Origin of the sequence: Cognatundibacterium aquatile, from assembly GCF_014699135.1 — a bacterium.
In the GTDB taxonomy this organism is placed as follows: Bacteria; Pseudomonadota; Gammaproteobacteria; order Burkholderiales; family Burkholderiaceae_D; genus Undibacterium; species Undibacterium aquatile.
In genome coordinates this window covers 1-184,489 of record NZ_JACOFT010000007.1, presented here as the reverse complement: position 1 = coordinate 184,489, position 184,489 = coordinate 1, and the positions used below count along the sequence as shown (strand labels likewise).

General features: G+C 50.4%; 166 protein-coding genes, 1 tRNA gene and 1 other RNA gene. 73 read left to right on the top strand and 95 right to left on the bottom strand.

Going from position 1 to position 184,489, the window contains the following annotated elements:
• Positions 1-351: 351 nt before the first annotated feature.
• Positions 352-2,664 (bottom strand): NADP-dependent malic enzyme, encoded by a 2,313-nt coding sequence (locus tag H8K26_RS17135; RefSeq protein ID WP_190481184.1) that lies wholly within the window; start codon positions 2,662-2,664, stop codon positions 352-354.
• A gap of 274 nt (positions 2,665-2,938) precedes the next feature.
• Between H8K26_RS17135 and H8K26_RS17130 the strand changes: the two genes are divergently transcribed.
• The 9 genes from H8K26_RS17130 (at position 2,939) to H8K26_RS17090 (ending at position 10,158) form a co-directional block, all read left to right on the top strand.
• Complete coding sequence (locus tag H8K26_RS17130; RefSeq protein ID WP_190481182.1) at positions 2,939-3,421, top strand: rubrerythrin family protein; 483 nt, start codon at positions 2,939-2,941, stop codon at positions 3,419-3,421.
• Between the two features lie 92 nt (positions 3,422-3,513).
• On the top strand, positions 3,514-3,678 hold the full coding sequence (locus tag H8K26_RS17125; RefSeq protein WP_186898524.1) for a rubredoxin: 165 nt from the start codon (positions 3,514-3,516) through the stop codon (positions 3,676-3,678).
• A gap of 1 nt (position 3,679) precedes the next feature.
• Positions 3,680-4,882, top strand: coding sequence for an FAD-dependent oxidoreductase (locus tag H8K26_RS17120; protein ID WP_190481180.1), 1,203 nt, complete (start codon positions 3,680-3,682; stop codon positions 4,880-4,882).
• Between the two features lie 375 nt (positions 4,883-5,257).
• On the top strand, positions 5,258-6,226 hold the full coding sequence (thiL, locus tag H8K26_RS17115) for a thiamine-phosphate kinase (protein WP_190481178.1): 969 nt from the start codon (positions 5,258-5,260) through the stop codon (positions 6,224-6,226).
• Positions 6,223-6,756, top strand: a complete 534-nt coding sequence (locus H8K26_RS17110; RefSeq protein ID WP_223827088.1) for a phosphatidylglycerophosphatase A family protein — start codon at positions 6,223-6,225, stop codon at positions 6,754-6,756. The genes thiL and H8K26_RS17110 overlap by 4 nt, the downstream gene beginning before the upstream one ends.
• Positions 6,757-6,910: 154 nt before the next feature.
• Positions 6,911-7,396: a CinA family protein gene (locus H8K26_RS17105; RefSeq protein WP_186885906.1), complete on the top strand. Its 486-nt coding sequence runs from the start codon at positions 6,911-6,913 to the stop codon at positions 7,394-7,396.
• A gap of 1 nt (position 7,397) precedes the next feature.
• Positions 7,398-8,117 (top strand): response regulator, encoded by a 720-nt coding sequence (locus H8K26_RS17100; protein ID WP_186885907.1) that lies wholly within the window; start codon positions 7,398-7,400, stop codon positions 8,115-8,117.
• 29 nt (positions 8,118-8,146) lie between these two features.
• On the top strand, positions 8,147-9,244 hold the full coding sequence (locus H8K26_RS17095) for an ATP-binding protein (RefSeq protein ID WP_190481176.1): 1,098 nt from the start codon (positions 8,147-8,149) through the stop codon (positions 9,242-9,244).
• A 182-nt stretch (positions 9,245-9,426) separates the two neighbouring features.
• A complete protein-coding gene (locus tag H8K26_RS17090; RefSeq protein ID WP_190481174.1) occupies positions 9,427-10,158 on the top strand; it encodes an EF-hand domain-containing protein in 732 nt (243 codons plus the stop codon).
• Positions 10,159-10,234: 76 nt separating this feature from the next.
• On the opposite strand, the gene H8K26_RS17085 is transcribed toward H8K26_RS17090, so the two are convergent.
• On the bottom strand, positions 10,235-10,927 hold the full coding sequence (locus tag H8K26_RS17085; protein ID WP_190481172.1) for a flagellar basal body-associated FliL family protein: 693 nt from the start codon (positions 10,925-10,927) through the stop codon (positions 10,235-10,237).
• A gap of 127 nt (positions 10,928-11,054) precedes the next feature.
• Between H8K26_RS17085 and H8K26_RS17080 the strand changes: the two genes are divergently transcribed.
• The gene (locus H8K26_RS17080) at positions 11,055-12,140 is read left to right on the top strand and encodes an acyltransferase family protein (protein WP_190481170.1); all 1,086 of its coding nucleotides are present in this window, start codon (positions 11,055-11,057) and stop codon (positions 12,138-12,140) included.
• 64 nt (positions 12,141-12,204) lie between these two features.
• On the opposite strand, the gene H8K26_RS17075 is transcribed toward H8K26_RS17080, so the two are convergent.
• The 12 genes from H8K26_RS17075 to H8K26_RS17020 all read right to left on the bottom strand — a co-directional run bounded on the left by H8K26_RS17075 (position 12,205) and on the right by H8K26_RS17020 (position 24,084).
• On the bottom strand, positions 12,205-12,804 hold the full coding sequence (locus tag H8K26_RS17075; RefSeq protein WP_190481168.1) for a lysophospholipid acyltransferase family protein: 600 nt from the start codon (positions 12,802-12,804) through the stop codon (positions 12,205-12,207).
• Between the two features lie 118 nt (positions 12,805-12,922).
• Positions 12,923-13,543 (bottom strand): ParA family protein, encoded by a 621-nt coding sequence (locus H8K26_RS17070; RefSeq protein WP_186898533.1) that lies wholly within the window; start codon positions 13,541-13,543, stop codon positions 12,923-12,925.
• Between the two features lie 128 nt (positions 13,544-13,671).
• A complete protein-coding gene (locus H8K26_RS17065) occupies positions 13,672-14,394 on the bottom strand; it encodes a pseudouridine synthase (RefSeq protein WP_190481167.1) in 723 nt (240 codons plus the stop codon).
• A gap of 64 nt (positions 14,395-14,458) precedes the next feature.
• Positions 14,459-16,282 carry a sensor histidine kinase gene (locus H8K26_RS17060; protein WP_190481164.1) on the bottom strand — a complete coding sequence of 608 codons (1,824 nt, stop codon included), beginning with the start codon at positions 16,280-16,282 and terminating at the stop codon, positions 14,459-14,461.
• A 177-nt stretch (positions 16,283-16,459) separates the two neighbouring features.
• On the bottom strand, positions 16,460-17,281 hold the full coding sequence (locus tag H8K26_RS17055; protein WP_190481162.1) for a substrate-binding periplasmic protein: 822 nt from the start codon (positions 17,279-17,281) through the stop codon (positions 16,460-16,462).
• Positions 17,282-17,449: 168 nt separating this feature from the next.
• Positions 17,450-18,073 (bottom strand): outer membrane lipoprotein, encoded by a 624-nt coding sequence (locus H8K26_RS17050; protein ID WP_186885917.1) that lies wholly within the window; start codon positions 18,071-18,073, stop codon positions 17,450-17,452.
• 217 nt (positions 18,074-18,290) lie between these two features.
• On the bottom strand, positions 18,291-20,321 hold the full coding sequence (locus tag H8K26_RS17045; RefSeq protein WP_190481160.1) for a methyl-accepting chemotaxis protein: 2,031 nt from the start codon (positions 20,319-20,321) through the stop codon (positions 18,291-18,293).
• A gap of 33 nt (positions 20,322-20,354) precedes the next feature.
• Positions 20,355-20,621, bottom strand: coding sequence for a hypothetical protein (locus tag H8K26_RS17040; RefSeq protein ID WP_190481159.1), 267 nt, complete (start codon positions 20,619-20,621; stop codon positions 20,355-20,357).
• A 268-nt stretch (positions 20,622-20,889) separates the two neighbouring features.
• Entirely contained in the window at positions 20,890-22,083 is a 1,194-nt protein-coding gene (locus H8K26_RS17035; RefSeq protein WP_190481157.1) for an aminotransferase-like domain-containing protein, read from the bottom strand.
• A gap of 172 nt (positions 22,084-22,255) precedes the next feature.
• The gene (locus H8K26_RS17030; RefSeq protein WP_190481155.1) at positions 22,256-22,723 is read right to left on the bottom strand and encodes a RidA family protein; all 468 of its coding nucleotides are present in this window, start codon (positions 22,721-22,723) and stop codon (positions 22,256-22,258) included.
• 209 nt (positions 22,724-22,932) lie between these two features.
• Positions 22,933-23,529: a LysE family translocator gene (locus H8K26_RS17025; RefSeq protein ID WP_190481153.1), complete on the bottom strand. Its 597-nt coding sequence runs from the start codon at positions 23,527-23,529 to the stop codon at positions 22,933-22,935.
• Positions 23,530-23,760: 231 nt separating this feature from the next.
• Positions 23,761-24,084, bottom strand: coding sequence for a DUF2917 domain-containing protein (locus H8K26_RS17020; protein ID WP_190481151.1), 324 nt, complete (start codon positions 24,082-24,084; stop codon positions 23,761-23,763).
• A 178-nt stretch (positions 24,085-24,262) separates the two neighbouring features.
• Here H8K26_RS17020 and H8K26_RS17015 point away from each other — a divergent pair, with 178 nt between their 5' ends.
• Together H8K26_RS17015 and cysS are read left to right on the top strand one after the other, a co-directional pair.
• A complete protein-coding gene (locus H8K26_RS17015; protein ID WP_190481149.1) occupies positions 24,263-25,684 on the top strand; it encodes an aminotransferase-like domain-containing protein in 1,422 nt (473 codons plus the stop codon).
• Between the two features lie 320 nt (positions 25,685-26,004).
• Positions 26,005-27,378 carry a cysteine--tRNA ligase gene (gene cysS / locus H8K26_RS17010; protein WP_190481147.1) on the top strand — a complete coding sequence of 458 codons (1,374 nt, stop codon included), beginning with the start codon at positions 26,005-26,007 and terminating at the stop codon, positions 27,376-27,378.
• Positions 27,379-27,505: 127 nt separating this feature from the next.
• Here the strand turns inward: cysS and H8K26_RS17005 are convergent, their stop codons facing one another.
• From H8K26_RS17005 to H8K26_RS16990, 4 genes are all read right to left on the bottom strand, one after another.
• Positions 27,506-28,711, bottom strand: a complete 1,206-nt coding sequence (locus tag H8K26_RS17005) for an alpha/beta hydrolase family protein (RefSeq protein WP_190481145.1) — start codon at positions 28,709-28,711, stop codon at positions 27,506-27,508.
• Positions 28,712-29,015: 304 nt separating this feature from the next.
• A complete protein-coding gene (locus tag H8K26_RS17000) occupies positions 29,016-29,951 on the bottom strand; it encodes a hypothetical protein (protein ID WP_190481143.1) in 936 nt (311 codons plus the stop codon).
• Positions 29,952-29,982: 31 nt separating this feature from the next.
• The gene (locus tag H8K26_RS16995) at positions 29,983-32,217 is read right to left on the bottom strand and encodes a TonB-dependent receptor plug domain-containing protein (protein WP_223827087.1); all 2,235 of its coding nucleotides are present in this window, start codon (positions 32,215-32,217) and stop codon (positions 29,983-29,985) included.
• Between the two features lie 383 nt (positions 32,218-32,600).
• Positions 32,601-33,362, bottom strand: a complete 762-nt coding sequence (locus H8K26_RS16990) for a substrate-binding periplasmic protein (protein WP_190481141.1) — start codon at positions 33,360-33,362, stop codon at positions 32,601-32,603.
• 222 nt (positions 33,363-33,584) lie between these two features.
• Here H8K26_RS16990 and htpG point away from each other — a divergent pair, with 222 nt between their 5' ends.
• The 6 genes from htpG to H8K26_RS16960 all read left to right on the top strand — a co-directional run bounded on the left by htpG (position 33,585) and on the right by H8K26_RS16960 (position 43,918).
• Complete coding sequence (htpG, locus tag H8K26_RS16985) at positions 33,585-35,492, top strand: molecular chaperone HtpG (protein WP_190481139.1); 1,908 nt, start codon at positions 33,585-33,587, stop codon at positions 35,490-35,492.
• A gap of 302 nt (positions 35,493-35,794) precedes the next feature.
• Positions 35,795-38,026 (top strand): TonB-dependent hemoglobin/transferrin/lactoferrin family receptor, encoded by a 2,232-nt coding sequence (locus H8K26_RS16980; protein ID WP_190481137.1) that lies wholly within the window; start codon positions 35,795-35,797, stop codon positions 38,024-38,026.
• 30 nt (positions 38,027-38,056) lie between these two features.
• Positions 38,057-42,139, top strand: coding sequence for a cobaltochelatase subunit CobN (gene cobN, locus H8K26_RS16975; RefSeq protein ID WP_190481135.1), 4,083 nt, complete (start codon positions 38,057-38,059; stop codon positions 42,137-42,139).
• A complete protein-coding gene (locus H8K26_RS16970; RefSeq protein WP_190481133.1) occupies positions 42,106-43,107 on the top strand; it encodes a ChaN family lipoprotein in 1,002 nt (333 codons plus the stop codon). Before cobN ends, H8K26_RS16970 begins: the two co-directional genes overlap by 34 nt.
• A complete protein-coding gene (locus H8K26_RS16965) occupies positions 43,107-43,598 on the top strand; it encodes a MotA/TolQ/ExbB proton channel family protein (protein WP_223827085.1) in 492 nt (163 codons plus the stop codon). The genes H8K26_RS16970 and H8K26_RS16965 overlap by 1 nt, the downstream gene beginning before the upstream one ends.
• 2 nt (positions 43,599-43,600) lie before the next feature.
• Complete coding sequence (locus tag H8K26_RS16960) at positions 43,601-43,918, top strand: DUF2149 domain-containing protein (protein WP_200182040.1); 318 nt, start codon at positions 43,601-43,603, stop codon at positions 43,916-43,918.
• Between the two features lie 151 nt (positions 43,919-44,069).
• Here the strand turns inward: H8K26_RS16960 and H8K26_RS16955 are convergent, their stop codons facing one another.
• Both H8K26_RS16955 and H8K26_RS16950 read right to left on the bottom strand, forming a co-directional pair.
• Positions 44,070-44,576 carry a DUF3016 domain-containing protein gene (locus H8K26_RS16955; protein WP_186898551.1) on the bottom strand — a complete coding sequence of 169 codons (507 nt, stop codon included), beginning with the start codon at positions 44,574-44,576 and terminating at the stop codon, positions 44,070-44,072.
• 254 nt (positions 44,577-44,830) lie between these two features.
• Complete coding sequence (locus H8K26_RS16950; RefSeq protein WP_186885934.1) at positions 44,831-45,280, bottom strand: outer membrane lipoprotein; 450 nt, start codon at positions 45,278-45,280, stop codon at positions 44,831-44,833.
• A gap of 260 nt (positions 45,281-45,540) precedes the next feature.
• Here H8K26_RS16950 and H8K26_RS16945 point away from each other — a divergent pair, with 260 nt between their 5' ends.
• The 3 genes from H8K26_RS16945 (at position 45,541) to tfpB (ending at position 48,844) form a co-directional block, all read left to right on the top strand.
• On the top strand, positions 45,541-46,014 hold the full coding sequence (locus H8K26_RS16945; RefSeq protein WP_190481203.1) for a DNA-deoxyinosine glycosylase: 474 nt from the start codon (positions 45,541-45,543) through the stop codon (positions 46,012-46,014).
• Positions 46,015-46,115: 101 nt separating this feature from the next.
• Complete coding sequence (locus H8K26_RS16940; protein ID WP_190481131.1) at positions 46,116-46,934, top strand: spermine/spermidine synthase domain-containing protein; 819 nt, start codon at positions 46,116-46,118, stop codon at positions 46,932-46,934.
• 128 nt (positions 46,935-47,062) lie between these two features.
• Complete coding sequence (gene tfpB, locus H8K26_RS16935; protein ID WP_190481129.1) at positions 47,063-48,844, top strand: type IV pilus assembly ATPase TfpB; 1,782 nt, start codon at positions 47,063-47,065, stop codon at positions 48,842-48,844.
• Between the two features lie 11 nt (positions 48,845-48,855).
• On the opposite strand, the gene H8K26_RS16930 is transcribed toward tfpB, so the two are convergent.
• Positions 48,856-49,743 (bottom strand): SDR family oxidoreductase, encoded by an 888-nt coding sequence (locus H8K26_RS16930; RefSeq protein WP_190481127.1) that lies wholly within the window; start codon positions 49,741-49,743, stop codon positions 48,856-48,858.
• A 12-nt stretch (positions 49,744-49,755) separates the two neighbouring features.
• Between H8K26_RS16930 and H8K26_RS16925 the strand changes: the two genes are divergently transcribed.
• From H8K26_RS16925 to H8K26_RS16915, 3 genes are all read left to right on the top strand, one after another.
• A complete protein-coding gene (locus H8K26_RS16925; protein WP_190481125.1) occupies positions 49,756-50,781 on the top strand; it encodes a CDP-6-deoxy-delta-3,4-glucoseen reductase in 1,026 nt (341 codons plus the stop codon).
• 235 nt (positions 50,782-51,016) lie between these two features.
• A complete protein-coding gene (locus H8K26_RS16920; RefSeq protein WP_190481123.1) occupies positions 51,017-52,618 on the top strand; it encodes a hypothetical protein in 1,602 nt (533 codons plus the stop codon).
• Between the two features lie 363 nt (positions 52,619-52,981).
• Positions 52,982-54,172, top strand: coding sequence for an acetylornithine transaminase (locus H8K26_RS16915; protein WP_186898556.1), 1,191 nt, complete (start codon positions 52,982-52,984; stop codon positions 54,170-54,172).
• A gap of 229 nt (positions 54,173-54,401) precedes the next feature.
• On the opposite strand, the gene H8K26_RS16910 is transcribed toward H8K26_RS16915, so the two are convergent.
• Entirely contained in the window at positions 54,402-56,180 is a 1,779-nt protein-coding gene (locus H8K26_RS16910) for a glycoside hydrolase family 44 protein (protein ID WP_190481121.1), read from the bottom strand.
• A gap of 259 nt (positions 56,181-56,439) precedes the next feature.
• On the opposite strand from H8K26_RS16910, the gene H8K26_RS16905 reads away from it, so the two are divergent.
• A complete protein-coding gene (locus H8K26_RS16905; protein ID WP_190481119.1) occupies positions 56,440-59,850 on the top strand; it encodes a S41 family peptidase in 3,411 nt (1,136 codons plus the stop codon).
• A gap of 227 nt (positions 59,851-60,077) precedes the next feature.
• Here H8K26_RS16905 and H8K26_RS18055 read toward each other — a convergent pair whose 3' ends face one another.
• The 15 genes from H8K26_RS18055 to H8K26_RS16830 form a co-directional block, all read right to left on the bottom strand.
• Positions 60,078-60,233 (bottom strand): transposase, encoded by a 156-nt coding sequence (locus H8K26_RS18055; protein WP_190481117.1) that lies wholly within the window; start codon positions 60,231-60,233, stop codon positions 60,078-60,080.
• Between the two features lie 202 nt (positions 60,234-60,435).
• Positions 60,436-60,867 (bottom strand): hypothetical protein, encoded by a 432-nt coding sequence (locus tag H8K26_RS16895; RefSeq protein ID WP_190481114.1) that lies wholly within the window; start codon positions 60,865-60,867, stop codon positions 60,436-60,438.
• A gap of 147 nt (positions 60,868-61,014) precedes the next feature.
• Positions 61,015-62,541 (bottom strand): sialidase family protein, encoded by a 1,527-nt coding sequence (locus H8K26_RS16890; RefSeq protein ID WP_190481112.1) that lies wholly within the window; start codon positions 62,539-62,541, stop codon positions 61,015-61,017.
• Between the two features lie 2 nt (positions 62,542-62,543).
• Positions 62,544-63,188 carry a hypothetical protein gene (locus tag H8K26_RS16885; protein WP_190481110.1) on the bottom strand — a complete coding sequence of 215 codons (645 nt, stop codon included), beginning with the start codon at positions 63,186-63,188 and terminating at the stop codon, positions 62,544-62,546.
• A 22-nt stretch (positions 63,189-63,210) separates the two neighbouring features.
• A complete protein-coding gene (locus H8K26_RS16880) occupies positions 63,211-63,372 on the bottom strand; it encodes a hypothetical protein (protein WP_190481108.1) in 162 nt (53 codons plus the stop codon).
• 22 nt (positions 63,373-63,394) lie between these two features.
• Positions 63,395-65,563, bottom strand: a complete 2,169-nt coding sequence (locus H8K26_RS16875; protein ID WP_190481107.1) for a hypothetical protein — start codon at positions 65,561-65,563, stop codon at positions 63,395-63,397.
• A gap of 8 nt (positions 65,564-65,571) precedes the next feature.
• On the bottom strand, positions 65,572-66,789 hold the full coding sequence (locus tag H8K26_RS16870; protein ID WP_190481105.1) for a phage tail protein: 1,218 nt from the start codon (positions 66,787-66,789) through the stop codon (positions 65,572-65,574).
• Positions 66,782-67,903: a baseplate assembly protein gene (locus tag H8K26_RS16865; RefSeq protein ID WP_190481103.1), complete on the bottom strand. Its 1,122-nt coding sequence runs from the start codon at positions 67,901-67,903 to the stop codon at positions 66,782-66,784. Before H8K26_RS16865 ends, H8K26_RS16870 begins: the two co-directional genes overlap by 8 nt.
• Positions 67,900-68,259 carry a GPW/gp25 family protein gene (locus H8K26_RS16860; protein ID WP_190481101.1) on the bottom strand — a complete coding sequence of 120 codons (360 nt, stop codon included), beginning with the start codon at positions 68,257-68,259 and terminating at the stop codon, positions 67,900-67,902. Before H8K26_RS16860 ends, H8K26_RS16865 begins: the two co-directional genes overlap by 4 nt.
• Before the next feature lie 57 nt (positions 68,260-68,316).
• A complete protein-coding gene (locus H8K26_RS16855) occupies positions 68,317-68,580 on the bottom strand; it encodes a PAAR domain-containing protein (RefSeq protein ID WP_190481099.1) in 264 nt (87 codons plus the stop codon).
• 2 nt (positions 68,581-68,582) lie between these two features.
• Entirely contained in the window at positions 68,583-69,005 is a 423-nt protein-coding gene (locus H8K26_RS16850) for a phage baseplate assembly protein V (RefSeq protein WP_190481097.1), read from the bottom strand.
• Complete coding sequence (locus H8K26_RS16845; RefSeq protein ID WP_190481095.1) at positions 69,002-70,072, bottom strand: phage late control D family protein; 1,071 nt, start codon at positions 70,070-70,072, stop codon at positions 69,002-69,004. Before H8K26_RS16845 ends, H8K26_RS16850 begins: the two co-directional genes overlap by 4 nt.
• Positions 70,060-70,278, bottom strand: a complete 219-nt coding sequence (locus H8K26_RS16840; protein WP_223827083.1) for a tail protein X — start codon at positions 70,276-70,278, stop codon at positions 70,060-70,062. Before H8K26_RS16840 ends, H8K26_RS16845 begins: the two co-directional genes overlap by 13 nt.
• A complete protein-coding gene (locus H8K26_RS16835; protein WP_190481092.1) occupies positions 70,278-70,805 on the bottom strand; it encodes a phage tail protein in 528 nt (175 codons plus the stop codon). The genes H8K26_RS16840 and H8K26_RS16835 overlap by 1 nt, the downstream gene beginning before the upstream one ends.
• The gene (locus H8K26_RS16830) at positions 70,805-73,540 is read right to left on the bottom strand and encodes a phage tail tape measure protein (RefSeq protein ID WP_190481090.1); all 2,736 of its coding nucleotides are present in this window, start codon (positions 73,538-73,540) and stop codon (positions 70,805-70,807) included. Before H8K26_RS16830 ends, H8K26_RS16835 begins: the two co-directional genes overlap by 1 nt.
• Positions 73,541-73,569: 29 nt before the next feature.
• Between H8K26_RS16830 and H8K26_RS16825 the strand changes: the two genes are divergently transcribed.
• Positions 73,570-73,809, top strand: coding sequence for a hypothetical protein (locus tag H8K26_RS16825; RefSeq protein WP_190481088.1), 240 nt, complete (start codon positions 73,570-73,572; stop codon positions 73,807-73,809).
• A gap of 59 nt (positions 73,810-73,868) precedes the next feature.
• Here H8K26_RS16825 and H8K26_RS16815 read toward each other — a convergent pair whose 3' ends face one another.
• The 27 genes from H8K26_RS16815 to H8K26_RS17835 all read right to left on the bottom strand — a co-directional run bounded on the left by H8K26_RS16815 (position 73,869) and on the right by H8K26_RS17835 (position 90,944).
• Positions 73,869-74,168: a phage tail assembly protein gene (locus tag H8K26_RS16815; RefSeq protein ID WP_223827082.1), complete on the bottom strand. Its 300-nt coding sequence runs from the start codon at positions 74,166-74,168 to the stop codon at positions 73,869-73,871.
• Positions 74,169-74,307: 139 nt separating this feature from the next.
• Positions 74,308-74,829 carry a phage major tail tube protein gene (locus tag H8K26_RS16810; protein WP_190481082.1) on the bottom strand — a complete coding sequence of 174 codons (522 nt, stop codon included), beginning with the start codon at positions 74,827-74,829 and terminating at the stop codon, positions 74,308-74,310.
• Between the two features lie 10 nt (positions 74,830-74,839).
• Positions 74,840-76,261 (bottom strand): phage tail sheath subtilisin-like domain-containing protein, encoded by a 1,422-nt coding sequence (locus tag H8K26_RS16805; protein ID WP_190481080.1) that lies wholly within the window; start codon positions 76,259-76,261, stop codon positions 74,840-74,842.
• Positions 76,251-76,451, bottom strand: coding sequence for a hypothetical protein (locus H8K26_RS16800; RefSeq protein ID WP_190481078.1), 201 nt, complete (start codon positions 76,449-76,451; stop codon positions 76,251-76,253). Before H8K26_RS16800 ends, H8K26_RS16805 begins: the two co-directional genes overlap by 11 nt.
• A complete protein-coding gene (locus H8K26_RS16795) occupies positions 76,448-76,972 on the bottom strand; it encodes a Gp37 family protein (protein WP_190481076.1) in 525 nt (174 codons plus the stop codon). Before H8K26_RS16795 ends, H8K26_RS16800 begins: the two co-directional genes overlap by 4 nt.
• A gap of 6 nt (positions 76,973-76,978) precedes the next feature.
• Entirely contained in the window at positions 76,979-77,428 is a 450-nt protein-coding gene (locus tag H8K26_RS16790; protein ID WP_190481074.1) for a gp436 family protein, read from the bottom strand.
• A gap of 7 nt (positions 77,429-77,435) precedes the next feature.
• Positions 77,436-77,768 carry a DUF2190 family protein gene (locus H8K26_RS16785; RefSeq protein WP_190481072.1) on the bottom strand — a complete coding sequence of 111 codons (333 nt, stop codon included), beginning with the start codon at positions 77,766-77,768 and terminating at the stop codon, positions 77,436-77,438.
• Entirely contained in the window at positions 77,765-78,001 is a 237-nt protein-coding gene (locus tag H8K26_RS16780; protein WP_190481070.1) for a hypothetical protein, read from the bottom strand. Before H8K26_RS16780 ends, H8K26_RS16785 begins: the two co-directional genes overlap by 4 nt.
• 13 nt (positions 78,002-78,014) lie before the next feature.
• Positions 78,015-78,938: a major capsid protein gene (locus H8K26_RS16775; RefSeq protein WP_190481068.1), complete on the bottom strand. Its 924-nt coding sequence runs from the start codon at positions 78,936-78,938 to the stop codon at positions 78,015-78,017.
• Between the two features lie 44 nt (positions 78,939-78,982).
• The gene (locus tag H8K26_RS16770; protein ID WP_190481067.1) at positions 78,983-80,149 is read right to left on the bottom strand and encodes a peptidase; all 1,167 of its coding nucleotides are present in this window, start codon (positions 80,147-80,149) and stop codon (positions 78,983-78,985) included.
• 185 nt (positions 80,150-80,334) lie between these two features.
• Positions 80,335-80,859 (bottom strand): phage virion morphogenesis protein, encoded by a 525-nt coding sequence (locus tag H8K26_RS16765; protein ID WP_190481065.1) that lies wholly within the window; start codon positions 80,857-80,859, stop codon positions 80,335-80,337.
• Positions 80,856-81,677, bottom strand: coding sequence for a phage head morphogenesis protein (locus H8K26_RS16760; RefSeq protein ID WP_190481063.1), 822 nt, complete (start codon positions 81,675-81,677; stop codon positions 80,856-80,858). The genes H8K26_RS16765 and H8K26_RS16760 overlap by 4 nt, the downstream gene beginning before the upstream one ends.
• Entirely contained in the window at positions 81,670-83,145 is a 1,476-nt protein-coding gene (locus tag H8K26_RS16755) for a DUF935 domain-containing protein (RefSeq protein ID WP_190481062.1), read from the bottom strand. Before H8K26_RS16755 ends, H8K26_RS16760 begins: the two co-directional genes overlap by 8 nt.
• Entirely contained in the window at positions 83,142-84,647 is a 1,506-nt protein-coding gene (locus tag H8K26_RS16750; protein WP_190481060.1) for a terminase large subunit domain-containing protein, read from the bottom strand. Before H8K26_RS16750 ends, H8K26_RS16755 begins: the two co-directional genes overlap by 4 nt.
• Positions 84,644-85,189 (bottom strand): DUF3486 family protein, encoded by a 546-nt coding sequence (locus H8K26_RS16745; RefSeq protein WP_190481058.1) that lies wholly within the window; start codon positions 85,187-85,189, stop codon positions 84,644-84,646. Before H8K26_RS16745 ends, H8K26_RS16750 begins: the two co-directional genes overlap by 4 nt.
• Before the next feature lies 1 nt (position 85,190).
• A complete protein-coding gene (locus tag H8K26_RS16740; protein WP_190481057.1) occupies positions 85,191-85,499 on the bottom strand; it encodes a hypothetical protein in 309 nt (102 codons plus the stop codon).
• Positions 85,496-85,864 carry a hypothetical protein gene (locus H8K26_RS16735; RefSeq protein ID WP_223827081.1) on the bottom strand — a complete coding sequence of 123 codons (369 nt, stop codon included), beginning with the start codon at positions 85,862-85,864 and terminating at the stop codon, positions 85,496-85,498. The genes H8K26_RS16740 and H8K26_RS16735 overlap by 4 nt, the downstream gene beginning before the upstream one ends.
• Before the next feature lie 2 nt (positions 85,865-85,866).
• Entirely contained in the window at positions 85,867-86,088 is a 222-nt protein-coding gene (locus H8K26_RS16730; protein WP_190481053.1) for a TraR/DksA family transcriptional regulator, read from the bottom strand.
• Positions 86,085-86,246: a hypothetical protein gene (locus H8K26_RS18065; protein WP_449662840.1), complete on the bottom strand. Its 162-nt coding sequence runs from the start codon at positions 86,244-86,246 to the stop codon at positions 86,085-86,087. The genes H8K26_RS16730 and H8K26_RS18065 overlap by 4 nt, the downstream gene beginning before the upstream one ends.
• Complete coding sequence (locus tag H8K26_RS16725; RefSeq protein ID WP_190481051.1) at positions 86,188-86,610, bottom strand: hypothetical protein; 423 nt, start codon at positions 86,608-86,610, stop codon at positions 86,188-86,190. The genes H8K26_RS18065 and H8K26_RS16725 overlap by 59 nt, the downstream gene beginning before the upstream one ends.
• Positions 86,603-87,226: a transglycosylase SLT domain-containing protein gene (locus tag H8K26_RS16720; protein WP_190481048.1), complete on the bottom strand. Its 624-nt coding sequence runs from the start codon at positions 87,224-87,226 to the stop codon at positions 86,603-86,605. The genes H8K26_RS16725 and H8K26_RS16720 overlap by 8 nt, the downstream gene beginning before the upstream one ends.
• A complete protein-coding gene (locus H8K26_RS16715; protein ID WP_190481046.1) occupies positions 87,226-87,594 on the bottom strand; it encodes a putative holin in 369 nt (122 codons plus the stop codon). The genes H8K26_RS16720 and H8K26_RS16715 overlap by 1 nt, the downstream gene beginning before the upstream one ends.
• A gap of 94 nt (positions 87,595-87,688) precedes the next feature.
• Complete coding sequence (locus H8K26_RS16710; RefSeq protein WP_190481044.1) at positions 87,689-88,540, bottom strand: TIR domain-containing protein; 852 nt, start codon at positions 88,538-88,540, stop codon at positions 87,689-87,691.
• A gap of 64 nt (positions 88,541-88,604) precedes the next feature.
• Positions 88,605-89,246: a hypothetical protein gene (locus tag H8K26_RS16705; RefSeq protein WP_190481042.1), complete on the bottom strand. Its 642-nt coding sequence runs from the start codon at positions 89,244-89,246 to the stop codon at positions 88,605-88,607.
• Positions 89,247-89,254: 8 nt separating this feature from the next.
• Positions 89,255-90,040 carry a hypothetical protein gene (locus H8K26_RS16700; RefSeq protein WP_190481040.1) on the bottom strand — a complete coding sequence of 262 codons (786 nt, stop codon included), beginning with the start codon at positions 90,038-90,040 and terminating at the stop codon, positions 89,255-89,257.
• Positions 90,041-90,135: 95 nt separating this feature from the next.
• Positions 90,136-90,498 carry a hypothetical protein gene (locus H8K26_RS16695; protein WP_190481038.1) on the bottom strand — a complete coding sequence of 121 codons (363 nt, stop codon included), beginning with the start codon at positions 90,496-90,498 and terminating at the stop codon, positions 90,136-90,138.
• Positions 90,495-90,944 carry a helix-turn-helix domain-containing protein gene (locus H8K26_RS17835; RefSeq protein ID WP_317889286.1) on the bottom strand — a complete coding sequence of 150 codons (450 nt, stop codon included), beginning with the start codon at positions 90,942-90,944 and terminating at the stop codon, positions 90,495-90,497. The genes H8K26_RS16695 and H8K26_RS17835 overlap by 4 nt, the downstream gene beginning before the upstream one ends.
• A gap of 117 nt (positions 90,945-91,061) precedes the next feature.
• Between H8K26_RS17835 and H8K26_RS16685 the strand changes: the two genes are divergently transcribed.
• The gene (locus tag H8K26_RS16685) at positions 91,062-91,286 is read left to right on the top strand and encodes a helix-turn-helix domain-containing protein (protein WP_190481036.1); all 225 of its coding nucleotides are present in this window, start codon (positions 91,062-91,064) and stop codon (positions 91,284-91,286) included.
• Positions 91,287-91,301: 15 nt separating this feature from the next.
• On the opposite strand, the gene H8K26_RS16680 is transcribed toward H8K26_RS16685, so the two are convergent.
• The gene (locus tag H8K26_RS16680) at positions 91,302-91,568 is read right to left on the bottom strand and encodes a hypothetical protein (protein ID WP_190481034.1); all 267 of its coding nucleotides are present in this window, start codon (positions 91,566-91,568) and stop codon (positions 91,302-91,304) included.
• Positions 91,569-91,623: 55 nt separating this feature from the next.
• On the opposite strand from H8K26_RS16680, the gene H8K26_RS16675 reads away from it, so the two are divergent.
• From H8K26_RS16675 to H8K26_RS16620, 12 genes are all read left to right on the top strand, one after another.
• Positions 91,624-92,175 carry a hypothetical protein gene (locus H8K26_RS16675; RefSeq protein WP_223827080.1) on the top strand — a complete coding sequence of 184 codons (552 nt, stop codon included), beginning with the start codon at positions 91,624-91,626 and terminating at the stop codon, positions 92,173-92,175.
• A complete protein-coding gene (locus tag H8K26_RS16670) occupies positions 92,168-92,473 on the top strand; it encodes an IclR family transcriptional regulator (protein ID WP_190481032.1) in 306 nt (101 codons plus the stop codon). The genes H8K26_RS16675 and H8K26_RS16670 overlap by 8 nt, the downstream gene beginning before the upstream one ends.
• A 5-nt stretch (positions 92,474-92,478) precedes the next feature.
• Entirely contained in the window at positions 92,479-93,462 is a 984-nt protein-coding gene (locus H8K26_RS16665; protein ID WP_190481030.1) for a hypothetical protein, read from the top strand.
• A gap of 14 nt (positions 93,463-93,476) precedes the next feature.
• A complete protein-coding gene (locus H8K26_RS16660; protein WP_317889285.1) occupies positions 93,477-95,267 on the top strand; it encodes an integrase in 1,791 nt (596 codons plus the stop codon).
• 20 nt (positions 95,268-95,287) lie between these two features.
• Entirely contained in the window at positions 95,288-96,535 is a 1,248-nt protein-coding gene (locus H8K26_RS16655; protein WP_190481028.1) for an ExeA family protein, read from the top strand.
• A 25-nt stretch (positions 96,536-96,560) separates the two neighbouring features.
• Positions 96,561-96,803, top strand: coding sequence for a hypothetical protein (locus tag H8K26_RS16650; protein ID WP_190481026.1), 243 nt, complete (start codon positions 96,561-96,563; stop codon positions 96,801-96,803).
• 1 nt (position 96,804) lies between these two features.
• Positions 96,805-97,461, top strand: a complete 657-nt coding sequence (locus H8K26_RS16645; RefSeq protein WP_190481024.1) for a hypothetical protein — start codon at positions 96,805-96,807, stop codon at positions 97,459-97,461.
• 51 nt (positions 97,462-97,512) lie between these two features.
• On the top strand, positions 97,513-98,130 hold the full coding sequence (locus H8K26_RS16640; protein ID WP_190481023.1) for a DUF3164 family protein: 618 nt from the start codon (positions 97,513-97,515) through the stop codon (positions 98,128-98,130).
• A 132-nt stretch (positions 98,131-98,262) separates the two neighbouring features.
• On the top strand, positions 98,263-98,538 hold the full coding sequence (locus tag H8K26_RS16635) for an HU family DNA-binding protein (RefSeq protein WP_190481021.1): 276 nt from the start codon (positions 98,263-98,265) through the stop codon (positions 98,536-98,538).
• A gap of 8 nt (positions 98,539-98,546) precedes the next feature.
• Positions 98,547-98,621, top strand: an RNA gene (locus tag H8K26_RS16630) — hammerhead ribozyme type II.
• Between the two features lie 2 nt (positions 98,622-98,623).
• On the top strand, positions 98,624-99,199 hold the full coding sequence (locus tag H8K26_RS16625) for a gp16 family protein (RefSeq protein ID WP_190481019.1): 576 nt from the start codon (positions 98,624-98,626) through the stop codon (positions 99,197-99,199).
• Complete coding sequence (locus H8K26_RS16620) at positions 99,189-99,539, top strand: Mor transcription activator family protein (protein ID WP_190481017.1); 351 nt, start codon at positions 99,189-99,191, stop codon at positions 99,537-99,539. The genes H8K26_RS16625 and H8K26_RS16620 overlap by 11 nt, the downstream gene beginning before the upstream one ends.
• A gap of 201 nt (positions 99,540-99,740) precedes the next feature.
• On the opposite strand, the gene H8K26_RS16615 is transcribed toward H8K26_RS16620, so the two are convergent.
• From H8K26_RS16615 to H8K26_RS16600, 4 genes are all read right to left on the bottom strand, one after another.
• Entirely contained in the window at positions 99,741-100,331 is a 591-nt protein-coding gene (locus H8K26_RS16615; RefSeq protein ID WP_190481015.1) for a hypothetical protein, read from the bottom strand.
• 428 nt (positions 100,332-100,759) lie between these two features.
• Positions 100,760-101,584, bottom strand: coding sequence for a DUF2189 domain-containing protein (locus H8K26_RS16610; protein ID WP_190481013.1), 825 nt, complete (start codon positions 101,582-101,584; stop codon positions 100,760-100,762).
• A gap of 280 nt (positions 101,585-101,864) precedes the next feature.
• Positions 101,865-102,839, bottom strand: coding sequence for an alpha/beta hydrolase (locus H8K26_RS16605; protein WP_223827079.1), 975 nt, complete (start codon positions 102,837-102,839; stop codon positions 101,865-101,867).
• A 57-nt stretch (positions 102,840-102,896) separates the two neighbouring features.
• Positions 102,897-103,277, bottom strand: coding sequence for a tautomerase family protein (locus H8K26_RS16600; protein WP_190481011.1), 381 nt, complete (start codon positions 103,275-103,277; stop codon positions 102,897-102,899).
• A 494-nt stretch (positions 103,278-103,771) separates the two neighbouring features.
• Here H8K26_RS16600 and H8K26_RS16595 point away from each other — a divergent pair, with 494 nt between their 5' ends.
• Together H8K26_RS16595 and H8K26_RS16590 are read left to right on the top strand one after the other, a co-directional pair.
• Positions 103,772-104,260: a MerR family transcriptional regulator gene (locus tag H8K26_RS16595; protein ID WP_190481009.1), complete on the top strand. Its 489-nt coding sequence runs from the start codon at positions 103,772-103,774 to the stop codon at positions 104,258-104,260.
• A 40-nt stretch (positions 104,261-104,300) separates the two neighbouring features.
• Positions 104,301-105,245 carry an aldo/keto reductase gene (locus H8K26_RS16590; protein ID WP_223827094.1) on the top strand — a complete coding sequence of 315 codons (945 nt, stop codon included), beginning with the start codon at positions 104,301-104,303 and terminating at the stop codon, positions 105,243-105,245.
• A gap of 156 nt (positions 105,246-105,401) precedes the next feature.
• On the opposite strand, the gene lpdA is transcribed toward H8K26_RS16590, so the two are convergent.
• The 7 genes from lpdA to tagH all read right to left on the bottom strand — a co-directional run bounded on the left by lpdA (position 105,402) and on the right by tagH (position 116,441).
• A complete protein-coding gene (gene lpdA / locus H8K26_RS16585; protein WP_190481005.1) occupies positions 105,402-107,549 on the bottom strand; it encodes a dihydrolipoyl dehydrogenase in 2,148 nt (715 codons plus the stop codon).
• A gap of 14 nt (positions 107,550-107,563) precedes the next feature.
• On the bottom strand, positions 107,564-108,904 hold the full coding sequence (aceF, locus tag H8K26_RS16580) for a dihydrolipoyllysine-residue acetyltransferase (protein ID WP_190481003.1): 1,341 nt from the start codon (positions 108,902-108,904) through the stop codon (positions 107,564-107,566).
• Between the two features lie 60 nt (positions 108,905-108,964).
• Entirely contained in the window at positions 108,965-111,661 is a 2,697-nt protein-coding gene (aceE, locus tag H8K26_RS16575; protein ID WP_190481002.1) for a pyruvate dehydrogenase (acetyl-transferring), homodimeric type, read from the bottom strand.
• Between the two features lie 505 nt (positions 111,662-112,166).
• Positions 112,167-112,658: a TssQ family T6SS-associated lipoprotein gene (locus H8K26_RS16570; protein ID WP_190481000.1), complete on the bottom strand. Its 492-nt coding sequence runs from the start codon at positions 112,656-112,658 to the stop codon at positions 112,167-112,169.
• A gap of 11 nt (positions 112,659-112,669) precedes the next feature.
• Positions 112,670-114,373: a serine/threonine protein kinase gene (locus tag H8K26_RS16565; RefSeq protein ID WP_190480998.1), complete on the bottom strand. Its 1,704-nt coding sequence runs from the start codon at positions 114,371-114,373 to the stop codon at positions 112,670-112,672.
• 65 nt (positions 114,374-114,438) lie between these two features.
• Complete coding sequence (locus tag H8K26_RS16560) at positions 114,439-115,206, bottom strand: PP2C family protein-serine/threonine phosphatase (protein WP_190480996.1); 768 nt, start codon at positions 115,204-115,206, stop codon at positions 114,439-114,441.
• 11 nt (positions 115,207-115,217) lie between these two features.
• Complete coding sequence (gene tagH / locus H8K26_RS16555; RefSeq protein WP_190480994.1) at positions 115,218-116,441, bottom strand: type VI secretion system-associated FHA domain protein TagH; 1,224 nt, start codon at positions 116,439-116,441, stop codon at positions 115,218-115,220.
• A 461-nt stretch (positions 116,442-116,902) separates the two neighbouring features.
• Here tagH and H8K26_RS16550 point away from each other — a divergent pair, with 461 nt between their 5' ends.
• The 7 genes from H8K26_RS16550 (at position 116,903) to H8K26_RS16520 (ending at position 124,023) form a co-directional block, all read left to right on the top strand.
• Positions 116,903-117,427 (top strand): helix-turn-helix domain-containing protein, encoded by a 525-nt coding sequence (locus tag H8K26_RS16550; protein ID WP_186885955.1) that lies wholly within the window; start codon positions 116,903-116,905, stop codon positions 117,425-117,427.
• 369 nt (positions 117,428-117,796) lie between these two features.
• Positions 117,797-118,642 carry a bifunctional methylenetetrahydrofolate dehydrogenase/methenyltetrahydrofolate cyclohydrolase FolD gene (gene folD, locus H8K26_RS16545; protein ID WP_186885956.1) on the top strand — a complete coding sequence of 282 codons (846 nt, stop codon included), beginning with the start codon at positions 117,797-117,799 and terminating at the stop codon, positions 118,640-118,642.
• A 1-nt stretch (position 118,643) separates the two neighbouring features.
• Positions 118,644-120,707, top strand: a complete 2,064-nt coding sequence (locus tag H8K26_RS16540) for a M3 family metallopeptidase (RefSeq protein ID WP_190480992.1) — start codon at positions 118,644-118,646, stop codon at positions 120,705-120,707.
• Between the two features lie 11 nt (positions 120,708-120,718).
• Positions 120,719-121,336: a glutaredoxin family protein gene (locus H8K26_RS16535; protein WP_190480990.1), complete on the top strand. Its 618-nt coding sequence runs from the start codon at positions 120,719-120,721 to the stop codon at positions 121,334-121,336.
• 1 nt (position 121,337) lies between these two features.
• Entirely contained in the window at positions 121,338-121,757 is a 420-nt protein-coding gene (locus H8K26_RS16530) for a DNA polymerase III subunit chi (RefSeq protein ID WP_190481194.1), read from the top strand.
• A gap of 1 nt (position 121,758) precedes the next feature.
• Positions 121,759-122,178 (top strand): hypothetical protein, encoded by a 420-nt coding sequence (locus tag H8K26_RS16525; RefSeq protein WP_190480988.1) that lies wholly within the window; start codon positions 121,759-121,761, stop codon positions 122,176-122,178.
• A gap of 699 nt (positions 122,179-122,877) precedes the next feature.
• Positions 122,878-124,023 carry a branched-chain amino acid ABC transporter substrate-binding protein gene (locus H8K26_RS16520; protein WP_186898577.1) on the top strand — a complete coding sequence of 382 codons (1,146 nt, stop codon included), beginning with the start codon at positions 122,878-122,880 and terminating at the stop codon, positions 124,021-124,023.
• A 103-nt stretch (positions 124,024-124,126) separates the two neighbouring features.
• Here H8K26_RS16520 and H8K26_RS16515 read toward each other — a convergent pair whose 3' ends face one another.
• Positions 124,127-124,435 carry a c-type cytochrome gene (locus H8K26_RS16515; RefSeq protein WP_186885961.1) on the bottom strand — a complete coding sequence of 103 codons (309 nt, stop codon included), beginning with the start codon at positions 124,433-124,435 and terminating at the stop codon, positions 124,127-124,129.
• A 125-nt stretch (positions 124,436-124,560) separates the two neighbouring features.
• On the opposite strand from H8K26_RS16515, the gene H8K26_RS16510 reads away from it, so the two are divergent.
• The 8 genes from H8K26_RS16510 (at position 124,561) to H8K26_RS16475 (ending at position 135,783) form a co-directional block, all read left to right on the top strand.
• Entirely contained in the window at positions 124,561-124,794 is a 234-nt protein-coding gene (locus H8K26_RS16510) for a TIGR04438 family Trp-rich protein (RefSeq protein WP_190480986.1), read from the top strand.
• Between the two features lie 80 nt (positions 124,795-124,874).
• Positions 124,875-125,786 (top strand): LysR family transcriptional regulator, encoded by a 912-nt coding sequence (locus H8K26_RS16505; RefSeq protein WP_190480984.1) that lies wholly within the window; start codon positions 124,875-124,877, stop codon positions 125,784-125,786.
• Positions 125,780-126,577 (top strand): prolipoprotein diacylglyceryl transferase, encoded by a 798-nt coding sequence (gene lgt, locus H8K26_RS16500; protein ID WP_190480983.1) that lies wholly within the window; start codon positions 125,780-125,782, stop codon positions 126,575-126,577. The genes H8K26_RS16505 and lgt overlap by 7 nt, the downstream gene beginning before the upstream one ends.
• A gap of 346 nt (positions 126,578-126,923) precedes the next feature.
• A complete protein-coding gene (locus H8K26_RS16495) occupies positions 126,924-129,017 on the top strand; it encodes a M13 family metallopeptidase (RefSeq protein ID WP_190480981.1) in 2,094 nt (697 codons plus the stop codon).
• A 617-nt stretch (positions 129,018-129,634) separates the two neighbouring features.
• Positions 129,635-131,326 carry a 2-isopropylmalate synthase gene (leuA, locus tag H8K26_RS16490; RefSeq protein WP_190480979.1) on the top strand — a complete coding sequence of 564 codons (1,692 nt, stop codon included), beginning with the start codon at positions 129,635-129,637 and terminating at the stop codon, positions 131,324-131,326.
• Between the two features lie 212 nt (positions 131,327-131,538).
• Positions 131,539-132,000 carry an OsmC family protein gene (locus H8K26_RS16485; RefSeq protein ID WP_190480977.1) on the top strand — a complete coding sequence of 154 codons (462 nt, stop codon included), beginning with the start codon at positions 131,539-131,541 and terminating at the stop codon, positions 131,998-132,000.
• A gap of 9 nt (positions 132,001-132,009) precedes the next feature.
• Entirely contained in the window at positions 132,010-132,663 is a 654-nt protein-coding gene (locus H8K26_RS16480) for an FMN-binding negative transcriptional regulator (protein ID WP_190480975.1), read from the top strand.
• Positions 132,664-132,855: 192 nt separating this feature from the next.
• Complete coding sequence (locus tag H8K26_RS16475; RefSeq protein ID WP_190480973.1) at positions 132,856-135,783, top strand: HD domain-containing phosphohydrolase; 2,928 nt, start codon at positions 132,856-132,858, stop codon at positions 135,781-135,783.
• Positions 135,784-135,849: 66 nt separating this feature from the next.
• Here the strand turns inward: H8K26_RS16475 and H8K26_RS16470 are convergent, their stop codons facing one another.
• From H8K26_RS16470 to aptA, 6 genes are all read right to left on the bottom strand, one after another.
• Positions 135,850-137,091 (bottom strand): Zn-dependent hydrolase, encoded by a 1,242-nt coding sequence (locus tag H8K26_RS16470; RefSeq protein ID WP_190480971.1) that lies wholly within the window; start codon positions 137,089-137,091, stop codon positions 135,850-135,852.
• An 11-nt stretch (positions 137,092-137,102) separates the two neighbouring features.
• Positions 137,103-138,521 (bottom strand): dihydropyrimidinase, encoded by a 1,419-nt coding sequence (gene hydA, locus H8K26_RS16465; protein WP_190480969.1) that lies wholly within the window; start codon positions 138,519-138,521, stop codon positions 137,103-137,105.
• Positions 138,522-138,620: 99 nt separating this feature from the next.
• Complete coding sequence (locus H8K26_RS16460; RefSeq protein WP_190480967.1) at positions 138,621-140,075, bottom strand: NCS1 family nucleobase:cation symporter-1; 1,455 nt, start codon at positions 140,073-140,075, stop codon at positions 138,621-138,623.
• 389 nt (positions 140,076-140,464) lie between these two features.
• On the bottom strand, positions 140,465-141,739 hold the full coding sequence (gene preA / locus H8K26_RS16455) for an NAD-dependent dihydropyrimidine dehydrogenase subunit PreA (RefSeq protein WP_190480965.1): 1,275 nt from the start codon (positions 141,737-141,739) through the stop codon (positions 140,465-140,467).
• A gap of 1 nt (position 141,740) precedes the next feature.
• Positions 141,741-143,099 (bottom strand): NAD(P)-dependent oxidoreductase, encoded by a 1,359-nt coding sequence (locus tag H8K26_RS16450; protein ID WP_190480963.1) that lies wholly within the window; start codon positions 143,097-143,099, stop codon positions 141,741-141,743.
• 253 nt (positions 143,100-143,352) lie between these two features.
• A complete protein-coding gene (gene aptA, locus H8K26_RS16445; protein ID WP_223827078.1) occupies positions 143,353-144,663 on the bottom strand; it encodes an omega-aminotransferase AptA in 1,311 nt (436 codons plus the stop codon).
• Between the two features lie 249 nt (positions 144,664-144,912).
• Between aptA and H8K26_RS16440 the strand changes: the two genes are divergently transcribed.
• The 4 genes from H8K26_RS16440 (at position 144,913) to tsaD (ending at position 151,690) form a co-directional block, all read left to right on the top strand.
• Positions 144,913-146,367 (top strand): aminotransferase-like domain-containing protein, encoded by a 1,455-nt coding sequence (locus H8K26_RS16440; protein ID WP_190480961.1) that lies wholly within the window; start codon positions 144,913-144,915, stop codon positions 146,365-146,367.
• The gene (locus tag H8K26_RS16435) at positions 146,360-146,989 is read left to right on the top strand and encodes a TetR/AcrR family transcriptional regulator (RefSeq protein WP_186898591.1); all 630 of its coding nucleotides are present in this window, start codon (positions 146,360-146,362) and stop codon (positions 146,987-146,989) included. Before H8K26_RS16440 ends, H8K26_RS16435 begins: the two co-directional genes overlap by 8 nt.
• Before the next feature lie 176 nt (positions 146,990-147,165).
• Positions 147,166-150,510 carry a PAS domain S-box protein gene (locus H8K26_RS16430; protein ID WP_190480960.1) on the top strand — a complete coding sequence of 1,115 codons (3,345 nt, stop codon included), beginning with the start codon at positions 147,166-147,168 and terminating at the stop codon, positions 150,508-150,510.
• 151 nt (positions 150,511-150,661) lie between these two features.
• Positions 150,662-151,690, top strand: coding sequence for a tRNA (adenosine(37)-N6)-threonylcarbamoyltransferase complex transferase subunit TsaD (tsaD, locus tag H8K26_RS16425; RefSeq protein ID WP_190480958.1), 1,029 nt, complete (start codon positions 150,662-150,664; stop codon positions 151,688-151,690).
• 144 nt (positions 151,691-151,834) lie between these two features.
• On the opposite strand, the gene plsY is transcribed toward tsaD, so the two are convergent.
• Positions 151,835-152,440: a glycerol-3-phosphate 1-O-acyltransferase PlsY gene (plsY, locus tag H8K26_RS16420; protein ID WP_190480956.1), complete on the bottom strand. Its 606-nt coding sequence runs from the start codon at positions 152,438-152,440 to the stop codon at positions 151,835-151,837.
• A gap of 108 nt (positions 152,441-152,548) precedes the next feature.
• Positions 152,549-153,043, bottom strand: a complete 495-nt coding sequence (ybaK, locus tag H8K26_RS16415) for a Cys-tRNA(Pro) deacylase (protein ID WP_190481190.1) — start codon at positions 153,041-153,043, stop codon at positions 152,549-152,551.
• Between the two features lie 704 nt (positions 153,044-153,747).
• On the opposite strand from ybaK, the gene H8K26_RS16410 reads away from it, so the two are divergent.
• Positions 153,748-156,636 (top strand): TonB-dependent receptor domain-containing protein, encoded by a 2,889-nt coding sequence (locus tag H8K26_RS16410; RefSeq protein ID WP_186885980.1) that lies wholly within the window; start codon positions 153,748-153,750, stop codon positions 156,634-156,636.
• A gap of 236 nt (positions 156,637-156,872) precedes the next feature.
• Positions 156,873-158,708, top strand: a complete 1,836-nt coding sequence (locus H8K26_RS16405; RefSeq protein WP_190480954.1) for an alpha/beta hydrolase family protein — start codon at positions 156,873-156,875, stop codon at positions 158,706-158,708.
• Between the two features lie 95 nt (positions 158,709-158,803).
• Here the strand turns inward: H8K26_RS16405 and xerD are convergent, their stop codons facing one another.
• From xerD to H8K26_RS16380, 5 genes are all read right to left on the bottom strand, one after another.
• Positions 158,804-159,727: a site-specific tyrosine recombinase XerD gene (xerD, locus tag H8K26_RS16400; protein WP_190480952.1), complete on the bottom strand. Its 924-nt coding sequence runs from the start codon at positions 159,725-159,727 to the stop codon at positions 158,804-158,806.
• Between the two features lie 31 nt (positions 159,728-159,758).
• On the bottom strand, positions 159,759-160,256 hold the full coding sequence (locus tag H8K26_RS16395) for a methylated-DNA--[protein]-cysteine S-methyltransferase (protein WP_190480951.1): 498 nt from the start codon (positions 160,254-160,256) through the stop codon (positions 159,759-159,761).
• Between the two features lie 525 nt (positions 160,257-160,781).
• A complete protein-coding gene (locus H8K26_RS16390) occupies positions 160,782-162,062 on the bottom strand; it encodes a TRAP transporter large permease (RefSeq protein WP_190480949.1) in 1,281 nt (426 codons plus the stop codon).
• Entirely contained in the window at positions 162,059-162,610 is a 552-nt protein-coding gene (locus H8K26_RS16385) for a TRAP transporter small permease (protein WP_186885985.1), read from the bottom strand. Before H8K26_RS16385 ends, H8K26_RS16390 begins: the two co-directional genes overlap by 4 nt.
• Before the next feature lie 81 nt (positions 162,611-162,691).
• Positions 162,692-163,696 carry a TRAP transporter substrate-binding protein gene (locus H8K26_RS16380; RefSeq protein WP_190480947.1) on the bottom strand — a complete coding sequence of 335 codons (1,005 nt, stop codon included), beginning with the start codon at positions 163,694-163,696 and terminating at the stop codon, positions 162,692-162,694.
• Positions 163,697-163,831: 135 nt separating this feature from the next.
• Between H8K26_RS16380 and H8K26_RS16375 the strand changes: the two genes are divergently transcribed.
• From H8K26_RS16375 to H8K26_RS16365, 3 genes are all read left to right on the top strand, one after another.
• Entirely contained in the window at positions 163,832-165,850 is a 2,019-nt protein-coding gene (locus tag H8K26_RS16375; protein WP_190480944.1) for a sensor histidine kinase, read from the top strand.
• A gap of 81 nt (positions 165,851-165,931) precedes the next feature.
• The gene (locus H8K26_RS16370) at positions 165,932-166,522 is read left to right on the top strand and encodes a response regulator transcription factor (protein ID WP_186885988.1); all 591 of its coding nucleotides are present in this window, start codon (positions 165,932-165,934) and stop codon (positions 166,520-166,522) included.
• A gap of 84 nt (positions 166,523-166,606) precedes the next feature.
• Positions 166,607-167,497: an AEC family transporter gene (locus H8K26_RS16365; protein ID WP_190480943.1), complete on the top strand. Its 891-nt coding sequence runs from the start codon at positions 166,607-166,609 to the stop codon at positions 167,495-167,497.
• A 16-nt stretch (positions 167,498-167,513) separates the two neighbouring features.
• On the opposite strand, the gene queG is transcribed toward H8K26_RS16365, so the two are convergent.
• Entirely contained in the window at positions 167,514-168,596 is a 1,083-nt protein-coding gene (gene queG, locus H8K26_RS16360) for a tRNA epoxyqueuosine(34) reductase QueG (protein WP_190480941.1), read from the bottom strand.
• A gap of 79 nt (positions 168,597-168,675) precedes the next feature.
• On the opposite strand from queG, the gene tsaE reads away from it, so the two are divergent.
• Together tsaE and H8K26_RS16350 are read left to right on the top strand one after the other, a co-directional pair.
• Positions 168,676-169,161: a tRNA (adenosine(37)-N6)-threonylcarbamoyltransferase complex ATPase subunit type 1 TsaE gene (tsaE, locus tag H8K26_RS16355; RefSeq protein ID WP_190480939.1), complete on the top strand. Its 486-nt coding sequence runs from the start codon at positions 168,676-168,678 to the stop codon at positions 169,159-169,161.
• Positions 169,125-170,555, top strand: coding sequence for an N-acetylmuramoyl-L-alanine amidase (locus H8K26_RS16350; RefSeq protein ID WP_190480937.1), 1,431 nt, complete (start codon positions 169,125-169,127; stop codon positions 170,553-170,555). Before tsaE ends, H8K26_RS16350 begins: the two co-directional genes overlap by 37 nt.
• A 57-nt stretch (positions 170,556-170,612) precedes the next feature.
• On the opposite strand, the gene H8K26_RS16345 is transcribed toward H8K26_RS16350, so the two are convergent.
• The gene (locus H8K26_RS16345) at positions 170,613-170,939 is read right to left on the bottom strand and encodes a hypothetical protein (protein WP_190480935.1); all 327 of its coding nucleotides are present in this window, start codon (positions 170,937-170,939) and stop codon (positions 170,613-170,615) included.
• Between the two features lie 5 nt (positions 170,940-170,944).
• On the bottom strand, positions 170,945-171,592 hold the full coding sequence (locus tag H8K26_RS16340) for a VTT domain-containing protein (protein ID WP_190480933.1): 648 nt from the start codon (positions 171,590-171,592) through the stop codon (positions 170,945-170,947).
• Positions 171,593-171,671: 79 nt separating this feature from the next.
• On the opposite strand from H8K26_RS16340, the gene mutL reads away from it, so the two are divergent.
• The 5 genes from mutL to H8K26_RS16315 all read left to right on the top strand — a co-directional run bounded on the left by mutL (position 171,672) and on the right by H8K26_RS16315 (position 178,173).
• On the top strand, positions 171,672-173,546 hold the full coding sequence (gene mutL, locus H8K26_RS16335) for a DNA mismatch repair endonuclease MutL (protein WP_190480931.1): 1,875 nt from the start codon (positions 171,672-171,674) through the stop codon (positions 173,544-173,546).
• Positions 173,547-173,610: 64 nt separating this feature from the next.
• The gene (gene miaA / locus H8K26_RS16330; RefSeq protein WP_190480929.1) at positions 173,611-174,558 is read left to right on the top strand and encodes a tRNA (adenosine(37)-N6)-dimethylallyltransferase MiaA; all 948 of its coding nucleotides are present in this window, start codon (positions 173,611-173,613) and stop codon (positions 174,556-174,558) included.
• Positions 174,559-174,691: 133 nt separating this feature from the next.
• Positions 174,692-174,768: transfer RNA gene (locus tag H8K26_RS16325), tRNA-Met, on the top strand.
• 222 nt (positions 174,769-174,990) lie between these two features.
• On the top strand, positions 174,991-177,381 hold the full coding sequence (locus tag H8K26_RS16320; RefSeq protein ID WP_190480928.1) for an Ig-like domain-containing protein: 2,391 nt from the start codon (positions 174,991-174,993) through the stop codon (positions 177,379-177,381).
• Between the two features lie 132 nt (positions 177,382-177,513).
• The gene (locus H8K26_RS16315) at positions 177,514-178,173 is read left to right on the top strand and encodes an energy-coupling factor ABC transporter permease (RefSeq protein WP_190480926.1); all 660 of its coding nucleotides are present in this window, start codon (positions 177,514-177,516) and stop codon (positions 178,171-178,173) included.
• Positions 178,174-178,269: 96 nt separating this feature from the next.
• Here the strand turns inward: H8K26_RS16315 and H8K26_RS16310 are convergent, their stop codons facing one another.
• Positions 178,270-179,922 carry an alpha-amylase family glycosyl hydrolase gene (locus H8K26_RS16310; protein ID WP_190480924.1) on the bottom strand — a complete coding sequence of 551 codons (1,653 nt, stop codon included), beginning with the start codon at positions 179,920-179,922 and terminating at the stop codon, positions 178,270-178,272.
• Between the two features lie 30 nt (positions 179,923-179,952).
• Complete coding sequence (locus tag H8K26_RS16305; RefSeq protein ID WP_317889284.1) at positions 179,953-180,972, bottom strand: glucokinase; 1,020 nt, start codon at positions 180,970-180,972, stop codon at positions 179,953-179,955.
• Positions 180,973-181,219: 247 nt separating this feature from the next.
• On the opposite strand from H8K26_RS16305, the gene H8K26_RS16300 reads away from it, so the two are divergent.
• The gene (locus H8K26_RS16300) at positions 181,220-184,075 is read left to right on the top strand and encodes an alpha-1,6-glucosidase domain-containing protein (RefSeq protein WP_317889283.1); all 2,856 of its coding nucleotides are present in this window, start codon (positions 181,220-181,222) and stop codon (positions 184,073-184,075) included.
• The last annotated feature ends 414 nt before the right edge of the window (positions 184,076-184,489 follow it).

The following is a 184,489-nucleotide window of genomic DNA, read 5'->3' as shown; positions in this document are numbered from 1 at the left end:
TGAAGTACTTCTCACTCACTGTCAACTCCCTTCGCCCTTTCGCTTCGCTTTTTCTTCTCAGCGTCCGCATTTTGTTGTGCGGGCACCAATCGGATCACTTGGCCTGACTTCGGTCTGTTGACTGTGCTTGCTGCTTTTTTACTTGCAGCTCTTCACTTTCTTCCCCCGCCTTTCAGCGGGAGTCGAACTATAGCAAAACCTTCCTCAATTCGCAATCTAACAGGTAAATTATTTTAATGAATATGCGAATGACTGCGGTAAAGACATTCGGCGCAATCAACGATCACAGATAAAAAAACAGCCTTGCGTTCTTACGAACGCAAGGCTGTTTTCAGGTCCGCGTGATATTAATCAGCGCTGGGCGAGTGCATCGACCACACACAAAGCTGTCATATTAACGATACGACGGACTGTCGCCGACGGCGTCAGGATATGAACAGGTTTTGCACAACCCAATAAGATAGGGCCAATCGCAACGTTATTACCAGCGGTGATTTTCATCAGGTTATACGCGATGTTAGCTGCATCAATATTCGGCATAACCAGTAAATTCGCATCGCCCTTCAAAGTCGAATTCGGCATCATTTTTTTACGATATGCTGAGTCCAAAGCCGTGTCGCCATGCATTTCGCCGTCGATTTCCAGGTCTGGCGCCTGACGCTGAATGATTTCCAGCGCCGCACGCATTTTTTGTGCAGATTCACTATTGCTGGAGCCAAAATTAGAATGTGATAACAAGGCTGCTTTTGGCAACAGACCGAAACGGCGCATTTCTTCTGCGGCAAGTATCGTGATTTCCGCAATTTGTTCGGCTGTTGGATTCTCATTCACATGCGTGTCGACCAGAACAAGCTGACGATCCGGCAAGACCAGCACATTCATCGCCGCATTCACCTTAACATTATTGCGCTTACCGAGAACCTGGTTGATGTAATTCAGGTGCAGGCCAGTGCTACCGAACGTGCCACAAATCATGCCGTCAGCATCACCTTTATGGATCATCATTGATCCTATCAATGTGTGGCGACGGCGCATTTCCAGTTTCGCGTACTGCTCTGTCACGCCTTTACGGCATGTCATCTCATGATAAGTCTTGGAATATTCGCGATAGCGTGGATCAAACTCAGGGTTGATCACTTCAAAATCGACACCAGGGCGAATACGCAGACCAAACTTCTCGACGCGTTGCGCCAGAATATGTGGGCGCCCCACCAAAATCGGTGTTGCCAGCTTCTCATCAACAACGACCTGAACAGCACGCAGAACGCGCTCTTCTTCACCTTCTGGATAAACAATACGTTTGCGATCTGCAGGTGCTTTTTTCGCCAACTGAAACAGAGGCTTCATGAAGGTGCCGCTGTGATAGACGAATTGCTGCAACTTCTCAACGTATGCCTGCATGTCCTTGATCGGACGCGCCGCCACACCGCACTCTTCCGCTGCTTTTGCAACTGCTGGCGCAATCTTGATCATCAGGCGCGGATCAAATGGCTTAGGAATCAGGTATTCCGGGCCAAAAGACAAGTTGCTGATGCCATAGGCAGAAGCAACGACGTCAGACTGCTCAGCCTGTGCCAACTCTGCAATCGCATGCACCACCGCGATTTCCATTTCGCGTGTAATCGTCGTGGCACCGCAATCGAGCGCGCCACGGAAAATATAAGGGAAACACAAAACGTTGTTAACCTGATTCGGGAAGTCAGAACGACCGGTTGCCATCACCGCATCATCACGCACCGCCTTGACTTCTTCCGGCAGAATTTCCGGGGTCGGATTTGCCAGCGCCAGAATCAGCGGCTTTTCAGCCATCATTCTGACCATATCCTGTTTCAGTACGCCACCAGCGGACAAACCAAGGAAAATGTCCGCACCTTCAATCACTTCTTTCAGGCTGCGTGCTGATGTTTCCTGCGCAAAGCGTTCCTTATCTGGGTCCATCAACTCTGCACGGCCTTTATAAACCACGCCAGCCAGATCGGTCACATAGATGTTTTCAATCGGGAAGCCGAGGTCAACGATCAGATCCAGGCAGGCCAGCGCTGCAGCACCAGCACCGGAAACCACCAGTTTCGCATTTTTAATATCTTTACCGACGACTTTTAATCCGTTCATGATCGCGGCGCCGACAATAATCGCCGTGCCGTGCTGATCGTCATGGAAGACCGGAATCTTCATGCGTTCACGTAATTTGCGCTCAATGTAAAAACACTCTGGCGCTTTAATGTCTTCCAGATTAATGCCGCCGAATGTTGGCTCCAGAGAAGCAATGATATCGACCAGTTTGTCTGGGTCAGGTTCGTTGATTTCAATATCGAACACATCAATGCCAGCAAATTTCTTGAACAGAACGCCCTTGCCTTCCATCACTGGCTTGGATGCCAGCGGGCCGATATTGCCGAGACCGAGCACTGCGGTACCGTTGGTAATCACACCGACCAGATTGCCGCGCGCGGTGTACTTAAATGCAGCAGTAGGATCAGCAACGATTTCCTCGCACGGAGACGCCACACCAGGGGAGTACGCTAACGCCAGATCGCGTTGATTTGTCAATTGCTTGGTTGGCGTCACACTGATTTTACCCGGCGTCGGGAACTCATGATATTCCAGTGCGGCCTGGCGCAACTGCTGACGTATTTGCTCTTTTTGATCTGATGACGAATCCATGTGGGGCTGCCTCTTTCTATTTTTGCTTACTCAAAACTTACTATCCGCTCGTGATTCTAGCAGAGGGAACCCTCTAACTTCATACGTATTTACACGACTTTTATCTTTTTCAGAGGACGAATCAGATAAAAATCGATCAAATCACTCGCCATTAAATAGCTAAAAACTATTCAACGAATAAAAACAATTGAATTCACAAATCAATTATTAATATCTATCATTGCACCATGTTTGATAGAAAACGTTTTAAACAACGATCACCAAGGAGAATCATATGAGCACCCAGGCAAATCCATCTGCCACTATTCAAAACCTCGAATCTGCGTTTGCAGGCGAATCGATGGCACACATTAAATACCGCTATTTTGCCAAGCTGGCACGCGAAGCCGGTGCTGAAGATGTAGCGCAAGCATTTGAAGCGACCGCAGATCAGGAAGTCATGCACGCATTCGGTCATCTCGATCTGCTGTATCCAAAAGCGCAACTGACACCACAACGGGCATTAGAAATCGCGATTGAAGGAGAAACGTATGAATACACAGAAATGTATCCAAAATTCCGCCACCTCGCCGTGGAAGAAGGCAATCACGCTGCTGTCGCCGAGTACGATGAGCAAATCGCAGAATCTAAGGAACATGCTGAAAACTTTAAGCGGACTTTAGCCATCGCTGCCAAACGCTTTGCCGCGCTGGCGAAAGTTGAAGAGCGTCATGCGAACCACTATCGCGCTGTGCTCGAAGCCAGCAAAGCATCCTAAGCAGCGGTACACCGGACATTCCAGCGATGCCCCGAATCAATGCGGCGTCGCTGACAACATCAAAAAAAACAAGCAACAATTCTGAGGACAATATGAAAACTTATCAATGTATCGTATGCGGTTTTATCTATGACGAAGCACTGGGTTTGCCGGAAGAAGGCATTCCTGCAGGCACACGCTGGGACGACATTCCAGCCGACTGGGAATGCCCGGACTGCGGCGTCGCCAAAGCCGATTTTGATATGGTGGAAATCTGATATGAAACCCGTCGCCATCATCGGTTCCGGTCTGGCGGGCTACACCGTGGCTCGTGAATTCCGCAAGCTGGACAAAACCACACCTGTGCTGATCATCACCGGCGATGATGGCGGCTTTTACTCCAAGCCCATGTTGTCGAACGCCTTTGCGCAAGGCAAAACCGCGAGTCATCTGCGCAGCCAAACGGCAGATCAGATGGCGGCGCAAATCAATGCCACGATCCTGACCCGAACGCAGGTGCGCAGCATAGACACGACGAAGCAAACTGTCCACACCAGCGCCGGTGAATTTGAATTCAGCCAACTGGTGCTGGCGGTCGGCGCGCAAGCGATACGCCTGCCGTTCGCAGGCAACGCCGCCGATCAGGTGTTGTCGGTGAATACGCTGGATGACTATGCGGTTTTGCGCGACAGACTCAGCGCTGCCGGTACATCCGCCCGCGTTGCCATCATCGGCGCAGGTCTGATCGGCTGTGAATTTGCCGACGATCTGCGTAGCGGAGGACATCAGGTCACCCTGATCGACCCGCATCCTGCACCGCTGGCGGCACTCGCGCCACCAGCGATTTCTGCAGGATTGCAAGCGGCACTGCAAGCGCGACACGTGCAGTTCCGAATGGGCACCACCAGCAATAGTATCGATCACACCGACACTGGCTTGCGAATCACGCTCGCCAACGGCGAACACATCGACGTCGATGTCATTTTGTCGGCAGTAGGGCTGCGTGCCGATATCCGGCTCGCACAGGAAGCGCATTTGCAAGCCGAGCGCGGCATCCTCGTGGATCAGTTTGGGCAAACCAGCGTCAAGGGCATTTATGCATTGGGCGATTGCGCACAATATGCGCAAGCTGATGGCAACAGCGTCACCTTGCCGTATGTCGCACCGATCATGGCGGCAGCGCGCGCAATTGCACAAAGTCTGGCTGGAACGCCGACCGCAATCGACTTTAAACCAGCGCCCGTCCTGGTGAAAACGCCAAGCTATCCGATCGCACTGGTAGCACCGCCGCTGGCAGTGGCGAAGCGTGGGCAATGGGAAAACGAGCAGACCGACAGTCATCCGGAAGTGTCCGCCAGCATCTGCCGCTTCATCGACAATGATGGTGTCGTGCGCGGCTTCGCGGTGGCACCGCAGGAAGCGAAAATCAGGAATGCTTTATTGAGCGAACTTGGAACAGTGAAAACCTCAGCGATAGCCTGAAAACGCCAAACCCGGTGCGTGCTGCGTGAGTGAAAAGCATCTCCAAAGGCATTTTGGGCGTTAAATATACTCCCCCCAGTATGTTTTAAGGCCCTTTATTCACAAGGACATGAGCGTGTTTTTCTCACATACTCCCCCTTTTTTCTTAAAAATGACGGGTAAAAGAGGAAAACGTGGGGATACCAATACAGCACAGAAAGCTTGCTCCATCGGCATTCAACGAGGTGCAATCGCTCGTGCGTGTTAAAGGCATGTTGCAGGCGTATTCAAGGAAAATTGTATGCGGACGGAATCTCCATTCGATGCGCGAAAAATCATGCGTCAGGGTGTCATCAGGAATGTCGCGCCGCCATCATCCTTGGGTACAATGCGCGCATGCTCTCAGAATTCGACTTAATCAAGCGCTATTTCGCGCACCATTCCGCGCCTGACGCCATGCTCGCACTGGGTGTCGGCGACGACTGCGCCTTGCTCAATCCCACGCCCGGTATGCAAATCGCGATTTCCAGCGACATGCTGGTATCTGGCCGACATTTCTTTCCGGACGCGGATCCATTTCTGCTGGGGCACAAATGCCTGGCAGTAAATCTCTCCGATCTGGCAGCAATGGGCGCAAAACCGCTGGGATTTACGCTGGCCTTTTCTCTGCCGGAAGCGAATCCGGCCTGGCTGGAACAATTTGCGCGTGGCTTGCTGAGTCTCGCGGATGCCCATCAATGCCGCCTGATCGGTGGCGACACCACCAAAGGGCCGCTGAATATCTGCATCACCATTTTTGGCGAACTGCCGAAAGACAGCGCGCTGCGACGCGATGCGGCACAAATCGGTGACGATATCTGGGTCTCCGGCTCATTGGGGGATGCGCGCTTAGCATTGGCCGCGTATTGGAAAGAAGTGGCGCTCAGTGAATCAGATCACCAACGCGCTGCGCAGCGCATGCATCAGCCTACGCCCCGCATCGCCCTCGGCATCGCCTTGCGCGGCATCGCCCATGCGGCACTCGATATTTCTGATGGGCTCGCAGGCGATCTCGGTCATATTCTCGAACGCTCAGGTCTCGGTGCCACGCTGTTTGTCGATCAGTTGCCCGCCGGGTCGGTGTTGCAACAACAGACGCTGGAATTACGACGCCAATTCACGCTGACAGGCGGTGATGATTACGAGTTGTGCTTCACTGCGCCTGCCTCACGTCGCGCCGACATCATCGCTGCCGGACACACAAGCAATACGCCAGTCACCCGCATCGGTCAGATTGAAGCAGCCACGGGTTTGCGCCTGATGGATGATCAGCAGCAACCCATTCGCATGACACTCCACTCATTTGATCATTTCAGCACACCATGAACACGTCAGATACGTCAGACCTGCAACAACCAACGATCATCATCCGCCCCGACTGGCGTTTCATGCTGAGTCATCCGGCACATATTCTGGCGCAGGGTTTCGGCAGCGGCTTATCGCCAGCCGTGCCGGGCACCATGGGCACGCTGTTCGGCTGGCTCAGCTTTAATGTACTGAGTCAGCGCTGGCCAGAAATCTTTACGACCGCAGGCTGGGCGTGGATCATCGTTATCGGCTTTCTGATCGGCATCTGGGCTTGCAAAGTCACAGGAAAAAATCTTGGTGTGGCCGATCATGGCAGCATGGTGTGGGATGAAATCATCGCGATCTGGGCAGTGCTGTTGTTTGTGCTGCCGGCAGATGCGCGCACACAAACCTGGGCGTTTCTGATTTTCCGCTTTTTTGACATGGTGAAACCGCCGCCTATCCGCTATTTCGATCGCCACTTGAAGGGCGGATTCGGCGTCATGTGGGACGATATTGTCGCGGCCTTTTTTACGCTGCTGGTGTTTGCACTCTGGCGCGCATGGTGACACCGGCCTTTGCCGGACACCTTGCCGGATCTGAACGGCATTGATGTCTGACGCATGTCATAGATCACACCGGCGTCTTCACTTTCTGCCATACATGGTGGTAAAGTAAGTCTGACTTTACAGTCGCCAACAAAAACCAGACGGGAGACCCACCATGCAAAACGCACTTGAACTTGCAGCACAAATCGGCACCGAACTGAAAGAAAAACGGCTGTTACTGACGGTCGCCGAATCCTGTACCGGCGGCGGCGTGGCGCAGGCGATCACCGAAATCGCCGGCTCATCGGACTGGTTTGACTGCGGCTTCGTTACCTATTCCAATTCATCCAAATCTGAGCTGTTAAATATCCCGGCGGCGCTGATCGCCCGGCACGGTGCGGTCAGCGAAGAAATCGCCGCCGCAATGGCCGAAGGTGCCATCGCCAATTCAGAGGGTAATGTGTCCTTATCAACAACCGGTATTGCCGGCCCGACCGGGGCCGTTCCCGGTAAACCTATCGGCACAGTCTGCTTCGGCTGGGTCGTCGGCGGCGTCACACATACCGAACGACTGATATTTACCGGCGACCGCCACGCGGTACGCGAACAAACAGTCGCACACGCACTGGCAAAGCTGTTGCGTTACTTACAGGAGTTATAAGTTGTCTTTCACCAGCGCCAGAATCCGCGCCTTACTCGTCGACGACGATGCTGAAATCGGCATCCTGCTGTGCAAGTATCTGGAAAAATTTGATATTCACTGCACCGCCGTCGGTGATGGCAGCGCCATGCGTGAAGCCTTGTCGCATCACACTTTTGATGTGGTCTTATTAGATCTGATGTTACCCGGTGAAGACGGTCTGACTCTGCTCCGTCACGTGCGTAACAAGAGCAACATCCCGGTCATCATGCTGACGGCACGCGGAGAATCGTCCGATAAAATTCTTGGTCTGGAATTAGGTGCTGATGACTATGTCGTCAAGCCATTCGATACCCGCGAGCTGGTCGCCCGCATGCAAAGTGTGATCCGGCGCGCGCAGACGGAAGCAAAAAATCAGCAACTCGCCTCGGAAAATGAAATTCACTTTCAAGGATGGAAATTGCATTGCCCAAGCCGGCAATTACTCAGCCCGCAAAAGCTGGTCGTTCCTTTATCCAATTCAGAATATAAATTATTGCGGGCATTCCTTGCCCATCCAAAACAAATACTGACGCGCGATCAGTTACTCGAACTGGCGATCGGCAAATCCAGCAATTCAGTCGATCGCAGCATCGATCTGATGGTGTCACGTCTGCGCCAAAAACTGAATGATGATCCGCGCCAGCCTTCGTTATTAGAAACTGTGCGTGGTGAAGGCTATGTCTTCAGCGCCAGCCTGTAATCACGACGATGCAAAATTTACGGCAAAAAATGCGGCGAGTATTTGCCGACACGATTTTTAATCGCTTGTTCGGTCTCGCATTTGCCGCGGTGTTCGTGAGTCATGCCGCTACATTCGTTTTACTTTTCGTGTTCCTCAGAGATGCATCGCATCCACCACCGCCGGAACTACGTCCACCGGGAGCAGAATCGGGCTATTCAAGCAATCATCCGCCACAATACGGTGCGCGACCGCCGTCACCACATCGCAGATCCGCTATTGACGGCCCCTTATCCGGCTTACTGATCAGCATGAGTCTGCAATTGCTGTTGCTGGCGATTGGCGCATGGATCAGTTCGCGTACACTCGCCAGACCGATACAAAATCTGGCTGCAGCGGCAAGCACATTAGGCGATCAGCAAGTTGTTCCTGTGTCTGAAACCGGGCCGCTGGAAGTCAGGCAGGCTGCGGTCATTTTTAATCAGATGCAATATCGGATACATCAGCAAATGGAAGAGCGGGCACGCTTTCTGGCAGCGGTATCGCATGACCTGCGCACGCCGTTAACGCGCATGAAATTACGCATAGATCAGACCGAAGCCACGGTCACCAACAGCAAGTTATTGCAGGACATTGATGAGATGCGCCACATGCTGGATGCGACGCTGGATTATTTACGCGGCAGCAGTGAATCCATGCAATATCTGGATATTCAGTCCATGCTGGAAGCCATCGTCGATAATATGCGCGACGAAGGAAAGAGCGTGCGTATCGAAGGTCATTTGCAACCGGTCTATGCGATGCCAAATGAATTACAACGCAGCATCATTAACCTGCTGGAAAACGCGATTTTTTATGGCGGCAGCACACAGATTCAGCTACAGGATGCGGCGGATTTCGCGCAGATCCGTATCAGTGACGAAGGGCCTGGTATTCCTGAATCAGAACTAACTAAAGTATTCGATCCGTTTTACCGCATCGCCGGAGCACGCAACAAAAACAGTGGCGGCGTGGGCCTGGGTTTAAGTATTGCGCAGGAAATTATTCGTCAGCATCATGGCGTACTGAATCTCACTAACAATCCCAACGGGATCGGGCTTACCGCTGAAATCCGCCTGCCCCGCACGGCCATCAACGTAGCGAAATAAATTCAGAAGAAAGCAAAGTGTCTGCACCTGATGTTTGTATGTCATACCTGATACAAAGTTGACATAAACGAGCAAAATCAACAAGGGACAATAAACACAGTCACACGTTTTGTCTGAGCTTGTCTGTCCATGCAATCTCATTCATTTCTCTTACTGATTTTTTCTTCGTACAGGAGACCACGATGAGCAGCATTTCCGGTATTTCGTCCACATCCGCCTATTCAGGCAGTGTCAGTAGTGTCAAAAGGCAACGCCCGGATCCGGCGCAGATGGCTGAACAGGCGTTTTCCAAGCTCGATACCAAAGGTCAGGGCTATCTCGAAGTCAGCGATCTGGAATCCGCCTTCAGCAACATCGCCAGCGCGTCCGGCAGCACGTCCGGCAGCGATGCGACATCAACTGCCAACGATTTATTTAAAAAACTGGATGCTGATAGTGACGGCAAAGTAACCAAAGACGAGTTTTCCAGTGGCTTAAAAAAATTGGCGGATGACCTGGAAAGCCAATTCAACCAAAGCCGCACTTCCGGTGTAGGACAGGACAGAGGTGCACCGCCTCCGCCGCCGCCATCCGGCGCGTCAGAGGCATCAGGAGGTGGGACAGACGCCGTCAGCTCGGGCAGCGCCACGACCAGCAGTACCGCTACAAGTTCGGCTAGTGACACGTCTACAAGCAAAACATATGAAGCTGCCGATACCAATCAGGATGGCAAGGTCACACAAAAAGAAGAGGAAGCGTATTTGCTGAAACTGCTCGAGGCGAAAGCAACTGCCAGTGGCGACAAAGGCACTCAACAAGCAGGTGCTGCAGACAACAATAGTGAGGCAACACTGTTCAAAAAAGCGATACAACTGTTGCAGGCATATAGCTCACCGTCCCCATCGAATTCTCAGAGCATTTCTGTCAGCGTCTGAAAATCTCATGCACATAAAAAAAGTGGCTTCAATGAAGCCACTTTTTTTATTCCCGGAACAACATACTTATCGACGCCTAATGATTTTGCATCAGCAACTCATTGATCAGTACTGAATCGATTTTATCTGTCGCCAGGCTCTGATTCAGTTCTGAGCGCAACATTTCCCGGACGCGTTCAAAACCCTCTTCGGAATGCAGGTCTTCAGGATTTATTTTTGCGACCACAATCGGAAAAATATCGGACAACGCTTTTTTGTTCGTCGCCAGCCAGTCGCGGTTTTTATTCTGCACTTGTATTGTGACCTGAAGGCGGATCACTTGCCCATCAACGTTGACGACTGTTTTTGGCAGCGCCAGATAACTTGGGGTAGTTTCATCTTTGGCGATCACTTTGATGTAAAAAATAGCGGAAAAAATAACGACAAAACTACACAAAGCGATAATCGCCGCATACAAAGCAAAATTATCTTTCTTTTGCGTTTTTCGATGCGTGAGCACTGGTTTGGCCGGTGTCGCACGGGCCTGTGTTTTTGGCGCAGAGCGCACATCAGCAGGCGCTTTCGGCGCGGTGTCAGATGGCAAATCAAATTTCAAATCCGCCAACTCAGCATCCACCGCTTTCAATGCCTTACCGTCGACGTCTTCAAAGTCTAGTTGTGCACTTAATAAGCTGGCTTTGGATGGACTGGTCGCCATTGTTAGTAACCCGTAAATGAATTTTTCTGAGTCGATATTGTAATGCAGGGCATAGTTTCCAAGTGGAAACATTTTCATCTATGCGAGAATCTACGCGGCCTCAACGGAACCCGATTCTACTTTCGTTACAAACTAAGCGTCTATAGTAGCCCCGCTTTCGTTTAAGATGACGTGTTTTTTTATGTACTCCTCCGCAGCAATGTCCTCCTCACTTACTTCCGGCAGAAATATCTCTTTCGACAATATCAAAGCCATATTGATATTTTTAGTTGTCTTTGGTCATTTCGTCGAATTACATATTGCTCAGGATGCATTTCTGCGCCCCATCTGGATCTTCGCCTATACATTTCACATGCCGATGTTTGCGTTGGTATCCGGGATATTCTCCAAAGCGAATCTCGATGAAAAACAATCAGTACAACTGATACGGAATATCGTAGCGCCACTCCTGGGCTTCGAACTGATTTACGAGGCCACTGAATATCTGATACGCGGTTCCTTCAGCGTTTATGCGGGGCTGATCGCACCTTACTGGATGCTTTGGTATCTGATGAGTCTGTTGTGCTGGCGCTTGTTACTGCCGTTATTTGCGCGCTTACAATTTCCACTTATCCTGTCTCTGGGATTAGCGCTCGTCACCAGTTACTCTGAACACCTGGGTTATCTGCTGAGCGGCGCCCGTACGCTGTTCTTTTTCCCATTTTTTATTTTAGGCTGGAAACTCGGTGCAAATGCTTTCGTATCGAAAGGGCGTGACTGGCGCGTAATTTGTATGGCGTCAGTGATTGTCATTGCTGCCAGTATTATGTGTTTCCGGCTACCAGCCCAATTCGATTACCGCTGGCTCTACGGCAGTTTTTCTTTGCACAGACTGGAAATGGCTGATCTGAGCGGCTCTTTGTACCAACTGCTGCAATATGGCGTATCAACGCTTTTAGGATTAAGCATCCTGTACTTGCTGAGTCTCAGAGACTGGGGATTGGCACACGTAGGGCAACGATCAATGTACGTATTTTTATGGCACGGAATGGCTCTGATCGCTCTTCATCAACTGGGCATACTGAATCGTATTTTTCAATTGGGCGATACCGCGCGCTTGTTGATCTCACTCGCCTCAAGCGCCGTAATTGTGTATCTGGGCTCCCATCGCTATTGTGAGAAATTTACGCAGAAATGTATCCTGAGCCCCTTGAACTGGCTATTGGTACGCCAGATACGCACTCCGAATCCAACGCCGGAAATCACTGCACAGCAGGTTAAAGACGCGCCGCTTACACAAAAATAAACCGGCAAGGCTAGCCGCATGTCCGGCATATTCGGATACGGACATGCGCTGAAAGGGAAGGTAATTACTTGGTCTGTATATGGTCGGCACTGAACTGCTGTGGATTTTTCCCCTGAATTCCGCTGTAAAACGCTTTGATCTCTTCCATATCCGCCGCAATATCACCCGTCGGCATGAACATGCGTCCGATTCCTCCGGCCTTTCTGCCAAAGTCCAGATATCCCAACGCAATCGGTACACCGGCACCCAGCGCGATGTAATAAAAGCCAGTTTTCCAGTGTGTGACTTTGCCTCGGGTACCTTCGGGCGGCACGATCACCGTCAGGCGTTCATTGGCATGGAAAGCATCAACAGTTCCCTGCACCAGATTGCCGGCCGCGCTGCGGTTCACAGCAATGCCACCTAGCCAGCGCATCACCAATCGAATCACTGGCGGAAACAGGCTGGACTTTCCCATCCAGTAGACACGCAATCGTAAAGCGAAACACACCATCAAAGTCACGGGAAAATCCCAGTTACTGGTGTGAGGTGCGGCAATCAGCACATATTTCTTTTCGGTGGGCGTTTGCCCTTCAACACGCCATCCGGTCAGACGTAATGCCGCGATGGAAATCCAACGCATCAATGTGTTAATTACAGGTGTTTCAAAAATAGTTAATTGCATGCCGCAAGTCTTTGATATCAAATGATAAATTTGCCCGAAAGCCGGGCGACCCGGCATTATATTGATATCTGCGAAAAGCAGAAACTATTTCTTCTTGCGGGCTGATCAATCACAAATTTCACACATTTGAATGGTTAATCCAGTGCAAAATATCACGCCATTGCTCCAGATCTTTTTCTACTTTGGAGGGGGCAACATCCCATAAGGTCGCGCCATGAGCCGCTAATTGTATGTAATTTTGCGTATCGCGCAGATAGCCCAAAACCGGCAGACCCAACTGCCCCGCGTAATGACGTAGCTGATCCGCAGAGCGGCTGCGGGCATTCACCCGCATACCGAGAATACCGACCCGGCAAGCATGCTCACGTCTGGCCAGTTTTTTCAAAAATTCTTCGGTCGCCAGAATATCGAAAATAGACGGCTGCACAGGCACAATGATGGTATCGGCAAGTTTCAGAATGACATCGAGCTTACTGCCTTTTAAACCGGCGGGAGTATCAAGCACAACATGACTGGTGCCTTTGGGCGGTCTGGCAACAGCATTGTCGGCCACCTCCCACGCTGTAATTGCGGGCAAATTCGCAGGACGCAAACCCAACCAGACGCGGGACGACTGCTGGACATCAGTATCCCCCAGCATGACCCGATTCCCTTGTGCTGCAAAATAACCCGCCAGGTTTGTGGCAAACGTGCTCTTCCCTACACCACCTTTAGGATTGGCAATCGCAATAACGCGCATACGGACTCCCCGTTCATAGCAAGACGACAGACCATTTCAGTTCAAACGATGATGAAAGTCTCTTACTTGCGTTTATTGCATCTGTCCAGCCAGGCAGACTACCCGAACCAGTAACAGATACCGCAGAATCAGCCGTTTGAAGGAATTAATAATGCCATTTGTTCCGGACTCAGGTAACACCACTCGCCTTCCGCCAGCCCCAGAGAGTTCAGCGTCAACTGACCAATCGCAGTACGCTGCAAAGCCGCGCAGTGATTACCAGCCGCAGCTAACATACGCTTCACCTGATGGTATTTACCTTGTTCGAGCACAATTTCTATTTTATGTGTGTCCAACTGACGGCATATCTGTGCTGCCAGCGGGGCAGGCTCGTCATGCAGCTGAACGCCATTTAATAAAGTGTTCACCAGATCATCGGTGACTGGCTCAGCCGTTGTTGCCAGATACACTTTCGGAATATGACGTTTCGGCGAAGACTGTGCGTGAATAAACGGCCCGTCATCGGACATCAATAACATCCCGGTCGTATCGTGATCCAGACGGCCGACAGGCTGCACATCGCGCCAGCTGAATTGCTCCGGCAGCAGCGTCAGCACACCGGGGTGATGGCTAGGCTTACGTGAACATTCAAAATTAGCGGGTTTATTGAGCGCAATATAAACGTGTTCGCGATATTGCCAGTCTTCGTCAAAAATCCGGAAAACCAGGCCGTCGGTCTCCAGCGTTTGTTTATAGTGGTCAACAACTTCACCGTTGATACTGATCTCACCGTCTTCAATCAATTCACGGCAGTATTTGCGTGTCCCAAAGCCCTGCGATTGCAGGATGCGGTCTAAAGATAATTTACTCATGGCGCGACTGTAGCAGAACAAAGCGGATCAAAGCTAGAGGCAAGACTAAACCCTTGCATGTTCGCTACCCATTCACCACTCTGGCGACGCGTGGTAAGGTAATTTTGAAGCAGGTTCCCTTGCCAAGCTGGCTTTCGACCGTGATATTGCCGCCTAATACATCTTTGATGAGGTTGTACACGATATTCAGGCCTAAACCACTGCCGCCCTGCCCCAGACGGGTCGTAAAAAACGGATCGAATATACGCCCAAGGTTAGCCGGAGGAATCCCTTTGCCATCATCGGCGACCAGCATTTCGACGTGTTCCGAGTCAATCAGTTTTGCAGAGATCGTCACGCGGCCACGTTTGTCTGGGTCAAAAGCATGGATGAACGCATTATTGATGAGATTCGTCATGACCTGACCTAAAGCGCCGGGATAGCTATCCATCATGAATTTTGGCGGGAGTTCTGCAACAACCGTATATTTTGTTTTCCGTATCATCGGCCCCAGCGTCGTAATCAACTCATCCATCATGCCGTCCAGCGCAAAAATTCGCCGGTTGGCACTGGTGCGGTCAACCGCCACCTGTTTGAAACTCGTGACCAGTTCGGATGCCTTGCTCAGATTACGCAACAGCAAATCGCTGCCGAGTCTGGCATTTTTTAAGTAGTCATCCAACACTGATTTACGTATGCCGTGCTCATACTGCTTCAGAAAATCATCGGTTTGTTGCTGCAAGGTACTGGCAACCGTGACACAAGTACCGATAGGCGTATTCAGTTCATGTGCAACTCCGGCGACCAAAGAACCCAGAGCGGCCATTTTTTCTGTTCTGAGCAATTCCTGTTGCGCGCGCTGCAAATTTTCAAGAACAACGGTGAGTTCAGAATTCGCCTCTTCGAGCTCATGAGTACGTTCGAATACACGTTTTTCCAGCGTCTGATTCATATTCCGGATATCCAGCTCATTCTGACGCTTTTCCGTAATATCTTCCTGCACCAGTACTAACAAAGGCTCATTGCCGACGCGGATGATACGGCCGGATACCTGACACAGCAGATTTTGTTCGCCGACGCCACAGCGGCACCACGCTTCGTAAGAATGTATCTCTCCCTCACGTTCCAGAAGATGAACGATGCGATCAAAGTCTTCCGGATTTCTCCACAACTGTGCTTGCATAGCGGGATTACCCAGCGTTGTCTCACGCTCCCACTTAAACTGACGCAACCACGCATCATTAACATCCATAATCGCGTAACGTTCAGCTTTCCGCAAAACAGTCATTGCGACGGGAGATGACTGGAAAATAGCGATGAATTTATTTTCGGTATCGCGCAACACCTGCTCAACTCTGGAGCGCTCCAGCAATTCTTGTTGCAGAACCTGATTTTGCAAATCCCGCTCTGCAATCAGGCTGCCCAGATTCAAACGCATCTGATCAAGCCCATGTGCAAGATTACCGATCTCATCCTGACGTTTCCATTCCAGTGACTTATTGAGCTCACCTGCAGACAAAAATAACGTCGCTCTTTGCAGTTTTTGTATAGGACGGACTATCCTGCGATCAAAAACAAACCAGATCAGGACGAAAGAAAATATCACCTGCGCCAGCAACGCAAGCAGCAATTTCAGAATGTCATCAAAGAAATCGCGATCAACGTAAGCAGAGGTCAGTTCCAGCGATACTTTCCCGATCACCTTCTGATCCAGCCTGATATCGCGCGCCAGACTGACGACATTGTTTTGGGGTTTGCGCTCTTTTTCCAGATGTACGAAGACAGTGCCAGATTCATCGGTGATCGTAACGCTGTTGACCTCACGGTTACGCATCACTGCCTGTACGAACTGCCCGGCAACTTCCCTGTCAACGTTCCATAACGGAACTTCCATGGCCTTGGATAACATGTCCGCATACTGGGACATCGGACTATAAACACGTAACTGTAACTCCCGCTCGTAACGTGTCTTGACCGTGAAATACCCAAATAAAACTGCGGGCACCAAAATGCCCGCAGCCACACCGATGATGGATATTTGTCTGAGTGACAGATGACGCAAAATGGATCTCAATCTGAACGGTCTCTATTTAGCTTGTTGCTTACGCCACAATTGAATATTCGATGAAACCAGCTTGTTCATCAGATTTTGTTTCTCCAGCTTGTACAAGGCTTTTGCGATCCGCCCACGCATTTCCGGCGTGTTGCAAGGTGATTTATGAGAAATGGTCAGGTATAAGTTTTCGTTGGTGACTGGTGGTAATAAGGGCTTGAGATTCTGGATGTTCATTTTCGCGATATACGCGAGCCCCGGGTCTTCTTCGTAAATCAGATAATCCGCACGCGACAATGTCAATAAGGTGAGCGCCTGTTCCAGACTTGGGACAGTGGCAACCTTCAGCGACTCACTGGCATAGCGGTCAAAGTCCTCACCAAAACTATTGTTAATGACGGTGATACCACGCTTACCAACCAGATCTTTCCATTTTTTATATGTCAGCACACTGTCTTTCCTGACCCAGATGACAGTGCGTGTTTCACGAAATGCAGGATAAAAATAATCCATGTAATCAAACCGCGGCAACGTTAAAAATGCCCCCGCCAGCAAATCAACGCGACCGAGTTTTGCTTCCTCCTGCACCCGTCCCCAGGGGCCGATATATTTCACTTCCACCGGGATACCAATCTCTTTCGACAAGGATTGCATGAGATCGGCATTCGCGCCTATCAAATGGCTTTCATCATCGGGATCGCGCCATAAAAAGGGGGGATATTCAGGATTACCTGTGGCAATCAGTTTCTTGCACACTTCGTCAGTCGCAGCCGCCGCAGCGCCGAATGCTGTGCCTAAAGTGATGAGTATGCCCGCCATGCGCAACAAGGTTGCCGTTCTGAAAAGGCATCTCATAGAGCAAGAATCTCCACGTCGTTGATTAATCGAATTTGCAGTCTATCGTCAGTACAGACGCTAAGCAAGAAATCAGTTTCAGCATTGCAACATTCAAACTCTGTGGCGAAAAGCTGTCATTCTCGCTTACGCCAGAATCAGGCTACACGCACACAGATTAATTAAAAATTAACGACGGACAATACTGTTACCGGAAGCGCGAACCTGATCGCCATATTGGTAGCCAGGATCATTCTCAAATTGATAATTCTGCTTGCTACCGTTGTCATATTGCACAGTGACAGTCCAGATTTTGCTGCTTTTTACCTTTTGTTCAATTTTGTGGCCGGCCATCGCACCACCTGCAGCACCAGCAATTGTTGCCAAATCACGACCGGTTCCACCGCCGACCTGATTGCCCAGCAAAGCACCGGCAACACCGCCCGCAATCACGCCCAGGGCACCGCCTTCGCCTTCTCTTTCACTCACGTTCACCGCAGTGACGCGACCGCAGTCAGCACATACTTGCTGATTTCTATTATTGTTCTGCCCGTTACTGTAAGTGTTGTTGTACGAGCTGGCTTTTTTTGCGCTGTCCAGCGCTCCGTTATAAACCGCTTTCGCATCGCGCAAACACTGCATGCGTGCACTTGAACTGGTTTCTTCCGCACACAACTTCTTATCGTCCGCATAACGTGCTGCCGCCTGACGGGACGCCTCCGCATACTGTTGTTTTCCGCTGGAAGAATTCTGCGCATAAGCACCGCTGACGGCAGCCAGCAATACAGCAGTCGCAATTAAACTTTTTTTCATGATCCGCTCCTGTTAAGTAAAAGCATCTGTGTTATTGCATTTGATGCGAAGACAATCACTGAATAGTGATTATGCAATGTAACGGCATACTTCAGATTTTGCTGACACTTCTTACATTTACTCACATTTTTCAATGTAAACGCAAATAAACAAACCCGCCGCAGGCGGGTCTGACCAGACACCAGTCTGGCATAAGCCTTACCGCCGTTACACGAACTCAGTTAAATCCCAGCCGTTTAATTGCCGATAGCACCAACACAACCTCGGTGGTAGCTGCCGAAAATGCTGTTCCATGGCTCAAGGCATCTTCTGCCTGCTCAAATTTCCCGCTATTAATCAGTTCGCCAACCTGACCTGCCACTCGGTGAAAGCGGGCATGATTTTCAACCAGTGTCGTGAACGACTGTCTTTCGCGCAGGCGCTGACCATCAGAATAAATCCATTTTCCCAAAGCGCAACAATCGTCGCGGCACAGGGTTTTCACATCCACATGGGCAGATTTTTCAATTGCATCACGCAATTTCACCTTCCACAGACGGTGGGCATCAATGATACCGTCAATGTCAATGCCTTCAACGACAACCGGCTGCTTATTCCCCGGCAAGCGGAACTCATCAACCTGCGCTGCCAACCTGACAGCGACACTGCGCTGAGAATTCGCCGCGGTTGCGGCCTGCTCCACCAGATTCGCGTTGGCCTGCGTATTACGGTCAAGCTCGCTGACCGCTTCACCTATCTGCGCCACGCCCATACTTTGCTCACGCGCACCATTCGCCACATCATCGAGTAACACTTTGATTCTGTCTGCATTCGCGACGATTTCATTCATGGTCTCGCCTGCAGTCTGAACGACGATCGTTCCTGCCGAAATTTCAGTTGTGGTGCCTGAAATTAAGGTCTTAATTTCTTTTGCGGCTTCCGCACTACGCCCTGCCAGCGCCCGGACTTCTGATGCCACAACAGCAAAGCCCCTTCCTTGCTCGCCTGCACGCGCTGCTTCCACTGCCGCATTCAAGGCCAGAATATTGGTCTGAAATGCGATGCCATCAATCACGCTGATGATGTCGCTGATTTTTCTGGAAGAATCCTGTATTCCTTCCATGGTTTTGACCACACTGTGCATCACGTCACCGCCACGTGTCGCCGTTGCAGCGTTTTCTATTGCAATCAGTGATGCCTGACGCACAGAATCTGCCGTCATCTGCACGGTCGAGGTGGTTTCTTCCAATGCTGCAGAAGACTCTTCCAGCGCGGAAGCCGCAGATTCAGTCCGCGCGGATAAATCCAGCGTGCCCTGTGCAATTTCTATACTGGAGGCGACCACACTATCGCTGGCAATCTGCACCTGCTGCACAGTATCGCGCAGAGATTTCTGCATATTACTCAGCTCTTTGAGTATGGAAGCAATTTCATCCCTGCCCGCGCTGCTGATTTCAGTACGCAAGTCCCCCATAGAGATATTAATCAGTTGATTTTTGACTTTCGCGATCCCGGCTTTCATTGAATTATAAAAGCCGATGAACAGATAAGCCGCGATACAAAGACTGAAAATGGAGACAAGCAGCGTTGTCAGCAAATGGCGCTTAATTGCTGCCTCGCGCTCAGCCAGCATGGCATCGAGTACGGATAAATTTTTTCCTACCTGCACAAACTGGCTCTGCAGACTGCCGTTCACGGTACGGACGTAATCTGCCTGCTCTGCAACAACAAGCGCCGCGCCCGGTGCAAAATTCTTTTTCGCCGTGCTGATTAATTTGTCGGTAATCTCTTCTGCAGAGTCAGACAGCATAGAAAAATGACGTGGCGCAGCAAGCTTCACCGTCGCCAGATCTTCAGCGACCAATTTTCGTTCATGTTCGATCAGCGCTGTATTCGCGGCAATTTTTACCGCCAGCTCTGGAGTTACTTCTGCTGATTTATACGCAGCACGACCCAGACGGCCCAAATCGGAAACATTCAACAGTATTCCGGGGGTGCGCAGCAGCAAAGCGCTCATCAGATGATACGAAGCCAATTCCGGATCCAGAGCCAGGCTGGATCCGTTATTCACTTTATTCTGCAAAACAACCAGGCTCTGAAACAATGCGGTAACGTTCTGATAGGCTTCATCAGGATTGCTATTTGTTCCCTGCGCAGCTTGCAGCGCCGCTTTCGACGAATTCAGTACTGTCGTACTACCGATTTCAGCTCCGGCCTTGCGATCTATCTCTTCGACTTTTTTGAATACATTTTCGAAACTGGCACGCATCTCATCAACCCGCGCACCAGGATCGCCCAGTATCTACAAACGTGTGTGATAGCGCCAGTTAATCGCCGCCTCCATCGCGGCATACAATGACTTTGAATAACGAACACCGGCACGCTCTTTCTTTGCAAATGTCAGATCCTGATTAACGGCATTCAAATAAGAAACCGACAAACAAAGCACCGGTAACATAAACGCTGCGCTGATCAGCAACATCTTTCCTGGAAATTTTAACTGCCCCATCAACACGGAACCGGGATGCCATAAGCCTGAGTTTAAAAGACGTTGAATCAATTTTTTCATGTGCGAAGATAGTCTGGAATAATTGCGTAAGCCTTCTATGGTACTTCTTATAAGCAGTATGAAATTATCACAATCGTATTTTTTAACGACATTCAACAATCATTAAACAATTATTGATTTTACTTAAACTGACTGCGGCAAACACTTGCGAAAAATGGTGGGTGTGCTTCCTCTTTTTCCGGGCACTACCTTACGGCGAGCATCCGTGATTCCATAAATAAAAAAGGCACCACAACGGTGCCTTTTTTGCGAACAACAGTATCGATTTTTATAATCTGGCCTGAATCAGCTTACCTAATTTTTCCACACCCTCATTGATACGTTCCGGCGAGACGGTGACGAACGATAAGCGCATGGTATTTTTTGCCGGATTATTCGCGTAGAAAGGACCGCCCGGAACAAAGGCCACGTTCTGCTTGATCGCATCATCCAGCAACTCGTTACTATCGATGTGTGCCGGCAAAGTGATCCAGATAAACATGCCGCCCTCTGGCTTCGTCCACTCAACACCAGCCGGGAAAAACTTCGTCAATGCATCCAGCATCACCTGACACTGGCGGGCATAAAACGTGCGGATGGTAGGAATGTGCTCACCAAGAAAGCCATCTTTGATCACTTCATACACCGCCATTTGCGTCAGTTGTGACGTGTGCAGATCAGCCGCCTGTTTGGCCTGTTCCAGCTTACGAATCAGCTTTGTCGGGCCAACCACGTAACCAAGGCGAATACCCGGCGTCAACACTTTGGAGAATGAGCCCATGTAAATCACGCCATCCGGATTCATGTTCAGCATCTTAGGCAAAGGCTCGCCGGAATAGCATAAATCGCCATACGGATTATCTTCAATCAGCGGAATACCCATGCGCGCGCAGATCTCGACGAGTTCGATACGACGTTCCAGCGACATCGTACGCCCGGTCGGGTTCTGGAAGTTCGGCAAGGCATACATCAGGCGTGCACCCTCACCTTTGGCGGAGACGGAAGAAGGGATCAATCCATGCTCATCGGTATCGACAGAAACGAACTCTGGCTGATACACAGAAAATGCCTGCAACGCGCCGAGATAGCTCGGTGTTTCAACCAGTATCTTGCTGCCTTCATCAATCAGCACTTTGCCCAGCAAATCCAGTCCTTGTTGCGAGCCGGACACCATCAGTATCTGATCGGGTGTGATCTTACAATCGGCGGTCGACAAAGAATTTGCCAGAAACTCGCGCAATGGCGCATAACCATCGCTGGTGCCGTATTGCAGAGCAGACTTACCTTGTGTCGCCAGTACTTTATCAAATGCAGCCTGCATGCGTTCCACCGGAAATGTTTCAGGTGAAGGCAGGCCACCGGCAAAAGAAATGACTTCAGGGCGCGACGTCACTTTCAAAATCTCCCGTATCACAGAGCTTTGCAGTTGCTCAGCGCGTTCGGAAAACTTCCAATTGATAGGGGTAGGATTTTTAAGTTTCATGCTGGTCTCACTAGAAGTCATACCTTTTCAGGCTAAAAATATTCTCATCTGTCAGATGCCGCTGCATCGCAAATGGCTGCAGCGGAAACACCTTGACAGACATAAACCGGATACGGACTGCGGGTGCAAAACAGAGCGATAATTAAACGATGTAGCGCTGATAAGCAGGCAGTTAAGCCACTTCAACGATCAGTTCAATTTCAACGCAGGCACCCATAGGAATCTGCGCCACACCGAATGCGGAGCGCGCATGTTTACCCTGATCACCGAATACTTCCACCAGCAATTCGGAAGCACCATTCGTGACCAGATGCTGTTCGGTAAAGTCAGGTGTGGAATTCACCAGGCTCATCAGTTTGACGATGCGTGTCACGCGGGTCAGGTCACCGCCGCAAGCAGCATTAAGTGTCGCAATCAGATCAATCGCCACGGCACGCGCAGCCTGTTTGCCTTCTTCTGTGGTGATATTTTTACCGAGCTGACCAGCCCAGACTTTGCCGTCTTTTTTGGCGATATGGCCGGAAATAAAAATCGTTTTCCCAGTCTGCACATACATCACATACGCGGCGGCAGGGGTTGCAACAGCGGGCAATTCTATATTCAGTTCTTTGAGTTTTTCGTAAATGGACGATTTCGACATAGTAATTCCTGAAAAAGTAAGTCAGTCGTCAGTAACTGGCTTACATAAAATAATATAAACGGTTTTTCGATAGCGATCTGCTCACTGCCACGCTCACTGCTACGGTAACCAAGCCTGCTATTGTAACGCCGCTTCAAACGCAGAGGGGAAGATGCTTGCGGCTGACAGGCAATCTCAATGCCAGCCGTTGATAGCAGCCTGTGTCGCGCTTACAGGCTGAACATCCAGACTGCGGTCAACGCAAGCGAAATTCCCATCAGCAGATTAAAGCTGCGCAGGCGCTGGCCTTGTGACAGCCAGTGACGCAAACGATCACCCATCCATGCCCACGTCAGCAAACTCAGAGCACTGGGCAAGGCGAAACCGATGCTCATCCAGCTCATTCTCGACAAAAAATCGTGCTGACCAATCGCATACGTCGAAGTGGCGGCCACCAGCATCATCCAGGCTTTCGGATTCACGATCTGAAACAAGGCTGCTTCCTGCACACTCAGCGGTTGCATGCTTTTGCTGTCAGACAGGCTCGCAGAAAAACACAAACGCCAGGCCAGCCACAACAAATAACCATTCCCCGCCACTTTCATCAATACCACCAGCACAGGCACGCCCTGCAACACGGCTGCACCACCCATGCCGACTGCCCACATCATCAGCACAAAACCGAGAGGCACGCCCATCACTTGCGGCAACGCGGCACGTAAGCCGTGATTGACACCCGTGGTCGCTGCAATCGCGACATTCGGGCCGGGCGTGAATGAGCCTATCCAGGCAAAAATCGAGAAGGCAATAAATTCAGTTAAAGGCATACAGCCATCCTAAAAATTAATCTGTCCTGCATCGTCGACATTTGCCAGAATGCATATATCTGTATGACAACGAATACAACGCAAGGCAGCGTTTTATTACTTAAATTTGCTTAAATATACTGGGGGGGAGTATCTGTAGAGCCCCTTATTTTCTGCAGGGATTAGGCTGCTTTTGGCAGATACTCCCTCTTTTTCTGATTCTGCGAGATCACAGAACAGAAAAGGAACACATTACCCGGCAACCGTCGCCACTGCTTTTGTCAGCTGATTCAGCGCTGTCTGCGCAGTCACCGGCAACGTGGCGGCGTGATGCAGATCGGCCGTCAGCATGCTCAGCTCAGACACTTCTTTGCCATCGGCCTCGATCACCGCGTGACGCAATGGTGGTAGTTGCAACAGATCACCGGCACGCAACCAGTAATCAGTCTCGTCGCCTTCCACCGTCACCCACACCAGACCACAATGGATATGCAGAGTCAGCATGTGTTCCGGGACAACAGAAATCAGCGTTCCCGGCGCTAATTGTTGTATTGCTGGAAAATCGGTAGATGGCATGATGTCTCCTTGTGAGCCAATAACGACGGGAAAGATTTCTGCCCGCTTTTTAATCAGTGTTTGTGTTATCCTAAACGCAAAAACCAATACAGTACCAGTACACTAAAAAAGATAATTAACGTACTGTTCCGGTCATTTATCCAATACACAGCTTTTGATTGCCCGCAGGAGACACTTCATGCCAACGCCGATGTTTTATATTTCCCGTGATGCGGACAGTTCGCTGGTCGAACAAATCGTCACCGCCGTCGCCAACCGCATCGATGACAAACTATTGCGGACCGGCGCGCGCATGCCGTCGATACGCCAGTTCGCCGATGAGCAGAATGTCTCGCGTTTTACGGTGGTCGAAGCCTATGATCGTCTGGTCGCAAAGGGCTATCTGGAATCACGTCGCGGTGCCGGATTTTTTGTGCGCGAACGCGCCTCAATGCTGACGAATACCCCGGCCAATCCGCAAACGGCAGCGGCATCAGAACAACTCGATGTGGTGTGGCTGGTACGCAATATGTTCCGCCAATTGCCGCCGCAAAAAATGCCCGGTTCCGGCGTTCTGCCGCACGACTGGCTCGATGGTGAGCTGGTCGCGAATGGTTTGCGCGCGATCAGCCGGCTGAATCAGAATTTGCTGCTGCATTACGGAATTCCACAAGGCTTCCTGCCACTGCGGCAGCAGTTGCAACTGAAACTCGCCGAGCTGGAAATTGCCGCCGCACCGGAGCAGATCGTCATGACGACTGGCGTGACGCAGGCGCTGGATCTGGTGGCACGCGAATTCACCCGTCCCGGCGACACCATCTTTGTCGATGATCCGGCCTGGTTTCTGATGTTCGGTTCGTTCGCGATACTCGGCGCCAAAGTGATTGGCATACCACGCTTGCAAGACGGGCCGGACGTGGCGAAACTCGCGGAACTGGCCGCCATCCACAAGCCCAAGCTCTACATCATCAATTCGGTAATGCATAACCCGACCTCGACCTCACTGTCGGCGGCAAAAGCATTTCAGGTATTGAAGACGGCTGAACAACATGATTTCATGATCGTCGAAGATGATATTTACTGCGACATGCATCCCGGTGCGGCGGTGCAGTCTGCGACCAGAATTGCCGCGCTCGATCAGCTTAATCGTGTGATTTATCTGAGCGGCTTTTCCAAAACGCTGGCCGCAAATTTACGCGTCGGCTTTATCGCCACCTCTCCGGAACTTGCGCTGCGGCTGTCCGATCGCAAGATGTTATCGACCCTGACAACCACAGAAATCGGTGAACGCGTGGTGTATAAAATTCTGTCAGAAGGCCATTACCGCAAACACGTTGACCGCATCCGCGTCAAACTCGACGGCGTGCGCGACGACATCACCAAACGACTCGACAACATCGGCATCAAAGTCGATTACCGCACACCGGCAGGCATGTTTCTGTGGACAGAAACCGGCGTCGATACCAATAAACTGACAGAGAAAGCCTTTGAGCAAGGCTATCTGCTGACCCCGGGCAGCCTGTTTTCGCCACATCAGATGCCATCGACCAAAATGCGCTTCAACATCGCCGCCATGAGCGACCCCGGTGTGTGGGATTTTCTGAAAAAGGAATTAAAGTAAGGCGGTATGGCATTACTGGCGGTGGCTGCCTCAACGTACAGTCACCGCGTTATTCCGCCCCTCAGATTAGGCTTTAAGAGCATATCTATGCTACATTCTCACCCTGCTTTTTAACTATTCCACACCCAAATTATGCCTGTGACGCAACGCTTTGCTGAAAAATTGACAGATGCTTGTTCTGTATTCAGCACGTCTGCGACTTGCTATTGTTGCTGTTGTTGAATCTGCCCGATTTCCCGCCGATGTTTGCAATACAAACATTGAGCGACCAGGTTTCATGACACCGTTTCATTCTTCTCTCTATTCATTTGCACACAACGATGGACATACTTCTTTACGATAACTGGGAACGCCGCCTGCGCCCTTTCACCCCTTTGCGCAATGACTGGGTGGGGCTGTATTGCTGCGGCCCGACCGTGTATGACTACGCTCACATCGGCAATCTGCGCACCTATCTGTTTGAAGACATCCTGCGCCGCACGCTGGAATGGAACGGCTACAACGTGCGCCATGTGATCAACATCACCGACGTCGGCCATCTGGTGTCGGATGGTGACGATGGCGAAGACAAAATGGAAAAAGGCAGCCGCAAGACCGGTGAATCGGCATGGCAGATCGCTGACCGTTTTACCATCGCTTTCAAAAATGACTTGAAAAGCCTGAACGTGCTGGAACCAGCCATCTGGTGCAAAGCGACCGATCATATCGCCGAGCAGATCGACTTTATCTCTTGCATAGAAAAAAACGGCTACACCTATCGTACCAGCGACGGCATTTATTTCGACACCAGCAAGCAGGACGATTACGGCTATCTGGCCCGCATCAAACGCGATGCGATCAAAGCTGGCAGCCGCGTGGAACTTGGCGAAAAACGTCATGCGACCGATTTCGCGCTGTGGAAATTCAGCCCTGAAGGTGAACAGCGTCAGATGGAATGGGACAGCCCGTGGGGACGCGGTTTTCCGGGCTGGCATATCGAATGCTCGGCGATGTCGGCCAAATATCTGACACCGTGGTTCGACATTCATTGCGGTGGCGAAGACCACATCGCGATTCATCACAGCAATGAGATCGCGCAGAATCAGGCTTGCCACGGCACGCGTCTGGCGAACTTCTGGATGCATGGTTATTTCCTGCAAATCGATTCCGGCAAAATGTCGAAATCGAGCGGCGATTTCCTGCGTCTGCAAACCCTGCTCGATCAGCATATTGACCCGCTCGCGTATCGCTATCTGTGTCTGACTGCACATTACCGCAGCCAGATGCAATTCAGCTTCGAGGCCTTGCAGTCTGCGCAAACCGCCCTGCAACGCCTGCGTGACACGTTTTATGCATGGCCCGCAGGCGGCAGCGTGAATGCCGGATTCAAAGAAAAATTCACCGCGTTTGTGAATGAAGATCTGAACGTGCCACGCGCACTGGCACTGGTCTGGGAAATGATGAAATCAGATCTCAGCGATGCCGATAAAAAAGCGACGGTGGCTGAATTTGATCGCGTCTTTGGACTCGGGCTCGCCAGCTGGGAACCGCGTGCATTGGAAATTCCTGCCGAAGTACAAAACCTCGCCGAGCAACGCCTGGCCGCCCGCGCAGCGAAAAACTGGGCCGAAGCCGACCGTCTGCGCGCTGAATTACATGCCCTCGGTTTTGAAGTCGAAGACAAAGCGGGCAGTATGAATATCAAGCGCCTTTAAGCATCTGCCGGACACGCGTTTTGCATCCATTGATGTAAAAAAAGCCGCAGTTCATCTGCGGCTTTTTTATTGTGCCGACGCTGATTCAACAGCGGTGGTCTTTGCAGGCATCGCTACTACACGCCGGTTATAAACCACGCGCTATTCCCCCCAGTCTCGTAGTCCCATTGATCAAAAACGAGGGGACGCAAGCAATATGCTCCGACGGTTTCGCCGGGCAATCCGTACGTTCCAACAGAGATGTTACGCCCCGATTTGTCATCGCCTGAAATGCGGAATCCGTATTGGCATAAGGCACCGTCGTATCGTCCCGCCCGTGAAAAAACTGAATCGGTGATTGTGGCGTCCAGTCGTTGACATTACTTTGTATTCGAATGCTGGCATCGTCATCGTTGAGGAAATTATCAAGAAATGTCGGATCAAAGCTGATGTCACTCTGACTGCCCAGAACTGACGACAGCAGCAGCTTACGCACATTCGCTCTGTCATTAGCGCCAAGCAGCTTCAGAAACCCCGGACTGATCAGCGCGCCAAGAATCGGATTTTCTTTACGAACGCTATCGAGCATCGTATTCAACGTCAGTACCACGTCGTAGGGACCAGCGCCGATATAGGTACTGAGCGGCAAAGTGGCGTTTGCTGCCCTGTTTTGCGTCATGAAACGCAATGTCGCCATGGATGCATAAGCTCCTTCTGAATAGCCCGTTAAAAACACCTGACCATTGTCAGCAATGGATTTCATCTGACGCCAGCGCGAAGTCGCCGTCATGAAATCGACGACAGAAACAGCCGTTGGCGTTGCCAGCAAATACGGATGTGGCAATCCTTTGGTGGTGCCATAACCGACATAATCGGCAGCACTGACGAGATAACCCAGCGAAGCGAACAATACCGCAGGCTCATCCGCCGTAGCATGGTTACTTGGCGCTTCCGCGTCCGTTTTAATGGTTGCGTGCTGATAGCTTAATACCGGACTGGCCAGACTGCCAGCTTTGCGGGGAATAGCCACAAGACCGGAAGCAATCACGCTGCGCCCGGCTGCATCTGACGTGGTGTAGGTAATTTTGTAGGTATCAACGGAATACAGCGGTCGGACTGCTGCTGCCACGTCTTTGTTTAGCGCGGCTGCCACATCAGCAACATTGACCGTTTGAATAAAAGTTGCTGCCTCAAAATGGCCCGCGCCAATTGGATTCGGCACTTCTGGGGTGATGACCGGCGTCACGGTCGGGCTTGAAGAACCACCACCACAACCGGCGACGAGAGCGGACATCGCCATCGTGATCGGTAGTAATGTGCAACGTAAAAACGGGTGTAAAAATTGCGACATCATATTCACTCCAATGAGGATGCATACATACACAGACAGACAGACAGACAGACAGACAGACAGACAGACAGACATGCATCCAATTTACGAACCAGATCAGACACAGCTTCCGACGACTTGCAGGTGATAGCGCTGGCGACAACACAAAAATACGAACGCCGTTATTCGTACGACTATCCAAAATGGAACTGCCAGAGTGATTATAACAATTAATAAAATCACTACAAATTTAATAGAGCAAATCCGTTGATGCTTCAGTTTTAAAAAACGTCGTGACATCAATGTCCGGCGCTTTGCATGGCTCTCTTTAACGAAAAAAAGCATCTGTGCGCTTTTCTTTGAGCGCACTCAAAATTCGTTCCTTCATCTGCAGAACTTCGTTAAATTCAATGTGATTTTCGCTATCCACCGACGTCATTTTTTTAATCACATCCATTTTATTTTTCTCGCAGATATCGAAGTAGTAACAAGACGACTGAAGCTCTACGTCTTGTTCATCACATCTGAGACCTAAATCACATCCCACTAAACGCCATGCCAATCCATAAATATTATTGTCTTTATCATTCGGCACACGACCACCATTCATCGACATAGAAAGGGCGCTACTCATTCCCCAACGCTCAATCAGTAAGGGATTTCCGGATTGAAAAACGACAGCGGCAATGACTTTGTTTTGTTCTTCATTTTTTGCAGAGTTAATTTTCTGGCCTAGCATCAATAATGGATCTTGCGCCGCATTTGGATCATTTTTCATCGCCTCTAACTCTGCCATGACCTCGCCTTTTGAAAATCCGGAACAGCGCTCCTGCAAAAACAGTAGCGCCTTCTGTTTTTCTGATGCAAGCGCATGGCTCTCAGTAGGACTATATTTTAATGTAGGTGATGTTTGCATTTCCTTGTTTAAGGGACTCCTCAGACATTCAACCAATGCGCTTCTTACAAGAAATAAGCCCCCTTCTGACGCCTTTGCTTTTGCAACTGTGATAAAAGCTCTTAAATTACGCGTCTGCCTGAACTGAAACGCCAACTGAATCGCATCAGCATGAACGGTATTTGATGCTTCTGGCATCTGCACAGCGCTCATTTTGATATCTTTATTTCTGTCTGCGTCGGCAACAATCAATTCATGTTTGTTATCTTGCGTGCTGATCTTCGTGGCTGAACTCACATCTGCAGTCAGATAGTAATAGGTAAAAATACCGATCAAAATAAGTGCAATTATCAGCACTTGTTTTTTCATATTCTTTTCTTTCGTAAATTCAAGCTCTGCATCACAACGCCTTCTCCAGCAATAACCTGATACCGGTTTGCCGGGGTGTGGCAACCGATCTCGTCTGACTACTCTGATTCACGTAAGCATCGTCCGCCACTGCTGTCTGGTGCAGTGCGTTGGTGAGCGACACGCGTAGTTGCGTTCCGGATGCCAGTTTCCACAGACTGTAAAGATCAAGCATGCGTGTGACGCTGGTATAGCTGCTGAGTAAGGCAGAATTCTGCACCCGGCCGCCGCCCTGAAAATTGAAATTCAGGCCCATGCTGTGCGTATCGGTGCGACGATAATCCAAGCCCAGATTCGCGGTCAGCGGCACCTGACTGCTCAGGCGATTATCCGGTCCCGGCACGCTGTCGAGACGCGACCAGTTACGTGCCGCATTGAGGCGAATATCGATAGCGGGGGCCTGTGCGAACCACAGCGTCAACGGAAATTTTGCATCCATTTCTATGCCATAAACTTGCGCCCTGCCCTGATTATCCGGCGACGTCACCCACTCGCCGTTCTGGCGGAATAACTGAAACGTGGTGACATTCTGAATGCGACGGGCAAAGCTGGAAATACTCAACATACTGCTTTTGTCGAAGTAATGTTCATACGCCACATCCATGCCCCAGGCGAGTTCCGGCAGCAAATTGGGATTACCCTGGAAGTCGGAATTGGTCGGGCCGTTGGCATTATTCACGGTGTAACGGCGCGGTACCAGATTGCGCGTCACCGGGGCTTTATAGGTGCGCGACAAAGCAAACCGCAGCTGATCTTTTTCTGTGCCCGGCAATTTCCACAAGGTCTGTATGACCGGGCTCCAGACGCTGGAACTGGTGTTGGTATCAACCATCGTGCGGCCTTGTATCGCGGTGCGCAAGCCTTCCCAGCGCAGCCCCAGATATGCTTGCCACTGGCGCGAAATATCCCATTCATCCTGCGCGAATAAGGCCAGACGGCGCACATCGGCGCGGTAATTTTCATCCAGAAAACCGATGCTGCCGGGCGCACTGCCCGGCGCGTTGTGATCGTATTGCAGACGCTGTTCGCTGCGCCGTATCAGCCCGCCATCCCAACCGAAGGCGAGGCTGTGTTCATCATTAAAACGCCACAGATATTTACCGCTGGCGGTCAGACTCTGATCAATCGCATCCGACACCACGTTACGGATGAACGGTGAATTCACCGTTGTTGAATAACCGTCGAAATAATAATCACTGACGCGCTTGTTGTAGTTCAGGCCCAGCTTACTGTCGAGCCGCGCATCCGGGCTGAAACGATGATTCCAGCTCAGGTCGCTGCGAATGCCGGTAATGTCTGCGCTGGAACGGTAATCGTTGCGCGGATACGTTGACGAAGAACCGGCCAAGGTCGTTTCGACATTGCGTCCGGCCATCGTGCTCTGGCTGAATTCCAACAGGCTTTGTGAGGTCAGCTGATCGCCTTCTGCCATCGTCCAGTTCAGACGTGGCGCCAGGCTGATTTTATTGGTCTTGAATTCTATGTATTCATGAAACTGGCGCAAGTCCGTGAGATTCCCGGCGGCATCGCGTATCGTTTCCGTGGTCACAGGTTCTGAGCGGTTACGGCTCTGATTCAGGTTTGCATTCAGCGAATACGACAAGCCTGCGTTCTTATCTGCGAATTCGAGCGTGGCGCCCGGCGCTGTCGCACCATCGACATAGCTGGCACTCAGTTTGACCTGTCTGGATGCACGGGAAACGCCTTTACGCAAGACGATATTGATGCTGCCGGCAATCGCCTGCGCGCTGAATTCTGCCGTCGTCGTACGCATAATTTCTATGCGCTCGATCAGATCCGGCGACAAACTGTCGATAGAAAATCCACCCGGTACCGGCTCGCCATTCACCATGATTTGCGTATACCCCGCCCCCAGACCGCGCATACGGATGTCGCTGCCGACCACGGACACGCCGGGCAAACGTTTCATCACATCAGCGATGGCGGTATCACCGAATTGCAGCAGTTCGTCACGCCCGACAACAATTTTTGCCGCCGTGTCATTACGCCGCTGGCTGGCAGCACCGGGGCCGGACACTTCAACACTTTGTACTTTGTCAGCAGGTTTTTCAGTTTTTTGTTGATCCCGTTTTTCTTCGTCCGCTGCGCTCGCAAGATCCGGCAACATCACTGACAAGGTCAGCAGCAAAGGCAGAAGCCGGGGCGAAAAGTGGTCGGCGAGAGATTCCGGATAAAAGCGAAAAGGCATAAATGAAAAATTCAACATGGACGTTTGCAACACCGGATTGGTATTGGCTCAGTGCCGCATTTTACGTTGCCTTCAGGGAAAGAAAAATGTAATTCAGAAAAATTTCGCTGACACGTCTGCCGGGTTACATCGTCACTTATCAACACTGGCAAAAAGAAACATCAGCACAGCTAAAAACAACGCTGAGAATGAGCAGAAAAAAGCACACGCGCAAACCCGTCTTCGCTCCCAAAAAGAGGTCTTTGGGGGGAGTATCCGTCGATTTACGCATCATCTCCTTATAAACAAAGGCGCTTAAAATATACTCCCCGGAGTATATTTAATGCTCTGTAGTGACTGTGCAGGCGTGCAGTGAAGAAAAATAGCCGGGAACGGCAAGAGCGCAGATGCCGCGTTTGCTGTCATTTATTGCGTGGAATACCGGCTTTCGGATCGTTCAGAAAATCGCTCATGATGCGGGCGATCGTACCGTCGTTGCGCATCGTCGCCAATGCCGCGGTCAACATTCTGGAATTGCGGCTCAGGGCAAAATCGGGGCGGACGCGCAGTACATGTGTTCCGTGCGTAATCACCAGCCGCGTGGCGACTAAATGTTTGCCACCAATTTTTTCCGCTGCCGCCAGAATCGCGGGCAAACTACCGACCACGCCCGAGATACGCCCGACGTCCAGCATGCGCAAACCATTTTCCAGCGTACTGATATCGACTTTCTTGACCCGCTCGTCCTGACCAAAGCTACCGTAAGTCATACGGCGTAACATGCCTATTCCCTTGTCCTGCGATTGCGTAATCACGTCATCAAAACTCGCCATCGCAGTGCCGCTTTTAGCGACCACCACGACCGGATACTGTGTTACCTCCGCCAGGATCAGGCCATCGTCGTCGGTGAAATTTTCACGGTGAGAAATGCTGTACGCCTCCGTATCGGCAGGAAACAGCACCACATGCCGCGGAGTCGGAACAACCATGACATCAAACTGTATGCCGGTGCGCTTTTGCAGCTCATTCGCAATGCGGATATTGATGCCGTCATAACGGTTAGTGCCTTCCACCACGAATGCAAACGGCGCAACCTCGGTCAGATACAGACGGACAGCGTTCGCAGACGATGCCATCAATAAAAATAAGGCAAAAATCGTGAACCGGAAAAGCAATTGGCGCATTTTTTATTCCTTACAGGAAGAACTCAAAAACGAGCGACATGCCTGTGAGTGTAGCGAAGATTTATAAAAATGCAATTTTTTGATTGTTTGCACTGCACACAGAGGCAGATCTTGAAATCGCCGGAATCAGCCTCATTTCGAGGGGATCGAATTATCCGCCCACGTCTGCACGGGAATCAGCGTGACCAGATCATCACAATATTGAAATCTTTGAGGAAAAATATGTCAGAAAAACAAACTCTTGGCTTTCAGGCCGAAGTCAAACAGTTATTGCAATTGATGATTCACTCCTTGTATTCCAACAAGGAAATTTTCTTGCGCGAACTGATTTCGAATGCGTCTGATGCATCCGACAAATTACGTTTTGAAGCGATCAACAACGCCGCCTTATTTGAAAATGATCCGGAACTGAGTATCAAAGTCAGTTTCGACAAAGCGGCCCGCACGATCACGATTTCCGATAACGGTATAGGCATGAGCAAAGAAGACGCGATTGCGCATCTGGGCACGATTGCCAAATCCGGCACCAAAGAATTTTTCGGCAAACTCTCTGGCGATCAGCAAAAAGACGCTGCCATGATCGGTCAGTTCGGCGTTGGCTTTTATTCCGGCTTCATCATCGCTGACCGCATCACGGTAGAATCGCGCCGCGCAGGCTTGCCCGCCAGCGAAGGCGTGCGCTGGGAATCTGCCGGTGAAGGTGATTTCAGTGTCGAAGACATCGCCAAAGCCAACCGTGGCACCGACATCATTCTGCACTTACGCGAAGGCGAAGATGAATTCCTGTCGGCATGGAAACTGAAATCCGTTATCCGCACTTACTCCGACCATATTTCTCTGCCGATCAAAATGCAGAAAGAAGAGTGGGATGAAGAGAAAAAAGAACAAGTTCTGACCGACGAACTGGAAACAGTGAATCAGGCCAGCGCATTGTGGGCGCGCAGCAAGTCTGATATCACACCAGAACAGTACGACGAATTCTACAAACATATTTCGCATGATTTCGGCTCGCCGCTGACGCACACGCACAACCGCGTCGAAGGTCGCAGCGATTACACGCAATTGCTGTATATCCCAGCCCGTGCGCCGTTCGATCTGTGGGATCGCAACAAACGCGGCGGTATCAAGCTGTATGTGAAGCGTGTCTTCATCATGGACGATGCCGAGCAACTGATGCCGGTCTATCTGCGCTTCGTCAAAGGCGTGATCGACTCCAACGACTTGCCACTGAATGTATCGCGTGAAATTCTGCAGGAAAGCCGCGATATCAAAGCGATCCGCGATGGCTCTACCAAGCGCGTGCTCGGTATGCTGGAAGACCTCGCCAATGCTGACGGTGATGACGCACAAGAGAAGAAAGACAAGTACGCCACATTCTGGAAAGAATTCGGTCAGGTATTGAAAGAAGGGATAGGCGAAGACGCGACCAACAAAGACCGCATCGCCAAACTGCTGCGCTTCGCATCGACGCATAACGACAGCGATGCACAAAACGTGTCTCTGGCCGATTACCTGTCCCGCGCCAAAGAAGGTCAGGACAAGATTTACTATGTGACTGCAGAAAGCTATGCGACCGCCAAAAACAGTCCACATCTGGAAATCTTCCGCAAAAAAGGCGTGGAAGTATTACTGCTGACCGATCGCGTCGATGAATGGATGTTGTCGTTCCTGACTGAATTTGAAGGCAAGGAACTGGCATCCGTTGCGAAAGGTGGACTTGACCTCGGCACGCTCGAAGATGAAGCTGAGAAAAAGCAACACGAAGAAACCGAAACCGAGTTCAAGGATCTGGTTGAAAAAATGAAAGCGGCACTGACGGATAAAGCCAAAGATGTGCGCGTCACTTTCCGCCTCACTGATTCGCCAGCCTGTCTGGTCGCCGATGAGCATGACCTCTCCGGCAATCTGGCACGTATGCTGAAAGCCGCCGGGCAGGCGGCGCCAGAATCGAAGCCGATTCTGGAAGTGAACCCGGATCACCCGCTGGTGCAAAAGCTGAAATATGAAGAAGCCAAATTCGCAGACTGGTCACACATCTTGTTTGATCAGGCTTTGCTGGCCGAAGGCGGTAACCTGGCCGCCCCTAGCAGCTTTGTGAAACGTCTGAATGAAATGCTGCTAAGTAAATAAGAAAAACACAGCGACATCAGACTGTCGCTGAAAAACAAAAATCCCGCTCAGTCAAATGAGCGGGATTTTTTTTGCCGATATCAACGACAAGTACAGCAAAAACAATCTGCTGGTAGCTGTTTGTGCAATAGGGAAGTAACACTTAGTTCTGGCAGCAAATACATCAGATTCATAAATAGTCCTTTACTATTCAAATGCGAATCATTATCATCTGCATTTGCAAATATTCCGGCGTATCCCACACTTTTCATCTCAGGCAGCCGGTCAGCACATTTTTTATCATCACTGCCAGGAGATACACCGTGCATAAAAAACCACGCCTTCGCCCGCTCTGCGCCGCGATTGCTGCTCTTCCTTTCCCATTATTTTTCTCGCCTGCATTACATGCGCAAACAGCAGAAACTCAGTTAAAAGAAATCGTTGTTTCGGCGACGCGTATTGAGCAAAGTGCAGATGATGTCGCCGCCACCATCAGCAGTGTCACGCAAAAACAGGTGGAACGCGAAATGCCAGTCAATCTGCAGGAGATGATGCGGTATGAAAACGGCGTCTCAGTACGGGTCTTGCCAAATCGCGCATCAGGCGTCTTCAGTGCAACAGGCAGAGCCGGGAATGAGGGCGTCAATATCCGGGGTCTGGAAGGTGATCAGGTGCGCCTGCAAGTGGATGGTGTCCGCTTGCCATCCACCTACTCATCAGGCCCTTACGCTGCCGGACGTGGCGACTACATTGACGTGGAGGCATATAAGCGTGTTGAAATCCTGCGCGGCCCGTCTTCCACTCAGTTTGGTAGTGATGGTCTCGCTGGTGCAGTCAGTTTTCTGACGAAGGACCCAGCAGATTTACTGACACTCGGAAAGCCTACGCAGTTTGCATTCAAGAGCGGGTACAACTCAGTCGATCGCAGTTGGTCGCTGGTTCCCAGTTTTGCCATTCGTGGCGACACTGTCGAAGCAATGGTATTGGCAAGCTTGCGGCGCGGGCATGAAACAAAAACAGGCGGTTCAAACGATAGTGCGAATATCAACCGCACAACTGCGAACCCAGCAGAAACCAGTTCTGACTATGTGCTGGCAAAAATGGTGATCAAAAAAGATCGCAATAATCGTTTTAAATTAACAGCAGAAAACCTGGACAGAGAAAATTCCACCACGCCATTGAGTTTTTTCGGCGACTCCTTTGCGGCGGCGGGATTGAATGATGTGAAAACCCGAGAAAATATCACTCGCCAGTTGCTTAAACTCGATTACGACTACACCAATACCGATAACAGCTGGTTCCAGAGCGCCAGCGCGAGCATTTATGGTCAGCATTCCAAGAATCATCAATGGGGTTATGAAGCGAGAAGCAGTACGAGCGGGTGGAACAGCAGGACTCGTGATACCGAGTACGGAGAGAAAGTCGCTGGCGGTAATCTGCAACTGGAAAGCAACTTCGGCAACGCTGTCGCACATCGTCTGATTTACGGGATTGATGCGTCGCTGACGAAAGTCGAATCGCTGAAAGAAGGCAATAACATGCGCGACGGTGTTTCGCTCACCGGCTCGTCAGGATTCAAGGTCAATAAAAGTTTCCCGGATACAGACTATCGTCTGCTGGGTGCATTTATTCAGGACGAAATCAGCATAGACAATCTGGCGATCATACCGGGTCTGCGTTATGACAGTTTTAAATTGACGCCAAAGCCTGATGCTTTGTATGCGGTCAACAATTCAATTGCCCCCACCACACTTTCAGGTAATGAGCTATCACCGAAACTGGGGGTTATCTGGAAATTTTCACCGGTACTGAACGCCTTTGCGCAGTATGCGCATGGGTTTCGTGCACCAACGCCTGGCCAGGTCAATGGCGGCGTCACCAATCTCACAGCAAATCCGCCATACACCGCCATCGGTAACGCCGACCTGAAACCAGAAATCAGCGACTCGCTGGAGTTTGGTCTGCGTGGGCGTACGCAAGAGTTCAGTTACAGCGCCAGCATATTTCATGGCAAATACAAAAACTTCATCGCCAGTAATGTGCAAGTCGGAGGTGCCGGTACATTAGCGAGCCCGACGGTATTTCAGTCTGTGAATTTATCTGACGTAAAAATTAATGGTTTCGAAGCCCGCGGCGAATGGAACTTCTCGCCAAACTGGATGCTGAGTGCAAGCTACGCACATGCACGCGGCGATCAGAATTCCAACGGTAAAAGCACGCCGCTGGAAACCATTGACCCCGATAAACTTGTGCTGTCCTTGCGTTACAACGAAGAGCGTTACGGTGCACAGGCTAATCTGAGTGCTGCCGAGCGCAAGAAACGGAATCCGTATGGCGCATCATCGTTTTCCCCCGGCAGTTATCAGGTTCTGGATTTAATGGTCTGGTACAACATCGATAAAAACTCAAGTATCAACGCGGGTGTATTTAATCTCTTGAACCAGAAATATTTCCTGTGGGCGGATGTTCGCGGTGTCAGCGCTAACAGTGCTTCTCTGGATGCATATAGTCAGGCCGGGCGTAATTTCAGCGTCAGCTACCGATACCAGTTCTGATTTTCACTAATGCATTCTGACAAGTTCGCCATGACATCTGCCACACCCAGCTTTTTTCAACGTTTTTTTAAACCCAATTTATATCAACGCAAAACATCGTGGGTACAGCGGTTGTATGGCTTACTTGTTATCTTGATTTCATCAGTCTGCCTGTTCTGCACAACAGCGCAGGCAGCCAATGTACTGATTATCACCAGCAGCCCGGTTCCGCCGGGAAAATTCCGCATGCTCGCAGAATTAGCCGGTGCGCATGGCGTCAAAATCGATACCCGCTACAGTGAGAAACTTCCTGCCAGCACAGATGCGAGTGTATTCAACGGCTACGACATCGTTATGTTTGACGCCCCGCGTGATCACATCCGAGAAGCTATTCAGGCGCAATTGCACCATGCCTTATCCGGCTTAAAAATACCGTCGCTTTGGCTGCACACCAGCGAGCCAGTCTGGAAAAATTTACCTGAGCCGCTGGCTAAACGTCTTAACACTTATTACGTCAACGGCAGTACGCCTAATTATCAACATTTTTTTGAAACACTCTCTGCATACCTTGCAGGGCGTTCATGGAAACAGATCGCAGAACCAATTCTGTTTCCAAAGTCAGCCATCTACCATCCTCGTGCGCCCGGACTAGTATTTGCCAATGCAGCGGCCTACCTGAAGTGGAAGCAAGTCGATCCCACGCAGCATCGTCCTGTAATCGCGATTGCTATGCATCAGCAATATGTCGTTGCAGAACAAACCGCCTTCGTCAACGATATGATCTACCGCATTGAGGCGGCAGGCGCGATACCGATTGCGTTTTACAGCCCGGTGATGGATGCCGATGCCATCGGCAGCATGATCGCTCCCGGCGGTAAGCCTATTGCAGATGTGCTGATCAATACGCAAATCATGCTCAATCCGGAAGGGCGAAAACAAGAATTCGAAACCCTGGGAATTCCCGTCATACAAGCGATGCCTTATCGAAAAGGAGATATCACCGACTGGAAAAAAGATCCGCATGGTATCGCCCTGATGGATGTTCCCTTCTACATGGCGCAGGCAGAGTATGCGGGCGTCAGCGATATACAGATCGCTGCCGCTACCGATAAAAAAAATGATCAGATTGTTCCTATCGCAGAACAAACGTCCGCTGTCGTGGCTAAGGCGATTAATCTCGCCAAGCTGAAAAACATGCGGCACGCCGATAAAAAAATTGCGATCTTCTTTTGGAATTACCCGCCTGGCGAAAAAAATCTGTCGGCTTCTTATCTGAATTTGCCTAAGAGTCTCGATGCAACGCTATCGGCACTCAAACTCGCAGGCTATAAAACAGATACTCCTGGCGACAAAGAACTGACACGACAATTACAACGTTTGCTGGCACCGTTCTATCGCCCGCCTGCGGATAATCGTGAACTGAACGCCTTGATTGATGACGGTCTGGCCGACCTGATGCCGTTAGAAAATTATCGGGAGTGGATCAGTAGCCTGCCAGCAGAAGTCAGTGCCGGGATCTTGAAAGACTGGGGAGCCCCCGAAAAATCGACTATGGTCGTGGAACGTCAGGGTCAGAAATATTTCGCCATTCCGCGTCTGCAAATCGGTAATGTCATCCTGATGCCACAAGCACCACGCAGCGAACGTGGCAGTGATAAAGAGAAACTGCTGTATCACTCTAATGTTGTCGCACCACCGCCATTTTATCTGGCGAGTTATCTTTGGATGCGTCAGCAATTTGGCGCGCATGCCTTAATTCACTACGGAACTCACGGCACACAAGAATGGTTGCCAGGGAAAGAGCGCGGTCTCTCTGTATATGACTATCCTCAGTTGGCAATCGGTGATGTGCCGGTGATTTATCCCTACATCGTCGATAACATCGGTGAAGCGTTGCAAACAAAGCGCCGTGGAAGAGCCGTGACCATCTCACATCAGACGCCACCATTTGCGCCGGCAGGTCTGCACGAAACGCTGACACATATTCATGATTTACTGCATGCGTGGCTCGCACAAGATGAAGGCATGGTCAAACAGAAGCAACAGGCTGAACTGATTTCACTGGTAAAAAAAGAACGTCTCGACAAAGATATGAATTGGGATGCGCAGCAAATCAGCAACAATTTCGCCGGGTTCATCAATGTATTACATGACCATTTGCACGAACTGGCGCGAACCGCTCAACCAATGGGCTTGCATACATTTGGCAAAGGCGCTGCAGAGGAATGGCGGCTAGGCACAGTCATGCTGATGCTGGGGAAATCTTTTTGGGAAGCTGCCGCCGCTCCGGGCGACGATATTGACGAAACATTGGTCAACGACTACCGGAAACTCAGCAGTTCATCTGCCTATCAGTTACTGAAGCAGCATATTATCGACGGCAAACCGGATGACAAGCTCACACCGACATTGCGAGAGGCGATAGAAAAAGGTCGGCAGTGGTACAACGATCTTGCGGCAACCAGTGAGACCGCCGGATTACTCGCAGCACTGGATGGCCGCTACATTCCGACATCGTATGGCGGAGACCCGATCAAAAATCCCGAATCCTTACCAACCGGACGTAATCTGTATCCATTTGATCCATCTCGCATCCCCACTAAAGCAGCATGGGAAGCCGGTAAGGAAACGATGGAGAACTTAATTGCGACCCATATCCGGCAATCGGGACACGCCCCGAAAAAACTGACTTTTTCATTATGGTCGGTAGAAACAATGCGCCATCAGGGCATGCTGGAAGCACAAGCATTGTGGGGACTTGGAGTTGAGCCGGTATGGGATCAGGGCGGTCGCGTTGTTGACGTAAAGCTGGTGTCACGTACGGAATTGAAACGCCCGAGGGTCGATGTTGTGTTGTCAGCGACAGGTCTGTATCGCGATCATTTTCCTAACACGATGAAAATTCTCGCCAAGGCTGCGAAACTCGCTGCGGAAGCCAATGAGGCAGATAATCCGGTGGCAATCAACGCCCGCAATATCAACGAGCAATTAGTCAGACAAGGATGGGCAACGGCCGCGGCAGACAAGGCAAGTAAGACCCGCATTTTTGCCTCTGAATCCGGTAAGTACGGTACTGGCCTGGACGATGCTGCACTAGCAACGGACACCTGGGACAGCAAAGCGGAAGGCGACAAAAAACTGGCGCAACTTTACTTAAGCCGTATGCAATATGCGTATGGCCCCGATGAAGCTGACTGGGGAAAAAGCGCGACAGAATTGAGTAATGGAAAGCCCGGCAATCTCTACGCCACACACTTAAAAGGCACAGAAGGCGCGATTCTCTCCAGAACATCTAACCTGTACGGCATGTTAACGACGGATGATCCATTTCAATATCTTGGCGGTATTGCGCTGGCTGTGCGTCATCTCGATGGACGTGCACCTGAGCTGTACATTTCCAATTTGCGCGAATCCGGTAGCGGCAAAATTGAAGGCGCTGCGCAGTTTCTGGCGAAAGAACTGGCAACGCGTAACTTCCATCCCGGATATATCAAAGGACTCATGGCAGAAGGATATGCAGGCACCTTACAGGTACTTGATAGCATGAATAATTTTGCCGGTTGGACTTCTGTCGCGCGTGAAATCGTGCGGGATGATCAATGGCAGGAATTTGTCGATGTCTATGTACGTGACAAGCATCAGCTTGGCTTAAAAGACTGGTTCGAACGTGAGAACCCCCATGCACTCGCGCAGACCATAGCACGCATGCTGGAAGCAGCACGAGGCGGTTACTGGCAGGCAGATGCCGCCACAGTCAGTGAGTTAAAACAACGCTATCGCGAGCTGGCTCAGACCTACGACGTTAAAACTGACAATGCGAAAATGGCAGCCTATACCGGACTCAGCGGCCTTGGGCTTGATGCACCGGCGTTAAAGAAATTGAGTCCTCAGGAAACAGCAGCAGCGAATGCAGCCAAAACGCCGCGTGCGACCCAAACCATCACAAAACCCAAGCCAGATACAGAGACAAAGCCTGCAGCAACAACACAAACAATCAGCGGAATGAAACTGGAATCCGTTTCGCAGAAGGTCGTTGAAACGCTGGGGCAGTTAATGATTGCGGCCATCGCTCTTCTCATTTTATTTCCTTTGATCGGCGCATGGCGCCAATGGAGAAAGTCAACATCGTCATGAAAAAATACACAACCCGATATCATTGGACCTCATTCGTTGCGGCTACGCTGCTGAGTACGATGAGCCTGGCCGCGATGGCTCAAACAACACATCCGCTGGAGGGACGTATCTGGGATACACGTTCAAATAGCTTTGTCAGCGAGGACGCCGCTTACAATGCAGCAGCATCCAGCCGTTATGTACTTCTGGGTGAAAAACACGACAGCACTTTTCATCATCAACTGCAACTGCAAGCCCTGCAAGCACTTCAGCAACGCCATCAGGGGAAAGCACCTCTGACGCTGGCGATGGAACAATTCGATTCCGAATATCAGTCAGCGCTGAGCGCAGCCGTTAAAGCAGGCGTAAAAGATGCAGAACAGCTGGCTGACGCTGGCATGCTCAATCGTAAAGGATGGCAATGGCCTATGTACAAAAGCCTGATCACCTTCACAGCAACACATGACTGGTCATTTATCGCCGCAAATTTATCACGCAAAGATGCACGCGCCATTGCTATGGGCACGATGACGTCAGACTTACCGAAGGCAGATACATCCCAGATCGCTGCATTAGAAAATGAAATCGTGCAAGGGCATTGCGGTCAACGCCCGGCACCAGCGCAACTTGCCGCGATAGTCACCGCTCAACGGGCCCGCGACGCGCGTATGGCAACCGCGATTGAAGCAAGCGCAAGCCCTGTCGTACTGATCGCAGGCTCCGGACATGTGCGGCGTGATCTCGCCGTTCCCCGCTACCTGAAAAACAATGCCAGTACCCTTACCATCGCCTATGTCGAAATCAATGATGGCCATTATTCGCCGCAGGATTACGACACGATAGGTTTTGATCTGGTCTGGTTTACTCCGCGCACAAAACGCGAAGATTCCTGCGCCATGCCTATAGGCGGCATTGTCTCCGGAGCGGCGGTAACAAGCACGCCAGAGACATCCTCATCCACACCATCTCCAAAAAAGGAAAAACAATAATGCCAACCTCCACTCTTGAACTACTGATGTATCAGATCGGACAGTTGTTCTTATTCCCTGTACTCGTACTGGTCGCTGCGATGTTTGCATATTCATTTTATGCATTAGGCTCGTTCATTCTGCAAGCACTGCAACGTCGTCGCCGCTCGCAACATCTGGCAGGATTTCCATTGCTGCAGCATGTTCGCAAGAATGCGGAGACCACATCAGACGAACTTGATTTGCTTGCACACAAATTACTGGAACCTGCCCGCATCGCCAGTCGCATCGCGCCTATGCTGGGACTCATTGGCACGATGATTCCTATGGGACCAGCACTAAAGTCATTAACTGACGGCAATCTGGCGAAAGTATCGGGCAATCTCACGGTGGCTTTTTCCGTCGTGATCATCGCACTGATCGCCGCCAGCATCACCTACTGGATTGCTAACGTTCAACGTCGTTGGCTGGCAGAAGAAATCGTGGAAATTCAAAAAGAGAAAACAGCATGAGCCTGAAGCTATTACATGAACCTGAGAGCGATGATCCTATTCTCTCCGTGGTCAATATTATCGATATATTTCTGGTCATTATTGCTGCACTACTTATTACAGTCGCGCAGAATCCGCTGTTAAACGCATTCAGCAAACAGGATGTCACCATCATCACGGATCCAGGAAAGCCAAACATGGAAATGATGATTAAAAAAGGCAAAACAATAGAACACTACAAATCCAGCGGCGCTATCGGCCAGGGCGAGGGAGCCAAAGCAGGCACCGCCTACCGCATGAAAGACGGCTCTATCGTTTATATTCCGGAAGACAAACAATAAAACCAATAGATATCCGACAGCGAAACCAAAATCACACTATTTCAATAACAAATGGTCTATTGCACTTTGGCATTGAAAAAGTAATTCATGTATAAAAAAAGGGAAGTGTTTTCAGTGAAACACTTCCCTTTTTGCAGAAAAAAATCAATGATCACTTCGTCGGAAATTTCTTATCCCGCTGCTGTTTTCTGAACCAGTCCTGCAGCATTTTTTCTTCATATTCAAAGCTGGTGTGGCCGGATGGAATATGCATTCCCATCATAAAATTCATGTCTTTGATGTCTTCCTGCCCTTCCGCTATTGTCGCGCCCTTACCATCGGTCATGCGATAACTGAGCGACATGCGCGGCCAATAAATTTCTTTAATGATACGAATATCGTTCGCGGTACCACGCATCATCGGGTGGACATCGCCAGCGAGATCGACATCGGTGACCGTAATAGCCCACTTCACGTCGTCCGGTAATTTTTTCGCCAGATCGACAAAAACCTCGCCCAGCTCTTTCGCCACGCGTTCCTGAAATGCCTCGCGGGTTTCGCTAGATGGGCGTATATCCGTATATTTTTCCGGCGTTTGCCAGGTGATACTGACTTCACCCGCATACACAGGGGATGTCAATGCGCTCGCTATAAGCAGAGCCAGACTAATCTTTTTCATCTCTTTTCTCCTGAATCAAATCAAGCAGCAGATCGTCATCTTCGTATTATTCAGCGTTCGCCAGTGAAATGCGTCGCCATGTACAAAATATACACTTTTCCCATTCCTCTGCAACAGCGGAAGTCAAAGGATGCACGTGTTCTTTGTGCACTGCTAATGCAAAACAGCCAGCGAATCTGGCTGTTTTGCAAGCTGTTGTGCGAGCTGTTTTATCAGCTATTTTCGACGGTTCAGTTAAGCATTCGCTACACGGATCAATGCGTCACACGCGTCGTGCGTCCATTCGACAGCAGGCGCACTCTTTCGCCGACGCGGAACAATTCATCGGCGTCTTGCGTAATGGCTCTGAACTCACCACTGTCAAGCCTGACCGTAATTTCGAGGCCGCGCTTCTGGCTATTGCTCTGCTCGATTTTCTGACCGATCAGACCGCCCGCCACTGCACCGACTATGCCAGCAGCGATCGAGCCGTTACCGCCGCCGATACTGGAACCGGCAGCAATGCCGCCAAGCGCCGCGCCCGCTGCCGTGCCGACACCGGTCTGCCCTTTATCGATGGTCACTTCGCGTACCGATTCCACATAACCCATGCGTACACTTTGCTCATTCTGCGTCTGGCTGGCGCGATAGACGCTGCCGGAGTTATTCGGTTGCGCACAAGCGCTCAGCAGCGCCACAGCAGTCAGTATCAAGACTTTTTTCATTGCGATCTCCTTATTCATCGAAACATCAATACAACTATGATCACACCCGGTAATGTTCAGACTGCACGACAGATGAAAAGTTTCTCAGGCTGCGTTTGCGTCTGTAGCACCGAGCGGCATACACAATAGTATAGCCATGCATCATAATGTTTGCTGGCCGGCGCACAAACAGAGCGAAGATCACTAAAAATAAGCAGCAAAAGCACGAATTTCAGCGCTTGTTACTGCAAGAACGAACAAACCAACAAATGATTCAAATAATTTTATCGGGCTTCCCCCCAGTTATCGATGAAGCAACCCACACCCTGATACTGGGAAGTTTTCCGGGGCAAGCCTCGCTGGATGCGCAACAATATTATGCGTTTCGCCACAATCAGTTCTGGCGATTGTTATCGGTAGTGTTGCAACAAGATCTGGTCGTTTGTGAGTACCCGCAAAAACTGGAACTGCTGTTAGCTCATGGGATAGGGCTGTGGGATATTTTCCGTCATTGCGTGCGTCAGGGCAGCCTGGATGCAGCGATACGCGACGGGCAGTTAAATGATTTTGCCACATTGCGGCGCGACTATCCGCAGCTCAGACGGGTTTGTTTTAATGGCAAAACGGCAGCAAAAATACAAAGCTGGTTTCAGGCGCAAGGCTATCAGACGGTGGTGCTGCCCTCTTCTTCGCCGGCCAATGCGATGCGCTCGTTTGCGGAAAAATCACACGAATGGCAACAGATTCTCAACTGAATCGATGTCGCTCGATTTTATTTATCGTTGCTGTCACATTGAGCGACAAACTTTTACATGAATTCTGTTTTAGATACAAAAGCAAAAGGTAAAATAGCGCTATGCTAATCAAACGTAAATCCATCGAAGCCGAAGCCAATCATCGCTCCGGCCCCAAGGCTGCGGCCGTTAAAAAATCTCCACGCAAACCTAAATTCGCGCCTGTGACTTTGTCAGAACTCGACGGTGTGCGTTTTTTACATTTCGGTACCGAATGGGTACAAGGCGCGATGCGCTTGCGCAAGCCGGATGCGATCGAACTCGAATACGCACAGCAGATGATGATCTGGATGTTGTTCATACATGAACCGCAACACATCGTTCAGCTTGGTCTGGGAACTGGTGCGCTGACTAAATTCAGTTATCGTCAGTTCGAGAGCGCACGTGTTACCGCCGTTGAGCTGAACCCATCTGTGATCGCGATTTGCGAGAGCATGTTCAAATTGCCTGCTAATGACGACAGATTGAATGTCATCGAAATGGATGCGCTCGATTTTGTTAACGATGAAAACAATCTCGATACCATCGACGCGCTGCAGGTGGATCTGTACGATGCGACCGCCAAAGGACCTGTACTGGATACGGCAGAGTTTTATCAGTCATGCGCAGCCTGCCTCAAAGACAACGGCATACTGACCGTCAATTTATTCGGCGACCACCCAAGTTATGCGCGCAATCTGAAAGCCCTGCGCTTTGCTTTTGCCGAAGTCTTATGTCTGCCGGAAGTGCATGATGGCAACGTCGTTGCGATCGCTTTCAAACACAAACAACAATTTGATTTTGCTGCATTATATGAACGGGCAACTGAGATCAAGGCGGCGACCAAGTTGCCGACAAAATCCTGGGTTAACGGTCTCAAAGCAGCGAGTGATCCGGAATAATTTCACATTACAGACGAGTCATTTCAGGCAAGATTTTTTCAGATAAAAACAGATAACAAAGCAGCTAAAAAAACAGTTAACGTTCATCCGCTATCCGCCCACTACAACATCAACGTCAGCCAGAGAAAATGAACCCAAAAGCCCCGCGCCGCTTAGATCTGCAACAAATTTTCACCTGGTTGATGGCCGATGGCCTGATCCTCAAAGACGATGCCAAAGCAAAATACAATGAGGCGCAAGGTATCCTGAAAAACGGGCCATCCACCATGCACCCGTTGACGGCAACCGCGCAATGTAAGCTGCTTTCAGCAAAGACACCGCATGCACAGCTGACGCTGGACTGGCTGACCGAATGGGCGGCGGCAAAAGTACACCTGCCGTTTTACCGGATAGATCCTTTAAAAATTGATTTCACCACGGTCTCAGATGTGATGTCATCAACGTATGCGACGCGCTTTAACATTCTGCCTGTCGAATCGAATGCCAACACAGTCGTCGTTGCGACGACTGATCCGTATAACACGGAATGGCAAGATGAAATCGCGCGCATTTCGCGTAAAGAAATACGTCTGGTACTCGCGAATCCGCTGGAAATTTCACAATACATCGTGCAGTTTTTTTCGCTGGCGAAATCGATTAAAGATGCGCGTAAATCCAGCAGCAATGACCTGGGCTTGCGACAAAACTTCGAGCAACTAGTTGAACTTGGTAAGTCGAATAAACAAGTCGATGCGAATGATCAGCACATCATCAATATTGTAGACTGGTTATGGCAATTTGCGTTTGATCAGCGTGCCTCGGATATACATCTCGAACCTAAGCGTGATATGGCGGTGATCCGCTTCCGTATTGATGGCGTGTTGCATCAGGTATATCAGGTGCCGGCCACTGTCATGATCGCGATGATTGCGCGCATCAAATTATTGGGTCGTATCGACGTCATTGAAAAGCGGCGCCCGCAAGATGGTCGTATCAAGACCCGTACCGCCGATGGACAGGAAGTCGAGTTGCGTTTATCAACGTTGCCCACTGTCTTTGGCGAAAAAATGGTGATGCGTATTTTTGACCCGGATGTCGTGGTCAAGACGCTACCAGAATTAGGTTTCCCATTGAACGACGCGAAACGCTGGGACAATCTGACCAAAAAACCGCACGGCATCATTCTCGTCACCGGGCCGACCGGCTCAGGAAAAACCACAACGCTGTACACCACACTGAAAGCGCTGGCGACGTCAGATGTGAATGTCTGTACTGTCGAAGATCCGATAGAAATGGTGGAAGCTTCGTTTAATCAGATGCAGGTGCAATCATCGATAGATCTGAACTTCGCCGACGGTATACGCGCATTGATGCGGCAAGATCCTGACATCATCATGGTCGGTGAGATTCGCGATCTGGAAACCGCAGAAATGGCGGTGCAGGCCGCACTGACCGGCCATCTGGTGCTGTCGACCCTGCACACCAATGATGCGCCATCCGCGATCATGCGGCTGCTGGAACTCGGCGTTCCGTATTATCTGCTGGAGGCAACGATAATCGGCATTCTGGCGCAACGTCTGGTGCGTACCTTGTGCGTCCATTGCAAAGTCGCTGATGGCGAAATTCAGGATGCCATCTGGGAAACGCTGGTTGAAGACTGGGGCATCCCAAAACCACAGACCGTCTATCGCCCTGTCGGCTGCCCGGAATGCCGCCAGACCGGTTTTCTGGGGCGTACCGGCCTGTATGAGTTGCTGACCGTGACTTTGCCATTCAGTAAGCTGATCACGGAAAACGCCGATATTCATGCCTTACGTGCGCAGAGTATCAAGGATGAGATGAAGCCCTTGCGCATTGCCGGTGCTTACAAAATTGTCGAAGGTCTGACGACCGCCGATGAGATTCTGAAAGTCACCTCATCGCTGATATAAAACTATTCTCGTCAACTGTTGACTGCGGCAAAAATGCCATCGCGCACCTGCGGATACAGCAAGCGTGCGCCCAGCTCATGTTTGATACGCTGATTCTCGAGGCGACGGGATTCCGACATGAATGACAGCAGCATGGGCGATACTTGTTTCTGTAATTCAGCACGAGGCAGACGTGGCGGGCGCGGCAACTGAAACGCGTCAGCCACCAGATCAAAATAATCCCCCATCCGGATATCGCTGTCGTCCACCGCGTGATACACGCGCTGCGGCAGACCGCGGAATAAGGCCAGCCGGATCAGCCGCGCCAGATCGTCAGCATGAATATGATTCGTGTAAACATCATCGCTGGCGATCAATGCTGGCGTGCCTTTTTGTAAGCGTTCCACCGGCAAGCGATCCGCCGCGTAAATTCCTGGCACCCGCAGAATAGCTAAGGTGGACTGGCTACGTTTCGCCCAGCGTCGCAGGCACTGTTCTGCCGCCACGCGTCGCACGGCACGCGCATTTTGAGGGTTGACCGCGCGTGTTTCATCAAACTTTGCGCCAGCGCAATCGCCATACACGCCGGTCGTGCTGACATAAACAAGACGGCTCTTGTCGGGTAAAATGGCGCTCAAATTCTGGCTGCGAATATCTGTAATGCCGTCAGATCGCGGTGGCGCCAGATGCACGATACGCTGCGCCAGCCCGGACAGGCGCGCCAGAGTATGCGGCTGATCCAGATCAGCAACCACCGGCACCGCCCCCGCCGCACGCAGCTCTGCACAACGCGCAGGCTGACTGGTGACAGCGAAAATGCGGAAATGCGCACGCAATAATGGCAGCAGACGCATGCCGACATCGCCACAACCAATAATCAGTAAGCGCGGCTTAGCTATTTTTTTTAACTGTTTTTTCATGCTCAGGATTGTATGACTTTTCAAGTAACCGTGACCCCCAGCGGTCGTCAATTTAGCTGCGATGCAGATGAAACCGTATTATCTGCGGCTTTGCGCGCAGGCGTCATTCTGCCTTACGGTTGTAAAAATGGAGCCTGCGGTTCCTGCAAAGGCAAAGTCACTGACGGCACTGTCGTGCACGGTAATCATCAGCAACGCGCGTTAACCGAAGATGAAGCAGCACAAGGCATGTCGCTGTTCTGCTGCGCGAAGCCGCAAAGCGATCTGACGATAGAAGCGCGCGAGCTGGTCGCCAATGATGAATATCCGCTCAAAAAAATGCCGACCCGCATCGCGAAACTGGAAAAATTATCCGATGACGTGATGCTGCTTGCCTTGCAATTGCCAGCAAATGAAAAACTGAATTACCGCGCTGGTCAGTACATAGAATTTTTACTGCGCGACGGCAAACGCCGCAGCTACAGTATGGCCAATGCGCCGCATGATGTGGAACACATTAGCCTGCATATCCGCCACATGCCGGGCGGCTTATTTACCGATCAGGTTTTCTCGACCTTGAAAGAGCGTGACATTCTGCGTTTTGAAGGCCCGCAAGGTACGTTTTATCTGCGTGAAGACAGCGACAAACCGATTATTCTGCTCGCCTCCGGTACCGGCTTTGCGCCGATCAAGGCGCTGGTCGAACAATTGATCCACACCAAATCCACGCGCCCTGTCGCGCTGTACTGGGGCGGTCGTCGTCCGGCAGATCTGTACATGGATAAGTTATGCCAGGAATGGGCGGCGCAATTACCCGGCTTCCGTTATGTGCCGGTGATTTCCGACGCACAAGCCGAAGATCAATGGCAGGGTCGCACTGGCTTTGTTCATCAGGCGGTGATGGCCGATCATACTGATTTATCCGGCTATCAGGTGTATGCCTGCGGCGTACCGGTGATGGTGGATTCCGCCAAGCGTGATTTCGTCGCGCAATGCCAGTTACCGGCGGACGAGTTCTACGCCGATTCGTTCACATCCGAAGCCGATCTGGTGAATTAAGTCGTCTGATTTTCATCCGCTAGAAGGTTTGCCTTCCACATCCGAAAAAAATAGTGGGTGCCGTCACTCAGAACTTTGATGGCTAAAATATTACAATAATTTGTATTTTTAAAAGATATACATTCAACCAGGCATTTTTCTCATAAATAAAGCTACTCTTAAAGTTTAAGCACGATAAAATAACCTACTTGCTTATTATGCAAAATTTTAATATTTCCAAATGGGAAGTTAAGCCATGCTAATTTACTGTAGTAGCTTTAATTTTGAACCCGAGGGCGGTCCACAGAAAATTGTAGACTGTATTGCGAAATGGGCTGGAACTCGAAGTGAAAAAAAAACGCAGATTGATGGTCAAAGATTAGCTGATGGCATCCGAGAATTGAGACTTAAAGACGGCAGTATCATATCTTCGCGAACTACAAAAACCGATGGAGAATTTGTTTATCCTTATCTATTCTCGGCACAACTATCCCATCCAGATAACATCGTCTCCGGAAGACGCTGGATAACTGAGATTGGTCTTAGACAAGAACAACAAAATCATACAATTGAATGCACAATTTTACTCAAAACCGACGAGGTAAGTCCTAGAGTAACGGCTGCAATTACTGTCACTAGACCGAAACTTATTGAACATTTAGTAAAAAAATGCAATCCCAGCTGGGATACGCCCGGGGTAAGATTAAAAACTCTAGATGAAGATAGCGCGAAATCGTTTCTAGCAGAAATAGAAAGAGAGCAAAGGCGAAATCCCATTGTATTAATTAGCCCTGACAGAGATGGTAAATATCTTGTTACACCCGAACGTGTGCGCTCTTTGTTAGTCGGAGTTGCAAACGTAGTTGTAGTCCCCCCATTTACAGATACCTACAAAATCGAAGAAATCGTAGAGCGCCGATATGGCGCTTGGGGTGGTGCCGTCAATATTATTTTTCAGCCCAGGCTAGGCGATAGGGGAATGTTTTGTGAATCAATTCTTCTAAAACCGACAGAAATATCATCGTTGTCAGAAAAAAAAGGGAAGGTTGAGTCAGAAATATTAGCAATTGTCACACATCGCACCAATTTACCTTATTCTTGGAAACACATATCGTTAGAAGTAGTTGCACAAGCAAAACTTCGAAACCAATTAACTAAGAGCATCGCTCTTGGAAAAGAAAATGAGGATGCGAAGGAGTATGTTGCACTTTTATCGGAAGCTGATCGAGAGTTACGAATTAAAGATGAGCAAATTTTATCTTTACAAAGTCAAATCGAATCTAAAGAGGTAACCTGTAACAGGTTGGAGTCAGATATTTCTGGATTAAAGCACGCGTTAAATGGAAGGCAATCTAGCGATGTTGATACCGAAGGGTTTGAGGCTTTAAAGCCACTTCGGTCATCCCTCCTGGCTCTGATTAACAAGAATCAAAATCTGGAACAATCATTACTCTTAATTAAAACACTATTTCCTGAGCGGGTGACCATTCTTGAAAGTGCACAAAATTCAGCGAACGAATCCGATAAAAACGGCTTCAAGTATGGAGACAGGGCTTTTGATTTGTTGATCAAGTTTGCTACAGAATATTGGCAGGCATTAGTTGACGGAGAAGGTGATCAAAAAGCCAAAGATATTTTTGGTCGATCTGGATTTGCACAAAATGAAGGAAGTGCATTAAGCACGGATGGAAAACGTCGTAGAACTTTTCATTATCGTGGTCGCAATATAATAATGGAGAAGCATCTGAAAATAGGAGTAAAAGATAGTTCAGCAGAGACTTTGCGCGTATTGTTTGAATGGTTCTCGGACGAAAGTAAGTTAGTTATAGGTCACTGCGGAAAACACTTAGATTTTTAACTGAAAATTATATTTTTTCCTATTTTAGGTTACGAGGGCTTAGTGCTTATGCTTTTACGCAAGCATTATCAGAGAACCAATTTCTCAGCGCACTGCATAAATTTATTTTGACGCAGTGCGCAAAAAGTCCTACTATCCGCTTTATGAAAATTTTTACCGACATGTCCTCACCAAATATCGCACGACGTCGCAGCTCGTTCTTCGAGCCTGGGACTATGTACGAGTGAGCGTGCGCGGTAGATGAGCGGCACCACAAGTATCAAGCCACAGGCAACTCCTGTGGCTTTTTTGTTATTCAGCACCCGATATTAGTCTCTACTACTCTTTTTTTACCCCTGCTTTGTCGACTTTAGGAGTCTTGAAATGGAATTCAGCCAGTACAACGTTAACGCTCTGATGTACATCACACCGCGCCCGGAAATCGTCTTTACGGAAGGCAGCGGCATGTGGCTGACGGATAACAATGGCAAGCGCTATCTCGATTACCTGCAAGGCTGGGCGGTTAATTGCCTCGGCCACAGCCCGGCTGTAATCCACGATGCGCTGGTCGCGCAATCTAAAAAACTGCTGAATCCATCTCCTGCTTTCTACAACGCGCCGATGATAGAACTGGCTTCGCGTCTGACCGAGCAATCCTGTTTTGACCGCGTGTTCTTTACGAACAGCGGTGCCGAAGCGAATGAAGGCGCGATCAAACTGGCACGCAAATGGGGGCAGTTGAACAAGAACGGCGCATTTGAAATCATCACCTTTGATCACAGTTTCCACGGCCGCACGCTGGCAACCATGTCGGCGTCAGGCAAACCGGGCTGGGACAAAATATTTGCGCCGCAAGTCACCGGTTTCCCGAAAGCAGATCTGAACGATATCGCTTCGGTTGAAAAACTGATCAGCGACAAAACCGTCGCTGTCATGCTGGAACCGGTACAAGGCGAAGGCGGCGTGTTGCCGGCCACGCGCGAATTTATGCAGCAACTGCGCGCACTGACGCAAAAACACGGCATCCTGCTGATCGTTGACGAAGTACAGACCGGCATGGGTCGCACTGGTGAATTGTTCGGCTATCAATTGTCCGGTATCGAGCCTGACATCATGACGCTGGCGAAAGGCATCGGTGGCGGCGTGCCGCTCGGCGCCTTGCTGTGCCGCGAAGCAGTCGCCTGTTTTGTGCCGGGCGATCAGGGCGGTACTTACAACGGTGCGCCATTGATGACTGCCGTTGGTATCGCCGTGCTGAAGGAATTGACCAAGCCGGGCTTCCTCGATGAGGTCAAAGAAAAAGCCGCGTATCTGAGCGCAGAACTGGTGAAACTGTCGGATGAATTCGGCCTGCAAGGTGAACGCGGTGAAGGCTTGCTGCGCGCGCTGAAACTCGGCGACAACATCGGTGCACAAATCGTTGAAACGGCGCGGAATATGGAACCAGTCGGTTTGCTGTTGAATTCACCGCGCCCTGATCTGCTGCGTTTCATGCCTGCGCTGAACGTGACGAAAGAGGAACTCGATCAGATGCTGGCGATGTTGCGCGAAGTGCTGAAGCAAATCAAAAAATAAGCGCTGAGCGTCAAAGTTTCACCGATAAAAAAAGCAGCCACGGCTGCTTTTTTTTAACGTCTGTTTCCTTATTTTTTGCCTGTATTTTGACGAATTTCAGCATACTCCCCCTATTTTTCTTGTTTTCGCCTTTATCTCAGCATAAACAAAGGGGCTTGCAACATACTCCCGGGGAGTATTATTCAGGCATTTTTCGGCACTTTTTCAATGCCAACGATAATTTGCCTGATTATGGCTTCACCACAAAGTGCATCACCGACCATGCTGGCAAGGTGTAACTGAACTGATTTTGCTTGATCGCACTCAGCCCCGCACGCATGGTCACGGCCTGACTGCTCGCATCCACACCCCACGCCTGCACAGAATTCAGCGCCACCGGATGGGCGATTTGCAAGCTGGCATTCAACGGTGTGCTGAGGCGGTTGATCGCAATCAGATGCACGGTATCCGGCGCGGCAGCACTGACTGCCGCATACACGGTGCCATTGCCGTTATTCGTCGAGACCGCTTTGACTGAGACTTCGGGAAACACCGATTTATTGCCGTCGTAATTGCGGAAAATTTTAAATCCGGCGGCGATATAGGCTTCGACATCACCGAAATACGTTGCCAGATGCACGCCCTGCTGACCAAAAGCGCCGAGCGCATCGGCCTGCGCAATCGCACCGCTCACATCATCTCTGCCACCAAAATCATATTCGGTCACGGCGAGTTTGGTGCCCGGATAAAAATCGGCAATCGACTGCTTGAGCTTGGGCAGAATTTCCAGGCCGCGCCCATCGGTAAAGCCGTTGCCGCCTTGCGTGATCCAGCTTGGTTCGACGTAGCTGCTGTCCCACAGACTGCGCGCTGCCTGCACGCGATTGGCCGGATCATACGACGCCTGTGAATAGTAATGAAACGAGAAAGCATCCAGCAAACGCTTGCCTGCCGACGCCGACGCTTTGCGCATCGTATCCAGATACACATTGGCAAATGTCATGCCGTTGTAGCGATAGCGGTCACCGGTGTTTTTGCTGAGATATGGCTCCGCATAATATTGATTCCAGTCCGCTGGCTGATGCGATTGCGAGCCATCCCAGACTGCCCACAAACTGAATAAACCGAGATAACCGCTCAGTGCCGGGCCAAAGGTTTGCGCGGAGCTGTCCATGCGCTTCACTGTTTTGGCCAGCGCCAGATTCTTTTGCATGACATCGCTGATCGTGGTCAGCTTCGGGTACAGATTTTCATGCGTGCCAGCGCCCTGACTGGATGGCCACACATGCCAGAGATCAGGTTCATTATCCAGCTCATAGCCTTTGACACCTTTGGTGGAAGATGCCTTGCCATATTTTTTGACGAGGAAATTAATTTCTTCATCGATATACACCACATTGTCGCTCAGCGATGGTGCCAGACTCAGGCTGCCTGCTGCCGTCGGTTTGTCATTCACAATATCAAGCCAGCGGCTGACATCGACATTCGATGGCCCGGCGGTGCTTTGCCATAAGTCATAACCTTTGCAGGTCGACGGCGGATACAGATTGACGATGTCTTTCGGCAGCTTGCCCGCAGCAGGCAATTGCAGCAAAGAGAAAGTGCCCAGCGCCAGCGACTGATCGTGGAACGCTTTAATCCCGGCCCCCGGTGCGTAATACGCCAGACCGTTGGTAGTGGACGGCTCCCCCGCACCGGTCGCGTATGTCACACCGGCATTTGAAGAATGGCACCAGTCGGCACCGGAATTGCTGACACCGTTTTCCCAGTTATAGCTGGTCATATTATTGCCACCGAGGCGGCGCGAAGTCAGATTCAGACTATCCAGATTCGCTTTGCCGCCATGCGCATCCCAGCCAGTGCGGCCATAACCGTCGGCGTAGGCATTGAAGCCGTAAATCAGCGGGCTGATGGTTTTGCGCTCGGCCTGAGTGTTAATACTGAAAGTGACGTTCTGCGCCATCACTAATGACATTTCTGTCGAAATACTAAGGATTGCAAGAACTTTGATGAAGTTGACTGGTCTCATGGCTCTCTCCGCCGGATAACTAAACTAATTGCGCGTTGATGGTCACGTAAGGCAGATCGGCCAACGTGTAAGGAAACAAATGTTGCTCTGCCGATGTTATAAATGGATAGTTGCCCAACATCAACAAAACTTACACTTCGGTAACACTTTTTATGATTTTTTGTAGGAAAAAAGAGGAGATTTGTTTTTCTTACCAGCTTTCTTTGCAATAAGTAATTTCAATAAATAATTTCAATCAATTAAGTTAAAGATCTTTCACATGAAACTACCCGCTGGTGTCACCCGCTACTTACCTTCGTCTGTTCTGCCGCGCAAACTGAGCAAAGGGCAGCCTCTCAACCTCGCTCTCAGGCTCGCGCTTGGGCTGACGCTAGTCAGTATTCTTCCGGCGGCGACGGCTGCACCGGCGTATTACCGCTTTCCTGGCATACGCGCAGAGACCGTGGTCTTTACTGCGGAAGGCGACTTGTGGAAAGTCGGCCTGCGCGGCGGACAGGCGCAACGGCTGACCACGCATCCGGCCGCAGAAACCCTGCCAGCGATTTCACGTGATGGGCTATGGCTGGCGTTTTCCGCCGCCTACGAAGGGGCAACTGAAGCCTATGTCATGCCGGTCAACGGCGGTTTGCCACAACGTCTGACATTTGAAAATGATGTCGTGAATGTGCTCGGCTGGACAGCTCAGGGCGAGGTATTAGTCAGCACACTCAACAGCACAGGGCCAAACGCGCACAGAGTCATTGCAGCGATTGATCCGAAAACGCAGTTGCGCCGCGTCTTCCCGGTTGCTGATGCGAATGAGGCGGCGCTCGATGACAGCGGCCGTTATCTGTACTTCACGCGTTTCGGCCTGCAAATGACCAATGACAATGCCAAACATTACCGTGGCGGCGCGACCGCACAATTGTGGCGCTATGACTTGCAGGGCAAAGCCGAGGCCGTCAATCTGTTTGCCAGCGACAGCAGCAATAACAAGCGGCCGATGTGGTATCAGGGTCGCCTGTATTTCATCAGCGACCGCGACGGCGCGTTCAACATCTGGACAGCCAACGCCGACGGCAGCAATCCACAACAACTGACGACGCATAAAGAGTGGGATGTCAGAAATGCCGCCATCGGTGACGGCAACATCGTCTATCAGCTCGGCGCCGATCTGCATGTACTGAATATTGCCAGCAAAGCCGATAACACCTTAGCGATTGATCTGACCTCGGACTTTGATCAGCAAAGAAAACGCCTGATCCGCACACCGCTGGAATATCTGAGCGATACCGAAATCGCCAGCAAAAGCGAGCGTCTGATTTTCACTGCACGCGGCCATGTCAGCATTGCCGGCACTGACCGCCAGCGTCGTGTCGATTTAGCGATTCCCGAGAATGCCCGTGCCCGCGCTGCCGTGTTCTCGCACGATGATCAGAGCGTCTATGCGATTGTTGACAGCTCCGGTGAAAATGAAATCTGGAAATATCCTGCCAACGGTATCGGTAAGGCAGAAATGCTGACCCACAATGGCGATGTGCACAGGCTCAATATTTATCCGTCTCCGGATGGCAAATCACTGGCACATACAGATAAACGTGGTCGCGTCTGGCTGCTGGATCTGGCAACGAAAAACAACACCATCATTGATGACGGCGGCAAAGCAGGCTTTGACCGTTACGGTGATATCGTCTGGGCACCGGATAGTAAAACGCTGGCCATCGTGCGCCCGGATAGCAACAGCGGCCGCCAGCAAATCGGTTTGTATTCATTCGCCAGCAAACAACTGCATTTCGTCACCGGTGATCGCTATGAATCGCATACGCCGGTATTTTCCACCGATGGCAAGTGGCTGTATTTCTTATCTGAACGCCACTTCGAGGTCGGTAATCGTTCGCCCTGGGGTGACCGCAATCTCGGCCCCAGCTTTGACAAACGCACAGGCATTTATGCCCTCGCCTTGCAGACAAAAAATCGCTTTCCGTTTAAAGCGGACGATGAGTTAAGTAAGCTCAGCAACAAAGCCGACGCAAAACCAGCAGAAAAAAACACTGAAAAAGCCAACGAAAAAACGGCAGAGAGATCACCGGATACAGATGCCAAATCAGCCGACACCAAAGCCAGCAAAGCAGCATTACCCGCCATAGAATATGCGGGACTCAGCGAACGTTTGTATCAGGTGCCACTGGCTGCCGGTAATTACGGCGGCTTAGCGATTGACGACAAGCGTCTGTATTTCGTTGAATCAGAAGGCCATGAAGGACGCGGCACGCTGAAGACACTCGCCATCAGTAAAAACCCGGTACAACCAGAAGTATTCGTCAGCGGAATCCGTCAGTTTGATTTATCCGCCGACAAAAAACATGTGTATTACAAAACCGCTGCCAATAACGGTGCCAGTGATTTTGTGATCGTTGAAGCAGGTGCGAAAGCACCCAACGATATCAGCAAGGCGAAAGTCAGCATCAATGACTGGAGCTTCACATCCGACCCGCGTCAGGAATGGCGTCAGATGTTCGGTGACGCCTGGCGCATGCACAGAGATTTTCTGTACGATGACAACATGCGTGGCGTGGACTGGAAAAAAATGCGCGACAAATATGCGCCTTTGGTCGAGCGTGTCACTGACCGCAATGAATTGAATGATGTGCTGGCGCAAATGGTCAGCGAAGTCGGTGCGCTGCATTCGCAATTCCGTCCCGGTGATATACGCAAAGCTGCTGCCGAAGGTGCACCAGCAACGCTGGGCGCAGTGTTAGCCCGCAGCAAAGACGGCTATAAGATCGAGCATATTTATCGCAGCGAACCGGAGTTACCAACAGAGCGCAGCCCGCTGGCGCAACCCGATGTCGATGTCAAAGAAGGCGATGTCATTCTGAGCGTCAACGGCAAGCCGGTCATGGAAGCGCGTGATATTGCCGATCTGCTGCTGAATCAGGCCGACAAGCAAGTCTTGCTGCAGGTAAAACGCGCAAATCAGGCGCCACACAATGTCATCGTCACGCCTGTCAGTATGACGAAACATGCGAATCTGCGATACAGCGACTGGGAACAAAGCCGCAGCGCACGCGTTTACGAAGCATCGAAAGGTAAGATAGGTTATCTGCATCTGCGGGCCATGGGTGCGCAAGACATCAATGCGTTTGCACGCGAGTTCTACAGCAATTTCAATCGTGACGGCCTGATCATCGATGTGCGCCGCAATCGCGGCGGCAATATCGACAGCTGGATCATAGAAAAATTATTGCGTAAAACCTGGGCGTTCTGGTCACGCGGTAACAATCAGCCTTACACCAATATGCAACAGACCTTCCGTGGTCATCTGGTGGTGCTGGTGGATGAACTGACCTATTCTGACGGCGAGACTTTCGCAGCTGGCGTGAAGGCATTGAAACTCGGGCCACTGGTTGGCAAACGCACGGCTGGTGCCGGTGTCTGGCTGTCCGATGGCAACAGCCTGGCAGACAACGGCATGATACGTGCAGCAGAAAATGCCCAGTTCGGCATGGATGGCCGCTGGCTGGTTGAAGGCGTCGGCGTGACACCGGACGTGGAAGTCGACAACATGCCGCATGCAACCTTCAGCGGACAAGATCAGCAACTCGAAAAAGCCTTGCAAATGCTGACCGATAAACTGCGCGAACAACCGGTCAAAAAACTGGTGCCGCAAGCGATTCCACCGCTGAAATAAACCCGCTGTCATTCAAAGCATCAAGCCCGGTCAAGTTAATGACCGGGCTTTTTTTTGGGGGCAGAGGTCGCAATATCAGACCAGAAGGTATTGCGTTAACCGGTTGAACCAACCGGGGCTTTTTTTAAATTATCGATATCCATGCGCAGTGGGCGGTTTTGAGCTTCCAATTCCCAGATACGTATTTGATCCGCGGCGAGTGGCTTGCCTATTCCTGGCAGCCCGCTTTATTCTGCCCGCACCTGAGTGAGCCAGCAACGGACTGCAGTCTCGCTGAACTTCATATCTTTGCAGACTTGCGATACGCTCAAGCCTTGATCATGAATCATGCGGACAGCCTGCAGCTTAAAATTGGCGTCAAATGTTCTTCTTTGCTTTGCCATTCTTTTTCCCTCGATAGATGAATTATCCACCTATCCTGGTGTCCATTTTTATTAGACAACTGAAGCGGCGCGAGATAAATTCGGCCGGAATAGTGAGATAAATGGGTTTTGCTGATTTTACGCTGTTGGAAACTTAATTACACCTAGCAAAATAATAAGGGGCTGAACAAGCCCCTTATCTTTTAGTGCTTCAAACTGATCGTCAGGCCTCGACTACATAGACTTGGGCACCGGCGAATGTCATCTGATGCTCAACTGGCAGGCTTTCATTTACCGTTTCCTGTGTGACTGACCATATTCCGGATTCCCGCATTGGTGCAACGATCTTAATATGTCCGCCTTGCATTACGGCCAGCAATACCTTTTCTCTTCCGTCCCTTGATCGTAGGGGCATTCTGAAGCTATCTGACCTTGGTATCACACCGCCGTTGCTATCACGAAGCTCTGCATTAAAAGTCAGCACCGTCCCGACTGTGCAGGTAACGTCATTCACGCCATCGATAATCACCTGGTTGGCATGGTCTGCGTCAGCAGTAATTGCTGTGATAGCCAGCAGTGGACGTACTGCAGGCGCGACCTCGTTGACTGCTGCCGGCATTGGTTCGCTGCACACCGTCCATCCAGCCAACGTCATTCGTACATATTCTCCGTCCTGGACAGTTTCGGGTATCGGGCTAGCTGTCCAACCAGAAGCAACAGTTGCATCGTCCTCTACGACTTGGGTATGGCCAGTCCAGTAACCGGCTCGGCCTATTTGATAAAGAGTGATCATTGTGTGTCCTTATTTAAGACGGCACACGAGGCCGGGAAGATAAGGGAGCTGCAGGTAGTTACTATAGTCATTGGCGAAGACATAACTATTGACCTGTAACTTGTTCGGTACTCCTTGGACAAAGTTAACGGTCTTATAGGAGCCGGTATTTGCGTTGTACCAATTGATATGCGCCGTGGTATACGAAAGAAAACGGGGGGCATCGGAAGAGTTGGAGAGACCACCTACAAAATTGTCAGCGCAGCGCGTTGTACGGACTACCAGCGCACCACCACCTGATGGATAAGCAAAATGCCGATCGCTCGACGGAATGCGATCAACAACGATTGCTTCTGACATGGCAACGTTAGCAATGCCGTAGATTGATCCAACTTTCATCGATCCTGCATTCATGCCACCGACTGAGCTTTTTAAACCTGTGGTTAAATCAAAACGTTGGCCTGTCACTGGGTTTGACAGCGTATTTGTCAGCAAGCGAATACCGGTATTATCAAGACCAACATGCACTATTTGCGGTGTTCCTGACCATCCAGCTGGTAACTTGTAAGTTGCGCCTCCCCGATTGAGGTAATAGTTACCAGCTGCCGAGGTAAGGTACTGCCGTCCAGATGAAACCGAGGTTGTTGACGTGCCGACATAGTTCGTCGAGTAAGGTATCTGAGAATTGGTGAGTCCTGAAAATGCTGTCCCACTGAAGTTGAGCTTTCTAATCGCCCATGAACCAGCAGCGTAAGCGGCGAAGTGCAACTCGCTGTTACCAGCGGAAATTACCCGTCCACCCAACAGGCGGCATTGTGAATCGCTGGTGCCATCGCTGTTAACAGTAAAACTGTAAGCCATATTACTGGCGGTATTGAATGCGACGATGTAGCTTGAAAACGGGTTAGTCTCGCCAAAATAAAAGCTGAAATAATAATATCCGGCACCGCTACTGCTCATTTCAGCGTCAGCCGATACAGATAAAAGGTTCAGTGCTCCAGCGGTAACGTTGGCCAGTTGTTTTGGTGTGCTCCAGGTTTGTCCCAGATCATTAGAAAATACGACCGAATAGTTAATCTGCGCGGCGTCATTACCGCGTATAACAAGCAGCAAGCGATTGCCGCCAAACCATTCCAGATGTTCAACCGTAAAGTTGGTAGAACCGTAAGGCATTGCACTCAAGTCATAAGGTGCCCAATTCGCTCCTGCATCCGTTGAGCGCCATAAGCGCAGACCAGAAATCGACGATGCACCGTTTTGACTTGGCATGAATACAAACGTATCACCAACAGCGACTTGCTTGCCGGCAGACATCGATGTCACGCCGGCACGCATGGTTAAGACCGTTTCGACCACAGTTGGTGTACTGTCGAAAAATCGTGCATCCCCAATAATGGAAATAGCATCAGGATGCTGCGCACGCGATATTAAAGAGCCATCAAGGTGGCTCCAACCCTGTTGCAGAATTGCAGGATCAACCGCAAAGCTAGGCAATACGCAGCCCGCTGGCGGCTTTGACTCACGCGCCACCGCATAGGTAATAGGGTCAAATGACATGATTACACCTCTGTTGCGGTCATGCCTGTCAGGCGGCCGCTCGTATAGTTATAGGTTTCGGTTCGCGTCACGCCAGCATAAGTAATTACAACACTAGCCACCGTTCCGTCCAGGTTGTAGCTGATGGTCGTTGTACGCTGACTGCCGGCGACGGTCTCAGTGATGGTCTGAGCACGTCCCTGAGCGTCATACAACATTCCCATAGAGGCAGGCTTGGACACGTTCTGCAGAAAATCACTTTGCAGATTCGCTTTCCATGCCTGCATTTCTGCTTCCCATGCGTGTAAATCAGCCCATGTAGCACTTTTCCAGACATCAAAGCTGGCCAACGTAGCTGCTTTCCAATCGGCGATATGGGTTTCCGCATCGCCCTGGTAGCTCGCAATGGCATTTTGCAGTGTCGTAATGGCGGCGATCGCTGCCTGACGCTTGTTCTCGATCTCAAGTAATTTGCTCGCCGCGCTGTCGAGGTTCTGGTTCATCTGATCAAAAGCGGGGGCCAATACTTCATTCATGCGCACCAAGCCAAAATCAGTCACCGTCCGTACAACTTCTTCCCACGTGACGCGTAACTCTTCGATCGACGCTAGCCGCAAGTCAAGATCTTGCCAGATGGGATTGAAATAACGCTCGGACAGCAGCGTCATTCCATCCCTCATGCGGTATTTATCAAACCGGTTTGGCATCGCTTACCTTGTCCAAAACCGTTTTTAGTACGTCACCACGCAATACAACGTCGTGTCCTGGGTACATTACTTGACCAAACAGCTCGACGCGTTCTTTCAACTGCACCTGGTACTGCTGATCATCTTCAATTTTTTTCAAGTTCATTACAAAGCTCCCTATCAATGAATTAGCTGGCGATATCGGTACGCTCGACAACAACAAACGGCGCTGACGCGGCATTGCGGCCACCGACCAGTTTTATCTGGTAATTTGTCACGCCTGCTGGTGTGAACGTGTAGATAAAGCGTTTTGCCTGGCCATCTGGTTCATCTTTGACGATGGTCGTTACTGGTGTGAGAGATGAGCCACCGGACTTCAGTGTGCAAGCGAGTGTGTGATTGGCCTGATCCCACTGAGCAACAACAACCTGCACCTGAACGCTGCTCGTCGCTGCTGCCAGGTTGCGTAATTTAGACCAGTGAGTAAATCCTATCCCGGCGCGACTGGCAGTTAATGCGTTATTTGCCAATTGGAATGCCGGAGCCAGATCACTGGTACCGACCATCACAGCACGCAACGGAACGATGTCGGGAGTGTTGGCCAGACGGTTAATAGGATCTCCGAGTTTGTACCATTTACCACCGACCTGAATTTCATACGTCAGCTCACAACCTTTCGGTACAACCTGTGGTGCAGAAATAGAAAGGTCAGAAATACCGCCAGCCAATGAAATAGGATTCAGCATCACCTCAACACGTGGTTGCTGAAACTGAGCCGCATACAGTGTGAACATCAGATCTTTTGTCAGATCACCGCTGAAGTAGTCGCCATCGGTACCGAAGAACAATGTTCCCTGAGTGTAGTTATTGCCCGACACGGTGGCCACACGATGATCGCCTTGCGTAATGATGACGATAGCGTAGCGTTTGCCAGCTTCCAGCAACACTGGTGGCACCGCAATTCCAGTTTCTGTCGGATATTTTTTAAGGTCACCACGGGCAACATTCACTTTGGTAACCGTCTTTCCGAGTACAGGCTTACCACCATCCGTTTCAGTGACCACCACAACAACATCCCCAGTTGCGCCCACCTGAGTGAATTGAAGGCCGATTTTAGTCAGCCACATTGCATTTGAGACCAGGAGCGTCTGGCCAATGATTGCTCCGTTATAGCTGGTTGTGACTGTATCGAGCTGGTATGTGGTTTCTGTGTGACTGGTGTAATAGCCATAGTAGCCAGACCAGCCATATCCGGCACCATAATAATTCCAGTACCAACTGTTATACCAACCACCGTAATAGTTGTAGTTGTAGCCGTAATGGTAGTCCCAGACCGTGGTCGTATATTCACGGAGTACCTGACTTTGCACCTGATACTGGCTGATTGAAATGTCACCCGAATAGCCAGTAGTCTGAATGCGTGCTTTCGATTCATAAGCAGGCAGGATCAAGTCTGTCGCGCTGCGTGCGATCGCGACATCGTAAGGATTGAATAAGGACAGCGCTGCCTGCGCTTGTGCTGACAAAGGAAAGATCAGACCATTCTTAATTTGGGAGCTATAACCGGCACCTTGATCATCAGTCTTACTGATGTCCCCGAAGTAATCAGCCTCATAACTTGCATACGCGCTCGGCAAGTTGAGTTTGGCTTTAACCCGGGCAATATCGTTAGCCAGCTCGATGACATTGGCGCGCTTGGCCAGATCGCTGGTTTTGTTTGCCAGTGCAGACAGATCGGTCGCAATAGAAGCAATGCGCGGCTCGGCCAAATTGCGCCAGGCTTCCTGTTCAAACAAACGTCCTTCGTGATCACGCACATTTGGCAGACGGGCCCGCACAATCATCTCGATACGTTCGATACCGGTGGCCGTCAAATAAATATAGGCGATCGCCAATGTATTGGTTTGTATGACAGGCGGCTGCGGATCGACTGATTCAGAACCAGGCAGCAAGTTAATGTTGCATGCGTTCAAACGCTGCATCGGAACAGCTTGTGGCTGTGTCGCACCTGTCGTCAGGTCGGTGAGGAAATCGCGAGGCTCAACTTGGGTATCGGTCTCTTTTCCCCACAGAACGACTGCAACGCATTTCTTCGTCACCAGCGGCAGATATTGAAACAGATTCAGTGTTTGCACCTGTTCCGATACGTAGACTTTTCCATCGTTATAAAACCGAAGAGCATCAACCGTAATTTCAGTTGCACTGACTGGCGAGACCAGGCCACCAGTGAAATGCAGTGCATTTGAGATTGCATCTTGCCTCAAATGCTGCAAAGTAACTGCAGAGTATGACTGGATGTTATTCAGGTCTGCGCTCTGCAGCTCCTGACGGTCACGAAAGACGACTTGCTTTTCCATAGGTTCTCCTAATTGATGGTCCAAGCACCAGCGCACAGTACGCCAGCGGTGTTTTGTTCACCGGCTGTGGCCGGGCGATTAATTGATGTATCGAGACAGATTCTGTCGGCCGCACGTGCAACGTCGCGCATTGATTCCAGACAGTCATTTAAGTTTGTTTGCGGTTGTTGAACCAGATGGCCATGTGTAAAGCGCCATACAGCTGTCGGCTGGATGTTGCCAACTATTTTGACGGCCAACTCTGCATGAAAAGGTGGCATCGATAAGCGCCCCTGATTCAAATGCAAGCCGACCGCACGGCGTCCGACAGCGACATCTGGCGAGAAAAGATATAAGCGCTGAAATAAGCGGTCACGCGCCGTTGATACTTGCATCTGTCCATGCAAGACTTGTCCAGCAAATAGTCCTGACGCATTCCCTGGCATCGCTACCTGATCGTACTGTGTCTCCAATACACTCAACCCAGGCTGTACCACGCTACGTTGCACCGTTTCGCTACTGTCCTGATAGGTTTCAGTAAGCTGAAGAGAGTAAATACGCTTGCCAGCGTCTGACTTCGCTAAATGATGTGGGAAATGGTTGCAAAACGAATGTCTTCCTCCTTTTCCTTCTGCGCGTATTTCCGTCACGGTAGTGGCCACATGGGTGGCGGTAGTCGTTTTACGCTCTACAACACTCAATTCTGTTTCCTGTCCGTTAACCCAGAGATATGCACGGGGCACTACCCGTAACAACGCATCGCTGATCAATGGGAAGGTTCGCCCAAGAAAAGCCCCGGACAGCATCCCACCCTGACGTTGTCCGACGACACGGTGTCGATACAAGCGCAACTGCGGGTAACGACTCACAAATTCATTACGTTCAGCCACGGTCTGCGCTGGTGCTGCAAACAGTTTTGCAGGTGGCGTGATTGCCCCGATCAATTCAGCACCTGCGTCTTTCGCTGCTAAACGAAAGCCAGCCAATGTGCCTTTCAATTGATGACGCAATAAGCTGGTTCTGATCAACGAACGTTGCTCGGCCGTAGTGTTGGCATGCTGCCAGGCGACCGTATGACGGATATGAAACTGGTCGGCTAAATGTGGCAACACCGATGCCGGCACATTCCGCACATCATGCGCAATGACAGTATCAACGTCCAGGTAAGTAATACGCTCAGCCAGCTTTGCCAATGCGGTCACATTTGGATCTGTTGCCAGCGAAGGTTGAATCAGGACGTTAGCCATCTGCCATCCCCGCAATCACTACGCTGATGGTTGAACAGTCCGCCCACTGATGAGCACCCAGAGTTTGCAAAGACGGAGATAGCAACTCGACTTTGTAAACACCCTGAACACTCTGCAATAATTCAATGATCTGCGACGGCACGACATCACGACCAAGGCGGCGACGTAGTTGTGCTACCCAGTTTTCGAGACGTTCCTGTGCTTGTCGTTGCGCATCGGCAAAGGATGAGCCACTGTATAGCGTCAAACGTGCTTCAATCTGAAAAACGACTGGAGTCGCCGCAATCACAACGACCTCATCTGTCGCTGGACGGATGTCTTCTCGATTTAATTGCGTCCGCAAAATATCTAACAAGGCGCTGTCAGGTGCCCCGGCATCTGTCATAGCGGATACGCGAACCGCGCCCGGACGATCGGAGCTGATACCGACATCGAGCAACTCTGAATGCGCCGATAAAGCATGGTAGCGATATGCGGCTAACGTTCCGCAAGCTGGACGCTCTGCAGCCAGGCGAACTCTGTTTCTGAATCGTTCATCGTCTTCATCGACAGATCCACCATAACTGGCACTGACGTTCTGTACGGTTGCCGCTACACCAAAGCTATCGAGCAAAACAGAAATCTGATTATTAGTCAGACCATTCGCACGAGTGCCAGAACTCAATGCAGATGCCCAGACTTCAACACTCATTGAGCCAGCTAGTGCCGTGGCATCGGTCATGGTGGCAAAGGTAAATGCAGCTCCGGCATCCTGTGCGCGTGTACCAGCCGGAATCACAATCTTGTCGATTAATGGACTCGCAAAATTAAAGCGGAGCAATGTACGGGGCTTTCCTCCAGCCAAACGACGACAGCCAAGGTATTCACCGAGGTAATCCAGATAAGGTGCGCGGGCAAAAGACACCAGATTCTGCTTGCCTGCATCCTGAATCGCTTCGCGTGTCATGCTTTCACGATAGGCGGTCAAGTTAATCAGTAGCCGCTCTACCTGAGCTGGGTACAAGGTGCGATCTGTTAGCGTCTCAAACTGCGCGATCATTTCTTCAATCACTTGTTGCGGATCGCGGGTAACAAATTCAGGATCAGCCAGTCCGGTTAAAGGTAGTAAACTCATATCGTGACCTCTGTCTGGTTTTTCTGGCCAGCGATTTCCCAGACAATTCGCAAAATGATATGCCCTGGCTCAGATCCTGATCGAGGCGAAATACTGATCAAATTAATGCGCGGCTCAAACGTTTCTATTGCATCCCATGCTTCACGCACAATATGCGGTATCGCTTGAGAAATAGGGGCATCGATATAGCGCCAGAGATCACATGCAAACTCCGGCCGGAGTGGATCTGATCCTTTCGGCGTCGTCAGAATGACTTGAATGCATTGGGAAATATCGTCTGCATCTGTAACGACGTTACCTGGTCGATTAAGCGCCAGTTGCCAATGGGAAGCAGAGATTTGAGTGAGTGGAGTCATGGCACCATCGTGCCAAGAATGTCGGATAAGCGATATTAAAGCAGTTGAAGAATTGTTTTAGCCCGCAAATACATTGCCTGAACCGGTCGCTGCATGACCGCAGCTGGCTTGATCTCCTTGCCGGCAAATAGGGATACGATGGGCAAATACGGTAACAGAATGAGACGCCATGACTGGACCGCCATGCACGCCGGGGCCATGTCCGGAAACAGCAGCACCTTTAACAGCGATCGGTGTACCGTTGACGAACACTTTGGGCGCGAGTACGCCAACAATAGTACCTCCGGCCGTGTCTTGGGTAATGCGGGATATGCCTGGCATAATCAGTTCAAATCTATTCGTGCTGCGGTCAAACTCAGATTGCCTGTGGCCTTGATCTCAATATTACCTACGCACTGGATCGTCAGCTGATGCTCGGCGCGGTCATACTCAATGGTGGTTCCATCATCGAAGCGCACATGACGCTTGTCTTTGTTGGTGACTGGTGGCAAATCGGCCTCTGAATATACCGAGCATAAAATGACGCCACTTTCCGCATTCGCATCCATCAAGCAAGCTACATGTTCCCCTACGTCGAGCATCCAGTAGCTCTTATCTTTAAACGATTTTTGAACGGCTATCGGTAGAAACATACTTTCCAAACCATCCAAATCATCGAACCGGACACGCGCTTTAACACCGCTCTCGTCAATCGCTGAAACTACACCAAATTTAAAACTTGCCTGTTGCTGCTGAAGTTCATTCATTTCAATACCACTTTCCCATTCTCGACGTTGGCTACCTTCAGCTTGTTTTTATTGCCGGCAGCAATGGCTGTTCTTCTCAATTCCAGTTCTGTCGTGTAACCGCTGCTGCTTTCCTGGCTATGATGTGACTTTGAAATTTGATAACGTCCACTCAAATTCCCGAAGCCTTCCAGCTCAACATTCATTCCTGCAACCAATTTCGGATTCCCCCAGAGACTTAACGTAGCGGTCGTCGCTTCATCATTTGCTCTGTTGATTGCGGCTTTGGCTTTACTCTTTGCCTGTTCGGGTGATTCTGCACGAGTATTTAACTTGAGACTGTCTGCAGAAGGCTTGGCAACGACCTTCTTGTCAGATGCCACCTCGTATGTCACGACGGCTTTCTTTTGAGGATCGTGATAGCTGACCTTAGCGCTTGAGGGCGTTCCTTTTACTTTATCCCGGAATGCATAGCGCGTCAGGTCATTGATGCCAATCACTTGCACGCCTGGAGCTGCTCGCAACTCTTCCAGGGAATAAAAAATAAGTTGATCATCGCGCACGTTGAACGCATAGCCGTATTCCTGTGCCAGACGTTTGAGGAATTTCATGTCCTCTTCATGCATCTGCGTCACCCGCTTGATGGGAATCGCTTCAACGTTTCCGACCACTTTGAGTTTCTGCCGGTCTGCCACGGTCTTAACGATACCGGCCAGCGTGGTGTCTTCATACGCCTTTCCCTGATTCGTGCGTAACTCTTTCATTACACTGGCAGCCAAGGCTCGAATCCTCACCGTCGATGGCGGACCTTCAATTTCGATCTCGTCAATTTCAAAGTCACCGCAATCTACCAGCGCCTGGCCTTGATAACCCATACGCAAATTGAGCCTGTCTCCCATGACGGGATACCATGCCTGCCACCAACGGCCATCGCTGTCTTCAAGTGAAATCTCCAGACTGTCTGATTCATCCCCATCGAGGTTGTCGGTATAACTGACCGAGAGCTTGAATGGCGTCAGATCCGCCGTTATGTCCCGTTGGTTGTAGGTCAGAACAAAGACCGGGACTGCAACACCTAACGTTTCCATGGCGGTACATCCTGTGGCAATAGCCGATCTTCCTCTTCCAGAATGGGGACACGTACCGGCAATCCTCCCACCAAAACCGGCTGCAGACGCAAGTGTTCATTAGCCTCAGACAACGCACTTATCTTGGTTGAATCACCGTAATACATGTGCGCAATTTGATCCCAACGTTCACCGTCCTTCGTGATGTGTTCAATATATTCCATCATTAACCGCCTTTCGTTGGCGCACGGCTACCGTTTTTTGCAAAGCCGTCACGTGCATCCACCACAGGTTTTTCTGTACTACTTTTCTTTGCTGCAGCGGTGCGTTTTTTCTTCGCTGCTTTTTTTGCTTGTGCTCTTCGTGTTTCCAGGACTCGCGGCTCGACATATTCACGTAATGTTGCCGTCGCCTCCAGCGCGATCAGCGAACCGGTTTTGTCAGTTTGCTTACTTGATGCAGTGGCATCAACCAGAACAAACCACCCCTTGTAATCCCCATTGCCCAGTACAAATTGATGTGCCTCTGCGGATTGCACCATTTGCCGCAATTTGAGTAACTCTTTTTCCGGATCACAAAAGCTGGAGTGAAATACGAGCTGCAGCTGAAATTCATCTAACTTATCGCCGATCCATTGGAGGCGAGGCTTGCGACCGATCAACGCGTGCTCAGCATAGTTCGCGCCAAACTGCAGATCCATTCCATCAAAGTAGGTAATCAATTCAAACTCGGTCTCACCAAGCACTGCGTACATCAGATACTCCTGCGTTGTTGTTGGTTTAACACCCGCTTTATCAAACGCTCCAGTTCTTCCATCGACAAATGGAGCGCATCGGTGACCGCGCCAGCGACATCGCCACCGCCGCCCTGGATAGTAATTTGTGGGCTGAATTGAATGTGAATACCCGATGAGCTGTCGCCACCCTTAGCTCCAGCACCACGCGCTGCGCCAGATCCACTTACCGCGCTATTCGCAGCACCTTGCGCCATATTTTTTGCTGCGCCACTGGCCAGCTTTGCTGATCGACCGATACCGATGGCAGCACCTTCGGCAATGTTGTCGCCAAACCCCATGAACACACGTGATGGCGACTTAATACCCAGCGTATTGGCAAACCAGTTCTTTATGTCGGAGCCGAAACCAATAATGGCGCTTTTGGCAGCAGAAAGTTTATTGGTGATACCGCCAACCAAGCCTTGGATAAGCATTTTGCCAAAGCTACTGAAAGTAGTCGGTAACTGAATACCAAAGTAACGCAGGACAGCTGAAAACCCACGATAGAACAAGCCCACTGGAGACCAGTTCAGGATTAAGCGGCCGATACCAAGTATTCCGCCAGAGAAGGCAGTACGAATTTCATTCCACACTGAACTAAAGAATGCCCTTGATTTCGCCCATCGAAAGAGCACGCCCATTGGAGACCAGTTGAAAATCAGACGACCAACGCCACGAATGCCACCAGAAAAAGCGCTACTGATATCACTCCAAACGTTACCAAAGAAGGTCTTTATTTTTTCCCAGTGCTGGACAATCAAACGAGCGCCACCAACAACCGGAAAAATATAGTTCAAGATCGAGTAACGCTTGAATATGCCATCGACACTGGACCATAGATTGGTGAAAAACTGTTTGATCGGTGCCCAGTATTTCCAGATGAGGTACGCACCGACAGCAATCCCCGTGATGATCGCACCGATCGGGTTCATCATCATGGCCCGTCCCAACCAAAGTACAGCCTGCCCAGCAAGACGAATGCCACTCAACAGTCCGCCACCCAATAGCCTTCCAAGCGTCATGGCACCGCGTCCCAACCAAGAAAAACCCGATGCAAGTTTTGTCGCAGTAGATGCTCCTACTCCGAATAACTGAAAGACCATCGCCAGCCGTGATCCACCGCCAAGCAGCAAAGCACGGAACAAGGTGTACTTCGCTGAGACAGAGGTAAGACTGGTGGCCAGCATGAGCATTGGCGATTTAACGAAGAAATTCAAACCCCAACCGAGTGCCAGGGTAGCGATCTTCATACCGACGACGGCGGTCATAAATCCGACGACCGCACGGATTGCGCCTGGATGTGCTTCAGCAAAATCACCGATTTTCCCAATGATGGGTGTCAGTGTCGTCAGAAGACTTTTTAATGTCGGTACTAATGCGTTACCGATAGTGATGCCGACATCAGATACCCGTGTTTTGAATCGATCCCATGCTTTATTCGCTGTTTCAGCACGTTTCTGGTAATCGACATCGATGGTTCCCATTGCGTCTTTACTGCCCATTTGCTTTTTATTGCTCTGGTACTTATCCCAGTTCTGGCGCATGGCCAGTAAATGATTAATCGTCTGGATGTCCTGGAAAACTTCGCTTAACCCAAAGCTCTCCATCAGCTTGCGCTGCGCTTCTTCATCTCCTTTGCTGCCAGCTTCCTTCCACTGTTTCATGAAGCCGTCACCGCGTGATGCAATAAATTTCTGAGCGATCTCTAATGACGCTTCATAACTTGAATAACCGCCAGCCACCAGATTCTGCATCGACTGCTGATAATCAACACCAGCCTTGGTGTAGGCTTCCTTCGTGTGTTTGGTATTCATGTGCGAAAGCCAGTTACGTAAGTTCGTAACGGCTTCCTCACCCGAACCGGCACCTTCTCGACCAACTTCAAGGCTGGCAATGATCTGAGTCAACGCTTCCTGCCCTTTGATACCTTTGGCTGCAAACGCTGCAGTCATTTCAGGCAGCGCTTTTGCCATATCTTTCAACTCAAAGCGCCCCAATTTTCCACCATAGGCAGCGCGATTAAATGCCTCTTTTAATGCTTCGTCTCCTTTAATTCCGAGAGTTTCAGACAGTGAGAAAACCATGCCAGCAAGATCTTTCATGTCCGCATTCGTCGCGGTGGCGACTTTGCCTAACAGATTAGAGTAGGTGCCTGCCTGATTCGCATTCATACCAGCTGCGACCAAGGTGTTGACGCCGACTAAAATCGCCTCATGTGACTGACTTGTAGCCAATGCGGCCTTACGGACAGTTACACCTAACCTGATCTCTTCATCTTTGGCGAGGTTGCCTGTGATAGCAATGTCTCGCAATCCTGCTTCAAAATCAGCAGATTTCTTGACAGAGCCGACGACAGGAGCCGCGACGGTGGCTGCGGTAGCAAAGGTGCCAAACATCTCACCCTTCATTTCGTTTCTTGCAGCCCGGAGAGAGTCGCCTTTCGCCAGTTGTCCAGCTAATCTGACCTGCTTTTGTCTTACCTGGTCGATGCTCTTGCCGAGCAAGTCATATTGCCTCGTCAGGGCTGTCAAGTTTCTTGCTGGATGTGCCATGGCTTTTGCCATGGCATCACCCAGGCGGGTTTGTCGCGTCTTGAGATCGTCTGCAACTTTCCCTAAGCCGATCAGGGTCGTTTTTGAGCCAGCTAACGCCGTACCAAAACTGGCCAGTAACGTGGCACCGATCTTGACGCCTATATAAAACTCACTTGCCATAAGGGGTTTTCTGGTTTTAGAATGAACGAATGAACACTGACGACATCGCCGAAATCATCGCCACGACAACAACCACTTTGCTTCTTGCGGCATTGTTGGTGTGGCTTGTCGTAACGCTCCCGTTATGGAGCGTTCCTATCGTGTTCGCACTGGCTGCTTTTTTTTGCTTGGCGTTGTTGGGACCGGTGGTTGCTATCGGTGCTTACTGTATTGCCGGGATATTCGCAGCGGCTAAATGGCTGATCAGTCATCGCCGTGTTCGCGTTTAATCTGCACACTTGCTTCCTTGACCCAGTCCCTGAACTCATCCAGCATCAAGCCATCAATCTCACTCGGCTGAAACCGGAACCACCTCGCTAGTAGACCCATCCCTGACTGGAGATGCTGGGGTGACACCCAAGTATTCCAGAAATCGTACTTTCACCTGCTGATAGTCTGCAGCATCCATTTCGTCCAGGTCTTCGGGAATGATGTTGCACATACGGCTGATGCCCAGAATTTCCAGCAAGACTTCATCGCTGCCGGCTTGCTTTCCGATGGCTTTTAAATCTTTGACTTTGAGACGACGTAACTCAAGTGATGTGATGCTGACACCAGCAGCGGTGGTGAAAGGAAATTGCAGATCCATAGTAAGCCTCATTTGAACGTTATTAGGAAGGGAGTCCTATTGTCGGTTCCGATGCTTATCAGGTCAGTTAAACTGCATTAAAAGAAAACGCCCCAAGATAACTTGAGGCGTTTTTGAATATGATTGCTTTAGTATCTAACTATCCACCGATATTTTCCCTGTAGGTCGCCAGCATGTCTTCGCCGTTGACTTTAAACACGTTGGCCAGATAATCCAGTTCCAGTACCTCCTTCCCCTTGACGACTTGTTTAATGTACGTCGCTGTAAATGACGAACTGAACTCTGCGTTGTCATGCTGCTTGAAAGTACCAAGTGGATTTTTCTTAAACATGACCGTCAGAAACGTCACTAACGAAACCTCTTCAACCCGGCCGCCGGACGTGTACGTTTCGATACTGGAACGGCACTGTATCTGCACGGTTTTAAATGGGTTTGCCATTGCAGCGGCGGATTCTTCATACAATGAATTCCATTTTATCTCTCCCTCAAGCTTATCAAAGCCAGACGGGAGTTCGATTTTACCCACCATGCCGAGCGCTTTATGTTCGGCCATAATCGCAGTAATATCAGGCAGCTTTACTTCTTCAGCACGCCCAAGCATGTTAGTGCCTTCAAGGTAAATATTGGCATTCACAATACGGTTCACTTGGATTTTTGACATAAATTACCCCTTATTGACCAAGCTGCTTGATCAGGTCGATGTTAATGAAGGACTCAAACGTCATACGTTCTGCCGGAGTTGGTGGCATAAAGTCGATATCAAAGACCAGATGCCCCAAGGCGATTTCCGTTGGTGGGTTTTTGTTGCGGTCGTAGGTACATTTGCCATCCAGTAACGCACCGCGCCCAACCATTACCCGGATGAATGCGTTCACACTTTCAGTGATTGAATCGATTAATGCATTGTTGATCGGCATGTCGATGAACTGCAGCATGGAGTATTCAACTGACTCATGCAGAATATCGGCGGTACGACGCACATTGATAAAGTTTTTCGGATGCGTTACCGATGGCCATGCCGCAGAGCGGTTTCCCCAGGTGCGAATGCCAGTGCCAAAAGTATTAAACAAAGTCGTGATGCCGACTTCATTGAGCAAATTGACCTCACTTTGTGGATCATTGATCATCGCAGACAACTCGCGCTCAACACCGACGATACCCTTGATCTCGGTGTTAGACGGACTCCACCAATAACCTTTTTCCGTGTCTTTGGCACACATCACGCCAGCCAGTCGTTGCGAGTAAGGCTCTAGTCGCTCACTGTCAGTTGCCGTGTCATAGACCTTCAGATGCGGATAGCACAAAACTGCGCGACCACTCGACGTGTTGAAGTTAATGTTGCCAGTTGGCCCGCGTCCTGATATCACCTGCTCGTATGTGGTACCGATCGGAGCATCAAGCAAGGTGACGCCCCGTAATTTGCCAGCCAACACAATCAGCTCGCTGGCAACGGAATTCAATGTACAGAACCCCGGTGCGATCAGAATTTTTGCGAAGAATCCCATCGCGTTATAGGTATCGAGCAGCGCTTGCATGCCTGTCCGTTTGCCGGCGTTATTGACTTGTCCGATCACATCTGCAGCGGTCACTTTGCTAGGGTCGGCATATTCATAACTGACTTTGACTTTTCCGTTAGCATCAATTGCGCCCCCAGCCTTGCGGCGAATTTCACCGCTCAGACTATTGCTGGTGTAGTCCACATCCAGCACATACGTCGTGGTACCGGCTTCATTTTTAATGACCGCTTCCGCCACCCAGGCTGGTTTTTCTGTCTTACCTATGTCGCCGGTCAAGGCCACAAGTTCACTTGGTACCGCTGTTTTATGCTTGGTTGGATCGAGAACATTAATCACAACCACGGTACCAGCGCCTTGATCGAAAATTGCATCCAGCGCCTGCGGTACGGAGAAACCGGATAACTGCCCACCAAATTGCGCAGCCTGTCTATCAGACAAGACGATTGTGGGCGTATTCACTGCACCTGTCGGCGCAGTCCCTATCAAGCCAATAACAGCAGACTTGACGGTGCGGATAGGACGCGCACCTTTTTCGACTTCAATGGTTTCAACACCATGCAGAAAATTAGCGGCCATCGCTTTCTCCTTTTGCCTTTGAATTTTTGGCAACCGGGATCTGAGTCAGGTGACCCAGTGCCAACAATGTTTTGGTGTATTCATCCTGTTCCGGCAATTCAACGTCGCCGCCTGGATTCAGCATCACCTCTTGTCCACTCGCTAGCGTGACGCCAGACAGTGGGCCGGTATAACGGTATTTCGTATTCATACACTGGACTCCTCTTTATTAATTGTTCCATCCGACATCTTGCTTATCTTGTTTCGGTTGTATTCATCTTGCGTTGTGATAGTCGTCAGCAAAGCTCCGGGTTCAACCTCATCTGCTTCGATCAAAATGCTTTCCGTATTTACATCCAAGGCGTATTGCCAAATACCGGCCGACTCGCCAAGAAATTTCTCATTGACTGCCCATATTTTTCGGCGGCAGGCAGGTGGTTTAAACCCGATTAAAACTGCCCGCACTTTATCCAGTACCTCTATTGCCCCCTCAGATCCATTCAACAGACGCATCACGACCGTAATTGAGAGCGTGATTATTTGACGCTGAACGACCATGCCGACATCTTCAGTCTCGCCAAAGCGACTACCCGCATAACTGACGAGTAAGGCTCCCTTTGGGTGATTGAGTCTGTATTCCGATGGCTTATCAGGGAAATTTTCGACCGCCAGTTTTGGTATCTGGTTTTTCAAACGATCGACTACAGACTCGATAATGTGCAGCGTTGCCATAAATACCTATTTGTATTGATCAAGCATGCTGCTTGTGAAGCGCCGTGCCTTTGCACGAACCTTGATTTCTCCTGGTTCCGGCACAGCTTCACCAGTGGGAATACCGATTGTCAGCTTGCCGCCACGAATAGACTCAAGTAAATGCACAGAAGACTTATAGGTACGGGTAACGGCTTCAGGAAGATCTGCTCCTTCGGGGCGGCGGGTATAAAGCCAATAGCGGGCCAGATTGACGGTAATATCTTTGATGACCGATGGCACTGGATCTGAGCTGCTTCCTAACGGCAGGTTATAACGCCCGCGCAGGTACGCATCGATCAGTTCTTCCGCTTGACGCACAGCCTCGCCGACCACTTCCTCCTTGATGGCAGTGGCGTCTTCATCATCATTCGACAGCCAGATCAGGGTCTGGCCGGGAATTGATAATTGCAGGTCGGCGAGAGTGCAATAGCGCATATCGAACTCAGATGCCGCGCACGATACGGATCAGGTCGCCAGCAGCGACGGCGGCGTCCCAGGCATAGCCGTTACTGATGCCAGCTGCTTTGGGGATGGCGCGACCTGTCGCATCGACCTGGACTTCGGCACCTGCAGGGATTGCTGCACCAGCTTCCACCAGAATGATGCCGTTGACATTTGCCGGAGCGACGCCACCGGCTTCGGTCCCAGCTTCGACCACGCCAAGCGCTTTGGTGCCAGCGGCACAAACATTACCGTCAAAACCAACAAAGCGCCGGGCAGAGAGATCGACCATGGCGAGGATAGATATGGTCAGGATGACTTGTTGGGTTTTCATGCTTTGTCCTTATTATTGGGATTACCTTGTGGCGCGCTATCTTTCGATGTTTTTGCGCCACTGTCCTTTTTAGCCGAGGATTTCGCTTCCTCGGCAATGGGCTCTAACCATTTGCTCAGTGCGCCAGCAGCATCGCCATCCAATTCAATCGTGCTGCCTTCTGGATATACCTGGTCGTCATGCTTGATATCGATATTGCGCACTTTGTAGGTAGCTTTGATTTTTTCCGTCATAGCGTCACCTGGATCAAGGGTTGATATCAGCGATCAGGTAGCCAGCATCGGCACCGACCACCACCGGCTTGTAGACATCGGTGTGGCGCACATTGCGTACCTTGCCGCCTTCGGTGTCGTACTTGTCGGTCTCTGGAAAACCTTTCTTGCGCAGGGTGTAACCGAAAGAAGGTTCTTCGTAATCGGCCTGAGTACCGGTCTTAGGTTTGGCGACATAGGCCAGAATCAGGTTGTCGCCCCAGATATCGCCAGTTGCCGCATCGCCGGCCAATGCTTCGCCGATCTGGATGTCGTCGATACCGAACAGAACGCGCAGATGATCCAGCGTGACCAGCTTGCGTTCGGTGCTGCCCAGCGCTGCCTGCAGCTTGGTATGGAACTTGAGCGATTGATATACCGATGCACCCATAATGATGGTGTTAGGACGAATGCCGATACGGCTACGAACGATTTCCTTACCCGTTTCTACATCAGCGATCGGATCGCCACCGTTGGCGGCCCACCGAGCCGAGCCAGACAGTATCTGCTTGGCACCACTCAGATAGGTAGATGGGTTTTGTGCCAGACTGGCGCAAGCCCACTCGCGGCGCAGGTCGATAGCGTCCTTGACGCGCTTGGCGGCACGGGATTCGGCATCAAACATCGACTCCTGTTGTTCACGGTAATCGACCGGATAGGCCAGATCGTGTTCACGTAAAACCACGTCGATGCTGTCGATGTCATCCGGCGTCATGACATTGGAGCGGGCGCGGATGGCGCGTTCGGTTTCCCATAAACGGAAAGCTTCCTTGCCAAACAGCGGCACGATGGCACCTTCTTTTTCGGAGAGGGCGATCGGGAACAAGGCTTCCCCGATGTACTGAGCATTGCGATAGCCACGTGCAATGCTGGTGAGTACCGGGTCAACGACCCGTAGTTGTCTGAGGCGATCAGCCATGTTGACTCCTGTAATTTAAGTGTTGAGAGATGGACGATGTTGGGTTATTGGCCTACGAGCTGGCGCACGGCCTGCTCGTAGGGAATGTTTTTCTCGGCCGCCAGATCGCTGGCTTTGGAGTGCAAAGCAAGGCGATCCGGATCAGTAGATTTTTCTGAGAATTCGGCAACGCTGGCATCACCCGACTTACCGCTTCCAACCTTGTCTTTGGTCGCGTGCTCGCCAAATTCGACCACTTTGGGCAAGTCGCCAAGAAAGGATTTAAATGCGGCAGACAAGCTACTCTTTTGATCACCTTCGCCAAATTCCAGCGTGGTGTTTCCTTCGGTGAAGTCGAGGAAAGCCACGACCGAAGCGCGATGTTTCGGTGCCAGAGTGCCAGCATTGATCAAGGTTTCGGCATACGCCAGGTTGTCGGTATGCAGCTTGGCGAGCGCTGAGGCTTTTTGTTCAGCCTCGGCGGTGGCCAGCTTTTGTTTGAGCTGGGCGTTTTCTGCTTCCAGCTTAGCTGCTAGTTCTGGACTCACATAATTCTCCTCTTGAGTAGATTGATTGACAGGGGATGCGCCTGTCGTCGCGTTTAAAGTTGCACTGCCAGGGTCAGCAAATGCGGTGCGGCCAGTGTCGTCGTCAAGACGTGCAGCAGCGCGGATAGATTCGATTTCCCAGTCCGGAACCACTTGATCAGCGGTCTCCTGGTCAAATTTGGACAACAGCCATTCACGCATGCGACGCCAGAGGGAGGCATTGGTATCCATCCCCCAGTCTCCGAACTCGACCACGCCATCTTCGGCATCAGCAAATTCAGCTTGTTTTAAGCCCTTGACAGCTGGTGGTTGGGCACCAAGAAAGCCGACATGACGCAGGTAGTACACACCGGGAACAGGATTGTTCGCAGCATCTGGCAGATAGAAGCTGGCACTGATTTTCTTGTAACGACCAGTAGCGACCAGTTCGGCAAAATCTGCATCGACCTGGTGCGGTTCGGCGTTCAGACCTTCATTGGTGCAACTCAGCGATTTAACCCATCCATACGCAGGAGCATCATGACGCGGGTGGCCAATGACGATAGGCGCTTCGTGTTTGGCAGGATCGTAGGCGCGGGCACTGTCGGCCAGATCTGATTCAGAGAAAGCCAGAGTGACACCAGACATTGCAGTCTGGTTACCGGGCTTAAAAATGTGCAGTGGTTTGGGTGTCGATGTAGTCATGCCCAGATCTTCGCGTGATCGGGACAATCGGTCTTTTAATCCAGTTTAACAATTACCGGAGTAGTTGCATGGACGACTTCAATGCGGGGATGGTGTGAAAAACGCTTTACAGGCCTTTACAGACGTATTCGGCACCGGTTCCGTTAGCGTTGGATATGTTGATCGGTTTAAACGCTCCTGAGCGCTTAAATTCCGGCTGCAGTTCGCAAGTGATAGAGAACAGTTTCGAGCACAGCTTGCTCGGCCTCTGGCTGCAACTTTCCGTCTTCGGTGATCGGCAGAAACGGACGTGCGGGAATACTGACCTTTTTACCTCGTCCTGCATCACCACCAAATTGATGAATCGCGGCATATACTTTGTTGCTACCGATAACTGCGTGGTTACTATCTGAATCAGTTGTAATCGATGAAGCCAGTGCGCCCGTATGCTGCAGGATACGAAAACCACCATCTTTTATACGCTGCGCAGAGGCCTTGAGCTTACCGTCCTTGCGATATGCCTTTGCACCACCCAAACGCGAATGCACTGTTGATTCCGCCAGTGCTTGCCACTTCGGGCGGCCTTCTGCTCGGAAGTTATTTTCAGTTTCGGTTGCCAGTGTTTGGGCAATTTTACGCATCGCCGGTGCGAGGTTATGCGCGCCGGAATCCAGACTGCTGATCGCCTGCCGCAATAGTTGGTCATCGATGGCGATGTTGATCATGCTCATTTCAATTCCTTTTTGGCCAATGGCGCTAAGGTCCCGGTGTAGCGTGACGGATCTGGCTGCCAGGCTGCAGCTCCAGGGTTGTAACTCCATCCGACATCGGGCGACACGGTCACTGTTTTTCCCGTTGCCGGGTCTGTTGCACGATAGGTTGCCACCGGACGCATTTCGTCGGATGAACGTGATACCTGGCGCATAGACTGACCGAGTTTGCCAGTTGACGACTCGACGTTTTTGCTATTCCCCAAATCCCGTTCAGCGAGCGCTACCACGCGACACCGGCACCGCCAGCCGTTTGGTGGATAGAAACTCGCCCAGAAAGGATCGTCGTAGCGGAATATCTTGCCATCCATTGCGCGGTGGCCAGGACGGGTACGGCCATCCAGAATGGCAACGTATTGCCAGTAGGGACGATCATCAACGTTGGATAACTGTTCCTGAAAGCGACCCGCCATGTACGCGGTCTGGAGATTAACCCGGTAGATGGTCTCCAGTCGCCATGGGCTCCCCAATTGCACTGTACTGACAACGCCATCAGCGTCCACGTGTTCTTTTCGCCCCCACCAGCCCTTTGCCTGCAGGATCGGTGTTAATTCTTTGCTGAATGCAGCGAGTGTCTGACCTTGCTTCTGGGCTTTTGCTACCGCGTCGAAGATGTCTTGCAGAATATCCAGCCGTGTGACCTTGGCCACCGTGAAGGCTTGCGCCTGGGCATCTTGCCAGAGTTCCTGCCAGTCCCAGGTAACGGCAAAGCCCTTACTTTCCAGATAGGCAATCGCCTTGGCTGGTGGCAGCTTCATGCAATAGGCAAGGTCAAGCATGCAAACGCCCCCACACTTTGGCAACAAACATTGCACGTGCCAGGCGCTCTTGCAGATCGTTTGAATCCATCTCCGGATACAACTCCGCCAACATTGCAAGTAACACATCAGGGGCGATGTTATCGCCTATGGCTTTCAATACAGGCTTGAGCAGTGCTTGAGCCACGCCCTGTAATTCTGACCCAGCCAGCAACGCATCGAGGGCGTTATCCATTGCTTGCTGGTCAGGCGCGATGTCTTCCTCAGAAAATTCTGCAGCAGGTACATCATTTTGACTTAACGGTGTTTCAACCAGATCACCGTCTTGCAAACCATAAGCGCGTTTAAAGTAAGCAGGGGTAAATTTAGCACCAGCCTGGGTCAGCTTTTGATCACGCTCAGCCAGTACCTTATCGACTTCTTCTTGTTCCCACATGGAGAACACTGGCATGGCTCCGCCACTGAAGTTGCGCTCGCACGTCCAGCGTATCAACTGGTTTAAAGTTTCAGATACGATCGCTTTATCACCATCGCGGATATCGTGTGTGACTTCACGGCCGACTTGCGCAGAGGCGCGGTTCGATGTTGCTTCAGTGGTTTGATTTTGTCCTAACAAAGCAATTGACACTTCGGAGCGACAAAAGTGTAAAAGACTTTCAAAGGTATCGGTGCTGGACGCTTTGCCGGCCGCTTCTTTAATGTCGATACTGGAATCATCCGGAATAACGGCCACAGCGTCCTGTACCATGGCCTCCAGACTATCGAGCAATAATTCTTTCTCTGCATCGCTGGCACTACGTGGGTGCTTGCCGATCAACCAAGGCGTGCCGTACTTTTCTGTAAATTGCACCCAGAATTTGAGACCACCTTTTTTAAACGTGGTTGGCCAGAAGCACATCGATAAATCGGCAAAGCCATAGGGATTGTCATAGCTTGGATCTTGCCTTGCAACCAGGAACTTTGCGGGCGGCAGCTCTTCACCGCGAATCATGTTTTCTTTGGTACGCAAACGGAGTTGATTGTCTTCGTCGTACACAAACCAATTGGGCGGTTTGCTGACAACATCGACCGGTACGACATAGCTGCCAACCTTGCCCCAGATGATTTCCAGTGGTTGGTAGCCAAACAAAGGGGCATCCAGAATTTCAGTGATGATGCGTGAGATATCCAGATCCGCAAAGATGGCATCGATATTCTTGGCTACCATGGACTTGGCCTTATCTTTATCGACGCCCCATTCCAACGCTTTGACCGAGGCCTTCCGGCGACGAATACAACCACCAACATGAGCATCTGAGCGCAATTCTTTATAGACTTTGATGTCTTTACCCAGTGCTTTGAGAACCGGGTCAGGGTTAGGCAAATACATCCCCAGCCCGTAAAAATCGATGCTACGGCTGCGCGTAGCTATTTGCTCTGAGAGTGTTTTGGGTGATTCAGCAAAATGCACGAATTCATTCTGGCTGACCCATATTCCTTTTTGTTTCATTGGTATCCTTGCGTGATTCGGGAAGCACTGCGACGACGGCGTGACTTGGCAGAAGTCGGCCCTTTACATAATTCGCGGCTGGCATAGTAGGACAGCGCTACAGCAACGGCGGCATCGCCGTGGCGTTTGCCTTTGTCTTCGCCGGTACTGCGTGTGTCCGGTATGCGTGGCACGCCGCGCACCACCTGAATGGCGCGCAAGTCGGCCAGAATGTCTGCATCTTTCGGTAAATCGGTCAGCGTACCGTCTTCCAGCGCTGCTTTGACTGGTGGCATGTGATCGCGGTACCAGCCCTCAGTCAACATGACCTGGTGGATGCGGCTGGCACCATAGCGCTGCATAGCATATTCACCAAGAAACTGGCCGTTACCACGGGAGTCTAGGGCACCGCCCGTAAAACGTGGCAGCCTGTCCATCAGATAAAACGCGATCTGCTCTTGCTGGCGGAATGGGACGTTGCGTAGCTCCAGTATGAAAGGCACGCGACGTGTCAGGTTTTGGCACTGGATCAACGGCACGTGCACCGTTAGGTCGCCAGTGCGGCCGAAGTCTTCACCATTAAATGAAATCGCATCTGACGGCAAGGCTTCCAGCAAGGGCAGCAGATTTTCTTTGAGCCAGTCGTTACATTCTGCTTTGCGGATATCGTCGCTGAGTAGTTCAAAGCCTTCCTTGCATTCCCAGCGCAGTACCGGGGTATTGGCCGACATGCGCGATTCGATCAATGCACGTGATAACCAAGCTCCGCCGCTATTCTTGGGAATACAATCGAGTTCTTCATCAGCATCACTACCGTAAGAGTCACGGATACTTTTTGCCCAGGCGGATTCACCATCGGCGGTCCAGTCTATGCCCCGGCGCAGGCAGATGCGACGATACAAGCCTTCTGCCAATGCTTCGTTAAAGGTGACGCGATGCACGCTATACGGTTTCTTACCTGATCGGGCATCGGTGATCAATTCGTTAAATGGGTTGTCTACGCCATCGTGAGTTGAAATAACGTGAACCTGACCGCCCCACATCAACAGTGCCATTGCCGCCTTGAGCAATTCCGCCAGTTGTTCATGGAAAGCCGCTTCATCAATGATGACGCGGCCTTGCTTACCGCGCAGATTAGATGGACGTGAGGACAGTGCAGTAATGCGAAAGCCAGAGGCAAAGCGGATCACGTAGGCCAGGATAGCTTTTTCATCATCACCGTTCACAAAGACTTCTTCGGTCTCCTCGATCTCGCCAGCGGCCAGACTGTAATGCTTGGCCCAATCAGCACAATCGCGGATGAACTCTTGCGCCATATCTTTGTTATATCCGATGTACCAGGTATCCATACCATTCTGACTGGCTGCAAGCAGTGACGAATCCGCCGCTTCGCCCCAAGAGAGGCCGATGCGGCGAGACTTTTCCATGACCTTGACCGGAGACTGATCGGCGCACCAGCGCTGCTGATATGGCAGCAGCACGGCCGGTGCGCGCTCAATCCGGTTTTCAACGATATTGCTCATGTGGCGATGCCTAAAATCTGACGACGGATAGCGTCGGCCGCGTCATCAGATAAGCCGCCGTTCTTGACGACTTTATCCACCGCTGCTGCAGCGGCCTCCACTTTACTGCGCACTTCATTCTGAAACTTCTTCAGATTGACGCTGGCGCGGGACAAGGTGGCGATATTCTTGGCTGCACTGCTGAGTAAGGCGATGCGTTCAGTTGGATCAATGTCTTCGTCTGATGCCTCCTGCAGGTTGACGATGCTTTCAAACAGCTCAGTCTGCACCAGCGCAATCACCGCCTCGGAGCGGGCATCCTGGTCGTCAGCCGCGCCCTCGGTCAGCATGCGTGCCGCCTCGGTGCTGGCCTTGATGGCAGCAAAGCGGCGCTCTATCTTTTGCCCATAGCGGTGGATGGCCGACTTGCTGACGGTGCAGCCACGCTCGCGCAGGGCGTCTTCCAATGCCTGGTAGCCGCTGAAATTGCCAGCGACCAGAGAGTTGTCGAGCCAGTCGCGCACAGGCTTAGGCAGTTGTTCGACACTATTGCGACGTGCCATGTCAGCCCCAGTATTTCACTGGACGAGCAATGCCCGGATCGCAATCGACAGTGTATTCAGCGATATCCACACCATGCCGGGTCAGACTGCCCCACCAGCGACCTGAAGGTTCTTTACGCAGATCAACCAACTTGCGATCAGCCAGATAGTCCAGTTCACGCCGGACTTCAATCGGTGTTACATCCGGGTAGATCGATTGCATGGTCATTTGAATCGGTCCTTCAGATAGCTCTTCAGGACGGGCGTTATACAGTGCCAGCAATAAATACCAGCGCAGTGATTCACGGCGAATTTTTGCTTGATCCATCATCGTTGATTACCTTTCAATTGGATGTTTTCGATTTTTAACGCCACGGCATCCAGCTTGGCTTCGATCACGGTCTGATTACGTACATAGTCTTCGCGGCGTACATATTGGAGCGGCAATTCAGCTTGAAATCGCAGGAAGTCGCGTTCGAGATTCGCCCACCCCTGGGCTTCACGGCGGTTTTGTTCAATGACTGTCGAGAATTTTTCATCCCAATGCTTACTCGCTGCATCGCGAGACTCTTCCATTGCTGTAAAGCGTTCATTCAGGCGACGGTCAATTTGCGATAACAGCACTTTCCCGGCAGCAAAGCAAAAGCCCATAAAGGACACTAATAAGCCCACCAGTTGCCATAGTTCGTTTGACATGACTAACGTTCCTTTCGGGTTTGGCAACTGATACATAACTGACAGCCGGGCATTGCTTGCCGGCGTTTCAGTGGAATTGGCAAGCCGCATTCTTCATTTGTACAGAACAAGGCAGAATCAGCGACTGTCTTAGTTGCGATTCCCATGCGCATTCGCTGCGCATGAATAGCTTCGTCCCGTGCGACTTGTTCGAGTTCGCTTGCAATGTCTGATGGATCTGTCATTTTTTTCTCGTCATCCAATCCACCAGATTAATCAGGCGGCCTGCGCAAGTGCCATACTGGTCATACGTTTTTTTTAACGCCAGTGCGACATCATCTGCACTAGGGCTCGCTGGTGCTGGCGGTGGTGGGCAACGGGTTACGTATTCCGCTGGCAGCACTGGTGGCTGCTCGCTCACGGGCAATGTCGAGCTGGTGCATGACGCCAGCATCAAAACGGCAATCAACGCGATCAGCTTGTTTTTTTGCGAGTGCATTTTTGAAGTCTTCTGTAGTTTTTGAGTCAAAGACATAGCGTGTGGCCATCGCAGTTCGCATGGCTTTGCTGGCAGCATTGCTGTCGTTGATCAAGGTCTTGTATTTATCCAATACAGATGTCAAGTTCTGTACGGTGCTTTCTGCTTGCTTGCTGCGTTCGTTTATCGCCCCTTGGTGCATACCTGCGAAGAATGCACCTGCTGCACTGATGGCCGTAACCAGAAGCATGATCAATATGGTTTTGCCTGACGACACTGGATTAATCATTGCAAGCTCCTTTCCCCCAATTTGCCGCGACATACATTGGTTCGTAGCGCCACAGGATGCGTTGAGGGTAAGCACGGTTTTCTTGCCAGTTGGCGATGGAGCGGCCTGCATTGACGCGCTCCACTGATCCGAACCACACTAGCGGATCAAGCCCCTTGCCTGAAGCCAGTGTTTTGTCACGGTTCACCCAACCCAGCCCACCGTTATAGGCAGACAAGGTAAAGGCCAGACGCTCGCAAGCGTTCTCGGCTCGGATGCGGGTATATAACCAAAAATCGTACTGCACCAAGGCACGAATAGCCCAAGAGGGATTGGTCGGCTGCGCATTGCCCAGATCGTCTGGATATTGTTCGGCGATCCAATTGGCGGTGGCTGGCATAAACTGCGCCATACCCTTGGCCCCAACTGGCGAGAGTGCATTGGCATTCCATGCACTTTCTTGTTGGAACTGTGCAGCAAAACTGGCTATAGGGGCATCAATCCCCCAGACTGCACGTGCGTTACGCACCAACGCGGATCGATGCTGCTGAGCAGAATTCGGAATTGCTGCGAACAGAGGCCCAGCGCAGATGGCGGTTGCAATGCCCAGAATTAATAGAGAGGTTGTGCGACGCATTACAGCCCCAGAGTCACACCGATGATGCTCGCGGCGACGATCATCGCCCGGCGCAACATGGCGGCAGCAAACACGTGGTGATAGCCATTGACGATAGGGAAATCAACGTCACCGATTGGTTCATCAGTGCCTAAGCGCCAATCATCATTCAGGTAACTGTCTGGCCGTGCATAAGGGAAGAAAGTGCGATCGAGCCAGAAGCCGACACTGGCAGCTAACGTCACGAGACAAAGCTTATAGGGAACGATGGGCAACTGCTGTGGCGCAATGCGCCAGATAACGATCAGCAGAATGATAGAGATCAGCAACCATACTGCATCGCGTGGTAACCGATGATGTGGTGCCAGGTAGTAGGTATTACGAGACATTTATCCTCCGAATCAAGAAAAGGTGAACAACGTCACCATTTTCTTGCTCAGAGGGGATTGGGTCTTTTAATCTTGTTTAAGTAGTCGAATCCGTTCAAAGAGCTTTGTTCATATCAACCTCGTATCCAAGTTGTTGCATTTCCTTTACAACCTTCATTTTCCAGGCACCGTGATCGTCAAACGGAACGTATACGACGCCACTAATGTCGCTCGGAGGTTCGACGTCCCCCTTCACCAGTGCACATACTTTATCCCGGCCGAGCTTTCCTAAAAGGTAGCCATGCTCAAAGACGACGTTTTGGCGGGCTCTGTTCTTTAGATTTTTGTCTTTTGAGAATCTACCAACATCACATGGCGTATAAAGCACCAACCCAAAACCGACATTGGTATGTTCGTCAATCTTTTCAATAATCGTTTTTCCTGCATTGACTTGCTCATGCAAGATGATTGCTGAACAACCTAAGTTTTCAAGAAAACGTGCGACTTCCGCTTTTGCACTGTCATCCCGACCGTGAACGATGAACACTTTGTTCATGTCAAAAGATGGATTGCTAATTGCCGATGAATCTTTGCTCGACATGCTTTTTTGAGTATTGATCAATACTCTTGCCTTGGATAGCACTTCTTGTGTGATGTCATTGGAGTAACTGTCATACTGAACGACGTCAGATGCAAGCAGCACCATAAATACACCGCGACCCATGCTTCTATATTTCATTTCCACCAAATTTTTTGATGTATCTTTCGACGCTCTTACAACCAACCGCTTAATTTCTGAAGCTTGCAAAAAGTATCCATTGAATTGAAAACTTTCACCGTTTAAAAAAGGAATAATTATCCGGCCTTCTACGTCGTTGATATCTGTTTTATCTAGCTCACTGTACTTTTTATTGCTGCCATTTTTTCCGACTTTTTCTGAGGTTTCGATAATGATGTGATAGTACATTTTCAGGTCCGTGAAGTGATCTTGTCAGGGGGTAAAGTAGGTAGAGTTGAATCCAGTCGCCAAACTATTTAGGGCAATGCTCTGGCTTCCGTTTTTCTACAACTTGACCAGTAGTCTTGTTCACATCGAACACTGTTAAACAGTCTCTTCCGCCAAATTTCTTTTTAAGCTCGGTATCTTCCTCAATCTGCTTAGCCAAATTGGCTGAGTTCTCAGTATTATTAATTGCAGCTTGGCATTCTAGTTTTGATTTTTGAAATGACGCCTCATCATGACGCAAATTTTTCAAGGTTTCGACGGTCTGCTGCTGAAGCGCGGTATAAGACAGAGACATGAGTTGCGCTGCAGCTTCATTACAAGTATCAAAATGTTTGCGCTGATCACTTGGGTGTTGTGCAAGCGAGGTCGGCCATTTCTCTAGTTCTAATTTGAGTGGTTTGCGGACTTGCCTGGCTATCCCAGCCTCATCGTGAAGCTTAATGCCATCGTTTAAAGACTGTTCTGCCTCCGTGATAACACGGAAGGTGCCTTTAGCTAAAAATTGTGCTGATGAGATAGAGAGCGGTTCTAAAATTTTTTGACCACTTGGCTGCGCCTCTGTGCTTGGAGTTATGGTCCAACCATCATCTTGTGTGCTCTTGGGTGCATCGTCGCCACACCCAATCAGCAAAAATATGGAACAGAAATAAAAAGCAATTTTTTTCATTGTAGTCCTCAATACGCGTCAGGCTGTTCGCTAAAGCTGTCTGTGTGTTTTCTTTTTGGGATATATTTTTTTTCAATCTTTGGTTTGTTGATAATCCATTTTGGCGTAGCTCCATTGCTATCGATCACACACTCTATCGTTTCTTGATCTTTTCTAACAAGCGAGCTGCCAACAGAATACGTTTTACTATCGAACTCACATTGCTTCGAATGTGCCTCAGCGATATCCAGTGAGTCTGCCAACGCATGATTTTTGTGGAGCAGATATGCAACTACTAACATGGCAGCAACAGCGATAATTGAAACAACAAAGAGGATGCGATGCGAGGTAGCGATTGTTTTATTGGTCTCTGCACAATGCAAGCAAGGTTTACTAATTTGCTGCATGGTGCTTGTTTTAAGTGGTTCTTTCGGTGCAATAGATGAACCCGAGTTTGATTGCTGCGGGTTGGCCGGCGGCAACAGACGTTCTGCCCAATCCCCTAACCATTTAGCTGCTTCACGGTAACGTTCTCTCGGCAACTCGACATATTTAATGCCATCAAAGTGTGCTGAAAATTTACGGTACACTTCAATTTTGTCGAGTTTCGATCTTTCAGCGATGTAGTTCACCAGTTCGCGAATTTCTTCAGCTTGTTGCCAAGTGATCGGCTCACCCGATAAGGGCTGAGTACTTTGTGCATTTACACCATTCAGGTTCAGATTGATGACATTACTGTTACTGGTGGACTTGTCTTGTACATGGATATCACGACCAGCCACGTTGTCGACAGTCCCTTTAAACTCTTGATTCATGCTTACCTTATTTTTTCTTGACACCGCAAAAACTGACTGATGCAGCCTTTTGGTCGTGAGGCATTGCATCTTCACAAATTTATACTTTTGCCTGACTAATTTTTTACGATACCCATTGCTGCTAAAAGACAAAGTCCACCTATCGACAGCGTCCACACACGCATTTTTTGAGGAAGATAATTACCGAGTGTCGCTAATGAAAAACCAATTACAGCAAGCCCCATACCAAGTTTTATCTTAAATTTTTGAAGTCTGGCCGCATTGACGTCTGCATCGTGCACGAATTGATCAAAACCACAATGTATGCAATGTCGGGTATAGCGCCACGTGACTCCATCGCATTGTGAGCAGTATCGGCTGACAGACGGGTCTATTTCGACAGGCTCAGTTGGTGGGTAAATATTAATATCTCGCCCCGCGACATTATCAACTGGCCCTTTGAATTCTTGCGTCGTCATTTCCCTTTACTTGCCTTTCCTTTAATGATGTCCCGTGCTGCAAATTCACCAGTAGGTGCTTGATGAAATATCTGCTGACCACCTTCAAAATGCTGTTGCGGCGGTGTTGTTGACGCAGCACCTGACTTTGCACAAAGCTTAACGACGGCTTTGGCTAACTGACTGGCATCCACCTTTTTATCCAGCGACAGCAGGTCAACAGCATCGATCACAGCTTGATGCACTGCCGCCTCGCCGAGGCCGCTACCTCTGCGCTCTCCAGTCACGATGTATTGAACATCTGCACCAACTTTGGCTATCGCAGCCAAATAGCCCGCCTTAGGTTGGGTTAAATCTTTCTCATAATCAATCTGGCTTTTTTTCGTGGTCTCAGCGAGTCCGGCAAACGCTGGTTGCGTGAAGTCAAGACGCTCACGCTCTTCCTTCAATCTTTCGCCAATAGTCACAAATAAATCTCCAAATAATCATTTACAGGTAACTATTTAGTTACTATAATGATTCTCACCAGTTCAAAACAATGCTTGTTCTGTCAAACAAGCGCACACAAACAAGGACGCAATGCCATGTCTAAAACACGCGATGCAATCCGCAAAGAGTTCGCCCGCAAAGGGCTTTCTTACACAGCCTGGGCCAAACAACGTGGCTACAGTCCAAATATGGTGATTGAGATCATCAACGACGATGACATCAATCCGAAACGCAAATGCCTGCGCGGCGATTGCCACAACATCGCAGTTGAGCTTGGTCTCAAAGATGGCGAAGTCAATCGTCAACTTGTTGCTGCCTGAGGCAAGCCATGAATACTAGCCGCTTTGGATCTCCGCTGGATCGCGCTGTACTTGGTGCTGCCTATCCAGCTCTAACGAAAGAGCTATCTCATTCAACGTACGTTGCGTTGCGCCCTGATGCTCTGTTTGCATTTGCAAACCACGTGCCACGTTACGCAAATCATCTGTATAGCGTGAACCATCAAAGGCAGCAGTGCATTCCAGCTTTGCCACCAGCAAGAGCAATGCGCGGGTCGTCCCTTCAATGCGACCAGCCAATTCATGAAAATCAATGTCTGCCATTTCTGCCTCATCACCTGAATGAATAAGGGCTGAAGGTTAGATTAACTAACCGACATTGAATAGTACCAAAACAGTTATTTGTTTGGAAAGCCAAAAAGCTGAAGGAAGATCAATGAATACAAAAAAAAGGCGAAATTGGAATGCCCTGCAAGCCAGTAATTTGCGCCAGGCATTGGAGTGGTGCAAGGAGTATGCGCGTAGCCGCCACAACCGTTCGATCGAACGGATTGCTGAGCTGATGGGATTGGCTGATCACTGGTCTCTATATAAATGGCTGGAAAACGGACGCATGCCGGCAGTTTTGATTCGTAGTTACGAAGCAGCATGCGGGATCGATTATGTCACTCGCTGGTTGGCTGCATCGTCCGGAAAGATGCTGATCACCATTCCAAGCGGACGACAACTGCAGGATGCTGATGTGATCGGTTTGCATAGTGGTTTTGCTTCAGCCCTGGAATTGCTCACCCAATTTTACGCCGGCAAAGCTGACGTGGCTGCAACCAGTGAGGCGTTGACCAACCATTTGCAACAAGTGGCATTTCATCATGCGAACGTGCAAAAACACGGCGCTCCTGAATTCAATTTCGGAGAGGAATCGCATGACTAAAACTAACTACACCAACGCGGGGCAACAGCGCTTACTTGCAGTGGTTCGCGTCTTGGCTGGCAATGAATTTGACGGTTTGTCTCTCACGTCTATTGCTAAGTCGCTCAATGAAAAAGCACCAGTTATTAAACGCGATTTAGAAAATTTGAAAACCGCAGGCATGGGTGAACAAGATGAGCGCACTGGCCATTGGCGGCTGGGTCCGAAGTTCATTCAGATCGCTATTGCCCATTTTGATCATGTGAATCGTACAGAGAGCCGCATGGCTGAATTGAAAAACCGTTACTCAAGAGGATAAAGAAAATGGCACGTACACCAAAAGCACAAGCAGCAGACGTAAAAATTGACGCTGGTATTCCAGCCGCGCATCAGGAGCATGTAGAAATTGCGTCTGATTTGGCTGTTATTACTCAGGGTTATTCAAACGACCGCGATCTGGTCAATCAGTTGCTCGGGCAAGCGCAGATGGCCGATGCGTTTGCTAAGTTTTCGGTAACGGTTACCACTTCAAAATTAGCTTACGTCAAAGAAAACAAGCTATATCAAGCACTTAGCGGAAAACAGACTGGTAACGGTTACCAGTTTTCCGGTACGTGGGATGAGTTCTGTGGCTTGTTGGGTGTATCGCGCGAAAAAGTTGATCTCGATATTGCAAACCTTAAATCTTTCGGCGAAGACGCGCTAGAAAGCATGTCCCGCATGGGCATAGGCTATCGCGAAATGCGTCAATATCGCAAGCTGCCTGACGACGAAAAAACAGCTTTACTGGAAGTCGCGAAATCTGGCGACAAGGAAGCCTTCATCGATCTGGCTGAGTCACTGGTTACCAAACACGCCAAAGAAAAAGAAGCATTGATCAGCAAGGTAGCCGACCTGGAAGCCGACCAAAAGGCGACTGAAAAAGTCTTAACCGAGAAGAATAAAAAGCTTGATCAAGTGCAGACTAGCCTGGAAAAGCTGCAACTGCGCACTTCGTCCTGGGATGAACGTGTGGCTCCGTTCAAGGAAGAAATCACCCAACGTCAATCCATCATCGACGAAGCCGTCGCCCGCCATCTGCAAGCGGTGGAAGCGTTGGATGCCTGGACGAATAGCGAACTGGCGCAGCAGCCAGATTACGACCCGGAGAACGCAGCAGCCATGCCAACGGAGGTGCTGACGGTGTTGCTGCACTTGTCCGATGCCGTGGAGCGCACGGCGACGCTGGTAGCCAATGCACAGCACGAGTTGCGCTTACGTTTTGGCGGCTATATCGACGAAGCCCGCCAACAATTGCTGGCTGCCTGAACCGGGAGAGCCAGGTGAATACTTCTATCAGCCCGGACATCCGCGATTACCTGAGTGAGTTAGCCAGGAAGCTGGACGCCGCCGGCCATGGCGATCGCGGTCCGATTATGGATGCAGCCCAGGGCTTTCTGGGCTGGTCGCAGCAAACCATTTACCGCAAGTTGAAATCGGCTTGCGGCTGGGGGCCAGCGCGCAAGGCGCGTGCTGACAAGGGCAAGACCAGTGTGGCAGCAGAAGCCTTAACGATCTTGGGTGCGGTACAGCGAGAGGCTATCCGCGACAACGGCAAGCAAACACTGTTCACCACCACGGCGCGCGGCATGCTGGAGCAAAACGGGGTCGCCTTTAATGTCAGCAATGGGCACCTAAACAAGCTGATCCGCGATCGGAAGCTGAATGTCGCTGCTCAGCGCAATGCATCGCCAGTGCAGTCGCTACGTGCTTTACATCCGAATCACGTACATGAGGTCGATCCTTCTTTGTGCCTGATCTATTACATGAACGGTAAGCAGCACATGATGCGCGACCGCGAGTTTTACAAGAACAAGCTGGAGAACTACGCCAAAGTGAAATTCAAGGTGTACCGGTATGTGATGTATGACCGCGCCAGTGGCTTGCTGGTGCCGTGGTATGTCGAGGCTTTGGTCGAAAACCAGCACAGTTTGTTTGATTTCCTGATGTTTTGCTGGAGTGTGACACCTGGCCGTCTTTTTCATGGCGTCCCAAAGTTTGTGTTGTGGGATAAGGGTACGGCCAATACCAGTGCGGCAATCAAGAACTTGCTTGTACATCTGGAAGTGACGCCACTGGAGCATGAAGCCGGCAATTCACGCGCTAAAGGCGGTGTGGAGAACGGCAATAACATCGTTGAGACGCAGTTTGAATCTCGCTTGCGCTTTGAGCCGGTGACAGATATCCGCGAACTGAACGAACGCGCCTTCGCCTGGGCGAATGCCTATAACGCAAATCTGATACCTGGACAGGATACGCGTCTGCGCCGTGATGGTTTGGTGCAACCGATATCGCGTTATGACCTGTGGCAATTGGTGACGGCAGCGCAACTGCGTCTGTTGCCAGCGATAGAGGTATGTCGGGCGCTGATGGTGGCGCGAGAACAAGAACGTAAGGTGAAGCCAAACCTGACCATTGATTTCAAACATCCGGACTCAGAACGGTCAATGCTTTACAGCCTGCGTGATCTGGATGGCGTGAATGTTGGCGACAAGGTGCAAGTGCGGCCGCTGGTGTATGGCGACTGTGCGATCCAGATTCAGGCACCGCGCTATGACGGCGAAATGCTGACTTATCGGATAGAACCAGATCGCAACTATGACCGTTTCGGTCAATCTCTGTCAGGTAGCGTGATCGGCGAAGAGTACAAGGCGATGCCAGATACCGCGATTGAGCATGCCGCGAAGGATATGGATGCAATGGCCTATCCGGACATGGATAAAGATGAAGTGAAGGCGGCGCGCAACCGTAAAGCGACGCCGTTTGCAAACAAGCTGGATGCACATTCCTATTTGCAAAAAGTGGAAATGCCGACCTTCATACCGAAGCAAGGAGATGAAATCGAAGCACCAGCACATTTGCGAATTGAGGTGCCGAAGTTGTCCGCCATTGCAGCGATGTTACGGATTGCGGCTGCTATCAAACGCAATCTCAGTGAAGAAGAAAACGCTTTTCTGCAAGCACGTTATGCAGATGGTGTTCCCGAAGACCAGATCGACGCGCTCATCGATCAGTTTATCAATCCCGCCCAGTCAGCACCGAAACGAGCAGCCGGTGGCCTGCGGGCAGTTTAAATCGATAAGGAAGATGAAACATGGCACTGAAATTGAAACGCGTCCTGGTTGAACTGCGATTGCCGCAGTCTGCACTGGCCGCCAAAGTCTTGATGGCCAATGGCCGCCCGATGAGCCAGGCCACGCTGGCGCAAATCGTGAACCACGATGACTGGCCACGCACTACCGAGCGGGAAATCATCACTTCGCAAGTGAAGGCATTTTTGTTCGCCCATGGTGCCAACAACGGCCACATCCGCAATCTGTTTAAAGAAGAAAAACCCGAAGAATCCGAAGCAGTGTCATCCGCCAAGACAAGCACTGTTTCGGAAGAACACCCATCCACAAACGAAAAGGAGCCCGTCGATATGCTACTACGAAAACACACATTAACTGCCGATGCCCGCCGTAAGTTCAAGATTCCACGTGACCCTTTCACTGATGAAATGACGAGTGATGCCGACGTATTTTTGTCGGACGACATCCGTTATGTGCGCGCCGCAATACGTCAGACCGCAAAGCACGGCGGCATAACGGCAATTACCGGTGAATCCGGTGCCGGCAAATCCACCTTGCGCCATGACCTGATTGAATGGATCAATGTGAACCATGAACCGATCACAGTGATTGAGCCTTACGTGCTGGGTTTGGAAGACAACGATGCTAAGGGCAAGATGATCAAGTCTATCGATATTGCGGCCGCCATCATTACTACCATCGACCCGAATGCCAAGCCACGTCGTGGTGGTGAAGCCCGTGCTAAGCAGATGCATGACTTGCTTCGTGCCTCTGCTCAGACTGGGCGTCAGCATGTGCTGATAATTGAAGAGGCACATGGTTTACCTATCCCAACGTTGAAACACTTAAAGCGTTTTTTTGAGCTGCAAGAAGGTTTCAAGAAACTGCTTGCGATCATTTTAATCGGCCAGACCGAACTGGAATGGAAGCTCAGCGAGAGCAACCCAGAGGTGCGCGAGGTGGTGCAGCGCTGCGAGACGGTGAAGCTGCTGCCTTTGGACAATCAAGTTGAAGCCTATCTGCGCCACAAATTTGCCAGAGTCGATGCCAACTTTGATGCGATCTTTGACATCAGTGCGGTTGATGAAATCCGTAATCGTCTGCGTCGCTCTGAAACTGAAGGTTCGCGTGGTAACCGCGCTGTCAAAACGAAATCGCTGTGCTATCCGCTGGCGGTGAACAACCTGGTGGCCGGTGCGATGAATGAGGCAGTGAAGATCGGTGCCAGCAGAATCACTGGCGACTTAATTGCTGCTGCAGTACGCGCCTAAGCAACTGTCACAAATAGGAGATGGTATGAAAATCGCAAAAATAAATGGACCTGTGAACAACCATGTCTTGCGTGTCGTAGTGAGAAACGGCGTAAAACGCATCACAAAAGCATTCCAGATATGGCGCATTGATTGCCAATACCGTGCACTGGGTGACTATGTGGACGATTTAAAGGCGAATCAGATCGACGTAGAAAAAAAACGCCGCGAGTTACTTATGAAACGCTCCGATTTGCGTGTCGAAATGCTTGAGGTTGGAGGCAACTGAGATGTCGAGTTTGCCTACATTTGACTGCCCAGTCTGCCGCAACCCATTGAGCTGGGATGTCGTTTTTGCGCACCAGGGCGTCCGTGACACCATGCTTGCACTGGTCAATGTACACGCGGAAGGCCGCAAATTACTGCGTCCCATGCTGGCTTACATCGGCTTATTTGCGCCAGCAAAAACAGCGATGCGTTATGAGCGCGTTGCTAGTTTGGCGAATGAACTGGTCGCACTGATCGCCCCAGCGACTATTCAACGTAGTGGCCGCATCTGGCCTGCACCGGCTGACTACTGGCGTCAGGGCTTTGAAGAAGTAGTGCAACGCGCCCACAGCAATACCGGTCTGCGTCTGCCCTTAAACAGTCACGGCTATTTGTTGGAAGTCATCACCGGCTATGCCAGCAAAACAGAGGCACAAGCAGAAACTCGCACTGAGCAGCAACGCGCAGGCCATGCGGGCACAGGAAATCATCGCCCTCAAACCACTACGGTCGGCGTACCGGCAGCTATCCAGGCAATTGCAGAACAGCCACGTACAGCAATGCCAGCCAGCACCCGCCAGCACCTTGATCAGTTTTTAAAAAGAAAGCCACAGCATGAATGTATTTCAACCCCAGAACCAGGCACCACAGAAACCACGGCCAGTAACACCAGCATCTGAAAAACCACGCCGTATTCCTATCGGCCCTACTGATATTTAACAGGAGAAACCATGACAAACCAAACCATCCCGGCTGGATACCAGCAAGACGCGCAAGGCCGCCTGATACCAGAAGCCTTAATTAAACCGATAGACCGTGAACGTGACACGCTGGTACGTGAACTGATCAATAAAGCTGCCGCAGTCAATAAGACGCTTGCCGACTTTAAGACAGCCACATTCAACAACATCAATGCCTTTATCGATCTGAGCGTCGAACAATACGACGTCAAGCTTGGCGGCAAAAAAGGCAATGTGACGCTGTTTTCGTTTGATGGCAAATACAAAGTGCAATTCGCCGTCTCTGAAAACATCCAGTTTGACGAACGCCTGCAAGCTGCTAAAGAGCTGATCGACGAATGCATCAAGGAATGGAGCCAAGGCTCCAGCCCTGAGATTCAAGTCCTGGTGCAAGACGCCTTCAAAACAGACAAAGAAGGCAATCTGAACCACGGGCGCATTCTTGGCCTGCGCCGTCTTGACATACAAGACGAACGCTGGCAGCGCGCGATGGTTGCCATAGGCGAATCTGTCCAGGTCGTCGGCAGCAAACAATACGTGCGCTTCTATCAACGGCGTGATGGCACAGATCAGTACGACGCAATCAGCATGGATTTCGCCTCAGTTTAGTTGTGGTGCGCGCCCAGTCGCAGGTGGCGGGTAACGGCGACAGCACATGCATAGGTAACCTTTCCCAGTGTGAGTGTGCCGACTGACCCACGTACGGGTCATTTCTCATAATTCAATTTTTACGGAGCAATCATGAACAAAGCAGAACTCGTTAAACACCTCGCCGAATCAGCAGATGTCACCAAAACACAAGCGGAAGCAGTCCTCACAGCACTGGTATTAGCCGTTAAAGACGCCGTGCGCGCTGGTAGTGAAATCACTATTACCGAGCTTGGGAAATTCAGCGCAACCGACCGCGCAGCGCGTACAGGTCGTAATCCTAAAACGGGTGAAGACATTGAAATTCCAGCGAAACGTGCGCCGAAATTTAGCCCGGCCAAGTCGTTCAAAGACCTGGTTAACAAATAAAGCGACTTAAGCGAAACCAGACCGAGTTAATCCTCGGTTTGGTCTGCCAGGCGTGGTTGTCTGGTACTGATGAGCAGCCAATTAAATGAAAAATCGTACGCAATACATACAACTGATTCATATCGCGAAATCCCAACTGGGACTGGACGATGATGTCTATCGATCGATGTTGACTGGTTTGGAATTGCCGAACTCTACTACCAAGATGAGTGTTCCAGAACTGAAAAAGGTATTGGATCACCTGAAACGTTCGGGCTTTAAAGTGCGTTCCAAAACAAAAGATCGACCACAGGCCGACAGCGAACAGGCAAAAATGCTGCGAGGTCTTTGGCTTGAGTTGGCTGGGCTCGGATATGTTCAGGACCCAAGTGAAAGGGCTCTATCCGCCTGGGTAAAACGTGAAACCGGAGTTGCAGCACTTCAGTGGCTCACTGTTGAAACAGCTCAGAAGACGATAGAGAAACTCAAGCAGTGGCGGTGGCGTGATGAGAAGAAGATTAAAAAGATGGCGTTCCAATTGTGCAGTCAAGGGCTTTTAACAACGTCGGACATACACATGCTGTCTAAAGAATGGTTTCAAACGACCAACATCACTAAACAGGTTTCGGCACAGATGTTGCAAAAATTAAAGCAAATTGAGGAGGTAACAAATGGCAAATGAGTTCCGTAGCAAAGGGCCAGAATTACTTATCGATCTGGCGCAACACGTGGCAGTCACTCTGATAGAGCTTGCAAAACTAGACAAAGAGCAAGCGGAGCAGCTCGGCCGAGAGATTGCGGATCGTATGGCTGGTCACTGGGGCGGACAGAATATATATTTCCCCATGGGGCTTTCATATAAGCTGTCTCAGCGTGACCAAGCAATTTACAACGAATTCAATGGAATCAATCACAGCGAGCTGGCGAGGAAGCACCACGTTTCCCTGCAGTGGATATATAAGATAGTTAAAACTGTCCAAAAAGAAGAAACCGCTAAGCGCCAAACAGATATGTTCCTGTAATAAAAAGCGGGTCTCAATCGGACCCGCATCTCTTTTCCCAGTCTGTAACTTTTTTTTATTTTACCGTTCCATTTCTTCCCGTATCATCCCATCTCTTCCCATTTATCTCAGTAATTCTTGGGTATTTATATCATTCCCTCTCAGACAACTACAGTTGTAGCCATAATGACTCCTGAATTATTGGTTAAATTAAACGCTGCATTAATTTTTACAGAACGATGATTCAGCAACAATTTTTGCGTATTCGGGCGACATCCCTTGAACACTCATACGCTCTATTTTGGTATTAATTGTGTGATAAGCCAGCTCAGCTTTATTACTAATTCTTGTCAGAATATTTGCAGGCCTCCCTATATGTTGCGGCGACAAATCAACCTGTTGCCACTGTCCGTTACGCAACCGGAATTCGGCATACGGCAGTTTCGGTTTTCCTATTTTTCTCCATGCGTCACACATGTAAAAAGTAGTCACGACAAACCATTCTTTGGTCCCTGTATCCTGATCAAACAAGATGGGAATCAAGCCAATCTCTGATTGCCAGATTGGCGGATTACCGTCGCGAAGCGGTCTGATGATGACCATGCTGTTAAACTTGGCATCCCATCCTCCTGGCCCACCAATTTCACCAAGTGCTTCCGTTTTAAACTTACGGTCAACCGCGATAAGCTCTCCGCTCGCCAGTTGTACTTCCTCCGTAAACCGGAGATAGTGATCACTCATAAAGTAGCAGGCTATCACGCTACCTAAGCCGACGATGGTAATCAATGGCAACCATGGCTTTAATACGTTCATGACTTTCCTTTTCTAGCAAGCGTAGCGTACGTACTCCTTAGGGTGCGTCATACGCACCACTCTCATCAATCAAATCCACTCGCCTGTTCATTCGCCTCTCAGGCTGAAATCTGGCGACGTCGCACATGATGATTGCGCATCTTATGCGGGGTGCTTACTGCCAGCCGACGAACATCAACCTTACCTGATTTGGCGCGTATGACGCATCCTGCACTGACTGTATTTTTCTCTTAAATTGGCATTTTAAGGGGAGTATGTGGCAAAAATGCCTTTATCTCCTTAGAAATAAAGGGCTTTAAAATATACCCTAGGGAGTATATTTTGTGCTCCAGCAGCCATTTTTGCGCGTTACTGGCATTACAGGCATAAAAAAAGCGAAACCTGTTGCGGCTCCGCCTTTTGGGAATACGATGTCGGCCAGCATCAAATCAGCGCCGGTCAGCCGCATTCCCCACCACTTCTTTATACGCATGCCAGGTCGCATGGCCAATTACTGGCATGGCGATAATGAAACCCAGGCTCCAGGTCATGAAGCCGAGTACCACAAAGCTGACGATGATCAGCGCCCAGACCATGGTTGCCGGCACATTGATAAACAGCGCAACGCAACTGATAATCATCGAAGTGATAGCGTCGCTGTCGCGGTCGAGCATCATAGGAATCGAGACCCAGCTGATCGCGAAAACGATACTCGCAAAGATGAAACCAATGCAGGCATAGACCAATAGAAATTCCAGATTATTCAGTGAAAATAACTGCGTCAGAAAGCCATGCATGGTGGGCATGCCCTTGTTATAGAACAGCGCAAAAATCACCAGCGAAGCGCGTGCCCAGACCATCAGTATCACTGCCAGCACAAGTGCCAGCACGCCGATATTGCTCCAGCGACCACGCATGGAAAATACACTGCCGAGCAAACCGGAACGCACGTTTTCTATACGACGGCTGATGTCATACAAACCCAGCGCCAGCAAGGGCCCGATTAGTAAAAAACCACAACTGAGTGCAGACACATATTGCGGCGCATGACTGAGCACGAGATTGAGTATCAGCCCCATCGCGGCAAAACAGATGCCGTAAAAAATACTGGCGCTGCCGGATTCGCGGAAATCGTCCCAGCCCAGCCGCAGCCAGGTGAACGGGCGAAACATGGCTATGCGGCGGATAGGTGGAAAGGGTGATGCGGTATCGATGATGGTGGTAATGTCGGGTGGCGCGCTGTCACCACCTCGTCCCTGAGTCTGGTCTGCCATGCTGTCTCCGTCGTTTTTGTAGTGGATTGTCCATCTTGATCTGGATCAATACATTCATACTATGACAACAAAACAGCCATTGGCAATGACCGCCGACGCGAAAACGGTAAGGACTTTAGGTGCAGTGCGGCATAACTACCGCGTCAGCAATGCGGAAGATGCGGCATTAATGGATACTCCCCCATGTATTGATAAAAACAGCCCTGATGTCCTTATAAACAAAGGGCTTTAAAATATACTGGTGGGAGTATATTTGAGACCAAAAATCGATCCAGCAGCATCAGTGACGTGGCAGTTGCTGCAAAAATGCCGACAAATGACGTATCAGCTCAGGTGAAATCGGCAGCGTGGGATCAGAATACGAGGCCATATGATTCTTTGCATCGGCCGGCACCATTTTCAAGACATGATTCATGCCGCTGATGATGTGGAGTTCTGCGTCTGGTTTTGCGGCTTTCAATGCCTCGGCCTGACGGCGATCAACCTGGATATCGGTATCGCCTTGCAGAATCAGTACCGGCATCGTGAGTTTGCGAATTTCTTGCAGCGGCGTATAGCGGTACAGGGAAATCAGGTATGGCTGCACACTTTCGCGATACAGAAACTGCAGCGCAGGCGGCACGCTGGCGGTGGTTTTCCCTGCCTGCAATGCCTGCAAAATGTCTTCATTCGGCTTCACCAGATCGGGTGGTAATTTGCCATACAATTGCTGGCGCAACACATCCGCTAAATTGCTGCCAGCGCCCGCAACCGATACCAGCGCGCTGACTGGCACTTGCTGCGCGGCGAGCATCGCAATCAGCGAACCTTCGCTATGCCCCAGCACCACCACATCAGAAAAACGCGTATCCGCTTTCAGCATCTTCAGCCACGCCGCGGCATCGTCAACATACGTTTCAAAGCGTATAGCCGATTCCATCTTTGCCACAGCGGCGCTGTCGCCCACGCCGCGCTTATCAAATCGCACCGACGCATAGCCCTGATTGGCCAATCCCTCTGCCAGCATTTTCAGACTATTGTTATTGCCGGATGATCCTGCACTGTTGCCATTGCGATTCGTCGGGCCAGAGCCCGCGATGATCAGCACGACCGGCACTTTTGCGCTGCCTTCCGGCTGCAATAAACTGCCCTGTATTTCGTCATTGGCCGTTGCCAGGGAAATGCCACGTTCTGTGCTGTCGGCTTGCGCTGGCGACGCACAGAACACGGCAATCGATACCATCAGCGCACTACACATCTGCCACATTTTTTTCATAGGGTTGCCTCAGTTTCACGAACAAGCTTACAGAATTCAGGGTTTAGGATTCAGGGTTCAGGTATGCAGCAATCGCCCACCGGAAAAAGACCAGTTTTCCCAGCTGGTTTCTTTAAATACCAGCATCACATTTTCCGGATTAAAACCCTGCGCCTGCAACTTTTGCATCAGGTCTGTGAGTAAGGCTTTTTTTACTTTGACGCTGCGTCCGGCCGACCACAGAATGTCGATCAGAATGAAATTCTCATCGCGATCAGTTACTGCATCGGGATAGCGCGCATGAAAGCGAAAATCTTCGGCATCGAGTTCCAGCACGCGCTGGAATACATCATCCTGCGGCACGCCGGTGGCGACCAGCGCCGCATGAATACTGTTAAGTACCGTGTCTTTAAATGCAGCAGTTTTAGGACGGCGCACCGTCAATGTCACCAAGGGCATGGAGATTCCTTTCAATCACAGACAGGTTAAATCAGACAAGGGAGCAATGAATGCCATCATGAAAAGACAATAGTACAACATCAGCAAAACCACCTCAGGTGAATGGGCCAGTATTCACCCGCTGAAAGCAGCAATTGTGGATACTCCCCCCTATTTTATAAAAAACACCTCTGATGTCCTTATAAACAAAGGGGCTTTAAACATACCAGGGGGAGTATATTGAAGGCAAAAAATGGCATGGGCAGAATCAGTGGCGGGACAGGCGCTGCAAAAATGCTGACAAGTGCTGTATCAGCTCAGGTAAAACCGTCAGCGCAGGGTCGGAATACGATGCCATTTGTTTTCGTTTCGCAAGAAAACTGTCTGTCTGTTTCAGGATGGGTCATAAGATTGAATCCTGCTATTCTGTCTGCGCAATCTTGTCTTTCATACTCAAATATTTTCTCAGGAATGTGCTTGACTTAGAGCGCGCTCCAACTTCTAGACTGCCTGCCATGACCACTCCCATGACGATACAACAAGCCGCTGCTGCCACCGGCCTCAGTGTGCATACCCTGCGCTATTACGAACGGATCGGTTTGCTCGATCCGGTCGCGCGGCGCAGTAATGCACACCGCCAGTTCCGTGAAGAAGATATCCGGTGGATAGACTTTTTGCTGAAACTACGGCGCACCGGTTTGCCGGTACGCGACATGCTGCGCTATGCAGAATGGCGCAGGGAAGGCAATACGCCAGAGAGTGTGTCTGCACGCAAGGCCTTGCTGGAACAGCATACCCAAAGCGTGGAACAGACGATCGCAGCCTTGCAGGACAACCTGACGGTACTGCAACTGAAAATTGCCATGTATAGCGATATGCAGGCGAACTTCGGGGCTGAGATCGATTTACCATCCATTCACCCCAAGGACAGCCTTCATGAGCACCAGCCATCCGCACCACAAACAGACTCAGGCACCAGCCGCCACAGAAACCGCATCTCTTAAAACCCGCCAGCTCGGCAGTAATGGCCCGCTGGTCTCCGCCATGGGGCTGGGTTGTATGGGAATGAGCGATTTCTATGCCAACCGCGACGATGCCGAATCCATCGCCACCATTCATCGCGCACTGGAAATCGGCATCACCTTGCTCGACACTGCCGATATGTACGGCCCTTACACCAATGAAGAACTGATAGGAAAAGCGATACAGGGAAAGCGCCAACAATGCTTTATCGCGACTAAATTCGGTATCGTGCGCGATCCATCCAATCCGCATCTGCGCGGCGTCAATGGTACGCCAGCGTATATCCGTAGCGCAGTCGAAGGCAGCCTGCGTCGTCTCGGCACGGATACCATCGACCTGTATTACCAGCACCGGATTGATCCGCATACCCCGATAGAAGAAACGGTAGGCGCACTGGCCGATCTGGTCAAGGCAGGTAAGATTCGTTATATCGGATTATCGGAACCATCCGTTGCCACCATAGAGCGCGCACACCGGGTTCATCCGATCACCGCAATACAAAGCGAATATTCCTTGTGGACGCGCGATCCGGAACAGGGTGTACTCGCTGCATGTCGCCGCCTCGGTATTGGCTTTGTGCCGTATAGCCCGCTGGGACGCGGCTTTCTGACAGGTGCGCTGACCAGTCCAGACCAATTTTCCGAAGATGATTACCGGCGCTCCAGCCCGCGTTTTCAAGGAGAAAATTTTAATAAAAACCTGCAACTCGTACAGAAAGTGGAACAACTTGCCACACACTATGGCTGCACCGCCTCGCAGCTCGCGCTCGCCTGGGTACTGGCACAAGACCCACATATCATCCCGATTCCCGGAACCAAACGGCGGGCTTATCTGGAGCAAAACTGGGAGGCGCTGAACGTTTCACTGTCTGCCGCCGATGTACAGGCTCTGAATCAGATTTTTCCGCCGGAAGCCGTCGCCGGAGAACGCTATCCGGCAGCAACGATGAAAATGCTGAACGGCTGATCGCTTGACCTGTTAACCTGTTGACCCGTACCAGGTGCAGGCAATCTCTGCATTGCCAACGAATGTTAAACTGCAGCGAGCAGCCATAAAAAAACCGCGCCCTGAAGCGCGGTTTTTTGTCATGCAGTACCGTTCCCTTGAGAACGGGGGATGCTCTTACTTCTTGCGTTGCGGTGGCAAATCAGTGCAAACGCCTTTATAGACTTCTGCTGCCATGCCGATAGATTCGCCCAGCGTCGGATGTGGATGGATGGTTTTGCCGATATCCACCGCATCTGCGCCCATTTCAATTGCCAGCGCAATCTCACCTATCATGTCACCAGCATGCGTACCGACGATACCGCCGCCGACGATGCGTTTGGTGTCTGCATCAAACAGCAATTTGGTGAAACCTTCGTCGCGGCCATTCGCCACAGCACGGCCTGAAGCCATCCACGGGAACAAGCCTTTTTCGACTTTGATGCCCTTGGCTTTGGCTTCGTCTTCGGTCACACCGACCCATGCAACTTCAGGATCAGTGTAAGCGACCGACGGAATCACCTGTGCGTCGAAGTAGGCTTTTTCACCAGCGGCAGCTTCGGCAGCCACATGTGCTTCATGCACGGCTTTATGCGCCAGCATAGGCTGACCGACCAGATCACCAATCGCAAAAATATGCGGCACATTGGTGCGCATCTGTTTGTCGACGTTGATAAAGCCACGGTCTGTCACTGCAACGCCTGCTTTGTCTGCCGCGATTTTCTTACCATTCGGGCTGCGACCGACAGCCACTAACACCAGATCGTAGACTTGCGGTGCCGGTGCAGCTTCGCCTTCAATAGCAGATGCAAACGTGACCTTGATGCCTTCCGGCAGCGCTTCCACACCGACCGTTTTGGTTTTCAGCATGATGTTATCGAAGCGTTTTTCGTTGTGCTTCTGCCAAACTTTGACCATGTCTCGATCCGCGCCCTGCATCAGGCCGTCCATCATTTCAACCACATCGATGCGCGCGCCGAGTGTCGAATACACGGTCGCCATTTCCAGACCGATAATGCCGCCACCGATCACCAACATGCGTTTCGGCACCTGACGTAATTCCAGTGCGCCGGTGCTGTCGACAATGCGTGGGTCAACAGGGACAAACGGCAGATTCACGACGGAAGAACCGGCAGCGATAATCGCCTGCTTGAACTGCACGACTTTTTTCGTGCCGTCTGCCGCAGTGACTTCAATGTGGTAAGGGCTGAGGAATTGACCGACGCCTTGCACGATATTGACCTTACGTGCTTTCGCCATGCCAGCTAAGCCCGTCGTCATTTTTTTGATGACGCTTTCTTTGTAGCCGCGCAGCTTGTCGATATCGATCGCCGGTTTCGCAAATGTCACACCCAGCGCTTCCATGTGCGATGTTTCGTCGATGACCGCAGCGACGTGCAGCAGCGCTTTCGAAGGAATGCAACCGACATTCAGACAGACGCCGCCGAGTGTCGAATATTTCTCTACCAGCACGGTATTCATACCGAGATCGGCAGAACGGAAGGCAGCGGAATAACCGCCGGGGCCGGCACCGAGTACCATCATGTCGCACTCGATATCGACCTGACCTGTGTAGCCAGACGCAAGCGGTGCAGGAGTGACTGGAGCAGCCGAAGCAACTGCGGCGGCAACTGAGGCAGCAACAGCAGGCGCGACCGCAGCAGATGCCGCAGATGCTGAACCCGCAGCTTCCACCAGCAACAACAACGAGCCTTCGGCGACTTTATCACCGACCTTGACTTTGACTTCTTTGACCACACCGGCGTGACTGGAAGGAATCTCCATGCTGGCTTTGTCCGACTCTACCGTAATCAATGATTGATCGACCTTGATCGTATCGCCCACTTTGACCATGACTTCGATGACTTCAACTTCTTTGAAATCGCCGATGTCCGGCACTTTAACTTCGACGATGCCGACTGGTCCGGCAGGTGCAGGTGGAGCTGCAGGCGCGGCAACGGCAGCCGGGGCTGGAGTGGCAGCAACTGGCGCTACCGCAACTGCTGGAGCCGCAGGTGTTGCACTCGCTGCCGCAGTTCCAACTGCACCTTCCGCCTCAATCACCAGCAGAATACTGCCTTCGGCAATTTTGTCGCCCAGCTTCACTTTCAGTTCTTTGATCACGCCAGCCTGGCTGGAAGGAATTTCCATGCTGGCTTTATCGGATTCGACCGTCACTAAGGACTGATCCACCTTGATCGTATCGCCGACCTTGACCAGCACTTCAATCACTTCGACTTCTTTGAAGTCGCCGATATCGGGAACTTTAACTTCGATAGCACTCATAGCCTGGTCTCCGCTCACAGCAAGGTTTTACGCAGATCAGCCAACACATCGGCCAGATAAGCAGTGAATTTCGCGGCCATCGCGCCATCGATCACGCGGTGGTCGTAAGACAGCGACAGAGGCAACATCAGACGTGGCTGGAATGCTTTACCGTCCCACACCGGTTTGATGCTGGATTTCGACAAGCCCAGAATCGCCACTTCAGGTGCATTGATGATAGGCGTGAACGCCGTACCGCCAATACCGCCGAGCGAAGAAATCGTAAACGTCGCCCCTTGCATGTCAGCAGGTTTGAGTTTGCCTTCGCGTGCTTGTGCCGACAGATCACCCATTTCCTGCGCAATTTGTGACAGGGTTTTCTGATCCGCATTTTTGACAACAGGCACCACCAGACCGTTTGGCGTATCAGCAGCAAAGCCAACGTTGTAATACTGTTTCAGAATCAGGTTTTCACCGGTAGCATCGAGCGAAGAATTAAATGCCGGGAATTTTTTCAGCGCAGCCACACTCGCTTTAATCACGAAAGCCAGCATAGTCAGCTTGACGCCGGATTTTGCCATCGCTTCGTTCGACGATTTACGGAAATCTTCGAGGCCGGTGATGTCGGCTTCATCAAATTGCGTGACGTGCGGAATCATGACCCAGTTGCGATGCAGATTCGGGCCGGACAGTTTTTTGATGCGTGACAAAGGTGAAATTGTCGTCGCGCCAAATTTGCTGAAATCCAGCGATGGCCACGGCAATACATCAAGGCCGACGCCGCTGCCATTTTTCGCCGGAGCAGAAACCGCAGCAACAGCGGTGCTGCCAGCCATGATGCCTTTGACGAAGTTCTGCACATCTTCCTGCGTGATCCGGCCTTTCTGGCCAGACCCGGCAACGCGGCTCAGATCAACACCGAGTTCACGCGCAAATTTGCGTATCGATGGTGAGGCATGCGCTTTACCGGCAACCGCAGTCGCCACTGGTGCCGCAGCTGTTACCGCAGGTGCCGCTGCAACCACCGGCGCGGATGCAGGTACTGGTGCAGGTGCAGGTGCTGCGGCCACTGGCGCGGCGGGCGTCGCAGGCGCAACAGCTGGCTGGGCTGGTGCAACTGCAGGCGCGACCGCATCGCCACCGGCTTCGACGATCACCAATAACGAACCTTCGGCGACCTTATCACCAACTTTAACTTTAATTTCTTTAACCACACCGGCATGGCTGGACGGGATTTCCATGCTGGCCTTGTCTGATTCGACCGTGATCAGAGATTGATCGACTTTGATGGTATCGCCGACTTTGACCATCAGCTCAATGACTTCCACTTCCTTGAAATCACCGATATCCGGTACTTTGACTTCAATTGCGCTCATAAATTAGCTCCGTTTGCGTTTCTTTCGTAGGGTGCGCCTGGCGCACCCTGCCTCATGCTGTTACACAGTCACCGGATTTGGTTTGTCTGCGTTGATGCCGTATTTCGCGATTGCCTGAGCCACCACGGAAGCAGACAAAGCGCCTTCGTCAGCCAGCGATTTGAGTGCAGCGATCACAACGAAGTAACGATTCACCTCGAAGAATTCACGCAGTTTGGCACGTGAATCGGAGCGACCGAAACCATCAGTTCCCAAGACCTTGTAGCTACGGTCTTTCGGGATGAAAGCACGTACCTGTTCAGCAAACGTACGCATATAGTCCGTTGATACCACGATAGGACCTGTCGTGTCTTTCAGACACTGAGTGATGTATGGCAAACGTGCGTCTTCAGTCGGATGCAACATATTCCAGCGTTCAGCATCCTGACCATCCCGCGCCAGCAAAGTGAATGAAGGTGCAGACCAGACATCGGCTGCGATGCCCCAGTCAGATTGCAACAATTCAGCAGCGGCAATCACTTCGCGCAAGATCGTGCCGGAACCCAGCAACTGCACGCGATGTTTGGTTGTTTCTGCTGATTTTTGCAACTGGTACAGACCTTTGATAATGCCCTCTTCCTGACCCGCTTTCAGACCCGGATGGCTATAGTTCTCGTTCATCAGCGTGATGTAGTAGAACACGTCTTCCTGATTCGTCACCATACGACGCAGGCCGTCATGCATGATGACCGCCACTTCATGCGCAAAGGTCGGATCGTAAGGCACGCAGTTAGGAATCGTTGACGCCAACACATGGCTGTGACCATCTTCATGCTGCAAGCCTTCGCCGTTCAGCGTCGTGCGACCGGCTGTACCGCCAAGCAGGAAACCACGTGCTCGCATATCGCCCGCAGCCCACGCCAGATCGCCGATACGCTGCAGACCAAACATCGAGTAATACGTGTAGAACGGAATCATCACGCGGTTATTGGTCGAGTAGGAAGTCGCTGCGGCGATCCAGGAACTCATACCACCAGCTTCGTTGATACCCTCTTGCAAAATTTGACCCGCTTTATCTTCGCGGTAGTACATCACCTGATCTTTATCGACAGGCTCATACAACTGACCAACCTGACTGAAAATACCGATCTGACGGAATAAACCTTCCATACCGAAAGTGCGTGATTCATCCACCATGATAGGCACGACGCGCGGGCCCAAACTCGCATCCCGCAGTAAGGTCGTCAGAACGCGGACATACGCAGCGGTAGTGGAAATTTCACGACCTTCAGCGGTCGGCTCCAGCATTGCCTGGAATGCCGATAATGCTGGCACAACCAGCGCTTCATCCGCTTTCTGACGGCGTTGTGGCAGATAACCGCCCAGCGCTTTACGACGCGCATGCAGGTATTGCATTTCCGGCGTGTCGTCAGCTGGTTTGTAGAAAGGAATGGCTGGCAGATCAGCGTCAGCGATCGGCAACTGGAAGCGGTCGCGCATGGCTTTGATCGCTTCATCATCGAGTTTCTTGGTATTGTGCGCGGTATTACGTGCCTCGCCGGATTTACCAAAACCGAAGCCTTTGATACTCTTTGCCAGAATCACAGTTGGTTTGTCTGTGCTTTCCTGTGCCACTTTATAAGCAGCATAAATTTTGTGCGGATCATGACCACCGCGGGTCAGACGCCAGATATCGTCATCCGACATTTTGCTGACCATTTCCAGCAATTTCGGATGTTTGCTAAAGAAGTGGGCACGGACATACGCACCATCTCTGGCTTTGTAGTTCTGATATTCACCGTCTACGGTTTCCATCATCACTTTTTGCAGGATGCCTTCTTTGTCTTTCGCCAGCAATTCATCCCAGCCACTGCCCCAGATCACTTTGACGACATTCCAGCCTGCGCCACGGAAATCGGATTCCAGTTCCTGAATGATTTTGCCATTGCCACGTACAGGGCCATCCAGACGCTGCAAGTTACAGTTGACCACGATCACCAGATTATTCAGTTGTTCACGGCCTGCCATACCGATCGCGCCCATGGATTCCGGTTCATCCATCTCACCATCGCCACAGAATGCCCAGACTTTCCGTTTCTCTGTATCCGCAATACCACGCGCATGCAGATACTTGAGGAAACGCGCCTGATAAATCGCCATCAATGGCCCCAAGCCCATCGATACGGTTGGGAACTGCCAGAATCCCGGCATCAACTTAGGATGCGGATAAGAAGACAAACCTTTACCATCGACTTCGCGGCGGAAATGCTGCAACTGTTCTTCGGTCAGGCGACCTTCCAGAAATGCGCGGGCATAAATACCTGGCGCAGAGTGACCTTGGATGTACAACAAGTCACCGCCGTGGTCTTCAGTCGGCGCATGCCAGAAATGGTTGAAACCTATGCCCAGCATATTGGCCAGCGAAGCAAAGCTGGATAAATGACCGCCCAGATCGCCATCCAGACGATTGGCTTTCACTACCATCGCCATCGCGTTCCAGCGCATCATCGAGCGCAGTTTTTCTTCGATTTCCAGATTACCCGGGCAATGTTCGCCCTGGTCAGCTGGTATCGTATTGACGTAAGCGGTATTGCTGGAGAACGGGATATGCGCACCGCGGCGGCGCGCCAGATCAACCATGCGCTCCATCAGGTAATGAGCACGCTCAGGGCCTTCATTCTCAATCACGGATTCGAGCGCATCAAGCCACTCATTCGTTTCCATGACATCTGGATCATTGACGGCTTGCGCCAGAACTTGGTCTATCTGGGGTGACATAAGAGGCCTCCTGTTGGTGCGCTTTCGAGGTGAGCGCGCGTTAGCGTATCGACGAATATAAACTGAAATTTTATTTATGCAGGCATTCTAGCAGGGGTTTTTTAATTTTCCAAATAGCGATATTCAATTTTATAATGTGAAATTTTGTTTGCGGCGCAACATATTTTATCGCCTGCTTTTTAACGAAAGTTACCGCATGGAATAGTCAGCTCCTGCACCCGGAAACCGATCCGGCAAACCTGATTCTCGTCTATTATCTGATCAAGGTAGTGCACAAAAATGGGAAATGAAACTTTTACAGGCATACATGGCGAAAACAAGCACAGAAAGACAAGCAGCACGGCTGCGGCTTGTCTATACCTGTTTTTGAATTTATATCAGCGAGAAAGACGGCTGGAGGAAGTCAGCATCTGCGATGTCATGAGCGAACGCGATAACAGAAACACTTGAGTAGAACTGCAGCAAAATAGCTGTACAACCAAAAGCTGCGCAGCATGACGCCCTGTTATTTTTTAAGGGCTTTGGTTTTTTTAGCTTTCAAAAAGACCGGACCCCATATCGGATGACCAATCTCATTCGGCATCAGATCAAAGTTGGGATCAAGCTTTAAGGCCCGCTCAAATTGCTGACGACACAGTTGTGTTCTGGATGTTACGCAATAGCTGAACGCCATTGTTTTCAGCGCATCGAGTTGTATCGCCTTATTATGACCATTCCAGATCTCGGTCGCGCCACTGAGTTTTTTGATCGCGCCGTTGTAATTACCGTCGTTATATAAGGCGCTTCCCTCGTTGTAAGCCTGCACATCAGGGCTGATCACTGGTGCTGGTGCTGCGACTTCAGTTGCTGGATTAGCCGCTGCTACAGGTTTTGTCTCTTTCGATTTGACTGCCGCTTTTGGCGCCGGAACATTCTTTGGAGCTGTTTCGCATCCCGGCAAAAAGGCACATACGAGAAGCAGGCTGCAGACAGGAAAAAGGCGGAATGTAATCTTCATTTTACTCAAACTTATTTAGCAACGAACTCATGCTCGATGACGCTGGCATTATTTTTACCAGCGTCAACCTCGATCAGATAGTCGGGGAAGCCTGGATTGGTAATCCTGATTTTATGCTTACCCTTGGTCAGACTTAAATTCTTCAGCGGTGGGCTGGCACCACTTTGCACACCATCGACAAACACTGTGCCCCACGGCTTGACGGCAAGTTTAACATTGACTTTGCTGATCACAGGTTCCGCCGGAGCACTCTGTGCCTTGGCCTGCTCTGCCGCCTGCGTTAATTCATTCAAACGCGCTTGCGCCGCCGCGGCATGTTTACCATTCGGATACTGCTGCAAAAATGCGCTGATCGCTTGCGGCTCTGAATGATCACTGCCATTCAGTTTTTCCCATGCCTGCGCTTCTGGATCCGGGCTACTGGCCATATCTGATGCAAGCGGAATGGATGCCGTGGCCGCGACCGATGACGCAACGGACTGCTGCTGTGCAACCGGCACGGTTGACGACACTGGTTGCACGCTCTCATGGCGACTGGCGAAATAAACACCTGCTGCCAGCAAAATCAGAATACCGCCGATAACAGCCTGTCCTGCCCGGGTGGTGGAACTCTGGCGGAGCGCTTGCAGTTTTTCACGCAACATTCCGGGAATCATACCGGCGGCAACCGGCTTACCAAGACGCGTGGTCGTGGTAAGTTTTTGCGATGACGGATTGCTGGCATCCGTGCGCCCGCTTTCACTCGCCTTGCGCTGGGACGAGGATTTGCGCGATTTACGGGATGAGGCAAGCGCGCTGATACCAAGCAGGCGCCTGAATTCATCCATCGTTTGTGGTCTGTCCTGCGGCTGTATCGCCAGCCCTTGATCAACTGCACACAGAAATTTTGTACTGAACCCTGGGTGAGGATCTTGCTGCAAAGGCACCAGTGTATCCTTTACCACACGTGCCACGGACATCACAGGCGGGGATTTGATAATCATGTAATACATGACAGCGGCCAACGCATAAATATCGGTCCACGGCCCCTGACGCAGATCATCGTCATCCGCATACTGTTCGACCGGCGCATAGCCGGGTTTCAGAATAACGGTTAATCCTTGCGTCATGTCACCGATAATCTGACGTGCTGAGCCAAAATCCAGCAACACCGCATCACCGTTTTTTTGCACAATAATGTTGTCGGGTGACACATCTCTGTGCAGTATTCTGGCATGGTATAAAGTATCCAGCGCATCCAGAATTTGCCGGAAAATAAATTTGAGCCACGCTTCCGTCACGAGTTCGGGACGCGTGGCAGCAATCTCCTTGAGCGTCACGCCATCGTAGTGACGCATCACCATGTAAGCCGTCTTATTTTCTTCCCAGAAGCGATAAACTTTTACTAGCGACGGATGATCGAACTGCGCCAGCAAACGTGCTTCATTGATAAAGCTCTTGAGACCGGCATCAAACGTCGGTTTGTGCCGACCAGTGTGAACGACGACGCTGCCATCCTCTGCCCTGCCGGCAAGTGCGCCCGGCATATATTCCTTGATCGCTACGGTTCGCTGCAAGGAATGATCGAAGGCCAGATACACGATGCCAAACCCTCCCTGACCGAGTACACCGGTAATTTCAAAATCATTCAGGCGAGTCCCTGTCGCGAGGCAATTTCCGGTTCCTGCCGGGTGCTCGTCTGCGACATCGTTATCGAGTAATTTAGTTGTATTCAAGGCTTACTCAGAGGCTAAAAATTAGAAGCTAAAATCAAAGGGTAAAAATGGCAGATCATGTCTTATCACAAAGCGCTGGCATCACGGACGCAAATGGCAAATGCTGAAAAATTATCCCGACTGACATCGGTATTGGCGATATTTTTTTCGGCCATCGCATTCATCTGCTTCAACCACGCTTCACTGCTCTGGCTTGCCAGCCAGCTCTGTTCCATCTGGTCTTCATGCACCCATTCCCAGAAGCCATCCGTACAGATGAGGAAGGCATCGCCTTCTTGCAAAGCCACGGCATCCAGTGTTACTTCCGGAACAATATCACCCTCGGCACCAACCGCGGCAAATAATATGTTGCGATGAGGATGTTGCCGTAGCGCGGCATAATCAGCATAACCTGCGTCGACCATTCTTTGCGCCAGACTGTGATCTTTCGAGACCGACAGTATTTTTCCCTGCCGCAGCAGATAAATCCGCGTATCCCCCAGATGCGCCCACAAGGCGCAGCGATTCGCGATATCAATCAGCAGCGTTGCCATGGTCGAGCTCATATTTTCCTGCCGGACGCTGGACGCTTTCTCTTGCCCAACCTGCTGTATCGCCGACTCTATATAAGAGCGCAAGGCATGGGCGCTGAACGACGCATCTTTCCGGAACTTGGCTATGATACTCGCAGTAACCAGATTGGCGGCGGTTTCGCCGCCCAGATGCCCGCCGGTTCCATCGGCCAGTACGAAACAGGCGAGGTCATCCTCAAACGCGCTGTCAAGTACATCCTGATTCGATTGCCGGTCACCGATCGCGTTAATGTATGCAGTATCCAGATGCATGGGCATCATCACGCAATCATTCAAAGCGCAGGGGATTCGTGTCTGGCACGTTCCACTTCGCGTTCGTAAGCAGCTAAAAATTCTTTGCCGAACAAGGTCTGAAATTCGTCTTTCGATTCCAGCGAAAGATCTTCAAACATTTCCACAAAATGATCCCACATATCCGCTTTACGGCGTGCCGGATTCATCTTATCCATCAACGTCGGCACCGGCAACAAGCGCGCAAATCCAGCCGGTTCAAATTTTTTCTGCAGCGCGTCCATCGCGGCCTTCATCCCGGCGACAACGCCCAGCTGATGCGCGCGTAAATCCTGAAATGCATCTTCCATCGCTTCTGCCGGCGTCATAAAGCCGGGCATCTTTTTGCGCAGCATCTGCGTCAGTACCGTCTGACTATCCGGGAAAAATTTTAAGGGATTGTTTTTTCGTAACACCACCATGGTGACGTCCGCATTCACTTCGCGCTTCACCAATGCCCGTTGCGAAATCAAACCCATCGTTCCTTCCACCGACGTCGCCACTAATTTGCCTAATGTTTCCATCAGTTCCGTTGTCAGCCCGGAGGAAATGTGCAGAGAAGTCAGTCCCGCGCCCTGTAAAAAGGCATTTAATAAGTCATTGGAATCCGCAGCAGCCTTCGCTGATTCGGCCAGTTTTGCGACATCTGCTACCTCGACCGCCTCGGCTACCACGCCGTCCGATGCTGGCTGCGTCGTGGTAGCCGATGGCAGACTATGTACCTCGTCCTGATGCAAGTTTTCAGCAACAGCATCGGTGTCCGCACGCATTAAAAATCGTGGAGGTTGCGGCGTCTCTTTCCGGTCGCCTTGCAATGCCGCTGTTTTTACGAACGATACACTCCCGGTCGGAGCCGGTGCGGCAATGACATCTGTCACGCCGACCGCAGTTAACGTGGTGTCGCTTTGCGCCTCACTGGCAAAAACTTCGAGTACATATAAGCCAATCTGAATCTGGTCGCCGATATGAATGGCATAGTCATGCTCTGGATCGATTTCTTTACCGTTAACACTGACAGGATTGGCCAGACTGACATTCATCAGATAATGGTGTGTTCCATCGCTCCAGACTTTGGCCTGAGTGCGGGAAACGAAATGTTTGGGATCAGGTAAGACCAGAAAATTGTCGTCGCTGCGTCCTATCGTCTGCGGTGTGTCACTAAAACTGGCCGCAACGGGGGAGATAGGAGTTTCATTGTTATATGAAACAACGGCAATTTTTATCATTTGTCATACTCCGGAATCAAAGCGGATAGGCCCACGGGAAAAGGAAAGCACCGGACGAGAGTCTGGCTGGTTTTAAACCAACCTGAGATTATCGCGCATTTATGGCGCATTATTTGCATCAGGCTTAGACAACGGCGTTAAATTTTTACCACGGCGGAGCCACAACAATCTGCCAACTGGTAAAAATGATGATGATCAAAAGTACCATGCAGGTGACAAACAGGGCTTGCATAAGAGATCAAGATCACGTCAACCCACCGACGTAAACCAAGCATAAGCACATCTTTCGATGTAACAAAAAAAGCAATATCTGAGTCTAAATGACATGAAGTAACGGCTTTACAACGATACAGTAAGCAACACTATAAAAATTACACGCAGTTACAAAAAAGCAATATGATCAGTGCTATAGTTATTCGCCGTTTTTGCGCAAAATATCGTTTTTTTAAAGCGAGGGTTCTATGAGTGATGCAGGGTCGGGTCAGCCGTTATTATCAGAAGTGACGGGATCTTTTCATTATCAGGAACTGATTGAGTCCAGGCTTGGGCAACCCATTGCGACTGATGTATTTAACGCTGATGCTGAACGCCTGTCCTCTTCGCCGGGAGCCAGGCTGGCCGCAGCCCGCAATGCGTCTGGCTGGACTGTTGATCAGGTGGCGACGCAACTGAAAATAACACGTCACCAGATACTGGCAATTGAAGCGGACGATTATGACGTCCTGCCGGCACCGGCAATCGTCCGCGGTTTTGTCCGCGCATACGCGAAGCTGCTTAAGCTGGACTCTGCGCCACTGCTCGAGTTGATGCCGGATGTGCACGGTAAGAAAAAGTTGCCGTCTGCAAAAGGCAGCAAAGCGCGGGCTTCCGCCGATAGCGGTAAGCGTTCCGCGACAAATGCAGGGATAGCCCCACCCACCACCGCACTCTTTATCTATGCTTTGTGCGTATTAGGACTGGTGCTGGCCGTCGTCATGTATAAATAGCCTTGCTGACACTTGCTGCGGGCATCATCGCTTTGTCCGCTACTGTCGATATTTCAGATACTCCCCCATAAATTATCAAAATCCCCCTAATGTCTTTGAAATCATTGGGGCTGTAAATATACTCCCCCAGAGTATATTTACAGTTAAAAACAACTCGATCTGGTTCTCTGCTCTGAATATCGTCGAAACTCCGGTTCACCGCACACGTCTGAGCGCAGCCTCAACGTGATATACGTGATATTTCAGCTATCCGGCACGCAGACTTCTCACGCAGGCATACGTTTGCATTCTGCCTCACTCCGCATAGTTATCCGGTGAGCCACCGCATAATTTATAATCGCGGCTTGATCTTCTTTTGCAAAGCCCATCATGACTGCCCAAATTATCAGCGGAACCGAACTCTCCCAACAAATTCGTGCCGACGTCACGCAACGTGCTGCTGCCCTGACAGCGCAAGGAAAACAGCCGGGTCTGGCAGTCATCCTGGTCGGTGAAAACCCGGCCTCGCAGGTGTATGTCCGCAACAAGGTGAAAGCATGTGAAGACTGCGGTTTCTATTCAGTACTGGAAAAATATGCGGCCGATCTCAGCGAAGCCGATTTGCTCGCCCACATCGAAAGACTGAATCAGGATCCGAAAATTAACGGCATTCTGGTGCAACTGCCTTTGCCTGCGCACATCAACGCGAATAAAGTCATCGAGGCGATCGCCGCAGAAAAAGACGTCGACGGCTTCCATATCAGCAACGCCGGTTTGCTGATGACAGGCCAGCCGCTGTTCCGTCCATGCACACCATACGGCGTCATGAAAATGCTGGAATCGATTGATTACCCGGTGCGCGGTGCAAATGCGGTCGTGGTCGGTGCGTCGAATATCGTCGGTAAGCCACAGGCGATGTTGCTCTTGCAAGCCGGTGCCACCGTCACCATCTGCAATTCCAAGACCCGCGATCTGGCAGCGCATACGCGCAACGCCGACATTCTTGTTGTCGCCACTGGCAAACGCAATATCGTTACCGCAGACATGGTCAAACCAGGCGCCGTTGTGATTGACGTTGGTATGAATCGTGACGATGACGGCAAACTCTGTGGCGACGTTGACTATGCGCCAACCAAAGAAGTCGCGGGTTATATCACACCGGTTCCGGGTGGCGTAGGTCCTATGACCATCACCATGTTACTGGTCAACACGATTGAAGCTGCCGAAAGAAATTAAGATGACAACCAGTTCTCCATTACTCGACTTTACCGACCTGCCACGTTTTGCCGATATCCGCGCCGAACACATCACGCCCGCCATCACCAGCCTGCTGGCGGAAAACCGTGCCGTGGTCGAACAACTGTCCGCCAGTCAGGACGAAGTGACGTGGGAAAATTTTGTTGAGCCACTGGAGAACGCCACCGAAAAACTGGGCCGTGCCTGGGGCATCGTCAGCCATCTGAATGGCGTAGCCGATACGCCGGAATTGCGGGCGGCCTACAATGAAAATCAACCGGCGATCACAGAGTTCTGGACCGAGCTGGGACAAAATCTGGCGTTGTTCGGCAAATACAAAGCCTTGCGCGCGCAAGCCGGGTTTGATGCCTTGCCTGTGGCACGCAAAACCATCATACAAAACGCGATCCGTGATTTCCGTCTGGGTGGCGCTGAGTTGCCGGATGAACTGAAACAACGCTATGCAGAAATTCAGGAAAAACACGCGATGCTGACCACGCGTTTCTCCGAAAATGTGCTCGATGCCACCAACGATTATGCGTTACTGATCAGCGACATCAACGAACTCAAAGGCGTGCCGGAAGATGTGATTCAGGCAGCCAAAGCAACGGCTGAAAAAAATGGTAAAGCCGGTTATCAGTTCACCCTGCATTTCCCGTCTTATTTTCCGTTATTGCAATACGCCGACAATCGCCAGATTCGTGAAACGATTTATCGCGCGAATGCCACCAAGGCATCCGAATTAGGTGCGAAGCCAGAATGGGATAACACCGCAATCATTGCGGAACTGCTGCAGTTACGCAAAGAAGAAGCAGAATTACTCGGCTACCGGAATTTTGCCGAAGTTTCTCTGGTCAGCAAGATGGCAGAATCACCGGCGCTGGTCAGCAGCTTTCTTGAAGACCTCGCCCAGCGTGCCCGCCCTTATGCAGAAAAAGACTTGCAGGAATTACGCAGCTTCGCCGCAGAACAATTAGGCATCAGCATGCTCGAAGCGTGGGATGTCACCTATGCATCCGAAAAGCTGCGCGAACAGCGCTATGCTTTTTCTGAGCAGGAAGTGAAATTGTATTTCCCCGAGCCGCAAGTCATCAGCGGCTTATTCCGCGTGATTCAGACCTTGTTCGGCGTCACCATCCGTATCGATAAAGCCGATACCTGGCACCCTGATGTGCAGTTTTATCGCATAGAAAAAGACGGCCAACTGATCGGTCAGTTCTATCTTGACCTGTATGCGCGTCAGGGCAAACGTGGCGGCGCCTGGATGGACGATGCCCGCGGTCGCCGCAAAAACGCCGATGGCATACAAACACCGGTTGCCTATCTGGTGTGCAATTTCACCGAACCTGCGACGGTGGATGGCGTGCGCAAACCAGCTTACTTTACCCACGATGAAGTGATCACGCTGTTCCATGAATTCGGTCATGGTCTGCATCATCTGCTGACACAAGTTGATGATTTATCGGTATCCGGCATTTCCGGCGTGGAATGGGATGCCGTCGAATTACCATCACAGTTTATGGAGAATTTTTGCTGGGAGTGGGATGTGCTGCAACACATGACCGCCCATGCAGATACCGGCGAACCTTTACCGCGCAGTTTGTACGACAAGATGATCGCGGCGAAAAATTTTCAGTCTGGCTTGCAAACCCTGCGTCAGGTTGAATTTGCGCTGTTCGATATGCGTCTGCACGATCAGTTCGATCCACACGGAACGCAGTCGGTGCAGGATATTTTGAATCAGGTCAGAGAACAGATTTCTGTGTTTACCGCACCGGAATTCAACCGCTTCCAGCATGCATTCAGCCACATCTTTGCCGGCGGTTATGCCGCTGGTTACTACAGTTATAAATGGGCCGAGGTATTATCTGCCGATGCCTATGCTGCGTTTGAAGAACACGGTAAAACTGAGGGCAGCAATCTGTCACGCACAGCGGGACAAAAGTTTCAGAAAGAAGTACTGGAAGTTGGTGGCTCACGCCCGGCGCTTGATTCATTCAAAGCCTTCCGTGGCAGAGAGCCCGCCATCGATGCTTTATTACGCCATAGCGGCATGTCAGCCTGAAGGAGCACACCTTGAAACGAACAACCTCAGCAAAGCATTTCCTGCTTCTGCCCTTGATGTTACTGGCAGTGCAAGCGCAGGCACAGCTGTATAAATCTGTTGGACCGGATGGAAAAATCACGTATTCCGACACCCCGCCACAGGCGAATCAGAAATTGCTGGAAAAAAAAGAATTGTCCGGCTCGGTCAGCACAGCGAACTTTCCTTATGAACTCGGGCAGGCGGTCTCAAAAAATCCGGTGACCATTTACACAGCGGCCAATTGCGCGCCCTGTAATGATGGCAAAAATCTGTTGAAATCCGCCGGTGTTCCTTTTTCAGAAAAAACTGTCAAAACATCCGAAGACATAGAAAAACTAAAACAAATCAGTGGCGACACCCAGCTACCTGTGATGCAAATCGGCAGCAAGAAATTACGTGGTTACAATGCTGACGACTGGAAAGCTGCGGTAACGTCCGCCGCTTATCCTGCCAGCAACATGCTGCCGCCGGATTATCGTTATCCGGCAGCAGAAAGCGCAGCACCCACTGCACCGGCAACGACAGCCGGTGAAAAGCCCGCACAGCAGAAAAAACCTGCCAACGTTCCGTCCAAAAAGCCTGCGTCAGAAAATGACTTCCGCTTCTGATATGACGCGTATCGATTTCCACAGTAATGTCGCTGACAAGCTGCATTACGCCTGCCGACTGATACGCAAGGCGCGCGCAGCGAACAGCAAAGTCGTGGTCTATCATCATGATCTGACTGTTCTGCGCCACCTGGATGAAGCACTGTGGACCATCAGCGAAGCCGATTTTTTACCGCATGTCATGGCCGATGACGCACTGGCATCAATGACGCCGATTGTCCTCAGCAATACGCGTCTGGATCAAAGCCCGCATTTTGAATTGCTGGTCAATCTGAGTGCCTCGGTGCCGGAACATTTCCCTCTGTTTAGCCGCATGATAGAAATCGTCTCGGGCGACCAGCAAGACACGCTGGCAGCGCGCGAACGCTATCGCCACTATCAACAACAAGGCCACACACTCAGCCATAACGTCGCTAAATAATATGAATACCTCGATTGATGCCAGCATCCCCGTTCTCACCGAAATTATCCTCCCGGTTACTGAAACTGTGGATAATGCTGAGGCTGGAACGGTAACAGCTGCAACAACATCCTCATCTCCATTACCAAGCCCGCCGCCCGCCGCCATTGCCCAAGCGGATGCCGAGGCAACAAATGTCAGCATTCCGGAAGAACACTGGCAAACACTGGAGCAAAGTTTAAAAGAAGACGTACTGAAGCACGTTCTGGCGCGCGTCGATTTTGTTCTTGAACATAGAGTCAGGGACAATCTTGCCGATGTATTGCAGACAGCGGTTGAGGGCTTGGCGAAAGAGATTCGCGCCGGTCTGAAAAACTCACTGGAAGAACTGGTCACCAGAGCTGTCACCCAGGAAATCAACAAGGTGAAGAATTCAAAATAGTTTTTTATCTCAATGTTGCAACACCTCGTTCCATTCTTTCAGGCGAGTTTTCTGCGGTCAGACGACTGCATTCGGCGCGCCGTCTGACCTATCCTGCCAGCAACATATCCAATGCACGCACGTTCGGGTGACGCATAAAATCGATCACAATAACGTGGTGCGCCGCACAAAATCAGCCTCTTACTGATGTAAAAAACCACCAGAATTAAAAAAATATTGTCGCTATCAAATAAAATTTCAAAGCATTTTTCACTCGCATTTTCATGAGGTCGCACCAACTTTGTGCGCCTCGCCCTAAGTTATCTCTGGCCGCGCCTTACCGCCCCGGCATTTGTCCTCATTCAGAAAACCTTCCCACTCTGACATCGGCACTATCGTGGCAAACCTTGTGAACATGGGAAGGCTGCGACATAACATTTTGATGCACTGCAAAGAAGTATTCGCGAGATGGACAGCGGTTGCTTATCAAGGCTTCAACATTAATAATCGGTGCTGACTTTCTATGAGTTAAAAGCTGGCAATCCCGGTTAAAAAAATGCCCGATTTTGGCGCATGGAAAAATCATTCGGATAAAAAAAATCATGCTAAAGAGCTTTCCGAAATTTTTTTTCTGTTGTACCTTTTGTATATTCAGTTTCCTGAATAGGTTGGCATTACAGTTTTGTAGCCCTACTTTTTAATCCTCAAGGGAGTATGTTCATGTCGTTAAAAACTAAAATGATTCCACTGGCTGGCGCGATCGCTTTCGCATTTGCCGGTTCTGCGGCAGCTCAGGAAGTCGTTATTAAAATTGGTCACGTCGGCCCAGTTTCCGGCGCTATTGCCCACTTAGGTAAAGACAATGAAAACGGCGCCAAAATGGCGATCGAAGAGTTGAATGCAAAAGGCGTGATGATAGGCGGCAAAAAAGCAAAATTCGAATTGCTGGCTGAAGACGACGGCGGCGATCCTAAACAAGGCACGACTGTTGCGCAAAAACTGGTTGATGCCAAAGTCAACGGCGTCATCGGCCATCTGAATTCAGGAACAACAATCCCAGCATCCAAAATCTACAACGATGCAGGTATTCCACAAATTTCCCCATCTGCAACAGCAGTTCCATACACCAACCAAGGCTTCAAAGGCGCATTCCGCGTTGTGGCTAACGACGGCCAGTTAGGCGGAACTTTGGGTCGTTATGCTGTACAGATCAGCAAAGCGAAAAAAATTGCAGTGATTGACGATAAAACAGCCTACGGCGAAGGTGTAGCGAAAGAATTCGTCAAAGGTGCTAAAGGTAAAGGCGCAGAAATCCTCGTTCAGGAACATACAACGGATAAATCGAATGATTTCGCCGCAATTCTGACCACAATCAAAGCGAAAAAACCTGATCTGATTTTCTTCGGTGGTATGGATGCGGTTGCCGGTCCTATGCTGCGTCAGATGAAAGCATTGGGCGTGAATGCGAAATTCATGGGCGGCGACGGTATCTGTACCGCCGATCTGGTTAAACTCGCTGGTGATGCTATCGGCGAAGGCCAGGTAGTTTGTGCTGAGGCTGGTGGTGTTCTCGATGCGCAAAAAATAGCGAACGACAACTGGAAAGCAGCTTACAAGAAAAAATTCGGCGTCGATGTTCAGATCTATGCACCGTATGTTTACGATGCTGTGATGACGATGGTCGAAGCAATGAAACAAGCTAATTCTGCAGAACCGGCAAAATATTTGCCAGTACTGAAGAAAATCAAATACAAAGGCGTCACTGGCGATATCGCATTTGATGACAAAGGCGATATCAAAGACGGTACACTGACTTTGTACACATACAAAGGCGGCAAACGTGATCTGTTGGCTGTGACGAAATAATCAGCGTCAAGATCAGCTTCAAGTTCAGACAAAAAAAGCCCGGTTCAAATGAACCGGGTTTTTTTATTAATGATGATCTGCATTTTTCAGCAGTCTGTTTTGCTTATTTCAAAGCCAGAATCCACTTAACCAAAGTTTTAGCTTCTGCTTCTGTGACTTGCGGATTCGCTGGCATAGGGATCGCGCCCCATGTACCGGTACCACCTTTGATGACTTTTTGTATCAGTTTGGCTTCTGCAGTTTTATCGCCCGCATATTTTTTTGCCACTTCTTTGTAGCCAGGACCGACGACTTTATTATCAACCGCATGACATGCCAGACAATTTTTCGCTTTTGCCAGATCGGCATTTGCCAGCGCCGAGCCAGATGCCAATACTGCCAGAGCAGCACCTACGATTAAGGAATATTTCATTGTTCTCTCCAGGTTAAAAATACCGTTTCATTTTAACGCTTTTCAGAGATTTGAACACGACTGAAAACATGCTGGTTGACCTGCCACGCAATACGTTTTAATCTGCTGACAAAAGGAAACTAATTATGCTACTGATCATCTCGCTGTTCTTATTGCTGGTCTTAAAACTTGCCGAAGTGTCGGTGTTCGCCACGATGTCCTGGTGGTGGATTATTGGCGGTGCAATATTTGCCTTTTTGTGGTTTGAATTTTTCGAACGCATGCTGGGTCTGGATAAACGCAAAGATGATGCGCACTTCGAAAAAATGAAGGCAGAACGCCTGAAGCGGACGTTTGATAAAAAAGTCGGTCGTCGTTGATGACACTCAGTTTTAAGAAAACACAAAGCCGACATTGGGTCGGCTTTTTTTACGGACAAGAAAACCGGTAATCTTCACGCATGAGCAATTCTGATCTGCGCCATCTGGAATTACGCCAGCTTCGCTATTTCATCGCGGTTGCGGAAGAAATGCATTTTGGTAAAGCCGCACTACGCCTGAATATGACCCAACCGCCGCTATCGCAAGCGATTCAGTCGCTCGAAACCTTGCTCGGTACCGCACTGTTTATCCGTACCACCCGCCATACCGCGCTGACGCCCGCCGGAATTGCTTTGCTGCCGGAAGCCAGACGGCTGCTGGAACAGGCGAATAGTCTGAGTCAGTTGGCACAAAGAGCCGCCGCTGGTGCACAAGGGCATTTGTCTCTCGCCTTCGTCTCCGTCGCCGATTACAGCATACTGCCGCCGACGTTGAGAGCGTTTCGCCAAAGTCATCCCGACGTCAGCATAGAGTTGCGTGAAGCGACGACCGATGTCCAACTCGATGCACTGGAAAAAAGTGAAATTGACGCCGGCTTCATGATCCCGCCTTTACCCGAAAAACTGCAACAGCTTTTGTGCTATCAGAAAATTCTGACCGAACCGCTGATGCTGGCGGCACCTGAGCACTTACTACCGCGTCACAGTTCACTCAAAATGGAAAACTGTCCGGATCTGCCATTAATCTTATTCCCCCGCAAAATCGCGCCGTCATTGCACGATGCGATACTCGGCCATTTCCATGCGGTGGGGAAAACGCCGGTCATCGGCCAGGAGGCAATACAGATGCAAACCATCGTCGGTCTGGTCTCGGCTGGCATGGGTGTCGCACTTGTGCCACAATCCGTCTCGAACTTGCAGCGCCCCGGCGTGGTCTATCATCCGATTGAACATGCCGCACCTGCAGTAGAGATCGGCATCGTCTGGCGCAAAGATAATCCGTCAGCGGTACTCGCCTCCTTTTTACAGCTTTTACATACAACCACATGCTGATTCATCCTAATCCTGATCCCGTCGCTTTTGCCATTGGCCCCCTTTCCGTGCATTGGTATGGCCTGATGTATATGGTCGCCTTTGCCCAGTTTATTGTTCTGGGCCGTTATCGCCTCAGATTGCCGCATGTCGCCGCCAAAGGCTGGACCCGCGAACATATCGACGACATGCTTTTTTATGGCGTGCTTGGCGTCATCCTCGGCGGTCGTCTTGGCGAAGTGCTTTTTTACGGACTGCCCTACTACCTCGACAATCCGCTGGAAATTTTCAAAGTCTGGAAAGGCGGCATGTCATTTCATGGTGGTTTTCTCGGTGTGCTGATTGCGATGTCCTTGTGGGCGCGTAAAGCAAAAATGCATCTGGCGGATGTGTACGATTTCATCGCGCCGCTCGTGCCGCTTGGTTATGCGGCTGGCCGCATCGGCAACTTCATCAATCACGAATTGCCGGGGCGCGTTGCCTCCGCCGATTTACCGTGGGCGATGATCTGGCCCGGCGTCGATCATCCTGTGCATCCATCGCCGCTGTATCAGGCACTGGTCGATGGTGTTTTACTGTTCATTATTTTGTGGATCTTCGCCAGCAAAGCACGGCCTCGGCTGGCAGTTGGTTCGCTGTTTGTGATCCTGTATGGCTGTGCCCGCTTCTGCACAGAATACTTCCGCACGCCGGATTACGAAGTCAGTTTCGCCGGACTCACGATCTCTGCCGGACAGATGCTTTCTCTGCCGATGATAGTGGTCGGCGCGCTGCTGCTGTTCTGGTCTTACCGTCAGAAAAAATCCTCGTAATTGCTGTAATTTTGGGGAGTATATGTAAAAAACACCTTAATCTCCGCGTAAATAAAGGAGGTTTAAATATACTCCCCCCAGTATATTTCATGCTTTTATCGCCTTAAATAGCCTCCTGAAGATCGCCTCAACAATGCGTATTCAGACTAAAACCGGCGTCACCGACCGCATTATCCGGATAACAAAAGCGGCTGATTATTTCGCATTCTGACGAACTAATTAGCCGCTTTTTTGTCTCATAAAACTGGACAGCATTCTTCCCCTTGCATTACTTTTGATGCCAGCGATTGAATGACATTTCATGAACTCTATTTCAACCGAATTTAAAAATTAAAGGGACTCTCACATGCAACGCACCCTGCTCTCGCTTGCCGTCCTGGCAGCTATCTCTGCCGGCAGCACCGGCGCCGCTTTTGCCCAAACCACGACAACACCAGCCAACACGACCGCAGCGGCAACGACAACGACTACCACACCCGCCCGCAGTTCAGGCATCGACCTGCAATGGATAGATACCAGCGTTCGTCCACAGGATGATTTCTTCAAATTCATGTCAGGTAAATGGCTGGCGAATGCAGAGATTCCAGCAGACCGCGCCCGCTTTGGTTCTTTCGATCAGTTGCGCGACTTATCCGAACAACGTTCGTATGACATCATCAAAGCATTAGCCGCAGACGGCAAATTGAAAGCGGGCAGCAACGAGAAAAAAATCGCCGATCTTTACAATAGTTTCATGGACGAAGCGCAGGCCGAGAAACTTGATATCGCACCGCTCAAAGCGACATTCAACCGCATTGACCGTTTCACCAAAAAAGAAGATTTGCCAGCACTGATTTCTAATCTGTCCAAACTCGGCGTTTCGCTGCCGGTGCAATCCGGCATCGGCCAGGATGCACGTGATTCCAGCAAATACGCAGTGTATGTCAGTCAGGGCGGGCTGGGTTTGCCAGACCGTGATTACTACCTGAAAGACGACGATGCCAAGCTCAAAGGCTTCCGCGATGCTTACGTTAAACACATAGAAAAAATGCTGGAAATGAGCGGTCAGAAAGACGCTGAAAAAGCGGCCGCCAGCATCCTTGCATTGGAAACAGAAATCGCGAAAATCCAATGGACTAAAGTCGAAAATCGGAACCCGGTCAAAACCTACAACAAAATTGAAAAAGCAAAATTAGCAGAACTGCTGCCCGGCTTCGACTGGACCGCGTATTTCGCAGGCACTGGCGTCGGCAACCGCGTGGATTACGTGATTGTCCGTCAACCGGGTTTCCTCAGTGGCATGGCAAAAATCATCCATGAAACGCCAGTCTCTGTATGGCAGTCCTATTACAAATGGAAAGTGCTGAGTGCGTATGCCAGCCTGTTATCGAAGCGCTTTGTTGATGAAGATTTCAACTTCTCCAGCGTGACATTACGCGGCATTCCGGCCAACCAGCCACGTTGGAAACGTGGTGTGGCACGCGTGGAAGAAAGCATGTCGGAAGCACTGGGCAAACTGTATGTCGCCAAATACTTCCCGCCTGAGAATAAAGCACGCATGGAAGAACTGGTGAAAAATCTGACGCTCGCGTACAAACAAAGCATAGAAACGCTGGACTGGATGAGCCCTGAAACCAAAAAAGAAGCGCTAACCAAACTCGCTAAATTCACACCGAAAATCGGCTACCCGGATGTGTGGCGTGATTACAGCAAACTGGTCATCAAAAAAGACGATCTGGTCGGTAACGTGATGCGTGGCCGCGAACATGAATACTTACGCCAATTGTCCAAATTAGGTCAGCCAGTCAGCCGCAAAGAATGGGGCATGAGCCCACAAACCGTGAACGCGTATTACAACTCACGTCAGAATGAAATCGTATTCCCGGCAGCGATTCTGCAACCGCCATTCTTCAATCCTGCAGCAGATGATGCGGTGAATTACGGCGGCATCGGCGCGGTGATCGGGCATGAAATCAGCCACGGCTTTGATGATTCCGGTAGCCAGTCTGATGGCGATGGCAATCTGCGTGACTGGTGGACGAAAGAAGACAAAGCGAATTTCGGCAAACTGACCGCAGCGATGATCGCACAATACAACGCGTATAGCCCGCTGCCAGGTTATAACGTCAACGGCGCACTCACACTCGGTGAAAACATCGCCGATAATTCTGGTTTATCGATCGCATATAAAGCGTATCAGATCTCACTCGGCGGCAAAGCAGCACCGGTGATTGATGGTTACACTGGCGACCAGCGTTTGTTCATGGGCTGGGCACAAGTCTGGCGTGGTAAGGCGCGTGATGCCGAAGCGATTCGTCTGATCAACACCGACCCACACTCGCCAGCGGCGGTACGTGGTAATGCACCACTGACCAACCTGCCAGCTTTCTACTCTGCGTTTGGCGTCAAAGAAGGCGACAAAATGTACACCGCGCCAGAGAAACGCATCACGATCTGGTAATAACATCAGCGATGTGAATCTGTATTCACATCACACCAGAAGCTGATTTCAACAATCAGTCCAAGCTCTCTTTCTCTAAAAGGAAAGAGAGCTTTTTTTAAATTCAGCCTTGACATCGATCTGCGTAAGGCTTTACATTAAACCCATGCGTACATCCACTCATATCACTGCTGCGAAAACAACTACCGGACACAGACCCGCTCTGCTGCTCGCGTTTTCGGGCTGGATGCTACTGACTCTGCTATCACTGGCATCTCTGCTACTACCTAAATAAGCAAAGCAATTCTGCTAAAAAAGTAGTCTCAATCAGGTTTTACTCCCGTTTTTATTTTCAGTTTTTTCGACTTCACCGAAGTCCTCCTTCAGGAATCCGCATGTACATCAGCGCCAGATTGATCAGCCGTTTTCAGCGTCGTAGCGACGCCGGGCTGATGCTGTCCATCGCTGTGCAAGCACTGCTATCCGTACTACGACTACCGATCGGTTAACTGGCCTCGCGTATTGTTTGCTGGCCGTCAGTTAACCTCTGAACGCCAGCTTCATTCCGTTCAACAGTCCAGACCACTATCGCTTGAAAGCGAGGCGGACTGTCGTCAAAACCTAGCCGAGAGATACAGATGCTTGCTCAACCGTCGAACAAATACCGCCCGTTTCCTCCTATCGATTTGCCCGCACGTCAGTGGCCAGAACGCGTCATCTGTGCAGCACCCATCTGGATGAGTACCGATTTACGTGATGGGAATCAGGCACTGACAGAACCCATGAACAGCGCCACCAAACTGCGCTTTTTTGAAATGCTGACACGCATCGGTCTGAAAGAAATTGAAGTGGCGTTCCCGGCGGCATCGGACACCGATTTCGATTTCGTCCGTCAGTTAATTACGGAACAGCGGATTCCTGATGACGTGACGATAGAGGTATTGACTCAGGCTCGCCCCGAACTGATACACAGAACCATCGCGTCGCTGAAAGGTGCGCGACGTGCGATCGTGCATTTGTATAACCCGATTGCACCCGCATTTCGCCGTATCGTCTTTGCAAAAAGCCGCGAAGAAATAAAACAAATTGCCATCGCCGGAACACAACTGATCAAAACGCTGACCGACGCACAACCGGAAACCGAGTGGATTTTTGAATATTCACCGGAAACCTTCAGCATGGCTGAGCTCGATTTTTCGAAAGAAATATGCAACGCCGTCAGCGAAATATGGCAAGCGACACCTGAGCGAAAAATCATCATCAACTTGCCGGGCACCGTTGAATCAAGTACGCCGAATATTTATGCAGATCAGATTGAATGGATGCACAGGCATCTCACTTACCGCTCTGCGACCGTGCTCAGCGTTCATCCGCATAATGACCGTGGTACCGCCGTTGCGGCAGCCGAACTGGCCATCATGGCCGGCGCCGATCGTGTTGAAGGCTGCCTGTTCGGGAATGGCGAACGCACTGGCAATGTCGATCTTGTGACGCTGGCACTGAACTTATATACCCAGGGCATACATCCGCAACTTGATTTTTCTGATATCGATTCTGTGCGTCAGTGTGTGGAAGAGTGCAATCAATTGCCGGTACATCCGCGTCACCCTTATGTCGGCGATCTGGTGCATACCGCATTTTCAGGCTCACATCAGGATGCCATAAAAAAAGGACTGGCTCAGCAAGACCCACAAGGTTTTTGGGAAGTTCCGTATTTACCTATCGATCCACAAGATATAGGGCGTAATTACGATGCTGTCATCCGCGTCAACAGCCAGTCAGGTAAAGGCGGAATGGCATTTTTACTTGAACATGAATATGGCATACGGCTGCCACGTCGCTTACAAATCGAATTCAGTCAGGTCATTCAGCGCGTTGCAGACAGCAGCGGCAAAGAAATGCAGGCGTCAGAAATTTTTCATATTTTCAGTCAGGAATACCTGACACCGTTTCCGCACTACGCTTATCAGGCACATCAGCTTCTGGAACACAGAGCACCGCCATCCGATTCAGCGCAATTATCGTTGCAGCTGGAGCTGCTGTTTCACGGACAATCACAAGTTATCCGTGCGACAGGCCGTGGCATTCATGAAACCTTACATCGGGCCTTTCAGTCACAAGGCATAGAACTGCAGATATTCAGCCACAGCGAAGAAAAAATACGTCAGAATCCGGAAAGTAAAGTGCTTTGTATTCTGGAAATACGAGTGAACGGCGCGCGCGAGTTTGGTGTTGCAATGGCCGATACCAGTGAGGCAGCGTCGATACAAGCCACCATTAACGCGATTAACCGGCAACAACATCAACGTCTGGAAGAAACAATACTCTGACGTTGGCACATTAAACCAACAATACCCGCAGCGGCATCATTGTTCGTGTTGATACTGCTGCAGATCGGCTACAAGTATTCCGATCATTACGTTAAACTGTCTGTCAACACTGAGCGTACCGGTTTTACTGATCGCGCTGTTTGGCAACGCAGCATCAAATCGTGTCGGAATAGGTACAGCTGAATTTATCCATGATCGCCTGAAGGAATTATATGGAACAGTATTGTGCAAAAGTAGTTTGGAATCGCGGTGAGCAAAATTTCAGTGACAATAAATGTAGCCGCGGTCATGAATGGAAATTTGACGGCGGCCTGACGGTACCTGCGTCTTCAGCACCATCATCCGTTCCTCTGCCGTTATCGGTCGCTGAAAACATAGATCCGGAAGAAGCACTGGTCGCCGCGCTTTCGAGCTGTCATATGCTGTTTTTTCTCGCCTTCGCCAGCAAGCAAGGCTTTATCGTTGACAGTTATGAAGATAACGCCGCCGGTATCATGGAAAAAAATGAAAAAAGACGGATGTCCATCACCCGTATAGAACTGCGCCCGCATACTGTATTTTCCGGGCCAACCATTCCGACTCCGGAACAAATTCTGGCGCTGCATCACTTGTCCCACGAGCACTGCTATATAGCGAACTCTATCCGTGCAGAAGTCCTCATTACCCCAGTGTGAGCGAATAAAATGTACACACCCGCAGCGTTCTCCGAGCAAAAAATTGAAGTACTGCATGCACTGATAGCTGAGCATCCTCTGGCGAGCATAGTGACTCAGGCTGAGGATGGCTTGACTGCGGATCATATTCCCTTGATCATCGCCCCGCCGAGTGCTGATGCACCGTTCGGCACGCTGCGCGGACACGTCGCGCGACAAAATCCGCTATGGCAGTACCCGTCAGAAATGCTGTGTATTTTTCAGGGGCCAAGCGCTTACATCACACCTAGTTGGTACGAAGAAAAAAAACAGAATGGCACCGTTGTCCCTACATACAACTATGCAGTGGTACACACATACGGAAAGTTACGTGTCGTCGAAGATCAACAGGAATTTCTCGCGCTGCTCGATAGCCTGACCACACATTTTGAGGCTCAACGGACGAAGCCGTGGCACATCAGCGATGCCCCATCAGACTATATTCATCATCTGATGGAGGCCATCGTCGGCATCGAAATTCCCATCACCCGCATCGCGGGAAAATGGAAAGCAAGTCAGAATAAAATAACGCAAAACCGTATCAATATTGCGATGGGTTTGCGTGAAGAAAATAATCAGGATGGCATTGCGATGGCAGACCTGATGGAACAAGCTTTGTTTTCTTCGAATGAAAATAACACGTAAAAAATATTGCGTTTTTCACGCTGGGTTTCATACAGCTGCAAATGCCGGCGTCTCGTTACAGTGTCTTCTAATACAAGTTGATACGTAAAAGGCTGCACGCCTGAACCGAATAGTTTTTCATTTTTTTACTGAGAGTTTCTGCACCAAACAAAAAAACATTCCGCCCTGGAAAACAACTTCAGAAAGCATGCCATGCCGACGAAAAAGAACGTGTATTTCTATATCTACATTTCTTATTTTTTTACCGGACTCATTCTGATTTTTGCACTGATTATGGGCGCGGTACAATTTCCGCACATGAGCAGAATCATTCTCGCGCAGGCAAACAATGCCTATGAGCTGATCGGTAAAGAAATTACCACGGATGTCCGGGAAATTTATGAGCCGGTAAAAAACCAGACTGAAATTCTGGCGCAGATTCACCCCTTACCCGGTAACAGCCTGAATGAACGACTGCGGAATGTCGCCTATCTGGCGAAAGCAATAGAAAAACTGCCATCGGCAACCTCCACCTATGTCGGTTATGCCAATGGCGATTTTTTTCTGTTGCGTCAGTTTGCAAAATCGAATGGCGGCAAAGAAGTATTTAACGCCCCGCCCGATACCGTCTGGATAGCGCAAAGTACCAGCCATGATCATGACCATCTGGTCGAATACATTGTGTATCTGAACGGCAATCTCAAAGAAATAAAACGGCTGGAAATTCCTTTAAGAAATTTCGATCCACGTCAACGTAACTGGTACCTGTCTGCGATGGAAAATCAAACCAGGGCAAACGTATCGGAACCCTATTATTTCTTTACTACCGGACAAATCGGTATCACTTACTCACAAAAAATTGTGAATGAAGAAGCGGTGGTTGGCATCGACATTGAAATACCGACGATACAAGACATCATCAGGAATCACAACGTCACGCCTTCGACTTCGATTGCGCTGACGGACCAGCAAGGGCAGTTACTCGCGTGGAAAAACGGGCGGTATGGCAGCTATAAGCCGCAGATCAGCGTACATAAGGATGGCAGCAAAGGCATGCCACTGCTCGCAGATCAGGATGCGCCTGTGCTGAATCAAATACGAAAAACTGACGGATCGGCGCCAGCAGAACAGGCTCACACTAAAAGTGCAGCGATTGATGTACATGGTGAAACCTGGTCAACATATCAGACCAGACTGCATATTCCGGGTGGGCAGGATCTGAACATACTGATCGCCAGTCCGCATGCGGAGCTGCTGGCAGACATCCTGAGCATGCGCAAACAAAACATCGTGATATTTGCGCTACTGCTGCTCGGAGAAATCGGCGTAACAATTTATTTTTCACGTCTGGCGTCAAAGCCGTTGAATCAACTATCAGACGAAGCGAAAAAAATTGCGCACTTCGACTTTCACAGCAAAATAGAAATTGAATCGCGTATCAGAGAAATTGCCGATCTCGCTGATTCTATGAAAGGAATGAAAGCAACCATACAATCGTTTCTCGACATCGCCAGCAGCCTTGCATCAGAAAGTAATTACGATCGTCTGCTGGCCAGAGTTTTAAAAGAAATGTCTGAAATAACAGGTGCTAAATCGGGCCTGCTGTATCTGTACGAACCGCAAAAAAATGCGCTGAATGTTGTACAGATTTATGCCGATCATCAAGTGATTGAAACAGATGCACAAAGCGTCGTCATGAGCGATCACAGCCATCCGGTTGTTGCGGCCTGCCATTCCGGTTCGCAAATTATGCAACTACAGGCAGGTGATCTGAAACTTTTTTTCAGTGCATTACCAGAGTCGTCGCATGTAATGACACTGATTTCTGTCCCTCTGAAAGACCGCAACAACACACTGTCAGGCGCGATCGCACTGGTGATTGACGCGGCCGGAATTGACGATACCCATCTGGCAATGGCGGAAGCAGTCTCCGGCGCTGCCGCAGTCGCAATAGAAAATCAACGTCTGATTCAGGAACAGAAAGCCTTGCTGGCATCATTCATACAACTGATCGCCAGTGCAATTGATGCCAAAAGCCCCTACACCGGAGGACATTGCCAGCGCGTTCCTGTGCTGACAAAATTACTCGCACAAGCAGCCTGCAGAGAAACCAGCGGACCTTATGCCAGCTTTGATCTGAATGACGAAGAGTGGGAAGAATTACATGTAGCTTCGTGGTTGCATGACTGCGGTAAAGTAACGACACCGGAGTACATCGTCGATAAGGCCACGAAACTGGAAACACTGTATGACCGTATTCATGAAATACGCATGCGCTTTGAAGTAATGAAACGCGATGCCGAGATCGCCTGCTGGCAAGCCATTGCCAATGGCGGGAATACGGCAGAATTGAAAGAAAAACTTAGTTCCGAAATCAGACGACTGGATGATGACTTTGCCTTTATTGCCGAATGCAATGAAGGTGGAGAATTCATGGCGCCAGATAAAATCGCCCGTATAAAAGCGATCGCTGAACGCACATGGCTCAGAACATTATCTGACCGCATCGGCATTTCACACGACGAAAAAGAACGCAAAAACCGCACTCCGGAACCGGCACTGCCAGTAAGCGAATACCTGCTCAGCGACAAACCTGAACATATTTTTACCCGCTCAGCACGCGATCACATTCCTGCAGATAATCCCTGGGGCTTCAAGATCAAGGTGCCAGAGAATTTATATAACCGCGGCGAGCTGTATAACCTGTGCGTAACCCGCGGCACACTGTCCGAAGAAGAGCGCTATAAAATCAATGAGCACATGACGCAAACCATCATGATGCTGGGGAAATTACCGTTTCCGCGCTATCTGGCAAAAGTACCTGAAATCGCTGGCGGTCATCATGAAAAAATGGATGGCACCGGCTATCCGAAACGCCTGACCGGCGCTGAGATGAGTCTCCCTGCCCGCATGATGGCCATCGCCGACATCTTCGAAGCCCTGACCGCCGCCGACCGTCCCTACAAAAAAGGAAAAACTTTGTCAGAAGCCATCAGGATTATGAGCTTCATGAAAAAAGACCAGCACATTGATGGCGAATTGTTTACGCTATTCCTGAAATCAGGCGTCTATCTGGAGTACGCAACAATGTTCATGAAGGCAGAACAAATTGACGAAGTTGATATACAAGCGTATGTCTGATTCAAACAGCCGCATTGCATGAACAAAGAAAAGAGGTACGGATATGTTCTGTACCTTCGAGTCGAATTAAATACGCTGTGCCTTCGCCAGCATCGCATGCAATAACACGTTGCACCCGGCGGCCAGATGCTCTGGTTTTGCATCTTCGATTTCGTTATGGCTGATACCGTCTTTGCAGGGAACAAAGATCATGCCCGAAGGTGCCAGTCTGGCGGTGTAGATAGCGTCATGACCCGCACCGGAAACGACATCCATCGTGCTGCAACCCAGCGTGGCAGTGGCATTGCGCACGGCATCCACGCAATCAGAATGAAACGGACATGGCGGATAATAAGACACTCTTTCAACGCTGATGTGCAGCCCGCTGTTGTTGCTGGTCTGTTCAACAAACGCCAGTATTTCCTGATGCATGGTATCGAGTAATTCAGAAGACACGTTGCGCAGATCAATACTGAATTTGACTTCACCGGGAATCACATTCCGGCTATTCGGAAACACCTGCACCATGCCAACAGTGCCGCGACCATACGGCGGATAGCGATTACCGATGTTCACCACTTCCTGCATGATGCCGGTTGCGACTTGCAAGGCGTCCTTGCGCAAGCCCATAGGCGTGGGACCTGCATGCGCTTCCATCCCGGTGACCACGCAATCGTACCAGGATAAACCCAGCACACCGGGAACCACACCGATCACTTTGTCCGCATCTTCAAGCACTGGCCCTTGTTCTATATGCGTTTCAAAATATGCACCGATAGGATGCTGGCCGGGTACTTCTGTACCTTTATAGCCTATGCGCTCAAGCTCATCACCGACGGTTTTTCCTTCGGTATCTTTCGCGGCATAAGCGGTTTCCAGCGTAAATGCGCCACAGAAGACGCCTGAGCCCATCATCACCGGCACAAAGCGTGAGCCTTCTTCATTGGTCCAGAACGCGACTTCGATCGGCGCTTCGGTTTCGATATGGTGATCGTTCAGCGTACGCACAACCTCAAGCGCAGCCAGCACGCCATAGTTGCCGTCGAACTTGCCGCCAGTAGGCTGGGTATCGATATGACTACCGGACATCACCGGCGGCAGCGCAGAATTTCGCCCCGCCCTGCGCATGAAGACATTGCCGATCTGATCGATGGTGATACTCATGCCCGCCTGCTTACCCCAGGAGACAACCAGATCGCGGCCCTGCTTATCCAAATCAGTCAGCGCCAGACGTTTCACACCACCTTTGGCAGTCGCGCCTATCTGCGCGAGTTCCATCAGTGATGACCATAAGCGCTCACCGTTAATTCTCAAGTCTGCTACAGACATGCTTTACTCCTTCAGATTGCGTTGTGCATTTTGCTGAGTGCACCGAACATCGCTGAAAACGGCGGGCGCTTAACGTATTTGCCACGACCGGCAACGGCACGTAAATCACCCTCTTTAAAAACCAGTTGACCGCCGCTGATCGTATGGGTAGGAATACCCTTGACTGTGCGTCCTTCAAAGACGTTAAAATCGCCTTTCGAAAACTGTGTTTTTACCGATAAAGTTTTGCTGCCTTCTGCATCCCACAACACGATGTCAGCATCGGCACCGGCAGCGATCACGCCTTTACGCGGATAGATGTTAAAAATCTGGGCGCAATTGGCTGACGTGACTTTGACAAATTCGGAAGGCGTCAGACGGCCAGTATTCACACCGGCATCCCACAGTACCATCATGCGTTCTTCTATGCCGCCACAACCGTTCGGAATTTTGGTGAAATTGTCTTTGCCTGCCGCTTTTTGTTCAGCGCAAAACGTGCAGTGATCGGTCGCCGTGGTATGCAGATTACCGCCCTGCAATCCCTGCCACAGTGCCTGCTGATGACTGCTGCTGCGGAAAGGCGGACTCATCACATGCCCGGCCGCCTGCTCAAATTCAGGGTGTTGATACACGCTATCGTTAATCGTCAGATGTCCGGCCAGTACTTCACCAAAGACACGTTGACCGCTTGCGCGGGCACGGGTGATCGCACCCAGAGATTCGGCGCACGACACATGCACGACATACAACGGCGTATTGAGTACATTCGCAATCGCGATGGCACGCTGCGCTGCTTCTCCCTCCACCATCGGTGGGCGCGATAAGGGATGAGCGTCTGGCCCGGTTTTTCCTTCTTGCAGTAAGCGTTGCTGCAACAGATAAACCAGCTCGCCATTTTCCGCATGCACGGTCGGCATGGCACCCAGCTCCAGCGCCCGGCTGAAACTTTTTACGAGTATTTCGTCATCCGCCATGATGGCATTTTTATACGCCATGAAATGCTTGAAGCTGTTAACGCCATGCTCCTGCACCAGCTTGCCCATATCGGCATGCACGCTATCATCCCACCACGTTACCGCGACGTGAAACGAGTAATCCGCAGCCGATTTTTCCGCCCAGCCACGCCAGAGATGAAATGCTTCCATCAGACTTTGCCGCGGATCAGGAATAACGAAATCGATGATACTGGTTGTGCCGCCAGCCAGCCCTGCTGCGGTGCCGGTAAAGAAATCATCCTGCGTGACCGTTCCCATGAATGGCAACTGCATGTGCGTATGCGGGTCGATCCCGCCTGGCATCACATACAAACCAGCGGCATCAATGATTTCAACACCGACGGGGGCTTCCAGTTGCTCGCCTACGGCAAGAATCTTTCCGTCATCGCACAACACATCTGCCTGAAATTCACGGTCCGCATTCACTACCGTGCCACCACGAATCAGAATACTCATCATCCCTCCGTTCCGAATACTGCAATGAATGAGGTCAACGCAGGTTCACCTCGGTTGATTTCAGTTTTCACAAACACGCGTATCTGTTACTTGATGCACTCATACAGAAGCGCGCTTATTCCGCATCAACACAAAATACACGATGCCGGAAATTGCCAGACCAACAAACCAGGCATAGGTATAAATTGTTTTCAGCACAGCGGAAACTTCTGGAAAAGAAGCTGGAAATGCTGCATTCAGAAAGCCCGGAATGTTGGGTATAACACCAATCGCAAATGCGATCACTGCCGCCATATTCCAGCCTTTCTGATAGCTGTATTGACCATGTTCCAGATAGAGATCTGGCACATTTATCTTCGTTTGACGAATGAAGTAATAGTCAATAATCAGAATACCGGCGATAGGCCCTAGCAGAGCTGAGTAGCCGATCAGCCAGGTGAAAATATAGCCTTGTGTGGTTTCCAGAATTTTCCACGGCATCATCACCAGCGCAATACCTGCCGTAATGTAGCCACCGGTTTTATACGAAATCAACTTCGGATTCAATGCAGAAAAATCGTAAGCGGGACCGACCAGATTCGCAGCGAGATTGACCGAGACGGTATCGATCAGCAAAATCACCAGCGCGATCAGCACGGCAGCACCTGTCATGCGGCTCGCGACATCCACCGGATCCCACAACGCCTTACCGTACAAAACGACGGTCGCCGATGTAACGATCACCGCCATTAAAGCCAACAAACCCATAGGCGCTGGTAAGCCAACGGTTTGACCAAGTATCTGATCTTTTTGTGATTTGGCAAAACGTGTGAAATCAGGAATGTTCAGCGCCAGTGTTGCCCAGAAACCGATCATCGCGGTCAGTGACGGCCAGAAGGTCGTCCAAAATTGCCCGGCTTTTTTTCCGCCTTCAACAAATTGTGAAGGCTGATCCAGCAAGGCGCCAAAACTGCCCGCTTTGTTGTACACCCATGCCAGCAAGACAAAACAGATGAGTATCTTTAACGGCGCGGTATATGTCTCTAGCTGGCGTATCGATTCCATGCCATGAAAAATGTACCAGAACTGTATGCCCCAGAAAATCAGAAAGCAAATCAGCTGAGCGGCGTTAATCCCTAAGCCTGTGATGTTGTCGCCACCAAGCGGATGTCCGATTAAAACACCACCGAGAGTGTAGATCATCTGCCCGCCAAACCATGTTTGTATGCCATACCAGCCACAGGCAACAATGGCACGCATCAGTGCAGGCAGACGTGCACCGCGCACACCAAACGAGGTACGCGCCAGCACCGCATAAGGGATACCATATTTCGCACCAGCGTGACCAATCAAAAGCATGGGAACCAGCACAATCGCGTTCGCCAGAAATACTGTCCAGACCGCCTGATAGCCGGACATGCCGCCCTCAATCAGACTGGCAGACAAAGTGTAAGCAGGAATGCACATCACCATGCCTACCCATAACGCGGCGAAGTGATACCAACGCCAGGTGCGCTGCGCTTCTGAGGTCGGTGCTAAATCCTCATTCCAAAGTTGATTGCTTTCCGCTTGCATATAGTTTTTCTCCAAGGTCAATATCTGAGGATTTGCACAAACACATCCATGCTGACAACGCTACTGATACGAGAAAAAATGTCAGTGTTAAGTGGAATGAAATTGATGCAAAAAAAGATCTGAAAAGATGTATCAGATGCATAGCAAACTTCATTCCACAAAACCACATATCGGCCGCATGCATTTTTTACGCAGTCAGTGCGGTGTGAATTCCTGCCAAGCCCGGTATGCGGCAACATCACCTCATACCGTAACAAAGCGGGATTTATACGCTCACATAAGACTGATGACAAGCAAAGCGTGAAACAGAAGAAAATGCTTCGATGCTGGATTTGCCTGAGCAACTTACTCAGCAAGCGGTTTCTCAACTTATTTTGTTACTCAGCGCATTATTTACTGAGCGCTCTGGGATTACGTGGGTCTTGCGTCCAGTTCATATAAGGCTTGCCGGTTACCTGTGGCACCATGGTGATGCACTGTTCTACAGGACAAGTGATCTGACACAAATTGCATCCCACACATTCTTCTGCTTTCACTTCGTAACGGCGCGTACCTTCTGCGTTGATCAGTTGTGCAATCGACTGATGCGACGTGTCTTCGCAAGCGATATAACAGCGCCCACATTGTATGCATTTATCCTGATCAATCTCCGCGATGACCTGATAATTCATATCCAGATATTTCCAATCGGTGGTATTCGTCACCGCTTTACCTGAAAAGTCACTGATACGCTGATAGCCTTTTTCATCCATCCAGCGCGACAAGCCATCCTGCATTTCTTTAACGATGCGAAAGCCATGCAGCATGGCTGCGGTACAGACCTGTACCGACCCTGCACCTAATGCCAGAAATTCAGCCGCATCGCGCCAATTGCTGACGCCACCGATACCGGAAATCGGCAAACCTCGGGTCGCCGGATCACGGGCGATTTCAGCCACCATATTGAGCGCAATCGGCTTGACCGCACTGCCACAATAACCACCATGCGTACTTTGCGTGCCGACGATGGGGCGGGCAATCATCTGATCGAGATCAATCGAAGTAATAGAATTAATGGTGTTAATTAAGGACACCGCATCAGCGCCGCCAGCAAAGGCGGCGCGTGCCGGAATACGTACATCTGTAATGTTAGGCGTCAGCTTTACTATCACCGGTAACGAAGAATATTTTTTGCACCAGCGTGTGATCATTTCAACATATTCGGGCACCTGCCCCACCGCCGCCCCCATACCTCGTTCCGGCATACCATGCGGACATCCGAAGTTCAGTTCTATGCCATCGGCACCGGTTGCTTCCACCAAAGGCAGCACACGTTTCCAGCTTTCTTCTTCACACGGAAACATCAATGACACGATCATCGCGCGATCCGGCCAGTCTTTTTTTACTTGTGTGATTTCCTGCAAATTCAATTCCAGACTGCGGTCGGTAATCAGCTCTATATTATTGAAGCCGATCACTTCACGGTTTTTGCCAAAGTGCGCAGAATAGCGTGACGAGACATTGACTGGCGGCGGATCTTCACCCAGCGTTTTCCAGACGACGCCGCCCCAGCCCGCTTCAAATGCCCGCACCACGTTATAGGCTTTGTCGGTCGGTGGCGCCGATGCAAGCCAGAACGGATTCGGTGCTTTAATGCCAGCAAAATTTACAGAGAGATCAGCCATATCACACCTTCGCTTTCAAATCGTCATTGATCGCCAGCGCAGCCAGCTTGCCATGTTGTACCGCCTGTACGGTCAAATCTTGTCCTGCAGCGATGCAATCGCCACCGGCATACACCTTAGCCAGACTGGTTCTGTATTTTTCATCGACCCGGATCTTGCCGCCCTCAAGCTGCAAATGCTGTGCAGCAGTATCTTGCAGACTCGCCAGATTCAGGCTCTGGCCTATCGCTTTAAATATCGCCTGGGCAGGAAGTTCTATTGTTTCGCCGGTGGTTTTCAGATTTCCATCAACGACGACGGTCTTTTCAAAACGCATCCCGGCGACGTTTCCTGCTGCATCCAACAACACTTCCTGTGGCTGCACCCAGGTCAAGATACGAACCTGATTTTCTTTCGCAATCGATTGCTCGTGCGCAGTCGCAGACATATCTTCTGCACCGCGGCGGTACACCAGCGTCACGTCTTCTGCACCAAGACGGGCAATCTGAACCGCCATATCGATCGCCGTATTACCCGCGCCAATGATGATGCACTGACGCGGAACCGGCAAGCGACTCAGATCATCGGCCTGACGTAACTCAGCAATGTAATCGACGGCCGCGACGATACCCGGCGCGTCTTCATGATCAAGGCCTAGCCGACGGCTGGCACCTAAACCCAATGCCAGAAACACGGCATCGTAGTCACGCTGCAAATCAGACAGCTGTAAGTTCTTACCTAACGCCTGGCCATGCCGCACACTGATACCACCGATCTGCAACAGAAAATCAACTTCGCACTGCGCCGTTTCGCCGACCAGTTTGTATTTTGCAATGCCGTATTCGTTCAACCCACCTGACTGCGGCTGCGCTTCAAATATCACGACGTCATGCCCTGCCCGCGCCAGTTGATGTGCGCAAGAAAGCCCCGCCGGGCCAGCGCCGACAATCGCGACTTTTTTTCCTGTCGCGGCAGCACGCGTAAATGGATGCTCTGGAAAGTGCATGTGATCCAACGCATAGCGCTGCAGCAAACCTATCCTGACTGGCGCACCTTCCGCATCGTGATTTCTGACGCAGGCATGCTCACATAAAATCTCAGTCGGGCAAACACGTGCGCAACTGGCACCGAGAATGTTCTGATCCAAAATACTTTTTGCCGCTCCATTGATATTGCCGGTCGCGATGTTCTGAATAAAACTGGGAACGTCAATTTCGGTAGGACAAACGCGTGTGCAAGGCGCGTCATAACAATACAAACAACGATCGCTTTCTATCGCTGCCTGACGACGGTTTAAACCCGGTTGCAGATCGGTGAATTTTTCCTGCAGCTGTTCATCGCTACTAGTCGTTGATGCAACATGCTTGAGTGCTTCCAACATAGGTGGCTCCAATTCAGCAATATCGTTGGTGATTGTTTATTTCTGATGGCAATAACTTCGTCTGTTTCTGTTAGCAATTTTCGTGACAGGGCACAGCAATAAGAGGAACGGCGACACCGGTGATGCTCAGCTAAAGTAACTAAACATCAAAATGGTGTCGCCGTCATCGGCAGCACAAAACTCTTTTTCGTTAAGAAGTGTCGCAACAGATCGCTGACAGTGGCAAAGCGACTTCAGCATCCGGCGCAACAGATCAGACCGTTTTTTTCAGGATATCGGCGAGTTTTCCAAACAGATCGTCGATATGTTTTTTCTCCAGTACTAACGGTGGCGATAAAGCAATGATGTCGCCAGTGGTGCGGATCAACACGCCTTCGGCAAATGCCTGCTTGTACACGGCCATCGCACGCGCACCGACTTTCCCCGGAATCGATGCCAGCTCGATCGCACCAATCAGACCGACATTGCGCAGGTCGATCACATGCGGTAAGCCCTTCAGTGAATGCAGGGCATCTTCCCAATATGTGGTCATGCTTTGCGCATGCTCCAGCACTTTTTCTTCTTTGAATACTTTGAGCGAAGCCAGCCCGGCAGCACAAGCCAATGGGTGACCAGAATAGGTGTAGCCGTGGAAAAACTCGATGCCAGCAGGACTCTGCAGCAGGGTTTCATAAATCATAGCTTTACTGAATACCGCCCCCATAGGTACAACGCCATTGGTTAGCCCCTTAGCGGTCGTCATCAGATCAGGTGTGACATCGAAAAAATCACTGGCAAACGGTGTTGCCATGCGTCCGAAGCCGGTAATCACCTCATCGAAAATCAGCAGAATACCGTGCTTATCGCATAATTCACGCAAGCGCTTCAGATAACCTTTTGGCGGCAGAATCACACCAGCGGAACCCGACAACGGTTCCACAATGACTGCCGCTATCGTCGATACGTCATGTAACGCGACAATGCGATCGAGCTCATCGGCAAGATGGGTGCCGTATTCCGGGATGCCACGGCTAAATGCATTTTTTTCGAGATTATAGGTATGCGGCAGATAATCGACACCACCCAACAAATTCGCAAATTGTTTGCGATTGGCCGGCAAACCACCGAGCGACATACCACCAAAACCGACACCGTGGTAGCCACGCTCACGACTGATGAAACGGGTGCGTTGTGCCTCACCGCGTGCACGGTGATAGGCCAAGACCATCTTCATCGCAGTATCAACAGATTCAGAACCTGAATTGGTATAAAACACCTGACCGAATTTATTACCGCTGTAATCAATCAACTGTTCGGCGAGTTCAAAAGCCGCCGGATGCCCCATCTGAAATGCCGGTGCGTAATCCAGCGTCGCAATCGCGTCCTGCACCGCTTTGACTATCGTCGGATGAGAATGCCCCAAAGGTACACACCACAACCCAGCGGTACCGTCGAGAATCTCGCGGCCATCCTGATCGCGGTAATACATTCCGGCAGCCGAAGCTACGACGCGCGGCGCTTCCTTGTAATCCCGGTTTGCCGTAAACGGCATCCAATACGCATTGAGTTGTTGTTTGCTAAGCATGTGGCTCTCCTGAAATAATTTACCGATTGGTAAAAGTATGATGAAATCCTAACCAAGCATATGCGCAGAAGACATATACAGCCAGTGGAATTTCACCCAACCGTATTGGCTTTCTGAACTGCACAGTTTCATTCGAACGATACAGACAAGCTGATTGGTGCTGGTAAAAGCAAATGACATACCAATAAGTTTCCAGATCACAGTTCCACTTCAGATGGCAGGATGAGCGTTGCAATATCAGGGGATAAAATGGAGTTGACTAAAGAAATACAGCAGGCGTCCGGATCATCCCTATGGCCGCAACTGGCACTGGAACGAAGCCGTCAAGCCAGCCTGGTTGAGCAGATCGTCCAAGAAGTAAGCCAGTTGATCCGGCAAAATCGCTTAGCGCTCGGCAGCAAGATGCCATCGGTACGTCAGTTTGCCAAATGCAATGCCGTCAGTACCTTCACCGTCGTCGAATCTTACGAGAGGCTGATCACGCTCGGCATGCTGAGTTCACGCCGTGGCTCCGGCTATTTTGTGAGCAAACCTGCCAGTGCACCATCGCCTCTGCTACATGCGACAACACCAACCATGCTTGATGCGTTAAGCCCTGATTTGTATTCAGGTGTTTCATCCGCTTTACCGGTAGGCTCAGGCTGGTTGCCACCAGAATGGTATGGTGACGATGTCCTGCTCGACGCACTCAGGCAGGCGATGCGCATCCCCACCCAACGTCTGCGCGGCTATGGTCATCCGGCTGGCCTTCCCAGTCTGCGTCAGCATCTGGCTCAGCAGTTGTCGCAAGAACTGTTTCAGCTTGATGCTGAACAGATTCTGCTGACCAACGGTGCGACACACGCATTCGATCTGATATTACGAACGCTGTGCAAGCCCGGCGACACAGTGCTGGTGGAAAATCCCGGCTACAGCAATTTGCTGTCGCTGATACGCCATCATGGTTGCATTCCGGTCGGCATACAGCGGGATGCGCATGGATTGGATCTGGATGCACTGATGGAAAAAGCCATACTGCATCAGCCAAAAATCATGTTTGTGAATACGGTACTGCAAAATCCGCTTGGCACCAGCCTTTCGCAGGCACAGGCACACCGTCTGCTGGCACTGGCTGAGCAATTCGATTTCTGGCTGGTCGAAGATGATATCTATCGCGAACTATGTACACGCCCAGAACCCTCTTTAGCTGCGATGGACGGGCTCAGACGTGTGGTACGGGTAGGTAGTTTTTCCAAAGTACTCTCCCCGACCCTGAGAGTCGGTTCACTCTGTGCATCGCACTCACTGATCGATGAGTTACTGCGCATCAAAATGCTGACCGGACTGACGACATCGGAAATCAATGAACGTGCGGTGTTGCACGCAATCAGTTCCAGACTCTACCGGCGCATGCTGGAAAAACTTAAACGACAACTTGATACCTCGCGCACCGAGGCAATAAGACTATTACAGGATGCAGGCCTGACCCTGTTGACTGAACCACGTGGCGGCATGTTTATCAGCGCCGGATGGCGTGATTCGACAAGAACAGCTCACGAGATAACGACACTGGCACTAAACGCCGGTATCTTACTGGCACCGGCAGATTTTTTCAGTCTTCACGAAACCACTTATCCCTGGTTCCGTTTCAATATTGCGTATTGCAACTCGGCACAACTTCTTACATTTTTACGCGGCATCAGCGACGAGTCCGCTCATGGATAAACGTGTGGAAAAAATCTCCAGCGCGCGTGATGCCATTGAAATTCGTATCTTAGACAGCGCGACGCAGGTATTTGCAGAATCCGGATTTCATGGCAGCTCATTGGCAGGGATCGCTGAATGTGCAGGTATCTCTAAACAAAATTTATTGTATTACTTCGCCAATAAACAAGTGTTGTACCAGAAAGTACTGGATCAGATACTGGATCAATGGCTGGAACGCATGGATTTTCTCGCCACTTCAGATGAAGAACCTGAGCAATTATTACGGCAATACATTCACGCAAAATTACGTTTTTCAAAAGAGCAACCGCAGGCCTCACGTGTCTACGCGATGGAAGTCATCGGCGGTGCGGCGGTGTACTCTCAGCAGATGCGCGAAAAAATTCTGCCTCTATTTAAAAAAGATATAGCGACTTTTGAAAATTGGATAGCAGCGGGCAAAATCAAGGCCGTCAACGCGACCCATTTATTATTTTCGATCTGGGCGATGACACAGTCGTATGCGGACTTTGCAACGCAAATGAATCTGGTTCTTGCGCAGGAGTCGTTATCAGAACAGGATTTCGATGACGCAGAAGAATTCATCGTCGGCATGGTTTTGCACAGACTGCACGCTTCCTGAACGCGCACTACGTAAAAAAATATGAAAGCAATGCGATAAAAATAGACGTTTCAATAATAAAAAATGGTGTTTTTTGTTAAACATTATTAGTTGTACCAGTGAAACATGTTACCCAGCCGGCTTTCATGATATGAATGCCAGTTACTTCGAATTGATGCCTGTACCGAATTTCACCTATGTTGCCACCGGAATATCCTGAAAATGAAGCGCTGCGTCTCAGTACGCTCAGGGAATGCCGTCTGCTCGACAGCCAGCCCGAGGAGAGGTTTGATCGCATCACACGCCTTGCCCGCCAGATTTTTCACACCGATATCGCTCTGATTTCTTTAATTGACGAGGAGCGACAATGGTTTAAATCCAGACAAGGCCTGGAAGCGCAGGAAACACATCGCGACATTTCATTTTGCGGTCACGCCATTTTGTCGAGTGACGTCTACGTTGTGGAAGATGCCAGCAAAGATATACGGTTCAGCGATAATCCTTTGGTTCTGGGCGCACCCAACATACGTTTTTATGCTGGCGCGCCTTTGCATACAAAAAATGGGCAGCGCATAGGTACACTGTGCATTATCGATAGCGAAGCCAGAATTCTGACCACGCAGGAACTGGCATCGCTGCGCGACCTGGCCGACTGCGTAGAACATGAAATTGCCAACGAACAGGCACACCGTCAGCACGATGCTTTACTGACTCTGGCCCGCATCACTTCGCTTACCTTCGATGATCCGCAAACCTTATTGCGGGAAACGCTTGCGCTTGGTTGTGAATATCTGAAGCTGAGTACCGGCATCATTTCAAAAAATGAAGGCGATAATATTTACGTCAGCGTACTGCAATCAGCGCTGGAAACTTTATACGAAGGGCAGCTGTTTCCCAAAAATCAGACCTATTCTGATTTGCTGAAAGTCGATGAAGGCGTTGTCTGCATCGAACATATAGCTCAGAGCAAATACAGCGATCACCCGAGTTACCAACGCTTCCGGCAGGAAACCTACATCGGCATCCCTCTTTTTCTGGAAGGTCATCGGTATGGAACGCTGGGATTTTCAGATGACTATCCCCGTGCGACTGCCTATAGCGAAGTCGAAATTGAATTCATCAACGTATTAGGCGACTGGGTCAACAGCACTCTGAAACGACTGGCGCTGGATCATGCGCTGGAACTGCAGCAAAAATTGAATGACGCCGTCGCCCGGGCGCAATCGCAATTTATCAAAGGCCGGGATAAGCGCGAAGGTATCAGGACCTTACTGAACGACATAGTTCTGCTTACTGGCAGCCGATACGGTCAGGTCTGTAAAGTGCAGCAGGGTAAAACGGGCGACTATATCCTGAAAAATTACGTCAGCGCAGAGGTGAGCGAGAACGCTGATCGTACGACTTCAGGAGACGATAAAAATGATTTCACGATGGAGGCGGCCACACGTTCTCTGGATGCGCAGTTTGCTCAGGTTCTTAGCACTGGGCAAGCGATATCCGGCAAAGGCATCAGCGGCGCGCTGCATCGATTCTTGTGTGTTCCGGTTTATTACAATGGCGATATCGTCGCCACCATAGGGCTGGCGAACAGCAGCAATGATTACGATCAGCAAACGATAGATTTTCTGCAACCTGTCCTGATCACGATAGGTCAGTTAATCAATGCGGCCAAAGTCCAGCGCCAGCATGAAGAAGGTGAAAGACGCCTGGCAAACATTATCGAGGGCACCAACATTGGTACCTGGGAATGCGATATCGCCAGTGGAGAAACCGTCTACAACGAACGGTGGGCTGAAATGCTCGGTTACACGCTGGCAGAGCTGCAACCGACGACTGTTCAAACCTGGCTGGATATGTGTCATCCCGAAGACTTGAAACGCTCTACCGCAATGCTGGAGAAGCATTTCAAGGGAGAATTACCCTACTTCGATCTGGTCAGCCGCATGCGTCATAAGGACGGGCACTGGATATGGATCAGAGACCGAGGGTGCGTGGTCAGTTGGAGCGAAGATGGAAAACCACTTGTTATGTCTGGTAGCCATCAGGATGTCACGCAAGAGCGACTGGCGGAAGAAAAACTGGCGCATGCTTATGCACTCTTGGAGCAATCGAACACGGCAGCACGCATAGGCACATGGGAATTCGACATTCAGAGCCGTAAAGTTTTCTGGAGCCAGGTCACCAGACAAATCCACGAAGTCAGCGACGATTATGAGTCTGATGCCGACCATGCTTTGTTATTTTACAAGCCAGGAAAAAACCGTGACCGGATTTTGCAACTGATGCGTGAAGCGATTGCAGACGGAAAAAAATTTGACGAAGAATTTGAAATCATTACTGCGAAACAAAAACAATGCTGGGTTCGTGCAATCGGCTTGCCATACTATCAGGATGATCAGATCGTTCGCATCTACGGGATTTTTCAGGACATCAGTGACAGCAAGGCAAACGCCGAAGCCTTGCGTGATCAGGCCGCTCACACCGAAGCCATTCTCGACAATGTGCTTGATGGCATCGTCACGATCGATCACACCGGTAAAGTTGACGCGTATAACGCCGCCGCGGCGAAAATATTTGGTTATAACAAAGAGGAAGTGATCGGTCGGAATTTCAATATGCTGCTCCCGGTCTGGGATGATGGCAGCCGGAATCAAAAAATCCGGCAAAATGCATTTGAAGAGGGTATCGGCGTCACGCAGGAAGTCGAAGCCAGGCGCAAAGACGGCAGTATTTTTCCGCTGGATTTATCCGTCTCAACCGTGCGGCGGCGCGGACACCCGTTGTATATCGGACTGGTGCGCGACATTACCGAACGCAAGCGGCTAGAAAGAATTAAAAACGAATTTATTTCTACCGTCAGTCATGAATTGCGGACGCCGCTTACCTCGATTTCGGGTGCGCTCGGTCTGGTTCTCGGCGGCGCAACCGGTGCCTTACCAAAAAATCTGGCGCCGTTACTGACAATTGCCAGCAAAAACAGCCAGCGCCTGACATTCCTGATTAATGATTTACTCGACATGGAAAAACTCAGCGCAGGGCAGATGCATTTCAATATACAAAATTACCCGCTGAATTATCTGCTCACGCAAGCGCTGGAAAGCAATCTGACGTTCGGTACGCAAAGAAAAATTCATCTGCAATTACAGGCGCCAGTTCCGGATGTCACTGTTGCCGTCGATAGCCAGCGGCTGATGCAGATATTGTCCAACCTGCTATCGAATGCGATCAAATATTCGCCTGAGAATGAGACTGTGGAAATCAGCGCAGCCATCGGGACAAATACCGTGCGCATTTCCGTGCGCGATCATGGTGAAGGTATACCAGCCGAATTTCATTCGCGTATTTTTCAGAAATTTGCCCAGGCAGATTCATCGAACACCAGGGAAAAAGGTGGTACCGGCCTGGGACTCGCGATTTCCAGAGAGCTGGTTGAACACATGGGCGGCAATATCGGTTTTGATTCCGGCTTACACAAAGGGGCACATTTCTATATCGATCTGCCCATCGCTGCACCGCGCCCACTGATGCCAGTATCACAGTAAAAAGACGCTGAGGCGGCTATAATCTCGTTGGTGCGAAAATTCCCCATGTAAATGTCCTCGTTGGATTTTTATTCCCGCAGCGGTTGATGCAGATGCGTTTTTTGCTAAAACGCGGCTTTTTTATACTTCAAAAAATTTCAGAAATAACTTCATGATAGTGCTCGGTGTTGAATCTTCCTGTGACGAAACAGGGCTGGCTTTGTATGACACGCAACGCGGTTTGCTCGCGCATGCCTTACATTCCCAAATCGCCATGCACAGAGAATATGGTGGTGTCGTACCGGAACTGGCTTCGCGCGACCATGTCCGCCGCACTTTGCCGTTATTGAATGAAGTCATGCAGAAAGCAACGATACAGAAACAGGATATCGATGCGATTGCCTACACGCAGGGTCCCGGGCTGGCCGGTGCCTTATTGGTCGGCGCCTCTTTTGCCTGCGGCCTCGGAATGGCACTGAATAAACCGGTACTCGGCGTGCATCATCTCGAAGGCCATTTGCTGTCACCGCTGCTGGCCAGTCAGCCGCCGGAGTTTCCGTTTATCGCCTTATTGGTCTCTGGCGGCCACACCCAATTAATGCGGGTAGATGGCATCGGTGCATATCAGTTACTCGGTGAAACCCTTGATGACGCTGCGGGCGAAGCATTCGACAAATCTGCAAAACTACTCGGGCTGCCTTATCCGGGCGGCCCCGAAATTTCCCGACTGGCAGAATTCGGCAATCCTGGCGACTTTACATTTCCGCGCCCTATGCTGCACTCCAAAGACTTGAATTTCAGTTTTTCTGGCCTGAAAACAGCAGTACTGACTGTCATCAAAAATCAGACCGCCAATATCTGCGAACAAAACAAAGCAGATATCGCGCGCGGTTTCGTCGATGCGCTGGTCGACGTGCTGGTTGCCAAGTGCCTCACTGCCATGAAAGAAAGTGGCCTCAAACGCTTAGTCATCGCTGGTGGCGTCGGCGCAAATCGGCAATTACGTGCGGCGTTAAATGCTGTCGCCGCCAAACGTCGCTTTCAGGTGTATTACCCGGAACTGGAATTCTGCACTGACAATGGCGCAATGATCGCATTCGCAGGCGCAATGCGACTCAAAAAAAATCCAGCGGCAGCGACGCGGGATTATGGTTTCAATGTGCGGCCACGCTGGCCTTTGCATGAATTGAGTGCTGCCTGATAGTCCGTCAGTTCACACCTGAAATGCACATTCACCCTTCTGCGCAAAAATACCTCTATTTCAACGGGCCGTTTTTGTCGCAGAGGTGAGCCGTCCGGATACTAAGTAAGAGCGCAGCACTCAATGCGCGGCGCACCGGACTTCTTACTTTTTCTTGCTCCCAATTTTGCTTTCTTTACCCTTCATCAGATTCACAATGTTCTGACTATGACGGTAAACCAGCAGACCGCTCATAACAAATACGGCCAGTAACTTCACATCCGGTCCAAATAACATGCCGTAATAGAGTGGTGCAAAAATCGCGGCGATCAGTGCCGCCAGCGACGAATAACGAAATGCAAAGGCAATCACCAGCCAGGTCATCAGCGTCGCAACGCCGAGCCAGGCATTAATACCAATCAATACGCCAGCTGCAGTGGCCACGCCTTTGCCGCCAACAAACTTAAAGAATACCGGCCACAGATGCCCGAGTAAAACCGCAATAGCGACCAGCGCAATGCTGCCATCATCAAGATTAAACTGCTCCGCATAATGCGTCGCCAGCCAGACCGCAAACCAGCCTTTGACCGCGTCCCCCAGCAGCGTCAATACTGCGGCCGCCTTATTACCGCTGCGCAAAACATTCGTTGCACCGGGATTTTTAGAACCATAAGTACGCGGATCGGATAAACCAAATAATTTGCTCACCACCACGGCAAACGAGACAGAACCAATCAGGTAAGCCAGCACACCGGCCAGAATAGTATTCATGTGTTTCCTAAAGAAGCTACGGGGCGAAAAATATACTCCCCCCAGTATTTTTAAAAGCGCTTTATTTACGCAGACAATAAGGGCATTTTATAACATACTCCCTCAGAATTACTCTTCCAGAGCGCATTCAACAGCGCGCGCCTGCAATAAACTCTGCAACAGCGCGGGGGAAATTCCGACCAGATAACCGCGACGGCCACCGTTAATATAAATTTTCGGTAAATAAAGAATCGCCTGCTCAACATAAATCGGCATCACTTTTTTAGTGCCGAACGGCGAAGTGCCGCCAACCATATAACCCGAATGCTTTTGCGCAATTTCCGGTTTACAGGGCTCGATAGATTTACAGCCGATCTGTCGCGCCAGATTTTTAGTTGATACCTTACGATCACCGTGCATCAACACGATTAAAGGTTTCGCCGCCTCATCCTGCATGACCAGCGTCTTGATCACATGATGTTCATCCACCCCAAGCTCACGCGCAGAAACCGCAGTACCGCCATGTTCTTCGTAGGCGTAAGGATGCTCAGAAAACTCCGCCTTGTTTTTACGCAAAAACTGCGTCGCAGGCGTTTCAGATACATGTTCTTTCTTAGCCAAAATTCAACCTCGTATTGCTATTAATATATTCAAGCGATTATAGCCGCTACGTACAAACTGGGAATGTATCTGATACTCAAAACCGGGTCATCCGAATTGCTTTTAATGCACAGAAATAATTCAAGGAAATGGAAAATTGAATGAAGATAGGAATAAAAAGTTTTTAATTTCCATTCTACGCACTAATTAAGTGCAAATTTATAGGGTACTTATGCAAAAAATGATGGCTGACCGTAACAAAAAGTATCCCTTTCCGACAAAAATTTTCAAGAAAAATACGCAGTCAAAGAAATGCCATAATCAGTAAACCGTTGGCCATTCATCTACCTATGGGCAGAAATAAATTTTAAATTTCAATTACTTAGTACAACTTAGTTGGAGCAAATGGGGCATTCATAGCGAGTTCAATTGAACAGACAAATCCCATTTCATGGGAAAAAGAAAAAAATTTTCATTCCTGTATCCAATACGCAACAAATAGTCATATTAATGTAACAAACACTTTCACATATACCCATTTTATTTACATAATCGAAGTACGTCTGATTTATTAACTTTCATTTTCTTTCAAAGTCTGATTAGGTCAAAAGACAAATACCATTTGCGCGGAAGCATCTTCAGGATCGTTTTCTATATCGCTTTGAGTCTTTATCTACTCAGTTTTTTTAAGCATCAGCGTTGCGTTCGTTAACCGTTTGGGGATCATTATGATTTTTAAAGAAAAGATAGGCGTACAGTCAGTACGCTTGGCAATCGGAGTTTTAGCTGGCACGGTCATGTTATCCGGCATGGCTCAAGCTCAAGAAGAGAAAAGTGTTCAGAAAGTCGAAATCACTGGTTCTAATATTAAACGTGCTGATAAAGAAGGCACATCTCCGATTCAGACTATTACTGCAAAAGAAATCAAAGAAAGTGGCGCAACCACAGTTCTCGATTTGTTGAAACAAGTCCCATCGATGGGTACTGGCGGTTATAACGATACTCCTGATCAAAATAGCTTTTCCCGCGGTGTAGCAACGGCGTCCTTGCGTGGTCTTAGCTCAACTTCCACACTGATTCTGTTGAATGGCCGTCGTATGGCTCCATCTGCCTACGCCAATCCAAATAACGGTCAGTCTGCGCTGTATGATCTGAACAGTATTCCACTGTCTGCTCTGGAACGCGTCGAAATTTTCAAAGACGGCGCATCTGCTGTGTATGGCTCAGACGCGATTGCAGGCGTTATCAACTTCATTACCAAACGCGATTACAAAGGCGGCGAAGTCAGTGTATCCGCAGGCGCGAATGATGATCGCGAATTTGGTCGCCAAAATGTGAACGGCACCATTGGTTTTGGCGATTTCGCAAGCCAAGGCTATAACGTTTTAGTGTCATTGGATGCGACGAAGAAACAAGCTACCAGCGAACGCAATGGTTCCAACGATATCCAGGCTGAACAATATGCAGCCATGAACTATCGTCTGAATCCATATTCCAGTTTTGCTTCTAATCAAGGTTTTTTCTATAAAGAAAGATCACCTAACACTAAGTCATTCATTACGACTGGCCCTACGGTTATCAATCAAACTAATTGCGACGCGTCCCGTAAAATAACTGGTTCTGCAGCAAATGGCATCGCGACAAGCAGTGTATTGTATGGCCGTACTTTCTGTAACTACGATGCAGATCAATTTACCGATGTTCAGGGTAAATCCGACGACATCAACTTCATGGCAGTCGGCAACCTGAAAATTAATGAAAATCTGTCTGCATTCAGTGAAGTTGCTTTCACTGATTCGAAACGGGTTTATCGTTCGGCGGCCAGAACCATTGACGGCAGATCTCCAACGACTAACTATGTTGTTGGTGGCCTTGGAGACCCATTCCAAGCTATTCTGCCAATCGGTCATCCAGACAATCCAAACCCAGATGCGCGCTCAGCAGTCGTTTATCGCTTCGAGAACCTGAAAACAGGTACTGATCTGGAAAATCAAAATGCTCGTCTGCTGGCTGGTTTGCGTGGCAGCCTCGGTAGCTGGGATTGGGAATCTGCTCTTTTGTGGAACCGTTCTAAACGCATTGAGACATCGTACGGTTTCCTGTATCTGCCAACTTTGCGTAAGTTGATTACAGAAAACCGCTCACTGGCTTCTTTGGCAGCGGATCCTACGATCACTAAAGACCTGACAAATAACGGAACTTCGCAAATCGCCCAATGGGATGGTAAAGCCAGCACTGAATTTGGTAGCTTGCCGGGTGGTGCAATCGGTTTCGCGGTCGGTGCAGAACTCCGCCAGGAAAAACTGTCTATTAGTCCTGATGCGGCAAATGCTCGCGGTGACATTCTGGGTCTGGCGACAACTGCAATTGAAGCAAAACGTAATGTTTCTTCGGCTTTCTTTGAAGTCCGTACTCCATTCATGAAAAACTTCGAGATGGATTTTGCAGGTCGTGTGGATAAATATCCGAACCTGAAGGCCAACTTCGTTCCTAAGGTCGGCGCAAAATGGACTGCAACTGATAGCCTTGCTTTCCGTGGTAGCTATTCAGAGGGTTTCCGTGCTCCGGCATTATCACAAGTTGCGCCAGGTGGTGCACAGTACTTCCTCAGTAACGTTGTTGATCCTGTTCGCTGCCCGAGTGGTACAACACCTGTTGCCGGTGCAGATCAAACCGATTGCGCTAAGAGTATGTCAGGGGTCGGCGGCGCAAATCCTGATCTGAAGCCAGAAACATCCAAGAGTCTGGCGCTGGGCTTGATTTTCTCGCCGACAAAAGACTTTGACATGACCGTGGATGCTTATAAACTGCGCCAAGAGGGTGTTGTTGCTCTTGCTGATTCCACTTTCTTGCTCACACATCCTGCTAATTTCCCGGCAGATTACATCACTCGTGATACGAATCCATTGAATCAGTTGAAAGATGCGAATGGTAATCCTATCTCAGGTACGGGTCCACTTCTGGCGATAAAAACGCCATGGACCAACCAAGGTAGCACTGAAGTCAGCGGTATTGACGTTGATATGAAATTACGTACAAATCTGGGTGAATACGGCAAACTGACTACCGGTCTGCAAACGACCTACCTGATCTCCTACCGTCGTGCAGAACAACCAGGTGACGTAGAGCGTAATGCTGTTGGTACAGCTGGTGATCTGAACGACTTTGCAACCTCGGTTGGACCTATTCCTCGTTTGAGAGCAACATTGAGTGGTCGTTGGGAAAAAGGCCCCCATAGCGTTAATGGAGCAATCCGCTTTGTTGATAGCATCACGCAATATCGTCGTTACAACAATGATGTTACCTATGCAAATGGTGGAGTTTGTCATTGGGGTTCTGGTCAGCCAGCAGGTACGCCGCAGCTGGGAGGCATTCCTAAGTACCTCGACTACTATCCAGATTGCACAGTTCCAAGCTGGACAACAGTTGACCTTGGCTATACTTACACCGGTTTCAAAGATCTGACACTGGGTATCAACATCAGCAATATTTTGGATACCAAAGCACCTTACTATCCAACAATTACTGCTGCGTCCATCGCTCAGGGTTACAACTCGACACTGCATAACAATACTGGCCGTTATTTCCGCGTATCTGCGAAATATACTTTCCGTTAATATTGTGTAGTTAGCTGGACAATAAACGCCTCGTTCAACGGGGCGTTTATTTTTTCTATCGCCTGAATCACTTTCTCTTTGAGGAATTTATGCAAACATTGCTTCACAAATTTTGTAGGGCGCTCGCTATTGGAGTATTGATTACCAGCACTGCCGCAATGCCATTGTCAGCTCATGCACAAAACAAACTGATACCAGTAGAAAATTTTTTCAAAAGCGAACAGATCTCGAATGTCATGTTTTCACCTGACGGCAAAAACATCGCGATGTTGGCTGCGGGAGCAAATGATCGTTTGGTTCTGGCGGTCATGGAAGTGGATAAGTTAAAGCCAAAAATTGTGGCTGGTTACGAAAAGACTGACGTGGTATTTTTTAGCTGGGTAAATAACCAACGACTTGTTTTTGGCGTCGGAGATCGCGCCATTGGCGATGGTGACCGCGATAGAGGCAATGGTTTATTTGCAATTAATAAAGATGGCAGTGAGTTACGAGAATTGATTGCGACCGGTGACACCGGTGGCAAATTCAGAGTGCTCAATGGCTATCACGATTTTCTTGATGTCACTCACGTGCCAGACTCCAATGACGTGTATATAACGCGCAGCACTGGAACACGTAAGACACCGTCTTACACATTAATGAAACTGAATACACAGAATGGCTACAACGAAGTCGTTCAGACACCAACGAATTCCGTCAGTTTCATGATTGATAAATCCGGTGAGGTAAGAGTTGCAGAAACCTCTGAGGATAACCTCTCCGCTGTGCATTATAAAGACCCAAAAACACAGCAGTGGCGAAAACTGATTGAGTACGACAACGTAAAAGGGCATGGGTTCTCTCCGGCGTTTATCGCACCGGATGGCCAGTTTTATGTCACGGCAGCGAAAAAAAGTGACACGGTTTCCGTGTTCCGTTTTGATCTGGAAAAAAATAAACTGGATGACACGTCTATCGTCGCCACAAAAGGATTTGATTTCCATGGTAATTTCGTTTTTAACAAAAAAGAAAATAAGCTTCTAGGGATTCATTACGAGAGCGATGCTTTTTCCACTTTATGGCTGGATGAAAAATGGAATAGTTTCCAAAAAGCAGTCGATGCAGCACTGCCAAATACGGCGAATCTGATTTGGGGCCCGGAAACTGCGAACAACGATACTATCCTTGTTCACTCGTTCTCTGACGTTCATCCTGGATCCTATTTGCTCTTTAACACCGAGACAAAGAAATTTGTTCCGATTGGTGACGTTCATCCTGAAGTCAATTCTAAGACCATGTCCTACAAAGACTTTGTCCGCATTAAAGTCCGGGATGGTATGGAAATTCCTGCCTACATCACACTGCCAAAAAACAGTAGCGGTAAAAACTTACCCATGGTGGTGATGGTACATGGCGGCCCTTATGTCCGGGGTGGACATTGGGAATGGAACCGCGAAACACAATTTCTTGCATCTCGCGGCTATGCTGTACTTGAACCTGACTTCCGCGGTAGTACAGGTTACGGAACAAAGCTGTTCCGGGCGGGCTGGAAACAATGGGGACTGGCAATGCAAGATGACGTGACAGATGCGACAAAATGGGCGATTGCTCAGGGTTATGCTGACCCCAAACGTATCTGCATCGCAGGTGCCAGCTATGGTGGTTACGCAACACTGATGGGCTTAATCAAAGAGCCGGATTTGTATCGCTGCGGTATCAGTTGGGTTGGTGTGACTGACATCAATTACTTATTTGATGTCACCTGGAGTGATACTTCTGGCTCAGCGTGGTCGCGTTACGGTATGCCATTGATGATCGGTGACCAGACCAAAGATGCAGAGCAATTGAAAGCGACCTCGCCTGTCACGCAAGCACATCGTTTAACAAAACCATTGATTCTTGCTTATGGCGCAGCAGATCGAAGAGTGCCATTGGTACACGGTGAACAATTCAAAAAAGCAGCACCTAAAGACGCAAAAATTGAATGGATCACTTATCCGAATGAAGGTCACGGATGGCGCACCCTGAAAAACAATGTTGACTTTTGGACCCGCACTGAAAAATTCTTAAACGAAAATACCGCAGTGAAATAAGTCGTTCAACAAAATTACCAGACCTGCGTCGCTCAGAGCCACGCAGGTTTTTTTATTCCTTGCGGTTTATAAACCGCGTTATACGATACAAATAATCACCCTCGTGGATGATGCAGTGCATGGAGCTTTTTTAATCGTTCTCTGGCGACGTGGGTATATATCTGTGTAGTTGAGATGTCAGCATGCCCAAGCAACAACTGCACAACCCTTAAATCGGCACCGTGATTGAGTAAATGCGTTGCAAATGCGTGGCGTAAGGTGTGGGGCGAAAGATGAATCGTAATCCCGGCCTGAGCTGCATATTTCTTGATCAGGATCCAGAACATCTGCCGCGTCATCGCACCGCCCCTTGCTGTCACGAATAAGGCATCATCAATTTGACCATTTAATATCACCGGACGTGCTTGTTTCAAATAACGTTCCAGCCATAATCTGGCATGCTCGCCAAATGGCACCAAGCGTGTTTTATCTCCTTTTCCAGTCACACGCAGAACTCCCTCATTTAAGCCGACTTCCAAAGATTTGAGTTGCACCAGTTCGCTGACGCGCAACCCGCATGCATAGAGCAATTCCAGCATGGTGCGATCCCGTAGTCCCAAAGAAGAATCATCCGGAGCCTGCAACAAAGCCTCTACCTGTGCTTCGCTCAGGGTTTTGGGTAAGCGGACGGGTTGTTTTGCCGATTTGAGTTTGCTGCACGGATTTTGCCAGACCAAATTCTGCCTGACAGCCAGCAAATAAAACCGTTTCAACACGCTGAGACGACGATTGGCAGAAGTTGCCTTGGATGACGTGTGCTTCAGCGCGATATAGGCGCTGATATCGTTGTAATCAGCCTGATATAAGTCTTTGCCAGTCGCTTCAGACAACCATTCGGCGAACAGGCGCATATCGCGTCGGTAAGCTTCTACGGTATTTTTTGCCAACCCGTCTTCAAGCCACAAAACATCACAGAACTGGTCTATCTGCGCCATCAATTCTGCAGGCAATAAAAATGGCACCGAATTATCTTTCGGCATTAAACCCGTCTTTTTTAAACTGACAACATCCTCACGCATAATCAGCCACACCCTCATGCGCCAGCAACCAGCGCTTTACTCCGAGGTGAAAACCCGTTTCATCATCATGATGAGCAAACCCGCCCAAACCACCCGCTGCGGTGACGCGATGGCAGGGAATCACCAGCGGATACCAGTTCGCACCACAAGCCTGGCCGACAGCGCGCGGCGCAGAGCGGATTTGCTTGGCAATCTGCCCGTAAGTCAGCACCTGACCTCGTGGAATAGCTGAAATTCCACGCCAGACCGCATTTTGGAACGCTGTACCAACAGTCCGCAAAGGAAGATCAAACTGAAAATCAGGATCGTCGAAGTAGTGCAGTATTTGTGTCGCCACCTTCTCCGAGAGGGAATCACCTGGGTCTTTCTCATGGAACCTTGGTGGCAAATAAACCAGCTCTGTCAGCAAGGAATCAGCGACGCGGATTCCGACTGCGCCAAATGGTGCAGCAACGATGGCAGAAAAAATACCGCTCTCTTTGTCTGACATGAGTGTTCCTCAAAAAGGGAAAAGCTTGCTTCAGTAAATGTGACGAAAACATGCTCATCGCCAGATCAGCCTGCTCATCAATCAAATCTCTGTGAATTTTAAACGCCAGCGCACTCGCCGTCAGCACAAAAAATAGCAAACATATACTGACAAATTTATCCGCCAGATGTGCTGATTCGGCACTGCGGATAACATCAATTCGATCCGGAAAAGAAAAAAGGCGCATCAATGATGCGCCTTGAAAGCATGTTTCGCGTTTTCGGCTGTTTAGTTATCGTGTTGCCACAATACTCAGCTTGTAATAAAAACGCGCGTCTCCTCAGTGTACGGCATGGGTACCGTTTTCTTGCACTACCGCCTTTTAATCTTCTGAACTGCTAAAAGTTCGACTGCGCAGAATATAGCACGACCGAATACCAGTGACAAAAAAAAACTACGCAAAAATACTTAATTGTTGCGGATATGTAAAAGACATGTATATATCCGAAAAATGTGCTAATCCAATTTATTTATTATAAAAATCAATTATTTGTAAATTAAATTCGGCAGCCAGGTAGAAATCTCTGGAATATACGTAATCAGCAACAAGAATGCGACCATCGTCATCAGCCACGGCAAAACGGCAACTGTCAGCTCGGTAATACCCATTTTCGTAATACCAGAGGCGACATACAGGTTTAGCCCCACCGGTGGATGACACATCCCGACTTCCATATTCACCACCATAATGATACCGAAGTGGACGGGGTCGATACCGAGTTTCATCGCGACCGGGAACAAAATCGGTGCCATGATCAGCACAATGGAAGACGGCTCCATCACATTACCCGCTAACAACAGCAGAATATTCACCACCAGCAGGAAACTGATCATGCCAAAGCCTTTGTCCATAATCCAGCTTGCCATCGCTTGCGGGATATTTTCGCTGGTCATCAGGAATGAGAACAGTACTGCGTTAGTGATAATGTAGAGCAGCATCGCTGACATTGAGGCAGAATCCAGCAAGACCTTCGGTACTTTTTTCAAGCTCATGTCTTTATAGACAAATACCGCGATAACGAACGCATACACGGCTGCGACAGCGGCCGCTTCCGTCGGTGTGAACATGCCGCTGTAAATACCGCCCATCACAATCACGATCAACAATAAGCCCCAGGCGCTTTTTCTGAACGCAGTAAAACGCTCGCCCCAACTGGCTTTTGGCATACGAGGGTAGTTGTGCTTACGCGCCAGAAACCATGTGGTCAGACCAAGCAAAAATGCCAGCATCAGGCCGGGGATAACGCCCGCCATGAATAATTGCCCAACCGAGGTATTGGTCGAAACGGAATACATCACCATCACAATCGAAGGTGGGATCAGAATACCCAATGCACCGGATGTCGTAATCACCCCAGCGCCGAAACCTTTTGGATAACCTTGCTTAATCATCGCAGGCAGAATAATTGAGCCGATCGCGACCACTGTCGCTGGCGACGAACCCGAAACAGCGGCAAACAAAGCACAGGCAAGAACGCCAGCCAGAGCCAGCCCGCCATGCCAATGCCCGACCATCGCTGCCGCAAAATTAATCATCCGGCGAGCGACACCGCCGTGCGTCAGGAAATTACCGGCCAGAATGAAGAACGGAATCGCCATGATTTCGAACTTTTCTATTCCGGTAAATAACTTCAAGGCAACCGACTCAATCGGCACCTGTGTCATCGTGAAGAGGAACGTCAGTACCGTCAGGCCGAGCGAAATCGAAATCGGCATGCCGGTCAGCATCAACAGCAGTAACAAGACAAAAATAATGGTGGCGTTCATGCTTTCACCTCATCTTCGAGACCATCAACATGGGTGTGATCGTGTTTAGGCAATTCACCTGTTTTAACGAAATTCCAGATAACTTGCAGAAAACGGAAACACATCAGATAAGAACCCAGCGGTATCGCCAGATAGACCCACCACATCGGTATTTCCAGATCAGCGGAGGTCTGATCAGTATGGGCAATTTCCCATACAAAACTACCGCCCAGTGTGCCGACAATGCCGGTAAATAAAGCGCCGGCAGCTAATCCCAGAATCACAAACTTATAGCGATTCGCAGGGCTCAGTTTGTTGATCAGCACATCGACACCAACGTGAATACCGGTACGCACACCGTAGGCAGCGCCAAACTTTGCCATCCACACAAACATGTAAATGGTCAGCTCTTGTGCCCAACTGGTATTTATTTTTAACAACTCGTCTTGCAGGTAAGGGATTTCAAATCCCGAAAGATAACGGTGCACCACCGCCATGAAAGTGACCAGGGTTGCAGCGCCCATCAGGGTCGCGATCAACCATTCCTCTAGGTGATCAAGGAATTTCATTGTGTTCTCCTGTGAAGGATAGGAATGAGAGATGAGAACCGGCAAACCTGAGCTTACCGGTTCTCATCTGACGGAAAGAACTTACTTGATACCGAGTTTAACGGCTTCTTTGTTGACGTTTGCAATCAGATCTTTACCGATCCGTGATTCCATCTGCTTTTGCACTGGCAGCAGGGCTTTGCGCCATTCTGCTTTTTCTTTATCAGTTGGTACATAGACCGTGGTCTTGCCGGATTTCTTCACTGCTTCCAGCGCATTATCGTTCTCTTGCTGGGCAATCGCATTCGCGTACTTGGTTGCCGCTTTCATCGCGCCATCTAACTCATTGCGAATATCCGCAGGCAAACCATCCCAGAATTTCTTGTTCACGATCACCGCATAGCCAAGGTAGCCATGATTCGTCACCGTCACATGCTTTTGCACCTCATGCATTTTTTGTGTGTACAGATTTGATGGCGGGTTTTCTGTGCCATCCACCACACCAGTCTGCAACGCCTGATATACCTCGGAGAATGCCAGCACTTGTGGGTTTGCATTCAGTGCACGCATTTGCGCATCCAGCACTTTAGACGATTGTATGCGTAATTTTTGTCCCTTCATGTCGGACGGCAAATGGATAGGCTTATTCGACGACATGACTTTAAAACCGTTATCCCAGTAACCCAGACCAGTGATGCCTTTGGTTTCCAGTTTCTTCAGCAGATCTTTACCGATAGGTCCTTCTGTGACTGCATACAACACATCTTTGGTCGGGAAAATGTATGGCAGATCAAATACCTCAAACTCTTTGACGCCTAAAGGGCCGAATTTAGCCAGCGATGGAGCCAGCATTTGTACTGCACCCAACTGCAATGCTTCTAATTCTTCCTTGTCTTTATACAGTGTGCTGTTGGGATACAGTTCGACTTTCACACGCCCTTTGGTTGCTTTTTCTGCGAGTTCCTTAAAGCGCTCGGCAGCTTTGCCTTTTGGCGTATCGCTGGCGACAACGTGACTGAATTTAATGACGATAGGGGATTGCGCAAATGCAGCGCCACTAACCAGTGATGCCGCCAGAAGCGAAAACAGAACGGATTTGATTTTCATGAGAGTCTCCAGTTTATTGATTATCAAAGTTATTATTCTACGATTATTGGAAATAGTCACCCGCTGAACAATTGTGGAAAACCACATACCGCACTCGATTGCCCATATAAACAACACCTGCAGTAAACTAACAGCATGAAACGTCTATATAAATCGCAGCGATGGCCTAACGACAAGTGGCGCTGGATCATTCCTATTTTGCTGATTGCCTTGTTTCTGACCACGCTGATCTGGTTGCCGTGGCAGGCACAACGCATGGAAGCGAATGAAAGACAGGAGCAACTGATTGCCGACACTCTTTGGGTAGAGCAGGCAATACAATTTCAGATCGACCGCAACGACGAAATGTTGCGTCAGATCGGCGCCGATATGATGAATATTGGCCTGAAGCCGGATGCCATTTTGCTGCGTTTCCGGAATCTGCTGCAAAACAATCATGAGATTTCCCGTCTGGTCTTACTCGACCAGCACAATGCTATTGTCACATCGTCACATGACACAGCGTTCAATTCATCCAATATTCTGATACCCGATGACATCAAATCTGCGCAGGCAGAACTGGATAACAAAACCCGTTGTTTTGCTCCCAGACAGGAAACCAAATCACAGAAATACAATTACGCCATTAGTTGTCAGATTCCCTTAAAGAAAGAAAACCACTATTTTGGCAGCATCCTCATCACCTACCATGCCAATGGCATACTGGAAGAATTAGTCCCATGGTGGTTTGCGCAGGAAAACCAGATTTCTCTGCTGGACAACGATGACAAAGTGATTGCAACGCGGGCTGCCGGCGGGCCGGGTAAAAATGTGTATACCCACAACCGCAATCTCGAACTGCCCGGCGTCACACTCGCGCTGCACACCAACAGCAACAAGAGCGAACCCAAGCTACTGTCCAATTTGCTGGTGGTGATGGTCATTCTGCTGTCAATGGGCTTGATCTGGAGTCTGGTTGCATTGTGGCGCGACATCAATCGCCGCCTGGCAGCCGAAGGCGCCCTGCGCCAGCAAGTGATCTTTCGCACTGCGATGGAAAACTCGCTGATCACAGGCTTACGCGCGCGCGATATGCATGGCCGCATGACCTATGTGAACCCGGCATTCTGCAAAATGGTCGGCTACCCGGCAGAACAAATCATCGGTCGTCTGCCACCCATGCCGTATTGGGCTCCCGAAGTCGTCGAAGAATATCAGCAACGCTTTTCAAAATTGCTGGCTGGCTCGGTGCCGCAAGACGGCTTTGAAACCATTTATCAGCATGCGAGTGGCGAACGGATTCCGGTATTGATTTATGAATCGCCGCTGATTGACGAGAGCGGTAAGCAAACCGGCTGGATGAGCTCGATACTGGATATTTCCGAACTCAAACGGGCACAGGAACTGACTCGTCAACAAGAAGCCAAGCTGCACTCGAGTGCGCGGCTCGCCACCATGGGCGAAATTGCCTCAATGCTCGCGCATGAACTGAATCAGCCGCTGGCCGCTATTTCCAGTTACACCACCGGTGCCATGAATCTGCTGGAAGCGGGCGATACCGATAAAGCCTTATTGTTATCGGCGATGGAAAAAGTGAAGAACCAGGCGCAGCGTGCCGGACAGATTATCCGCAGCGTGCATGAGTTCGTCAAAAAACGTGAGCCTACACGCGAGTTAGTTAACATCAATGCGCTCATTAAAAATGCGCTGCCACTGGTCGAATTGCAAGCGCAGGCCGCGCACATCAGCCTGCAATGGCTACCACTGCCCGGCACACCACAGGTGCTGGCGGATCAGGTACTGATCGAACAGGTATTGCTGAATCTGACCCGCAACGCGATTGAAGCGATGGAAGACACACCGCCGGAACATAGAAATTTACGCATACAAGCCAGCCTCGACAACGAGGGCGATATCGTCGTGGAAGTCATCGACCGTGGGCATGGCATTCCTGCCAGCGTGGCTGACCGATTGTTTTCACCGTTTTTTTCCACCAAAACAACCGGCATGGGAATGGGGTTGAATATCTGCAGGACGGCGATTGAGTTTCACGGCGGCAAACTTACTCACCGCGATAACCCGGTCGGTGGTAGTATCTTCCGCTTCATTCTGCCGGCAGTGCAAGAAGAAAATAATCCCGCTGACCTGCCGACTGCAGCGTCACAAAAAGAATAATGAGACGGTCAACGTGCGGTCATACCGATACAGCGTGACCGCTTCTGCCCGTGACATTCTGATATCGCAATTGGAGACGACATGCTACACATCATTGACGACGAGGACGTGATCCGCGATTCACTTTCCTGGCTCGCCCGTTCGCGCCAGATTGCCGCGATTGGCTACAGCAGTGCAGAACAGTTTCTGGCCTCGCTCGATCAACCTTTGCGCTTCGATGCCGAAGGCGACTGCATTTTGCTGGATGTGCGCATGGAAGGGCTGAGCGGCATTCATCTGTTTGATATTTTATCCGGCAAAAAACTGACCAAACGTCTGCCGGTGATTTTTCTGACCGGGCATGGCGACGTACCGATGGCGGTCGATACGCTCAAACGCGGTGCTTTTGATTTCTTTGAAAAGCCGTTTAACGATAACAAGCTCATGGACAGAGTGCAGGAAGCGCTGGCGCAATCACGTGCAGCAGGTGTTTCCGCCGCCGTACATGAACGTCTGGCGACCTTGTCTGCGCGCGAAAAAGAAGTGCTGGAACTGATTTTGCTCGGCAAAATGAACAAGGTCATCGCAGACGAACTCGGTATCAGCATGCGTACCGTGGAAGTGCACCGCGCGCATGTGTTTGACAAAATGCAAGTCAAAACTGCCGTCGAACTGGCGGGAATCCTGAAGTAGTTTTTAGTAAAAATGGGGGAGTATCCTTGATTTTCACCCTATTCTCCTTGTAAACATTAGGGGTTGAAATATACTCCACCCAGTATGTCTATCTTCACCTTACTCTTTCCTGATTTTAGTTTAATTCTGATCGGCTTCCTGCTCGCCCGCCATTCCCATTGGGGAGGCCATTTCTGGGCTGGCGTCGAAAAGATCGTTTACTTCCTGCTGTTTCCTGCCCTGCTGTTTTACACCACCGCACGCACACGTTTTGATTTTCATGCGACCGGACATCTGTTGCAGGTCGCCATCATTGCCACGATAGCTGGCATGTTGCTCGGCTGGCTGGCTAAGTATTTGTTTAAAACAGCACCGCGTATTTTTGAATCCGGCGTGCAGACGGCATTCCGCTTCAATTCTTATATTGCGCTGGCGATCGCGTCCCGCCTCGCGGGAGATCAGGGCACCGCGCTGATGGCATTACTGATAGGCTTTCTGGTTCCACTCTGCAATATGGCAGCGGTCTATGCACTGGCCCATAACAGTGGTCGCTTGCTGAAAGAAATCGCCAGTAACCCGCTGGTGGTCGGTACTGCCAGCGGTGTGATCGTCAGTCTGCTGGACATCCCATTGCCGGAAGGAATAGCAGCAACGCTGTCGCGACTGGGCAATGCCGCCATCGCACTCGGCTTGCTTGCCGTGGGTGCCGGGATGAAGGTGTCAGCAATACACGAAGCAAAAGGTATCGCCGCCTATTTTCTCTCGGTGAAATTGCTGGCGTTACCGGCGATAGCGCTGGTACTTGGCCGCTGGCTGGAATTGCCAGCTCTGCAATTGCAGATCGCCGTCATTTTCTGTGCGCTGCCGACTGCATCGAGCGCCTACGTGCTGGCGGCGCGCATGGGTGGCAATGGCCCATTCGTCGCCTTTCTGATTTCTGCCAGCACCGTATTGTCAGTACTGACCCTGCCGATCTGGCTGGCGCTGGTGCGATAGCATCACCAAATTTTCACTACGCGCTCAGGCCATGGCAGGCTAGCGCCCAGATCACATGCTCACGCACCATCTCTGACGGATGATCAAGACGCGCGTGTAAGGCCGCCACAATGCCCGCATCGCCGCACATCGTGGTTGCCGCATTACCAAGACCGACCGCAATATTACGCAACCAGCGTTCATGCCCGATACGACGGATAGGGCTGCCTTCCAGCATGCGCAAAAACTGCTCTTCCGTCCACGCAAACAAATGCACCATGCGCGCGTGCCCCAAACCATTTCTGACTGCAAAATCATCGACTGCGGCAACTTGCGCAAATTTATTCCACGGACAATGCAACTGGCAATCGTCGCAACCATACACCCGGTTACCGATCAACGACCGGAATTCGATTGGGATACTGCCATGCAGTTCTATCGTCAGATACGACACACAGCGCCGCGCATCGACGGTGTATGGTGCAACAATCGCCTTGGTCGGGCAGACATCGATACACGATGAACACTGACCGCAGTGATTGCCAACTGGCGGGTCAAGCGGCAACGGCAGATCGACCAGTATCTCGCCCAGAAAAAACATGGAACCAGCTTCACGACTCAATAGTAGCGTATGCTTGCCACGCCAGCCGAGGCCCGATTTTTCTGCCAGCGCCACTTCCATTACCGGCGCAGAATCAGTGAAGACACGGTAGCCAAACTCACCGATCTGCTGACTGATTTTTTCTGCAAGCTGCTGCAGGCGACTGCGTAAAACTTTGTGATAATCGCGACCGCGCGCATAGATAGAAATCACCGCTGTATCTGCAGTATGCTGTGCTTCCGCAGCGCGCCAGTGCGGATCGGCTGGCAAGTAATTCATGCGTGCCGAAATCACCCTGACGGTGCCAGGCACTAATTCAGCCGGGCGACTGCGCTTGGTGCCATGCGCCGCCATATACGCCATATCGCCATGAAAACCGGCGTCCAGCCATTTCTGAAAACCGGCTTCGGTGTGGCTGAGATCAACATCGGCAATACGAATTTCTGCAAAGCCGAGTTCTTTGCCCCAGCTTTTGATCTGTGCGGATAAAGCAGATAAGCTGTCGACATCCAGATTCACGCGGCAGACTCCGGCAAATACACAAGGGCGGGGCAATATGCTATGTTTAGCGAATTCATGAATACGGACTTTGCAGGAAATGTCACATTATAAAACCACACTGCCGGATGAAGCAGCAACGCAGGCATTAGGAAAAAGTCTCGCCCACACATTAGTGCCGGGGCTGGTTATTTTTCTGCACGGCGATCTGGGTGCAGGTAAAACCGCCCTCACCCGCGCCATGATTCACGCGGCTGGTTTTACCGGCAATGTAAAAAGCCCGACTTATACACTGGCAGAACCGTATCAGGTAAAAATCCGATCGCAAACAACAACGATCATGCATTTTGATCTGTATCGTATGCTGAGCGCCGAAGAATTTCTGGACGCCGGATTCCGCGAAGAGTTTAACGCATCGAATATCTGTATCGTCGAATGGCCAGAAAAAGCAGATGGCGTGCTGCCAGAACCTGATCTGAATGTATTTTTAAGCGTCGCAGGTGATGGTCGTGAGGTAGAATTGCAGGCGTTGTCTGCCAAAGGTATCGCATGTCTCGCATCACTCCAATTCGCCCCCAATCTGTAAGCCAGAAATCCCCATCAGGAAAGCGACGCGCTTTCATTAAAGCTGGCGGCACCCTGCTGCTGTCCGTTTGTGTGCCGCAAGCAGCAAATGCGGCGAAAATTCTTGCTGTCCGGGTCTGGCCTGCCGAAGATTACACCCGCGTCACGCTGGAAAATGATATTGAGCTCAATACCAATTTTTTTACAGTAAAAAATCCTGAGCGCCTGGTGGTGGATATCGAAGGTCTGGAATTAAATACCACCCTGAAAGAACTGGTGGCGAAGATACAGCCGAATGACCCTTACATCAAGCAGGTGCGGGTTGGTCAGAATAAACCGAACGTTGTGCGCCTGGTGTTCGATTTAAAAGAAGAAATCAGCCCACAGGTGTTTACTCTGCAACCCGTTGGCAACTATAAACACAGGCTGGTCTTCGATCTGTACCCAGCCAATCCGGCCGACCCAATTGCCGCGCTGATAGAAAAAGGCGAGTGGCACAAAGACACCCAGACCAGAAGCGTCGCCCCGACCACCCCGACTATGGCGGGTGAAGTCAAAGCCGATGGCAAATCTGATCCAAAAGTATCTAAACCGGAACTCATGGCAGAGGCCAAGCCTGACGACAAAGCCGCGTTGAAACACAGCGAAAAAACTGAACCGCATCTGAGTGAAAAATCACCAGAAAAATCAGCTACACCGGCGATGACACGCATGATCACGATTGCGATTGATCCGGGTCATGGCGGTGAAGACCCCGGTGCGACAGGGCGTGGCGGCAGCCGCGAAAAAGATGTGGTTCTGGCGATTGCCAAACGCCTGAAAGCCAAAATAGAACAGCAACCGAATATGCGCGTGATGCTGACGCGCGATGCCGATTATTTTGTGCCGCTGAACGTGCGGGTACAAAAAGCCAGAGCGGTGCAGGCAGATTTATTCATGTCGGTGCATGCCGATGCGTTTGTGAATTCATCTGCGCGTGGTTCATCGGTGTTTGTATTGTCCGACAAAGGGGCAAGTTCAACCGCCGCACGCTGGCTGGCGGATAAAGAAAATGCGGCCGATCTGATCGGCGGCGTGAACATCAAAAATCACGACAAGCAGCTCGCCAGCGTCTTGCTGGATTTATCGACAACGGCGCAGATCAACGATAGTTTAAAACTCGGCAAAGTTGTGCTGACAGAAATCAGTGGCATCAATAAATTGCACAAAGGCTCGGTGGAACAAGCCGGATTTGCAGTTCTGAAAGCGCCGGATATTCCCAGCATATTGATAGAAACGGCGTTTATTTCGAATCCGGAGGAAGAGGCCAAACTGACCGATGACGCCTATCAGGATCAGATGGCGGATGCAGTGATGAAAGGTATCAAGAAATATTTTTCAAAAAATCCGCCACTGGCAAAAAGCCGGCTGACCTGAGCCCTCGCCAGCGACTGACTCAACACAGCCATGCCCGACGATCTCGCCGGGCATTTTTTATTCTGCCTGTGCACTGGAATCGCAGCCAACACCAGCGGCAATCCAGCGTCGGACTCTGCGCGCAAACCAGGCCTGCCAACGTAGCGGAAGCCAGCGCAGATACTGTGCAGGCTGAGTCAGCATGCCGCAGCGGTAGGACATTGAAGCGTGATCCCATAATAAGGCGCGGCAACTTCCATGCCGCTGCCACAAAAAAACAAGCGCCACCGGGCAAGGCTCGGCAGCGCAGCAAACACCACAGCCATTACAGGCTTGACCGACTTCTGGCTTCAACGGTGCTTGCTGGCGTAGCCAGATCAGCGTCGATGAAGTCGGCTTTTTCACAATCGTCAGACCGCTTTACGCAAGCGCTTCAGCATTTTCCACAATGCCCCCAGCAACAGAGGCACAATCGCGGCACCGACCCCCACCAGTACGATGGCATTCAGATTTTTCTGTATGAAAGGAATGTTACCGAAGAAGTAACCGCTCAGGACCAGCGACAATATCCATAACAACGCACCAAGCACATTGAAGAGCTGGAAAGTACGGTGTGTCATATCAGAGATACCCGCCACGAAAGGCGCAAAGGTACGCACGATAGGCACAAAACGCGCCAGCACAACGGTTTTACCACCATGCTTTTCATAAAATTCATGGGTCTTTTTCAGCGCCGCCTTATCTATCCAGCGATAGTCGTGCGCCATGACTTTGTGACCAATCAGGCTGCCGATCCAGTAGTTAATCGTGTTGCCGGAGATCGATGCAAGCAGCAATAAACCAACCAACAGCCAGGGGTTCATCGCACCCGTCGCGCAAAAAGCACCGGCAATAAACAATAATGAATCGCCGGGTAAAAACGGAAAAATCACAAAGGCAGTCTCACAAAAAACAATCGCAAACAAAACGACGTACACCAGCGTTCCATATTCAGCAATCACCATCCCCAACATCTTATCGACATGCAAAATCATGTCTAACAGTTGCATGAAATCCATTATTGTTCCAGTCAAAGAAATCGCGGCAATCATACACTAAGCCGCAGTACACGCAAGACAGCGCAGGTATAATCTCGCGATGAATCCGAATTCCTCTCCTTACCGTCCGATTCAGGCGCTGCCCGATAACCTGATCTCTCAAATTGCTGCCGGCGAAGTCGTCGAACGGCCGTCTGCCGTCGTCAAGGAAGTGCTGGAAAACGCGCTGGATGCGGGCGCCAGCAGCATCACCATCCGGCTCGAAGAAGGCGGCGTCAAACGGATAGCGATCAGCGATAACGGACGCGGTATACCGCAAGAGCAATTGCCACTCGCCGTGGCACGTCATGCAACGTCGAAAATCGCCTCGCTGACGGAGCTGGAAAATGTCGCGACCCTGGGATTTCGCGGCGAAGCGCTCGCCTCCATCGCCTCAGTTTCCTTGCTGACGCTGACGACCCGTACCGCCGATGCACCGCATGCGTGGCAGATTGAAAATGGTAAGGTCTCTCCGGCATCGGGTGCGCCAGGCACCACGGTCGATGTGCAGGATTTGTATTACAACACGCCCGCCCGCCGGAAATTTTTAAAATCAGAACAAACAGAGTTCGGTCATTGTGCGGAGGTTGTGCGCCGTATCGCGCTGGCGCGCCCCGACGTCTCGTTTTCCCTCACACATAATGGTAAAGCGGTTGATCACTGGAATGTCAGCGCAATTGATAAGCGCAGCGCGCAGATCCTCGGTGAGGCCTTTTCCAGCGCGCGTCTGCCACTCGATGAAAGCGCAGGGCCATTGCGCCTGCATGGTTTTGTCGGTTTGCCGACCGCCTCTAAAGCGCGTGCCGATGCACAATTTTTTTATGTGAACGGCCGCTTTGTCCGTGACAAATTATTGACCCATGCGGTACGCGCTGCCTATCAGGATGTGTTGCATGGCGATCGCTATCCATCTTATGTTCTGGCGCTGGATCTTGATCCGGCACTGGTCGATGTGAACGTGCATCCTTCAAAAATCGAAGTGCGGTTTCGCGATAGCCGTGCCGTTCATCAATTTGTATTTCATGCCGTCAGCCGTGCACTGGCGCAGACATCTGCCACTGCTTTCGGCACCGTTCCGGCACCCGCCACCGCAGCATCAGCATCATCCGTATTAGCAGGAAAAGCGATACCCTGGATTGCCGGTGAACAAACGACGTTTGCGGCGCAATTCGCAACGCCGTCCCCCTATGCGAACGCAGGCAGCAGCACGCCGAATGCTTACGACCAATGGGGTCGCAATCAGTCAGGTAGCGGTAACGGTGTCGCGCAGAATCTGCAAAGTTATGGCGCCATGTTCAGCGACAGCACCCGCGCAGAAAATGCCGCTCCCACACAAGCACTGCCGGAAGATGAGCATCCTTTAGGCTTTGCGCTGGCACAACTGCACGGTGTGTATGTACTCGCACAAAACAGCAAAGGTCTGGTACTGGTGGATATGCATGCCGCACATGAACGCATCTTGTATGAGCAGCTCAAGAATGCGCTAGACGAAAACGCCATGCCTGTGCAACCGATGCTGATACCGGTGACCTTTTATGCTGACGCAATTGAAGTCGGCACTGTCGAAGAACATCAAGACACATTAAAAGCACTGGGGTTTGACATGGCGGCGATATCGCCCACCACGCTGGCTGTGCGCGCCGTTCCAGCATTGCTTAAAAATGCCGATGCACAATCACTCGCACGAGACGTATTGCGTGAAGTCCGTGAATTCGGCGGCTCACGCGTCCTGATTGACAGACGCAATGAATTGCTCGGCACCCTTGCCTGTCATACAGCGGTGCGGGCCAATCGCAGCCTCACCGTTCCGGAAATGAATGCGCTGTTGCGTCAGATGGAGCAAACAGAGCGCGCTGATCAGTGCAATCATGGGCGACCAACATGGGTGCAACTTGGTCTGAACGATCTCGATAAAATGTTCTTGCGTGGCCAGTAAATTCTAACCATCGTGAACTATCAACACCGTTACCAACGACATTAATTATAAAAACGGAATTAGCATGAACACCTCGAATGCCGCCAACGTCATCGCGATCATGGGGCCGACCGCATCCGGCAAAACCGCCGCCGCGCTGGAAATCGCCAGACACATTCCGTCCGAAATTATCTCTGTTGATTCGGCACTGATTTATCGCGGCATGGATATCGGCACGGCCAAACCCTCTGCCGAGGAACTCGCCAGCGCACCGCATCATTTGATCGATATTATTGATCCGGTGGAATCGTATTCCGTCGCGCAATTCCGTAAAGATGCAGAAAGACTGGTCGCTGATATTCAGGCGAGAGGTAAATTGCCCATCCTCGTTGGCGGCACCATGATGTATTTCAATGCGCTGAAACACGGCCTCGATGATCTGCCCGGTGCCGATCCCGCGTTACGAGCAGAACTGGATGCCGAAGCAGAACGCATAGGCGTACCGGGTTTGCATGCGCGTCTGGCGACCCTCGACCCTGAAACGGCCGCACGGCTGAATCCCAATGACAGTCAGCGTATTCAGAGAGCGCTGGAAATCATCACACTGAGCGGACAGGCTATGTCTGCATTGCTCGCCCGCCAAACTAAAACCGGGCCAGCGTTCGACATGCTGCCAATTTCGCTGGAACCCTCTGATCGCAGCGTTCTGCACCGGCGTATCGCAAGCCGCTTCGATCTGATGCTGCAAAATGGCTTTTTGGAGGAAGTGAAACAGTTAAAACAACGGCAGGATTTACACGCAAATCTGCCGTCAATACGCTGTGTCGGCTATCGTCAGGCATGGGATTATCTCGATCATCTCTGCACTTATGAAGACATGCGGGAACGCGGCATTATCGCCACCCGCCAGTTGGCAAAACGCCAGCTCACCTGGTTACGCTCCATGCCAGAGCGCATATTAATAGATTGCCTGAGCCAGAATCCATCACAACAAATCCTGCATCTGGTACAACAGGAGATGGCAAGAAAGTAGTCAAGAAACAGTAATTCGACACTTATTTCATGAAAAACCGCTTGTTTTTTTGCAAAATACCCGATGAATTCCATAAAAACAGATGCCTGGTATTGACACCAGAACAGCCAACTGACATAATCTAAGGCTTCTTGGTGATATAGCTCAGCTGGTTAGAGCACAGCACTCATAATGCTGGGGTCGGTGGTTCAAGTCCACCTATCACCACCAGAATTCAAGGGCTTACAGCGATGTAAGCCCTTTTTTCTTTCTGCATCCCCTGGGGCCGTTGATTGCGACACAAATCGCCATGATTGGACGAACCCGTCAGTGAAGCTTGACACCCAAACAAGCAAAATATAGTATCGGGCACTCTTGGTGGTGGGATAGTCGATCAGATACACCTGATGCGTTTTTTGAAGTAATTAAAACGTCCGCATTACGCTCTGGCTGATGCGGTTTTTTTATGCCAATTCAACGCAGTGTTTTGATCAGGCGACCGGCCATCATTTATCGCCAGCCCGCGCGCATGGTTTCGTTTCAATCACTACTTCGCTTGTTATGTCTGCCCGATACACTCAACCTAAGCTATCCCTTCTATTTCTCGCTTTGCTTGCCCAGTTGAATCAGGCTTCAGCACAACAGTCCACAGATCCGGGCATTCAGAACGGTGGCAATTTACAATTCATCGGCGAAAATTCGCGCATCGGCATCGGCTATCAAAATGGTGGCGCATTTATGGGCGAACTGTTTGGTGTGTTATCAGACTCAGGGACAAATGTCTGGCTGGGTGAAGTATGGCTGAGCAATAAATCTGGCGGCGGCAAACTGAGTTACCACTCGCAGCAACAAAATTCTGTCGTCAAGTATTTTGCGGCAATCGACCAGAATGAGCAAAAGGATAAAAAACTCAGCATCGGTATTGGTCAGGAAAATCAGGATTGGTTTGGTCATGTGTATGCCAGTTATAGCCCCGGCAATAAACGGCTGTTACAAAACACGCTGACAACGACGATTACAGAACAAAACGGCAATGACGCCGGGCGCGGATATATTGATACCATCACCACAACCACAAATACGCGTCTGTATGAGCGTGCCTATGATTATGGCGTTGGTGCCCGCGCGGGGCACTACTATACGGAAAATGCCGTGCGTGTCAGCGCCGGACTTGATTACGAATGGGGCAAAGCCAGCAGCAAACAATTCGGCGTGAGCTTCACTGCGGAAAAGTTCTTTGTTGGTACGCCGCACAGTCTGGCACTGCAAGTTGGTCAGTATCGCAAATCGGGGGATTTCGACAGCCAACAAAATGATCGCCGGATTAATCTGATGTATCGCTATAGTTTTGGCGGTACCAGCAGTCGCTTTGAGCAAAAATACAGGATGGTTGAAGTACCCGCCGCACCAACAGCTCCGACTATTATTCCTGCCAGAACCGAGCAGCGCCTGGTCAAAACAACGACCACCATGACTGGTGATGCGTTCTTTAAAATCGATAGCGCCGGGTTGACGGATTTTGCAAAACAGGAATTAGCGAAAATCGCTGAAACCTTGAAAAAATATCCGCATGAAGGCAATGTCAGAATTACCGGACATACCTGCGATATTGGCTCTGTCAGCTACAACCAAAAACTGTCGTTATCACGTGCGGTGGCCGTGCGGGATTACCTGATCTCTTTGGGTGTGGTAAATACCGAAGAAGTTGTGGTTGAAGGCAAAGGCAAGTTGGAGCCTAAGTATCCAGCAACCAAAGAAACGCGCGAAAAAAATCGCCGGGTGGATCTCGAGTTTGTCAGCCGCATCGATAAAACTGAAGTCATAGAAATACCAGAACAGGTTCTGCCTGCGCCGGCGGCGGAAGTCACTTACAAACGCGAGGATATTTCTCAAGAGCCGGCATGGATACGCAGGGCACTGCGTAACTCGGTAGAGCATAAACGCACAGTCGATACGTATCGCTATCAGGAAAAAACTCAAACCGAAACTAAAACCAGAAATTACCTAAATCGCGCGCCACAAGCGGCCAGCGACAGCGCCAGCACACAGCAAAATCAATCCGTCGTGATCGACGTTTTAAGTAACGACGCTGATCCGGATTCGGATGCAATCACTATCAGCACGGTCGGCAACGCTGCGCACGGAACGGCGACGATACAATCGCAAAAAATTCTCTATGTTCCGCATCCCGATTACAGCGGTAATGACAGCTTCACTTACACCATCAACGATGGTCGTGGCGGACAATCCACCGCGCAAGTCAATGTCAGCGTTGCCGCTGCGAATAAGGCACCAGTCGCGAATGACGATACATTCACCGTCCCGGGTAGTTCGGACATCGTTCTTGATTTGCTCGCGAACGACCGTGACCCTGATGGCGATCCATTAACCATTTCTGCAATTACCGCTTTATCCGGCAACAACGGCAGCGTCCGTATTTCCGGTAACAAGGTCATTTTCACTCCGGGCAGCAATTCTTTACCCGGTAGTTTCCAATATACGATCAGCGATGGTCGCGGTGGAAAAGCAAGTGCGCAAGTCACTCTCAACGTCATTGCTCCTCCGGTAAATAACGCACCTATCGCCAGAAATGATTCCTTCATCGTTCCCGGTACCACTGAAACAACGATCGATCCACTCGCCAACGATAGCGACCCTGATGGCGATCCTTTGACACTCGTGTCGGTCACACCGATGGCAGGAAATACGGGCACACTCCGCATCTCAGGTAACAAGGTGATTTTCTCGCCGTTCGGCAGCTTTATACGTGACAGTTTTCAGTACACCATCAGCGATGGCAAAGGAAAAACAGCAACGGCGACGGTGACCCTGGTCGATCCCTGATTTGTGCTGCGCTTAAACTAAAAAGACAAGCAACGATACTTTTTTGCTTGTCTTTTTTTCTTGATATCACGCAGTGCGTGGTTAGCCAATCAGGATTATGATAAACATTCGGACAACTGTCGCGCATCTCCCATGGGCATTTTTTATACTCCTGTTGATATCAGTTTATGCATTTTTGCAATGCTGGTCGCACTGGTTCTGCTCGGAGTGGAAATCCGCAAAATCCCCTGGCAGCGCTTGCAGGAACCTACCGTTTTTTCCGCCTGGTGTGCCAGCATCATTGTGCTGATACTGCTATGGCGTATGCGCGTTCCCGTTCATAAAGATCTGCATCTTCATCTGATGGGGGTCGCCTTATTTGCACTGATGTTCGGCAGATCACTGGCGATCTTAGGAATCGCAGTTGCCACGCTGGCATACACCGCAGAATACGATGGTATATGGCTGAATCTCGGTGCGAATATTCTTGTACTGGCAGTCTTCCCCAGTTATCTGAGTGAACTGATACTGAACAAAACCCGCCAGTATTTACCTCATCACATGTTTGTGTACTTATTTGGTAATGGTTTCTTTGGCTCACTGGTCGTCAACGCCAGTGCAGGACTACTTGCTCTGACAGCGCACATGCTGCTCGCACCAGTGAAAATTATCCCTGGCGACGCAATTGCCTACATGCTGTTACTGACGTGGGGTGAAGCTTTTTTAGTTGGTTTTCTGACGACAATTTTTGCAGTTTATCGCCCTGAATGGCTGTTCACTTTTGATGACAAAATTTATCTGACCGGGAAATAATTTCATCATTTCCCAGCATTGTCTCAGATTGCCTCAGATACTCAGGCACGACAGAATCGACACAAATTGTGTGATCTGCCACACCTGTAAACATTCTTAACGCGTGCCGAACCAGGCGCCAAACGCTGGTAATTCCAAGGTGTTGCTGTTCAGTGTTCCGGGCAAATTGTAGCCCTCGAGCAGCATTGCTCCTGCCACTTCCGGCCATACAAAATTGACAGTCTGATCACCTAAATTAAATGCGGCAAAAATCGTCGGCTCGCCATCAAGTTGGCGACAAAACGCTAATACAGGTTCCGGCGCGTCAAAAAAATGAATCTCGCCGAGTATCAGTTGTCGATGCTGCTTGCGCCAACGCCATATGTGACGCGCATACGTCAAAGCAGAATCCGGATCTTGTTCCTGCTGCGATACCGCTACAGCGAAATGTTCAGCTGGCACTGGCAACCACGGCTTACCGCTGGTAAATCCGCCATGCGGCTGATCGGCGCGCCATGGCATAGGAGTGCGACAGCCGTCGCGCCCTTTGAACTCCGGCCAGAAGGCAATTCCATAAGGATCCTGTATATCCTCATACGCAATATCAGCCTCGGTCAGCGCCAGCTCATCCCCCTGATACAGACATGGTGTGCCCTTCAGCGCTGCCTGCAGTGCCATCATCATTTTTGCAAATTGCGGTGTAGCTGCATCGCCGCCCCAACGTGACATCACGCGCACCACGTCGTGATTACCTACCGACCACGAAACCCAGCCACCTTTCACCCGCGCTTCAAATTCCTCTACCTGAGTGCGGATATATGCCGCAGACACGTCAGGCGTCAGTAAATTGAAGCTGTACGCCATATGCAGTTTATTGTCGTCGGCGGTGTATTCAGCCATGACGCCGAGCGAGTCATCGGCACCGACCTCACCGATCGCGATCGCGCCGTATTCATTCAGCAGACTGCGCATTTTTTCCAGAAAAGCGATATTCTCGGGCTGCGTCTTGTCATAAATATGCGACTGCATACCGTAAGGATTATTGTCTTGCACCGTCTTGGTATCGCGCTTAGTGGCCGGAGGATTACTGCGCAAAGAACGATCGTGAAAATGAAAGTTACAGGCATCGAGGCGGAAACCATCAACGCCACGTTCCAGCCAGAAACGCATGTTGTCCAAATGCGCCTGCTGTACATCAGGGTGATGAAAATTCAGATCTGGCTGACTCGTCAGAAAATTATGCAGATAATATTGACGGCGGCACGCATCCCATTGCCAGGAAGAACCGCCAAAAACAGAGAGCCAGTTATTCGGCGGCGATCCATCTGCCTGCGGATCTGCCCACACATACCATTCCGCCTTGGGATTATCACGGCTTTGACGGCTTTCCACGAACCATGGATGCTGGTCCGAACAATGCGAAAGCACCTGATCAATCATGACTTTCAAACCCAATGCATGCGCCCGTTCGAGCAAACAGTCAAAATCACTCAGCGTCCCGAACAAAGGATCAACATCACAGTAATCTGCCACGTCGTAACCAAAGTCTTTCATCGGTGAAGTAAAGAATGGTGAAATCCAGACGATGTCCACGCCTAGCTGCGCGATGTAATCCAGTTTTGTAGTAATGCCTGGCAGATCGCCAACACCATCACCATTGGTATCCAAAAAGCTGCGCGGATATACCTGATAAATCACCGCTTCGCGCCACCACTGCGAATGGGAATCAGATTGCTGAACGGAATTAGCTGAGATCGATGTAGGAAACATAGTAAGCAAGAATAAAAGAACAATACGACATCAGTGTGTAGCGTGATCAGCAAGCGATAATTTTTCCGCCAATATCGCAGACACGCCCAGAAACGCCGGGTATTCCGCAGTGATAAGGAAGGTCGGAATAGCCGCCAGATAATTTGCAAACCGCCCTTTCGCCTCGAAACGCTGACGGAAAGACGATTGCATAAATAAATCACCGAGACGCGGCACGATGCCACCGCCAATATAAACACCCCCGGTCGCACCTAAAGTGATGGCAAGATTGCCAGCCGCTGTTCCCAGCATGCCACAGAAATGTGCAACGGTCTGGCGACATCTGACGCAACTGCCGTCAAATGCGCGACGACTGATATCGGCGGCGGACAAACTGGCATCCGCACCATCCGCGTGTAATTCACCCAGCGCGCGATAAATAATTTCCAAGCCCATACCCGAGATTAAGCGCTCAGCGGAAACATGTGGAAATTCCCGCCAGATCACTTTCAATAAATCGACCTCTGCCGCATCGGCCGGAGAAAAGCTGGCATGCCCGCCTTCGCTGCTGAGAGGAATCCATTGCTTGCCAGCGGGTACGATACCGGAGACGCCGAGACCGGTACCAGGTCCGATTAAGCCTATTACCCGCTCTGGCTGCGCCCGCCCACCACCGATCTGTACGCGCTGATGATTTTCCAGGTAAGGCAAAGCCATCGCCAAGGCCGTAAAATCATTCACGACTAATAATGTCTGCAAATGCAAGGCATCGCGCAAGGCCTGAATAGAGAACGCCCAGTGATGATTTGTCATGCTGATCTGATCGCCATTAACCGGATTCGCAATCGCTATCGCGGCATGCTGAACAGGCTGCTGACAGATTCTTTGTACTGCATCGCTTTGCAGGTAGGCTGAGATCGCCAGATGCAATGTAGCGTAATCATTACACGCCAGTACCGCCACAGCCTCAAAGCGATGCGGCTCAGTTTCCAGCGCAAAACGCGCATTCGTCCCACCGATATCGGCAAGCAAACGTGGCGATGTGTAGTTTTGTTTTTTTAAATCTTGCACTGACTTCTCACCATTAGTATGAATAAGCTCAAATTGAAAAAATTTCTGAACAAGTTCAGATAAATTTATGTAACAATACTACATTCATCAAATATACCTGTCTAATATTTTTTAACTTACCAGACAAAATTTGTTGATTAATAACGCGAACCCATAGAAAACAAAGATTTTCTGGCGATATTCAAAAAATACTAAATGTAGTTGAACTACTTATTTGGAGACAAAAGTGCAGATAAGCAAGCACATCGTGTTGCCTTCGCCTGTACCAATCAGAACAAGAGCCGGACTGATCGTCTGTGTCAGCGCCTTAGCCTTATTCGTTTCGAATGCCACTTGTTCTGCAACATTGGCAGATACGGCAGATTCTGCACAAATCAACGCAAAGACAACTCCGCTTACCAGCATATCTGACGTACAAGATTGCGATCACCCATCGCATCAGACCATCCTGAATAAGACATCTATCCAGTCAGACGCCCGCGCCTACTGGCTCAATCGCGACTTTATCCAATGGCCAGGAAAAGACCCAAAAGGGACATTCGCCCTCTATGCATCAGCCAGCGGAAAACTGCGCATACAAAAAGGCTTGCCTGTCAGCGATGCCGATCTGAGAATCAGCACGACTACCCCAACTGCCACAACTACGGCTCTGCCAACAGACATCCGGCAACGATACAAGTTCATCGGCGAAGGTGCTTTGCTCAGGCATTCGCTGTCCGCGCAGACACTGGCAAATGTACTCACGCAACAGTTGATTCTGGTTCAGGAAAACGAGCGTGGCGAAGTCATTGATTTCACCTATGTACAAATCGCCGGTGTGATTGACGATCTGTATCAGACAGTTACTGAAGAGACAAAACTTGGTGTCACTGTGACCGCCTCGTCTGCAGATGGCAGCGTGCGGGCAAGTACCAACTTCCGTTTATGGGCGCCAACGGCACAACACGTCAGTGCCTGCATATATAAGACGGGAGCTAGCCATGCCAACGCACTGCTACCAATGACATTGGATAAGCGCACTGGCATCTGGGCAAGCGCAATAAATAAGGATGTGAGCGGCAGCTATTACCGCTATCTGGTCGATGTCTTCGTTCCAGGTGCAGGGCTGATACGCAATCGCGTCACAGATCCTTATTCCATCAGCCTGACCAGCGATTCGCGCCGCAGTTATATCGCCGACCTGCAAAATGCCACGCTGAAACCAGCCGGTTGGGATCAGCACAACATACCCGAGCGGGTAAAAAATCCGACAGACATGGCAATTTATGAGCTGCATGTGCGTGATTTTTCCATCAACGATAAAACCGTACGCCCCGCCTACCGTGGCAAATATCTGGCCTTTACCGAACCGGCATCGGCTGGCATGCGTCATCTGCAAGCACTCAGCGAAGCGGGTATCACCGATATCCACTTATTACCGATTTTTGATATTGCCACAATTCCCGAGCGCCACTGCGTCAGCCCTGACGTCAGCGGGGGCGCAGACAGCCTGCGTCAGCAAGCGACCATCAATGCGCGGGCCGGTAAAGACTGCTTCAACTGGGGCTACGATCCTTATCACTACAACGCTCCCGAAGGTAGTTATGCCAGCAATGCTGACGATGGTGCGACGCGTATTCTTGAGCTGAGAAAAATGGTGATGGCGCTGCATCAGGCTGGTCTGCGGGTCGGTATGGATGTCGTTTATAACCATACGGCGTTTGCGGGGCAACATCCGCAATCCGTCCTCGATCGTATCGTTCCCGGCTATTACCACAGACTGAACGCGCGAGGAAAAGTTGAAGATTCCACTTGCCAGCCCTGCGGCAACACGGCGACCGAAAACCGCATGATGGCAAAGCTGATGAGTGATTCTGTCAGATTATGGGCGCGTGAATATAAGATGGATTCATTTCGTTTTGATCTGATGGGGCATCAGCCTCGCGCGGTCATGGAGGAAATAAAAGCAGCATTGCAGACTGATAATGGCAGAGAGATACAACTGATAGGCGAAGGCTGGAATTTTGGTGAAGTAGCGAACGGCGCGCGCTTTATTCAGGCATCTCAGTTAGCATTGAATGGCAGTCAGATCGGCACCTTCAGCGATCGTGCCCGCGATGCCATTCGCGGTGGCGGGCATGGCGACAATGCCGCTGCCATCGTACAAAACAAGGGGTATATCAATGGCTTACTGGAAGCCGCCGACGCATCGCCAGCACTGTTAAACAATACAGTGCAGCGTAGTGCCGACATGGTGCGGGTGGGCTTGGCTGGTTCCATTGCGAACTACGTCATGCAGACCGCAGATGGTCAGACGAAAAAACTCAGCGAGATTGCATACAACGATCAGCCTGCCGGTTACGTCAGCTCACCAGCAGAAGTCGTTAATTATGTTGAGAATCACGATAACCATACTCTGTTTGACATCAACGCATTCCGGCTCCCCCTCGCCACGACCCACGAAGATCGAGCCAGAGTACAGATACTTGGCTTAGGATTGACGGCCTTCAGCCAGGGCATTGCGTATTTCCATGCGGGATCAGACATCCTCCGTTCCAAATCGCTGGATGGCAACAGCTACAATTCCGGTGATTGGTTCAACCGGCTGGACTGGACGTATCAACAGAATTACTTCGGCACCGGGCTGCCACCAGAAAAAGATAACGCACGTTTTTACCCCATCATGCGCCCACTGCTGGCCGATCAACGGATCAAGCCACGCCCGCAGGATATTGCCATGAGCCGCGATGCGTTTCGCGATCTGCTGAGAATACGCAGCAGCTCTGCATTATTTCGCCTGTCCAGCAGCGCAGATATACAGCAGCGGCTGCGCTTCTTTAATACAGGCCCGGAACAGAATCCGGCCGTCATCGCCGCCCATCTGAATGGCGAAAATCTTAGCACAGCTCACTTTAAAGCGGTGATGTATTTCATTAATGTCAGCCAGCAGGAGCAGCGCTTAGTCATTCCGGAACAACAAGGTCGCCACTTTCAACTGCATCCGGTACACCTGATGCATGGTGCTGGCGATCAGCGCATTGCCAATGAAGCGCACTTTATCAGCGAGAGTGGCGGCTTCATTCTCCCGGCGCTTAGCGTGGTTTGTTTTGTCGAGGTCAACTGAAATTGCCATCATCACAAAATCATGATCGTGCTACCGATATTAAGGCTTATATTTTTTCAGTCATCAAACAAAAGCAAAAAAGGCAACAAAGTGGACTGACTGGCGAATCCAACGCTGGTCAGCACTGGCAATAAAGAGGTATTAACAACAAAAAAAGGGACTATATGCAAAAAAAATCTGTCTTTGCTACAAAAAATATGAAAACTTTTCAGGCAGCAGACGAAATTTTTTATTCAACAGAGGTTATTATTAGCGCCTTCGTATTCTTAGCTTAAGGAGACAGTCGGAATGGATTTTTCAGATCGCCAGCAAGAGCCGGGCAAGAAGTTCCTGGGCATAGGGCTGGTCATAGCGTTTCACGTAGTGCTGGTGTATGCACTGCTCAATGGCTTGGGCACCAAGCTCATCGAAATC

Bases quoted from the DNA above. Each gene is read 5' to 3' on its own strand.
- H8K26_RS17135 (WP_190481184.1), bottom strand. From the start codon at position 2,664: ATGGATTCGTCATCAGATCAAAAAGAGCAAATACGTCAGCAGTTGCGC.
- H8K26_RS17130 (WP_190481182.1), top strand. From the start codon at position 2,939: ATGAGCACCCAGGCAAATCCATCTGCCACTATTCAAAACCTCGAATCT.
- H8K26_RS17125 (WP_186898524.1), top strand. From the start codon at position 3,514: ATGAAAACTTATCAATGTATCGTATGCGGTTTTATCTATGACGAAGCA.
- H8K26_RS17120 (WP_190481180.1), top strand. From the start codon at position 3,680: ATGAAACCCGTCGCCATCATCGGTTCCGGTCTGGCGGGCTACACCGTG.
- thiL (WP_190481178.1), top strand. From the start codon at position 5,258: ATGCTCTCAGAATTCGACTTAATCAAGCGCTATTTCGCGCACCATTCC.
- H8K26_RS17110 (WP_223827088.1), top strand. From the start codon at position 6,223: ATGAACACGTCAGATACGTCAGACCTGCAACAACCAACGATCATCATC.
- H8K26_RS17105 (WP_186885906.1), top strand. From the start codon at position 6,911: ATGCAAAACGCACTTGAACTTGCAGCACAAATCGGCACCGAACTGAAA.
- H8K26_RS17095 (WP_190481176.1), top strand. From the start codon at position 8,147: ATGCGGCGAGTATTTGCCGACACGATTTTTAATCGCTTGTTCGGTCTC.
- H8K26_RS17090 (WP_190481174.1), top strand. From the start codon at position 9,427: ATGAGCAGCATTTCCGGTATTTCGTCCACATCCGCCTATTCAGGCAGT.
- H8K26_RS17085 (WP_190481172.1), bottom strand. From the start codon at position 10,927: ATGTTTCCACTTGGAAACTATGCCCTGCATTACAATATCGACTCAGAA.
- H8K26_RS17080 (WP_190481170.1), top strand. From the start codon at position 11,055: ATGTCCTCCTCACTTACTTCCGGCAGAAATATCTCTTTCGACAATATC.
- H8K26_RS17075 (WP_190481168.1), bottom strand. From the start codon at position 12,804: ATGCAATTAACTATTTTTGAAACACCTGTAATTAACACATTGATGCGT.
- H8K26_RS17070 (WP_186898533.1), bottom strand. From the start codon at position 13,543: ATGCGCGTTATTGCGATTGCCAATCCTAAAGGTGGTGTAGGGAAGAGC.
- H8K26_RS17065 (WP_190481167.1), bottom strand. From the start codon at position 14,394: ATGAGTAAATTATCTTTAGACCGCATCCTGCAATCGCAGGGCTTTGGG.
- H8K26_RS17060 (WP_190481164.1), bottom strand. From the start codon at position 16,282: ATGTTATCCAAGGCCATGGAAGTTCCGTTATGGAACGTTGACAGGGAA.
- H8K26_RS17055 (WP_190481162.1), bottom strand. From the start codon at position 17,281: ATGAGATGCCTTTTCAGAACGGCAACCTTGTTGCGCATGGCGGGCATA.
- H8K26_RS17050 (WP_186885917.1), bottom strand. From the start codon at position 18,073: ATGAAAAAAAGTTTAATTGCGACTGCTGTATTGCTGGCTGCCGTCAGC.
- H8K26_RS17045 (WP_190481160.1), bottom strand. From the start codon at position 20,321: ATGCGTGCCAGTTTCGAAAATGTATTCAAAAAAGTCGAAGAGATAGAT.
- H8K26_RS17040 (WP_190481159.1), bottom strand. From the start codon at position 20,621: ATGAAAAAATTGATTCAACGTCTTTTAAACTCAGGCTTATGGCATCCC.
- H8K26_RS17035 (WP_190481157.1), bottom strand. From the start codon at position 22,083: ATGAAACTTAAAAATCCTACCCCTATCAATTGGAAGTTTTCCGAACGC.
- H8K26_RS17030 (WP_190481155.1), bottom strand. From the start codon at position 22,723: ATGTCGAAATCGTCCATTTACGAAAAACTCAAAGAACTGAATATAGAA.
- H8K26_RS17025 (WP_190481153.1), bottom strand. From the start codon at position 23,529: ATGCCTTTAACTGAATTTATTGCCTTCTCGATTTTTGCCTGGATAGGC.
- H8K26_RS17020 (WP_190481151.1), bottom strand. From the start codon at position 24,084: ATGCCATCTACCGATTTTCCAGCAATACAACAATTAGCGCCGGGAACG.
- H8K26_RS17015 (WP_190481149.1), top strand. From the start codon at position 24,263: ATGCCAACGCCGATGTTTTATATTTCCCGTGATGCGGACAGTTCGCTG.
- cysS (WP_190481147.1), top strand. From the start codon at position 26,005: ATGGACATACTTCTTTACGATAACTGGGAACGCCGCCTGCGCCCTTTC.
- H8K26_RS17005 (WP_190481145.1), bottom strand. From the start codon at position 28,711: ATGATGTCGCAATTTTTACACCCGTTTTTACGTTGCACATTACTACCG.
- H8K26_RS17000 (WP_190481143.1), bottom strand. From the start codon at position 29,951: ATGAAAAAACAAGTGCTGATAATTGCACTTATTTTGATCGGTATTTTT.
- H8K26_RS16995 (WP_223827087.1), bottom strand. From the start codon at position 32,217: ATGTTGAATTTTTCATTTATGCCTTTTCGCTTTTATCCGGAATCTCTC.
- H8K26_RS16990 (WP_190481141.1), bottom strand. From the start codon at position 33,362: ATGCGCCAATTGCTTTTCCGGTTCACGATTTTTGCCTTATTTTTATTG.
- htpG (WP_190481139.1), top strand. From the start codon at position 33,585: ATGTCAGAAAAACAAACTCTTGGCTTTCAGGCCGAAGTCAAACAGTTA.
- cobN (WP_190481135.1), top strand. From the start codon at position 38,057: ATGACATCTGCCACACCCAGCTTTTTTCAACGTTTTTTTAAACCCAAT.
- H8K26_RS16970 (WP_190481133.1), top strand. From the start codon at position 42,106: ATGGCGCCAATGGAGAAAGTCAACATCGTCATGAAAAAATACACAACC.
- H8K26_RS16965 (WP_223827085.1), top strand. From the start codon at position 43,107: ATGCCAACCTCCACTCTTGAACTACTGATGTATCAGATCGGACAGTTG.
- H8K26_RS16955 (WP_186898551.1), bottom strand. From the start codon at position 44,576: ATGAAAAAGATTAGTCTGGCTCTGCTTATAGCGAGCGCATTGACATCC.
- H8K26_RS16950 (WP_186885934.1), bottom strand. From the start codon at position 45,280: ATGAAAAAAGTCTTGATACTGACTGCTGTGGCGCTGCTGAGCGCTTGT.
- H8K26_RS16940 (WP_190481131.1), top strand. From the start codon at position 46,116: ATGCTAATCAAACGTAAATCCATCGAAGCCGAAGCCAATCATCGCTCC.
- tfpB (WP_190481129.1), top strand. From the start codon at position 47,063: ATGAACCCAAAAGCCCCGCGCCGCTTAGATCTGCAACAAATTTTCACC.
- H8K26_RS16930 (WP_190481127.1), bottom strand. From the start codon at position 49,743: ATGAAAAAACAGTTAAAAAAAATAGCTAAGCCGCGCTTACTGATTATT.
- H8K26_RS16925 (WP_190481125.1), top strand. From the start codon at position 49,756: ATGACTTTTCAAGTAACCGTGACCCCCAGCGGTCGTCAATTTAGCTGC.
- H8K26_RS16920 (WP_190481123.1), top strand. From the start codon at position 51,017: ATGCTAATTTACTGTAGTAGCTTTAATTTTGAACCCGAGGGCGGTCCA.
- H8K26_RS16915 (WP_186898556.1), top strand. From the start codon at position 52,982: ATGGAATTCAGCCAGTACAACGTTAACGCTCTGATGTACATCACACCG.
- H8K26_RS16910 (WP_190481121.1), bottom strand. From the start codon at position 56,180: ATGAGACCAGTCAACTTCATCAAAGTTCTTGCAATCCTTAGTATTTCG.
- H8K26_RS16905 (WP_190481119.1), top strand. From the start codon at position 56,440: ATGAAACTACCCGCTGGTGTCACCCGCTACTTACCTTCGTCTGTTCTG.
- H8K26_RS18055 (WP_190481117.1), bottom strand. From the start codon at position 60,233: ATGGCAAAGCAAAGAAGAACATTTGACGCCAATTTTAAGCTGCAGGCT.
- H8K26_RS16895 (WP_190481114.1), bottom strand. From the start codon at position 60,867: ATGACGTTGGCTGGATGGACGGTGTGCAGCGAACCAATGCCGGCAGCA.
- H8K26_RS16890 (WP_190481112.1), bottom strand. From the start codon at position 62,541: ATGTCATTTGACCCTATTACCTATGCGGTGGCGCGTGAGTCAAAGCCG.
- H8K26_RS16885 (WP_190481110.1), bottom strand. From the start codon at position 63,188: ATGACGCTGCTGTCCGAGCGTTATTTCAATCCCATCTGGCAAGATCTT.
- H8K26_RS16880 (WP_190481108.1), bottom strand. From the start codon at position 63,372: ATGAACTTGAAAAAAATTGAAGATGATCAGCAGTACCAGGTGCAGTTG.
- H8K26_RS16875 (WP_190481107.1), bottom strand. From the start codon at position 65,563: ATGGAAAAGCAAGTCGTCTTTCGTGACCGTCAGGAGCTGCAGAGCGCA.
- H8K26_RS16870 (WP_190481105.1), bottom strand. From the start codon at position 66,789: ATGGCTAACGTCCTGATTCAACCTTCGCTGGCAACAGATCCAAATGTG.
- H8K26_RS16865 (WP_190481103.1), bottom strand. From the start codon at position 67,903: ATGAGTTTACTACCTTTAACCGGACTGGCTGATCCTGAATTTGTTACC.
- H8K26_RS16860 (WP_190481101.1), bottom strand. From the start codon at position 68,259: ATGACTCCACTCACTCAAATCTCTGCTTCCCATTGGCAACTGGCGCTT.
- H8K26_RS16855 (WP_190481099.1), bottom strand. From the start codon at position 68,580: ATGCCAGGCATATCCCGCATTACCCAAGACACGGCCGGAGGTACTATT.
- H8K26_RS16850 (WP_190481097.1), bottom strand. From the start codon at position 69,005: ATGAATGAACTTCAGCAGCAACAGGCAAGTTTTAAATTTGGTGTAGTT.
- H8K26_RS16845 (WP_190481095.1), bottom strand. From the start codon at position 70,072: ATGGAAACGTTAGGTGTTGCAGTCCCGGTCTTTGTTCTGACCTACAAC.
- H8K26_RS16840 (WP_223827083.1), bottom strand. From the start codon at position 70,278: ATGATGGAATATATTGAACACATCACGAAGGACGGTGAACGTTGGGAT.
- H8K26_RS16835 (WP_190481092.1), bottom strand. From the start codon at position 70,805: ATGTACGCAGTGCTTGGTGAGACCGAGTTTGAATTGATTACCTACTTT.
- H8K26_RS16830 (WP_190481090.1), bottom strand. From the start codon at position 73,540: ATGGCAAGTGAGTTTTATATAGGCGTCAAGATCGGTGCCACGTTACTG.
- H8K26_RS16825 (WP_190481088.1), top strand. From the start codon at position 73,570: ATGAACACTGACGACATCGCCGAAATCATCGCCACGACAACAACCACT.
- H8K26_RS16815 (WP_223827082.1), bottom strand. From the start codon at position 74,168: ATGGATCTGCAATTTCCTTTCACCACCGCTGCTGGTGTCAGCATCACA.
- H8K26_RS16810 (WP_190481082.1), bottom strand. From the start codon at position 74,829: ATGTCAAAAATCCAAGTGAACCGTATTGTGAATGCCAATATTTACCTT.
- H8K26_RS16805 (WP_190481080.1), bottom strand. From the start codon at position 76,261: ATGGCCGCTAATTTTCTGCATGGTGTTGAAACCATTGAAGTCGAAAAA.
- H8K26_RS16800 (WP_190481078.1), bottom strand. From the start codon at position 76,451: ATGAATACGAAATACCGTTATACCGGCCCACTGTCTGGCGTCACGCTA.
- H8K26_RS16795 (WP_190481076.1), bottom strand. From the start codon at position 76,972: ATGGCAACGCTGCACATTATCGAGTCTGTAGTCGATCGTTTGAAAAAC.
- H8K26_RS16790 (WP_190481074.1), bottom strand. From the start codon at position 77,428: ATGCGCTATTGCACTCTCGCCGACCTGCAATTATCAATTCCCGGCCAG.
- H8K26_RS16785 (WP_190481072.1), bottom strand. From the start codon at position 77,768: ATGAAAACCCAACAAGTCATCCTGACCATATCTATCCTCGCCATGGTC.
- H8K26_RS16780 (WP_190481070.1), bottom strand. From the start codon at position 78,001: ATGACGGAAAAAATCAAAGCTACCTACAAAGTGCGCAATATCGATATC.
- H8K26_RS16775 (WP_190481068.1), bottom strand. From the start codon at position 78,938: ATGGCTGATCGCCTCAGACAACTACGGGTCGTTGACCCGGTACTCACC.
- H8K26_RS16770 (WP_190481067.1), bottom strand. From the start codon at position 80,149: ATGACTACATCGACACCCAAACCACTGCACATTTTTAAGCCCGGTAAC.
- H8K26_RS16765 (WP_190481065.1), bottom strand. From the start codon at position 80,859: ATGAGCATGATCAACATCGCCATCGATGACCAACTATTGCGGCAGGCG.
- H8K26_RS16760 (WP_190481063.1), bottom strand. From the start codon at position 81,677: ATGCTTGACCTTGCCTATTGCATGAAGCTGCCACCAGCCAAGGCGATT.
- H8K26_RS16755 (WP_190481062.1), bottom strand. From the start codon at position 83,145: ATGAAACAAAAAGGAATATGGGTCAGCCAGAATGAATTCGTGCATTTT.
- H8K26_RS16750 (WP_190481060.1), bottom strand. From the start codon at position 84,647: ATGAGCAATATCGTTGAAAACCGGATTGAGCGCGCACCGGCCGTGCTG.
- H8K26_RS16745 (WP_190481058.1), bottom strand. From the start codon at position 85,189: ATGGCACGTCGCAATAGTGTCGAACAACTGCCTAAGCCTGTGCGCGAC.
- H8K26_RS16740 (WP_190481057.1), bottom strand. From the start codon at position 85,499: ATGATGGATCAAGCAAAAATTCGCCGTGAATCACTGCGCTGGTATTTA.
- H8K26_RS16735 (WP_223827081.1), bottom strand. From the start codon at position 85,864: ATGTCAAACGAACTATGGCAACTGGTGGGCTTATTAGTGTCCTTTATG.
- H8K26_RS16730 (WP_190481053.1), bottom strand. From the start codon at position 86,088: ATGACAGATCCATCAGACATTGCAAGCGAACTCGAACAAGTCGCACGG.
- H8K26_RS16725 (WP_190481051.1), bottom strand. From the start codon at position 86,610: ATGATTAATCCAGTGTCGTCAGGCAAAACCATATTGATCATGCTTCTG.
- H8K26_RS16720 (WP_190481048.1), bottom strand. From the start codon at position 87,226: ATGCGTCGCACAACCTCTCTATTAATTCTGGGCATTGCAACCGCCATC.
- H8K26_RS16715 (WP_190481046.1), bottom strand. From the start codon at position 87,594: ATGTCTCGTAATACCTACTACCTGGCACCACATCATCGGTTACCACGC.
- H8K26_RS16710 (WP_190481044.1), bottom strand. From the start codon at position 88,540: ATGTACTATCACATCATTATCGAAACCTCAGAAAAAGTCGGAAAAAAT.
- H8K26_RS16705 (WP_190481042.1), bottom strand. From the start codon at position 89,246: ATGAAAAAAATTGCTTTTTATTTCTGTTCCATATTTTTGCTGATTGGG.
- H8K26_RS16700 (WP_190481040.1), bottom strand. From the start codon at position 90,040: ATGAATCAAGAGTTTAAAGGGACTGTCGACAACGTGGCTGGTCGTGAT.
- H8K26_RS16695 (WP_190481038.1), bottom strand. From the start codon at position 90,498: ATGACGACGCAAGAATTCAAAGGGCCAGTTGATAATGTCGCGGGGCGA.
- H8K26_RS16685 (WP_190481036.1), top strand. From the start codon at position 91,062: ATGTCTAAAACACGCGATGCAATCCGCAAAGAGTTCGCCCGCAAAGGG.
- H8K26_RS16680 (WP_190481034.1), bottom strand. From the start codon at position 91,568: ATGGCAGACATTGATTTTCATGAATTGGCTGGTCGCATTGAAGGGACG.
- H8K26_RS16670 (WP_190481032.1), top strand. From the start codon at position 92,168: ATGACTAAAACTAACTACACCAACGCGGGGCAACAGCGCTTACTTGCA.
- H8K26_RS16665 (WP_190481030.1), top strand. From the start codon at position 92,479: ATGGCACGTACACCAAAAGCACAAGCAGCAGACGTAAAAATTGACGCT.
- H8K26_RS16655 (WP_190481028.1), top strand. From the start codon at position 95,288: ATGGCACTGAAATTGAAACGCGTCCTGGTTGAACTGCGATTGCCGCAG.
- H8K26_RS16650 (WP_190481026.1), top strand. From the start codon at position 96,561: ATGAAAATCGCAAAAATAAATGGACCTGTGAACAACCATGTCTTGCGT.
- H8K26_RS16645 (WP_190481024.1), top strand. From the start codon at position 96,805: ATGTCGAGTTTGCCTACATTTGACTGCCCAGTCTGCCGCAACCCATTG.
- H8K26_RS16640 (WP_190481023.1), top strand. From the start codon at position 97,513: ATGACAAACCAAACCATCCCGGCTGGATACCAGCAAGACGCGCAAGGC.
- H8K26_RS16635 (WP_190481021.1), top strand. From the start codon at position 98,263: ATGAACAAAGCAGAACTCGTTAAACACCTCGCCGAATCAGCAGATGTC.
- H8K26_RS16625 (WP_190481019.1), top strand. From the start codon at position 98,624: ATGAAAAATCGTACGCAATACATACAACTGATTCATATCGCGAAATCC.
- H8K26_RS16620 (WP_190481017.1), top strand. From the start codon at position 99,189: ATGGCAAATGAGTTCCGTAGCAAAGGGCCAGAATTACTTATCGATCTG.
- H8K26_RS16615 (WP_190481015.1), bottom strand. From the start codon at position 100,331: ATGAACGTATTAAAGCCATGGTTGCCATTGATTACCATCGTCGGCTTA.
- H8K26_RS16610 (WP_190481013.1), bottom strand. From the start codon at position 101,584: ATGGCAGACCAGACTCAGGGACGAGGTGGTGACAGCGCGCCACCCGAC.
- H8K26_RS16605 (WP_223827079.1), bottom strand. From the start codon at position 102,839: ATGAAAAAAATGTGGCAGATGTGTAGTGCGCTGATGGTATCGATTGCC.
- H8K26_RS16600 (WP_190481011.1), bottom strand. From the start codon at position 103,277: ATGCCCTTGGTGACATTGACGGTGCGCCGTCCTAAAACTGCTGCATTT.
- H8K26_RS16595 (WP_190481009.1), top strand. From the start codon at position 103,772: ATGACCACTCCCATGACGATACAACAAGCCGCTGCTGCCACCGGCCTC.
- H8K26_RS16590 (WP_223827094.1), top strand. From the start codon at position 104,301: ATGGGGCTGGGTTGTATGGGAATGAGCGATTTCTATGCCAACCGCGAC.
- lpdA (WP_190481005.1), bottom strand. From the start codon at position 107,549: ATGAGTGCTATCGAAGTTAAAGTTCCCGATATCGGCGACTTCAAAGAA.
- aceF (WP_190481003.1), bottom strand. From the start codon at position 108,904: ATGAGCGCAATTGAAGTCAAAGTACCGGATATCGGTGATTTCAAGGAA.
- aceE (WP_190481002.1), bottom strand. From the start codon at position 111,661: ATGTCACCCCAGATAGACCAAGTTCTGGCGCAAGCCGTCAATGATCCA.
- H8K26_RS16570 (WP_190481000.1), bottom strand. From the start codon at position 112,658: ATGAAGATTACATTCCGCCTTTTTCCTGTCTGCAGCCTGCTTCTCGTA.
- H8K26_RS16560 (WP_190480996.1), bottom strand. From the start codon at position 115,206: ATGATGCCCATGCATCTGGATACTGCATACATTAACGCGATCGGTGAC.
- tagH (WP_190480994.1), bottom strand. From the start codon at position 116,441: ATGATAAAAATTGCCGTTGTTTCATATAACAATGAAACTCCTATCTCC.
- H8K26_RS16550 (WP_186885955.1), top strand. From the start codon at position 116,903: ATGAGTGATGCAGGGTCGGGTCAGCCGTTATTATCAGAAGTGACGGGA.
- folD (WP_186885956.1), top strand. From the start codon at position 117,797: ATGACTGCCCAAATTATCAGCGGAACCGAACTCTCCCAACAAATTCGT.
- H8K26_RS16540 (WP_190480992.1), top strand. From the start codon at position 118,644: ATGACAACCAGTTCTCCATTACTCGACTTTACCGACCTGCCACGTTTT.
- H8K26_RS16530 (WP_190481194.1), top strand. From the start codon at position 121,338: ATGACGCGTATCGATTTCCACAGTAATGTCGCTGACAAGCTGCATTAC.
- H8K26_RS16525 (WP_190480988.1), top strand. From the start codon at position 121,759: ATGAATACCTCGATTGATGCCAGCATCCCCGTTCTCACCGAAATTATC.
- H8K26_RS16520 (WP_186898577.1), top strand. From the start codon at position 122,878: ATGTCGTTAAAAACTAAAATGATTCCACTGGCTGGCGCGATCGCTTTC.
- H8K26_RS16515 (WP_186885961.1), bottom strand. From the start codon at position 124,435: ATGAAATATTCCTTAATCGTAGGTGCTGCTCTGGCAGTATTGGCATCT.
- H8K26_RS16510 (WP_190480986.1), top strand. From the start codon at position 124,561: ATGCTACTGATCATCTCGCTGTTCTTATTGCTGGTCTTAAAACTTGCC.
- H8K26_RS16505 (WP_190480984.1), top strand. From the start codon at position 124,875: ATGAGCAATTCTGATCTGCGCCATCTGGAATTACGCCAGCTTCGCTAT.
- lgt (WP_190480983.1), top strand. From the start codon at position 125,780: ATGCTGATTCATCCTAATCCTGATCCCGTCGCTTTTGCCATTGGCCCC.
- H8K26_RS16495 (WP_190480981.1), top strand. From the start codon at position 126,924: ATGCAACGCACCCTGCTCTCGCTTGCCGTCCTGGCAGCTATCTCTGCC.
- leuA (WP_190480979.1), top strand. From the start codon at position 129,635: ATGCTTGCTCAACCGTCGAACAAATACCGCCCGTTTCCTCCTATCGAT.
- H8K26_RS16485 (WP_190480977.1), top strand. From the start codon at position 131,539: ATGGAACAGTATTGTGCAAAAGTAGTTTGGAATCGCGGTGAGCAAAAT.
- H8K26_RS16480 (WP_190480975.1), top strand. From the start codon at position 132,010: ATGTACACACCCGCAGCGTTCTCCGAGCAAAAAATTGAAGTACTGCAT.
- H8K26_RS16475 (WP_190480973.1), top strand. From the start codon at position 132,856: ATGCCGACGAAAAAGAACGTGTATTTCTATATCTACATTTCTTATTTT.
- H8K26_RS16470 (WP_190480971.1), bottom strand. From the start codon at position 137,091: ATGTCTGTAGCAGACTTGAGAATTAACGGTGAGCGCTTATGGTCATCA.
- hydA (WP_190480969.1), bottom strand. From the start codon at position 138,521: ATGAGTATTCTGATTCGTGGTGGCACGGTAGTGAATGCGGACCGTGAA.
- H8K26_RS16460 (WP_190480967.1), bottom strand. From the start codon at position 140,075: ATGCAAGCGGAAAGCAATCAACTTTGGAATGAGGATTTAGCACCGACC.
- preA (WP_190480965.1), bottom strand. From the start codon at position 141,739: ATGGCTGATCTCTCTGTAAATTTTGCTGGCATTAAAGCACCGAATCCG.
- H8K26_RS16450 (WP_190480963.1), bottom strand. From the start codon at position 143,099: ATGTTGGAAGCACTCAAGCATGTTGCATCAACGACTAGTAGCGATGAA.
- aptA (WP_223827078.1), bottom strand. From the start codon at position 144,663: ATGCTTAGCAAACAACAACTCAATGCGTATTGGATGCCGTTTACGGCA.
- H8K26_RS16440 (WP_190480961.1), top strand. From the start codon at position 144,913: ATGGAGTTGACTAAAGAAATACAGCAGGCGTCCGGATCATCCCTATGG.
- H8K26_RS16435 (WP_186898591.1), top strand. From the start codon at position 146,360: ATGGATAAACGTGTGGAAAAAATCTCCAGCGCGCGTGATGCCATTGAA.
- H8K26_RS16430 (WP_190480960.1), top strand. From the start codon at position 147,166: ATGTTGCCACCGGAATATCCTGAAAATGAAGCGCTGCGTCTCAGTACG.
- tsaD (WP_190480958.1), top strand. From the start codon at position 150,662: ATGATAGTGCTCGGTGTTGAATCTTCCTGTGACGAAACAGGGCTGGCT.
- plsY (WP_190480956.1), bottom strand. From the start codon at position 152,440: ATGAATACTATTCTGGCCGGTGTGCTGGCTTACCTGATTGGTTCTGTC.
- H8K26_RS16410 (WP_186885980.1), top strand. From the start codon at position 153,748: ATGATTTTTAAAGAAAAGATAGGCGTACAGTCAGTACGCTTGGCAATC.
- H8K26_RS16405 (WP_190480954.1), top strand. From the start codon at position 156,873: ATGTTTTCACCTGACGGCAAAAACATCGCGATGTTGGCTGCGGGAGCA.
- xerD (WP_190480952.1), bottom strand. From the start codon at position 159,727: ATGCCGAAAGATAATTCGGTGCCATTTTTATTGCCTGCAGAATTGATG.
- H8K26_RS16395 (WP_190480951.1), bottom strand. From the start codon at position 160,256: ATGTCAGACAAAGAGAGCGGTATTTTTTCTGCCATCGTTGCTGCACCA.
- H8K26_RS16390 (WP_190480949.1), bottom strand. From the start codon at position 162,062: ATGAACGCCACCATTATTTTTGTCTTGTTACTGCTGTTGATGCTGACC.
- H8K26_RS16385 (WP_186885985.1), bottom strand. From the start codon at position 162,610: ATGAAATTCCTTGATCACCTAGAGGAATGGTTGATCGCGACCCTGATG.
- H8K26_RS16380 (WP_190480947.1), bottom strand. From the start codon at position 163,696: ATGAAAATCAAATCCGTTCTGTTTTCGCTTCTGGCGGCATCACTGGTT.
- H8K26_RS16375 (WP_190480944.1), top strand. From the start codon at position 163,832: ATGAAACGTCTATATAAATCGCAGCGATGGCCTAACGACAAGTGGCGC.
- H8K26_RS16370 (WP_186885988.1), top strand. From the start codon at position 165,932: ATGCTACACATCATTGACGACGAGGACGTGATCCGCGATTCACTTTCC.
- H8K26_RS16365 (WP_190480943.1), top strand. From the start codon at position 166,607: ATGTCTATCTTCACCTTACTCTTTCCTGATTTTAGTTTAATTCTGATC.
- tsaE (WP_190480939.1), top strand. From the start codon at position 168,676: ATGTCACATTATAAAACCACACTGCCGGATGAAGCAGCAACGCAGGCA.
- H8K26_RS16350 (WP_190480937.1), top strand. From the start codon at position 169,125: ATGTCTCGCATCACTCCAATTCGCCCCCAATCTGTAAGCCAGAAATCC.
- H8K26_RS16340 (WP_190480933.1), bottom strand. From the start codon at position 171,592: ATGGATTTCATGCAACTGTTAGACATGATTTTGCATGTCGATAAGATG.
- mutL (WP_190480931.1), top strand. From the start codon at position 171,672: ATGAATCCGAATTCCTCTCCTTACCGTCCGATTCAGGCGCTGCCCGAT.
- miaA (WP_190480929.1), top strand. From the start codon at position 173,611: ATGAACACCTCGAATGCCGCCAACGTCATCGCGATCATGGGGCCGACC.
- H8K26_RS16320 (WP_190480928.1), top strand. From the start codon at position 174,991: ATGCGGTTTTTTTATGCCAATTCAACGCAGTGTTTTGATCAGGCGACC.
- H8K26_RS16315 (WP_190480926.1), top strand. From the start codon at position 177,514: ATGGGCATTTTTTATACTCCTGTTGATATCAGTTTATGCATTTTTGCA.
- H8K26_RS16310 (WP_190480924.1), bottom strand. From the start codon at position 179,922: ATGTTTCCTACATCGATCTCAGCTAATTCCGTTCAGCAATCTGATTCC.